The sequence below is a fragment of the Pseudescherichia sp. genome, from assembly GCF_031987975.1.
Taxonomy (GTDB): domain Bacteria; phylum Pseudomonadota; class Gammaproteobacteria; order Enterobacterales; family Enterobacteriaceae; genus Pseudescherichia.
Map to the genome: position 1 here is coordinate 282,726 of NZ_DALZYX010000001.1, position 230,686 is coordinate 513,411.

The window sequence follows — 230,686 nt, forward strand, 5'->3', positions numbered from 1 at the left end:
AAGCCACGCAGCGGCTCGATAAGCCTCTCTCCTTCATCAGGATCGCCCACATAGCACAGCGCCAGCGCCACCATCTCCTTCCCGTGAACATCTTCGGGCAGGAAAGGAAGCGGAGGCGCCTTGCGGGTGACCATCCAGACGTTGAGTTCATCTGGCATCGTCTCGGTGAATCTGGCGAACTGCGAGATGACCTGTTTTGCCTCAGCAAACGGAAAGACAATAAGCCCACTCAACACGTTCGGCCCGACGGGATGGAGCTGAAACTCGAAGCGCGTCACCACCCCAAAGTTGCCACCGCCACCCCGCAGTCCCCAAAAGAGATCGGCGTTTTCTGATTCGCTGGCATGCAGCTGACGGCCATCTGCCGTAACGACCTCGGCGGAGAGCAGGTTATCAATGGTCATTCCATATTTTCGACTTAGCCAGCCGAACCCGCCGCCGAGGGTCAGGCCAGCTACCCCTGTGGTCGAATTGATGCCCAGCGGCGTGGCAAGACCATGGACCTGAGCTGCCTCATCAAAATCGTTGAGCGTGCAGCCTGGCTCGACGCTGGCCCGGTGGGTATTCAGGTCTATTAACACTTCTTTCATCAGCGAGAGATCGATCATCAGACCGTCGTCGCACACGGCATTACCGGCAATGTTATGCCCACCCCCGCGGATTGATATAAGAAGATCCTGCGTGCGGCCAAATTCGATAGCCTGGACGACATCTTCAGCCGACATGCAGCGGGCAATGAGGGCGGGCCTGCGGTCGATCATGGCGTTCCAGATCTGGCGCACCTCGTCATAGCCTGCCTCATCAGGAAGGATCACTTTCCCATGGAAGTGCGTTTTGAACTCGTCGATATTGTTCTTAGGTAACTCGTTCATGATTGTCTCCTGGATGTGTTTATCCCTACCAATTATGGTGGGTTCATTGCAGGTTCTGCTGGATTACAGGAGACTTGTTGAGAAGTTTGTTAACCAGGTCATAATCAGGTTCGGCACCGGGCCACGCCTCTGTCCAGGGTTGCGCGTCTGGGGCAGGAAGGTGGAGAGGGTTCGGTGATCGCCTGAGCGATCACCTTTAGTAGGATGACAGTTACACAGAATGACTGACAGGCGTCTCGGACAGGCATTTTTTTACTGCTTACATAGCGCTACTGCTCGTATAGCTATTGCGGTTTTGCTGAAATCTTTTTCTGATCACACTATTGAGATTTACCATCTCAGGATTAATTGAAGCATCTGGGCCTGAGGGCTGCATCGTACTTACTGCCTGATACCGGGAACTTATAGCATTTGCTTCAGGTGCGTGGCTTTCCTTAGGCTGACGCCATTTCCCTGTTTCTTCCACTCCGTCGTCTCTGGCGATGGATAATTTAGGGAACTCTTCTGCAGGAATAACCATTTGAAGGTTATTTTGGGTAAGTTTAATATTTTTTTCTCCCATAGCAATTCTCTCCTCGCCCTCAAATGCTGTGAGTATGTCTAGATCTGAACCGGCCATGCCATTCCATTGGGCGTGTTGTAACGGTTGGTTGCTATAGAGCTTCAGCACTACTGGTTTTTTTTCATCAGGGAGTTGTGGCACGGGTTGCAGGGAAGGTGAACCAAACATGCTCCAGATGCTATTCGTGACTTTTGCAAAGAAAGACGGGGGCGCTGCCGCTCGGCCAAGGCCCCTGGGGTCTGCAGAGCCTGCGGCAAGCGCTTTGTCTTTCGCAATATAGAAACCTTGCCCAATTTGTCCGTGGGGAATTTTGTCAATATCCAACCCATGTTCGATGATGTTTCTTGCGGAAGCTTCATTTGTACCGTGATAGCCAATAAATTCTGCGCCTTCGCCATGTTCTTGTTCTGACTCTACGGCCTGAAGATTGGGAACGCTGACGCTTCTTGTCAGTCTGTATTCTCTATGACGTTGATACTCAATACTCATTACGCCAGCTCACCTGTACCTCGCCGCATCAAACAAAGCCACCTGCCAGCCGCTGTCGGTGCTCTCCCGCCTCAGTACCTCACCTGCCAGCGAGGTAATGCTGCGCAGGTTCGCCGCAGCCGTATTGTCGGTCAACCAGGTGGCAAACAGGCGCGGGTCACGACTCTGTAGTACCCGGCTGTCATCGCTAATATGATGGTGATCAACCAGCAAATAAAGCGGAGCGCTTGCCAGTTTACGATTCCAGTTTAGGGAGCGTATCATTACACCCCGATTATCGGTGACGCTGACTACCGGCGTACCGGTGGCAAAAGTTGGACTACTCATAGCTTACTCCTTCAGATAAGCCTTATGGGTTATTTTATTTGCTGCGACTACTCTCTGTTGCTGAAATTTCAGCACAACCATTAGCATTTATAATATACTGATTTTTAATGTTTCTTTATAATATCAGCAGCCTGCGAGCGAGATGACTTATAAGAATGTATCAATGCCCGTTTATTGTAAAGTTAGGTGCGCTGTGATGTGATATTTAGAAAGGTAATGGCAAAAATATAAGAAGAATACGTGTTCTTTTTATCCGCTACGTAATTAAAAAAATAGGGCTTCATTAGCTGAAGCCCTATTTTTCATGACACCCCGCGCTACGTCAACAACGCGCTTTCTAGCCATCATGTATGCGTTTAGTAGGATTCTCTATTTAGAGAGTCATTACGTAAGCCGCTAGCCAGTTGCGTAAACACCGCAATGATTTTTGGCAGCGCTTTCTCCGGCTCGTTGCTGGCCGCTATCCATATCGCCGCGTTCATCGCAGCACTGTTTAACATATGTGCTGCGGCATCTGCATCAACTGCTTTGAGAATGCCGCGGTCGAGCATTTTTTTAACGGTATCGCGAGTGGCTTCCAGGCAGCTAATCTGCCCAGGCCACTGGGCAGGATCGCCAAGAAACGCCGGGCCATCAAGCAGCACGATGCGTCGTACCTCGGGATCCAGAGCCATCTTGATATAGGCGACACCTTCAGCCAGCAGCCTTTCCCAGTCATCACGTGTATGGGAAGCATCAGCCTTAGCACGCTGTGCCATCTCACCATCTATCTGGGCTACCACAGCGGCAAGTAACCCCTTCTTATCACCAAAATTGTGATAGAGCGCGCCACGCGTAAGCCCAACGCTGGCCGTTAATTCATCCATTGATGCAGCGGCAAACCCTTTTTCAGCAAATGCTTTTCGTGCTGCCGTAAGCAATTTTGCACGGTTTTCCTCCATAGTTTCGGCGCGACGTCTGACAACCATACGTTCTCCATATTCATTTGACATACACTGCGTATGTGTGATTAATTTTACATACGCCGCGTATATTAAATCATCTATCCGTGCCGCGCTTTATGTTTTTCACAATCAATAAAGTAAAGGAAACCCTATGATTCAACGCGAACCGATCTTCCCTGCCAGCCGACATGCTCTCTATGAAGAGCACGGTTATTCGGCTGCGATACGTTCCGGCGATTTACTGTTTGTTTCCGGCCAGGTGGGTAGCCGCGCCGACGGCACGCCGGAGCCTGACTTTGCCGCTCAGGTGCAGCTGGCGTTTGATAACCTGAAAGCGACGCTGGCGGCCGCGGGCTGCACCTTTGACGATTTGATCGATGTCACCACTTTCCATACCGATCCGCAGAATCAGTTTCCAACGATCATGCAGGTGAAAGAGACTATTTTCTCGCATCCCCCCTATCCAAACTGGACAGCAGTGGGCGTTACCTGGCTCGCAGGATTTGATTTTGAAATTAAGGTTATAGCCCGAATACCTACCCCTTAGTCGTTCATCATCTAAACGAGGAGACACGCTTATGTCATTAGATCCGATTCTATTAATGGGCGGTTCCGGTTCAATTGGTCGCCAGGCCGCTCGGGCGATACACGCTATCTATCCCGATGTTCCCCTGCTGGTCGGTGGCCGCGACCTTACCAAAGCACAGAATGCAGCGGCAGAGATGGGACTTGCGCAAGGTGTCGCACTCGATACGGCGTCTGCTGACCTGGGGCTTGGCGAGCAAAAAGTCAGCGCTGTGGTCGTTCTCTATAAGGATCATGCCCTCGCCGGACTCCGCTTCGCCCAGTCGCGCGGCATACCGCATCTGAGTATCTCTTCGGGAATATTTGAGATCGCCCCGGAAATCGCCAGCTTTATGAATGCACCGGATGCCTCAGCGGTTGTGCTTGGCTATGAGTGGCTGGTAGGCGCCACCACGGTTCCTGCGCTTCATCTGGCGAAATCGTTCAGCCAGGTAGATGAAATTCGTATTGGCGCGCTGGTTGATGAAGAAGATACCGGCGGTCCGGCGGTGGCCGCTGATTTTGAACATCTCAATCATCTGCTGCCGGAGGCGCTCACGCTGCGGGATGGTCTCTGGCTATGGCGTGAGGGCGACGACGCCAAAGCGGTTTTCTCCGCGCTCGACGGTACTGAAATTCATGCCACCGGCTTTTCCTCAATCGACGTGACGGGGCTGGCCGCCGCTACCGGCGCGCATAGCGTTCAGTTCGACCTGGGTCAGGGCGTCAGCTCAAGCCGACGTAAAGGCGGGACATTATCGACGGAGATCGTTCTGGCTATTTCTGGACTCGATCATGCTGGACAGGCGCTGCGCACCCGACATGCGGTAGTACATCCGGGCGGCGCGGCCCCGCTAACAGGAATGGGGATCGCCTTGCTCCTGGAGCGGCTGATCGGGCTGGATGGACAGTCGCCGGTAGCACCCGGATTATACTTCCCTTATCAGATTCTGGATGCCGCGCGCTATTTAGCGCGTCTGGCGCAGGAGGGGGGAGAGGTTCTGGAAATGCCTTCGTCATAAGGGTAACGTGGGGCACTAAGGCCCCACGCTGTTTACAATGACAGTATGCCGAACGGTTATTCAGGTAGCGCGTAGACCACTACCTGATCGCCCACCTGATCCTTCAGGATGGTATTGCCACCGGCGACGAACGCGACATACTGACGGCCTTTGTACTCATAGATTGACGGATTCGCTACCGCAGGCGCTTCAACCTGATCGGACCACAGCTCTTCACCGGTATCTACAGAGTAGGCGCGTACTTTGGCATCCATTGACGCACCGATAAAGACCACTCCTCCCGCCGTCACGGCAGGGCCACCGATGGTTGGCGAGCCCCAGCTCTCCGGCATAAAGAAGCCATACTGTTGCGATGCGCCAACCGGGCGACGCCACTTCACATCCCCCGTGTGCATATCCAGCGCCACGATTTCACCAAACGGCGGCTGCCAGCACGGCATACCAAGCCAGTTATTTGCTACCATCAGACGCATGCCGTAAGGTGCGCCTTCCTGAGGAGCAAAGCCGCTCTCGTTGCCGGAGCCTTTATCCGCTTTCTCATAATCCTCACGGCTGTAGAGCTTCACGTACTGCACAATATGGGAGGTGTTAACGATGGCGATCTGTTTTTGTGGATCGAACGCCACACCGCCCCATTGAACGCCACCTGCACTGTCCGGATAGGTCAGCGCACCTTCGCCCTTCGTGGTGGGCGGCGTGTACATCCCCTCGTAGGTCAGATTATCCCACAGACGAGAACACTGGCCAGCACCCACAACATCTGCCAGTTTCCAAATCTCTGGCTTCTTCGATTGGTCAAGCAGCGGCGCTGGTTTCGTTGGGAACGGCTGCGTTGGCGAGAGCACCTCACCCTGAACCGAACCGTCGCCCTGCGGCACAGGACGCTCCTCAATAGGCCAGACATCCTCCCCGGTCAGGCGGTTCACGACAAACAGAAAGCCCTGCTTGGTAGCCTGAATCAGCGCCGGGATCTGTTTGCCATTAACCGTGATATCCATCAGGGTCGGCGCAGAGTTGATATCGTAATCCCACACGTCGTGATGCACCCACTGACGAGACCAGACCACCTTGCCGGTGTTGATATCCAGCGCAGTCGTGGAGGTTCCCAGCGGAATAGGTTTGGTGCGATTGCCGCCCCAGTAGTTCGGGGATGGCGATGATACCGGCAGATAGACCAGACCATTAGCCTCATCGGCAGACATGTGAGTCCAGACGTTGGCCGTACCGGTGCTTTTGCGGATCTCTGCCGGAATCGCTTCAAAGGTCCACTCCCGCTCGCCGGTCTGTGCATTGATCGAGAATACCGCCCCCGGAGGCGCTTCGGCATAGGCCCAGTCCTTGCCAGCCCAGCCAACAAGCAGGTGGTTGCCGACTACGGTTGGCGGCTGCAGGATGGATAACGGGTATTTAGCGTTAACCGTATTCCACTGATTAATGTTCAGCACGCCGTTGTCAGCAAAATCGCCGCACGGCTTACCTGAATCGGCATCCAGCGCATAGAGGTTGCCATCCACGGTGCCCATATAAACAATCTTCTGGCACGCCTCTCCGGCAACCGGATTTTTTGCCTGCCAGTATGAGACGCCACGATTTTTCAGTACCGGCTGGGTCAGGGCTTTACGCGATGATTTAGTATCGTAATGCCACTTCTCTTTCCCTGTTCCGGGATCGAGGGCAATCAGGCGATCGAAAGGCGTACCAATATAGATCGTTTCGTTGGCAAAAACAGGCGTCGCTGACCAGACGGTGGCCGGGGTTTCACCCTTTCCGTCCGAGACGTCGCCGGTATGAAATTCCCAGATCTTGGTTAACTTATTGACATTATCTGCTGTGATCTGCGTTAGCGGACTGTATTTCTGGGCGTTAAGTTGGCCATGAAAGCTGTCCCAGGTGGCGGTAGAAGGAACCAGCGGTGTCGCTGGCTGCGCGACTGATTCTACTTTTTGTCCGTCATTTTTGTCCGTTGAAGCATCGTCAGTGGTTTTGGTGGTTCCCGGCGCTTGTTGATCGGCCGCATCCACGTTGAGTTCTTCCTGGGTGCCCTGAGATGCCTCAGCGGCTTTATCCTGCGCCTGCAGCGTGAGCGGAGTCACCAGCAGCGCCAGCGCCGTCATGCTGACTTTCAGTAATGGCGAGTGTTTTTCGTTGTGCACGGGCGGCTCCTTAAGCTCTGGCGTGGTGATTGTGACGAACGGAATTGCTGCTCAGCACAATCAAACCGATCAGGCCGACCACCATTGCCGCGGTAATGATGTACTGATGCAGCAGCGCGCCAGCAAAGCCAATACCGAACAGCATTACAAGGGTGACAATAATCAGGAAAATGCGCGCTCCACGGCGGGATGCGCCACGCAGTATAAAGGTCAGTATCGCCAGCAGCACGCTGGCGATGGCCACGCCCAGGGCACCGATAGTGCCGGTGACGCCAGTGAGCGGTGTCAGCCACGCGTATATAGCCACCGCGAAGCCGATCACCGCTGACAGCAGCAGCAATAGAGTGCCGATGCGTGAGGGTTGAGATTGCAACATACCAGGAAACCCCTATCAAAAATGAACAATGGTTAATGTGGCGTAATGGTGGGCTAATGCGGCGGTTATTCCCGCAGGACAACGCCTTATGCGGGGCAACAGCAGCAATATCGCTCACTAAACGTAAATGAGTATAGAAGAAGGATTTTTTTATGGGCCGTTAAGCCGAGCCGCTTGTTTGCTGCCGCTTTCCCTTGAAGGCCATACCTTTGCCTGACGTCTCAACTCGTTGATGCACTATACTGACCATTGCAGTTGTAATTACATACGAGGCTGCCCATAGATAATTATCTAACAACAACCCTACCCATGACCTTCAGGAGTACAACATGCAAAAGAGTAAAACCTTGAAAGGGCTGCTAGCCGCATCGGCAGTCGCAGCACTGTTCAGCGCCGTTGGCGTGCAAGCCCAGCCGCAGACGAACGCAGCGCAGAGTGGTGCCGCAGGCCAGACCGAATCTAGCGCAAGGCTCAGCTCCGGCGACGAAAAAGCGTTGAAGGACATGGCGCAGGCCAATATCAATGAAGTCGCCGCCGCCAAGATTGCCCTGAGCAAGGCCGAAAGCAGCGACGTCAAAGCATTCGCGCAGAAAATGGTCGATGACCACGGCGCTGCCCTGACTAAAGTACAGTCGGTCGCCCAGCAAAAAGGCGTGACGCTGCCGACTGAGCCGGATGCCCAGCATAAGGCCATGGTCGACAAGCTGGAAAAGCAGAGCGGCGATGCATTTGACAAGATGTATATGGAGAACGCTGGCACCAAAGACCACCAGATGGTGCTATCGAAGCTGCAGAGTGACGCCAAAAACATCAAGGATGCGGATGTGAAGGCGCTGGCCGACGCGCACACGCCGGTGGTTGAGCAGCATCTGAAGACTGCCCAGGAGATGAATAAATAGGTTCGGTGGACACATACTCCTGCTCAGCGCCATTCCTGAATCGATGGCGTGTCAGAAAAATGATAAGGAACGAGAAGAGTGTAAAACTGCCGCCCGCCTTGCAGGCGGCAGTGATTATCAGAATAAGACCGAGTAGTTAAGACCGAAGGTACGACCGCGGCCTTTGTAGGTATACAGGTTCGCAGCACCGTAGGTTGGGCTATACAAACCCGGCGCACGCTGTCCCCACGCGGTGGTATACTCTTCATCCAGCAGGTTTTCTACGCTAAAGCTTAGCTTGCCCACGGGCAGAAGATAACTACCTAATAAATCAACGGTATTATAACCCTCAATCTGTTTACCGGCTTCATCAGACAAATCAAACGTCTGCGTACTTTGCAGACGCAACGTCCAGTCGCCCGGTGCCCAGGTGACCCATGCGCTCATTTTAGACGGGCTGGCACTGTCTACCGTCAGCTTTTCCCATTTACCATCGACGCGGGTTTGCGATTTGATGACGTTAAAGTTTGCACCGGTGCTCCACTCGCTCTCTGTAAAGAAATAATCCACCTGGCCTTCAACGCCGTAGATGCGACGCTTGTCATCTTCAACATTAATAGTCATGTCGCTTTTATTAATGTTGATGGTTTTGTCGGAGAGCGAATAGTAACCGGCAATCTGGGTGCGCAGGTTATCCCCGGTATAGCGCCAGCCCAGCTCGTAGGCATCAACTTTAATACCGTCGAGCGTCGAGTCGTTAACGTTAACGCTGTTTACCAAACGATAATGGCCGTTCTCCAGCTGATAGGTGCCGGAGCCGTAATATTTCGCCAGGTCCGGGATCTCAAAGCCCTGTGAGAAATTAAACCATAGCTGCTGGCGATCGGTCAGATGGCCCAGAATACCGGCGTTAAATAGCAGGTTGTTATAGTCGGTTTTACCGCCCGGTACCGCGTCTGCCGAAGTGGCTCTGCCTGTAGCAATTGCCTGTTGTTGGGCGTAACCAATAAAGTCATCGACTCTGTTTTCCGTATACTGATAGCGCACTCCGCCGCTCAGGGTGATAGCGGAGAAGTCGTAGCTCGTTTGCAGGAAGGGAGCGAGGTTAGTGATGCTATAGCCCGGATAGCGGCCAACGTTATAAGCGTCATCCAGTTTCATGCCACCGCTGGCAGCCGCTTTGTTGAGGTCGAAAAATTGCTGATTGGCGTCGAAAACTTCATGCTCGGCATCCATACCCCATGTCAGCGTCAAATCATCCAGCGGTTTGCTATTGAGGGTAAGCTTGCCGCCATAGAAATCGGTTTTCTGCTGTGATGCGCCAATGCTGGTTACCCGGCCACCTGAAAGCGTTGGGAAGGGATAATACGTCAGGCTCTCATCGCGATAGTAAATTTGAGCAAGGAGATCCTGGCCCCAGAAATCGGTGTTGGAATATTGCAGGTTGATCAGGTGGCGTTCAGTGCCAGGGATCCGGTCGGAGTCGAGATTATTTTTGTTATATGCGTTGCCGGAACCCGTCACTGCCGCGAAATTCTCGCCAAGATAGAGGCCGTGCTTACCGTCGGATTCACTTTTGTAATACTGCGTGGTGAGCTGCAACTGCTGATGATCGTCAATATTCAGTGTGCCGGTGCCCATCACGTCCAGGCGATCGGAGTATTGTAAACCGGTCTGGGTATTATCGATGATCACCTCGTTGCCGTTGCCGTCGTACCAGCCGCCAAAGCGTTGATAGGCAACTGACAGGCGCCCTGAAGCATTGTCGTTGCCGCCGCTGACCGCCGCCGCGATGTTCTCGTCATTATCGTTATGGCTGTTGAATCCCGTTTTCATGCCGGTCTGAAACTCGACTTCCGTTTCCGGTTGGCCCTTTTTGGTGACAATATTAATTAAGCCACCGGTACTGCCACCGCCGTAGAGGGAGGTTGCGCCGGAGATAACTTCAATGCGGGTAATATTAAACGGATCGATAGAATCCAGCTGACGACTGTCGCTACGCGAGGAGTTTAAACGCACGCCATCGACCATTACCATCATTGAACGACCGCGCATATTCATACCGTAGTTGGTACGCCCCTGGCTGCTGACATCCATACCGGGAATCAACTGCGCCAGCACCTCTTTAAGCTCTTTTCCCCCCTGCACCTGCTGTTCAATTTCATTCTGTTCAATGACCCAGGTAGTCTGCGCCATGTCGGACATGTTGTGATTTGTCCGGCTGGCGGCGACCAGCAGTGTCTCTTCTTTATGTTCTTCAGCAGAGGCATTAGCGGCTAACATCATTAATAAACAAGGATTTATAGCCCAATAGCAACGCGGTTTCATTATTATGATCGTCCTGATTATTTCGAGGTATGAGTAGCGTTAATGCCACATAGCGCATGAACGCCAGCCTATCGAGTGATAGTAATTATCAGAATCATATGAATTATCATTACAATGTAAACAGCTAGTGTAAAAAAATGTTTCTATAATGGCCTGATTTTTATGAGGTTTTGGCGTGCGGAGTATGACTGAGGGGAAAAATCGCTGATGCCAGGGTTCTCTGACAGAGAAAAGCAGCAGCGATATTTTTATTTACTGAGGCAGAGCACCTGCTTAGCGTTTCCCTTTCGCGAGATACTCCTGCATCTCTTTCTCAGGAACCATCCCACCGCCGGTAGCCCAGACCAGATGAGTGGCGTTAGCCATGGCTTGAGCTGAGAGCGCGCGCTGCGTCTGCCAGGCGACGTTCGTCGTGATGCGCTGTGGCCCGCTCATGCCAGCCAGCGCGGAGGGTTCAAGCCGGATACCTTCGGTCCGATCCAGCATCGCCAGCAGGTCATACATCGACTCATCGCTGAGGGTATAGCAACCATCAATAAGCTGCTCCATGGCCCGACCAACAAATCCGGATGCCCGTCCAACGGCCAGACCGTCTGCTGCCGTCTTGTTGTCGATCCCGATCTCCTGCACGGATATAGCATCGTGCAGGCCGGTACGCATGCCTAACAGCATACAGGGCGAGTGCGTAGGCTCAGCGAAGAAGCAATATACGCCATCTCCAAAGGCAAGCTTGAGTCCAAAAGCAACGCCGCCAGGTCCGCCCCCTACTCCACAAGGAAGGTATACGAAAAGAGGATGTTCGGCATCAACGGTAATGCCCTTATCCTGCAACTGTTTACGCAGACGCAGCCCTGCTACCGAGTAGCCCAGGAACAGCGTTCGGGAGTTCTCATCATCAATGAAAAAACAGGCTGGATCGGATCCAGCCGCTTTACGTCCCTGCTCAACCGCCACGCTGTAGTCCTGCTCATATTCCATCACCTCCACGCCGTGGGAGCGGAGCTTATCTTTCTTCCACTGGCGCGCGTCGGCAGACATATGTACGGTAACGTGGAAGCCGAGCCTGGCGCTGATAATTCCGATTGATAGTCCCAGATTCCCCGTTGAGCCTACGGCAATTTTATACTGGCTGAAGAACTGGCGGAACGCTGGTGAGAGCAGGATGCTGTAATCATCTGTCGTACTGATAAGGCCAGCTTCAAGGGCGAGCTTCTCCGCGTGGGTCAGCACTTCATAGATCCCCCCGCGCGCCTTTATTGAGCCTGAAATCGGGAGGTGGCTGTCTTTTTTAAGCCAGATATGTCCTGCTACCGGACTACGCTTCTCCAGCTCCGCCTGCATCAGCGGTACCGGAACCATATCGGACTCGATAATGCCCGCCGTAGCGGCCGTTTCCGGGAACGCCAGGGCGAGCAGCGGTGCAAAGCGATGCAGGCGAGCCTCGGCATCTTCAGCATCTGCGAGCGTCAGCCCTACGCGCTTGAGGCCCTCCTCCGCAGGCTTAACCTGTGGATTGAACCAGATAGTTTCGCGCAGGGACTGCAGCTCGGCGACCTCAGGCGATGAAAAAATATCTTTTGTAAGTTTGCCCATATTTGTCATACCAAAAGTGCTTCCTGTCAATGCGCCACGATATACATCGTCCGGGTGTAGGCCACATCTTCAGGGTTATTGATCGGATAGCCCTTCAGCCACGGCTTGATTAGCCTTCCGTTGGTATACTGGTAGATCGGCGCGATGGGTGCCTCCCGCGCCAGGATTTTCTCTGCCGCGTTATAGTCCGCGTTACGCGCCTGGGCGGTCGGCTCCAGGGCTGCCTGCTTCATTACCTTATCGTAGGCCGGATCGTTGAAACGGGAGATATTGCCGCTATGGGTAGAGGTAAGCAGCGACAGGAAGGTAGACGGCTCATTGTAGTCCCCTACCCACGAGGCGCGGATCACATCGAAATTGCCGGTGTTGCGGCTGTCGATATAGGTTTTCCACTCCTGGTTTTGCAGCTTCACGTCCACGCCGAGGTTTTTCCGCCACATCGACGCCACGGCAATAGCAATCTTTTGATGGTTTTCAGAGGTGTTATACAGCAGGGTCAGCTTTAATGGACGGCCTGGCCCATAGCCCGCCGCCTGAAGCAGTGTTTTCGCCTGCACGTTCAGCTCGGCCTGACTCAGGTGCTCCGCATCTGTAGGATCAGGCGTAAAGCCTGCCGTCACGTCGGGGGTAAAGCGCCACGCAGGCTTCTCCCCCGTTCCCAGCACCTTCTCCGCCATCAGGCGGCGATCGATGGTCATGCTCAACGCCAGGCGTACGCGGGCATCCGCCGTCGGCCCTTTCTGGGTATTAAACGCATAGTAGTAGGTACCCAGCTGCGGCGGGGTATAGACCTGGCCAGGAATATCTTTAAGCAGCTTCTGATACAGGTTTTTCGGGAAGGACTCGGTGATATCGATATCCCCCGCCAGATAGCGCTTGGTGGCCGCCGACTCCTGGTTGATGGGAATAAAGGTGACGGACTTAATCACCGTTTTGCCGTTATCCCAGTAGTGGCTGTTAGGCTCCAGCACCAGCTTCTCGTTGACCACGCGATCCTTAAGCACATAGGCTCCATTGCCCACCAGCTTGCCCGGCTGCGTCCACGCTTTTCCGCTCTCAACGTTGGCCTTTTGCACCGGGTAGAAGGCAAAGCTGGCGGCCAGGTTAGCAAACCAGGGCAGCGGGTTATCAAGCTGCACGCGCAGAGTATGCGGATCCACCGCCGTCACCGCCAGCGTGTCCGGCGTGGCTTTGCCATCGATGATGCTTTGGGCGTTGCCGATGCCAGCCAGCGCAGCAAACCAGGCAAAAGGCGAGGTGGTTTTGGGATCTACCAGCCGCTGCCAGCTGTAGACAAAGTCCTGAGCGGTGACCGGGGAACCGTCCGACCAGCGGGCGTCGTTACGCAGGGTAAAGGTCCAGCTGCGGTTATCGCTGGTACTCCATTTCGTTGCCACGCCGGGAATAATTTCCCCCTTCTCATTCTGGTTCACCAGCCCCTCGTAGAGGTCGCGGATCACCTGGATCTCTGGCAGCCCGACTGCTTTAGCGGGGTCAAGAGTGGCTGGCTCATCTTTGATATGGCGCACCAGGGTCTGCTGCGCCGCCAGTTTAGTTCCTGCGGGCACGTCCGCGGCAAAGGTGGGAGAAGAGAGACCGCAAAACCACAGCGCAGCGCAGAGGAGGGAGACGGGATGTTTCATAAGATGACCCTATAGCTAAATGCCCGGCGAAAAGATGGGATAATTATTTGTTTTCACATGAGGAAATGCAAACGGCTTAGCAAGATTAGGCGATATTTACTGCCCCGCTCTCATCCTGAATGAAACAATTTGAAAAGCGCTGCGCTTTGCCTAACACTTTATCTATCCCTCTGTTTGAAAGGATTGCTATGGCCGCCTTACGCTCGCGCTCTGAACGAGGTGCTTTTGCCACCGGAATGGAACACTATGGACGCTCGCGACTCGGCGCACCCCTTGTCTGGTTCCCCGCGCCCGTTCCCTCCCGGGAGAGTGGGCTGATCCTCGCTGGCACCCACGGGGACGAGAGCGCGGCTGTGGTGACATTATCCTGTGCGCTGCGCACCCTTGAGCCAGCCTTGCGTCATCATCATGTAGTGCTGGCGGTTAATCCTGACGGCTGTCAGCTTGGCCTGCGCGCCAACGCACACGGGGTCGATCTCAATCGCAACTTTCCCGCTGCCAACTGGCGGGTCGGTGAGACGGTCTACCGCTGGAACAGCGCCGCGAGCGCCCGTGACGTGGTGCTGCAGGCGGGCGATACGCCGGGTTCTGAACCTGAAACCCAAAGCCTCTGCCAGCTTATTCACCGCCTGCATCCAGCCTGGGTGGTCTCGTTTCACGATCCGCTGGCCTGTATTGAAGATCCGGCGCAAAGCCCGCTGGGCCACTGGCTCGCAGAGGCGTTTGCCCTGCCGTTGGTGCGCAGCGTCGGCTACGAAACTCCTGGCTCGTTTGGCAGCTGGTGCGCCGATATTGGCCTGCACTGCATCACCGCCGAGCTGCCGCCAATATCAAACGATGAAGCCAGCGAGCGCTATCTGCAGGCGATGACTCGCCTGCTGCGCTGGACGAATCAAAGATGAAGCTGGCCGGTGCTGAAGCGCAGCGCCGGTTCAACGTCTACCGCCAGCCAGGTGGGACCGTCGAGATCGGCAAAGCGGGCCTGTGACGCCAGCGGCAGCGCAGCCGCGATCGCCCGGGAGGTGCAGAGCATACAGCCCAGCATCAGTTCAAATCCCTGCGCCCGAGCCTCGCTGGCCAGCGCCAGTGCTTCGGTCAGCCCGCCGGTTTTATCCAGCTTGATGTTGATCATCTCATAGCGCCCGGCAAGGGTTTTCAGGCAGCTGCGGGCGTGACAGCTCTCATCGGCACAGATGGGCAGCGGATGGATAAAGTTCTCCAGCGCGGCGTCATTGTTAGCAGGAAGCGGCTGCTCCAGCATCGCTACGCCAAGGTCCGCCAGCAGCTGGCAGCGCGCCGCCAGCCCCTCGCTGTGCCAGGATTCGTTGGCATCAACAATCAGCGTGGCCTCCGGCACGGCGGTGCGAACTGCCACCAGCCGCTCGCTGATGAGACGGTCGTCGAGCTTGATCTTTAGCAGCCGTGCTCCTTTCTCCCACAGCGCGGCGGCGCTGGCGGCCATCTGCTCTGGCGTACCAATTACCACCGTCTGCGCCGTGATCAGCTCCTCCGGCAGTACAATTCCTAAATGGTCCTCAAGGCTAACGCCCAGCCGACGGGTTTCCAGATCCCACAGGGCGCTGTCAACGGCGTTGCGCGCTGCGCCTGGCGGCAGCAAAGACTGTAGCTGCTGGCGGCTGAGACCGTTTTCCAGCTGCGGTACGATGGTCATGATCTGGGCAATCACCGACGCATCGCTCTCGCCATAGCGTGGATAAGGCGTGCACTCGCCCGTTGCCTTAATTCCCTCCTCCTCCAGCTCTACTACGACTACTCTGGCCTCGCTGCGGCTGCCCCGGGAGATGACAAACGGTGAATGCAGCGGCCAGCTCTCTTCATAGACCTTAACTGTTCTCATTCCTTGCTCCTTTAACGGAATGTTAAAAGTATAGTGGCGAAAAGCGGGACAAAAATAGGTTTGCCGTGATTATGGCCGATCACGTACACTAGCGGCGACGTTAACTATATGTAAACAGGAAGATATTCATGTCACAAACCGTTCATTTCCAGGGTAATCCGGTCTCTGTTGCGGGCACCATTCCGGCAGTTGGCAGCAAAGCACACCCTTTCACTCTGGTAGCGAAGGATCTGACCGACGTTACGCTGGCGCAGTTTGCTGGTAAGCGCAAAGTTCTCAACGTGTTCCCAAGCATCGACACCGGTGTTTGCGCCGCCTCCGTGCGCAAATTCAACCAGCTCGCCACCGAAATGAAAGACACCGTGGTGCTGTGCATCTCTGCCGATCTGCCGTTCGCCCAGTCCCGCTTCTGCGGCGCGGAAGGCCTGAGCAATGTGATCACCCTGTCCACCCTGCGTAACGCCGACTTCCTCGAAAACTACGGTGTGGGCATTGCCGAAGGCGCGCTGAAAGGCCTGGCTGCCCGTGCGGTAGTGGTTATCGACGAAAACGACACCGTCGTATTCAGCCAGCTGGTGAACGAGATCACCAATGAGCCGGATTACGAGGCTGCTCTGGAAGCCCTGGCGCAGAAAGCGTAATCGTATTAAAAAAAGAGCCTTCAGTGATGAAGGCTCTCTTGTTTTACTCTTCGCCCTTTTTCTGACTCAGGCCATACTCCCGCAGCTTATTGGCAATAGCGGTGTGCGATACGCCCAGCCGTTTCGCCAGCTTGCGCGTACTGGGGTAGCTGCGATAGAGCTGAGTTAGCACCGAGCGCTCGAAGCGGCTGGTAATATCGTCCAGCGATCCCTCCATCGCCTCTTCACCAACCGCCACGGTGCCCGCATCGTAGTCCGGCAGCAGAATGTCCTGCGGGCGCAGCTCGTACCCCTCAAGCTGCGTCAGGGCGCGGTAAACCGCATTTTTCAACTGGCGTACGTTGCCCGGCCAGCTGTAGCGGGTCAGAACATGACTAAGATCGGCAGAGAGCTTCGGACGCGGCACTCCCTGCTCATCGGCAAAGCGGGCCACGAACAGCTCGGTTAGCGGCATGATATCCTGAGGACGATCGCGCAGCGGCGGCAGCTCTAACGTCAGCACGTTCAGACGATAGTAAAGATCTTCCCGGAAAATACCCTTCTGTACCAGCTCAACCAGATTACGCTGGGTGGCGCAGATCACCCGCACGTCAACGTGAACTTCATGATCTTCGCCGACGCGACGGAAGGTGCCATCATTCAGGAAGCGGAGCAGCTTAACCTGCATACGCGGCGACATCTCGCCGATCTCATCCAGCAGCACCGAGCCGCCGTTAGCCTGCTCGAAGAAACCTTTTTTCCCCTCCGGCGCATGGCCAAACAGTTCGCTCTCCACCGCGTCCTCAGGGATGGAGGCGCAGTTCAGCGCCAGATAGGGTTTCGCCGCTCGCGGGCTGGCAAGGTGGCAGGCGTGGGCCAGCAGATCCTTGCCGGTACCGGTATCACCCACGATTAACAGCGGCGCGCTGAGCATCGCCAGCTTACGCGCCTGATCGATGACGTGGCGCATTTTCGGGCTGGCGGCCACAATCTGGTTAAAGGCGCTGGCGTCCTGGTTGACCAGGTCCTGTAGCTGGCGGCCCATGCGAATAGTCGAGCGCAGCATCACCACCGCGCCGGTCAGCAACGGATCGCCTGGCTCGCCTTCGAGGTGTACCGGAGTGATCTCCATCAGGAAGTTCTGCCCGTTGATAACCACATGCTCGTGGTGCGACGCCTGTGGATTACCCTCCAGCCAGCGCTGGAAGTTAAAGCCGTTAATCAGCTGGGGGGCGGTGTGATTACGCAGCCGGGACTGGTTCTGACCAAAAAGCTGGCAGCTGGCCTGGTTTGCCAACTCAACTTTACTTTTCATATCCAGAGAGAGTACCGGCTCGGGCAGCGCCTCCAGTAAGGCGCTCATGGCACGGTGCTCGCGCTCGGAAGGCATCCACAGTACGGTTCGCACGTCGGTCACGCTGGGAATACGGCGAATTTCGGCCATCAGGCTGCTGAAGTCATTAAATTCCAGTTCAGCAAAGTTAAGGTAGATCCGTCCGATAGGATCGATCTCAATGCCGCGTAAATCGATACCCCTGAGCACCAGTAGATCCAATAGCTCGCGGGTCAGACCAAGTCGGTCTTCACAAAAGACTTCAAGACGCATGGGAGTTGCCACCCTTAAACAGTCAACGTATTTAAGAATGATAAGACACTTATTCGCAGTCAGGAAGCTGTCTGTCAACAATTATTGACAGAGCGGTGGAAAACCCACCGCTGTGGCGTAAAGATAAGCGTTCAATCGCGCTTTTGCGGGCCGCTGCGCTGCATATTGGCCTTCAGCTCGCCGATAAGCTGGCGGCGAAAATCGGCCAGCCGGGGCTTATCGTCCTCCAGCCAGGGCAGCGGACGGCATAGCTCCATTGCCTTGATGCCGAGACGCGCGGTAAGCAGCCCGGCCCCGATCCCCTGAGCAGCGCGCGCCGAGAGCCGGGCAGCCAGATCCTGAGAGAGCCAGTCCATCCCTACCTCACGTACTATCTCGCTGGCTCCGGCAAAGGCAATATTGAGCAGCACCAAACGAAACAGACGCAGCCGGCTGAAGTAGCCCAGTTCAATGCCGTACAGCCTGGCGATGCGGTTAATCAGCCGCAGGTTGCGCCAGGCGATAAAGGCCATATCCACCAGCGCCAGCGGGCTGACGGCAATCATCAGGGTAGAGCCTGCCGCCGAGAGGCTGATTTCGCGGCGGGCCTGAGCATCCACCACCGGCTGTACCAGCCGGGCATAGAGAGTGACGATCTCGCGGTCACTCTGCGTCTCGTGAATGGCGGCGTACCAGCGTTGCAATGCCGGATGGGCCTGATCGATGCCCGCCTGACGAGCCAGCCGCTCACAAAAATCGCGCCCTTTACCGGTGCCGTGGCTGTGCAGCAGCAGGCTGGCTTCGTCGCGAGCCTCAGCCCGCTGACGCAGACGCCACAGCCGCCGCCACTCACCGACCACCGAGCCTACCCCCGCGCCAACGATGAGCGCGCCCGCCGCGCAGCCACCCAGCGCCACCCAGTCGTGGGTTTGCCAGGCATTTATTGCCCACTGCACGCCCTGCCCGACTACGCTAACGCCAAACAGCGCCAGCCCGGCCAGCACCATCGTACGCCAGAGGCTACGCCGGGGTCGCAGCGCTGCCTCAACGCTCGCCTCGGGTTGCGGCGTGTCGGCCAATAACTCTTCCGCCTGGATCGGCGTGAACTCTCCTGCCTCGGCATCGCTAAACGCCTGAGCAGCCTTAAACTCTTCGCGCACCTGCGTCACAGGCCGTTCGGTAAAATCGACGCGTGGTTTGATTGGCTCGTTCATCGCAGCTTATCTCCCAATAAAAATTCCAGCGCCGCATCAAGACGAATGTGCGGCATTGGGGTATCCACATCCATAACCCGCGGACGAAAGGCTTCAAACTGAAAACCCTGTTTTTCCCAGAACGCTTGCCCCGGCAGCCGGGCGGGAACATCTCCTGGATAGACCGTCAGCGGTTTGCCATCGCTGAGGCGATCCCCACGCAGGGCTGGGATCTTATCGCCATTGACGTCAACCAGCCCGCTCTCCGTGGCCTGCACCGCCGCCAGGCCAAGGCAGTCGATATCGATGCCCTCAAAGGCGGCGTTTTGCCAGGCGTCGGTAACCAGCTGCTGGAGCAGAGAGACCATATTGGCATGCTGATCGACGGTGACGTGATCCGCTTTGGTGGCGGCAAACAGCAGCTTGTCGATAACCGGTGAGAAGAGGCGACGAAACAGCGTGCGCTGCCCGTAATGAAAGCTCTGCATTAGCTGGGTCAGCGCGAGACGCATATCGTTAAATGCCTGCGGCCCGCTATTGAGCGGTTGCAGGCAGTCCACCAGCACGATCTGGCGATCGAAGCGCAGGAAGTAGTTTTTATAGAAACCTTTGACCACGTTTTCGCAGTAGTAGTTAAAGCGCTCGCGTAGCATCCCGGCATTGCTACTCTTATCCGCCTGGGCCAGCTTTGCCTCACCGGTTTCGTCAACGTCCGGCCAGGGAAAAAACTGTAACGCGGGCGCACCGGCCATCTCTCCCGGCAGGATAAAGCGCCCAGGCTGAATAAAGTGCAGCCCCTGCGCTTTGCACTGGTGTAGATACTCGGTCCAGGCATCAGCGATCTCAGCCAGCCGGTTTTCATCAGCCGGAGCCAGCGGATCCAATCCCTCGCAGAGCTGACGCCAGCGAGCAGACCACGCCTTTCTGTGACCCTGTAACATACCGGTCATCTGTCGGGACCAGCTGGTGTAGTCCTGCGCCAGCATAGGCAGATCCAGCAGCCACTCGCCGGGATAATCAACAATCTCTAAGTAGAGAGTGGCGCTGTCGGTGAAATGGCGCAGCAGAGAGTCATTCGAACTGTAGCGCAGGGCCAGGCGCATCTCGCTGACGCCGCGCGTCGGCGTCGGCCACGCTGGTGGCGTACCATAGAGCTGGGCAATACCTTCGTCCCAGGTAAAGCGCGGCGTACCAAAATCACGCTGTGGTACGCGCTTCACCCCAAGCAGGCGCTCCTCCCTAACCGCACTAAAGAGAGGTAGACGGGCGCCGTTATGAATATTTAACAGCTGGTGAACCATCGCAGTAATAAACGCCGTTTTGCCGCTGCGGCTCAGTCCGGTGACGGCCAGGCGTAGATGTCGGTCAACACCGCGGTTAACGAGGGCGTTAAGCTCAGATTTAAATCGCTTCATAGCCATCCTGTTTTGCCCTGAAGTGAAGGTATTGATAAGAGGCGTAGTATAAGGCGGCAGGCGCAGACGGATCCATGCGCAAAAAAGCAAGCGGCGCAGAAGATGCGCCGCCAGGGAATTATTTCATATTGCGCGATACGCGCGTCGCGAGGCGTTTAAGCATCGGCTCCAGCGCCAGCGCCAGCAGCATTTTCACCGGGCGGCGTGCCACAGATTTTATCGCCCAACCCGCTACGCCCGCAGGGCCATAACGCAGTGCGGTCAGCAGCACCAGCTTGCCTGCGATTTTCAGTGCCGGTTTGGCTTTTTTGCCGGTCTGTTGCCATTTGCTATTCATCATTTACCTCGTTAGGTCGTTAAATCAGAGCTGACGGAAGCGGCTGCGTAGCGAGAAGGTATCGGAGGTGACGTAGCGCTCCATTTCACGCAAGCGTTTCTCTCCCGATGCCAACTCCGCGTCCACTGCATCCAGCAGTTCGCTGCTTGTCGGCGCAGCCTCGCCGTTAATTTCCCCCTCCGGCATCGGATCGAGCACGAAAGTGAGAATGATATAGGCAAGCACCACAAAGAAGAACAGACCAAACAGCATCGCCAGGACCGTAATCAGGCGCACCAGCTTTACCGGGACGTCAAGATAGTGGGCAATCCCGGCGCAGACGCCTTTCACCATTCCCTGCTGAGGGATGCGCCACAGTTTTTTATTAAAAAATTCATTCATTAGCGATCCCTCCAGTTCGGGTGCTCTGCATCAAGAATAGCTTCCAGGGAGGCTATCCGCTCGCGCATCCGTTTTGCCTCGTCATTAAGCTGGGCCAGGCGCTGCTGCTCGCTTTGCGAAAGGGCGTCGCGACCGCTGCGGTTGTTATAGTGCAGCCACAGCCAGACCGGCAGGACAAACAGCACGAACAGAGTCAGAGGAATAGCCAAAAATAGCGCGCTCATGTGTACTCCTTACAGATGAGGGGCGGCATAAACGGACGCCGCCCGTTAGTATTCATCGTTTGTTATTATTGAATATCTTGTTTCATTTTGGCTTTCAGCTGCGCCAGCTGCTCGCTGATTTCATCGCTCGCTTTCAGCTCGGCAAACTCCTGATCCAGCGACTTCTGCTTGCCAAAACCCTGGCTTTCCGCTTCGGCTTCCATCTGGTCGATACGACGCTCGAAAGATTCAAAACGCGCCATCGCTTCATCCAGTTTGCCGCTATCCAGCTGACGACGGACGTCGCGGGAGGAGCTGGCCGCCTGGTGACGCAGAGTTAACGCCTGCTGACGGGCACGAGTTTCGCTGAGTTTGTTCTCCAGCTCGCCAATCTCTTTTTTCATGCGCACCAGCGTCTCATCAACCAGAATCACTTCCTGCTCAAGCGTCGCGATGATGTCGGTCATCTTCTGCTTTTCGATCAACGCAGCGCGGGCCAGATCCTCTTTCTCTTTACGCAACGCCAGCTCGGCCTTCTCCTGCCATTCGTTCTGCTGGGCGGTAGCCTGCTCAATGCGACGAGAGAGCTGTTTCTTTTCAGCCAGCGCTCGTGCAGAGGTGGAACGTACCTCAACCAGCGTATCTTCCATCTCCTGAATCATCAGGCGCACCAGCTTCTGTGGATCTTCCGCTTTCTCCAGTAGAGAGTTGATGTTGGCGTTCACGATGTCGGCAAAACGAGAAAAAATACCCATAATGTAATCCTCATATTTTATGTAATCGGGCTATGCCCTGCTGCTAAGCTAATACAAGACCCGTGCCAACTTTTTATCCCATTGATTATAAAAGAGTTGATTAATTTTACCGCTGCGGCAATTTGGTCTACAGTGGTGAATAACACTAACTAATAGCGAATTTCATCATGGCGGAATACAAGGATAATCTTCTCGGGGAGGCGAATAGCTTTCTTGAGGTACTGGAGCAGGTTTCACGTCTTGCCCCGCTGGATAAACCAGTGCTTATTATCGGCGAACGGGGAACGGGCAAGGAGCTGATCGCTAATCGCCTGCACTTTCTCTCCGGACGCTGGGACGGGCCGTTTATCTCGCTGAACTGCGCCGCCCTTAATGAGAACCTGCTGGATACTGAACTTTTCGGTCACGAAGCCGGGGCCTTTACCGGCGCGCAAAAACGCCATCCAGGCCGCTTCGAGCGCGCTGACGGCGGCACGCTGTTTCTTGACGAGCTGGCCACCGCCCCGATGCTGGTTCAGGAGAAGCTGCTGCGGGTCATTGAGTACGGCGAGCTGGAGCGCGTCGGCGGCAGCCAGCCGCTGCAGGTTAACGTCCGTCTGGTGTGTGCCACCAATGCCGATCTGCCTGGGATGGTGCGCGACGGCACGTTCCGTGCCGACCTTCTCGACCGGCTGGCCTTTGACGTGGTGCAGCTTCCGCCACTGCGCGAGCGCCGGAGCGATATCATGCTGATGGCTGAGCACTTCGCGATCCAGATGTGCCGCGAACTACGGCTGCCGCTGTTTCCGGGCTTTACCGAGCGCGCCCGGGAGACACTGCTTCACTATCGCTGGCCGGGTAATATTCGTGAGCTAAAAAATGTGGTTGAGCGCTCGGTCTACCGCCACGGCACCAGTGAGGTGGCGCTGGATGAGATTATTATCGATCCCTTCCAGCGCCCCACCTCTCCTGAGCCGGTGTCGGAAGGTTTAGCCACTGCGCCTGCCCTGCCGCTGGACCTGCGCCAGTTTCAATACCAGCAGGAGAAGTCCCTGCTGGAAGCCGCGCTACAGCAGGCCAGGTTCAACCAGAAGCGTGCGGCGGAGCTGCTCGGCCTGACCTACCACCAGCTCAGGGCGCTGTTGAAAAAGCATGGGCTGTAGAGGTGATGTAGGGGATCGGTAAAATGATAAAAGGCTGTCAGCCTGAACTGACAGCCCTTTGTAAAGGCGCTCGCGATGCCCGGCAACATCAGCCCTGAAAAGGTGGGGTTGCCCCGCCCCAGAGAGCGCTCCGCTGCACAAGCACCATGTACAGCTAGCTCCACAAATGGACTATGACAAATACCCGCGTTACTTCTTATTCAGCATCGCTTTCAGGTCAGCAAACGGATTATAGGTCGCCGCTCCCACGTCCTTCTGCGCATCTTCGCCCGCCACAACTGAGGTGCCATACTGGTCGGCCTCGGTATATTTTGAGTGCTCATGGTCGTGGCAGTAGAGGCACAGCAGCTCCCAGTTGCTGCCGTCCGGTGGGTTATTGGTGTGATCGTGATCGATATGGTGCACCGTTAACTCTCGCAGGTTCGAGTAGACAAACTCACGCGAGCAGCGCCCGCAGACCCACGGATAAATCTTCAGCGCCCTTTCCCGGTAGTCTGATTCAAGACGGGCGTAGTTCTTAGGGATGATAGCCATCGCAGGCAATCCTTACGGTAACGAAAGTATGCCCCTATAGTATGCCAATGCACGGCGCTCGCCAATCACTGTTGGGGAGCGGGAGCATGCTTACGGCAAACCTCCAACACAAACTGCCGTAGCCAGCGGTGCGCCGGGTCAGCCTCGGTACGCGGATGCCACATTTGTGACAACGTAATGCCCTGCACCTTTACCGGCAGCTCAAACATACTGTATGTCGCAACAGGTTGATGGATGAGAAACGAGGCGGGGATCAGACCCACCAGGTCGGAAGCCTGCGCCACCGCCAGCGCAGCAGGAAAGCCCGGCACGACGGCAGCAATCTTCCGCTCGAGGCCCAGCTCAGCCAGCGCCTCATCCACCGGCCCGGCGGTTCGCCCCCGGCGGGAGGCAACCACGTGGGCATAAGCAAGGTAGTCGCTAACGCCCACTTCGGGCAGCGTCGATAGCGGATGCCCAGGCCTCACCACGCTGACGAAACGATCGCGAAACAGCGCCTGAATGCGGATCTCCGGTCCCATCTCACCGAGAACGCCAATTTCAAGATCGACCTGCCCTTCACGCAGCGCCTTAGCACTCTTTTCCGCTCTGGCGACAAAGCGCAGCCGCACATGCGGGGCACACTTCGCTGCCGCCACAATCAGCGTTGGGCCAAAGGCCTCAATGAAACCGTCGTTAGTACGCAGCACGAAAGTCCGATCGAGCGTCAGCAGATCTACCCCGGTCACAGAGGGTCTCAGCAGCGCCAGCGTTTCAAACAGCGTGTGCTGCGTACGCTCGCGGATGGCCTCAGCATGCGGCGTTAATACCATGCTGCGTCCAGCGCGCACCAGCAGCGGATCGCCCGTAGCCGCACGCAGGCGGCTAAGCGTACGGCTCATTGCCGATGCGCTCAGTCCCAGACGACGCGCAGCGCCCGCCACGCTGGCTTCGGCCAGCAGCGCATCGAGAGCGATAAGCAGGTTCAGATCGGGTGTGTTCATTAGCTTATCTTACTCCGCAGGCCACGTATGAGGGAAGGCGTCTGGTGCAGGTTATTACTGCAAATGCTGCGTCTTCCGCCCTGCCATATCTCTCATTAGGCTTTATACATCGAGTGCTTAGGTAAAATAGAGGTGAATAAAATGGAGCTTTTCTGTGTAAGACCGGGGGATGAGGGTTTAGCCGGACGTGAACGGGCGCTGGCGATGGCTGCCGTCATGACCAGTACCACCATGGCCGTTTTTGACGGTGCCATGGTCAACGTTGCGCTTCCACCCATTGCTCACGCGCTGGCGGTGCCTGCCCAGTCGGCCGTGTGGGTCGCCAATGGCTATCTGCTGTCGGCAGCAGTGACGCTGGCCATTTTTGCCGCGCTAGCGCGCCGCGTTGGCTTCCGCGCACTGTTTGCCTTCGGTCTGGGCCTCTTTACCCTGGCCTCGTTGGGCTGCGCCTTCTCCTCTTCACTTACTATGCTGACGGGCTGGCGCATTGTGCAGGGGGTGGGCGGAGCCGCTACCCTGAGTATTGCCCCGGCGATCCTACGCTCTGTTTTCCCCAACCGCCTGCTGGGACGCATTCTTGGCCTTCACGCCTTGCTGATTGCGGCCAGCACGGCCATCGCGCCGATCCTGGGCGGCACGCTGCTGTCCCTCCTGAGCTGGCAGTGGCTGTTTGCTATCAATATCCCGCTGGGGATTGTCGCGTTAACGCTGACGATAAGAACCATCCCCGATAACAGCGCCTCAGAACATGTCCCCTTTGATATCGCCGGTGCGGCACTGTCAGCGTTGATGCTGGGCGGATTCATTATGGCGGCAAACGCCTTCTCCCATCCCGGACAGGCGGAAACTCCGCTTTGGTCAGCAGCAGGATATGGTAGCGTCGCGATTGCAGCCGGGCTGGCGTTTATCTGGCACCTGCGACGTACGCCAAACCCGCTGCTGCCGCTGGCGCTTTTTGATTCGGCACGTTTTTCACTCGCTGCCCTTACCTCGCTGGCCTCGTTCGTTAGCCAGGGCATGACATTTATTGCTCTGCCATTTCTTTTTCAAAGCGTTTACGGTTACAGCATCTTTGCCTCGGCGCTGCTGTTTACGCCGTGGCCGCTGGGTATCATGCTGGCTGCTCCTCACGCAGGAAGACTGGCCGATCGCTATCCGCCGGCGGTGATTTCAACGGTGGGCTTAGCCCTTTTTGCCCTGGGATTAACGCTGTTGGCGCTGCTTCCTGAGCATGCCCAAACATGGGATATCGGCGTGCGCAGCCTGATCTGCGGGATAGGATTTGGCTGTTTCCAAAGCCCTAACAACCGTGAAATGCTGGCAAATGCCTCGCGGGAGCAGAGCGGCTACGCCTCCGGCGTGCTTGCTATTATGCGCACCTTTGGTCAGTGCCTGGGCGGTGCGTTAGTGGGCATCATCCTGGCACTCTTTGCGCCAGTCACTCGCCAGGCGGCGGGCGCGGTTCATCTGAGCCTGTGGATTGCCGTGCTGGCAACCGGACTGGCGCTCCTGTTTAGCCTAAGCCGCATACGAAACCGACCTGATTGATGACTTTTGCGCCGCTTACCCCCAGACATTTTTACGTAGCCATGCTAAGTGCGATACACTTTGTAAATCGGTCTTACAGTTAAAGAAATTATGCGCCTGATTATATCTTCCCTGCTCATGGCAGTTGGCCTGTTAAGCGGATTCGTCCAGGCTGCGCCTGCGCGTCCCGCTGCAGCTGATATCCGTAATAGCGGTTTCGTCTACTGCGTGAATGGCCAGGCCAGCACGTTCAATCCGCAAAAAGCGAGCAGCGGCCTGATTGTAGATACCCTGGCGGCCCAGCTCTACGATCGCCTGCTGGATGTAGACCCTTATACTTATCGCCTGGTACCCGAGCTGGCTGAAAGCTGGGAGGTGCTGGATAACGGTGCAACCTATCGTTTCCGCCTGCGCAGCAACGTCGCCTTCCAGAAAACACCGTGGTTTACGCCGGGGCGGGCGCTTAACGCCGACGACGTAGTGTTTAGCTTTCAGCGTATTTTCGATCGCCATCATCCGTGGCATAACGTCAACGGTAGCAGCTTCCCCTACTTTGACAGCCTACAGTTTGCCGATGCTGTCGAAAGCGTGCGCAAGCTGGACAGCCGCACGGTGGAGTTTCGCCTGAAAAAGCCGGACGCCTCATTTTTATGGCATCTGGCAACGCATTATGCCTCGGTGATGTCCGCCGAATATGCTAACCAGCTGGCCAGGCGCGATCGGCAGGAGCTGCTGGATCGCCAACCGGTGGGAACCGGGCCGTTCCAGCTCGCAGAGTATCGCGCCGGCCAGTATATCCGCCTGCAGCGCCACGCTAATTTCTGGCGTGGCCAGCCGCTGATGCCGCAGGTGGTAGTCGATCTCGGTTCCGGCGGAACCGGACGGCTATCGAAGCTGCTGACCGGCGAGTGCGACGTGCTGGCCTGGCCTGCCGCGAGCCAGCTGACCATTTTACGGGACGATCCGCGCCTGCGCCTGACCCTGCGTCCGGGAATGAACATCGCCTATCTGGCGTTTAATACTGATAAAGCGCCGCTGAATAATCCCGCCGTGCGTCATGCGCTGGCGCTGGCGATCAATAACCAGCGCCTGATGCAGTCGATCTACTACGGCACGGCAGAGACCGCCGCCTCGATCTTGCCCCGCGCCTCCTGGGCCTACGACAGTGAAGCGAAGATCACCGAGTACAATCCGACAAAAGCCAAACAGCAGCTGGCCGCGCTGGGGCTGGAGAATATGACTTTGCAGCTGTGGGTGCCCACCAGCTCGCAGGCATGGAACCCCAGTCCGCTGAAAACCGCCGAACTTATTCAGGCCGATATGGCTCAGGTGGGTGTTAAGGTGGTGATTGTCCCCGTCGAGGGGCGTTTTCAGGAAGCCAGGCTGATGGATATGAATCACGACTTGACCCTCTCAGGCTGGTCAACGGACAGTAACGATCCCGATAGCTTCTTCCGTCCGTTGCTGAGCTGCGCCGCCATTGAGTCGCAGACCAACTTCGCTCACTGGTGCCACCGGGAGTTTGATACCCTATTGCGAAAAGCGCTGACCTCCCAGCAGCTGGCGTCGCGCATCGAAGCCTATGATGAGGCGCAGGCGATCCTCGCCCGGGAGCTGCCGGTGCTGCCGCTGGCCTCCTCTCTGCGCCTGCAGGCCTACCGCTACGATATCAAAGGCCTCGTGCTGAGTCCGTTTGGCAACGCCTCGTTTGCCGGCGTCTCGCGCGAACCTGAAAAAGAAGAGGTGAAGCAACCATGATTATCTTTACGCTGCGCCGCCTGCTTCTGCTGCTGGTTACGCTCTTTCTGCTGACCTTTGTCGGCTTCAGCCTGAGCTACTTTACCCCTCACGCGCCGCTGCAAGGGGCATCTCTGTGGAACGCCTGGCTCTTCTGGTTCAAGGGGGTGCTGCACTGGGATTTTGGCGTCTCCAGCATCAACGGCCAGCTGATCTCCGAGCAGCTGAAAGAGGTCTTCCCAGCCACTATGGAACTGTGTATTCTCGCCTTCGGTTTTGCGCTGGTGGTGGGTATTCCGGTCGGCATGATGGCCGGGATTATGCGCGGCAAATGGCAGGATAAGCTGATTAGCGCCCTGGCCCTGATTGGCTTCTCTATTCCTATCTTCTGGCTGGCCCTGCTGCTTACCCTCTTCTTCTCGCTGACGCTGGGCTGGCTGCCGGTATCGGGCCGCTTCGATCTGCTCTATGAGGTAAAAACGGTTACCGGCTTTGCGCTGATTGACGCCTGGCTGTCAGAGTCAATATGGCGTGAGGAGATGATCGTCAGCGCGCTGCGACATATGGTATTACCGGTGCTGACCCTGGCGGTTGCGCCCACCACCGAGGTGATCCGCCTGATGCGCCTCAGCACCATTGAAGTGTTTGACCAGAACTACATCAAGGCCGCCGCTACGCGCGGACTGTCGCGGCTGACCATCCTGCGCCGCCACGTGCTGCACAACGCCCTGCCGCCGGTGATCCCACGCCTTGGCTTACAGTTCTCCACCATGCTGACGCTGGCGATGATCACCGAGATGGTGTTTAGCTGGCCAGGCCTGGGACGCTGGATCATCAACGCCATCCGCCAGCAGGACTATGCCGCCATCTCCGCTGGGGTGATGGTGATCGGCGCGCTGGTGATTATTGTTAACGTCATCTCTGACATTCTGGGCGCGCTGGCGAACCCTTTGAAACATAAGGAATGGTATGCCCTCCGATAATGTCTATAACGAGAAGCAAACCCCCGGTGCGCTGCGCACGGTGTGGCGCAATTTCTATGGCGACACTACCGCCATGGTTGGCCTGTACGGCTGCGCCGGACTGGTGCTACTGTGCCTGTTTGGCCGCTGGTTTGCGCCCTACGGCATCGATCAGCAGTTCCTCGGCTACCAGCTGCTGCCGCCTTCATGGTCACGCTACGGGGACGTCTCCTTTTTCCTCGGTACGGATGACCTGGGACGCGACGTGCTCAGCCGCCTGCTTAGCGGCGCAGCGCCGACGGTGGGCGGTGCGTTTGTTGTTACCCTGGCGGCGACACTCTGCGGCCTGGTGCTGGGCGTCGTAGCCGGGGCAACGCACGGCCTGCGTTCGGCGGTGCTGAACCATGTGCTTGATACGCTGCTGTCCATTCCCTCCCTGCTGCTGGCAATCATTGTAGTGGCCTTTGCCGGGCCGCATCTCTCTCATGCCATGTTTGCCGTCTGGCTGGCGCTGCTGCCGAGAATGGTACGATCGGTCTACAGTATGGTGCATGACGAGCTGGAGAAGGAGTATGTGGTTGCTGCCCGGCTGGATGGCGCTACAACGCTCAATATTTTATGGTTTGCGGTGCTGCCAAACATGACGGCAGGCCTTGTTACTGAGATCACCCGGGCGCTGTCGATGGCAATCCTCGACATTGCCGCGCTGGGCTTTCTCGATCTTGGCGCGCAGCTGCCCTCTCCGGAGTGGGGAGCAATGCTGGGCGACGCGCTGGAGCTAATCTACGTCGCGCCCTGGACGGTAATGCTGCCAGGGGCGTCGATCATGGTAAGCGTTTTACTGGTTAACCTGCTGGGCGACGGGATCCGCCGTGCGGTCAATGCGGGGGTGGAATAGTGCCGCTACTTGATATTCGTAACCTGACCATTGAGGTCAAGACCGGCGAAGGCTGGGTCAGGGCCGTCGATCGCGTCACGCTCACCCTTGCGGAAGGCGAAATCCGCGGTCTGGTGGGCGAATCTGGATCGGGAAAAAGCCTGATAGCTAAAGCAATCTGCGGCGTCACCAAAGATAACTGGCGGGTCACCGCAGACCGAATGCGCTTCGACGATGTCGATCTGATGCGCCTCTCAGCGCGTGAGCGGCGGAAAATTCTCGGCCATAACGTGTCGATGATTTTCCAGGAGCCGCAGTCCTGTCTCGATCCTTCTGAGCGCATCGGCAAACAGCTGATGCAGAACATCCCCGCCTGGACTTATAAAGGCCGCTGGTGGCAGCGCATGGGCTGGCGGAAACGTCGCGCCATTGAGCTGCTGCACCGGGTGGGCATCCGCGATCATAAAGATGCGATGCGCAGCTTTCCCTACGAGCTGACGGACGGCGAGTGCCAGAAGGTGATGATTGCCATTGCGCTGGCGAACCAGCCGCGCCTGCTGATCGCCGATGAGCCAACCAATGCCATGGAGCCGACCACCCAGGCGCAAATTTTCCGCCTGCTAACCCGGCTCAACCAGAACAACAACACCACCATTATTCTCATCAGCCACGATCTGCAAATGCTAAGCCAGTGGGCAGACCGAATTAACGTGATGTACTGCGGCCAGACCGTGGAGACCGCACCGAGTGAGGAGCTGATCGCCACGCCGCATCACCCCTATACCCAGGCGCTGATCCGCGCTATTCCGGACTTTGGCAGTGCGATGCCGCATAAAAGCCGCCTGAACACGCTGCCGGGGGCGATCCCGCTGCTGGAGCATCTACCGATTGGCTGCCGTCTTGGGCCGCGCTGCCCTTACGCCCAGCGCAAATGCATCGAGCGCCCCCTGCTGGCAGGGCCAAAAAATCACCTCTATGCCTGTCATTTTCCACTGAATATGGAGAGGGAGTGAGATGATCGATACTCTGCTGGAAGTGCGTAATTTGAGTAAAACATTTCGCTACCGCACCGGCTGGTTCCATCGCCAGACGGTGGAGGCGGTCAAACCCCTGAGCTTTACCCTGCGGGAGAAGCAGACGCTGGCGATCATCGGTGAGAACGGCTCCGGTAAATCGACGCTGGCGAAGATGCTGGCGGGCATGATCGAGCCGACCACCGGCGAGCTGCTGATTGACGATAGTCCCCTGCGCTACGGCGACTACTCGTTTCGCAGCCAGCGCATCCGCATGATTTTCCAGGATCCCTCGACGTCGCTCAACCCGCGCCAACGTATCTCGCAGATCCTCGACTTTCCGCTGCGTCTGAATACCGACCTGGATCCTGAGGCACGACGACAGCGGGTGATTGAGACGTTGCGTATGGTCGGGCTGCTGCCGGATCACGTTAGCTACTATCCGCACATGCTTGCCCCCGGCCAGAAACAGCGTCTGGGGCTGGCTCGGGCGCTGATCCTGCGCCCGAAGGTGATCGTGGCGGATGAAGCCCTGGCGTCGCTGGATATGTCGATGCGTTCGCAATTAATTAACCTGATGCTGGAATTGCAGGAGAAACAGGGTATCTCTTATATCTACGTAACTCAGCATATCGGTATGATGAAACACATTAGCGACCAGGTCATCGTGATGCACCAGGGCGAAGTGGTTGAACGCGGCAGCACCGCCGAAGTGCTGGCCGCCCCGCTGCATGAGCTGACCCGTCGGCTTATAGCCAGCCATTTTGGCGAGGCGTTGACGGCCGATGCCTGGCGAAAAGACCGCTAGCGCCACTCTTTAGGGTGGTCGGATTAACACATATGGCGACACGTGCTATCATCGCCGCGTTTTAACGACGCTCGCTGCTTTCGATGACGAGCGCCACAACAATGAATATAAGGATTAGAACTATGGGTTTTCTTTCCGGTAAGCGCATTCTGGTAACTGGCGTTGCCAGCAAACTCTCCATCGCATACGGCATTGCACAGGCTATGCATCGCGAAGGCGCAGAGCTGGCATTCACCTACCAGAACGACAAGCTGAAAGGCCGTGTTGAAGAGTTTGCCGCGCAGCTGGGTTCCAGCATCGTTCTGGAATGTGACGTTGCTAAAGACGAAAGCATCGACGGCCTGTTCGCTGAGCTGGCAAAAAGCTGGCCGAAATTCGACGGCTTCGTGCACTCTATCGGTTTCGCACCGGGCGACCAGCTGGACGGCGACTACGTTAACGCCGTAACCCGTGAAGGCTTTAAAATTGCCCACGACATCAGCTCCTATAGCTTTGTTGCTCTGGCAAAAGCGTGCCGTGCGATGCTGAACCCGGACTCTGCTCTGCTGACCCTCTCCTATCTGGGTGCCGAGCGTGCTATTCCGAACTACAACGTAATGGGTCTGGCAAAAGCCTCTCTGGAAGCTAACGTGCGCTATATGGCGAACGCGATGGGTCCGGAAGGCGTGCGCGTGAACGGCATCTCTGCCGGTCCGATCCGTACCCTGGCCGCATCCGGGATCAAAGACTTCCGTAAAATGCTGGCCCACTGCGAAGCGGTCACCCCGATCCGTCGCACCGTTACCATCGAAGACGTGGGTAACACCGCGGCATTCCTCTGCTCTAACCTCTCCGGCGGTATCTCCGGTGAAGTGGTTCACGTTGACGGTGGTTTCAGCATCGCTGCGATGAACGAACTGGAACTGAAATAAGCGTTCCCTTCCCCTCCCGTTCGGGAGGGGTCTTCCTGACTGTTTATGCTTTTCTGCTATTTATTATCACCTAACAATATTTTTCCCTCCCCAAGCGTTACGCCAGGATATTGATCGCCATTTTGAGATCAAGGAAAGCCCATGGAACAACGCCGTTTTTCCGGCAAAGGCCACTGGTATCATGAGACCCAGTCGAGTACCGGCCAGGCACAAGCGCTACCGTTAGTTCCCGAAGCCGCCACCGTCACCGATCGTTTTTTACTGGATCTTGTGCTGCCTGAGGATGTCATCGCTCCCTGTCAAGGCTGGTTAGATCCTGCCCGTACGCTTTACGACAGGCTCTTCCCCCGCAGCGTCAACGTCAGCCGCCTGCGCACCTTCAGCGCCTACGATCGCCTGAGCACGGCGTTGACGGTGGCCCAGGTTTACGGCGTTCAGCGCCTGTGCAATCACTATGCTGCCCGTCTCGCACCGCTGCCCGGCCCGGACTCCTCCCGGGAAAGCAACCGCCGCCTGGCGCAGATCACCCAGTACGCCAGGCAGCTCGCCAGCTCGCCGGAGGTGATTGATGCCCGGGCGCGAGAACAGCTTGACGAGGTGGGGCTGACCCCCTGGGACATCGTGCTGATGGATCAGATTATCGGTTTTATTGGCTTTCAGGCGCGGGTCATTGCAGCGTTTCAGGCCTTGCTCGGCCAGCCCGTACGCTGGTTACCCGGCATGGAGATGCAGCAGGATGCTGCCGCCGAACCTTTCAGCACGCAGGAGAGTTGCTGGACGCCGGGCCTCGACAGCGTTGAGCTGCGCCTCGCCAGTGCGCCCCAGCTGGAAGCGCTGGCCCAGTGGCAACCGCTTCCAGCCCTGCGGGTGCTGACCCCGGTGCTGGCCCATGAGTACCCTCTGCTCAACCCGCTGGGAGAAATTGTACAGAGCGATCTCTGCGACGCGCTCGATGCCTCGCTGGTCGATCTGGTGGCCCTGCTGACGGCACGGATTAACGGCAGCCTGGATTGCTTTAATACCCGGGCTACGACTGCCGAACCAGGGACGCCGATCGCATCGTTGCGCAGCGGCGAGCAGGCATTAAATACGTGGAGCCAGGCGGATCCCCGGGCACGCGCGGTTATCCAGGCCGTGCAGCTGTTAACCCGGGCGGCTGACAGATTTAGCGCCGCCCAGCTTACTCCCCTCGTTGAGCAGGGGCTTTCCCCGCAGCAGGCCATTAATCTGCTGGCGTGGAGCGGGCTGTGCGGCTGGTTGAATCGTCTTAAAATCGCGCTGGGTGACACGCATTAGCGCGAAACAGCGCTTGCTGCGACACTCAGAATCGCGTAAAACTGTCAGCCGCTCTAATGGCCACGAAAATATAAAATTATGTTCCAGGACAACCCGCTGCTAGCGCAGCTTAAACAGCAACTGCATTCCCAAACGCCGCGTGCGGAAGGCGTCGTCAAAGGCACTGAAAAAGGCTTTGGCTTCCTTGAAGTGGACGGACAGAAAAGCTATTTCATTCCGCCGCCGCAGATGAAAAAGGTAATGCATGGCGACCGCGTGATCGCCGTGATCCATAGTGAAAAAGAGCGTGAATCCGCCGAGCCAGAAGAGCTTGTCGAGCCGTTTCTGACGCGCTTTGTTGGTAAAGTACACAGAAAAGACGATCGTCTGTCTATCGTACCGGATCATCCGTTGCTGAAAGAGGCCATTCCCTGCCGGGCCATGCGCGGCGTGGAGCATGATTTTAAAGAGGGCGACTGGGCGGTAGCCGAAATGCGTCGCCATCCGCTGAAGGGCGACCGCGGCTTTTACGCCGAGCTGACGCAGTTTATCACCTTCGGTGATGACCACTTCGTGCCGTGGTGGGTGACCCTTGCCCGCCACAATCTGGAAAAAGAGGCGCCGAATGGCGTAGCTACCGAGATGCTGGATGAGGGTCTTGAGCGAGTCGATCTGACCGCGCTGGACTTTGTTACCATCGACAGCGCCAGCACCGAAGATATGGATGACGCCCTGTTTGTGGAAGCGTTAGCTGACGATAAGCTGCAGCTGACCGTGGCCATTGCCGATCCTACCGCGTGGATCGCCGAGGGCAGCAAGCTGGACGACATTGCCAAAGTGCGCGCTTTCACCAACTATCTGCCGGGCTTTAACATCCCGATGCTGCCCCGTGAGCTGTCAGACGATCTCTGCTCCCTGCGTGCTCAGGAAGTGCGTCCCGTGCTGGCCTGCCGCATGACTATTGCCGCCGACGGCACTATTGAAGAGGATATCACCTTCTTTGCGGCGACTATCGAATCGAAAGCCAAGCTGGTTTACGACGAGGTCTCCGACTGGCTGGAAGGCAAAGCAGGCTGGCAGCCACCGTCTGAGGCAATTGCCAACCAAATTCGTCTTTTGCACCGCGTCTGCCTGAGCCGCAGCGAGTGGCGTACCCAGCATGCGCTGGTGTTTAAGGATCGCCCGGACTATCGCTTTGTGCTGGGCGAAAAAGGCGAAGTGCAGGATATCGTGGCCGAGCCGCGTCGAATTGCTAACCGCATCGTGGAGGAGTCAATGATCTCCGCCAACATCTGTGCGGCGCGCGTTCTGCGTGACAAGCTTGGTTTCGGCATCTACAACATACACCTTGGGATCGATCCGGCGAACGGCGAAGCGCTGGCCGCGCTGTTAAAGACCCACGGCATGCATGTCGATGCCGAAGAAGTGCTGACCCTCGAAGGCTTCTGCAAACTGCGCCGGGAACTCGACGCGCAGCCTTCGGGCTTCCTCGACAGCCGCATCCGCCGCTTCCAGTCCTTTGCCGAAATCAGCACCGAGCCGGGTCCTCACTTCGGCCTTGGCCTCGATGCCTATGCGACCTGGACTTCGCCTATTCGTAAATATGGCGATATGATCAACCATCGCCTGCTGAAAGCGATTATCAAAAACGAAACCGTTGCCCGTCCCCAGGATGAGTCTACGCTGCAGATGGCCGAGCGCCGCCGCCTTAATCGTATGGCCGAGCGTGACGTCGGTGACTGGCTGTACGCCCGTTTCCTGAAGGATAAAGCCGGGACCGATACTCGCTTTGCCGCTGAGATTATTGATATCAGCCGCGGGGGTATGCGCGTGCGCCTGGTAGACAACGGCGCGGTCGCGTTTATTCCGGCTCCGTTCCTGCACGCCGTGCGTGATGAGATGGTTTGTAGCCAGGAGAACGGTACGGTAACGATCAAAGGCGAAACCGTGTATAAAGTTAGCGATGTGATTGATGTCACTATCGCTGAGGTCCGCATGGAGACGCGCAGCGTTATTGCCCGCCCGCTGGCCTGATACTCTCCCTGCTCTGTCGGCCTCGTGATTAACGAGGCCGATTGCATTATGCCTTTCCCTTCATGTAATAAATATTCATTAATTCTGCTTTTTCGCTTTAGAAGAAATATTATAATATCGCCTGCAAAAACAGCATGTTCAGGTGTTTAACATGCGGCTTGATAAACCTTGAAAATGTGAAACCGTAGCGCGTTGAGTGGGACAGGAGGATGCATGAAAGAGGATTTGGATCATAGTGTGCTGTTTCGCTATTTGGGTTCAAGTAGCCCATTCTGGCGACTCTCAGCCGACAGCAATACGCTACAGCTTGCCGCAAGTGAAAACGCCGAAACAAGCCAGACGATAACGCTTAACGATGAGCAGGCCGAGCAGATCAGGGCCATGACGGTGATCACTTCCAGCGTGACCACTACCCTACCCCTGTTTGGTAGCGACGTGTACCTGCACCTGGTTGGCCGAAAAATCAGTAATACAGAGTGGGCGGGCACCGCCTCCTCCTGGAACGATACCTCGTCCGTAACCCGGGATAGAGGTCAGGGCTTCTCTTTTGCTGAACAGGTGGTCTCTGAAGCCCACTCGGTGATTGTTATTCTCGATCGCCATGGCAATATTCAGCGCTTTAACCGGCTATGCGAAGAGTATACCGGTATGCGCGAGAAAGAGGTTATTGGCCAGAACGTTTTCACGCTATTCATGAGCCGCAAAGAGGCCGTCGCGTCACAACGCAATATTGATAATTTTTTTCTTAGCGGTAGCGCGTACGAAGCTGAACGCTGGATTAAAACCCGCAAGGGACAACGGCTGTTTCTGTTTCGCAATAAATTTGTTCACAGCGGCAGCGGAAAAAACGAAATATTTCTTATCTGCTCCGGGACCGATATTACCGAAGAGCGCCGCGCCCAGGAGCGCCTGCGCGTGTTGGCAAATACCGACACCGTAACCGGCCTGCCTAACCGCAATGCTATTAATGAGCTTGTAAGCGACGCCATTGCGAAACGAGGCGACAGCCAGGTAGGTATTGTCTATCTCGATCTCGATAACTTTAAAAAGGTAAACGACGCCTACGGCCATATGTTTGGCGATCAGCTGTTGCAGGCGGTTGCGCTGGCCATTTTAAGCTGTCTGGAGGAAGGCCAGGTGCTGGCAAGGCTGGGCGGCGACGAATTTATCGTACTGGCGACCAAAACGTCGCAGGGTGCGCTGGAGGCCATGGCATCCAGAATCTTGACTCGCCTGCGCCAGCCCTTCCGTATTGGGCTTATCGAGGTCTACTCGGGATGCTCGCTGGGCATTTCGCTGGCTCCCCAGCACGGTAAAGATCGTGAGAGCGTGATCCGCAATGCCGATACCGCCATGTACACGGCTAAAGAGAGCGGTAGGGGTAAGTTTTGCGTGTTTACCCCCGAGATGAACCAGCGCGTCTTTGAGTACCTGTGGCTGGACACCAACCTGCGCAAGGCGCTGGATGATAACCAGCTGGTAATCTACTATCAGCCCAAAGTGACCTGGCGCGGTGAGATACGCAGCCTGGAGGCGCTCGTACGCTGGCAGTCACCGGAGCGTGGTCTTCTCGCCCCTACCGAGTTTATCTCCTATGCCGAGGAATCCGGTCTAATCGTCCCTCTGGGGCGCTGGATCATGCTCGACGTGTTGCAGCAGGTCGCCAAATGGCGTGATAAGGGGTTAAACATGCGCGTGGCGGTAAACCTCTCCGCGCGCCAGCTGGCGGACCAGACTCTCTGCAGCGATCTCAAACAGGCGCTTAAGGATCTGCATTTTGAATACAGCCCAATCGACGTTGAACTCACCGAAAGCTGCCTGATAGAAAACGAGGAGCTATCCCTGTCGGTGATCGAGCAGTTCAGCGCCCTGGGCGCGCAGGTGCATCTTGATGACTTTGGCACCGGCTACTCATCGCTGTCACAGCTGGCACGCATCCCCATTGACGCCATCAAACTCGATCAGTCTTTTGTTCGCGATGTGCATAAGCAGTCGGTTTCGCAGTCGCTGGTAAGGGCCATTGTCGCCGTGGCGCAGGCGCTAAATTTGCAGGTGATTGCCGAGGGCGTCGAGAGCGCCAAAGAGGACGCCTTTCTGACGAAAAACGGCGTCAATGAACGCCAGGGATTTCTTTTTGCCAAGCCCATGCCCGCGGCTGCCTTTGAGCGTTGGTATAAGCGTTATCAGACGCGAAAAATGCGCTAGCCATCAATTTATTTCGGTTGCTTATGCTTTTTTGAGATTTATTTTTTTCTCCTTCTCTTTTTACACTATTTTTTGCATCATGAAATTTATTACCATTTCAATCAGGAGTGACATGATGGCTGACATCGACGCAAAGCAACTGGCAGGACGCATTGATACCGTGCTCGATATTCTGGTTGCGGGTGATTACCACTCTGCCATTCATAATCTTGAAATTCTTAAGGCAGAGCTTCTGGCAATGAACGATGCAGAGCAGGCGCAAGGGCAAAATTCGCCTAAGACGCCATGGGAAATTTAATCGCAATGAATTCCCGACAACAAATTATTTTACAGATGGTGATCGATAAGGGCCGGGTTAGCGTAACCGATCTGGCGAAAACAACCGGCGTTTCTGAAGTTACCATCCGCCAGGATCTCAATACGCTGGAGAAGCAGAGTTATTTGCGCCGTACACACGGCTATGCCGTGCCGCTGGAAAGCGACGACGTAGAAACACGGATGCTCAATAATTTCGCCCTTAAGCGCGAGCTGGCAGAATTTGCTGCCTCTATGGTCGAGCCGGGTGAAACCATATTTATTGAAAACGGCAGCAGCAATGCGCTACTGGCGCGTACCCTTGCCGAGCAGAAAGATATCACCATTATTACGGTGAGCAGCTATATTGCTCATCTGCTGAAAGAAACGCCCTGTGAGGTGATCCTGCTCGGGGGCATCTACCAGAAAAAAAGCGAAAGCATGGTGGGGCCGCTGACGCGCCAGTATATTGCGCAGGTGCACTTCAGTAAGGCTTTTATCGGCATTGATGGCTGGCAGGCTGAGACCGGCTTTACCGGCCGGGATATGATGCGCGCCGACGTCGTGAACGCCGTGCTCGAAAAAGGCTGTGAGGCTATTATCCTGACCGACAGCTCCAAGTTTGGTGCGGTTCACCCCTACCCGCTTGGTCAGTACCATCCTTTTAACAGGGTGATCACCGATGACCGGCTTAATCCGGTCACGCAGCGCGAGCTGGAGCAGGCTGGCGTGCATGTTAATATTGTCAAATCTTCCCACACGCACTAACGCTTTTGAAGCCCACCGATGTGGGCTATCTCCCTCATCTATGAGACTTTTCTGACGTTCCAATTAAGACTTTTTACCTGTCTGGTTGACCAGCAAGAAGTAAAATTATGTTCAGCGATATAACAGGATGTAACTAACGCCCCGCTTGGTTTAAGCGTGGATATCGGTAACAACTGTGTAACATAATTTACGGAAAAAGACTTTAGTGTGTCATAACTGCACTATACTTAAAGAGATTTTTTTCCGTGGATCGAAATTTCAGGAGAAAGTATTATGATGTTATCAAGCAAAAAAGCAGCAACTGTCGTACTGGCTGTTACACTGGCAATGTCTCTGAGCGCATGTTCAAACTGGTCTAAACGCGACCGTAACACCGCTATCGGCGCGGGCGCCGGTGCAATCGGTGGCTCAGTCTTAACCGATGGCAGCACCCTGGGTACCCTGGGCGGCGCAGCGGTAGGCGGGATTATCGGTCACCAGGTCGATTAATTATACGACATAGCAGGTCTTTAAAAGAACGAATAAAGCGTTCTGGTAACGCCATAATACTTTCTTGCAGATCTGAATGACGCACTACAGACATAAGGCCACGGCAAACGCCGTGGCTTATTTATTTATGCTTAGCCACCCGCCAGCTTTACTTTCATTCCCTTAGCTTCCAGCAACGTTTTAAGCAGATCGCGCTTGTCGCCCTGAATTTCAATAACGCCCTCTTTTACCGATCCGCCGCACCCGCATTTTTTCTTCAGTTCGGCAGCCAGCTTATTTAGCGCTTCATCATCACCGTCAATGCCGGTGATCAGGCAGACGCCCTTACCTTTGCGCCCGCTGGTTTGCCGCTGAATACGCACGATACCGTCGCCTTTTGGCCGTTCTGGAGCCGCTTTTGGCTCGTCAATACGCCCGGTTTCGGTGGAGTAAACCAGACGGCTGTTGCTCTCTTTCATTACGCCCCCACGTTTAATGACGCGTTGATTGCGCTAAGCGTCTGGGCAGGATCGGCAGACTGGGTTACCGGACGGCCAATAACCATATAGTCCACCCCGGCCATCTGCGCCTGCTGAGGAGTCATGATCCGGCGCTGATCGCCCACCTCGCTGCCTTCAGGCCGGATCCCCGGCGTCACCAGCTTAAACTCATGCCCCAGCACGCTCTTAAAGCGCACCGCCTCTTGTGCAGAGCAGACGACGCCATCCAGGCCACACTGCTTCGTCAGTTGCGCCAGGCGTTCGGCGTGCTCGGCTGGCGTGCTGGTGATGCCCAGGTCAAGCAGATCGCTGGCTTCCATGCTGGTCAGAACCGTAACGGCAATCAGCAGCGGTGCGTCTTTACCAAACGGCACCAGTGCTTCACGGGCTGCGCTCATCATGCGCGCCCCACCGGAGGCGTGAACGTTGACCATCCAGACGCCAAGATCGGCTGCAGCGGCTACCGCATGAGCAGCGGTATTAGGAATGTCATGAAACTTCAGATCGAGAAACACGTCGAAGCCGCGCTGATGAAGATCGCGCACAAACTGCGGCCCAAAACGGGTAAACATCTCTTTGCCTACCTTCAGGCGGCAGTCGCCGGGATTAATGCGATCGACAAACTCCAGGGCGAGATCGCGGCTGGCATAGTCCAGGGCGACAACAACGGGAGAGTGGCACAGAGATGAGGAAGAAGCTGAAGCAGTAAACGTCATGACCAGACCTTCTTGTTGATGAGCACGCGCGGGCGCAAAAGGAATAAACGGGCAGCATTCTAACTGCGAGCGCGGAAAATTGACAGGGCGCATTTTTTCACTGGCAGACCTGATTAGGCTCGCTGCCGGAGATGATGTAATGACATTAAAGTATGTTGTAACTAAAAGGAGTGTTTTTTTAAATTACTGACCATCAAGGCCGCGAATAGGTTTCACCGTAGACCAGGCCCGGCAGGAAGGACAGTGCCAGTACATGGTGTAGGCCGTGAAGCCGCACTTTTGACAGCGGTAGCGTGGCTTGCTGCGGATTTGCTCTCCCACCATGTCACGCAGCGCCATCAGGCTCTCTTTCGCCCGTCCCTCTTCGGCATCGTGGAGGTGATAGTCCATCAGCTTATGGAAGACGCGCATCGTCGGATGACGCTGTAGCTGGCGGGTTACCGCCATCTGGGCCTGATCCTGCCCTTCACGCTGATCGATGATCTCTGCCAGCATCAAGTCGGCAGTTGCGCCAACGTTCTCTTCAACGCAACGGGTAAGAAACTCAGCCCACTCCGCATTTTTCCCCAGTTGGAGATAGCATGTCTGCAGCATCTCCAGTGTTTCGCTGACCAGCTCTTTATCCTGGTCGATCACCCGCAGCAGGCTCTCGACTGCTTTGGCGTAGTCGCCTTTGGCCATCAGCACCCGCCCCATCATTATGGAGATGCGCGGGCTGGTGCGATCGGCGGCGGCACCCTTTTTCAGCAGCGCCATGGCACGATCCATATCGTCGTTGCCCATCTGCTGCAGCGCAAGCTCGCAGTAAAAATGGGCAATTTCGCCGCGCTGTTTGTCTTTACCCAGTTTGACCAGCCGCTCGGCAACGTCGATTGCCTTTTGCCACTCGCTGGTCGCCTGGTAGATCTGCAGAAGCTGCTGCAGCGCCCCGATGCGAAAATCGGTTTCGTCCACCAGCTGGTTAAACATATCTTCGGCGCGATCGTACATACCCGCAGCCATATAGTCGCGGCCCAGCTGCTGAACCGCCAGCAGGCGCTGATCGTAAGAGAGGGAGGCGCTCTCCATCAGGGTTTGATGGATGCGTATGGCGCGATCCACCTCGCCCCGGGAGCGGAACAGGTTCCCCAGGGTAAGATGCGCCTCAACGGTGCCGGTATCCTCTTTCAGCATGTCGAGGAACAGATCCACCGCTTTGTCCTGTTGGTTACTGAGCAGGAAGTTGACGCCAGCCACGTAATCTCGTGACAGCCGGTTGGCCTCGTCCTGCTTTGTTTGTTGCGCACTTCTGCGGCCCATATACCAGCCGTAGGCGGCTGCTACAGGTAACAGCAGAAACAACAGCTCCAGCATAGCCTGTTATTCCTTGATGGCTGGAGTAGTAGCGGTCGTTGCCGTAACGCTATTCGTTGCAGGGGCAGTAGTGGCAGGCGCGATCTGCTGTTCGAGACGCTTAATCTTACGCTCAGCCCGCGACAGCGACACCCGTACGCGCAGCCAGAAAAGACCGCAGATCAGCCAGCCGATTGCAAAGCCCGCTGCGAACAGAACCGCCAGCAGCGTAGAGATACGATACTCTCCCTGCGCCAGCAGGAAATTGAACGTTACCTGTTGATCGTTTTGCGCACCCAGCGTGACGGAAACGACAAAGATTGCTAACACCAGTAAGAAAATGAGTAGATATTTCACATTACTTCCCGTTATGTGGCTTAGGGCGAATAAATTCTGTTCAACCTGCTGCATCCAGCCTTATAAACTACCATTTTCGCGCAGCAGACGAAATGGAAAACCGTGACATCCAGATGATGTAAGGCCAAAAAGCGGAAATTCAACGCTAAGTGGCCTTACTCATTTTTCTCTTCACGTTGGGCTATCTCTATGTCCTCTTTTACCGGCGGCGTTAGCGGCCCACAGAGGCGTTGCGCAAGCCAGGTCGCCAGGGTAACAAGAATACCGGAGATGAGCGTCGCCACCGCCAGATCCTGCGGCCAGTGCATGCCCAACAGCAGTCGGCTCCCCATCACCAGCACCGCCCATACCATGAGCGCAACGATGGTTACCGTCCGGCGGCGAGGCCATAGCAGGCCTACGCCCAACAGCGCCCAGCTGGCGGCAAACATGGTGTGGCCAGAGGGGAAGGCAAAACCGGTCTCTTTCTGCCAGTGCTGGCGTAAAAACTCAGGAACGTTGTCCTGCTCGGTAAGCTGCTCCTGAACCAGCGCGCCGCGCTCCTTACGCTTTAAAGTGTAGAACTCATCTACCGGAATTTGGTGAGTTTTTTCGAGCCAGACCACAAAGGGGCGTGGCTCCTGGGCCTGCGTTTTTACCCAGGATTTAACCCCCTGGCCAATAACAATCGCTCCACCGAGAATGGCAAACAGCATTAGCGCCGCCTTCAGACGAAAGCGTAGACACCACAGAAACCAGCCGCACAAAATCACGTGGGTAACGATCCCCCAGGGTTGGGTAACGGTTTCGGTGATCCAGTAGAGCATTTGAAGCCAGCCGCTGTGACCGCCGGGCTGCCAATGCCAGCCAAAGAGCCACACCAGCAGTGGCATGATCAGCAGAAGTCCTGTTCCAGCGGCAATCCGCCTTGCAATTGAGAGCATTTTCTTTCCCTTCCAATTAAGTGACACAATAATAACTGAAAAATAACAAGTTCGGCGGATTTGACGGATTTGTGCGCTTAATCTTTGTAAGCCACGGTGGCGATTAGTGAAGTGACGCGCCTTGTGGCAAAATGGGAGCAGAGAGAAAGCCTGAAGGCTACGGGCACAGAAAGTGCCAGCTTAATCTGGAGAATCACATGCAGCTTAAACGTGTGGCAGAAGCCAAACTGCCAACCCCCTGGGGCGACTTCCTGATGGTGGGATTTGAAGAACTGGCAACCGGACAGGATCACGTTGCCCTGGTTTATGGCGACATCTCTGGCCAGACGCCGGTGCTTGCCCGCGTCCATTCGGAGTGTTTGACCGGCGATGCCCTGTTCAGCCTGCGCTGCGACTGCGGTTTTCAGCTTGAGGCCGCCCTCTCCCACATCGCTGAAGAGGGTCGCGGCATCCTTCTGTATCATCGCCAGGAGGGGCGCAACATTGGTCTGCTGAATAAAATTCGCGCCTATGCGCTGCAGGACCAGGGCTTTGATACCGTTGAGGCCAACCACCAGCTGGGCTTTGCCGCTGACGAGCGTGACTTCACGCTGTGTGCGGACATGTTCAAGCTGTTGGGCGTGGATGAGGTGCGGCTGTTAACCAACAATCCGCGTAAGGTGGAGATCCTCACCGAGGCTGGAATTAATATCGTTGAGCGCGTGGCGCTGATTGTGGGACGTAACCCCAACAACGAGCACTACCTTGATACCAAAGCAGCTAAGATGGGTCATCTGCTGGGTTAATTGGCAGCGGGTAAACGCCGGGTGGCGGCATCCGCTTTACCCGGCCTATAGAACCCGTAGGCCGGGCATTGCTGACTTACAGCATATTACGGATCACATAGTGCAGGATGCCGTCGTTCTGATAGTAGGTAAGTTCGGTGCCGGTATCGATACGACAGCGGCAGTCAATAACCTCCTGGCTACCGTCCGCGCGGGTCAGGCGCACTGGAATAGTGGCTCCCGGTTTGAGCTGCGTCAGATTATCAACGTCGATCTTCTCTTCACCCGTCAGCCCCAGCGTTTTACGCGTCACGCCCTGAGGAAACTCAAGCGGCAGGATCCCCATCCCAATTAAGTTTGAGCGGTGAATACGCTCAAAGGACTCGGCAATGACGACGCGGATCCCCAGCAGGCGCGGCCCTTTAGCAGCCCAGTCACGGCTGGAGCCTGACCCATACTCTTTCCCGGCAATAACCGCCAGCGGCGTTCCCTCTTTCTGGTAACGCATGGCCGCATCGTAGATTGAGAGCACTTCGCTACCCGGCAGGTGCCGCGTCATTCCGCCCTCAACGCCCGGAACCATCTCGTTACGGATACGGATGTTTGCGAAAGTACCGCGCATCATCACTTCGTGGTTACCCCGACGTGACCCGTAGGAGTTGAAGTCCCGACGCTCGACGCCGTGACCCTGCAGATAGCGCCCGGCAGGGCTGTCGGGCTTGATGCTGCCCGCCGGCGAGATGTGGTCGGTGGTGACGGAGTCACCGAGCATCGCCAGGATCCGCGCCCCGTGAATATCCTCTACCGGCTTCGGCGTCGCCAGCATCTCATCAAAGAACGGCGACAGGCGGATGTAGGTCGAGTCATTCTGCCAGCCATAGGTGTCGGAATGCTCTACCTGGATCGACTTCCACTCGTCAGTGCCTTCGAATACTTCGGCATACTCTTTGCGGAACATGTCGGTAGAGACATGCTCGACGGCCCGGGCAATCTCACTGCCCGAGGGCCAGATATCCTTCAGGTAGACCGGATCGCCCTTCCGGTCATTGCCGATGGGATCGGTAGCCAGGTTGATATTCATATTCCCCGCCAGGGCATAGGCCACCACCAGCGGCGGCGATGCCAGCCAGTTGGTCTTAACCAGCGGATGAATACGCCCCTCAAAGTTTCGGTTACCGGAAAGCACTGCCCCCACGGTCAAATCGCCCTTCTTGATTGCCTGCTCGATAGGATCGGGCAGTGGACCAGAGTTACCGATACAGGTAGTGCAGCCGTAGCCCACCAGGTTGAAGCCCAGCTCATCCAGCCAGGGAGTAAGTCTGGCCTGGGCGAGATAGTCAGAGACCACCTTCGAGCCGGGTGCCAGGGAGGCTTTTACCCACGGCTGGCGTTTCAGCCCAAGCTCCACGGCTTTTTTCGCCAGCAGCCCCGCGGCCATTAGCACGCTTGGGTTGGAGGTGTTGGTGCAGGAGGTAATGGCCGCGATGACCACCGCACCGTCCGGCAGCTGATATTGATGCCCGTTCAGGGTATACTCTACCGCCTGCCGATCTTTCTGGGCATGGTTCAGCTCAAGCTCTGAGCTGGCGGCAAACGCCTTCGGTACTTCACTAAGCAGAACGCGATCTTGAGGTCGTTTTGGTCCGGCTACGCTTGCCTCTACGTCAGCCATATTCAGTTCGAGGGTGCTGGTAAAGACTGGCTCATCCCCCGGATTACGCCACATTCCCTGCGCTTTGGTATAGGACTCTACCAGAGCCACCTGCTCTTCGCTGCGTCCGCTCAGGCGCATGTAGTTGAGGGTAACATCATCGATAGGGAAAAAGCCGCAGGTTGCACCGTACTCCGGCGCCATGTTGGCGATGGTTGCGCGATCCGCCAGCGGGAGATGATCGAGACCGTCGCCGTAAAATTCGACGAATTTACCCACTACACCATGCTTACGCAGCATTTGGGTTACGGTCAGCACCAGGTCGGTAGCGGTGATCCCTTCGTTTAGCTTACCGGTGAGCTTGAAGCCGACAACGTCAGGAATAAGCATGGATACCGGCTGGCCCAGCATTGCTGCCTCGGCCTCAATGCCACCCACACCCCAGCCCAGTACGCCGAGGCCGTTAATCATGGTGGTGTGGGAGTCGGTGCCCACCAGCGTATCCGGATAGGCGACCCACTCCTTATCCTGTAGCTCGCTCCAGACCGCCTTCCCCAAATATTCAAGGTTTACCTGATGGCAAATACCCGTTCCCGGCGGCACTACGCTGAAGCGGCTGAAAGCCTGCTGGCCCCAGCGCAGAAACTGGTAGCGCTCGTGGTTACGCTCCATCTCCAGACGGACGTTCTCTTCAAAAGCGTCATCATCGCCAAAGTGATCCACGGTAACGGAGTGGTCGATCACCAGATCGACGGGAGAGAGCGGGTTAACTTTTGCGGTATCGCCGCCGAGGCGTTTAACCGCTTCACGCATGGCGGCCAGGTCAACCACGGCCGGCACGCCGGTGAAGTCCTGCATCAGCACCCTTGCCGGGCGATAGGCAATCTCACGGTCGGCGTGGGCAGACTGCAACCACCCGGCCAGAGCACGAATATCTTCTTCGGTAACGGAATCCTCATCCTGCCAGCGCAGGAGGTTCTCCAGCAATACTTTAAGTGACTTGGGTAAACGGGAAATATCCCCAAGCGCCTTTGCGGCCAGCGGCAGACTGTAATAGTGCCAGGTTTTGTTCTCTGCCTGCAACGTGTCCTTACTGGCTTCGCGTAGGGTAGACGACATAAGCTCCTCCTAATACAGAGTATCGATACCCTGACTGGTATCAGGGTCTGTATTAAAGATAACACAAACATGTCGTAACGTTTTGATAACAACCCAAATCGCTAAATTCCGTCCGTTTCTGGGCGGTAGATAGCAAAAAACCTCGCCAGGGCGAGGTTTCAAACGGACTGCATTGACGCTATTTTTTTGGCTTATCGTCAGCGAAAGAGTCAATAAACGCTTTCTGTGCCGCCGTCAGTTGCCAGCTGGCCGGGATCTTCACCGCCGTCTCGCGTTCACCCTGACGAGCATGTTTAGGGGACCGGCAGTGGTCTTGAACCGGATTTAACTGCTCGGTAGTTGCCATAGGCTTAACCCCAGAATTTCCAGATAATCAGCGCCACAATCGCCCAGAAGAAGGCCGAACCCAGAAATACCGCCAGCCATGCTTTACGCTTCAGCGCCGGATCCCTTTGCGATTCTTCACTTCCTGCAGGCATTGCTAACCTCACACAATCGACATCGCTTATCATATTGACACCGAACAATAGGTTTAAGTAATCATCAGATAGGACAAATCCTAAAGAAACTTTAGCCTAAAATCCAGCGAATTTACGAATCATTTCGAGTGAAATATTCGATGTTATGATCGCGAAGAGACTATTGTAGAAGGTAATTTGCGCTGCGCCACGTTAGCGACTACTTTTGTCGCCCTGCTATTATTTTTCCGGCAGCTTAATGTCGTGGAACATCGCTTCGATATCTTCGTTCGAACGCAGAGCGACGGCGGTATCCACAACATCACGGGTAAGATGCGGCGCAAAGCGCTGAATAAAGTCATACATGTAGCTGCGTAAGAACGTGCTGCGGCGGAAACCGATTTTGGTGGTGCTGTGGCTAAATACGCCTTGCGCATCCAGCTTAACCAGATCGGGATCGGAGATGGGATCCACCGCCATGCTGGCAATCACTCCAACGCCCAAGCCGAGACGGACATAGGTTTTGATCACATCGGCATCGGTGGCGGTAAACACGATACGCGGCGTCAGCCCAGCACGGTTAAAGGCAGTATCCAGCTCGGATCGGCCAGTAAAGCCAAAGGTATAGGTGACCAGTGGATACTGCGCCAGCTCTTCAATGCTCACTGACTGCTTGCCTGCCAGCGGATGATCTGGGGTAACCACGATAGAGCGGTTCCAGTGGTAGCACGGCAGCATCACCAGATCGTCATAGAGATGCAGCGCTTCGGTGGCAATGGCAAAGTCAGCGTTGCCTTTGGAGACCGCTTCGGCAATCTGGGTCGGCGATCCCTGGTGCATATGCAGCGACACGCGCGGGTAGCGTTCAATAAAGCCTTTGATCACATTAGGCAGCGCATAGCGAGCCTGGGTATGGGTAGTGGCAACGTAAAGCGACCCTTTATCAGGCCACGTGTGCTCCCCGGCGACGGACTTTATGGCCTCCACCTTGGAGAGCACTTCCCGGGCGATGCGGATGATCTCCTGTCCGGCAGGGGTAACCTGAGTAAGATGTTTACCGCTGCGGGCAAAAATCTGGATCCCCAGTTCGTCCTCCAGCATACGCACCTGCTTACTGATCCCCGGCTGGGATGTGTAAAGCCCTTCGGCAGTAGAAGAGACGTTAAGGTTATGGTTGACCACCTCAACAATATAGCGAAGCTGCTGTAGTTTCATGACGGACCATCCGATTTTGCGCACACGGCATCGTTTAAGACGATTTAATAATAAGAGAGGAATTAGCTATAACCACTATATCATTTATATCTACAGTGTATAGATATGAACAAAAAATAATAATGTCGTTATAAGAAAGGGCCGGATAACCGGCCCTTCAGGAGGTAACAGCAGATTACTTTTTAGCTTCTACCCATTTGCCATCGATAAAGAAAGCGGACCAGCCAGTGGCCTTACCCTCTTTCTCAGAGGCAACGTACTGCTGCTTGGTCTTGCGGCTAAAGCGGACCATGGTCTTGTTTCCGGCAGGATCCTGCTGCGGCGCATCGGCCAGATAGCGCAGCTTCTCTGGCAGACGATCGCGGAAGCGATACAACTCCTCCACAAGCGGAGCACGGGTTTCACGCGATTTCGGGAAGGTGTTCGCCGCCAGGAAGACCCCGGCCGCACCGTCACGCAGCACGAAATAAGCATCTGACTTCTCGCATGGCAACTCCGGCAGCGGAACCGGATCTTCTTTCGGCGGTGCAACTTCGCCGTTACGCAGGATCTTACGCGTATTTTTACAGTCGTCGTTGGTGCAGGCCATGTATTTGCCGAAGCGCCCCATCTTCAGGTGCATCTCGGAACCACACTTCTCGCACTCCACAATCGGGCCGTCGTAACCCTTGATGCGGAACTCACCCTCTTCGATCTCGTACCCGTCACAGGTGGGGTTGTTACCGCACACGTGTAGCTTGCGTTTCGGATCGATCAGATAGCTGTCCATCGCCGTGCCGCACTTCACGCAGCGGCGTTTCGCACGCAGGGCGTTAGTTTCGGCATCATCACCCTCCAGCACGTTGAGAACTTCGTTCTCTGGCACCAGGTTGATGGTGGTTTTGCAGCGCTCTTTTGGTGGCAGCGCATAGCCTGAACAGCCCAGGAAGACGCCGGTGCTCGCCGTGCGGATCCCCATTTTTCGTCCGCAGGTCGGGCAGTCAATGCTGGTGAGCACCATCTGGTTCGGGCGCATGCCGCCCTCCTCCGGATCCTGCTCGGCTTTCTCTAGCTGCTTGGTAAAGTCGCTGAAGAAGTTGTCCAGCACGCCCTTCCATTCGGTTTCGTGATTCGCTACCTGGTCAAGGCTGTTTTCCATCTGCGCGGTGAAGTCGTAGTTCATCAGCTCGCGGAAGTTCTCTTCCAGACGATCGGTGACGATCTCCCCCATCTTCTCTGCGTAGAAGCGGCGGTTTTCAACCCGCACATAGCCGCGATCCTGAATAGTCGAGATGATCGACGCATAGGTAGATGGGCGACCAATGCCGCGTTTTTCCAGCTCTTTAACCAGCGAAGCTTCGCTAAAGCGCGCCGGCGGCTTGGTAAAGTGCTGCGCCGGCGTCAGCTCAATCAGCGACACCACGTCACCTTTATTGACCGGCGGCAGGGTGCGATCTTCATCGCCCTTGCGCAGCGCAGGCATCACCTTCGTCCAGCCGTCAAAGCGCAGCGTACGGCCACGCGCCTTCAGGCGGAACTCGCTTGCTTCCACGGTCAGCGTGGTGGAGTCGTACTGGGCCGGCGTCATCTGGCAGGCCACGAACTGCCGCCAGATCAGCTGATAGAGCTTCTGCGCGTCGTTTTCCATATCCTTTAGCGACTCGGCTACCACCGCCACGTCAGAAGGACGAATTGCTTCGTGCGCCTCCTGCGAGTTCTCTTTGCTGGTGTACTGGATCGCGCTCTCCGGCAGGTATTTCTTGCCAAAGTTTTCGGTAATATAGCTGCGAGCCATGTTCACCGCGTCCTGGCTCAGGTTAGTTGAGTCGGTACGCATATAGGTGATGTAGCCTGCCTCATAGAGACGCTGGGCCATCATCATGGTTTTCTTCACGCCAAAGCCGAGACGCGTGCTTGCCGCCTGCTGCAGCGTCGAGGTGATAAACGGCGCGCCCGGCTTGCTGCTGGTCGGCTTATCTTCCCGATCGGCTACGGTGTAGCGAGCTTTCTCCAGCAGGCTAACCGCCGACATAGTCTGCTCGCGGTTAACCGGACGGAACGGTTTGTCCTGCTGATGCGTCACCTGCAGCGCCAGCGAGTCACCGGCCGGGGTCGCGACGTTGGCGTCCACTTCCCAATACTCTTCCGGCACAAAGGCTTTGATTTCGCGCTCGCGCTCCACCACCAGCCGCACGGCAACGGACTGAACGCGTCCGGCAGAGAGGCCACGAGCGATCTTTTTCCACAGCAGCGGAGAGACCATGTAGCCAACAACGCGGTCCATAAAGCGGCGCGCCTGCTGGGCGTTAACGCGGTCGATATTCAGCTCACCCGGCTTTTCGAACGCCTGGCGGATGGCATTCTTGGTAATTTCGTTAAATACGACGCGGCTGTAGCGCGTCTCATCGCCCCCGATCACTTCCCGCAGGTGCCAGGCAATGGCTTCCCCTTCGCGGTCAAGGTCGGTTGCGAGATAGATATGATCGGCTTTTTCGGCCAGCGATTTCAGCTCAGAGACCACTTTCTCTTTGCCAGGGAGCACTTCATAGCGCGCATCCCAGCCGTGCCATGGGTCAACGCCCATACGATTGACAAGCGCGCCACGTTCATCCTTTTTGGGCTTTTTAGCCGTTTTGGTGGAGGCAGAGTCAGCGCTCTTTTTGGCGGCTGAGCCACTGGTCGGCAAATCGCGGATATGACCGACGCTGGACTTAACCACGTAGTCATTACCCAGATACTTATTGATCGTTTTGGCTTTTGCCGGGGACTCAACGATAACGAGAGCTTTACCCATATTCACCTTTACCTAATTTGATTCTTCCAGGAATACGCCGCACGTTGACTCACCATCCCCTGGCGACGTGCCTCAGATATAGCGGCGACGTCACTGGATATCAACCCCTTTTCATAACCAGCCGCTGAAATTCAGACTTCCAGGTGACTGAGTTAACAGGTTTTTCCGCGCCTGAGGGGATGAGAACGACGAACTTAAGGTCGAATGTCAAGCAAATCTGTTGCCAGATTGACGAAAGCGCACACTCTACCTGATAAAATTTGTTACGCAACTTTATTAGCATGCAACAGTGGATCGTGCCAACGGTCGGACAGGGTAAAAGCCCTCTTGATAGCAGGGAATATTTGCCCCATTTATCCCCCTGGACGTAGAATGGCGACACCGTTTAAGGAGGCAACTATGCAAGAGTCAGTTCAACCGATCGATCGTCAGTCACTGCTGGCGAAAGCGAATGAGATTATCCGCGAGCATGAGGATTATGTGCAGGGTATTGAAGCCACAAACGTTACCGAACGTAACGGCGTTCTTATTTTCAGCGGCGACTATTTTCTTGATGAACAGGGTCTGCCTACGGCGAAAAGTACGGCGGTATTTAACATGTTTAAGCATCTTGCCCACGTACTGTCGGAAAAATATACGTTGGCTGAATAAACAGAGCGAGGCATTACGCCTCGCTCATGCTTTTCCTTTATCTATAGCAGCGGCTTTTCACCACGCTGCCACCAGCGCAGCAGCAGCCGGTCGGCACTTTCTGCCGCGCTGCTGGTAAAGCGATCCATGAGTTTTTTGCGGCGGGTGTAGCGAACGCCGATCACCTCGAACTCCTTGATCAGGCTAAGCAGCAGCTCGTCGCTGGTCCCCACCTCATCTACTAGCCCCTTCTCCTGAGCCTGCACGCCGTACCAGTGTTCACCGGTGGCCACGGACTCAATATCTAATGAAGGACGCATCTGCTTAACGAATGATTTAAAGAGATCGTGGGTCTCGTTCAGGCTTTCGCGGAACTTCTGCCGCCCCTCTTCGGTGTTCTCCCCAAGCAGGGTCAAGGTGCGCTTATATTGACCAGCAGTATGTAATTCAATATCGATATCTTTGCTTTTCAGAAAGCGATTCAGGTTGGGGATCTGGGCCACAACGCCGATGGAACCCACAATGGCAAAGGGTGCGGCCACAATCTTGTCTGCCACGCAGGCCATCATATAACCACCGCTGGCAGCAACCTTATCCACAGCGACGGTAAGCGGAATGTTCTTATCGCGCAGACGTTGCAGCTGGGATGATGCCAGACCGTAGCCGTGAACGACGCCGCCAGGGCTTTCGAGACGCAGCACCACGCGATCTTCAGGTTTAGCCACGGTGAGCACGGCGGTGATCTCTTCACGCAGGCTGCTGACCTCATGCGCATCCATACTGCCTTTAAAATCCAATACGTACGCACGCGCTTTGTTGGAGACCGCCGGTACGCCAAGCTTCGCGCTGGCCTTCGCCTCTTTGGCCTCCTGCTTAGCACGCTTCTTCTGCGCCTTGTGCCAGAGCTTCTGCCGGTGCGTATCGAGCAGAGAGACGGAAAGATCCTCCTGCATCTCTTTATATTGCTCGCTTAAGTTTGTGACGCGTAGTTCCCCACGCTGGCGTTTGCGCTGCGTCAGGTTAACGATAAGCATCGCCACGACGGCGATGGCAATCACCACCGTCACAATCTTGGCTAAAAACAACCCATATTCAGATAGTAATTCCACGCATACCACCTCGGTTAAACCACTCAACGTAAAGGCCAGTGTACATGACCCTGCCCGCATCGTCTTCTGCCGTCGTATGACGTTACGTGCCATCCTGCTGATTTTTTTACTCTGTAAGAACTTGAAAAGGTTCAAAGCACGAATGCGGGAGCTTGATGATTGAATTAAGCGGCAGTTTAAGGCATAAAGCCCTCAAGACCCGATCCTGTGAAACGACGCCTGGATGAACGAGAGCGCAAAGGAGAAACCGTGCACTACCAGCCAAAACGAGATTTATTAGAGAACCGCATTATTCTGGTGACCGGTGCCAGCGACGGTATTGGCCTGGAGGCCGCCCTGACCTATGCCCGCTACGGCGCAAAAGTGATCCTGCTCGGCAGAAATGAAGAGAAGCTGCGGGCTGCGGCCCAGCGCATTGAGCAGCTCGGGGGGAAAACCGCCCGCTGGTATACGCTGGACTTAGCCACCTGCACGCCGGAGCACTGCCAGCAGCTGGCCGCCCAGATTGAGGCTGCGGTTCCACGCCTTGATGGCGTACTGCATAATGCGGGGATGCTGGGGGATATCTGTCCGATGGATGAGCAGAAGCCGGAGGTGTGGGATCAGGTGATGCAGATCAACGTCAACGCCACCTTCTATTTAACCCAGGCGCTTCTTCCTTTATTACTCAAATCGGAAGCTGGATCGCTGGTGTTCACCTCCTCAAGCGTAGGCCGTCAGGGACGCGCTGGCTGGGGGGCTTATGCGGTCTCCAAATTTGCTACCGAAGGCATGATGCAGGTGCTGGCCGAGGAGTATCAGAGCAAGCATCTGCGAGTTAACTGCATCAACCCTGGCGGTACGCGGACAAAAATGCGCGCCAGTGCATTTCCGTCGGAAGACCCACAAAAATTAAAGACCCCGGCTGATATCATGCCGCTCTACCTATGGCTGATGGGTGATGACAGCCGTCGCAAAACCGGCATGAGCTTTGATGCTCAGCCAGGACGCAAACCGGGGATTGCACAATGAGTGAAGAGCGTTACCAGCAACGACAGCAGAAAGTGAAGGATCGCGTGGATGCGCGCGTTGCCGCCGCCCAGGACGAACGCGGGATTATTATCGTCTTTACCGGCAATGGCAAAGGCAAAACAACCGCCGCCTTTGGTACCGTGACCCGTGCGGTGGGCCACGGTAAAAAAGTTGGCGTGATCCAGTTTATTAAAGGCACATGGCCCAACGGCGAGCGTAACCTGCTGGAGCCGCACGGCGTCGAATTTCAGGTGATGGCCACGGGCTTTACCTGGGACACACAGAACCGCGAGTCCGATACCGCCGCCTGTCTGGCGGTATGGGAGCATGCCCAGCGGATGCTGGCCGATGAAACTTTGGATATGGTGGTCCTGGATGAGCTGACCTATATGGTGGCCTATGACTATCTGCCTTTAGAGACGGTGCTCAACGCCCTGCGCGAGCGCCCGGCACAGCAGACGGTGATTATCACCGGCCGCGGCTGCCATCGCGATATTCTGGAGTTGGCCGATACGGTGAGCGAGCTGCGCCCGGTCAAGCACGCCTTCGACGCGGGCGTGAAGGCGCAGATAGGCATTGATTACTAAATGAGAAAGGGGCCGAGGCCCCTTTTTTTATGCTTTACTGTTGCGGGTGCTGGAGCGGCGGTTACCGCTTGCAGGACGACCGCTAGCCGGACGCGCGCTGCCGGTCTGGCTGTGGCGTTTAACTGCCCGGCGGATCTGATTCGCCTTCATGCGGCGGCGGTCTTTCTCTACCGCCACCTTGGATTCGGTTTCCGGCGTTAACTCCACCAGCTCGCGCAGATAGTTGGTCTGAGCCAGGTCCAGTTCGGTATAACCACCGCGCGGCAGCCCTTTCGGCAGCAGAATGTCACCGTAACGCACGCGAATAAGACGGCTCACCTGCACGCCAACGGCTTCCCACAGGCGACGCACTTCGCGGTTACGCCCTTCGGTCAGCGTGACGTTGTACCACTGGTTGATACCTTCCCCGCCGCTGAACTTGATAGTCTTAAACGCTGCCGGGCCATCTTCCAGCTGCACGCCACGAGAGAGATCGCGGATCTTGTTCTCTTCAACCTGGCCAAACACGCGCACGGCGTATTCACGCTCCACTTCACGGCTGGGGTGCATCAGCCGGTTAGCCAGCTCACCGTCGGTGGTGAACAGCAGCAGGCCGCAGGTGTTCACGTCCAGACGGCCAACGGCAATCCAGCGCGCCCCGCGCAGTTTCGGCAGGCGATCGAACACCGTCGGACGTCCTTCCGGATCGTTACGGGTACAGAGTTCACCTTCTGGTTTGTAGTAGGCCAGCACGCGGCAGATCTGCTCAACGGACTCTTTAACAGAGATAAGATGGCCGTCGATACGGATTTTCAGGCCCGGGATCACCTCAACGCGGTCGCCCAGGGTAGCGATTTTACCGTCGACGCTGACGCGCCCGGCTGCAATGATCGCTTCGATTTCACGGCGGGAGCCGTGGCCAGCGCGGGCCAGCACTTTTTGTAATTTTTCGCTCATGGCGCTTCCTTCAGGTGTCGCCTTCACAGGCGTCTGGATAGGTGCAAAGGACACTCTATTTCTTGGGCGCACATACTACACGAATTTTAAATGAAATGCTGTAGCGCCCCAGGTTAATTTTTAAACACCAGGACGCTGTGGTGATGTTACCAAAGCTTACAGGAACGGGGTCACGTCGCCTACGCCTTCGCGGATCACTTCCGGCGAGTCATCGGTCAAATCGACCACCGTAGTAGGCTGCTGTCCGAGATAGCCGCCATGAATAATGAGATCCACGTGCTTCTCCAGACGATCTTTGATCTCTTCCGGATCGGACTCGGTGAAGTCGCTGCCGGGGAGCATCAGCGAGGTGGAGAGCATCGGCTCGCCCAGCGTCTCCAGCAACGCCAGTGCGATAGGGTTAGACGGGACGCGCAGGCCGATGGTTTTACGCTTCTCCTGGAGCAGACGGCGCGGCACCTCTTTCGTTCCCTTGAGAATAAAAGTGTAGTTGCCCGGCGTATTGTTCTTGATCAGGCGAAACGCCACGTTATCCACAAAGGCGTAGGTTGAAAGCTCAGAAAGATCCCGACAGACCAGGGTAAAGTTGTGGCCGTCCGGCAGCTGACGAATGCGGGAGATACGCTCCATCGCCCCTTTGTCTTCGATTTTGCACCCCAGCGCGTAGCCGGAGTCGGTGGGATAGACGATCACCCCGCCCTTACGCACAATCTCCACTGCCTGGTTAATCAGGCGCGGCTGGGGATTATCCGGATGCACATAAAAAAACTGACTCATACTTCCCTCTCATTATGTTGAGGCTGTTCCCATAGCTGCCATACCCCTTCCACGCCTGCGGGTAGCCACAGTTTGCGGCCCAGTTCAATCCATGGGCAGGGTTGATGAAAATCCGACCCCTGCGACGCCATGAGACCAAACTGTTGCGCATACGCAGCAAGCTGGGTGCGCTCGTTGGGCGCCTGCTGGCATTGCGCGACTTCCATCGCATCACCGCCCTGTTCGGCAAAGTGTGCCAGCAGCCTTTTCAGCCATTTAGCGCTCAGGTCGTAGCGCCCAGGATGGGCCACTACCGCCTTGCCGCCAGAATGATGAATCACATCAATAGCTTGTTTTATTGTACACCACTGGGGCGGAACGTATCCGGTTTTACCGCGCGCCAGGTACTTTTTAAATACGCCCGCCACGTCGCTGGCTTTGCCGCTCTCAACAAGGAAACGGGCAAAGTGGCCACGGGTCACCGCTCCGCCGTTGGCGAGGCGCAGCGCCCCTTCCCACGCGCCAGGAACGTGGGCCTTCTCAAGGCGCTCGCCAATCTGCATGGCGCGCTGCTGACGCCGCGCCTTTTGCTCCTCAAGCAGCGTTACCATCGCCGGGTGCGCAATGTCGATATTCAGACCAACAATGTGGATCTCGTGGTTCTCCCACAGGGTAGAGATCTCCACGCCGTTAATCAGCGTCAGGTTCAGGCCTGCACGTAAAATCTCAGCCCGGGCGGCGGCAATGGCTGAGGTGGTGTCGTGATCGGTGATCGCCAGCGTGCCGACGCGCATCTCAACCGCGCGGTGAACCAATTCTTCCGGGGAGAGCAAGCCGTCTGAGGCCTGAGTGTGAGAGTGAAGGTCATAAATAATGGCGTAATTCGTGTCGCTCAAAGCGGCTCCCGTAGGGTGTATCTCATTTAGCGCCCTATCATAACGGTTACGCAGCAAATTCTGAAATCAGGGGTTGACTTTATTCTCATGAACCAGTTAACTAGTACGCAAGTTCACACAACGAGGTATCTGAAAATGTTCAACCATTATACGCTTATCCGCTGGTGGCACTCCTCCTGAAACGGGCGGTGAGCAAGCGTTTGCCTTATGCAGACAGATACCCCGGCCCGCCAACTGAGCGGGCTTTTTTTTGAACAGAATAATGACCGGATGAGAATGACTATGCCAATGCCAAAACCTGCACTTCAGCTTCTCACAGACCACGCCGCGTATCGGGAGAACCCGACCGCCCTGTTTCATCAGCTGTGCGCGGATCGCCCGGCAACGCTGCTGCTGGAATCCGCCGATATCGACAGCAAAGATGATCTTAAAAGCCTGCTGCTGGTGGATAGTGCGCTGCGCATTACCGCATTAGGTGACACTGTCACCATTGAGGCGCTGACGGCTAACGGCGCGTCGCTGCTGCCGCTGCTGGACGCCGCCCTGCCCGCTGGTGTAGCGAATAACGTTCGCCCAGATGGTCGCGTTCTGCATTTTCCGCCGGTCAGCAATTTGCTCGACGAAGATGCCCGCCTCTGCTCCCTGTCGGTGTTTGATGCCTTTCGCCTGCTTCAGGAGCTGGTTACCGTTCCAACGGAAGAGCGGGAGGCCATGTTCTTTGGCGGCCTCTTCGCCTACGATCTGGTCGCCGGTTTTGAGGATCTGCCTGCGCTGGCGCAGGAGAATGGCTGCCCGGACTTCTGCTTCTACCTGGCTGAAACCCTCCTGGTTATCGATCACCAGCAGCAGCAGACTCGCATTCAGGCGAGCCTGTTCACCCCTTCCGAGGCTGAACAGCAGCGCCTGACCCAGCGCATCGCTGAGCTGCGCCAGCAGCTTAGCCAGCCTCCCGCGCCGCTGCCGGTGGAGACGGTGGCGTCTATGCGCTGCGAATGCAACCAGAGCGACGAGGAGTTTGGTGCGGTCGTACGCGAGATGCAAAAAGCCATTCGCGCCGGAGAGATCTTCCAAGTGGTGCCATCCCGCCGCTTCTCGCTGCCCTGCCCGTCGCCGCTGGCAGCCTACGACGTGCTGAAGAAGAGCAACCCTAGCCCCTATATGTTCTTTATGCAGGATAATGACTTCACCCTGTTCGGCGCATCGCCGGAAAGCTCGCTGAAGTATGATGCGCAATCGCGCCAGATTGAGATCTACCCTATTGCCGGGACGCGCCCGCGCGGTCGCCGGGCCGACGGCTCGCTGGATCGCGATCTCGACAGCCGCATCGAGCTGGAGATGCGCACCGACCATAAAGAGCTTTCTGAACACCTGATGCTGGTTGACCTGGCCCGCAACGATCTGGCCCGCATCTGTACGCCGGGCAGCCGCTACGTTGCCGACCTGACCAAGGTCGATCGCTACTCGTTTGTGATGCACCTGGTCTCCCGCGTGGTGGGCGAACTGCGTAACGATCTCGACGTGCTTCATGCTTATCGGGCCTGCATGAACATGGGCACCCTAAGCGGCGCGCCGAAGGTGCGTGCTATGCAGCTTATCGCCCAGGCGGAAGGCTCCCGTCGTGGCAGCTACGGCGGCGCGGTGGGCTACTTCACCGCCCATGGCGATCTCGATACCTGCATTGTGATCCGCTCCGCCTACGTTGAAAACGGTGTGGCCACCGTCCAGGCGGGCGCTGGCGTGGTGCTGGACTCTGTCCCGCAATCTGAAGCCGATGAAACCCGCAACAAAGCCCGCGCGGTCCTGCGCGCCATTGCCACCGCACACCACGCTCAGGAGACGTTCTGATGGCTGACATTCTGCTGCTCGATAATATTGACTCTTTTACCTATAACCTTGCCGACCAGCTGCGCGCCAGCGGCCACAACGTGGTGATCTACCGCAACCATGTGCCAGCCCAGACGCTGATTGACCGCCTGGCGACCATGGAGAACCCGGTCCTGATGCTCTCTCCAGGCCCAGGTGCGCCTTCTGAAGCTGGCTGTATGCCAGAGCTGTTAACCCGCATGCGCGGCAAGCTGCCGATCATTGGTATCTGCCTCGGCCATCAGGCGATTGTCGAAGCCTACGGCGGCTATGTCGGCCAGGCGGGAGAAATTCTGCACGGTAAAGCGTCGAACATTGAGCACGACGGCCAGGCGATGTTCGCCGGGCTGAGCAACCCGCTGCCGGTAGCGCGCTACCACTCGCTGGTCGGCAGCAACGTGCCGGCGGGGCTGACCATTAACGCCCACTTCAACGGCATGGTGATGGCGGTGCGTCACGACGCCGATCGCGTCTGCGGCTTCCAGTTCCATCCGGAGTCTATTCTGACCACCCAGGGCGCACGCCTGCTGGAGCAGACCCTGGCCTGGGCGCAGCAGAAGCTGGAGCAGAGCAACACCCTGCAACCGATCCTGGAGAAACTCTACCAGGCGCAGACCCTGAGCCAGCAGGAGAGCCACCAGCTCTTCTCGGCGGTGGTGCGCGGCGAGCTGAAGCCGGAGCAGCTGGCGGCGGCGCTGGTGAGCATGAAAATTCGCGGCGAGCATCCTAACGAGATCGCCGGAGCAGCCACTGCGCTGCTGGAGAACGCGGCACCCTTCCCGCGTCCGGATTACGCCTTTGCCGATATCGTCGGCACCGGCGGCGACGGCAGCAACAGTATCAATATCTCCACCGCCAGCGCCTTTGTTGCCGCCGCCTGTGGCCTGAAAGTCGCGAAGCACGGCAACCGCAGCGTCTCAAGCCGCTCCGGCTCGTCGGATCTGCTGGCGGCGTTTGGCATCAATCTCGATATGAACGCGGATAGGTCCCGTACCGCGCTGGACGAGCTAGGGGTTTGCTTCCTATTTGCGCCGAAGTACCACACCGGGTTCCGCCACGCGATGCCGGTGCGCCAGCAGCTTAAGACCCGCACCCTGTTCAACGTGCTGGGTCCGCTGATTAACCCCGCCCACCCGCCGCTGGCGCTGATTGGCGTCTACAGCCCGGAGCTGGTACTGCCGATTGCCGAGACGCTGCGGGTGCTGGGCTACCGCCGGGCGGCGGTGGTACACAGCGGCGGCATGGATGAAGTCTCCCTCCATGCTCCGACGCTGGTTGCCGAGCTGAACAACGGCGATATCAGCAGCTATCAGCTGGAAGCCACCGACTTTGGCCTGACGCCCTATCGTCAGGAGGCGCTGGCGGGCGGTACCCCGGAAGAAAACCGTGACATTCTGACGCGCTTACTACAAGGTAAAGGTGAAGCCGCCCACGAGGCCGCCGTCGCGGCGAATGTGGCGATGCTGATGCGTCTGCATGGAGAAGAGGATTTGCGGGCCAATGCGCAAAAGGTTCTGGACGTACTGCGCAGCGGTGCTGCCTATGACAAAGTCACCGCACTTGCGGCAAGAGGGTAAGTAATGGAAACCGTTTTAGCAAAAATCGTCGCGGATAAGGCGATTTGGGTCGCCGCCCGTAAACAGCAGCAGCCGCTGGCCAGTTTTCAGAGCGATATTGTGCCTGCCACGCGCAGCTTTTACGACGCTCTGCAGGGTGCACGGACGGCGTTTATTCTCGAATGTAAAAAAGCCTCGCCGTCTAAAGGGGTGATCCGCGACGATTTCGATCCGGTGCGGATCGCTAACATCTATAAACACCATGCGTCGGCCATCTCCGTGCTGACGGATGAGAAGTATTTTCACGGCAGCTTCGATTTTCTGCCACAGGTGAGCGCCGTCGCGCCCCAGCCGATCCTGTGTAAGGATTTTATTATCGAGGCCTATCAGATCTACCTGGCGCGCTTCTATCAGGCGGACGCCTGCCTGCTGATGCTGTCGGTCCTCAATGACGACCAGTATCGCCAACTCGCTGCGGTGGCCCATAGCCTGAAGATGGGCGTGCTTACCGAAGTCAGCAATGAAGAGGAGCTGGAGCGCGCCATCGTTCTGGGAGCAAAGGTAGTGGGTATCAATAACCGCGACCTGCGCGACCTCTCTATCGATCTGAACCGCACTCGTCAGCTGGCTCCTCGCCTCGGCGCGGGCGTCACGGTGATCAGCGAGTCGGGAATTAATACCTATGCCCAGGTGCGCGACCTGAGCCATTTCGCCAACGGCTTTTTAATCGGATCGGCGCTGATGGAGCAGGACGATCTCGCCGCCGCCATCAAGCGCGTGCTGCTAGGAGAGAACAAAGTGTGTGGGCTGACGCGCCCTCAGGATGCCCAGGCCGCCTTTGAGGCTGGTGCCCTCTTCGGTGGACTGATCTTTGTCCCGGAATCCCCGCGCTTCGTGACGGATGCGCACGCCGAGACGGTGATTGCCGCAGCGCCTCTGCGCTACGTGGGTGTCTTCCGCAATGCACCCGTTGAGGCGGTGGTCGAAAAGGCGGCCAGGCTCCAGCTTGCTGCCGTGCAGCTGCACGGTGCCGAAGATCAGGCCTATATTGATGCCCTGCGCACCGCGCTGCCGGCCAAGGTGGCGATCTGGAAAGCGCTGAGCGTCGGGGATACGCTCCCGCCCCGCAATCTGAACCACGTTGACCGCTACCTGTTTGATAACGGCCAGGGCGGCAGCGGCCAGCATTTTGACTGGTCTCTGCTGGCCGGACAGACGCTGGATAACGTCATGCTGGCCGGTGGCCTTGGCGCAGATAACTGCGTGACGGCGGCACAGGCGGGCTGTGCCGGACTCGATTTTAATTCAGGTGTGGAATCTGAACCGGGTATTAAAGATGCCAGCAAGCTGGCCTCGGTTTTCCGTACCCTGCGTGCCTATTAAGGAATCTGTAATGACTACTTTGCTTAATCCCTACTTCGGTGAATTTGGCGGCATGTACGTTCCGCAAATTTTGATGCCTGCCCTGCGCCAGCTGGAAGAGGCCTTTGTCAGCGCCCAGAAAGATCCGGCGTTTCAGGCTCAGTTCAGCGATCTGCTGAAAAACTACGCCGGGCGTCCAACCGCGCTCACCAAATGTCAAAACCTGACCGCGGGCACCAAAACCACGCTCTATCTTAAGCGCGAAGATCTGCTCCACGGCGGCGCGCACAAAACTAACCAGGTGCTGGGTCAGGCGCTGCTTGCCAAGCGCATGGGTAAAACCGAGATCATTGCCGAGACCGGTGCGGGCCAGCACGGCGTTGCCTCAGCCCTTGCCAGCGCCCTGCTCGGCCTGAAGTGCCGGATCTACATGGGGGCGAAAGACGTCGAGCGCCAGTCGCCAAACGTCTTCCGTATGCGTCTCATGGGCGCTGAAGTCATCCCGGTCTACAGCGGCTCCGCCACGCTGAAGGATGCCTGTAACGAAGCGCTGCGCGACTGGTCCGGCAGCTACGACAAGGCGCACTATATGCTCGGCACGGCAGCGGGTCCGCACCCGTTCCCGACCATCGTGCGTGAGTTCCAGCGCATGATTGGCGAAGAGACCAAAGCGCAGATCCTCGAAAAAGAGGGACGTCTGCCGGATGCGGTGATCGCCTGCGTCGGCGGCGGCTCTAATGCCATCGGCATGTTTGCTGACTTTATTGAAGAGAGCAGCGTGGGGCTGATCGGCGTCGAGCCAGCGGGTCACGGCATTGAGACCGGCGAGCACGGTGCACCGCTGAAGCATGGCCGGGTGGGTATCTACTTCGGCATGAAGTCACCGATGATGCAGACCGAGGATGGACAGATTGAAGAGTCCTACTCTATTTCCGCCGGGCTGGACTTCCCCTCCGTTGGGCCGCAGCACGCACATCTGAACAGCATTGGCCGCGCGGACTACGTATCGATTACCGATGATGAAGCGCTGGCGGCGTTCAAGCTGCTGTGCCGTAGCGAAGGGATCATTCCGGCGCTGGAGTCCTCTCACGCCCTGGCCCACGCCCTGAAGATGATGCGCGAAAACCCGGAAAAAGAGCAGCTGCTGGTGGTTAACCTCTCTGGCCGCGGCGATAAAGACATCTTTACGGTTCACGATATTTTAAAAGCACGAGGGGAGATGTGATGGAACGTTATGAGCAGCTGTTTAAGCGCCTGCAGGATCGCAAAGAGGGTGCGTTTGTTCCCTTTGTCACCCTGGGCGATCCCTCTCCCGAGCAGTCGCTGAAGATTATCGATGCGCTGATTGAGGGCGGTGCCGACGCGCTGGAGTTGGGGATCCCCTTCTCCGACCCGCTGGCCGACGGCCCCACAATCCAGAATGCCACCCTGCGCGCCTTTGCCGCTGGCACGACTCCGGCCCAGTGCTTTGAGATGCTGGCCGCTGTGCGCCAGAAGCACCCGACCATCCCTATCGGCCTGCTGATGTACGCCAACCTGGTGTTCAGCCAGGGCATTGATGAGTTCTACGCTAAGTGTGAAAAAGCGGGCGTTGATTCGGTGCTGGTGGCGGACGTGCCGGTAGAGGAGTCTGCTCCGTTCCGTCAGGCGGCGATGCGCCATAACGTGGCGCCGATCTTTATCTGCCCGCCAAACGCCGATGACGATCTGCTGCGCCAGATCGCCTCTTACGGACGCGGCTACACCTATCTGCTCTCTCGTGCCGGGGTAACCGGGGCGGAGAACAGCGTCGCGCTGCCACTGCAGCACCTGGTTGAGAAGCTAGCTGAGTACAATGCTGCACCGCCGCTGCAGGGCTTTGGTATCTCCACGCCCGAGCAGGTAAAAACGTCACTGGAGGCAGGCGCAGCCGGGGCTATTTCCGGCTCCGCCATCGTTAAGATTATTGAGAATAACCTTGATAAGCCCGTTAAGATGCTGACCGAACTGACGGAGTTTGTGCAGAGTTTGAAAGCGGCAACGCGAGCAGGTTAATAGGTGATGGTGAGAAACGGCCTTCAGCACTCCGTTTCTCACCTGTGCGACAGGATCAGAAGCGGTAGCCCGCAGAAAACATGAACACCCATGGATCGAGACGGGTATCGACGGTCTGTTGAACCCCACCCGCTTTGAATTTCACATCGGTGTCGATATCCATATACCAGACTGAGGCGTTGATTAGCCAGTCACTGTTGATCAGATAGTCCAGCCCCACTACCCCCGCCGCACCCCAGGAGTCAGTCAGGTTGAGATCGGAAAGCCCTGCCGCTTTACCGGTGTCGTTAAACTTCTCATCAAAGAAAGTGGTGTAGTTCACACCTGCGCCAATATAAGGGCGTACCTTGCTGCTGCTGTCGCCGAAGTACCACTCGGCCACCAGCGTGGGTGGCAGATGCTCTACGGTCGCAATGTTGCCGGTCGGGCCGGTACCGACATGGTGACGAAACGGCGTAGCAGCCAGCAGCTCAATGCCGACGTTATCCGTTGCCATCCAGGTAAAGGTCAGGCCCAGCTGGGTATTGTTGCTGACGTTAAACCCACCCAGACTTCCCAGAACGTTGTCTGACCCTTCAGTTGGCCGCACGGTCGCTGAACCGGCCCGCACAAAAAACTCGCCCGCGTCATGAGCGTATGTCCCAGATGAAAATGCACTTAACACCAACGCTGCCACCGCTAATTTTTTCATTATTTCCCGCTCCATTGATATGGTTATTTATTCTGGCGCGGTGAATATACCTACATTGAAGTACAAAGTGATCCCATGCAGATCACATTTACCCCTGTAAAATAACATTCATTGATCTGGATTAATTTTCCTTACGCATCAGCAAACTAACTATTTGGGTTCAGATCAATTTTTAGAGTAACGCTGTTTTACAAAGCTATGCTTTTCCATACAAGGCAGAGTGCTGCCACTCCGCCGCTAACCAGGTTACAATTGCCAGTAAATTAACATCGGTTTACTCAAGGAGAGTGCATGTCTATCACGGCGAAGTCCGTTTACCGTGACACGGGAAATTTTGTTCGCAATCAGTTCGTCACCATTTTACTGATCGCCTTATTGTGTGCGTTTATCACGGTAATGCTTGGCCATGTTTTTTCACCCAGCGACGAACAGCTGGCCATTCTGCGGGAGGGTGACAACCTGTCCGGAAGCGCAGGGCTGTTTGAGCTGGTGCAAAACATGACGCCGGAACAGCAGCAGGTGCTGCTGCGTGCCTCTGCCGCCTCCACCTTCTCCGGGCTATTTGGCAACGCCATCCTCGCGGGCGGGATACTGCTGATGATCCAGCTGATTTCAGCGGGCCACAGAGTCAGCGCCCTGCGGGCCATTGGTGCCAGCGCGCCAGTGCTGCCGAAGCTGTTTATCCTGATCTTCTTGACCACCTTTATGGTACAGATCGGCATCATGTTTATCGTGGTTCCGGGGGTTATTCTCGCGATCCTGCTGGCCTTTGCGCCGGTAATGATGGTGCAGGATAAAATGGGCGTCTTTCAGTCTATCCGTAACAGCATGCGTATGGGCTGGGGCAATATGCGCCTGGTGGCCCCGGCGGTGATGGGTTGGCTGCTGGCTAAAACACTGCTGCTGATGTTCGCCCCTAACTTTACCGTGCTGACGCCAACAGTAGGCGCTATCGTGGCTAATACATTAAGCAATTTGATCTCGGCGGCGCTGCTTGTTTATCTTTATCGTCTCTATATGCTGATCCGCCCTTAACATCCTGCGGCCTGCCGAACGCGTGCAGGCTGCGCCTAAAACGGAATCGAAGAATGAAGCAGTTTCTTGATTTTTTACCGCTGATTGTCTTTTTTGCTTTTTATAAGCTCTATGACATCTATGCCGGTACCGCCGCGCTGATCGTGGCGACGGCAATAGTGCTGATCTATAGCTGGGTACGCTACCGTAAAGTTGAAAAGATGGCGCTGGTTACCTTTGTACTGGTGGCCGTATTTGGTGGGCTGACGCTCTTTTTCCATAACGATGAATTTATTAAGTGGAAAGTGACCGTGATCTACGCCCTGTTTGCGGGTGCGCTGCTGTTTAGCCAGTGGGTGATGAAAAAGCCGCTGATCCAGAGCATGCTGGGTAAAGAGATCGCCCTGCCGGAAGCGGTATGGTCAAAGCTCAATATCGCCTGGGCGCTCTTTTTCATTGTTTGTGGGCTGGCCAATATCTATATCGCGTTCTGGCTGCCGCAGAATATCTGGGTCAACTTCAAGGTGTTTGGCCTGACCGCCCTGACGCTGATTTTTACCCTGCTGAGCGGGATCTATATCTACCGTCACCTGCCGCAGGAAGATAAGTCCTGATGAGCAACGTAAACGAAGCAGCACTGGGCGAGCTGGTGTTACGTACTCTCGCCATGCCGGCAGATACCAATGCTAACGGCGATATTTTTGGTGGCTGGCTGATGTCGCAGATGGATATGGGCGGCGCGATCATGGCAAAAGAGATTGCCCATGGCCGCGTGGTCACCGTGCGAGTCGATGGCATGACCTTCCTGCGTCCGGTTGCCGTGGGTGACGTGGTGTGTTGCTACGCGCGCTGCGTCAAACGTGGTAACACCTCGGTGACTATCAATGTTGAGGTGTGGGTGAAGAAGGTCTCATCGGAGCCAATCGGCCAGCGCTACAAGGCCACCGAAGCACTGTTTATCTATGTGGCGGTAGACAGCGAGGGCAAGCCCCGCGCCCTTCCCCCTCAGGCATAAAAAAAGCCTCCGTATGGAGGCTTTTTTCTTATCCGTTTCGTCGGGCTTAATCCACCGACGCCCCGCCGTTGAGGCGGAATACGATGTTAACGATCATACCTGAGCCTGGTTTTCCCGCCTCGTAGCGCCATTTACGCATCGCCGATTTCACTTCACGCTCAAACATGTTCGACGGCTGGGCGGAGAGGATCTGCACGTTCTCCACGCGACCATCGGCGGTGACATCAAACTTCACGCGTACGCGGCCTTCAATGCGCAACGCCTGGGCACGTGCCGGATACTGCGGCTGGTTACGGGCCAGCGCTCTCGGCCCCGTCGGCGCGGAAGTTACCGGCTTGCTGGTAGCGGGGGCGGAGCTGGTCAACGGACGCGACGGCGCGGTATTGGTCAGCGGCGCAGTGGGACGCGTCTCGACCGGGCGGACTTCACGCTTCGGCTGCTCAACCTTCTTCTCCACCTTTTTCTCTGGCTTCGGTTTAGGTTTCGGCTTGGGCTTGGGTTTTGGCTTCTCAATCACCACCGGCGCCTCTTTTGGCGGCTCGGGGATCGGCTCCGGCTCCGGCTCGGGTTCAGGCTCTACCACCGGCTCGGGCGGCGGCTGTACAACCTGAGGCGGCTCCAGCTCAGCAGGCGTGACCATAGTGACGGCAATGGGCTGCGCGGGAGCGGGCAGTTCAATAACCTGATGTACTGACGTGTAGAGCAGGCCCGCCACAACAGCACCATGAATACCAACGGACAGCAGTGTCGGCCAGGGAAAGCGGCGAGGTAGATCAAGGGTCATTGCAGTCATAATCGTTTCAGTTGAAAAGCCAGGCCCTGATTTTAAATGCAAATAGCAATCATATTCAATAAGCCATCACATCTATCGCGCATTTTCACGGGTGTGGGCACGCTTACCCTGTCCGGTTTTAGCATTTCAGGTCGCATAAAATCATGAGGGTAGCGTGCAGCCTGCGAGGTGTGTTAGCGTCCAGGAGTCATTTGATAATTTAAGGAGCTATGCCCGTGCTTTATGTGATCTACGCTGAAGATATTGCCGATTCACTTGAAAAACGACTCTCCGTACGCCCGGCGCACCTGGCGCGTCTGCAGCTGCTGAGTGATGAAGGTCGCCTGCTGACAGCGGGTCCGATGCCTGCGGTAGACAGTAACGATCCGGGCGCGGCAGGTTTTAGCGGTTCGACGGTGATTGCAGAGTTTGAATCGCTGGAGGAAGCAAAGGCCTGGGCGGAAGCTGACCCTTACGTGGCGGCGGGGGTTTATCAGAACGTGTCGGTAAAACCGTACAAGAAAGTATTTTAAAGAGTAAAACTGAGGGCACCAGAATGTGCCCTCAGACGATCTCAGTACGCGTTAATGGCAAACAGCAACGAATTACGTTGGCGGTTCAGCATGCACTTTCTGATTGAGTGGATGCGCATATTACGACGCGACTGCCCTTCCAGCCAACGGGCTTTGCGGCGACCCGCCTGGCGAAGCATCCGCCAGCGTCCCACTTCCGTTCTACTACGCTTCATGACAGCAACTCTGCTAATAACGAAGGTTTCATTATAGACCCTTGCCGACGCCGCACCAGCGCTTTCTAAGCCGTTTTTATTTGCCAGATGGATGCTTATGCGTACACTCAATGTATGGCGCACTAAAAAGGATTTTTTTAACTATGACAACCTTCTACACCGTCGTGAGTTGGCTGGTCATTTTGGGATACTGGCTGCTGATTGCCGGGGTAACGTTACGTATTCTGATGAAGCGCCGCGCCGTCCCTTCGGCCATGGCCTGGCTGTTAATTATCTATATTCTGCCGCTGGTGGGGATCATCGCCTACCTCTCGTTTGGCGAGCTTCATCTTGGCAAGCGGCGGGCAGAGCGCGCCCGCGCGATGTGGCCCTCCACCGCCAAGTGGCTCCACGATCTTAAAGCCTGCAAACACATCTTTGCCGAAGAGAACAGCCCGGTAGCCGCCTCACTGTTTCAACTCTGCGAACGCCGTCAGGGCATTGCTGGCGTGAAGGGTAACCAGCTACAGCTCCTGACCTCTTCTGACGATGTCATGCAGGCGCTGATCCGCGATATCCAGCTTGCCCGCCACAATATTGAGATGGTGTTCTATATCTGGCATCCCGGCGGCATGGCGGATCAGGTGGCCGAATCGCTGATGGCGGCGGCCCGGCGCGGCGTTCACTGCCGTTTAATGCTCGACTCGGCGGGCAGCGTTAACTACTTCCGCAGCCCATGGGTGGCGATGATGCGTAACGCCGGCATTGAAGTAGTCGAGGCGCTAAAGGTCAACTTGATGCGTGTCTTTCTGCGCCGGATGGATCTGCGCCAGCACCGCAAAATGGTGATGATTGATAACTATATTGCCTACACCGGCAGTATGAACCTTGTCGATCCGCGCTTTTTCAAGCAGGAGGCGGGGGTTGGCCAGTGGGTAGATCTGATGGCACGCATGGAGGGTCCGATTGCCACCTCGATGGGGATAGTCTACTCCTGTGACTGGGAGATCGAGACCGGTAAACGCATTCTCCCCCCGCCGCCGGACGGCAATGTCATGCCGTTTGAGCAGGCCAGCGGCCACACGATCCATACTATTGCCTCCGGTCCTGGCTTTCCGGAAGACCTGATCCACCAGGCGCTGCTGACTGCCGTCTACGCCTCGCGGGAATATCTGATCATGACGACGCCCTACTTTGTGCCGAGTGACGATCTGCTGCACGCCATCTGTACCGCTGCCCAGCGCGGCGTGGACGTAAGCATTATTCTGCCGCGCAAGAACGACTCCCTGCTGGTCGGCTGGGCCAGCCGGGCCTTCTTCAGCGAGCTGCTGGCGGCCGGGGTGAAGATTTATCAGTTCGAAGGTGGCCTGCTGCATACCAAGAGCGTGCTGGTGGACGGCGAGCTGAGCCTCGTGGGTACAGTGAACCTCGATATGCGCAGCCTGTGGCTCAACTTTGAAATTACGCTGGTCATCGACGACGCCGGTTTCGGTAGCGATCTGGCGGCGGTGCAGGATGACTATATCTCCCGCTCCCGGCTGCTGGACGTGAAGCGCTGGCTAAAACGCCCGCTATGGCAGCGGATCGTCGAGCGACTGTTTTACTTCTTTAGTCCGTTGCTGTAAAACGTGCCCATCAGCGGTTAAACCAGGGTGTTACTATGGAAATGGATCTAAACAATCGCCTGACTGAAGATGAAACGCTTGAGCAGGCCTACGATATTTTTCTTGAGCTGGCGGTAGATAATCTCGACCCGGCAGACGTGATTCTTTTTAACTTGCAGTTTGAAGAGCGCGGCGGCGCGGAGCTGTTCGATCCGGCCGAGGACTGGCAGGAGCATGTCGATTACGATCTGAACCCGGACTTCTTCTCGGAAGTGGTAATCGGCCTGGCGGATACCGACGGCGGCGAAATCAATGATATCTTTGCCCGCGTCCTGCTCTGCCGCGAAAAAGATCACAAAATTTGCCACATCCTGTGGCGTGAGTAATGCCCTGGCGCGGTAAAGACCGCGCTACGCCTCATCTGCCTGCGACAGCCGTTCACCGCAGCGCATACAGTAGTGCGCCTCCGCGTTGTGGCCATGCAGATGGCAGCGCGGACAGCGACGAACATTTTTCTTCTGCTGGATGTCACTGCTCATCTGCGCCGTCAGGATCCCCGTTGGGATCGCTATCACCGAGTAGCCAATTAAAATCAGTATCGAGGCGACAAACCGTCCAGCAACCGTATGGGGAGTAATATCGCCGTAGCCGACCGTGGTCACCGTTACCACCGCCCAATAAACTGCCACGCCCAGGCTGGTAAAGCCGCTTGTCTCCCCCTCAATGGCATACATCAGCGCCCCGGCTGATACCATCACAATACCCACAAAGGCATAGAACAGAATAAGCTGGTGTCGGGCATTAATGACCGCTCGCCACAGGCTATGCAGGGCGGGCATATAACGCAGCAGCTTCAGGATCCGCAGCACGCGTATCGCCCGCATCGCCCGCCAGGCGAAGAAGTAGTGAATAGCCAACTCGGGCCAGAGCCACAGAACGTAGAGCGGCAGTATAGTTGCCAGGTCGATAACCCCCCAGAAGCTAAAAACGTACTGCACAGGGTTAGGCCATGCGATGACCCGCAGAAGATATTCCAGGGTAAAAATAAGGGTAAAGCCAACCTCTATCCAAATAAAAAGCCGCCACTCCTGGGGCGTAAAGGTCAGCTGACTGCCCATGCTGGACTCAATAAAGATCGTGATGACGCTCAGCAGCGCCAGCAGACCGCACAACGCTTCAAAGCGGCGACCGGAGCGGGTTTGCTGATCAAAGAGATGATGAAATAGCGTCTGGCGCAGTGAAAGTGGTTGGTTTGACACGGGCAACCCTCGCAATGAAAAAGGGCTGGCTTAGTGCCAGCCCTGCGGGATTATAGCGGGTCAACCTTAAGACAGGAAACGGCGTGGCGGAAACTGCCCTCCAGCACCGGACGCGTCTGGGCGCACTCCGGCCCGGCAATCGGGCAGCGGGTGCGGAATACGCAGCCTGACGGCGGGTTAATCGGCGACGGCAGCTCTCCCTCCAACAGCTGGATCTGTTTATTCTTCTCCAGATCGGGATCGGGAACCGGCACGGCCGACATCAATGCTTTGGTATACGGGTGCAGCGGATTGTTGTAAACCTCATCATAGGTTCCCAACTCCACCGCGTGGCCCAGATACATCACCAGCACGCGGTCAGAGATGTGCTTCACCACCGCCAGGTCATGGGCGATAAAGATCAGCGACAGGCCCATCTCTCGTTGCAGCTTCTGCAGCAGGTTAACCACCTGCGCCTGGATTGACACATCCAGCGCCGAGACCGGTTCGTCACAGATGATCAGCTTTGGCTCGAGGATCAGCGCCCGGGCAATGCCGATACGCTGGCACTGGCCGCCGGAGAACTCGTGCGGGTAGCGGTTGATCAGGTTCGGCAGCAGGCCAACCTTCATCATCATCGCCTTAACACGATCGCGCACTTCCTGGCGCGGCATGTTCGGATGGTAGGTGCGCAGCGGCTCAGCAATGATATCGCCAATATTCATTCGCGGGTTCAGCGACGCCAGCGGATCCTGGAAAATCATCTGGATATCGCTGCGCACGTCGCGCCACTCGTCGGGCTTCATTCCCAGCAGGTCCTTGCCCAGCCAGGCGACTTTACCGTCGGTGGCCTTCACCAGGCCGATAATAGCGCGGGCAAAGGTCGATTTACCGCACCCGGACTCGCCTACCACGCCGAGGGTCTCCCCTTCGTAGAGGCGCAGCGTGACACCGTCTACCGCCTTCAGAGTTTTGGCGGGCTGCCAGAACCACTGCTTGCCATCTTTGATATCGAAATGCACTTTCAGGTCGGCAATTTCGAGCAGAACTTTTCTCTCTTCGGTCTGGGTAGTCATACCAGCTCCTCCACCGGCTTAAAGCAGGCGCGCAGGCGGCCTGGGGCAAACTCCTCCAGCGGCGGCGCAGTGCTACAAATTTCCATCGCATACGGGCAGCGTGGCTGGAACGGGCAGCCTTTCGGCAAGCGCAGCAGGTTCGGCGGGTTCCCTGGGATGGTAAGCAGAGACTCCCCTTCCGCATCCAGACGCGGTACGGCATTGAGCAGGCCGATAGAGTACGGATGCGCAGGCTGGTAGAAGACGTTGCGCGCGGCACCGTACTCCATGGTGCGGCCTGCGTACATTACCAGCACCTTATCGCAGATGCCCGCTACGACGCCGAGGTCATGGGTGATCATAATGATGGCGGTATTAAACTCGCGCTTCAGCTCGTTAAGCAGGGTCATAATCTGTGCCTGCACCGTCACGTCCAGCGCCGTGGTCGGCTCATCGGCGATCAGCAGTTTCGGACGGCACAGCAGCGCCATAGCGATCATCACGCGCTGGCGCATCCCGCCGGAGAACTCGTGGGGATACATGCGCATGCGCTTACGGGCTTCCGGCATTTTTACCGCATCGAGCATTTTGACGGACTCTTCAAAGGCTTCGGCTTTGCCCATGCCTTTGTGCAGCATCAGCACTTCCATCAGCTGCTCGCCGACGCGCATGTACGGGTTGAGCGAGGTCATCGGATCCTGGAATATCATCGAGATCTGCTCGGCACGCAGCCTGTTCAGCTCGCGCTCCGGCAGATTGAGGATCTCTCTGCCGTTGAACTTTGCCGAACCGCCGATAACGCCGTTGGCGGCCAGCAGGCCCATCAGCGCGAAGGCGGTTTGCGATTTACCGGAGCCGGATTCACCGACGATGCCGAGGGTCTCCCCGGCGCTCAGGCTAAAGTTGAGGTCATTGACCGCGGTTACGTCCCCATCAGGGGTCTTAAAGGTGACCCGCAGGTCGTTGACATCCAGCAGAACGTTAGATTGCTGCTGCGTCACCGACGACGCTGAGGTTTCAATTATGCTCATTAACAGCACTCCTTAACGATCTTTCGGGTCGAGGGCATCACGCAGGCCATCGCCGATAAAGTTAAAACAGAACAGGGTAACCACTAAGAATACCGCCGGGAAGAGCAGCAGCCACGGCGATACTTCCATTGAGTTTGCGCCATCGCTGAGCAGCGCGCCCCAGCTGCTGAGCGGCTCCTGGGTACCGAGACCAAGGAAGCTCAGGAAGGATTCAAACAGGATCATGCTCGGCACCAGCAGCGAGGCATAGACCACCACCACGCCCAGCACGTTCGGCACGATGTGGCGTACCACAATGCTGGCCGTCGAAACGCCACCGACCTGCGCCGCCTCAATAAACTCTTTGCGCTTCAGGCTCAGCGTCTGGCCGCGCACAATACGCGCCATGTCGAGCCAGGAGACCATGCCGATGGCAACAAAGATCAGCAGAATGTTCTGCCCGAAGAAGGTCACCAGCAGGATCACAAAGAACATGAACGGGAAGGAGTTGAGGATCTCCAGCAGGCGCATCATCACCGAGTCGACTTTGCCGCCGAGATAGCCGGAGAGCGACCCGTAGAGCGTGCCGACAACAACCGCTACCAGCGCGGCGGCGATGCCTACCATCAGGGAGATGCGGCCACCAATCGCGACGCGCACCAGCAGGTCGCGGCCCGAGGAGTCAGTGCCGAAGTAGTGGCCAGATTCCATATCCGGTGCGTTGGACATCATGCCCCAGTCGGTATCGAAATAGGTGAACTGCGACAGCATCGGGGCAAAGGCGACGAACAGCGCAATCAGCACCAGCACCGCAAGGCTGGTTACTGCAGCACGGTTGTGCATAAAGCGACGGCGCGCGTCCTGCCACAGGCTACGTCCTTCGACTTCCAGTTTCTCACTGAAGTTTTCCAGCGCCTCGCTGTTTTTCTTACTTAACATCATGGCGTACCCCAGCGTTAGTAACGGATTTTCGGATCGATAACGGCATAGAGCACATCCACGATCGCGTTAAACAAAATTGTCAGCGTGCCGACCAGAATGGTCAGGCTCAGCACCAGGGAGTAGTCGCGGTTCAGCGCACCATTAACAAACAGCTGGCCGATACCCGGCAGACCGTAGATGGTTTCGATAACCATCGAGCCGGTGATGATGCCGACAAACGCGGGGCCCATGTAGGAGAGGACCGGCAGCAGCGCGGGCTTCAGGGCGTGACGCAGAATGATCCGGCGCAGGGGCAGCCCCTTGGCGCGGGCGGTGCGGATGAAGTTAGAGTGCAGCACCTCAATCATTGACCCACGGGTGATACGCGCAATGCTGGCGATATAGGCCAGGGAGAGCGCCACCATCGGCAGGATCATATATTTCGGCGCTCCGCCGTTCCAGCCGCCGCCCGGCAGCCACTTCAGCGTAATGGCGAAAATAAGCACCAGCAGCGGGGCAACCACGAAGCTGGGAATAACCACCCCGGTCATGGCAAAACCCATGACCGTGTAGTCCCATTTTGTATTCTGATTAAGCGCCGCAATCACGCCCGCCGCCACGCCCAGCACTACGGCAAGGAAAAAGGCGGCCGCGCCTAATTTTGCCGAGACCGGGAAGCTGGAAGCGACCAGATCGTTGACCGAATAGTCTTTGTATTTAAATGACGGCCCGAAGTCACCGTGCGCCAGCTGTTTCAAATAGCTGAAATACTGGGTCATGATCGGATCGTTTAAGTGATATTTCGCTTCGATATTCGCCATGACTTCCGGCGGCAGCGCGCGCTCGCTGGTAAACGGACTACCCGGCGCAAGACGCATCATAAAGAAGGAGATGGTAATAAGAATCAGGAGCGTCGGAATTGCTTCCAGACAGCGACGTAAAATAAATTTCAACATTGCCCGTACCTTCTGGCCTGTGCCTTATACACGTAGCGTAATAACGCTGGTGTATGCAGTGCGATAAAATAAGACACGATGGGGCAGTGCGACGCCGCGTCTTAGCACGGTTACGCCCTGCCCCACATATTGCCATTAATGTTTGATAACGTAGAGATCTTTACCGTAGACGTTATCCATTGGGTCTTTACCGGTATAGCCACCAACCCATGGTTTCACCAGACGCGCGTTTACGTAGTAGTAAACCGGCACGATCGCCGAGTCTTTGCCCAGCTGCTGTTCAGCCTGATCGTACAGCTCGCTGCGTTTTGCATCGTCGCTGGCTTTCACGGCATCGGCCATAATGCGGTCAAACGCCTCGCTCTTATAGTGCGCGGTGTTCATGGAGCTGCCGGAGAGCATAGTGTTCAGGAACGAGGTCGGCTCGTTATAGTCCGCACACCAGCCAGCACGGGCCACGTCGAAGTTACCCTGGTGACGGGTATCGAGGAAGGTTTTCCACTCCTGGTTCACCAGCTTGACGTTCACCCCGAGGTTTTTCTGCCAGATGGACGCGGCGGCAATCGCCAGCTTCTTGTGCAGATCGGAGGTGTTATATAGCAGGTTAAAGGTTAGCGGCTTGTCTTTGCTGTAGCCTGCTTCAGCCAGCAGTTTTTTCGCCTCTTCGTTGCGTTTTTCCTGCGTCCAGCCGAACCACTCCGGCTTGGTCAGCTTCGCACCGTCGGCATACGGCGGGGTGTAGCCATAGGCAGGCAGATCGCCCTGCGCCTTCACTTTGTTAGCGATAATGTCACGATCCAGACCCAGCTTCAGTGCGGTACGGATGCGAGCATCGGTAAACGGTGCTTTCTGGTTGTTAATTTCGTAGTAGTAGGTGCACAGATACGGGTCAACGTGCACCTCCTGCGGGATCTCTTTTTTCAGCTTCTGGAACAGCTCGATCGGCAGGTTGTTATAGGTCATGTCAATCTCGCCGCTGCGGTAGCGGTTCACGTCCGTCACTTCGGATGAGATTGGCAGATAGGTAATTTGATCGAGAACGGTTTTGCCGTTATCCCAGTAGTTGGTATTACGCACCATCACAATACGTTCGTTAACCACCCAGTCCTGCAGCTTAAACGCGCCGTTGGTAACGATGTTCGCTGGCTGGGTCCATTTTTCACCAAACTTTTCGATGGCGGTTTTATTTACCGGGGACATTGCCGGGTTAACCAGCAGCTTATAGAAGTAAGGAACCGGCTCGCTGAGGGTCACTTCCAGAGTATGGTCATCAATCGCCTTAACGCCCAGCTCGCTCGGCTTCATTTTGCCGTCGATAATCGCATCAACGTTAACAATATGGCCGTACTGGGGATAGCTTGCGTATGGCGAGGCGGTATTTGGATCGACCAGTCGCTGCCAGCTATAGACGAAATCCTCGGCAGTCACAGGCTCACCGTTAGACCATTTGGCATCTTTACGCAGATGGAAGGTCCAGACTTTAAAATCTTTATTATCCCAGGACTCGGCAACGCCGGGGATAGGATGACCGTCTACCGGAGAGGTAATCAGCAGGCCTTCAAAGAGATCGCGGCTGACGTTGGCTTCCGGTACCCCTTCGATCTTATTTGGGTCGAGCGACTGCGGCTCGGCACCGTTATTTCGAATCAGGGTCTGCTTCTCTGCCAGTTGAACACCTGCGGGTACATCTGCTGCCATAGCAACATTACCCGCGATTAGCGCAGTTAAAATCCCTGCCGCTACCAAGCTTTTTTTTGTGATGATGGACATTGTGTTGGTACTCCACTCATTATAATTACTGGCTTTTATGCCAGCCTGTTTCATTCCCCGCTGGGGTTCCTTTACGGTGCAGGAGCTTTTGCATCCGCAAGGTTTTACTGCTTGCTATCACCGACTTTTATTATTACTGGCTGCTCATAGCGGCAGCCTGGCGTCGATTCTTTAACGCCTCCCCTGTTTGAGGCGTCTCTTAATATCCTGACAAGATTCATTTATGAAAATGATTCTCATCTGCATTTATTCTGTCGCAAAGAGTGGGCCGGAAAGTATCAAATGCCTTTATAGACCGCCAACACAATTTGCAAATTTGTTAAGCATTTCTCTTTTATGAGGTCCTGGAGAGTCTGTGCGCGAGGTATAATGCGAGGAAAAATCAGGTTAACGCTATGATAATCAATAGCATAGTACATTTACCGTTCTTCCTCCCTTGTTTAAGTACAGGCCGACTGTTTTTTACACAAAAGCGTAACAAGCGCGCCTTTTCTAGCACATTAATCTGTGGGGACGATTAATTTACTAATATCATTTCGATAATCGGACGGCAAGCCCCAGAGTATCATGTGAGTAAAATAACAGGCAGAAAGGGGTAAATGTAAGCAAACGTGTCACAAGAGAGATTACAACCTGCTGATTAACAAAGCATTAATTTAGCTAGCGTAATTTATTATGATTGCGCCATTTTTCAACATTAGTTATATGTTTTACTAATAATGGTGAAAAAATGGCGCGGGTCTGACAACCTTTAGCCTAGCAGGCCAGGGAATATCGCTTTTATTCCGGTAACGATAAATTCAATCCCGAGCGCCATCAGCAGCAGCCCCATGATGCGGGTGATAACGTTAATTCCAGTCTGTCCTAATAAACGCACCAGCCAGGGGGCAATGCGAAATAGTCCCCAGCAGCAGAGCGCAAATAGGGCAATGGCGATTGAAAAGCAGAGTAGATGCGGCCAGCTGTGAAAACGCGTTCCCCAGACAATAGTAGAGCTAATGGCCCCCGGCCCGGCCATCAACGGCAGCGCGAGCGGCACCACGCCAATGCTTTCCCGGATCGCCGTCTCTGATTTTTCCTGTTTATTCTGCTTATCTTCCCCTAGCTTGCCGCTGATCATCGACATAGCAATAGTGACCACCAGAATGCCCCCGGCGATACGGAATGAGTCGATGGAGATGCCAAAGAGTTGCAGGATAGTACTACCCAGAAACAGCGAGGTAAGCAGAATAATGGCCACTGAGACGCTGGCGGTCATGTTGGTTTTGTTTCTTGCTGCTGCCGTCTGGTAGCTGGTCATACTGATAAAGACGGGAATAATCCCAACCGGGTTTACCAGAGCAAATAGACCAATAAAAAATTTAAGGTAGGTCGGAAAATCAAACAACGTTTGGATCACGGTAAGCTCCGCAAAGAATCAACGCCGAAGGCAAAAATTATGCCATAAAAAAACCATGCTAAATATACGCCTATCTACAGCACACTTCACCAGAAATATTCTGAAAAACATGACATAACTGGTATGTTATTTAATTGTAGAAAGTATGATGACTTATTTCTACTACACCTTTGAAATTATTAACATTTGACGGACGCGGTCAAAAAGAGCCTGCTGAAAGGTGTCAGCTTTGACTATTCTTGATCTGGATCACGTATTCGCTACTCAGAAGTGAGTAACCTTGTTTACGCCGCCAGGGAGAAGAAAAGTATCAAACGGTATGATGCTGAGGCGAGGCTCTTTTAGTAAATCATAGGTGCGGTTGTCGTTGATAAGTCTTTGTTTTTGATAGGTTAACGCAGGCTGCTATGGGTCTTACTATACTGTTCTATTGATCCGTTGAGCAACTGATTTACTAAAAGAGTTTAACATTATCAGGAGATCATTATGGCCGTTACTAATGTCGCTGAACTTAACGCACTCGTCGAACGCGTGAAAAAAGCCCAGCGTGAATATGCCAACTTTTCTCAAGAACAAGTTGATAAAATCTTCCGTGCCGCCGCTCTTGCCGCCGCCGATGCGCGAATCCCCCTCGCGAAACTGGCCGTTGCAGAATCCGGTATGGGTATTGTGGAAGATAAAGTGATCAAAAACCACTTTGCATCTGAATATATTTACAACGCATATAAAGATGAGAAGACCTGCGGTGTGCTTTCTACTGACGACACCTTTGGTACCATCACTATCGCCGAACCCATCGGTATTATCTGCGGTATCGTTCCAACCACTAACCCAACCTCTACTGCAATCTTTAAGTCACTCATTAGCCTTAAGACTCGCAACGCCATCATCTTCTCTCCGCATCCGCGTGCTAAAGACGCCACTAACAAAGCAGCTGATATCGTGCTGCAGGCCGCTATCGCTGCAGGTGCACCAAAAGATCTCATTGGCTGGATTGACCAACCCTCTGTCGAGCTTTCCAACGCGCTAATGCACCATCCAGATATTAACCTGATCCTCGCGACGGGTGGTCCGGGCATGGTAAAAGCCGCTTACAGTTCGGGTAAACCGGCTATCGGCGTTGGTGCAGGTAACACCCCGGTCGTTATCGACGAAACCGCCGATATCAAACGCGCTGTTGCTTCCGTGCTGATGTCTAAAACCTTCGATAACGGCGTGATCTGCGCCTCTGAGCAGTCGGTTGTTGTTGTTGACTCCGTCTATGACAAAGTGCGCGAACGCTTTGCCAGCCACGGTGGCTATATGCTACAGGGCCAGGAGCTGAAAGCCGTTCAGGATATCATCCTGAAAAATGGCGCGCTGAATGCGGCTATCGTAGGCCAGCCAGCGGTTAAAATTGCTGAACTGGCAGGTTTCACCGTGCCGGCCAGCACTAAGATCCTGATTGGTGAAGTAACCAACGTGGATGAGAGCGAGCCGTTTGCGCACGAAAAACTCTCCCCGACGCTGGCCATGTACCGCGCGAAAGATTTTGAAGATGCCGTTGTTAAGGCTGAGAAACTGGTTGCCATGGGCGGGATCGGCCACACCTCCTGTCTCTATACCGACCAGGACAACCAGCCGGAACGCGTTGCCTTCTTCGGCGAGAAGATGAAAACCGCCCGTATTCTGATCAACACCCCTGCTTCACAGGGTGGTATCGGCGACCTGTACAACTTCAAGCTTGCCCCGTCCCTGACCCTGGGCTGCGGCTCCTGGGGTGGTAACTCCATCTCTGAAAACGTCGGACCGAAGCACCTGATCAACAAGAAAACCGTTGCTAAGCGAGCTGAAAACATGCTGTGGCATAAACTTCCGAAATCAATCTACTTCCGCCGTGGTTCTCTGCCTATCGCGCTGGATGAAGTGATTACCGATGGTCACAAACGTGCGCTGATCGTCACCGACCGCTTCCTGTTTAACAACGGCTATGCGGACCAGATCACCTCCGTGCTGAAAGCGGCTGGCGTTGAGACGGAAGTGTTCTTTGAAGTTGAAGCGGATCCAACCCTGACCATCGTTCGTAAAGGTGCGGAGCTGGCAAACTCCTTTAAACCTGACGTAATCATCGCCCTTGGCGGCGGCTCCCCGATGGACGCGGCCAAAATCATGTGGGTTATGTACGAGCATCCGGAAACCCACTTCGAAGAGCTGGCGCTGCGCTTTATGGATATCCGTAAACGTATCTACAAGTTCCCGAAAATGGGCGTGAAAGCAAAAATGATTGCTATCACCACCACCTCCGGTACCGGTTCTGAAGTGACCCCGTTCGCTGTAGTAACCGATGATGCTACCGGCCAGAAATATCCGCTGGCGGACTACGCGCTGACCCCGGATATGGCGATTGTCGATGCTAACCTGGTAATGGATATGCCGAAATCCCTGTGCGCCTTTGGCGGCCTGGATGCGGTAACCCACGCTCTGGAAGCTTACGTATCTGTATTGGCCTCTGAATTTTCTGATGGCCAGGCTCTGCAGGCGCTTAAGCTGCTGAAAGAGTATCTGCCAGCGTCGTACCATGAAGGTTCCAAAAATCCTGTTGCCCGCGAACGCGTGCACGGTGCGGCAACCATCGCGGGTATCGCGTTTGCTAACGCCTTCCTGGGCGTGTGTCACTCCATGGCGCACAAGCTTGGCTCACAGTTCCACATTCCGCACGGCCTGGCCAACGCCCTGCTGATTGGTAACGTTATCCGCTATAACGCGAACGATAACCCCACCAAACAGACCGCTTTCAGCCAGTACGACCGTCCGCAGGCGCGCCGCCGCTACGCAGAGATCGCCGACCACCTCGGCCTGAGCGCCCCAGGCGACCGTACCGCGGCGAAGATCGAGAAGCTGCTGGCATGGCTGGATAGTCTGAAAGCCGAGCTGGGCATTCCGAAATCTATCCGTGAAGCGGGCGTACAGGAAGCTGACTTCCTGGCAAACGTGGATAAATTGTCTGAAGACGCCTTCGACGACCAGTGCACCGGCGCTAACCCGCGCTACCCGCTGATCTCCGAGCTGAAACAGATCCTGATGGATACCTACTACGGCCGTGAGTATCGTGAGGGTGACGCTGTACCTGCACAGGTTGAAGCAGCTGTACCGGTAAAAGCCGATAAAAAGGCGAAGAAAACCGCTTAACGTTTCGCACTAACAAAAACCCGCCGACTGGCGGGTTTTTTTATGTCCTCAGCAGCGCGCTGAGCCTGTTTATACCTTCAGCAGTACCTACCCACGAACACGACGCTGAATCGCCGTCAGAGAGCCTTCTGCAAGCGCCTCTTTATAGTGCTTGCGACACACCGAAACGTAACGCTCGTTCCCGCCAATCACTACCTGCTCTCCTTCGTTATAGGGGCGCCCATCCTGATCGAGACGTAATACCATGCTGGCCTTGCGGCCACAGAAACAGATGGTTTTTAACTCCACCAGCTTATCTGACCATGCCAACAAATAGAGGCTGCCGGTAAAAAGCTCGCCGCGAAAATCGGTGCGCAGCCCGTAGCACAGCACGGGAATATCGAGCTTATCAACAATCTCTGAGAGCGCGTAAACCTGCTCCTGGGTTAGAAACTGGCTCTCATCCACCAGTACGCAGTGAACAGGTTCACGGGTATGTTCATCGCGGATCTCATCATACAGCGAGGTCTGCTGGTTAAATAATTTTGCTGGCGAAGAGAGGCCAATACGGGAGCTGACTTTCCCACTACCGAAACGATTATCAATTTCGGCAGTGTAGACCAGCGAGCGCATCCCTCTTTCCTGATAATTGTAGGAAGATTGTAAAAGCGCCGTCGATTTGCCGGCGTTCATTGCCGAGTAGTAGAAATAAAGCTGTGCCATCGGTCTGAAGACCCCAATCAAAATGTAATTTTTACCGCGCGGATTGTACCATATTTTGTCCGGCTATCACCCGGACGGGCAGCCGCATGCCAGTTAATGTCGTGGCTGGCATCCTGCCATGATATTCACACTTTATAACATTTATGATTGCCGCTGCCATTGATGCTGACAAACAGGTCTCTCTTGATTTATCACTATCCCGCGCAGACAAAGCGGATTTTACCTTAGATGCTTTTAACTTAGGCTCCAGAAAATATTAGTAATTTAAGCTCAGCAGGCTTATGTCAGACTAATAGAAAAGGTTGATATTTATCCATCACCGCTATAGTAACGCCAGGATTAATCGAAAAATGTTGGGTTACATTGCTCCCTTTATCTAACCCCGAGCGGACCAGGGGTAATGCTTTGGATAAGCTTTACAGCCTCGTTCCATGCAGGAAAATTTAAGATAGCGGAATTAATAAAACGGACAAATAACGAGTAATTTTGAATTCCTTACATTGTCGGGTATTGCACAACTCAAATTATCGCTCTATTATTAGCTCAACAAACCACCCCATTATAAGTTTGAGATTACTACAATGAGCGAAGCACTTAAAATTCTGAACAACATCCGTACTCTTCGTGCACAGGCCAGAGAATGCACTCTCGAAACGCTCGAAGAAATGCTGGAAAAATTAGAAGTTGTTGTTAACGAGCGTCGTGAAGAAGATAATGCTGCAGCTGCTGAAATTGAAGAGCGTACGCGTAAACTGCAACAGTATCGCGAAATGCTGATTGCTGACGGTATTGACCCGAACGAACTGCTGAACAGCATGGCAGCCGCCAAAGTCGGTACTAAAGCCAAGCGTGCTGCACGTCCTGCTAAATATAGCTACGTTGACGAAAACGGCGAAACGAAAACCTGGACCGGCCAGGGCCGTACGCCAGCCGTAATTAAGAAAGCTATGGATGAGCAAGGCAAACAGCTGGAAGACTTCCTGATCAAGGAATAAGCCCTCTCCTGCTGCAAAAAATCCCGCTCCGGCGGGATTTTTTATTTGTGTCACCGCCCCCGCCCGCTCTGCTTTATGTTTGCATTTAGAAACAACCAGCAATAAAAAAGCCGGAGATAATCCGTGCGTAACGGTGTTATCTCCGGCCTGCTTCAAACAGCTGTTTGAAAAGCCTTACTTAGTGAGGCCCATCTCATTTTCCAGCCAGCTTTTAAATTCTTCACCCAGCGTGTTATGACGGATACCATATTCGACAAACGCCTGCATATAGCCCAGCTTATTGCCGCAATCATGGCTCTTGCCTTTCATATGATACGCTTCAACGGTCTCTTTCTCGATGAGCATATCGATACCGTCAGTCAGCTGGATCTCATCCCCTGCTCCCGGAGGCGTTTTCGCCAGCAGAGGCCAAATCTCAGCGCTGAGGACGTAACGGCCTACCACAGCAAGGTTGGAAGGTGCAACGTTGGCCTTAGGCTTTTCAACTACGCCAACCATAGGTACGCTTTCACCTGGCTTCAGCTCTGCGCCTTTGCAGTCAACAACGCCATAAGCGGTCACATCTTCAACCGGCTCTACCATAATCTGGCTGCAGCCGGTTTCGTCAAAGCGTTTAATCATTTCCGCCAGGTTATCCTGGGAGAGATCGGATTCATATTCATCAAGAATAACGTCAGGCAGAATAACGGCAACGGGTTCATCCCCTACAACCGGATGCGCGCACAGTACCGCATGGCCTAAACCTTTAGCCAGCCCCTGACGTACCTGCATAATAGTAACGTGTGGTGGGCAAATAGACTGAACTTCTTCCAGCAGCTGACGCTTAACGCGTTTTTCCAGCATGGCTTCCAGCTCAAAGCTGGTATCGAAGTGGTTTTCGATGGAGTTTTTAGATGAATGAGTAACTAAAACGATTTCCGTAATACCCGCCGCAATACATTCGTTTACTACGTATTGAATTAAGGGTTTATCAACCAGCGGCAGCATCTCTTTTGGGATAGCCTTCGTGGCGGGCAGCATCCTGGTTCCTAATCCTGCGACCGGGATAACTGCTTTTGTGACTTTTGAATTAACGGCAGCCATTTAAAATCTCCTGGACTGTTCATGCTTAGAACACGTTCGTCAATGAAATAGTGCAATCAGTATATCAGTATCAAACTGTGAGCCTGGTCTGAATCGAACACATTGACATGTAATTAAGACAATTACCTATAAGACTGCGACGATAGTAGCACCCGTCCCGTTTTTACGGTAAAGCAAAATGAACAACGCTACGCAATCGTTCATTCCGCAGACAACATTAAGCGCAGCCGGCCCCCGGTTCCCCAAACCTGACACTGCCAGGCTTCACAGCGCTGGCTTATTTGATTTAAGTAAGCATTGCCCAGCGTTCCTAACGGCACACCGCTGTTAATCTGAACCTGTTGCTCATCGGTATTCAGCGTTGCGTTAAGTCCTGCTGAGACTAATATCAAATTTTTTTGTTCGCTGTGGTAATAACCCACCAGCAGAGGGAACTGTCCGGGTAAATTTGCCTGGCGCAGTAATTGATTAACCTGTTTTAACAGCGCACCCAGCTCAGGTAAGCGCTGGCGCTGCTGCGAGAGCTGCTCCTGAAGCAGACCATTAAAGAGCGCACGTAATAGCAACGCGGCTAATACGCCGTTATCGCCAGCGCGTGTCACATCCAGACAATAGAATGCCAGGTCGTGATCGGAGAGGGGGGCAATATCTAAAACCAGGCCGGGCTGATTGGCAGCAATCAGCTGGCGATAATTAACGCGGCACTGAGACATGACCTGCTGAACGGGAGGTTGTAATTCCTGTAACAGTTTTGCCGCTGCATGTGGGTCGCTTACTAGCGCATCCCAGTCCTGGAAAAGGCGCTCCTCCTCCTCCACCCGCGAGTTGAACATATTGGGATAGAGGCAGGCCAGCACGGTCTCCCGCAGACGGCTGAAATCTTTTACTGGCTTAAGTAAAACATCCTGCACGCCGAGACGAAGCGCCCTGGCGATGTCAGCCATATTCTCCGTTGCCGAAATCACCAGGATCGGCGTCTGGTCGCCCTCGTTACGCAGGTGTTCAACCAGCTTGAGGCCGTTCATTCGTGGCATTGCGATATCACAGATCATCAGATCTGGTCTGACTCTGGCCATTACCTCAAGCGCTTCCACACCATCACCCGCTAAGGTGGTCGTGGCGCCCAGAGACAAAAGCCAGGAGTCCAGCAGTGAGCGGAAAACGGGTTCGTCTTCAACGATTAACATATGTTTTCCGGCCAATGGCTGCGTCATGTTCTCTCCCCTGCCTTACGATAGTTCAATAGTGGCACGCTATTGCGACTACCGCCTGTCAGATTTTGCTTAAGAAAGCGAAAAACTACGTGCTCAAACATTTAATGTGCACTGAGTGGTTACAATTCGCCCAATGTCATTCCCGAATCGCTACAAATGCGCAATACGCGCTGCCGCACACCAGGCCGGCAGAAAAGACAGGACAAATAGATTTTGCCAGGATCACAGGCCCATCTTGCGCATACGGCAGTGATACGCCATGCGTAAGTGCCTGAACCAGAAACGTCTTGATAGTAAAACATCGCGGCGGCAAAAACGTCTTTTTTTAACGTTGCTCGCCCGTCGTCCATGCCGAAACGTACTAAATTTTTGGCCTTATGACCAGTCCTGGGGATTATCTCTTCTCTCGAACCCGCCTGGCATAGCGTCTTCGTCATCGCTCAGTTAACATAGTGCTGCAAAGGCGCATCTGCGCTCTCATTTATTCAGGAAACCTATTTTGTCGAACCGTTGTCCCTGCGGTAGCGCACTGGAGTATAGCGTATGTTGCCAGCCTTATCTGTCAGGCGTTGAAATTGCGCCCGATCCTGGCCATCTTATGCGTTCACGCTACACGGCTTTTGTTGAAAAGCGCGCCGACTACCTGATTCAGACCTGGCACCCTTCTTGTTATGCAGCGGATTTCCATCAGGAGATCGAGGCCGGTTTCGCCGGGACCGAGTGGTTGGGCCTGACCGTTTTTGAGCAGGCCGATGGCAGCCACAGCGGCGAAGGATTCGTCAGTTTTGTGGCACGCTTTAGCGAGAAAGGCAAAACGGGTGCCATTATCGAGCGCTCAAGGTTCTTAAAAGAAAACGGCCGGTGGTATTATATTGATGGCACGCGCCCCCAGTTCGGCCGTAACGATCCCTGCCCCTGTGGTTCGGGTAAAAAATTTAAAAAGTGCTGCGGGCAATAAACCCAGCGGTACCTCATAGCAAACACGTCAAGGATTCACCCGGCAATGCATTCATTACAACGAAAAGTTCTGCGTACCATCTGTCCCGATCAGAAAGGGCTTATCGCACGCATCACCAATATTTGTTACAAGCACGAGCTGAACATTGTGCAGAACAATGAGTTCGTCGATCACCGCACCGGACGTTTTTTTATGCGTACCGAGCTGGAGGGGATCTTTAACGATGCCACGCTGCTGGCGGACCTTGACAGCGCCCTGCCTGAAGGCTCCGTGCGGGAGTTAACCCCTGCGGGTCGCCGCCGCATTGTGATTCTGGTGACTAAAGAGGCTCACTGTCTGGGCGATCTACTGATGAAGGCCAATTACGGCGGTCTCGACGTGGAGATTGCCGCCGTGATTGGTAACCATGAGACCCTGCGCACGCTGGTAGAGCGTTTTGATATTCCCTTTGAGCTGGTAAGCCATGAAGGGCTGACCCGGGAAGATCATGACGAGAAGATGGCTCAGGCGATTGAAGCCTATGAGCCGGATTATGTGGTGCTGGCGAAATATATGCGCGTGCTGACGCCGACCTTTGTGGCTCGTTTCCCAAATAAGATCATTAATATTCACCACTCGTTCTTACCGGCGTTTATTGGTGCTCGTCCCTATCACCAGGCCTATGAACGTGGCGTGAAGATCATCGGTGCGACCGCACACTATGTGAATGATAATCTGGACGAGGGTCCGATTATTATGCAGGACGTTATTCATGTCGATCACACCTATACCGCTGAAGATATGATGCGTGCCGGGCGCGACGTTGAGAAGAACGTGCTCAGCCGGGCGTTATACGAGGTTCTGGGCCAGCGGGTATTTGTCTACGGCAACCGAACGATTATTCTGTAAGCGACTTATGAAATGAATTGTTTAGCATTAGCGCAGCACGCATAAAAAGCATGCAAACGGTTCATTTTCATAAAAGGAATGCTTTACAGCGGCGCGTCATTTGATATGATGCGCCCCGCTTCCCAAGGGAAGCAGGCCAGTACCAGTATTACCCCGTGGTGGGGTTCCCGAGCGGCCAAAGGGAGCAGACTGTAAATCTGCCGTCATCGACTTCGAAGGTTCGAATCCTTCCCCCACCACCATTATTCACCACAGCAGTGTGGTAAACCTGATGAGTGATGCTGACATATGCACTTATCGGGGAAGGGTAAGAACCTTCGATTAAGGTTCGACTCGAGCGAGAGCGAGAGAACGTTGCCTTCAGGCAACGGCCCGAAGGGTGAGGAGCGAAGCGACGAATAATCCTTCCCTCACCACCATCTCTACAAGCAAGTTATTACCCCTGGTGGGGTTCCCGAGCGGCCAAAGGGAGCAGACTGTAAATCTGCCGTCACAGACTTCGAAGGTTCGAATCCTTCCCCCACCACCATCTCTTCAAAAGTTATAAAAAATCAATCTCCCTATAAGCTTAACTGCATCCATTATTCCCCCATCATCATATCGGTGGTAGACGGCGCTTTACCGGCGAACTTTTGACGATTGCGGTATTGCTCTGGGCATACTCCGCCAGTCCATCCAACAGCTCATCCAGCTGCTCTATCGAGCGCACAACCAGGCGCATCACGAAGCAATCTTCCCCCGTCACCTTATCGCATTCGATACACTCCGGTATCGCCTGGATCATTTTATCGACCTTATGCAGCATGCCCGGCATGGGTCGCACCCGAACCAGCGCCTGTAGCGTATAGCCCAGCGCAGCAAGGTTAACGTGCGCGCCGTACCCCTGAATGACCCCGCGCTCTTCGAGGCGCCTTACTCTCTCCGCCGTGCTGGGAGAGGTTAACCCTACCCGGGCGCTTAACACCTTCAGCGACATGCGCGCATCTTCTGCTAGGCAGCCTACAATCTGACGGTCAATTTCATCGATAAGGTAATCCATAATTTGCACCTAATTTATAAAAGATAATTACGTCATACACCTTATTAAGGTTATATCAAACCGTTGCTGGTTTTTTGATAATAGGTTATCAAAACGAGGAGGTAGATATGCGCGATATACAAAAAGGCGTCTGGCAGATGAGCCTGGCGATGCTAATTTCCGGCTCCATCGGTGCCTTTGTTTTACTCTCCGGCCTGCCAGTAACGGAAGTCGTTTTCTGGCGCTGTGTCATCGGCGCTATAGCGCTCTATCTCTTTATCCGCCTTAGCAAGCAGCCTTTCAGCCGTTTAACGCGGGTAACCCTGACTCTTGCCATCCTCGGCGGCGTGGCGCTGGTCATTAACTGGCTGCTGCTGTTCGCCGCCTACGAGCGCGTCTCTATTGGACTGGCAACCGTGGTCTACAACACACAACCCTTTATGCTGGTGCTGATGGGCATGCTGTTTGGAGAGCGGGTCAGCCTGGTGAAATGGGGCTGGCTGATCCTCGCCTTTGTCGGCGTGGTGGTCCTGCTCTCCAGCGAGCTAACGCAGGGCTATGCCGCCGGCTGGCTGATGGGGATCGCCCTGGCGCTGGGCGCAGCCTTCTTCTATGCCCTCACCGCGATGATCACGCGCAAGCTGCGCCCTATTCCACCGCAGCACATTGCCTTTATACAGGTGCTTACGGGCGTGGTAATGCTGCTGCCGCTGGCGCAGGTGCCGGTTTTCTCCCGGGAGTTTCCTTGGGGTATCCTGTTGACCCTCGGCATCGTTCACACCGGCGTCATGTACCAGCTGCTCTATAGCGCGATTCAGAAACTGCCTACCCCGATTATTGGATCGCTGTCGTTTATCTATCCGGTGGTGGCGATTGTGGTGGATAACCTGGTCTTTGGACATACGCTCAGCGTTACCCAGCTGGCAGGTGGCGTGCTGATCCTCCTCGCGGCGGCGGGAAACAACCTTGGCTGGGGCGAAAAAAAACCTCGCCGCAGCGAGGTTGGAATTAACCAGGAGGCCAATTAGCGACGGGCGCGTACGACCTGGTATTTGCGCGTCAGGTACTCTACCGGCGCGCTCCAGATATGCACCAGGCGCGAGAACGGGAAGAGCAGGAACAGCGTCATCCCCAGCACCAGATGCACACGGAAAATAAACGCCACGCCGTCAAGGTTCGCCGATGCCCCGCCGTGGAAGGTCACAATTGATTGCGCCCAGCCCACCAGCTTCATCATCTCACTCCCGTCCATATGCTGGGCCGAGAAAGGGATCGTCAGCAGGCCTAAAGTACACTGCACCATCAGCAGGGTCAGGATCAGAATATCCGCCGTGGTAGTAGTGGCGCGCACGCGTGGGCTAAAGAGGCGGCGCTTAAGCAGCAGCAGGCCGCCTACCAGCGTCATGATGCCAAATACGCCCCCGGCGATCATCGCCAGCTTCTGTTTAACGTCAATCGGCAGGAAGGATTCATACATCCAGTGCGGGGTGAGCATCCCCACCAGATGACCGGCAAAAATCCCGATAATCCCGAAGTGAAACAGGTTCGAGGCCATATTCATCCCTTTGCGATCCAGCATCTGGCTGGAGCCTGCCCGCCAGGTGTACTGCCCGTAGTCATAGCGCAGCCAGCTGCCCACAAGGAACACCGTGCCTGCAATATAGGGATAGATGTCGTAGAAGAACATATTAAGGAACTGCATTATTGCTGTCCTCCGGTTGTGATATTCAAATATTGCGGGGCCACCGCACCGGCGAAGCGGCGCTGATGGGAGGCGATCTCAGACTCACCGCAGCCCTGGTCGGCAAAGAACTTCACCTGCTCCTCTTCCCAGACGGCATCCAGCGCCTGGGGAGTATCATCCCTGGCTTCACCGGCAATCTTCTCACCGACCTTCTCCCGATCGACGTCGGTTTTGGCCAGCCGCAGCAGCAGCTCAAACAGGCTGGCATAGCGGCTCTCGCGCTGCTGCAGACGAGCATTGAGCAGGGCCAGAATCGGGGCGATATCCTCCAGTCCCGCCAGCGCGTCGCTTGCCGGCAGCTGCGCCAGATACTCCAGATAGAGCGGGAGATGATCCGGCAGCTCGCGCCGATCGATAACCAGTCCCTGACGCTCGTACTGCGCCAGCAGATCCACCATCGCCTGACCGCGATCGCGGGATTCGCCATGCACATGCTCAAACAGCAGCAGCGAGGTGGCGCGTCCACGGTCGAACAGCTCGCTGTAGGCTGCCTGCGCGTCCAGCAGATCCTGATTCATCAGGTCACGAATAAAGACGCTTAGCTGATGGGCATCCTTAAGCGACAGATGCTCGGTCTCCGCCAGGGCATCGAACAGCTCCTGCTGATGCTGCCACAGGGCAGCATCCGGATACTCCAGCAGGCGGGAAATCACGACGAGTTCAATCATGGGCGCGGCTCCGTTTTCTTCGTCACATCGACGGCGTCAATACGGCGGCTGTTAAACAGATTGAATTTGCTGTCGCTGCCGTGGCAGCCGTCACCGAAGCTAAAGCCGCAGCCGTTACGTTCCGGGAACGCATCCCGGGCCAGCTCGCGGTGGCTGGTCGGGATCACGAAGCGATCCTCGTAGTTGGCAATCGCCAGATAACGATACATCTCCTGCGCCTGGGCTTCGCTTAAGCCCACCTCTTCCAGGGCGCGAATATCGTTGACGTTATCCACGGTCTCGGCACGCTTGTAGTGACGCATCGCCAGCATGCGTTTCAGCGCCAGCAGCACCGGTTGGGTATCGCCCGCCGTCAGCAGGTTAGCGAGATACTGTACCGGGATGCGCAGGCTTTCGACGTCCGGCAGGATGCCGTTGCTGCCCAGCTCGCCCGCGTCGGCCGCCGACTGGATCGGTGACAGAGGCGGCACGTACCAAACCATCGGCAGGGTGCGATACTCCGGGTGCAGCGGCAGGGCCAGCTTCCAGTCCATCGCCAGTTTCCAGACAGGTGACTTCTGCGCAGCGTCAATCACGCTCTGCGGCACGCCGTCCTTCAGCGCCTGCTCGATAACCGCCGGATCGTTCGGGTCGAGGAAGACGTCCAGCTGACGCTGGTAGAGATCTTTCTCGTTCTCAACTGCCGCCGCGTTTTCAATGGCGTCCGCGTCATACAGCAGCACGCCCAGGTAACGGATACGTCCTACACAGGTCTCGGAGCAGACGGTTGGCATCCCCGCCTCAATACGCGGATAACAGAAGATGCACTTCTCGGACTTGCCGCTCTTCCAGTTGAAGTAGATCTTTTTGTAGGGGCAGCCGGTAACACACATCCGCCAGCCGCGGCACTTGTCCTGATCGATCAGCACAATGCCATCCTCTTCACGCTTGTAGATCGCGCCGCTCGGGCAGGTTGCGACGCAAGCCGGGTTCAGGCAGTGCTCACACAGACGTGGCAGATACATCATGAAGGTGTTTTCAAACTGCCCGTACATCGCCTTCTGCATGTTCTCGAAGTTCCGATCCTGGCTGCGCTTCTCAAACTCGCCGCCGAGGATCTCCTCCCAGTTCGGACCGCTGACGATCTTATCCATCCGCTGACCGCTGATTTTTGACCGCGGACGGGCGATAGGCTGGTGCTTGCCCTCCGGGGCCGTATGCAGATGCTGATAGTCGTAGTCGAACGGCTCATAGTAGTCATCGATCCCCGGCAGATGCGGGTTAGCGAAGATTTTACCCAGCAGGGTGGCGCGGTTACCCATGCGCGGCTGCAGCTTGCCGTTCACTTTGCGGATCCAGCCGCCCTTCCACTTCTCCTGGTTCTCCCAGTCGTCCGGGAAACCCACGCCAGGCTTGCTCTCAACGTTGTTGAACCAGGCGTACTCCATCCCTTCCCGGCTGGTCCAGACGTTTTTACAGGTGACCGAGCAGGTATGACAGCCGATGCACTTATCAAGGTTCAGCACCATGCCTACCTGTGAACGAATTTTCATTTTGCGCTCTCCTGTACCTGGTCGTTGTTTTCGCCATCTAACCAGTTAATGTTCTTCATCTTACGGACCACCACAAACTCATCGCGGTTGGAGCCGACCGTGCCGTAGTAGTTAAAGCCATACGCCAGCTGGGCGTAGCCGCCGATCATATGGGTCGGTTTCGGGCTGATACGGGTGACCGAGTTGTGGATCCCCCCGCGCTGGCCAGTGATCTCCGAGCCGGGAATATTCACGATACGCTCCTGGGCGTGGTACATCATGGTCATCCCGGCCGGCACGCGCTGGCTCACTACCGCACGGGCGGTCAGCGCGCCGTTGCTGTTGAAGGCTTCGATCCAGTCGTTATCCTCAATGCCCAGCTCTTTGGCATCCACCTCGCTCATCCAGACGATCGGGCCGCCGCGTGACAGGGTCAGCATCAGCAGGTTGTCGCTGTAGGTCGAGTGGATCCCCCACTTCTGGTGCGGGGTGATGAAGTTCAGCGCCTTCTCCGGATTGCCGTTAGACTTCTCGCCCATCACCGCTTTTACCGAACGGGTGTCAATCGGCGGACGATAAACCAGCAGGCTCTCACCGAAGTCGCGCATCCACGGGTGATCCTGGTAAAGCTGCTGGCGACCGGAGAGCGTGCGCCATGGGATCAGCTCGTGCACGTTGGTATAGCCCGCGTTGTAGGAGACGTGCTCATCTTCAAGGCCAGACCAGGTCGGGCTGGAGATAATCTTGCGCGGCTGGGCCTGAATATCGCGGAAGCGGATCTTCTCCTCTTCTTTATTGGTCGCCAGATGCGTATGGTCACGGCCGGTAAACTCGCTCAGCGCCGCCCAGGCCTTAACCGCCACGTGACCGTTGGTCTCAGGCGCAAGGGTGAGGATCATCTCCGCCGCATCGATGGCGCTGTTAAGCATCGGCTGGCCTTTCGCCGGGCCTTCCGCCTTGGTGTAGTTAAGCTTGCGCAGCAGATCCATCTCGCTCTCGGTATTCCACGCGATGCCCTTGCCGCCGTTGCCCACCTTATCCAGCAGCGGACCGATGGAGGTGAAACGTTCATAGGTCGCGGGGTAGTCGCGCTCCACCGGAATGATATGCGGCGCGGTTTTGCCGGGGATAAGATCGCACTCGCCTTTTTTCCAGTCCTTAACATCCAGCGGCTGCGCCAGTTCGGCTGCGGAGTCGTGCTGGATAGGCAGGGTCACCACGTCAGTTTCGACGCCCAGGTGGCCCACGCACACCTCAGAGAATTTCTTGGCGATGCCTTTGTAGATCTCCCAGTCGCTTTTCGACTCCCAGGCCGGATCGACGGCGGCAGAGAGCGGATGAATAAACGGATGCATATCCGAGGTATTCATGTCGTCTTTCTCATACCAGGTGGCCGTCGGCAGCACGATATCGGAGTAGAGGCAGGTGCTCGACAGGCGGAAGTCGAGGGTCACTACCAGATCGAGCTTGCCGTCGAGGCCGTTATCATGCCACTCGACCTCTTCCGGCTTCACGCCGCCCTGCACGCCCAGATCTTTGCCCTGAATGCCGTTCTCGGTACCCAACAGGTACTTCAGCATGTACTCATGGCCTTTCCCGGAGGAGCCAAGCAGGTTTGAGCGCCAGATAAAGAGATTACGCGGATGGTTTTTGCCGTTCTCCGGCTGCTCGGCCGCAAAGCGAATCGACCCCTCTTTCAGCGCCTTGACGGTGTAATCCACCGCCGACATGCCCGCTTTTTCAGCTTCAGCGGCGATGCGCAGCGGGTTGGTGCCCAGCTGTGGGGCGGATGGCAGCCACCCCATGCGCTCGGCACGGACGTTAAAGTCGAGCAGATGGCCGCTGTAGCGGGATTTATCCGCCAGCGGAGAGAGCAGCTCTTGTGCGGTCAGGGTTTCATAGCGCCACTGGCCGGAGTGGTTATAGAAGAAGGAGGTACCGTTCATATGGCGTGGCGGACGCTGCCAGTCGAGGGCGAACGCCAGCGGCTGCCAGCCAGTCTGCGGACGCAGCTTCTCCTGGCCGACGTAGTGCGCCCAGCCGCCGCCGCTCTGGCCGACACAGCCGCAGAACACCAGCATGTTGATCAGGCCACGGTAGTTCATGTCCATATGGAACCAGTGGTTCAGGCCTGCGCCGACGATGATCATCGAACGACCATGAGTCTTATCGGCGTTATCGGCAAACTCACGGGCGGTACGGATAATATGCGCCCGCGGCACGCCGGTGATTTTTTCCGCCCACGCCGGAGTATACGCTTTCACTTCGTCATAGCTGGCGGCGGCGTTGGCGTCGCCCAGGCCACGATCGAGACCGTAGTTCGCCATCGTCAGATCGTAGACGGTGGTGACCAGCGCGGTGCTGCCATCCGCCAGCTGGAGGCGTTTTACCGGCAGCTTGTGCAGAAGGATATTTTGCAGCTCTACGCGGTTGAAATGCTCTGACCCTTCGTTGCCAAAGTACGGGAAGCCCACCTCGGCGATATCATCGTGACCGCCCAGCAGGCTCAGGCGCAGCTCGGCGTCTGCCCCGCTGGTGCCGTCGCGCTGCTCAAGGTTCCACTTCCCTTTCTCGCCCCAGCGGAAACCAATGGAGCCGTTAGGTGCAATCAGCTCGCCGCTGTCGTTGCAGGCCACGGTTTTCCACTCAGGGTTATTCTCCTGGCCGAGAGCGTCCACCAGATCGGCGGCGCGCAGCATCCGGCCTGCCGCGTAGTAGCCGTCGCGCTCTTCGAGCATCACCAGCATCGGCATGTCGGTATAGCGACGCACGTAGTCGGTAAAGTACTGGCTCGGCTTGTCGAGGTGGAACTCGCGCAGCATGACGTGGCCCATCGCCATCGCCATTGCGGCGTCGGTGCCCTGCTTCGGTGCCAGCCACAGGTCACACAGCTTGGCGATTTCGGCATAGTCCGGGGTAACGGCAACGGTTTTGGTGCCTTTGTAACGGACTTCGGTAAAGAAGTGGGCGTCCGGGGTACGGGTCTGCGGAACGTTAGAGCCCCAGGCGATAATGTAGCTGGAGTTGTACCAGTCGGCGGATTCTGGCACGTCGGTCTGCTCACCCCAGGTTTGCGGGGAGGCTGGCGGCAGGTCGCAGTACCAGTCGTAGAAGCTCAGGCAGGTGCCGCCGATCAGCGACAGGTAGCGCGCGCCGGAGGCGTAGGAGACCATCGACATCGCCGGGATCGGCGAGAAGCCCGCCACGCGGTCCGGGCCGTAGGTTTTAACGGTATAGACGTTAGAGGCGGCGATCAGCTCGTTGACCTCCTGCCAGGAGGAGCGGACAAAGCCGCCGCGTCCGCGCGCCTGCTTGAAGCTTTTCGCTTTGTCGGCGTCTTCAATAATAGATGCCCAAGCCGCCACCGGATCGTTGTGCTGAACTTTCGCTTCACGCCACATTTTCATCAGGCGTTTACGCATCAGGGGATATTTCAGGCGGTTAGCGCTGTAGAGATACCAGGAGTAGCTGGCCCCACGCGGGCAGCCGCGCGGCTCATGATTCGGCATATCCGGACGGGTACGCGGGTAGTCGGTCTGCTGGGTCTCCCAGGTGACCAGACCGTTTTTGACGTAAATCTTCCAGCTGCAGGAGCCGGTGCAGTTTACGCCATGCGTGGAGCGCACAATTTTGTCGTGCGACCAGCGGCTGCGGTATCCATCCTCCCAGTCCCGGTTTGTTTCATGGATCTGGCCATGCCCATCGGCAAAGGTTTCGCCCTTCTGTTTGAAGTAGCGAAACCGGTCCAGGAATTTACTCATCGGGTTTCTCCTGTGTGGAGCCTGCTGGCTCTCTGAAAAAGCGACATTGCTGCGAATGAGCCGACGTTAACGCGCTGAAAGGACGTGAGAATTGATGACGATCAAGGCAGGCAGGCATAGCAAAAACGGTGTATTTTTCATCTACCTCCAAAGTGGCAGAAAAGAACATTTTATATATTATTGATTTATATAGCCTTTAACGATTAATCCGCATTTATTGCAGTACTATTTCCGGCACAGGAGTATTAAGGGGTAGATATTCTGCATAGCGATACTCGCGCTGCGGCTAAAGCAGCAGACAACATCGCCACACTTTAGAATGTTGTAACTAATTAAGCACTAAAAAAAGCGCGGCGTTGCGCCGCGCAAGGATAATCAACAGTGCATTATTTAGTTTTAGATTTACGTCCATAAACCACCCAGGTGATAAACACGCAGGCGATGTAGAACACGAGGAAGACTTTCATTGCTCCGGCCGGGGAGCCGGTCAGCGCCAGCGAGGTGCCGAAAGCCTTGGGGATAAAGAAGCCGCCAATCGCGCCGATGGCCGAAATGAACCCGAGCGCCGCGGCCGTATCGGTCGCCGCCTCACGCAGGGCCTGCTCCTCGCTGCCGCCCTTCGCCTTCACCCGCTCCATCGTCATCTTGCGGAAGATCACCGAGATCATCTGGAAGCTGGAGCCGCTGCCCAGCCCGGCAGTAAGGAACAGCATCAGGAAGACGGCGAAAAAGGCGCTAAAGTTCCCCTCGCTTCCTGCTGACGGCAGAGTCAGGAACAGCAGCGCGCTAAAGATTGCCATCGCCACAAAGTTCAACAGCGTTACGCGAACGCCACCCAGCCGGTCAGAGAGCGCCCCACCCGCCGAACGAGCCAGCGCGCCCACCAGCGGTCCGAAGAAGGCAAAGTGCAGCACGTTGACCTCAGGAAACTGGGTTTTGGACAGCATCGCAAAGCCTGCTGAAAAGCCAATAAACGAACCAAAGGTAGCCAGATAGAGAAAGCCCAGGATCCACAGGTGCGCGCGCTTAAGCACCGGCAGCTGCGAGCGCAGCGAGGCTTTAGAGGTCGCCAGCTCGTTCATGCCAAACCAGGCCGCGAGGGTAAAGACAATCAGGAATGGCACCCAGATCCAGGCGGCGTTCTCCAGGTAGAGCATGGAGCCATCCTCCTGCTGAACGCCGGTCGCGCCAAAAAAGGCAAACAGCGAGAAGGTGATCGCCAGCGGGGCCAGCAGCTGCATCACGCTCACCCCGAGGTTACCCAACCCGCCGTTGATCCCCAGGGCACTACCCTGCTTCTGCTTGGGAAAGAAGAAGCTGATGTTGGCCATGCTGGAGGCGAAGTTGGCCCCGGCAAAACCGCAGAGCAGGGAGATGAGGATAAAGGTGCTAAACGGCGTACTGGTATTCTGCACGGCAAAGCCCAGCCAGACGCAGGGAACAATCATGATCCCGGTGCTGAACGCGGTCCAGCGGCGACCTCCGAAGATCGGCACCATAAACGAGTATGGCACCCGCAGCAGCGCGCCGGAGACGGAGGGTAGCGCAGTCAGCATAAAGAGCTGATCGGTCGTAAAATTAAAACCTACCTTGTTAAGATTAACCGCCACGGCGCTAAATAGCATCCAGACGCAAAACGCCAGCAGCAAACAGGGCACGGAGATCCACAGGTTGCGGCTCGCCACGGCCTGGCCACGCTGCTGCCAGAAAGCAGGATCTTCCGGTCGCCAGTCGGTAATGACGGCTCCGGTGGTCCTTTCAGGTATGGAAGAGTGACTCATAGACACCTCTGATTAGGGATTTAACCCCTGCCACCATAGGGTTTACGCCAGCGCTTAAGTTGATATAAATCAAAGGAAAAGCCGCCATTTTAGCCGTGCTAAAATCGTCCTACCCCTAAATGAGCAGCTGAAACTGACAGAAAAGCTGTGGTTTTTCACGTCGGTGAGGCGTTTGCAGGTAGCGACTCTTCAACCCATGCCGGGGCCGACAATAAAGGAGTAACTCTTTTGGGGTATGGGTATACTCCAGGGTATAGCCGAAAATAGTCCCACCCCCGGTGATTTGCCGGGTCAGGAGTCTTGCCGTTTATGCTGAAACGCCTCTTTTCACCGCTGACGCTGGTCAATCAACTGGCGCTGATCGTTCTGCTCTCTACCGCCATCGGCGTAACCGGGATGGCCATCTCTGGCTGGCTGGTACAGGGGGTCCAGGGCAGCGCCCACGCTATTAATAAAGCCGGCTCGCTGCGTATGCAGAGCTATCGCCTGCTGGCGGCCATGCCGCTTACGGAAGCCGACCAGCCGCTGATCGATGAGATGACGCGCACGGCCTTCAGTCCCGAGCTGACCCAGGCCGCGCTGCGTGACGGCCAGCTGCCCCAGCTGCAGTCGCTACAGCGTTACTGGCAACGAAATCTTGCACCTGGCCTCGTGCAGGCTCAGGACGCAGCGGCGGTATCGGGTGAGGTTGCTACCTTTGTTAACCGTATCGATCGGCTGGTGAGCAGCTTCGATCGCCGCACTGAACAGCGGATCGATCGCGTTCTGCTGCTCCAGCGCGGCATGGCCCTGTTTATGGCCCTGCTGCTGGTCTTTACCGTGATCTGGCTGCGGGCGCGTCTGCTTCAGCCCTGGCGGCAGCTGCTCAGCATGGCCCAGGCCGTGAGCCATCGCGACTTTACCCAGCGGGCGCATATCAGCGGACGTAACGAGATGGCAAAGCTCGGGATGGCGCTCAACAATATGTCCAGCGAGCTGGCCCAAAGCTATGCAGTGCTGGAGCAGCGAGTCAAAGAGAAGACTGCCGGGCTGGAACAAAAAAACGAGATCCTCTCCTTTCTCTGGCAGGCCAACCGCCGCCTGCACATGCAGGTTCCGCTGTGTGAACGTCTCTCGCCGGTGCTTAATGGCCTGCAAAATCTCACCCTGCTGCACGATATTGAGCTGCGTGTTTACGATGTGGAAGATGAAGAGAATCGCCAGGAGTTTACCTGTCAGCCGGACATGACCTGCGATGATATCGGCTGCCACCTCTGCCCGCGCGGGATCCTGCCCACGGGCGGCGGCGGCACAACCCTGAAGTGGCGGCTGGCGGATAATCATATGCAGTACGGTCTGCTGCTGGCAACCCTGCCGGCGGGACGGCACCTGAGCCACGATCAGCAGCAGCTGGTGGATACCCTGGTGGAGCAGCTTACCGCCACCCTGGCGCTGGATCGTCACCAGGAGCGCCAGCAGCAGCTGATGGTGATGGAGGAGCGCGCCACCATCGCCCGCGAGCTGCATGACTCTATCGCCCAGTCCCTCTCCTGTATGAAGATGCAGGTCAGCTGTCTACAGATGCAGGGTGAGAGCCTGCCCGACTCCAGCCAGCAGCTTCTGGGGCAGATCCGCAACGAGCTGAATACCTCCTGGGCCCAGCTGCGCGAGCTGCTAACCACGTTCCGTTTGCAGCTCAACGAGCCGGGCCTGCGCCCGGCGCTGGAGGCGAGCTGCCAGGAGTATAGCGCCCACTTTGGCTTCCCGGTTAAGCTGGACTACCAGCTGCCGCCGCGCTTTGTGCCTTCCCATCAGGCCATCCACCTGTTGCAGATCGCCCGCGAGGCGTTAAGCAATGCCCTCAAGCACTCCGGCGCCAGCGAGGTGATCGTCACGGCGGTTCAGCAGGGGCGGCAGGTAAAGGTCAGCATTACCGATAACGGCTGCGGCGTGCCGGACAGCGCCGAACGCACCAACCACTACGGATTAATTATCATGCGCGATCGCGCCCAGAGCCTGCGCGGAGATTGTCAGGTCCGGCGGCGGGAGTCCGGCGGCACCGAGGTGGTGGTGACATTTATACCCGAAAAGCTTCTCTCATCCGTACAAGGAGATAAATATGAATAATCAGGATCCCGCCACCATTCTGCTGATTGACGATCATCCGATGCTGCGCACCGGCGTCAGGCAACTTATCAGCATGGCGAGCGATATCCGCGTGATTGGCGAAGCCAGCAACGGGGAACAGGGTATCGAGCTGGCGGAGACGCTGGATCCCGACCTGATCCTGCTCGATTTGAATATGCCCGGCATGAACGGCCTCGAGACGCTGGACAAGCTGCGGGAGAAGACGCTCTCCGGGCGCGTAGTGGTTTTCAGCGTCTCGAATCATGAAGAGGACGTGGTCACCGCCCTCAAGCGCGGTGCGGATGGCTACCTGCTGAAGGATATGGAGCCAGAGGATCTGCTGAAGGCGTTACAGCAGGCCGCTGCGGGTGAGATGGTGCTGAGCGAAGCGCTGACCCCGGTTCTGGCCGCCAGCCTGCGCGCCAACCGCGCCACCTCCGATCGGGACGTGACTCAGCTGACGCCGCGCGAGCGCGATATTCTGAAGTTGATTGCCCAGGGCCTGCCCAACAAGATGATCGCCCGTCGTCTGGACATCACCGAGAGCACGGTGAAGGTGCACGTTAAGCATATGCTGAAGAAGATGAAGCTCAAATCCCGCGTCGAGGCGGCAGTCTGGGTGCATCAGGAGCGTATTTTCTAATCAGCTTTCCGGCAGCTGCGGCCAGCGTGGGACAGTATTCTGCACGCTTACCAGCGGCTCGGCCAGCGTGAGCGCGATCTCATTGGAAGAGACGCGCTGCCCCTTCTCATCCTCCACCGTTACCGACAGACGCCACGTATTGTTGGCTCCCTCCCGGCTGTCCCAGGCGGGCATAATGATGCTCCACCCCTCGCTGCTCTGGGCATTAACCGGCGGGGTCAGGCTCAGCGCCTGCGTGTCCCCTTGCCAGGTAATAGAACGAATACCGTAGCGGCTGCGCACCTGCACCACCATCTGTACCGTCTCGCCGGGGTTGAGATCCCACGGCGGCGTAGCCAGAAACACCGACAGGGTTTTCCGCTGGCGATATTCCACCACTGGCAGATTATTGCGCGTCGGGCTGTCATAGCGACTACCGCGCAGGGATCGGCTCTCCGCCACCTCGCTGGCGGTAAGCTGCTTTTTGAGCGGCACGCCGAAGCGGTAGTTCAGATTGAGGCCAAGGTTGTTCTGACTCTCTCCGCTCTCACCCTGCTTATGCTGGGCGGTGACGGTGACCAGCGGCACCGGGGTATAGTTGAGGCCAACGTTCACCGCCACAGGATTGTGGTAACCCGAGCCGGAGTCGAAGAGATCGACATTATCGCCAAAGTACTGCTCCAGACTCAGACTGGTATTAATGTGTTCATAGAACGGCAGCCGCGCCTGGGCGGTGACGTCATAGCCCCGTGCCAGCCGCTGCTGAACCGCCGCGCCGGAATAGTCCCAGCCTGAAAGGGGCTGATAATAGTTAGCCGAGAAGCGCAGGTATTCGCCCCAGGCTTCGGCCCCCAGTCCGGCCCGCTGTAAATTCTCATCCAGCAGGTTATCGTAGAAGGTGTTATAGCCCAGCAGCCAGTGCCCGGCGACCCAGCGCTGGCCAATACCGGCGTTGCTTACCAGCCCTTCATCCTGCTGGGTCAGGCCCAGCTGGCTCCAGCTCAGATAGCGGCTGTTATCCTGCCAGGGGATAAACCAGCTCCCCTGGCTGCCGGTAAAGCGCCCCTCATCGTTGACCAGCACGTTAACGCTGGCGTTTCCCCAGGGTGAAAGCCACGACTCAAGCTGCTCATTCACGTCTTCGCTGACGGCATCGCGGATCTGACCAAAGGCGAACTGGCGCGCCTGCTGCCCGGCGGTGAGGCCGTTATCGGTCTGGCTGGCCTCGCCAAAGGCTTTCGCCATCTCGGCCACGCTCTTAACCCGGGCGTCGCCGGTGGAGGTCATCCCCAGATCGGGCAGGCTGTCGTTATCGAAAGGGTTGTGTGGCTGCTGTGAGATGGCGCGGGCATTGTTAATGCCTCCTGCCAGCAGCAAGAGTAGAAAAAGCGGGGTTTTTAACAACGCGTCAGGGCGTAAATTCAGCGGGAGCGCCTCCGGTCTGGTGAGTAATCAAAGCGTTATTTTATCGATTTTCACAACTCTTTTCAGTCTTAAGCAAAATTTCAGGAAAAACCTTAACTACTCCCGTCTCGTCAGGTCTACAGTTAATTTATCTCTTAATGCATCAATTTATTGCAAGGTATGACGAGTGGTAACTATGAGCAAAGGGTGGCGATGGATCCTGTTGAGTTCAATAATGTTTTATGGTGCAGCTTCGCAGGCTAGCGAACTGTTTATGTTGCAATCCCCGGCTTTTGCCGATAACGGCCTGCTGGAGAAGAAGTTTGCTGGTAACGCTAAGGACAACCCCAACTGCACCGGTGAAAACCAGTCGCCGGCGCTTATCTGGAGCAATCCGCCGGAAGAGACTAAAAGCTTTGCCCTGATTGTTCACGATCCGGAGGGAGCAAAAGGTCTCGGCGTGACGCACCTGGTGGCGTACAATATTGCCCCGTCCGCCACCGGTTTCCCGGCCAACGCCCTGCGCGATGGTAAAATGTTTACCGGCGGTAAAAATAGCCCCGGCACCGATCGCTGGCACGGTCCCTGCCCGCCGCCCGGCAGCGGCGCGCATCACTATACCTTTACGCTTATCGCTACTAGCCAGGCACCGGATCTTCCCGCTGGCCTGACCCGTGAAGCGCTGTTAGAGAAGCTGAAAGGTAAAGCGCTGGCCGCCACCGGCCTGATTGGACGCTTCGGGCAGTAGCGTTAATAAGGAAGGAAAATGCAAAAGATAGTGATTGTCGCCAACGGTGCAGCCTATGGCAGCGAGTCCCTGTTTAACAGCCTGCGCCTGGCAATTGCCCTGCGCGAGCAGGCGGAAGAGCTGGATCTGCGCCTGTTTCTCATGTCGGATGCGGTCACCGCTGGGCTACGCGGGCAGAAGCCCGCCGAGGGCTACAATATTCAGCAGATGCTGGAGATCCTGACCGCGCAAAACGTGGCGGTGAAGCTGTGTAAAACCTGCACTGACGGGCGCGGCATCACTGAACTGCCGCTTATCGACGGCGTTGAGATTGGTACCCTCGTTGAGCTGGCGAAGTGGACGCTGGCGGCAGATAAAGTATTAACTTTCTAATAATCCCCTAACTTAAATATATTTTTCTTATAGTTTGTTTCCGCACATCAAGTTTACCTGCTGCGTTGCCGATAGGCTTTTAAACAACACAGCAGGTATAACGATTATGTTCAGGTCCATTCGCGCACGCATTACCGCAGCCACCGCAGGCTGTCTGGCTATCGCCTTACTGATCAACACCGTGATCAACTACCAGGTGACACGCCAGGATAATCAGCAGGCCCAGCGGGATATTCTCTCCAGTACCAGCACCAGCCACAGCGGCGCGATTGCCGACTGGGTGAACAGCAAGATGACGATGATCGCCTCGCTGCAAAACGCCGCGCTGACGGCGGATCCGGTCCCGACTTTCGCCCAGATCGCCCAAGCGGGTGGCTTTATTAATGTCTATGTCGGCTATGCCAGCAAAACGGCGAAGTTCTCGGACTCTAACGGCATCCCTGCCGACTACGACCCGACCATTCGCCCCTGGTATCAGCAGGCGGCTAACGCTGACGCGCCGATCGTCACTGCCCCCTACGTAGATGCTGCTTCCGGCAAGCTGGTGGTGACTTTTGCCGTGCCGGTGAAGGAGAACGGCATGCTTAGCGCGGTAGTGGCAGGTGACGTGGCGATGGACAGCGTGGTGGCAAACGTGCGCACCATTCAGCCGACGCCGCAGAGTAGCGGCCTGCTGATCGGCAGCGACGGCACGGTGATAGCCGCCAGCAATGCCGACCTGACCCTGAAGCCGTTTGCTGAGGCGATCCCTGAGGCTAACTTCAGCGAGTTACAGACGGGCAGCCCGGTGACAGGTATGTTTGACGGTACGCAGAAGGCGCTGATCGCGAAACCCGTAAAAGGAACCAGCTGGCTGCTGGTGGTGGCGCTGGATACCCACGACGCCACCAGCGGCATGCGCGCTCTGCTGAAGGCCTCGGCGCTGTCACTGATTGTGCTGGTACTGACTGGCGTGGCGGTGATGCTCTGGCTGGTGACGACAATGCTGAAACGCCTGGTGGTTATTCGCGATGCGATGCACGCCATTGGCAACGGCACGGACGATCTCTCCCAGCGCCTGCCGGAGAGCGGCAACGATGAGGTGGCACAGATCGCCCACGCCTTTAACATCTTCAGCGATAAGCTGGCGGTGGTAATGGTGAAGCTGCGGGACTCCAGCACCTCGGTGCAGCATGCGGCGCAGGAGATCGCTGCCGGTAACCAGGATCTCTCCGGGCGTACCGAGCAGGCGGCCTCCAGCCTGCGGGAAACCGCCAGCGCCGTAGAGCAGATCACCGCCTCGGTGGCCCAGTCAACCGACTCCGCAGCCCAGGCAAACAGCCAGGCGCACACCGCCTCTGAAGCCGCATCCCGCGGCGGCAGCGTGGTGTCGCAGGCAATCTCAACCATGCAGGCCATTGAAGAGGCGTCGGCCAAAATCGGTGATATCACCAGCGTGATTGACGGGATCGCTTTCCAGACCAACATCCTGGCGCTGAACGCCGCCGTAGAGGCCGCCCGTGCTGGTGAGCAGGGACGCGGCTTTGCAGTGGTCGCCGGGGAGGTCCGCATCCTTGCCAGCCGCAGCGCCCAGGCGGCGAAGGAGATCAAAACCCTGATCGAATCGACCACTGAGAGCGTAGCCACCGGGTCGCGCTACGTACGCCTGGCCGGGGAGAGCATGACCGACATCGTCTCCAGCATCGACAGCGTCTCGGTCATCATGCGTGAGATTACCGTCGCCACCAGCGAGCAGATGAAAGGTATCCAGGAGATTAACCACGCGGTGATTGACCTTGACCGGATGGTGCAGCAGAACGCCGAGCTGGTGGTGCAATCTGCCGCCGCTGCGGGGGCGCTTCAGTCGCAGGCGGGAGAGCTGGCTGAAACCGCAGGCCATTTCCGCATTTAATTCCCTCCCGGCGCGCTTTTGAAACGATTTAGCGCGTCGGGAAGCGGCTTCGACGAACAATGTCACTTTTGTTTAATCGTTACGCCATTATTTGATCAAAATCAGCATCGTTATCCCGCCCGTTTGGTGTGATGCAGGGAGCAAGTGTGAACAAAATCACACGGGAATTGTCCGGCAGGGAGCGCTTTGAGTCATTAACGGGGTAAATAAAATGGCGCTGGTGAAAGCAAGTTTGACGTTGTTCGGTGGGGATACGGTAGTGGTACGCTGCTCAGAGAGCTGCCATATCCATTTGATGAGCGCGAAGAGCCATACGGCGAACGCCCAGACCGATATTCTGAGCGTACAGGATCGTAATAGCGCGTACCTGACCGTGCCCTATAGCGGCACCTGGAACGTATTAATTGACAGCCACAGCCAGTCGCTGGAGCACTCCATCAGCTATGTGGCTGCCTAATCTCTTCTCAGGCGAAACCGGGCTGCATCGACTGGCCCGGTTCTTCTCCACCGAGTAGCCCTCGCACTTTCCCGACCAGATCGTTCAGGCAGTCGTCATGCATGCCAAGCTTAATCAGCTCCTGCTCCAGTGAGAACAGATACTGCGCGTTGGTGCCCAGCGGGCCGCTGGCCGCCGCGATCAACGGGGCGATGACCTGAGCGCGGGTATCGGATTCATAGAGCGCATGGCGCGGGTCCATAATGAACACCAGGGCGTTTACCGTGCGGCCATCGTCCAGGGCGAGCTTGCACCAGGTCGGCAGATAGCAGCCGGTGATCATCTCCCGCTTCCACAGCAGGGTCAGCTCCTGCTCAAGTGTCTCTTCAGGCAGGCGATACGCCACGCCGGTGGTGCGTCCGCCCTCTTTCAGGGCAAGCATCCGTCCAGGCTGGCAGGCCGTGCCGCGACCGGCGGTGAGACGCAGGCAGAAGGCGCGATGCCAGCCCACCAGCGTACCGGTGCAGGATTCGTTAAACTCCAGCGCCGGGTTCCACATCAGCGATCCGTAGCCGAAGATCCAGACAGGACCGCCGTCAGGCCGGCAGGCCAGCGTTGCCGCCAGCGACGCGGCACGCTGTTCCGCAGACCAGAGCAGCGCCGCTTCAATATCGCCAAAGGCGGTTTTGCAGTCCGCCTGTATTAAAAAGTCGCGTGTTAACACCTTCTACCTCCACCACTGCGTGCTTCCATGCGACCGTTATATTGCATTCCGTGTATTTCGCTGCTGAATAAAAGCGCAGCCTGTGCAGACGATATGCAATTCGCGGGCCGCTTGCAAGCCTACGGCGCGCCATGCCGCACGAATGCGGCAGCGTAAAAAAGAGGTAGCTGGCGTTTACGATAGTTATTTCAGCGGCTTATTTCTTTTTATGCCATTTATCATCGTCACCCTTCTCGTACTCATGCTTCACCGCCGCCCAGGCGACCTTGTGGGCGGTCTCTTCCCGGCTATCGTCTCCGCGTCGGTCGTCTTTATCCTTGTATTGGTCCCAGGCACTGTTGAAGGCCTCTTTATAGATATCCTGAGCGTGGGCAGGAAGCACGTTTTTGACATTGTCAGGCAGATCGCTTTTCGCTTTATAGGGCATGGAATCTCTCCTTTTGGCTAACAAACCTTAAGTGTGGATGACAATGCCGCGTCTCGCCACTAAGGGAGATAATCTGTTGTTACCTTACTCCAATGAATTGTTTATTAAACTAATTTTAAACAAAGCATCGAAATCCAGGCCTCATACGCTTAAAAAAGATAAACGCCGTAAAAAAAGGTAAACATTAGCTTAAAGTCGCTGCAATTCTGCTATTTTAATCCTCTGAAAAATCTTAACTATACTCATCAGCAACAGCACAATATGGAGATCGACGATGACAGCGACGCATGAGGCGGTAAAAACCCGCCATAAGGAGACTACTCTCATTTTCCCGGTACTGGCGCTGGCAGTGCTGTTTTTCTGGGGGTCAACCCAGTCGCTGCCAGCCATAATCGGGATCAACCTGCTGGCGCTGGTGGGGATCCTGAGCAGCGCCTTTAGCGTAGTCCGCCACGCGGACGTATTGGCGCACCGACTAGGAGAACCCTTCGGCTCGCTGATTTTAAGCCTCTCAGTCGTCATCCTTGAAGTTAGCCTGATTTCAGCCCTGATGGCCACAGGCGACGCCGCGCCAACGCTGATGCGTGACACCCTCTACTCCATCATTATGATTGTCACCGGCGGCCTGGTAGGTTTCTCACTGCTGCTGGGCGGGCGTAAATTTGCTACCCAGTATATGAACCTGTTCGGTATCAAACAGTATTTGATCGCCCTCTTCCCGCTGGCGGTGATTGTGCTGGTCTTCCCCATGGCGCTGCCGGGGGCCAATTTCTCCACTGGCCAGGCGCTGCTGGTTGCCCTAATTTCAGCGGCAATGTACGGCGTGTTCCTGCTGATCCAGACCAAAACTCATCAGAGCCTGTTTGTTTATGAGCATGAAGATGAGGGAGACGACAGCGATCCGCACCACGGCAAGCCGTCGGCGCATAGCAGCGTCTGGCACGCGGTATGGCTGATTGTCCATCTGGTGGCGGTGATTGCCGTGACGAAGATGAACGCTAACCCGCTGGAAGCGCTGCTGACGGAGATGAACGCGCCGGTGGCCTTTACCGGCTTCCTGGTGGCGCTGCTGATCCTCTCCCCTGAGGGGCTGGGGGCGCTGAAGGCGGTGCTGAATAATCAGGTCCAGCGCGCGATGAACCTCTTCTTTGGCTCGGTGCTGGCGACGATCTCCCTGACGGTGCCGGTGGTAACGCTGATTGCCTGGGCGACCGGCAACGACCTTGTGTTCGCTCTTGGTGGGCCGGAGATGATCGTGATGCTGGCCTCGCTGCTGCTGTGCCAGATTTCGTTCTCTACCGGGCGCACCAACGTGTTAAACGGTGCGGCACACCTGGCGCTGTTTGCCGCCTACCTGATGACGATATTTGCCTGAGTTAACGACCATAAAAAAACCCGCCGAGGCGGGTTTTTTTTATTAGTTCTCGGTGTCCAGCTCGTCGAAACTCTTCACCAGATCGTCAATGGCTTTGATCTGCTTCAGGAACGGCTCCAGCTTGTCCAGCGGCAGCGCGGACGGGCCGTCGCACTTGGCGTGGGCCGGATCCGGGTGCGCCTCGATGAACAGGCCTGCCAGCCCGGTTGCCATACCGGCACGTGCCAGCTCGGTCACCTGACCGCGACGGCCACTTGAAGCCTCACCAAACGGGTCGCGGCACTGCAGGGCGTGGGTCACGTCAAAGATCACCGGAGAGTTACCGGAAACCTTCTTCATCACGCTGAAGCCCAGCATATCGACAACCAGATTGTCGTAACCAAAGTTTGCGCCACGGTCGCAGAGGATCACCTTCTCGTTGCCGCCTTCGCGGAATTTATCAACGATGTTGCCCATCTGCCCCGGGCTAACAAACTGGGGCTTCTTGACGTTAATCACCGCCCCGGTTTTCGCCATCGCTTCCACCAGATCGGTCTGGCGAGCAAGGAATGCCGGAAGCTGGATCACATCCACCACTTCAGATACCGGCTGCGCCTGGTGAGACTCATGCACGTCGGTGATCACTTTTACGCCGAAAGTCTGCTTCAGCTCCTGGAAAATTTTCATCCCCTCTTCCAGGCCTGGGCCACGGTAGGAGTGAATAGAGGAGCGGTTGGCTTTATCAAAAGAGGCCTTGAACACGTACGGAATGCCCAGCTTCTGGGTCACGGTAACGTAGTGCTCGCAAATGCGCATCGCGAGATCCCGTGACTCCAGCACGTTCATGCCGCCAAACAGCACGAACGGCAGATCGTTTGCCACGTTAATATCGCCAATGCTAACCACTTTTTGTTTCATAGAATCGCCTTATCAGGTTTGAATCGGAACTCATCGGATTAATGCAGGGTAATCTGCCGATGCGAAATCGTGTTGATCTGCGCGCGGATCATTTCGCTGATCGGATCTTCCGGACACTGCTCCACAAAATAGCTTAAATCATGTAGCGCGACGTGATCGCAATCGAGCTGGGCGTAAATCAGCCCGCGATCGCGGATCTCATAGGGATCTTCCGGGTTAAACTGTAACAGCGCTTCGCTGGCCCGCAGCGCCAGCTCCATCTGCTGCTCTTCCATTAGCGCTGACTTCAGCGTGTCGAGCAGCTTACGGATCACTTCAGCGTTATCCGCCTCGTCCAGATCCTCGTTAAACAGCTCCGCCGTCGGGCTGATATTGCCCTTCAGCCACACTTCAAGGGTGTGCTCATCCAGCGTGTCGCCGTTAAACGGATTGATCAGCCACATCTCGCCGTCCAGCCACTCGGCACGCAGAATCAGCTGCGTCGGAAAGATAACCGGCGTTAATGGGATATCCAGCTGTTCAGCTACCCACAGCAGGATCGCCCCGAGAGAGACGGCGCTGCCCTGGCGGTTTTTCAACACGCTATCAAGCCATAGCGCATCCGACAGGCGATAGACGCCCTGTGAATCCTGAAAACCCCAGTCGCCATAAAAGAGTGCGATCAGCTTCTCCAGCTGTACTTCCTGCGATTGCGCCAGGCTTATCTCTTCCCGGGCCAGCGCAACCAGCTTCTCCAGTTCATCACAGACATACTGCGACGGAAAGTCGTCGCGGATAAGTTGTGAAACGAGGATCATCCCGTCGCATAACGGTGCTTTATTAAATTCGAAATCGGCTAACGACCTCATTACTTACCCCAGTCACGGTATTCAACGTCGATGATAACGCCAAACGGCGCTTCAGTCAGCCTTGCTTATGAATGCGAACAGCATAACCTGCCCGCGGTCAGCCGCTCGTTGCCGCCGTAATCCCGCATGGTTTCAACGTTCCGGTAGCCATTTTTAGCAAAAAGTGCCCGCACCTGCTCGCCCTGCTGCCAGCCATGCTCCAGCAGCAGCCAGCCGTCTGGCAGCAGAAACGCGCGCGCCTGGTCGATAATCCACGCCAGATCCGCCAGCCCCTGCTCCGCGGCTACCAGCGCGCTGCGCGGCTCAAAGCGCACGTCGCCCTCGGCAAGATGCGGATCCTGCTCGTCGATATAGGGCGGATTACTGACGATGGTGGCAAAACGCTGGCTGTCGAGCGCGCTGAACCAATGACTCTGCAGCAGCGTGACGTTAGCGATACCTAAGTGCTCGGCGTTACGCCGGGCAAGGGCCACGGCGTCGGGCATGACATCCACGGCGGTGATATGGCAGTCAGGACGCTCGCTGGCCAGCGCCAGCGCAATCGCGCCGGTGCCGGTACCTAAATCGAGGATCTCGCACGGCGTAACAGGCAGACGGGCCAGCGCCTGTTCAACCAGGCACTCGGTATCCGGGCGGGGGATCAGCGTGGCCGGCGAGACAAACAGCGGCAGTGACCAGAACTCTCGCGTACCCACCAGGTGGGCCACCGGCTCGCCGTGCTGACGACGGGCCAGCAGCGACTCAAGCTGCATCTGCTCGGCAGGCAGCAACTCGGTCTCACCAAAGGCGAGAATATAGGTACGCGCCCTGCCGGTGACAAACCCCAACAGGATCTCCGCATCACGGCGGGGGCTTTCGCTTGCCGCAAGCTGGCTTACCGCCTGGCGTAGCCAGTGCTGATAATCCATTATTCCTGCTCGGCCAGCGCCGCCAGCTGATCGGCTTGGTACTCCTGCACGATAGGCTCAATCAGCATATCGAGCTTGCCTTCCATTACTTCATCCAGACGGTAAAGCGTCAGGTTGATACGGTGATCGGTAACGCGCCCCTGTGGGAAGTTATAGGTCCGGTTACGATCGCTGCGATCGCCGCTGCCCAGCAGGTTACGGCGGGTTGACGCTTCCGCCTGCTGGCGCTTATCGATCTCTGCCGCACGGATACGCGAGCCGAGCACCGCCAGCGCCTTGGCTTTGTTTTTATGCTGGGAACGTTCGTCCTGGCACTCTACCACGATGCCGGTAGGCAGGTGGGTAATACGGATCGCCGAGTCGGTGGTGTTAACGTGCTGGCCGCCCGCACCGGAGGAGCGGAAGGTGTCGATACGCAGGTCCGCCGGGTTGATATCCGGCAGCTCGGCTTCCGGCAGTTCCGGCATCAGCGCCACGGTACAGGCGGAGGTGTGGATGCGTCCCTGGGATTCAGTGGCCGGGACGCGCTGCACGCGATGGCCGCCAGATTCAAACTTCAGGCGTCCGTAAACGCCCTCGCCGCTCACCTTGGCGATCACCTCTTTAAAGCCGCCATGCTCGCCTTCGTTGGCGCTCATGATCTCCACGCGCCAGCGACGGGATTCGGCGTAGCGGGTGTACATGCGGAACAGATCCCCGGCAAAGAGCGCGGCTTCGTCACCGCCGGTTCCGGCGCGGACCTCAAGGAAGGCGTTGCGTTCGTCATCGGGATCCTTCGGCAGCAGCAGAACCTGCAGGTGCGCCTCAAGCTCCTCGCCCTTCTCTTTCAGCTCGCGCAGCTCTTCCTGCGCCATCTCGCGCATCTCGGGATCGTCGAGCATCATCTGCGCGGTTTCGATATCTTCCTGAATCTGTCGCCAGTCAGTAAAGCAGCGTGAAACATCGCTTAATTGCGCATATTCACGCGACAGCGCGCGAAAGCGGTCCTGGTCTGCGATGGTTCCCGCGTCGCCGAGCAGCGCCTGAACTTCTTCATGGCGTTCGTGCAGGGCTTCCAGTTTGGCAACAATAGAAGGCTTCATAGGCGTAAATGCACCCTGTAATAAGAGGTTGTTGTGCTACTCCAGCCCGAGGCTGTTGCGCAGAATATGCAGGCGTTCGTCGTCCCCGTCACGGGCGGCCTGCTGAAGTGATTTGGTTGGCGTGTGGATCAGGCGGTTGGTGAGCTTACGGGCCAGATCCTGCATAATGGCCTGGGCGTCACCGCCCTGCTCAAGCGCGGCAAGGGCCTTGGCGGTGAGTTCATCGCGCACCTGCTCTGCCTGGCCGCGAAATTCACGGATCGTCTCGCTGGCGCTCTGGGCGCGCAGCCAGGCCATAAACTCGCTGCTCTCCTGAGCAACGATGGTCTCCGCTTCCACGGCGGCGGCTTTCCGCTGCGCCAGGTTATGCGAAATAATACTTTGCAAGTCATCAACGCTGTAGAGATAGGCGTTCGCCAGCTTGCCTACCTCCGGCTCGACGTCGCGAGGCACGGCAATGTCTACCAGCAGCATCGGCTGGTTACGGCGGGACTTCAGCGCGCGTTCAACCATCCCTTTACCGATGATCGGCAGCGGGCTGGCGGTGGAGCTGATGATAATGTCGGCGTCCTGCAGGCGGGCATCGATGTCGCTCAGCGAGATCACCTCTGCGCCTACCTCATCGGCCAACAATTCGGCACGCTCGCGGGTGCGGTTGGCGATGATCATCTTCTGCACCTTGTGCTCGCGCAGATGACGGGCCACCAGCTCGATGGTTTCACCCGCGCCCACCAGAAGTACCGTGACGCTGGAGAGCGACTCGAAGATCTGACGCGCCAGAGTACAGGCGGCAAAGGCCACCGACACGGCGCTGGCCCCGATATCCGTTTCGGTACGGACTCGTTTGGCAACGGAGAAAGACTTCTGGAACATGCGTTCAAGCGCGCTGGCATTGATATGGCCCCGGCTGGAGTCAGCGAAGGCTTTTTTCACCTGGCCTAAAATCTGCGGCTCACCTAATACCAGTGAATCGAGACCGCTGGCAACGCGCATCAGATGGCTGACAGCGTCGTTATCCTGATGCCAGTAAAGGCTTTTCCGCAGCTCGTCTTCATTGAGGTGATGGTAGTCGCAGAGCCAGCGGATAAGCGCTTCCTGCAGATTATCCTGCTCTTCGACGCTCAGATACAGCTCGGTACGGTTACAGGTCGATAGCACCACCCCACCCTGCACCATGGGCTGCGCCAGCAGGCTCTCGAGAGCCTGGTCGAGCGTGTCCGGCGTGAACGTTACGCGTTCCCGCAGCGAGACAGGTGCCGTTTTGTGGTTGATGCCGAGCGCTAAAAGAGTCATGTCAGCGGGAGTAGTACCAGCGTTGATAAGGTTAGTCTGAGCGCATCATACAGGATGAGCCGGGTCAATAAAAGAGACAGCCCCCTTTTGGAGTAATTGGTAATTTCATGATTTAAGACAACTTGAACGTAGACGGTATTCCTGCTCAGCGCTAGCATTAAAGATTATAACCGTAACGCACCACAAGGATTTGTCATCATTATGACTTTACCGGACCGTCGCCTGATTCGCCTGTTACCTCTCGCAAGCCTGGTACTTACCGCCTGTTCTATCCATGCACCGAAGGGACCGGGAAAAAGCCCGGACTCACCGCAGTGGCGTCAGCATCAGCAGGAGGTGCGTAACCTGAGCCAATACCAGACGCGCGGGGCCTTCGCTTATCTTTCCGACAGCCAGAAAGTGTATGCCCGCTTCTTCTGGCAGCAGACCGGCCAGGATAACTACCGTCTGCTGCTGACCAATCCCCTCGGCAGCACCGAGCTGGAGCTGAACGCTAAACCGGGCAGCGTAGAGCTGGTTGATAATAAGGGCCAGCACTATACCGCCACCGACGCCGAAGAGATGATTGGCAAGCTGACCGGGATGCCGATCCCGCTGAACAGCCTGCGCCAGTGGATCCTTGGCCTGCCCGGCGACGCTACCGACTATAAGCTTGACAGCCAGTACCGCCTGAGCGAGCTTAACTACACCCAGAACGGGAAGACCTGGAAGGTGACCTACGGCGGCTATGATGCGAAGTCAACGCCGGCGATGCCGTCAAACATGGAACTCAATCAGGACGGCCAGCGGATCAAACTGAAGATGGATAACTGGATTGTAAAATGATGACCCAGTGGCCCTCCCCGGCAAAACTTAATCTTTTTTTATATATTACTGGCCAGCGTAGCGACGGTTACCACGACCTGCAGACGCTGTTTCAGTTTCTCGACTATGGCGATACCCTCAGCATTGAGCCGCGCAGCGACGGTAAGATCCGTCTGCTGACGCCGGTAGAGGGCGTCGCCGAGAGCGATAATCTGATCGTCCGCGCCGCACGGCTGCTTCAGCAGGCGGCTGCGGAGCGTGACTCCCTGCCGGCGGGTAGCGGCGCAGATATTCGCATTGAAAAACGTCTGCCGATGGGCGGCGGGCTGGGGGGCGGCTCCTCTAACGCGGCGACGGTATTGGTTGCCCTTAACCATCTCTGGAACTGCGGGCTATCGGCAGAGACGCTGGCAGCGCTGGGCTTGACCCTTGGCGCAGACGTACCTGTTTTTGTCCACGGTCATGCAGCCTTTGCCGAGGGCGTCGGCGAGGAGCTGACGCCTGTCGATCCGCCGGAAAAATGGTACCTGGTGGCGCACCCTGGCGTACACATTTCAACCCCGGCCATCTTTAACGATCCTGATTTGCCTCGCAATACGCCAAAACGGCCAATTAATACGTTACTGAACTGTGAATTCGGCAACGATTGCGAGGTTATCGCAAGAAAACGTTTTCGCGAGGTTGATGCCGCGCTTTCCTGGCTGTTAGAATACGCGCCGTCGCGCCTGACTGGCACAGGAGCCTGCGTCTTTGCTGAATTTGACTCAGAGTCCTCCGCTCGTCAGGTGCTTGAGCAAGCCCCGGAATGGCTGCAGGGTTTTGTCGCGCGAGGCGTAAACGTCTCACCGCTTATGCAAGCGCTTAACACTGACAAGCTTTAATACTTTTTAATGGGTATTCTGGGTTAGCTGAGTTTCGGTGACAACGTCACCTCTGTTCCAGACGTTGCATCGCGCTCTTTAAATACATCGCCTGGATAGCGTAGCCTGGCCCGCACAGTTTACGGCGACGCTATCCACCACTGGACGCATGCCTGAGGTTCTTCTCGTGCCTGATATGAAGCTTTTTGCTGGTAACGCCACCCCGGAACTAGCACAACGTATTGCCAACCGCCTGTACACTTCTCTCGGCGACGCCGCCGTAGGTCGCTTTAGCGACGGCGAAGTCAGCGTACAAATTAACGAAAATGTACGCGGTGGTGATATTTTCATCATCCAGTCCACTTGTGCTCCAACGAACGACAACCTGATGGAGTTAATTGTCATGGTTGATGCGCTGCGTCGTGCTTCCGCAGGCCGTATCACCGCCGTGATCCCCTACTTCGGCTATGCCCGCCAGGATCGCCGCGTGCGCTCCGCGCGCGTGCCCATTACTGCAAAAGTGGTTGCCGACTTCCTCTCCAGCGTTGGCGTTGACCGTGTCCTGACCGTTGACCTGCACGCAGAACAGATCCAGGGCTTCTTCGACGTCCCAGTTGATAACGTATTTGGTAGCCCCATCCTGCTTGAAGATATGCTGCAGCTGAACCTCGATAACCCGATCGTTGTCTCTCCGGACATCGGCGGTGTGGTTCGCGCGCGTGCTATCGCTAAGCTGCTGAACGATACCGATATGGCGATCATCGACAAGCGCCGTCCGCGCGCTAACGTCTCTCAGGTTATGCACATCATCGGCGACGTTGCTGGCCGCGACTGCGTGCTGGTTGACGACATGATTGATACCGGCGGTACGCTGTGCAAAGCGGCAGAGGCGCTTAAAGAGCGCGGCGCGAAGCGTGTATTTGCCTACGCTACCCACCCGATCTTCTCTGGCAATGCGGTGAACAACCTACGCCACTCCGTGATTGATGAAGTGGTCGTTTGCGACACCATCCCGCTCTCCCCTGAGATTAAAGCGCTGCCAAACGTGCGTACCCTGACGCTCTCCGGCATGCTGGCCGAAGCGATTCGTCGTATCAGCAACGAAGAATCCATCTCCGCGATGTTCGAGCATTAATCGTAACGTATGACAAAAACCCGCTTCGGCGGGTTTTTTTGTGCCTGAAAAACATTTGTATGATGTATTCACGCATTTTCTAATATTCATATAATGGATAATGCGTGCATGGATGACTAGCTTGTGAAGATTATGAACCTTTCTGAGATTTTACCCTTTCGCGCGCTAATTGAAGCGTGCTGGAAGGAGAGATATACCCTCCCGCGCTTCACCCGCGATCTGGTGGCAGGCGTCACCGTCGGCATTATTGCTATTCCCTTAGCGATGGCGCTGGCTATCGGCAGCGGCGTAGCACCCCAGTACGGTCTCTATACTTCGGCAGTGGCCGGGATTGTCATCGCCCTCTGCGGCGGCTCGCGTTTTAGCGTCTCCGGCCCCACGGCAGCGTTTGTGGTGATCCTCTACCCGGTCTCACAGCAGTTTGGTCTGGCAGGCCTGTTAGTGGCCACGCTGATCTCCGGGCTGTTTTTAATTCTGTTTGGCCTCGCCCGCTTTGGTCGCCTGATCGAATACATTCCGCTTCCCGTCACGCTGGGCTTTACCGCCGGGATAGGGATCACCATTGGCACCATGCAGATAAAAGACTTTCTCGGTCTGGAGATGGCTCAGGTGCCGGAGCACTACCTACAGAAAGTTGGCGCGCTGGTGATGGCGCTGCCCTCTCTTAATCTGGGGGATGCTGCCATCGGCGTAATCACGCTCGCGGTGCTGATACTCTGGCCGCGCCTCGGGATCCGCCTGCCGGGCCATCTTCCCGCCCTGCTGGCGGGCTGCGCGGTAATGGGGCTGGCTAAGCTGGCCGGTTTTGAGGTAGCGACTATCGGCTCACGCTTTCACTATCTGCTGGCTGACGGCACCCAGGGCAACGGTATCCCGCAGCTTCTGCCCCAGCTGGTGCTGCCGTGGCAGATGCCCGGCTCCTCTTTTACCCTGAGCTGGGCCTCCGTTCAGGCGCTACTGCCCGCCGCTTTTTCAATGGCAATGCTCGGGGCGATTGAATCCCTGCTCTGCGCGGTAGTGCTCGACGGCATGACCGGCACCCGGCATAAAGCCAATAACGAGCTGATCGGTCAGGGGCTGGGCAACCTGATTGCTCCTTTCTTCGGCGGCATTACCGCTACCGCAGCGATTGCCCGCTCGGCGGCTAACGTGCGGGCGGGCGCAACCTCGCCCGTGGCGGCCATTATTCATGCCCTGCTGGTGATCCTCGCCCTGCTGGCGCTGGCTCCTCTGCTCTCATGGCTGCCGCTGTCAGCGATGGCCGCGCTGCTGCTGATGGTGGCATGGAACATGAGCGAGGCGCACAAGGTGGTTAACCTGCTGCGGCGTGCGCCGCAGGATGACATTCTGGTGATGCTAATGTGCATGTCGCTGACGGTCCTGTTTGATATGGTTATCGCTATCAGCGTTGGCATCGTGCTGGCGTCGCTGCTGTTTATGCGCCGCATCGCCCGTATGACGCGCCTCGCGCCAGTTAACGCCGAGGTGCCCGATGACGTCACCGTGCTGCGGGTCATCGGGCCGCTCTTCTTCGCCGCTGCCGAAGGGCTGTTTAACGATCTGGAGACGCGCATCGCAGGCAAACGTATCGTCGTGCTGAAGTGCGACGCGGTACCGGTGCTGGATGCCGGGGGGCTGGATGCCTTCCAGCGCTTTGTAAAACGGCTGCCGGAAGGCTGTGAGCTGCGGGTTAGCAACCTGGAGTTTCAACCCTTGCGCACGATGGCGCGCGCAGGGGTTAAGCCGATTGCCGGGCGGCTGGCGTTCTACCCCAACCGTGACGCGGCGCTGGCGGATCTGTAATGATTAGGGTGCAGCGTACCGGCGCTGCATCATTACCCCAATCGCCTGCTGTAGCCAGGCCAGTACCTCGGGGGTCATCCAGGTCCCCTTCATTAACAGCGGCTCCTGCTGCATAGCAACGCGGAATTTCTGCTGGGTAGTTGGATCCTCTCCCGCGTAGGACTGGAAAAGTTCGAGCCAGTTCTGCGCCAGCTGCTGGCCACGTTCAGAGGCAGGATCGCACTCCTCCCGCGTGGCCTGGTGCAGCTTCGCCACCAGCTGAGGCCACTCCATCAGCCGGTCAAAATAGTGCGCCCGGGTAAAGGCTATCTCCTGTGGAGTAAGGTAACGCTGCCAGATAGCCAGCTTGCTCTCAGCAAAGGCGTGGGTAATGTAGTCGATAATCTGCGGCGTAATCCCCGTCCGCTCGCGCATCTGCGGCTCCACGCTGTGCATCTCATTAAGACGGGTCAGAAACTCCGGTTTGCCCGCCGTATCCTGCTCCAGGCGATCCATCCAGCGGATCGCCAGATCCATCGCTTTGCTATCGCTCTCAGCAACGCTTTGCGCTATCAGCGTCTGCGCTTCCGCGACCAGCGCCGCCCAGATAGAAGCCAGCCGTTCGCCTTCGGCGGCAAACGGCAGCTGCTGTAGCTCTTCTTTAGTAAACCAGCGATCGTACATATTCATTAACTCCAGAGTCTGTAGCCAGGACTCCAGATCCGGCTCGCTCTCCTCTTCCAGTCCCGTTCGTAGCGCGCAAAGCTGGTCGCGCAGGGTATGAACAGTACGCAACTGCCTGTCCAGCAGCGCAATCTGCGCATCGAGCAGATCGGGAAGCGAGAGCGTATCCTGCTCCAGAAAGTCCTTGATTTCGGCAAGCTCCAGCCCCGCTTTTGCCAGCGCCTGGATCATATGCAGACGCTGTACATCGGCAAGATTATAGAGCCGGTAGCCTGCCTCGCTTCTGGCGGAGGGCAGCAGCAGTCCGGTTTGCTCGTAGTGGTGTAGCGTGCGAACGGTGATGCCAGCGCGTTTCGCCAGCTCGCCTACCTGAATTAACATTGCTGCTCCTTGTCCTGACCAGTAGCGCCACTCTGGGGCCTTACGTTACGTGAGGGACAAGGGACTAGCAAAAAAAAGCGTAAAAAAAACGACTCTCATGAGTCGTTTTATGAAGATGCGTGTAGGCCCGTGCAAGCGTAGCGCCGCCGGGCGTATCCAATTAACCATCAGCTATGCTTATGTTGATCCCGGCGGCAGCGTTTGTCGTAGTGGCGTACCCACCAGTACTTATCGCACACCTGTTCATGTCCACCGACGCGCGCCCCTGCCAGCCAGAGAATAGCGCCAAGGAAGATGCTGAGTATGGCCCCGTGGGCGAAGTACTGCGGCAGATTGAGCTGCGGGAGCTGATTTAAAATAGAGTAACCGACGCCAACCACCATCACCACTAACCCTAAACCCATAAGCGCATTACCGAGTCTCGATGCGTTTTTGCGTTTCATATGACACCTCCGGCGTTGTGGGCTGAACGGGAAATATCCCCAATCCTTATGGGTAAAGTATAGGCAGGGTGTCATTAACGGGGTGCGGGCGGGATCACAATTACAAACATCTTACTCACAGATCTTTACATATAAGCCACTGAACTCAATCAACTTCTAATAGTTTTCACAGGCAATTATTTCTAATTTTATCTTTCGTCCGCAGAATTTTGTCAACGCCCGCGCTACCACGTAAACTACGCGCCAAAGAGTGAACTTTTCAGGAAAAGAGACGTGACGATTAAACTGATTGTCGGCCTTGCCAACCCGGGTGCTGAGTATGCCGCTACCCGCCATAATGCCGGCGCATGGTATGTTGACCTGCTGGCCGATCGCTACCGCGCTCCGCTGCGGGAAGAGCCTAAATTCTTTGGCTTTACCTCACGCATTAACCTTGCGGGGGCAGATGTCCGTCTGCTCGTACCGACAACTTTTATGAACCTCAGCGGTAAAGCCGTGGCGGCAATGGCAACCTTCTACCGCATCAACCCTGATGAGGTCCTGGTGGCCCACGACGAGCTGGATCTGCCCCCGGGCGTAGCAAAATTTAAGCTGGGCGGCGGTCACGGCGGCCATAACGGTCTCAAAGACATCATCAGCAAGTTAGGTAATAACCCCAACTTTCACCGCTTACGGGTAGGAATTGGTCATCCGGGGGACAAAAATAAGGTTGTTGGCTTCGTGCTGGGCAAACCGCCTGCTTCCGAGCAGAAGCTGATTGATGACGCCGTTGACGAAGCGGTGCGCTGCACCGAGCTGTGGCTGAAAGAGGATCTGGTGAAAGCCACCAATCGCCTGCACGCTTTTAAGGCCCAGTAGCCCCCAGCGATGCCATTTTTGCCGCGCAGCAGGTCCGTAACGTGTATAATAGGCTAAGTTATTAACTTTTCTGCAATCTGTTTTATCTAACAGGTTGATTATCAAGATATAAAGGTGATGTAAACCATGGGATTCAAATGCGGTATCGTCGGCTTGCCGAACGTCGGTAAATCTACCCTGTTCAACGCGCTGACCAAGGCGGGCATCGAAGCTGCCAACTTCCCGTTCTGTACTATTGAACCAAACACCGGTGTGGTGCCGATGCCGGATCCGCGCCTCGATCAGCTGGCGGAGATCGTTAAGCCGCAGCGCATTCTGCCGACCACGATGGAGTTCGTTGACATCGCCGGTCTGGTTAAAGGCGCGTCTAAAGGCGAAGGCCTGGGCAACCAGTTCCTGACCAACATCCGTGAAACCGAAGCGATCGGCCACGTGGTGCGCTGCTTTGAGAACGACAACATCATCCACGTAAACAACAAAGTGGATCCGGCTGACGATATCGACGTGATCAACACCGAGCTGGCGCTTTCCGACCTGGATACCTGCGAGCGCGCCCTGCAGCGCGTGCAGAAAAAAGCCAAAGGCGGCGATAAAGACGCGAAAGCAGAACAGGCCGCGCTGGAGAAATGCCTGCCGCAGCTGGAAAACGCAGGCATGCTGCGGGCGCTGAAAAACCTGACGGATGAAGATAAGGCAGCCATTAAGTACCTGAGCTTCCTGACCCTGAAGCCGACCATGTACATCGCCAACGTCAACGAAGATGGTTTCGAGAACAACCCATACCTGGACAAAGTGCGTGAAATCGCTGCTGCGGAAGGCTCTGTGGTGGTCGCCGTCTGCGCCGCCGTTGAGTCCGACATTGCCGAACTGGACGATGCCGACCGTGACGAGTTTATGGCCGAGCTGGGTCTGGAAGAGCCAGGCCTGAACCGCGTTATTCGCGCCGGTTACGAGCTGCTGAACCTGCAAACCTACTTCACCGCCGGTGTGAAAGAGGTTCGCGCCTGGACTATCCCGGTGGGCGCAACTGCGCCGCAGGCTGCGGGTAAGATCCACACCGATTTCGAGAAGGGCTTTATCCGCGCCCAGACTATCGCCTTTGAAGACTTTATTACCTATAAAGGCGAACAGGGTGCGAAAGAAGCCGGTAAGATGCGTGCAGAAGGGAAAGACTACATCGTGAAAGATGGCGATGTGATGAACTTCCTGTTTAACGTCTAACGCGTCCTGCTTTAAAGAAAAATCCACGCCCCGGCGTGGATTTTTTTATTTAACCGCGTAGTTGTCCATATTTGCACCTGACCCGATTTCCTTGCGGATTACAGTTTTTATAGCTGTACCGCATCTTATATTTTAATAAGGAAATCAACATGAACGTATCTTTACCTAACGCCAGCTCGCTGGTCTTCTACTCTTTACCAAACTACGCAGGCACCTCTCTCGCTGTCGCCCACGGGCAAACCGGCATCGTCGCCTCCTCCGCGGCATCCTGGGCCGAACAATCCGTCTCCGTACCCGGCACCGATGGCATGTACCCCTTTATCTGGTCCGCCGTCGATACCGGCAACCCGGCCATGTCCTATGCCGGGCACGACGAGCAGTACCTCAAAGCCAGCCTTCCCTATATCGAAAATGCTTTCCCCTCTCCCCAGTATCCGCTGCAGTTTCTCGGCATCAACGCCTCCCTTGCCGTCCCTGTTTTTGTGCAGCTCTCCGGCGATTTCCCGGCAGAGAACTGTCTCGCCGCCACCGCGCTCGTTCCGGCATCATCCAGCCCGGTGACGACCTTTGCTTCGTCCCGGCACGACGGCGCACTTGGATTCATTCAGCCTGTAAACGGTGCATCAACCCTCGTTTCGCTCATGACTGGCACCCTCTCCGACGTTGACAGCACCGTGCAGTGGGCTGGCGCGGCCTCGCTGATGCTTGCATATGTTGATAACACGCTGACGATCGCCTCGGTTTCCGGACTTCCCGAGGGCTGGAATTTTGATACACCCGCCCTACAAGCCGACGGCTCCTGGCTCGTCCCGCTCTCTGCCGGTCAGGCCGTCAATACCGGCACCCTTTATACCGGCGCAAACTATACCGGCAGCAGCGAGACGTTCTCGCCGCACGAGTCGCTTCAGGCTAACTCCGGCTCCGGCTGGCTCTGGCGCTCCGTCAGGCTTGCAGATATGCCTGCGCTTCTCTACTCGTCTTTTAATCCCGTTGATGCCGCCTACGACTACACCGGCTATCAGCTCCTCCGGATGACCAGCGACACACCGGATTTTGACGCCATCTTTACCGGCAACCTTCCTGCCCAGCTGCTCGCACTCGATCGCACCGACGTTCAGATTTCCGTTAGCCTTAGCACCTCCGCAACGGATGATGCCGTGGTTGCCCTGACGCAAGCCTATCCTTCCGCCTTCTATACTGCCGTAACCCGTGGTAATACCGGCCTGCTGGCCATTCTTCCCGCCTCCGGAGCAGCGCAGAGCATCACCGTGCAGTCCGGTGTGCTAAACGCCGACGGCTCCGCCACCTTCTCTCTCTCCGGTGAGCTATCTGTCTCGCTCAGCGAGGGCGTTCCGATTATTACTCCCGGTAGCGGACTCCCTGCTTACTGGTCATTCAGCGCACCGATTGTGCAGGCCGATGGGACCTGGCTCGTTACCCTCTCTGACGTCGCCGTTGACGAAGTGACCCTCTACAGCGAAGCAAATTATCTGGGAGAGAGCACGCAGTTGGCTAACGATGACAGTATCCTGCTGCGCTCTCCGCTATGGCAGTGGAACTGGCAGTCAGCACGGCTTAACGGCAGTTCCCTCTTCAGCCATACCGTCGTAGCTGACCCGGACACGTTTGACTTCCGCACCTATGCCGACAGCTATGACACTGCCGACGTAGCCGATCTTTCCGCGATCTATCCCGTTATCATTCATGCTGCGACCGTTGAGGGCACGGCTCTCGGTGCGGATGAAGTGGCGATACGCATCGCCCTGCTGCCCAACGATGCCAGCAAAGCCGCGGTGGCAGTGGCCCTTCAGGCTGCTCCCTCCGGGCTGCTGATGCAACCTCTTGCCAGCGTCGCCAACGGCCTGTTTAGCGTATCCGGCGTGCTCGCCGTGCTGAACAAAGCGCAATCCCCTATTGTCCTGCCGATGCTGGTGGGCGAGATGGATACCGTGACCGGCCTGGTGACGTGGCAGGTGTCCACAACCCTTGTCGCCAGCTGGAATGAGGAAGAGCAGCGCCCTGAGCTGGCTTTCGGGACGGAAGTCCCTGACGACTGGGTACTCTACCCGCCTCAGCCTACGGGCAATGCCGGTGAGTATCGCGCAGTACTCGGCGGTAATCTTCTGGCTCCGACTGTCATACCGCGTGGGCCGCGAGGCGTCACCTATAGCTGCTGTCCGGGCATCCTGACGGCGCTGAATGCCGATACGCTGAAACCCACAGAAGCGCTTTGGCAATATGAAGGTGAAATCACCTCTGTGCGCGCCACCTGCTTTGCCGACACTGCACCTAACCGTTCGCTGATCCTGCGCAGCGGCAAAGGCCGACGGGCTGCAATCCTCCGTCCCGCCAACGTCGCCGGGACATGGGATACCCAGGTCAACAACAACGCCTTTGCCGCACTGACGGACAGCGGCAACCCTCAGGCCTGGGGCTACAGTAGCCACGGCGGCAGCGTTCCGGCTGACATTGCCTCACGCTCTGACCTGATCGCTTTAGCCGGAACCCGGGCTGCTTTTTCCGCTCTGACCAAAACAGGTGGTGCGGTTGCGTGGGGCAGCAGCGGAACGGGTGGTAGTATTCCGGCAGACATTGCTTCGCGTACCGATCTGGTGGACCTGGCCGGGAACTGGAACAGTTTTGCCGCCCTGACCGCCTCGGGTAGCGTGGTCGCCTGGGGAGAAGCAGAATATGGTGGTAGCGTACCGATCGAAATCGCCTCGCGAACCGATCTGATCCGTTTGGCCAGCGGCGATATTACCTTTGCCGCATTGACTACGTCTGGCGGCGTGGTTGCCTGGGGTGACAGCGCTCGAGGTGGTGAAGTCCCAGGCAACATTGCCGCACACACCGATCTGGTCAGCCTCGCCAGCACCACGTCGGCGTTTGCTGCTCTGACCGCTTCCGGCGGCGTTGTTGCATGGGGAGATAGCGGTATTGGCGGCAAGGTCCCGGCTGAGATTGCCTCACGCAGCGACCTGCTCAGCCTGACCGGAAATCGGAACGCCTTTACGGCATTGACTGCCAGCGGTGGGGTCGTCGCCTGGGGGACATCCGGTAACGGCGGTAACGTCCCGGTTGAGATCGCCTCGCGAACCGACCTTATTGGCGTGGCTGGCAGTGCCTACGCTTTCGCTGCGCTTACCGCGTCCGGTGGTGTAGTTGCGTGGGGCAATAAGGATTATGGCCAGTTTGTCCCTGACGATATTGCCTCCCGTACCGATCTGGTAAGCATTACCGGAAGCTGGGGCGCTTTTGCGGCCCTGACAGCAACAGGTAGCGTCGTTACCTGGGGTTCGACGTTAAGCGGGGCAGCTATTCCCGCTGACGTTGCCCCCCTGTTAACCGGCGTGGTGGCACTCTACGCGAATATGAATAACTTCCTTGCCCTTAAGGCTGATAATAGCGTAGTGGTGTGGGGCGTAGATGCTTCAGGTGATAGAGATAATATTCCCTCTTCTCTGCAAGGGAATATCTCCTATACACAATAGCGTTATTCATTTACGGGCGGGTTTTCCCGCCCTTTTTATTCTGTTGCCGCCGGCTTAAGCTGCTTAACCATTCGCCATCTGAACCACAGCTGGGCCAGCAGGATCAATATTCCGCCGATAATCTTTTGCATCGGCAGCTTCTCCCCATACCAGATTGCCGCCGCAATTACCGTCAGCAGCGGCTCCAGCACCATAATAATCGCTGCATTGGCGACCGCGGCATGCTTCTGCCCCTGTAGCTGAAGGCCGAAACGCAGGCTGGTGGCGATCAGGATGCTGGCGAGCAGCCACATCGCCGTAGTAGCAGTAAACGGCTGGGTCCACGTCTCCGTCACGCCGGACAGCACCAGCCCTACAACCCCGGTCATGCCCAGCTGCACCGCCGTCAGCGGCAGCAGCGGTACCTCTCTGGCGCAGCGGCTGGTGTAGCAAAATGAGATCGACTGCACCACGGCGGTCAGCAAAAACCACCCCTGGCTGGCATGAAACGACACCGGAAACTGTAGGCTCAATAGCCCTAATCCGACAAAGGCCAGCGGCAGGCACTCCCAGTAGGCCCGCGCGGGCCGGACCTTCATCATTCCCCAGGCCACCAGCGGTACGAACAGCATCGACAGGCTCATAATAAAGGCGCCCTCCCCCAACGAGGGAGTGGTAGAAACGGAGTAGATCCACAGGCACATGGTCAGCGTCATCCAGGCTCCGCTGATAAGCACCTTTATTATCTGCTCTTTCGGGATGCGCTGGCCCCGGCAGAACGGCAGCAGGACCAGCGCGGCACAGCCAAAGCGTAGCCCCAGAAAGGCAAAAACCGGCATCCCGGAGATGCCTTCGCGGGAAAAGATCCAGCCGCAGGCGGCGATCAGGGTGACCATAATGAGAAGGAGATCGGCCTGCCGCTGCGGGTTTATTGAAATATTCATCACTACGAACAAATTTAAAAAATGGTTGAGTCATCATAGTGCTAATGACATCAATTAAATAGATCGTTAGCAGGCGAAATATTAATCCCTGTATTTTAGATGGGTTATTTATTGCTATCCTGCCATTGAGATTAAGCTGATATCGCCAATATTTGCGGAAAAACTAGTAATTACCGCCAAAAAGTTGCACCCGCCGCCTATTTTATTTATGGTGTACCCCCGCCGCTAAACGTGGCGAATTAATCATCATCTGCATCTTATAGCTTTCATTTCCTTTGATTTGGGTTTTACGGCTGCGAAAGCTATAAGGTTGCGCCATCCATACTCATGGGGAGTTTATGAGCAACGGAACGACGTTAAACCAGCAACAGAATCACGCTTCAACAAGCAATGAATTGACCGTAGATGACATTACCGTTATCGATAGCGGCCTGCTTAAAAAGGCCGTCGGCGCAGCCGCGCTGGGTAACACCATGGAGTGGTTCGACTTTGGAGTCTACAGCTACCTGGCAGTGATCATCGGCCAGGTCTTCTTCCCCGGTGCCAGCAGCACCGCGCAGCTGATCGCCTCCTTCGGCACCTTTGCCGCCGCTTTCCTTGTGCGTCCTATCGGTGGGATGGTATTCGGCCCGCTGGGGGATCGCTTCGGACGCCAGAAGATCCTCGCCCTGACAATGATCATGATGTCGGTAGGCACCTTCTGTATCGGCCTGATCCCCGACTATGACAGCATTGGTATCGCCGCGCCGATCCTGCTGCTGGTGGCGCGTCTGGTGCAGGGTTTCTCTACCGGGGGCGAATATGGCGGCGCCGCGACCTTTATCGCGGAGTACTCAACCGACAAACGCCGCGGGTTTATGGGCAGCTTCCTGGAGTTCGGTACCCTCGGCGGCTATCTGCTGGGTGCTAGCCTGGTGACGATCATGATCGCGGTTCTGCCCACCGAGGCGATGCACGCCTGGGGCTGGCGCATTCCCTTCTTCCTGGCCGCGCCGCTGGGGCTGTTTGGCCTCTATATTCGGCTGAAGCTGGAAGAGACCCCGGCATTTAAAGATCACATGGATAAGCAGGAGGCGCTGGAGCACAGCAAGCCGCAGCTCAGCCTGCTCCAGATGCTGAACAAACATCGCAAGCAGATCCTGAAGTGCATCGGCCTGGTGCTGGTGTTCAACGTCTCGAACTATATGCTGACCTCTTACATGCCAAGTTATCTGACCAGCGTGCTGGGCATGAGCGAGCTGACCGGCCTGCTGCTGGTGATGGTGATCATGTTTGTCATGATGCCGCTGACCCTCGCCTGGGGTTACTGGACCGATCGCATCGGCCGTCGTCCGGTGATCGGACTCGGCGCTGCGGGGCTGATCCTGCTGGCTATTCCGAGCTTTATGCTGATCGGCTCCGGCAATATGCTGGCGGTGTTTGGCGGCCTGGTTATTCTTGGCGTGCTGCACACCTGCTTCAGCGGCACTATGCCCGCTACGCTCCCGGCTCTGTTCGTGACTGATATCCGCTACAGCGCGCTGGCCATTGGCTTTAACCTGTCGGTCTCGCTGTTCGGTGGCACCACGCCGCTGGTGACCGCCTGGCTGGTGGATACCACGCACAACGTTATGATGCCGGCCTACTATATGATGGGGGCCGGGATTATCGGTCTGATTACGGTACTGACCCTGCGCGAGACGGCCCAGAAGCCGCTGAGCGGCTCCTCCCCGGCGGTGGCTACCCGCGCCGAGGCGCACCGTTTGATTGATAAGCTGCGCAAGCAGAAGCGCACGAAGCACCTGCAGGCGCAGGTGGCAAGCGAATAAGAACCCAAGACCCACGTTCGCGTGGGTTTTTACTGCTCCTGCAAATTGTCCGATCCGACGCCGCCGATAAACGGCAGGCGCAGGCGCAGGGGCGTAAAGTCGAGACCGACGTTCAATCCAAGCACGTTAAGCTCAAACCCCTCCTCTGCCCCCAGGGTCACTCCCGCCACACCCAGCACCGAAACCTGTAGCCCGCGCCCGGAAGGCGGCAAGCCGATGGGCCGATAGATCGGACGATAGTCTTTTCCTACCGCGTTAGCAGGCAGATCCAGCCTCAGGTCAGGCACTTCCCGCCCAATATGGGCAATAAAGGTGTTGCTGTTGGGACCCGGCCACGCGTGATAGGTGGTCGGCCACGGATAGGAGGCAATCGCCGCCTCAATTTGCGGGATCATCGCTTCGGCTTCTGGCCCACGACGATCTACCAGCAGGCGCGGTCTGGCCCCATACCAGTAGCCATCCGCAAGATTACGGTCGCGGCGCACCTTGTCGCCGCTGCCCCAGCTGATCACCTCGTAGCGGGTGTAGTGATCCTCTCCGGCGCGTTTGAAGATGATCCACGGATGCACGGCCACCGCGCCTTTCCAGCCGTAGGTTGGCGCAGCATAGACCTGAACGATCGCCAGCTGGGCAAATTTGGCCGGATCGGGCGCGATGCCAGCGGAGTCTCGCCGGGCGGACCACCACCCCTCGTTGGCTTTTGCGTCGCGCTGGCTTACCGCCTGGGCGAGACTGGCAACGAGAGAGAGCAAAATAATACACAGCAGACTCAATAGAACTGTTTTGAGAGCGATCATGGCACCTGTAGGGGAAATAAAAAACGGCGGGAAGTTGCCTATTCTACCGCCGTTTTTTTACCCAGCAAGCGCTGTGCTTAATTAATCACCAAACTTTACGTAGGCTTAAACCTCCAGCCCGGCGCGGAACTGGCCCCACTTCAGCACCGAGTTGACGCCAATGGAGAGGAACGGCTCCGGCGGAGTCCTGTTCGGTCCCGGCGACGCCACCAGGAAATCGATTAGCTCGTTACGCTCTCCGGCGATCATATCCGCCAGCAGCTTGCCGGTGGCGGTGCCGCGGGTGATGCCCAGCCCGTTGCAGCAGAGCGCGCCGTACACGTTCGGTGCCAGCTGGCCGAAGAAGCCTTCATGGTTATCCGACAGGCAGATCGCCCCGCTCCAGGAGTAGTCAAAATCAACCTCAGAGAGCATTGGGAAACGGCGCTCAAAGGATTTGCGGTGCGTGTCGATGTAGCCCTTCAGGAGTCGTTCACGCGGGCGGCCATCCGGCTGGAAGCTGAAGCTGTTGCGGATCAGAATGCGATTATCCACGGTGCGGCGTACCGTGCTGCCAAACGGATGCGCCGGGATAACGCCCCATACCGGCTTGCCGCCCAGCCGGGCCTGCTCTTCGCTGCTCAACGGGCGGGTCAGGCTGCCGTAGAGGAAGGTTGGCAGCAGGCGGCCACGCAGGAAGCCAAAATGCGTGGCGAAGGCGTTATTGGCAAGGATCAGCTTATCGGCGGTGATGCTCCCCTTGTCATGGGCCAGGGTCACCTTCTCGCCGTAGTCAATGGAGGCGATGGGCGTGTTCTCATAGAGAGTAACGTTGGAAGGCAGGCTATCCGCCAGCCCTTTTACCAGCGCGGCGGGCTGCAGCAGGATGGTTCCGGGAATATAGAGCGCCTGCTTATACCAGGAGGTGCCAATATGGTCCGGCAGATCCCGCCCGGAAATCATCTGCGCTTCGCGACCAATCTTCTCCAGCCCGCTGCGATACGCCTCAAGAATAGCAATGCCCTGATCGCCCACTGCCGCCTGATACTTACCAGAGTCTGTCATCTGGCACTCGATGCCGTGCTCCTGAACGATGGCACGCAAATAGTTTTGACCCAGCGTGTTGAGCTTGAGGATCAGGCTAGCGGTTTTCACGTCACCGATGTAATCCTTTGCACCAATATCATGGGGCACATCAATGGCAAACCCCGCATTGCGCCCGGAGGAGCCGAAGCCCACCTCCTGGGCCTCGATCAGCACCACTTCGTCGCCAGGAAAGTTAAGCGCCAGCTGGCGAGCAGCGGCCAGCCCGGTCAATCCGGCCCCGACAATCGCCCAGCGGACATGCTTGTGTCCCTGGTGCGCAGGACGCGGGATACGTTTTTTACTGGTGTGATACCAGCCCGGCAGGGCATCGTCAGCAGGCAGAGAGGTGATCTTTTGCACGTTCGTTACTCCGGTACGTTTTTCTTTAATCCATCCCGCCAGAGGGCCAGGCCGGACGGCGCAGGGTCATGTTACAGAAATTAGATTTATGAATACTTCTTGTATATTTTATGTATACAAGATGTATAAAAAACATGACGCGCGTAGCAAAAATGCACTCTGCATGAAAAAAGAAAACGTTGCTGAAGAGAGGTGAAATGCAGGCGTAGCAAGGCCTGCCGGCGAGTGCCAGCAGGCTTAAAATGGTATCTAGCGGTTGCCTTCCGGCGTCTGGATCAGATGGTCAGCTTTTAGCCCCTGAGGAGCGATAAATAGCTCCATATTGACCCGGGACAGCTCCCAGTGCTCAAACACCAGATCGACAACGGCCTGTTCATCTCGCGCCTCAATAGCGGTAATAAAGGCATCGTGGTGATCCGCTGCCAGCTGCAAACGTTGCTCCATATCTTCGTTCTGCGGACGGAAAAAGGTATGGCCAATGCGGCAGTGGTCAATCAGCAGACGTCCCAGGCTGGGTTGCAGATAGGGATTACCCGCCATCTCCCCCATCAGCTCATGGAAGCGATTATTCTCCAGGGCCAGCGCTTCGGCGTCGTGGGTCTGCACCGCCTTACGAAAACGCTTTTGCGTCTCCTTCAGGGCCTTTAGCTGAGCAGGCTTGTAGTTCTGCACCGCCAGTCGTCCTGTGGCGGCGTAGATCATTGGCGCGACCAGGAAGAAGTTACGCAGCGTTGAGTGGCTCATAGGGATCACCCGCACGCCGCGCTTCTCAACGATTTCGAGATAGCCTTCGCCAGCCAGCCGCTGAAAAACCTCTCTCACCGGCGTCCGGGACAGGCCATACTGGGCAGTGAGGCTGGCCTCATCCAGCAGCTCATCCGGATCCAGCTCCATCGTTAAAATAAGACGCTTTAGATCCTCATAAAGCGCTACTTTACCCGTTCTCATTGTCGCCTCCTGGAAATGCCCTGTGCATAGTGAGTGTGATAGTGATTAACCTACAGAAAAAGCCTGTATACCGCAAAAATAGTTAAAAAATTCACACCTCACACAAGGCAATGTTTTCTCAGGAGATCGTCTCCGGATCTTTATGCCTCTTCCGTGGGCAAATCGATCCAGATAGTCTTCAACTCCGTGTACTGATCGAGGGCGAAGACAGACTTGTCGCGTCCGCCAAAGCCAGACTGCTTATAGCCGCCAAATGGCGTCGTGGCATCGCCTTCGCCAAAGCAGTTGACGGTGATGGTTCCCGCCCGGATAGCGCGGGATACCCGGATCGCCCGGTTGAGTTTGCCAGTATAGACCGATGCTGCCAGACCGTAGGGGGTATCGTTGGCCAGCGCCAGCGCCTCGGCTTCCGTTTTGAAGGTAGTGACGCAGAGCACCGGCCCGAAGATCTCCTCCCGGAACAGTGCGCTCTGCGGGGTGACGCCATCGATAATGGTAGGCTGGACGTAGATCCCCTGCTCGGTGTCGCCGCCCTGTACGATACGCAGCCCCTCCTTGCGCGCGGTATCGAGGTAGCCGCTGACCTTGCTGAAATGCTCGGGGGAGATCATTGTCCCCAGCTTGTTCTGCGGATCGCTGGGGTTCCCCATCCGCCACTCGCCGATCTGCTCCGCAATAATGGCCAGCAGCGTCTCCTTCACCCCCTCCTGCACCAGCAGGCGCGAGGTGGCTGAGCAGTTCTCACCCATGTTCCAGAAGGCACCGTTCAGCACGTGTCCGGCCACGGTTTGCAGATCCTCAGCATCGTCAAAGACGAGGGCCGGGTTTTTACCCCCGCACTCCAGCACCACTTTCTTGAGGTTGGACTCCGCAGCATAGTGCAGGAAGCGCCGTCCGGTGGCGGTAGAGCCGGTAAAGCTCACCATATCGATATCCGGATGCAGGCCAATCGGCTCCCCGACCGCCTTCCCGGTTCCGGTCACGATATTCAGCACCCCTGCCGGGACGCCGGCTTGACTCGCCAGCTCCGCGACCCGCAGCGCGGTCAGCGAGGTCTGCTCGGCCGGTTTTACCACCACCGAACAGCCTGCCGCCAGCGCCGGGCCGATCTTCCATGCCAGCATCAGCAGCGGGAAGTTCCACGGCAGCACGCAGCCCACCACCCCGATCGGCTCGCGCACCACCAGCGCCATGGCACTGTGGCCTACCGGCGCGGTGTGGTCATAAAGCTTGTCGATCGCTTCCGCGTGCCAGCGCAGCACATGGATGGTCTCCGGCACGTCCACCGCCAGACACTCACTGACCGGCTTGCCGCTGTCGAGGCTCTCCAGTACCGCCAGAGAGTTAACCTCCTGCTCCATCAGGTCGGCCAGCTTAAGCAGGACGGCTTTACGCTCGCCGGGAGCCAGTTTGCTCCAGCTTCCGGTCTCGAAGGCGGCGCGGGCAGCGTTCACCGCCACGTCAACGTCGCTGGCGTCACAGGCGGGAATATCCGTGAGATGCTCGCCGGTGGCCGGGTTGGTGGTCGCCAGAGTGTTGCCCGACGCGGCCGCCGTAAAGCGACCGTTGATAAAGGCCTTATCCGGCAGGGGCAGATCCCGTACCAGGGTGGTGACATCATTTAACGTAGAGAGCTGTTGCATAGGTCCTCCTTACGCTGCCGCCACGTTGCGCTTAACGTCGGCGATGATGGTTTGCAGCTGGGCCTTCTCTTCCTCATTCAGATCCAGCAACGGCGCGCGGACCTGACCCGAGCGCAGGCCGTTCAGCTCGCAGCCGTAGCGGATAGACTGCACAAATTTACCCCCGTCGAGGAAGTTCATCAGCGGCATCATTGCCGCCATGATTTTGCGACCCTTGTCGAAGTTCTTCTCAACCACGCAGGCTTCATACAGCGCCACGTGCTCGCGGGGAATGAAGTTAGATCCGGCACAAACCCAGCTGCGTGCCCCCCAGGCGAAGAACTCCAGCGCCTGATCGTCCCAGCCGCAGGAGATAGCGATATTCGGGAACTTACAGGCCAGCAGGTGCAGGTTGTTAAAATCGCCCGAACTCTCTTTGATTGCTACCACGTTCGGGGACTGACTCACTTCGTTGAAGTAGGTCTCACCCATGGTGATGCCCATGCGGCCCGGATAGTTGTAGAGCATGATCGGTAGCTGCGCGGCTTTATCGATGGTCAGCGCGTGGTGAGCGTTCTCCAGCTCGGTAGGCAGCGCATAGGGCGGCGAGGTCACCAGGATCGCGTCGGCTTTGGTCTCCCGGGCATGCTTCGCAAAGTGAACAGCATCTTCGGTGCGGGTCGCGCCGGTGCCCACGATCAGCGGCAGACGGTTGCCAATCACCTTACGGGCGTGCTCAACCAGCGCCATCCGCTCCTCTGCACTCTGGGCATAGTACTCACCGGTGGAGCCACCGATGATAATGCCGTGAACGCGTGCCTCAATCAGCGACTCCAGCACTTCAGCAAAGCGGGCAAAGTCAACGCTGCCGTCGGCTGCGTAAGGGGTAATTGCCGGGGTGTAGATACCTTCGAATGTCAACACGATAACCTCCAGGGTAGAAACTTGTGACCATGACTGCCTGCGCACTGGCAGGGGCAGGATGCGTTTGTTAAAAATTTGCACTCAGGAGCGACCGGGGTCAATGGCTGGAAAAAAATTGTATACATGATGAATACAAAGGAAATACGTTTTAATAGAATATTTTTACCATAATTAAAAAATCAAATCATAAATATCAGTTATTTAAAATCATATACGCCGCGTAGTAATTTTCTATATAATTTCCGATAACGATCACATTCCGCAATTCTGGCCCGTCTCAACGTATTTACACCGTCAATCAGGAGGCATAGCTTTAATCCTGTATTTAACCGGAATTTAACACAGCGGCACGTCAGAGCACGCAGCTGTGACATAAATGTAAACAGAGGTTCAGGGTCATGCCCCAGAAGAAAGCGACACTTATCGGATTCATTGCCATCCTGCTGTGGAGCGCCATCGTAGGATTGATTAAAAGCGTGAGCGAAGGCTTTGGCCCGGTCGGCGGCGCAGCGCTGATCTATACCTGTAGCGCGGCACTGCTGCTCTGCACCATCGGCTTTCCAAAAATCCGCCGCTTCCCTGTCAGCTATCTGATCCTCGGCAGCGTGCTGTTTGTCTGCTACGAGCTATGCCTGTCGCTGTCTCTGGGATTTACTCACAGCGGCCGCCAGGCTATTGAGGTGGGGATGGTGAACTATCTCTGGCCCAGTATGACTATTCTGCTGTCGGTTATTGTTAACCGCCAGAGAACCAGCCCATTGATTATTCCAGGCGTTATTTTAGCTGTCGCCGGAATAGGTTTTGTATTGGGCGGCGATCGGGGTTTTTCATTCACCGAAATGGCAAATAACATAATGGATAACCCATTAAGCTATGGCCTGGCCTTTAGCGGCGCAATAATTTGGGCAATATATTGCGTAGTAACGAAAATTATTGCTGAAGGTAACAACGGCATTACCCTGTTCTTTATTTTAACGGCCTTAACCCTGTGGGTGAAATTCCTCTCGTCGCCGCAGCCTGAGTTTGTCATCACCTGGCATGCAGGGCTGAGCCTGCTGTTCGCCGCCATCGCCATGGGCTTTGGCTATGCCGCCTGGAACGTCGGCATCCTTCACGGCAACGTCACGGTATTGGCGGCGGCGTCGTACTTTATCCCCATTATTTCGGCGGTGCTGGCAGCGTTTATGCTCCACTCTCATCTGACAGTTTCTTTTTGGCAGGGCACCGCCATGGTCTGTCTGGGATCGCTGCTCTGCTGGTGGTCAACCCGCACCGTGGTCGCAAAAAAGCTTTCTAATGAAGTAACATAATTTCAAATAACAGGGAGACGTGGTTGTAACGTATTAATTATAAGAGTGCAGCAAGAACCATTATTTATTACGTGTGTTTTATCCGATTCGAACTTATCTGGCCTACATGAATTTCATGTGCGTTGTAATAAAAGTTACCCGCTGACTTTTATTACAACGCCGTGGAAGACAGGAGTTACTATGTCAAATACCATTTCTGTTGAAGACGTACCGCTTAACCGTTTCCACCGGTTGCTTACCGTTCGCTCCGGCGGAGGATCGTTTGTTGATGGTTATGTCCTGAGTATTATCGGCATTGCCATGACAAAAGTCTCTCCCGCTCTCGGGCTAAGCGCCTTCTGGGAGGGGATGATTGCCGCCTCGGCGTTGATTGGCATCTTTTTTGGCGGTTTTATTGGCGGTGCGCTTACTGACCGTCTGGGCCGTCGCCTGCTCTACTTCGTTGGCCCGACGCTGTTTATTGTCTGCTCGCTGGCCCAGTACTGGGTTCAGAGCGGTGAGATGCTCTTTGTTTTGCGCTTCCTTAACGGCGTGGCGGTAGGGATCGAGTATCCGGTTGCGACGGCTTTCCTGGTTGAGTTTTTGCCAAAGAAGAACCGTGGTCCGTGCCTCGCTACCCTAACTATCCTCTGGTTCGCCGGGGCCGCTACTGCCTATCTGGTAGGAGAAGCGATCCTTAACTTCGGTGGCCCGGAGGCCTGGCGTCTGACCCTGGCCAGCACCGCTATCATCGGCGCGCTACTGTTCCTGGTGCGTCTGGGAACGCCGGAATCGCCGCGCTGGCTGATTGGCAAAGGCCGCCAGGCCGAAGCGGAGGTGATTATCCGCCGCGTCTACGGGGCTGACTTTGGTCTGCAAAACCTGCCGGCCCAGGCCGAGAGCAAAAATCTCTCCTTTGTTAACCTGCTGCACTCCGGCTACGGCAAGCGCATGGCCTTCGTCACCATCTTCTGGACCTGCTCGGTGATCCCGGTCTTCGCCGTCTACGCCTTCGCGCCGAAGGTGCTGGAGGCGCTGCATCTGAGCGGCGGCTGGGCCTCCTATGGCTCCATCGCCATTACCCTGCTGTTCGTGGTGGGCTGCATCATCGCGACCCGGCTGGTGAACACCCTGGGTCGCCGTAAGCTGCTGCTGCACAGCTTTCTGTGGTCCGGGCTGGCGCTGCTGCTGCTGGGTCTGCTGCGTGACGGTCCATCGATGATTATCCTGCTGATGTTTGGTGCCTATGCCCTGTTTATCGGCGGTGCACAGGTGCTACAGCTGGTCTATCCGAACGAGATCTTCCCGACGGAGATCCGCGCCGGAGCGGTTGGCGTGGGCACTTCCCTGTCGCGCATTGGCGCAGCGGTAGGAACCTGGCTGGTGCCGGTCTCGTTACAGACTCTGGGGATCGGTTCAACGATGTATATCGCCGCCGCCATTACCTTTATCGGGCTGATCGTCTCCTGGTTCCTTGCCCCTGAGACCAACGCCCGCAGCCTGGAAGATGCGGCGGCACTGGATGACGAGCAGCCGCGTAAGGCTCGTGCCCCAGGCCAAATGCCAAAACGCAGCGTGCTGCAAAAAATGTAAACATAGCGCCGGGCGGCACAGGCTTGCCCGGCCTACATGCCTCTCTTACTACTCCTTCACCAGCTTCTCTACCACTCTGCGCCGCTTTCTGAACGAGCTGGGCGTCTCACCGTACTGCTTACGAAACCAGGCAATCAGATGCGAGGCATCGGAGAAGCCGGTGGCGGTGGCAATGGCGTTGATGCTGTTGCTGGAGTCGGCCATCAGCTTGCGCGCCTGCTCCAGGCGCATCCGCCGCCAGTAGACGGCAGCCGAGTGGCCCGTACACTTGGTAAAGATGAGGTTAAGCTGGCGGAAGGTCACCCCTGCGAACTCGGCCACGTCGGCCAGCGGCACCGGCGAATCCAGATGGTGGCGCATAAACTCAATTACCTTACTCACCAGCTCGTTCTCATAGCCATCCGGCTGGCTGAGGTTCTCTTTTTGCTTCGCCTTTGCGCCCGGCACGGCGACATCATCCACCAGCAGATATTTAAGCACCTTCTGGGTTCGCACCAGCCCGCAGTGATGACGGATCAGATCCGCGGCCAGATCGATGGCGGTGCCTCCCGGACAGGAGATAATGCCGCCATCTTTGATATAGGTTTTGTCGATCACCGGAATGGCTTTTGGAAAGCGCATTTTGAACTCATCCCGGGTGGTAAAGTGGATCGCACAGTGACGCCCATCCAGTAATCCCGCGCTGCCCGCGACGAAAGCACCGCTGCACAGGGTAATAATGGAAATATTGCGCGCGTGCAGATCCCGCAGCGCCTGCAGCAGCCAGGCCGGGGAGTGCCTTGTCTCCTCCAATAATCCACCTGCAACGACGAAATAATCCCACTCCTTACTGAAGTCGAGCTTTGCCGTCGGTGAAACTGGCAGGCCGCAGCTGGCGGTCACCGGCTGGTCATCGCAGGTCATCCACTCCCAGCGACAGAAGATCTGGCGGCTGGAGAAAGATTCATCTGCTGCAAAGCGCAAGGACTCCACCAGCCCCGCCACGGAGGCCAGCGTGAACTGTTTCATCAGCAGAAAACCGATAGTGAGATCGGGTTTCGGCTCAAGGTTGCTTTCAGGGGTGAGGCGTTTCAGCTCATTCATAACATTTATGATACCAGCAATATAAATTCAGGCAGTCTAAGGAAAGCGCGCGTCGACCTTAAGATTGTAACGATAACAACACTTTGCAATATATCCACACTGGCAGAGAGGTGATAAATTAGATACTTTCCCACCTCATTATAACAGGTCAAATTTAAACATTTGCTCAATGAATTTGATGCCTAATAAGCATGCGAATCAGATATGTTCACAATCGGGGTCGTTATGGGTCAGGATAAGGTATTTGCTCTGGAGAAGAGCGCAGAAGATTTTCGTTTTGATAGCCAGGTCGCAGGCGTGTTTGACGACATGGTTGACCGCTCAGTGCCCTTCTACCAGGAGATCCAGCGCATGGTAGGTGAGCTGGCGGCAGAATACGCCACCGAGGGAAGCCAGCTTTACGATCTGGGGTGCGCTACCGGCACAACGTTAGCCCTGCTGGACGGTGTGCTGCCGCAAGAGATTGTTTTTACCGGCATCGACAATTCGCCGGAGATGCTGGAGAAGTGCCGTAGCAAATTCACCCAGCTGCACTCGGCACGCGAGACGCGTTTTCTCTGCCAGGATCTTAAAGAGAAGCTGACGTTTGATAACGCCTCGGTGGTGGCGATGATCCTGACGCTGATGTTTGTCCGCCCCATGCACCGCCGGGCGCTGCTGGCATCTATCTACGAGGGGCTTAACCCAGGCGGGGCGTTAATACTGGTGGAAAAGGTGGTTTGCGACTCGCCGGATCTCAACAGGCGTTTTATCAAGTACTACTACGATATGAAACGTCGTCACGGCTACAGCGAGCTGGAGATCGGCCAGAAGCGTGAGGCGCTGGAGAACGTCCTCATCCCCTATAGCGAAGGCGAAAATCGCCAGATGCTTAGTGACGTTGGCTTTCGCAGCGTTGAGGTCTTCTTCCGCTGGTATAACTTCTGCGCGATGGTGGCGATAAAATGACGATCGCCATCGGCAACTTTCTCTTTCGTTCCCGCAACGCGCTCTTTCCGCTGCTCTATTTAACGCTGTTTCTCGGCCAGCAGCGTGTCAGCGAGGCCGCCGTTACCATGCTGGCTGCTGGCATGGTCATTGCTCTTGTTGGACAGGGGATCCGTATTCTGACCGTGGGGCTGGACTATATCGTGCGCGGCGGTCGCCAGCGCAAGGTTTATGCCGACAGCCTGGTGCAGACCGGGCTTTTTGCCCACTGCCGTAATCCGCTCTATCTCGGTAACCTGCTGATGATTATCGGCTTCGGCGTTGCCGCCAATAACCCATGGTATCTGGGGATCGCGATGCCCCTCTTTTTCTTCGGCTACGCCTGCATTATTGCCGCAGAGGAGCACTACCTGTTGGGACGCTTTGGCGATAGCTATCGCCATTACTGCACGCAGACCCCGCGCCTGCTGCCGCGTCTGACGGGGCTGGGTCAGACATTGCAAACTTTTGCCTTTAACTGGCAACGGGTAGTGGTGAAGGAGTACACCACAATCTGTATGACCCTGCTGGTGCTGGTCCTGCTGGCCGCAAAAGCGCTCAGGGCCGACACCCATGGCTGGCTGCTCTCTGGGGGCCTTATCCTGCTGATCCTGCTCGCCTGCCTCGCGGTGCGGATGCTAAAAAAATCGGGTCGGCTTAACGCCGGTCCGGCACGCTAGTCCCCCCTTTCTCTCCCCGCATTAATGTCCCCTGCTCAATAGCGTATGCAAAAAGCAGGGGTAATCTTGTTTTCACCGCCTACTATTATTTAGCGCACGTATAAAAACAACGCTATAGATGTGGAGGCAATTATGAGCAATCAGAGCAATGAAGCGGACCGAGGGCCGTACGATTTCAGCGTAACCCGCCGGGTGCTGATCAAGGCCAGCGCCGCGTCTGCGGCGGCGGCGGCTATTTCACCCACCGTCGCGCTCAGCGCCGGGGAGTCGCCGGTGACGCCACCGCCTGAAACGATGCCGGTTTCGTTCAAGGTAAACGGTGAAACGCACCAGCTGGAGCTGGATACCCGTACCACCCTGCTGGATGCCCTGCGCGAACATCTGCACCTTACCGGCAGCAAAAAAGGGTGCGATCATGGCCAGTGCGGAGCCTGTACCGTTATCGTTGATGGACGCCGGATCAACTCATGCCTGACCCTCGCCGTGATGCACCAGGATGCGGAGATCACCACCATTGAGGGACTGGGCACCCCGGATAACCTGCACCCGATGCAGGCCGCCTTTGTTAAACACGATGGCTTTCAGTGCGGCTACTGCACGCCGGGGCAGATCTGCTCTTCGGTGGCGGTACTGAAAGAGATTGAGGCGGGTATTCCCAGCCATGTTACCGTGGATCTGGTCTCTGCCCCGCAGGCGACGCCGGATGAGATCCGCGAGCGGATGAGCGGTAACATCTGCCGCTGTGGGGCCTACGCCAATATCCTCGCCGCCATTGATGACGCTGCCGGAGGCCTGAAATCATGAAGGCCTTTACCTATGAGCGCGTTAATACGCCTGCCGAAGCGGCAGCCAGCGCCGGACGCACGCCCCACGCTAAATTTATCGCTGGCGGTACCAACCTGCTCGATCTGATGAAGCTGGAGATCGAAGCCCCACTGCACCTTATCGATATCAACAGCCTGGCGCTGGATAAGATCGAGCCAACCGCTGAGGGTGGCCTGCGCATCGGCGCGCTGGTGCGCAATACCGATCTGGCAGCCGATGAGCGGGTGCGCCGCGACTATGCCGTACTCTCCCGGGCGCTGCTGGCCGGGGCCTCCGGACAGCTGCGTAACCAGGCCACAACGGCGGGCAACCTGCTCCAGCGCACCCGCTGCCCCTACTTCTACGACACTAACCAACCCTGCAATAAACGCCTGCCCGGCAGCGGCTGCGCGGCGCTGGAGGGTTTCAGCCGCCAGCTGGCAGTCGTCGGCACCAGCAAAGCCTGTATCGCTACTCATCCCAGCGACATGGCCGTCGCCATGCGGCTGCTCGACGCGGTGGTAGAGACGGTACGTCCGGATGGCCAGACGCGGGAGATTCCGATCGCTCAGTTCTACCGCGCGCCAGGTAATACGCCGCACATCGAGACGACGCTTACCCCTGGGGAGCTGATTACCGCCGTGATCCTGCCGCCGCCGCTGGGCGGAACCCATATCTACCGCAAGGTAAGGGATCGCGCCTCCTACGCCTTCGCGCTAGTCTCCGTCGCCGCCATCGTGCAGCAGGACGGCAGCGGTCGGGTGGCGCTGGGCGGTGTAGCACACCAGCCCTGGCGGCGGGACGATGCCGATGCGGCGGTGGCCCAGGGGGCGCAGGCGGTCTATGACCGACTGTTTGCCGAGGCTCAGCCGACCCATGAAAACGCGTTTAAATTAACCCTGGCGAAGCGCACTATCGCCTCGGTGCTGGCAGAAGCGAGGGCATAAAACGATGAAATTTGATAATCCCGCTACGGAAAACCCTATCGATCGTATGAAGGTGGTTGGCCGTCCGCACGATCGTATTGATGGCCCGCTAAAAACCAGCGGCACCGCGCACTACGCCTACGAGTGGCATGACAAAGCGCCCAACGCCGCCTACGGCTATGTGGTCGGCGCGGGGATCGCCAAGGGGCGCATTAGCAGTATTCGTATTCAGGCTGCTCGCAGCGCGCCAGGCGTGCTGGCGGTGGTCACCGCCGACAACGCAGGAAAACTGGGCAAAGGCGAGAAGAATACCGCCATCCTGCTCGGCGGTCCCGAGATCCAGCACTATCACCAGGCGATCGCCGTCGTGGTGGCAGAGACCTTTGAGCAGGCGCGGGCGGCGGCGGCGCTGATCGAAGTGGATTACCAGCGGGATCGGGGTGAATACGATTTAGCCGAAGCGAAACCCAGCGTGACCGCGCCGCAGGAGGATCAGCCTGACAGCGTGACCGGAGATTTTGCTACCGCTTTCGCCTCTTCCCCGGTCAAGCTCGACGCCACCTATACCACGCCGGATCAGAGCCACATGGCGATGGAGCCGCACGCCTCTATGGCAGTCTGGGAGGGGGATAAGCTCACCGTCTGGACCTCTAACCAGATGATTGACTGGTGCCGCTCCGACCTCGCGCTGACGCTGAATATACCGAAAGAGAATATTCGTGTCCTGTCCCCTTACATTGGCGGCGGTTTTGGCGGCAAGCTGTTCTTGCGCAGCGATGCCCTGCTGGCCGCGCTTGGCGCACGGGCGGCGAAGCGTCCGGTGAAGGTCATGCTCTCCCGACCGCTGATCCCCAACAACACTACCCACCGTCCGGCTACTATCCAGCAGGTACGCATCGGCACCGATGAGGCCGGGCATATCACCGCCATCGCCCATGAGAGCTGGTCCGGCAACCTGCCCGAGGGTGAGCCGGAGACTGCCGTGCAGCAGACGAACTTCCTCTATGCCGGGGCGAATCGCCACACCGGGCTACGGCTGGCGGAGCTGGATCTGCCGGAGGGTAATGCCATGCGCGCCCCAGGGGAAGCGCCAGGGATGATGGTCCTTGAGATCGCCATCGACGAGATTGCCGAGAAGGCAGGCGTCGATCCGGTAGAGTTCCGCATCCTCAACGACACCCAGGTCGATCCCACTAACCCGGATCGCCCCTTCTCGCGCCGTCAGCTGGTGGAGTGCCTGCGTACCGGCGCTCAACACTTTGGCTGGCAGCGCCGTAATTCAACGCCGGGCCAGATCCGCGATGGCCGCTGGCTGGTGGGCATGGGGGTGGCTGCCGGTTTCCGTAATAATCTCGTGATGACCTCCGGGGCGCGGGTGCATCTCGATGCCCAGGGTACGCTCACCGTCGAGACCGACATGACCGATATCGGCACCGGCAGCTACACCATCATTGCCCAGACGGCAGCCGAAATGCTGGGCCTGCCGCTGGAAAACGTCGTGGTGCAGCTGGGTGATTCAACCTTCCCGGTCTCTGCCGGATCGGGCGGTCAGTGGGGTGCCAACAGCTCCACGGCGGGGGTTTATGCGGCCTGCGTTAAGCTGCGCGAGGCGGTGGCGAATAAACTGGGATTCGATGCGCAAAACGCGGTCTTTACCGATGGCAGGATCATCGTTGACGGGCGCAGCGCCCCGCTCACCGATGCCGCCGCTGCCGGGACGCTGACGGCTGAAGACACCATCGAGTTTGGCGATCTGCAGGAGAAGTATCAGCAGTCCACCTTTGCCGGGCATTTTGTCGAAGTCGGCGTGGATATCGCTACCGGCGAAGTGCGGGTGCGCCGGATGCTGGCGGTCTGCGCCGCCGGGCGGATCCTCAATCCGAAAACGGCGCGCAGCCAGGTCATCGGGGCGATGACCATGGGCCTTGGCGCGGCGCTGATGGAGGAGCTGGCGGTGGATACCCGGCTGGGCTACTTCGTCAACCACGATCTCGCCGCCTACGAGGTGCCGGTTCATGCTGATATCCCTGTTCAGGAGGTGATCTTCCTGGATGATACCGATCCCGCCTCTTCTCCGATGAAGGCCAAAGGGGTCGGCGAGCTGGGGCTGTGCGGCGTTAGCGCCGCCATCGCCAATGCGATCTATAACGCCACCGGCGTACGGGTACGCGACTATCCTATTACGCTCGACAAGCTGCTGAGCGATCTGCCGGAAGCGATATAGGAGACCGCTGTGGTACCACAATCTGCTCAACGATTAACAGAGAGTGACCCCGCTGCGACGCCGCAGCGGGCATTTTTTACCGACGACAGCATGGCGGTGCTGCGCTTCGCGTCCCAGGCGCTGGCCGCAGGCATGGATGCAGCGCTGATCGTTTTGACCGAAATTCGCGGCGGTGCGGCACGTCCCTTAGGGGCGCAGATGGCCGTGCGCGAGGATGGTCTCTACTGCGGCTTCGTCTCCGGCGGCTGCGTTGAGGCCGCCGCCGCATGGGAGGCGCTGGAGGCGATCAAATCCGGCGAGGATCGAACGGTCATTTACGGGGAGGGATCGCCGTGGTTTGATATTGTCCTGCCCTGCGGGGGCGGGATTACCCTAAGCATCCACCCGCTCCGTTCAGCGCGCCCGCTCCTGGCGGTGCTGGCGGCGCTGGAGCAACGTCATTCCACGACGCTTCGCTACTTCCCCCATTCGCAAACGCTGCAGATCGGTACGCCCGAGGGCGAGACCGGCTGGGAGAGGGGTGCTTTTGTCATGCACTACCGCCCCGTGACGCGGGTCATTATTTTTGGCCGCTCGGTCGAAGCTGAAATAACGGCTAAACTCGCCGACGCTGCGGGCTACGACGTCCATATCGATGACGGCTCCAGGCTGCGCACCACCTCTACGCTGATCGATGCCCATACCGCGGTGATCCTTCTCTGGCACGATCTTGACCGGGAGCTGCCTCTGCTGACCGCCGCCCTTGCCGCCGCGCCCTTTTACATTGGCGCATTGGGCAGCCGCCGCACCCATGAGAAACGGGTACGCGCATTGACCGAGCGCGGGTTTCATCCCCACGAGATTGCGCGGATCAAAGCGCCGATCGGCATCTTTCCCCAGGCGCGTGATGCCAGCTCGCTGGCGCTGTCGGTGCTGGCGGACGTGGCGGCGGCGCGCAGCCGGAAGCCTGAGTGATGGCCGCACTGCCTGTGGTGATTGTGCTTGCTGCCGGGCGAGGCGAACGGTTTATTGCCTCGGGGGCGACAAGCCACAAGCTCGATACCCTGCTCAACGGCATGACAGTACTTAACCGCACGCTTGAGGCGGTGAACGCCTCCGGTCTGCCGTGGCATCTTGTGCGGCCGGAGGGCGGCACCAACGGTATGGGAGAGTCCATTGCGCTGGGGGTGCAGGCCACGCCAGAGGCGGCTGGCTGGCTGATCCTGCCCGGCGATCTGCCGCTGGTTCAGGACGCTACGATCCAGCGCGTAGCCGAGACGCTAACGGCACGAACCATCGTCATGCCCCACTTTCAACAGCATGCGGGCCATCCGGTCGGCTTTGGACGCCGCTATTTTCATGCTCTGGCTTCACTGGCAGGTGATGCTGGCGCAGCGGCGATTGTGCGGGAAGCCAGGGCCAGCGGCAACGTACGAGATCTGCCCGTCACTGACGACGGTATTATGCGTGATATAGATACGCTGGCCGATCTTGATCTGGCACAAGGTTTACTGCCTGCGCGCCTTTAAAAATATATCCGGATGTGGGATGAAATAGCGGAAAAATTGTTTCAATAAGAATATACGCAAGCAAAGGTAATATTTAACAATCCCTTCCCAGCAGAAGGCGATTGAATTGTTATAAACTCAATGTAGAATCATCAGACTATGCTTAAGCTGTATTAATCCTTTAGTAGTCAGCGGCGGTCGGGTTTAATCATTTTTTCAGGGAAAGTTATAATGAAATTGCGAGGCCTGTTACTTCTCTTTATGGTCACTATCGTTGTCGGCTGTAAAGCACCCCCGCCGGCGCTGACGGACGATACGCTGGTGACCAGTCAGGTCAATGGCGTTACGCTGACGCACCGTTATGCGGTTTCGCCACCTGCCACCTTTAAACCCGTTAACGAGGCCTACCGGGCACTCTACCCTGGCTCCATTCTCAGCACCCCTTCCTACGGTGGTAAGGTGCTCGGCCAACTGAAAAATGGCCAAACCTATACCGTCCTGGGCGAAGTGGATGACGCCTGGCTGGCCATTGCCGAACAGGATGATGAGCAGCTGATTGGCTACGTGCCGCCGCGTGCGTTAGTAAAAAGCGCCCTCTACGCGCAGACGCTAAAGAACGATCGCCCCCGGCCTAAGCGCGCCGCGAAGAAAACAACCTGCGTGGCGGTGGATGACAGCAGCAAGGCCTGTCAAAAAGGCGACAGCGGCACCTGGATTATTGATTAATTACTCTGGCTAACAAGGAATTTTATGAAAGTCTGGCTTTCGGGTTTAGCGTTGCTTCTGGCATCCGCAACCGTGTCGGCAGGGAATTATCGTATTGCCCAATCCCCCTCTCAGAAGCTGGATGTCTGGATAGACAACGTTAACGATAAATCACCGCAAAGCTGGTGCTCCGCAAGATTACCGCTGCGCATTGTGGCCAGCGGTGATAAAACGCCCTCGATTTTGACCACCTTTATGCCCCGCCTCGGCGCGCTGCTGGAGAGCCAGTGCAGTACCATTGGCCAGGTAAACTGGCAGATGGTCGATCCGGAAGGCGAACTGCTCGCTGAAGGGATTGCCAGCAAAGAGAGCGAATGGGCCGTCGTCATTACGCCGCGGGCGGCTCAGCCTGCTACTCAGGCTATTCAGGCCCAGCAGCCCTCTCCGGCTGCCGACCGTACGCCGTGGCTGGAATTTACCTTGCAGGATGGCTGCCACCTGCGCACCTTCTGGCAAGGTGACACCAGCGCCTCGGCGCTGTTTATCCCGGCGAAAGCTAACGGCAAATGCGAGCGCGGCGGCTGGCTTAACGGACGCAGCGAGGTGATCCAGCGCGGCACCCAGGGTGAAAAGCGCTCAACGATGACCTTTGTGCACGGTTTTCCGGTCAGCGGCCTGAGCGAAAAGGCCAATGCCGATAGCCTGCTGATCACCAGCGTCAACAATGAGCGCATGGTCGTGAGCGACAGCCAGGCTCCCCAGAGCTGGCTGATCCTGCCCTACGATCCGCAGCTCAACGGCTGGAAAAATAGCGGTACCGTGGCGGTAGAAGTGTCGCGGGATCAGGCCCTGGACGATACCCGACTTCAGACGCGGCTCAACGAGGTGCGGAAAGCGTGGTCCGCCTGGCTGGAGCCGGGCACCAGCCTGACGCTACTGCTGATTGATAATCTGCACCCGCAATTGCGAGATCCGGCAGCCGGTGCCTGGCGCACGCAAAAGTGATCCTGAAATACCTATCTGAATAGCCGTCAGTTTTGAACAGAGATCCTCATATAATGACAGAGAGCGAGTACAATCCGAGCATACCCGACGCGCTGCCGCCGGGTTTTCGTTTCGATGAGCTAGAGATCCAGGACGTTATTCAAACCAGCCATACTGATATTCTCTACCATGCTCTTGACCGCGAGCTTGAGCGTCCGGTCATCATCAGGGAGTTTATGCCCCGGGCGCTGACCCTGCGCGGCGAGGATATGCGCCTGGTGCTACGCAGCAAACAGGACAGCGCCGCCTTTGCCGCCGGCCTGAATACCTTTGTCGAGCAGGCCCGCCAGCTGGCGCGCTTTACCCATCCCAATTTGATGCTCGTCCTGCGCTTCTGGCAGCATAACGATACCGCCTATATCCTGACGCCGCGCTATGACGGCGTCACTCTGGCAGAGCTGCATCAGCAGCAGCCGGACGCAGTCAACGAGGCCTGGATATTACAGCGGTTGCCGATGCTGTGCAGCGCCCTCGCCACTCTGCACCACGCGGGTGAGCTGCACCGCAATATTTCGCTCAAGAGCATACAGATTGAGGAGAGCGGCCAGCCGCTGCTGCTTGACGTTGGCGTATCCCACGCCCCGGCGGGCGATCCGAGCGAGACCAGTAAACTGCTGCTTCACCCCGGTTTCACCCCTCTTGAGCAGTATGCGGACGCCAGTGAGGATCTTCTCGGACCGTGGACAGATATCTATGCGCTGGGGGCGGTGCTCTATACGCTGATTACCGGCTCACCGCCGCCCGCCAGCGTGGCCCGCAGCATTCAGGACGGCTGTTCGCCGCTGGCAGAGGATCCGCCGCCGGGTTACTCCCCTGCGCTGCTGCAGGCGGTCGATCGCGCGCTGGCGCTGAAGCCGGAGGATCGGCCCCAGAGCATTGCGGAGTTTGCCGCGCTGGCGGGAATTACGGTGGGCGATACCGGACAGCTCCCGGCAGTGAAAAAAACCGGCACGATGCTGGTTCCGGTGGAGACACCTGCCGCCGCCCCCTCTTTATGGCTGCGCATTAAAACCCCATCGCAAATCGCGGCGGGGGTGCTGGTGGGCGTTATTGCCGGTGCGCTGATCTTTGGCGCACCGCATAGCGATACGGAGACGGCAGCCACGGCCACGCCCGATCAACCTGCCGCGACCGTGGCCAGTACCCCTGCCAGCGGCCCTATCGCCCGGGTTTATATCCGCATGAGCGATGCCGACAGGCTGCAGGTAAACGGCAAGCCGCAGGAGATCGCGCCGGCGGCCAGCGGCTTTGCCTACCTACAGCTCCCCGCAGGCAAGTATGAGTTTACCCTGCAGAACGGCAGCCATGTCCGCCGCGAATCGCTGACGGTGGCAACGCCCGGCACCTGGCTGCTCAATCCTCAGGGTTAAAGGCGGGGTAGCGCCCTGCTCACGCAGGGCTTTTTTTGCTGAAAAATGTTTGTAAGTACGCAAATTTTTACTTCTGGTACTCCAGGCAGCGGATATTCGTCTACTGTTTTCAAAGGTTGATTACAGCGGGACGCTGTTCATTGCTAAGGAGAATAATAGATGAGAAGAAATTTATCGCGCCGACCCCGGACGCTGTTTTTTGCCATGCAGCTGGCGCTGGGGGGCGCGTTTCTCGCGTTGACTTCCGCACAGGCGCTGGCCGCTGAAGCTGAGAGCCAGTCCCCACCGCAGTCTCCGGATATTCTGCTGGGACCGCTGTTTGCCGACGTGCAGACCGCCAAGCTCTTTCCCGATCAGAAAACCTTCGCTGACGCCGTACCAAAAAGCGATCCCTACATGATCCTCGCCGACTACCGGATGCAGCGTAACCAGTCCGGCTTCGATCTACGCCACTTTGTTGAGATGAACTTTACCCTGCCGGCTGAAAACGAAAAGTACGTTCCGCCTGCCGGGCAGACGCTGCGCCAGCATATTGACGGCCTGTGGACGGTGCTGACCCGCACCACCGATCGCACCAATAAATGGGATTCACTGCTGCCGCTGCCTGAGCCATATGTCGTGCCCGGGGGCCGCTTCCGCGAGATCTACTACTGGGACAGCTACTTCACCATGCTCGGCCTGGCCGAAAGCGGCCACTGGGATAAAGTGGAAGATATGGTGGCGAACTTCGCCCACGAAATCGATGCCTGGGGCCACATTCCTAACGGCAACCGGACCTACTACCTCAGCCGCTCTCAGCCGCCGTTCTTCGCCTTTATGGTGGAGTTGCTGGCAAGCCATAAGGGTGATGAAGCTCTGAAGAGCTACCGTCCGCAGCTGGAGAAAGAGTACAGCTACTGGATGGAGGGAGCAGACACGTTGCAGCCGGGCCAGGCCAACAAGCGCGTGGTGAAACTGGATGATGGCTCTGTTCTTAACCGCTACTGGGACGATCGCGATACTCCGCGTCCGGAATCCTGGCTGGATGACGTGACCACCGCGAAAAACAATCCAAATCGCCCGGCGACGGAGATCTATCGCGACCTGCGTTCTGCCGCCGCTTCGGGTTGGGACTTCAGCTCGCGCTGGATGGACGACCCAAACCAGCTTGGCAGCATCCGCACCACCAGCATCGTGCCGGTGGATCTCAACGCCCTGATGTTCAAGATGGAGAAGGTTCTGGCCCGCGCCAGCCAGGCCGATGGAGACAGCGCCAAATCGAGCCAGTATGACGCTATGGCCAACGCCCGCCAGAAAGGGATGGAGGCCAACCTGTGGAACGACAAAGAGGGCTGGTATGCGGATTACGATCTGAAGACCAAAAAAGTACGTAGCCCGCTGACGGCGGCGGCGCTCTTTCCACTTTACGTGAACGCAGCGGCCAAGGATCGCGCTGACAAAGTCGCGGCGGCGGCCGAAGCGCATCTGCTTAAGCCCGGCGGCATCGCCACCACTACGGTCAACAGCGGTCAGCAGTGGGACGCCCCGAACGGCTGGGCGCCGTTGCAGTGGGTAGCCACTACCGGGCTGCAAAACTACGATCAGGACAAGCTGGCAATGGACGTCACCTGGCGCTTCCTCTCAAACGTACAGCATATCTACGATCGCGAGCAGAAGCTGGTTGAGAAGTACGATGTCAGCAGCACCGGCACCGGCGGCGGCGGCGGTGAGTACCCGCTCCAGGACGGCTTCGGCTGGACTAACGGCGTCACGCTAATGATGCTGGATCAGGTCTGTCCGAAAGCGCAGCCGTGCGACAGCGTGCCAAAAACGCAGCCTGCTGCTGCGGCATCCGCTGCGCCAGCTACCGCCCAACAGCCTGCCTCGCAGAACGCGTCTGAAGCACAGAAGGTGGCTCAGTAAGCCATACTCAGGCCTGCTACCAGATTTGGTAGCAGGCCTGACAAGCGCGACGCTAAAGCTTGTATACCTTAATATAAACAATAATAATTCGCATTCCGCTTAAAAGAGTATGGATTGCGAATGAAAACAACATTAAAACATTCTGTCTGGTTTTGCGCGCTGGGCATTGCCCTTCCCCATGCCGTTCTGGCTGAAGATACCGTCGTGGTCAACGCGACAGCCCCCCAGTCGGCCACCGCGCCAACCCAGGGCTACACCGTGCAGAGCACGCGCGGTGCGACCAAAACCGATCAGCCTCTGATTACCACCGGTCAGTCTGTGTCGGTCGTGACGCGCCAGCAGATGGAAGATCAGGGGGTGATGAACGTTAACCAGGCCCTGAGCTATACGCCAGGGGTCAACTCCAACTTTGGCGGCGGCGCGACGCGCTTTGATACCGTGTCACTGCGCGGCTTCCACGGCGGTGACGTCGATAACATCTTCCTTGACGGCATGCGCCTGATGAGCGACGGCGGAAGCCACAGCGTATTGCAGATCGATCCGTGGTTCATTGAGCGCATCGACATAGTGAAAGGTCCCTCCTCTGCGCTGTATGGCCAGAGCGTGCCCGGCGGGCTGGTCAACCTCACCTCGAAGCGTCCGCAGTTTAAGTCCGAGGGCCACTTCCGTCTCTCCGGCGGCACGCAGAATACCAAGGGCGGCGCGTTTGATTACACCGACGCTATCAACGACCAGTGGGCGTTTCGCCTGATCGGCATGACCCGCAGCAGCGACACCCAGTATGATAACACCCGTGAAGAGCGCTATGCTATTTCGCCATCGCTGCTCTGGCAGCCGGACTCCGATACCAGCCTGCTGCTGCGAGCCTATCTACAAAAAGATCCCTCCGGTGGCTACCACGGCTCGCTGCCGATGGATGGCGCACGTTTTGCCCACAACGGTAAAAAGCTGTCGAACAGTACCAATGAGGGTGAGAGCGGGGACGGTTACCGCCGCCGGGAGCAGCTCTATAGCGTAGAGTTCGATCACCAGTTCAATGACGTCTGGTCGGTACACTCCAGCGGCAGCTATACCCATGCTAACGTGGCGCTCGATCAGGTCTATCAGACCGGCTGGATCGACAACTCAGACAATCTTGCCCGAGGCTACAGCGGCTCCCGTGGCTCTCTCGATGCCTGGTCTACCGATAACCGTCTGCAGGCTGATTTTGCCACCGGCGAGGTGATACATACCGTGGTCTTCGGCGGAGAGTATCACCGCTACCGCAACGATCTCTGGACCGGCGCAGGCAGTGCCGCCCCGCTTAACCCCTTCACGGGCTATACGCCGCAGCACGGTTACACTGTCACCTATAACGATGACAATAACCGTCGCTATTACCAGGCGGGCGCTTACCTCCAGGATGAGATGGTGTGGAACCGCTGGCACCTGGATCTCTCTGGACGCTATGACCGTATCGTCTCCGAGCAGGTCAGCGATACCGCTGACACCGACAGCCGCCGCTCTGACGATCACGTCAGCAGCCGCGCCTCCCTGCTCTACGCTTTTGAAAACGGCCTCTCACCCTACCTGAGCTACAGCCAGGCGATCACCCCAGCCTCGCTGCCGGGCGCAGATGGCAAGCTGTTGAAGCCGACCACCGCCGAGCAGTATGAAGCGGGCCTGAAGTTCCAGCCGCCGGGCACGTCGGATATCTATAGTATCGCTATCTACGATCTGACGCAGAAGGATGTGGCAACCCGCGATATTAATATCGCTACCGCCACCTACCTCCCCGCCGGGAAGGTGCACTCCCAGGGCGTAGAGATCGAAGCGCGTAACCAGCTGACGCCGCGCCTGAGTACTATCGCAGGTTATACCTGGAACCACCTGCGCTTCGAGGATTCGCTTGACGGCAACGAGTCTAATACGCCGCAGCTAACCCCGGATCAGATGGCCTCCCTGTGGGCGCACTATCAGTTTGATTATGGCTTAAGCGTGGGCGCGGGCGTGCGCTACATTGGCAAGCAGTACGCCGATGATGCCAACACGTCACGGCTGCCGTCGGTCACGCTGTTTGATGCCTCGGTCAGAGCCGATCTCGGTGCATGGTCACCGCAGCTGAAGGGCGCATTTGTCCAGGTTAACGCCAATAATCTCGGCGATCGGGACTACATTTCAGGCTGCTACGGGACAAATAACTGTTACTTCGGCGCGGAGCGTAGCATTCTCGCCACGGTGGGGTATGATTTTTGATAGGTTAAGATAAGAGATATGCCAGCCGACAGCATCGCCGGCTGGCATGGAACATTAGTTCCGACGCACCATCCTGTAGATAGCCAGAACCACGATCGCACCCACTACGGCGACGAGGAAACTTGGTAAATTGAAGCCTGTTACGTCACCGCCAATACCGAACATGGTTGCCAGCCAGCCGCCGACCACCGCACCGACGATACCCAGGATAACGGTGATGATGAATCCACCCCCGTCGCGGCCTGGCATGATGAACTTAGCGATAATACCGGCAATAAGGCCAAAAATAATCCACGCAATAATACCCATTTTGCGTTGTCTCCTTTTACATGGTTGCTTACTTTGCAGGCCAAAACGCCTGCACCGTGAATTGAGTATAGGCAATAGTTCCAAAAAAGGTTAAATGTCACAGACTTATTAATTTTATGTCGTTAAAAAAATTTACATTACGGCTGAAGTTCCCGCCCCGACTGCCGATAAGACAACGAAGGGCTATCAGTCATCAAGGAGCCATCCGGCGTGAGCAACTACAGTGAGCAGTTCCTGAAACAATCCCCTCTGGCCGTTTTGGGCGTCCTGCGCGATCTGCACAAAGAGCAGGTGCCGATCTGTATTTCCTGGGGGAGCGGCCAGTTCATCAGCAAGATCCTCGATGCGGATCTCGACAGGCTGGTGGTGGATCTCGGCAGTCAGGAGTACGAGAACAAAGCGGTGCAACGCGTAGAGAGCGTTACCATCACCGCAGAGACCCGGGGGGCGAAAGTTGAATTTACCGCCTCCGGATTAAGCATGGGCGATTTTCAGGCGCTGCCGGCGTTTGTCACGCCGCTTCCCGCCTCCCTGTTTTTTATTCAGCGCCGGGAATATTTCCGCATCAGCGCCCCGCTGCATCCAGCCTATTTCGGTAAAGCCATGCTGCCGGACAAGAGTCCTATGCGCTTTCGCCTGTTTGACCTGTCGCTGGGCGGGATGGGCGCGCTGCTGGAGGGTGCAACGCCAGAGGGGGTTAAAGAGGGACAGCGTTTCTCACAGATCGAGCTGGATATGGGCGGCTGGGGGCAGTTCTATTTTGATGCTCAGCTCATCTCTATCAGCGAGCGTAAGGTGGTGGACGGCAAGAACGACACTGTCACCACCCCGCGACTCAGCTTTCGATTTCTGAATACCAACCCGGCAGTGGAACGCGAACTCCAGCGAATTATCTTCTCGCTGGAGCGTGAGGCGCGCGAGCGGGCCAGTAAGGTGCGATGATCTACATCGCATCCATGGCTTTCTGTACTTTCCAGATATAGCGAGGTGCCTGCGGCGCAGGATGGTTTTCGGCCACGTGCTCGACAAACTCATCCGCGTCCAGATCATTGATCTCGCTTATCGCCTTCTTGCGATCCGATGAGAAGGTGCGCAGCAGCGCCCCTGCGCCGTTGACATAGGAGACCACCAGCGCGTATTGCATTACTTCCGGATCTTTGATGCCGGCAAGTACGCCATGTTCAAGAATGCTCAGGTAAGCAGTCCCCATCGAGATATTGCGCTCAGGATTTTTCAGCTCGCTGGTGGAAGGCTGTCCGCTCCAGCCCATATGCCGGTAAACCTCTCTCCCGGCGGTGGAAGCCTTGAGCTGCATCAGCCCCACGGCATTAGATTTACTCACCAGCGTCGGGTTTCCGCCAGACTCAACGGCGATGATGGCCGTCACCAACCGCGGACTGACGCCCCACGCCGCACCCGCTTTCTCGCTGATCGGCATCCACTGCATAGCCCGTTTAACCGGCACCTCCGGATCCCACGGCGGGTTTTTATAATCCTGTTTTGAACTACACCCTGCCAATAGCACCGCCAATAACGCAAACCATCTCAATTTCACACCAACAATCCTTTTACCGGGAGTTTAGATGACAATAATAAACCTAAGCGGCATCATAACCGTTTCACCTACTATTTCACCTACTCATCGATATTTCACTTACAATGTCAGCAAGGATTTGCCATGTCCCGGATTCATCTGATCGCCCCCTCAGGCTACTGTATCAATCAGCCCGCCGCCGTCAGAGGCATTCAACGCCTTGAGGCCGCAGGTCATCGCGTAGAGAACCAGCAGGTTATTACCCGCCGCGACCAGCGCTTTGCCGGCTGTGACGCCGAGCGGGTGGCGGATCTAAACCGGCTGGTTACGCTGACCGGGGCAAACACCATTGTGATGCCGGTACGCGGCGGCTACGGGGCCAGCCGCCTGCTGGACGAGATCAACTGGCAGGGGCTGGCCGACCGCCAGCGCCGGGATCCGCTCCTGATCTGTGGCCACAGTGATTTTACCGCCGTGCAGCTTGGCCTGCTGGCGACGGATAACGTCATCACCTTTTGCGGGCCGATGCTGGCGGGTAACTTTGGCGCTGAGGTGCTGGATGATTTTACGATGGAGTACTTCTGGCGCGCGCTACGGAATGAAACCTTTACCGTGACCTGGCAGGGCGATGGCCCGGCGTGCGACGCCGAGGGAACGCTGTGGGGCGGCAACCTGGCGATGCTGGTCTCCCTCATCGGCACGCCGTGGCTGCCCGCGATTGAAGACGGCATTCTGGTGGTTGAGGATATCAACGAGCACCCTTTCCGCGTCGAACGCATGCTGCTGCAGCTGCACCATGCTGGCATTCTGTCACGCCAGAAGGCGCTGATCCTGGGCAGCTTCAGCCACAGCGCACCTAACGATTACGATGCCGGGTTTACCCTGGAGTCGATGATAGCCTACCTGCGTACCCGCCTGCCGATCCCCGTGGTAAGCGGCCTGGCGTTTGGTCACGAACCGCAAACGGTGACCCTGCCGCTGGGTGCTCAGGCACATCTGCGGCATCAGGGTTTTCATACGCAGCTTACCCTTAGCGGCCATCCCGTTTTAAGTAAATAAAAATATCGTTTTTAGCCTCTTTTAAAACGCTGTACGTGGCGTGGATATGGTAAGGTTTTAGAGGGTCGTGCCGCGCCATCTCTGGCGCAAGCGTCCACGACCCCGTTTGCGTCGTCATTGTATGTAGAGGAGAAAAACGACATTGGAAGCTGAGGCAATCATCGGTCTTTTTATTTTGGGTTCAGTGCTTGTAACCTGCAGTATTTTATTAAGTTCTTTTTCATCACGCCTTGGTATTCCTATCCTGGTTATCTTTCTTGCTATCGGTATGCTGGCCGGTGTCGATGGCGTCGGCGGCATCCCTTTTGATAACTACCCCCTCGCCTACATGATCAGTAACCTCGCGCTGGCGATTATTCTGCTGGATGGTGGCATGCGCACCCAGGCCAGTTCGTTCCGCGTCGCCCTTGGCCCCGCCCTGTCGCTGGCGACGGTCGGGGTGCTGATCACCTCTGGACTCACCGGCATGATGGCCGCCTGGCTGTTTAAGCTGGATCTGATAGAGGGCCTGCTGATCGGTGCCATTGTCGGCTCGACGGATGCGGCGGCAGTCTTCTCCCTGCTGGGCGGCAAAGGGCTTAACGAACGCGTTGGCTCGACGCTGGAGATTGAGTCCGGTAGCAACGATCCGATGGCCGTTTTTCTGACCATTACCCTGATTGACATGATCCAGCATCATCAGCTCGGGCTGGACTGGAAGTTCGCCTTGCATATCGTTCAGGAATTTGGTCTCGGTGTGATTGTCGGCCTGGCGGGGGGTTACCTGCTGCAGCAGATGATCAACCGTATCGCGCTCCCCTCCGGGCTATACCCGCTACTGGCGCTGAGCGGCGGGATCCTGATCTTTGCCGTGACCACCGCGATGGAGGGCAGCGGCATCCTGGCTGTCTATCTGTGCGGATTTGTGCTTGGCAACCGCCCCATCCGCAACCGCTATACTATTCAGCAGAACTTTGACGGGCTGGCCTGGCTGGCGCAGATCGGTATGTTCCTTGTGCTTGGGCTGCTGGTGACCCCTTCCGACCTGCTGATGATTGCCATTCCGGCCCTGCTGCTCTCGGCGTGGATGATCTTTGTCGCCCGTCCAATATCGGTCTTTGCTGGTCTGCTGCCGTTTCGCGGCTTCAACCTCCGGGAGCGCATCTTTATCAGCTGGGTGGGACTACGCGGCGCGGTGCCGATTATCCTTGCAGTATTCCCGATGATGGCGGGCCTTGAAAACGCCCGGCTGTTCTTCAACGTCGCCTTCTTCGTGGTGCTGGTCTCGCTGCTGTTCCAGGGCACCTCCCTTAGCTGGGCGGCGAAAAAGGCCAAGGTAGTTGTGCCGCCGGTAGGCTGGCCTGAGTCGCGGGTCGGACTGGATATCAGCCCGGAAAACGCGTGGGAGCAGTTTATCTACCAGCTGAGCGCTGACAAGTGGTGTGTCGGGGCAGCCCTGCGGGATCTGCATATGCCACCCGAGACGCGCATTGCGGCCCTGTTCCGCGGCAATACGCTGCTTCACCCGACCGGTAGCACCCATCTGCAGGAAGGCGACGTGCTGTGCGTCATTGGTCGCGAGCGCGACCTGCCTGCGCTGGGCAAACTCTTTAGCCACTCGCCGCCGGTGGCGCTGGATCAGCGCTTCTTCGGTGACTTTATTCTGGAGGCCAGCGCCAAGTTTGCCGACGTGGCACTGATCTACGGTCTCGATCAGGGCATGGAGTATCCCGATAAACAGCAGACGCTGGGGGATATCGTGCAGAAGCTGATTGGCGCTGCACCGGTGGTGGGTGACCAGGTAGAGTTTGCCGGCATGATCTGGACGGTGGCGGAAAAAGAGGATAATGCGGTACGTAAGGTGGGTGTACGCGTAGTGGAGCACGAAGGAGAGTAATGTATCGCCGGGTGGCGGCTACGCCTGACCCGGCCTACTCACCCTTAGGTTACACTGTCACGACTGGGACACGAGGTGCAAGCGCACTCATTAGCTCGTAGCCCACCGTGCCCGCCGCTGCGGCCACGTCATCTATCTTGATCTCGCGGCCCCACAGCTCCACCGGCGTACCGATCCCGGCCTGCGGACAGGGAGTGAGATCCACCGCCAGCATATCCATTGAGACGGTGCCTACAATGCCCGAGCGTACGCCATCCACCAGCACCGGCGTACCGTCAGGGGCGTGGCGCGGATAGCCATCGGCATAGCCCGCTGCAACAATGCCGATCCGCTGCTCCCCGCTGGCCTGATAACGCCCACCGTAACCCACCCGATCGCCGCGCTTCAGGGTCTGCACGCCGATAATCTCGCTATGTAAGGTCATCACCGGCTTGATGCCGCTGTTAGCCACGTCGTGCCACTGCCCGGAGGGCGACGCGCCGTAGAGAATAATGCCCGGCCTGACCCAGTCAAAATGGGCTTCAGGGTGCCAGAGCGTTGCCGCAGAGTTAGAGAGCGAGCGCGGACAGTTAAGCCCCTCCGCCGCCTGCTCAATCCGTGCCATCGCCTCTACAATGCCATCGGGCTTCTCGCCGGTGGCAAAGTGCGACATCAGCGTCATCTGGCCGACGTTTTTCATTGCCCGCAGCTGCTGCCATACCGAGCTTACCCGCTCGGGCATAAACCCCAGCCGGTTCATGCCGCTGTTGACCTTCAGGTAGATATCCAGCGGCGCGCTAAGCCGGGCATTCTGCAGCGCCTTCAGCTGCCAGTTGCTGTGGATGGTGGTGGTCAGGCGCAGGCTGTCCAGCAGCGGCAGCTCCTCGGCGTGAAAGAACCCCTCCAACAGCAGGATCGGTCCCTTCCAGCCGCGCTCGCGCAGCAGCACCGCCTCTTCCAGATTCAACAGGGCAAAACCGTCCGTCGTGCCCAGCGCACGCCAGATGCGATCGATTCCATGCCCGTAAGCGTTGGCTTTAACCACTGACCAGACCCGTGCCGCAGGTGCGGCACGGCGAACAACTTGTAAATTATGCTGTAAGGCCGATAGATTAAGCGTGGCCTGAACAGGACGCGTCATGACTGCCCCTTATGTATTCTGTACGCCATGCAGATGGCTGGCCCGTGCCGGGGTAAAATCGGTGTTGTAGCGGGCCACGCCTAAATCATCATGCGGAATGGCCGGTGAGCGGCCAGAGATCAGATCGCTGAGTAACTGACCCGAGCCACAGGCCATCGTCCAGCCGAGGGTACCGTGCCCGGTGTTGAGCCAGAGATTCTTAAACGGCGTACGCCCTACTACCGGCGTGCCGTCTGGGGTCATCGGACGCAGCCCGGTCCAGAAAGTCGCCTCCTCAACGCGGCCGCCGCGGGGGAAGAGATCGCGCACTACCATCTCCAGCGTCTCCCGACGCGGTTGCAGCAGCTCGGTGTTGAAACCAACGATCTCTGCCATGCCACCCACGCGGATGCGCCGATCGAAGCGGGTAATCGCAATCTTGTAGCTCTCATCAAGGATAGTCGATACCGGCGCACCGCTCTCCTCCGCCACGGGAATAGTGAGCGAGTAGCCCTTCAGGGGGTAGACAGGAATATCGACAATGCCTTTCAGCATGGCGGTGGAGTAAGAGCCAAAGGCCATTACGTAGGCATCAGCCTTGATCACCTCATCACCACACTTCACGCCGTAGATCTTTTCACCTTCGTAAAGCAGGCGATCGACCGGGGTGTTATAGCGAAACACCACCCCTGCCTCCTCGGCCATCAGCGCCAGCCGTTGGGTAAAGAGCTGGCAGTCGCCGGTTTCGTCATTGGGCAGGCGCAGGCCGCCGGTCAGCTTGTGTGCTACCTCGGCCAGGGCCGGTTCAACCTCTGCCAGTCGAGCGGACTCCAGCAGCTGATAGGGTACGCCAGCCTCTTCCAGCACGGCGATATCCCGGGTGGCATTCTCATACTGCTGGGCGGTGCGGAAGAGCTGAAGCGTGCCGCCCTGCCGACCTTCGTACTCGATACCGGTACTGTCGCGCAGGGTCTTCAGGCAGTCACGGCTATATTCCGCCAGACGCACCATTCGCTCCTTGTTCTCCATATAGTGGCGGGTGTCGCAGTTGCGTAGCATTTGCCACATCCACTTTAGCTGAAAGGCCGTACCGTCAAGGCCAATCGCCAGCGGTGCATGGCGCTCGAACATCCATTTAATCGCTTTCAGCGGCACCCCCGGTGCGGCCCAGGGCGAAGCATAGCCTGGTGAGATCTGCCCGGCGTTGGCGGCGCTGGTTTGCAGCGCCGAACCGGGTTCCCGTTCAACTACCGTTACCTCATGGCCCGCCTGACTCAGATACCAGGCGCTGGTCACGCCCACGACGCCACTTCCCAGAACCACAACGCGCATAGCCACTCCCTATGAGTAAAACTGACGAGTTAAGAATATTCATCGGTTAAGAACAATCATCTGATTACAAATTGATAACCCAGATGAAAATGTTATTCAACATACGGCTTTTTTATGGTGACTTATCTCACATCTCTACCCATAGCTGCCGACAGGGGCTATTTGGCATCTCCTGCTAACCGCTCTTTTAACGCAGCATAAAATGTGGCAAACGGCGCGCCTTTCCCCCTTTTTGCACGGTGAAATGGCGAAGAAAAAATTTCCCCGCCAGCACGGTTTCCGGTGCGGTGATCTATGCTTGAAAGGAGACTCTCCTGCTAGAGAGGGTCGCCAACAATGAGGGTGCGCTAATGGCTACGATTGATTCCATGAACAAGGACACCTCCCGTCTCAGCGATGGACCCGACTGGACATTCGAACTGCTTGATACCTACCTGGCCGAGATCGATCGGGTGGCTAAACTCTACCGGCTGGACACCTATCCCCACCAGATCGAAGTCATTACCTCTGAGCAGATGATGGACGCCTACTCCAGCGTCGGGATGCCCATTAACTATACACACTGGTCATTCGGTAAGAAATTTATTGAGACCGAGCGGCTCTATAAGCATGGGCAGCAGGGGCTGGCCTATGAGATTGTGATCAACTCCAACCCCTGTATCGCCTACCTGATGGAAGAGAACACCATTACCATGCAGGCGCTGGTGATGGCGCATGCCTGCTACGGACACAACTCCTTTTTCAAAAATAACTACCTGTTCCGCAGCTGGACCGATGCCAGCTCTATCGTTGACTACCTGATCTTTGCCCGAAACTACATTACCGACTGCGAAGAGCGCTATGGTGTGGTGGAGGTAGAGAAGCTGCTCGACTCCTGCCATGCCCTGATGAACTACGGCGTCGATCGCTACAAACGCCCGCAGAAGATCTCCCTCCAGGAGGAGAAAGCGCGGCAGAAGAGCCGGGAAGAGTATCTCCAGAGCCAGGTGAACACCCTGTGGCGTACCCTGCCGAAGCGCGAGGAGGAGAAGACGGTTGCCGAAGCGCGGCGCTACCCCTCTGAGCCGCAGGAGAACCTGCTCTACTTTATGGAAAAAAATGCGCCGCTGCTGGAGCCGTGGCAGCGCGAGATCCTGCGCATCGTGCGTAAGGTAAGCCAGTACTTCTATCCGCAGAAACAGACCCAGGTAATGAACGAGGGGTGGGCTACCTTCTGGCACTACACCATCCTTAATCATCTCTATGATGAAGGGAAAGTGACCGATCGCTTTATGCTGGAGTTTCTCCACAGCCATACCAACGTGGTATTCCAGCCGCCCTACAACAGCCCGTGGTATAGCGGTATCAACCCTTACGCGCTGGGCTTCGCTATGTTCCAGGATATCAAGCGCATCTGTCAGTCCCCTACCGAGGAGGACAAGTATTGGTTCCCGGACATCGCTGGCTCTGACTGGCTGGAGACGCTGCACTTCGCGATGCGCGATTTTAAAGATGAGAGCTTTATCAGCCAGTTCCTGTCACCGAAGGTGATGCGTGATTTCCGCTTCTTTAGCGTGCTGGACGACGATCGCAATAACTACCTGGAGATCGCGGCCATCCATAACGAAGATGGTTATCGGGAGATCCGGGCTAAGCTCTCGGCGCAGTACAATTTGAGCAACCTTGAGCCGAATATTCAGGTGTGGAACGTCGATCTGCGCGGGGATCGCTCCCTGACCCTGCGCTATGTGCCGCACAACCGTGCGCCACTGGATAAGGGCCGTCGGGAGGTGCTGAAGCACGTGCACCGTCTGTGGGGATTTGATGTGATGCTGGAACAGCAGAACGAAGATGGCAGCGTGGAGCTGCTGGACCGCTGCCCGCCGCGCCAGAATAGCCTGTAATACCTAACCCCCTCTCCTGGCAGAGAGGGGGTTATTTGAGCCTATCGCCCCTGGATAGCGAGATCGCCCGGTAGGGTTTTCTGCATCCGGTGCCAGATATCCCCGCTGTCGCGTCCGTAGTGGCGCACGATCTCATAGACCTTGTCATGCTCGCCGCGCTCGCACACTTCGCCAAGGCGATGGTAGAAGCCCAGCGCCAGGCTGCGCGCCTCAGGGTTGGCAAAGTAGTGGCGCCCGATACGGGTGTACAGCCCCTTCATGCCGTTGAGGATCAGCCCGTAGATAGGGTTGCCCGAAGCGAAGGCCAGTCCGCGGAAAATGTTGTAGTCCAGCTCGGCAAAGGCATCGGCGTGATCTTCCACCTCGCGGGCGCGGGCCAGCACCTCCTGCGCCTCTTGCGGATGCTGACGAAACGCAGTGCGGATAAAGATGGTGGCGATATTAGTGCGCACCGAGAGCAGATTATCAATCAGCTGCGGCACGCTCTCGTGATCGAGCCTGGCCAGCGTCTCAAGAATATTGAGCCCTGACGTCTCCCAAAAGTTATTCACTTTGGTGGGCTTACCGTGCTGGATGGTCAGCCAGCCGTCACGGGCCAGCCGCTGTAACACCTCACGCAGCGTAGTGCGGGTAACGCCAATCAGTTCGGAAAGTTCTCTTTCAGCTGGCAGGATCGTTCCCGGTGGAAAGCGATTATTCCAGATACTTTCAATGATGTACTCTTCCGCGAAACCCGCCGGGCTCTGCGCCTTAATGACCATAGAGAAATTTCCATTACACAGCGAAACAAAGAGACTCATCATACCAGAGCGAGGGGGCAGCAGATAGCGTGAAACAGGAAGAAAAAGGGATCGCCGTTCTGTTTTTACGCTTTTCTTAAACGCCCATTTTCAGCGTTTTGTGCTAGCCGTTTTGCCCGTGACGCGCTTTTGCGCTTCTACCATAAAAACCGCTTATCCCCCGCTCTTTCTCCCTCTCCTGAACCCTTTGTCATCGCAGGGTAAATTCGTTTACACTGCGCTGTCTAGCATCTCCCAGGGAAATGATTATGTTGCGATTTTTAAACACGTGCTCTCGCGGGCGCGGGGCCTGGCTACTCATGGCCCTGACGGCGTTTGCGCTTGAGCTGGTGGCGTTATGGTTCCAGCACGTGATGCTGCTTAAACCGTGTGTTTTATGTATTTATGAACGCTGTGCGCTGTTTGGGGTGATGGGTGCAGGGCTGGTGGGGGCGATTGCGCCAAAAACGCCGCTGCGCTACGTCGCCATTGTTATCTGGCTCTATAGCGCCTGGCGCGGCATTCAGCTGGCCTGGGAGCATACGATGATCCAGTTGCATCCCAACCCGTTTATGACCTGCGACTTCGCCGCCCGTTTCCCGAGCTGGCTGCCGCTGGATAAGTGGCTGCCGCAGGTGTTTGTTGCTTCTGGCGACTGCGCCGAACGCCAGTGGTCCTTTCTGACCCTCGAGATGCCGCAGTGGCTGGTGGGGATCTTTATCGCCTACTTTGCCGTCGCCCTTCTCGTGCTGATTGCCCAGGCGTTCAAACCAAAAAAACGCGATCTTTTTGGTCGTTAAGCGCCGGGCTTGTTGAGGATGTGATCCTCCCAGTCGCGTACCTCGGACTCCGTCACCGCAATGTGGCGGACCGAGATGCGCTCGGCATGCATCGCTGCTTTTGAACCGCTACGCAGCGGATGCCAGATCGGCAGCGCTTTCCCCTCCGCCAGCAGACGATAGGCACAGGTCGGCGGCAACCACTCAAAGGTCGGCAGGTTCTCCCGCGTCAGCTTGATGCAGTCCGGTTCATACTCGAAGCGCCGCTCGTAGTTGCGGCACTGGCAGGTTTTGATATTTAGCTGGCGGCAGGCGACGTTGGTGAAGTAGATCTCGTCGGTGTCCTCATCCTGTAGCTTGTGCAGACAGCACTGCCCGCAGCCGTCGCACAGCGACTCCCACTCGGCATCGGTCATTTGCTCAAGGGTTTTACTCTGCCAGAAAGGTATATCGCTCATAAGGAAGTCCGCCGTGAAATTTCAGCTGCACCTTATAACCACTCTGGCACATTGATGCAAGTTTTGCCGCCTGATTACTACCGTTACTCAATAAAAAACGCATCCATTTGACCATTACGAAATCAAAGAATAAAATAATGGTCAAATGGAGGTCTCTTATGATTAAAAATGCCAGAACAGAAAACGCTCTCAACATGACTCCCAGGCTATCTGAGTATCAGCTGAACCTTCTGAAAAGGATTAATAACCTTGCCGTCTCATTAATGCCTGAATTTGAAGACAAAAATCAAGCGGTAAACGCGATGACTTTGGATGACGGCTCACTGATGCAGCTGCTTTATACTGTTCAGATGGAGCAAAAAACTCGTGCTTCTGAAGTCGAGATGCGTAAAGTACGTCGCCGTCGCGAGAGCCTGGAGAGATTTTATACGGACCTTCAGAAGCTTGGTGGCACGCTGAAAGTGAATAATGTTGCTGATATTCTCGGTATCACCCGCCAGGCAGTTAACGTACGCGTGAAGAAAAACAAACTATTGGCATTCAAACAGAACGGTGATTTCATTTTCCCTGCCTTTCAGTTTACTGATAAGGGGCTGATACCCGGTTTTGAAGACGTCATGAATGCGTTTGATGAAGACACGCATCCAATGCTCAGGCTGGGGATGTTGAAATCGCCGCTAGTCTTAAACGCTAACGGGCTTTCTAAAACACCTATACAAATCATGCTGGATGGCGCAGATCCCAAAGAGCTAAGCCTTGCAATACGTGCCGCCAAACTTTTTGGCAGCCATGCGGCCAGCTAAACATAAGAGAGGGGCTTGCCCCGCCCCTCTGTGTATTACATTGGTTCAGCAGTAATCTCGAAGCCTAATAGCGTTTCAAACATCTCCTCACCGGACATCGTCGTCTTGTTCCACCATTGCGGAAACATACCAGCATCAGTTTCAAGATAACTGGCATAGGGCACCATTCCGTTCAGAGTGTCAGTAAAGGCTAGCTGATGACCTGGCCGCTCCCAGAAAGCGTAGCAGCGCTTGTAGCGGTTATGTCTGCTGGTGTAGGCAATCCCGTCGAGATCATTGGCAAAACGCGTATATAAAAATGCCATTAGCCATTGAGGGAAGATGTAATCCTCGTTCTCAAGGCTGTCCAGTGGGATATGCAGCAGCTGGCATAACGTGACTACGTCAACTACTTCTACTGGCCTGACGATGTCTATCGAGCACATGTAGTGCTGAGTAAGGACGGACTCTGGATAACTGATAGGACCATGATTCGCTAACACACGGCCATACGCTTCTGCAGCAGCGGTGAGTGCCGAATCAGATGCGTACCATACTCTGATTTTTCCACCGGGAGGGTTATAGCGACCACAGCCTGACGCAGCTACTGGTGCAGCAAAGTTGATGGCGCTACTGTACAGGTTTTTCTGGTGACGCTTTAAAACCCCCACACCCATTGGGATTGTCAACATCGGAAAACGTAGTGAACCTTTTAGCGCTAAAATTCCCTGCGCCACACGATCTTGGTTGAAAATCCATTTATTAATCATGACATTATGCCTTTTATTTGAATTATAGGCTTCTCCATATCAATTTATAAAAACCCTGAGAGACTACCCATCAAGGAGTGTGAAACACCATCGTTTCGCCGATAGTATATAGCCACTCTTAGCAAGGATTTAAGGATATAGTGTTGCGTAGGCCGGGCAAGCATCAGCGGTGCCCGGCATGAGTTCATTAGGTAAGAGGGTTTACAGCACGCGGGTGGTAAGGGACTGGCCGTTAAAGCTCACTTCCAGCTCGTCACCGCTCTGCAGCGGGCCGACGCCTTCCGGCGTACCGGTGAGGATGACGTCCCCGGCGCGCAGGGTAAAGTAGCGGCTCATATAGGCAATCAGCGGCACGATCTTATGGATCATATCTGCCGTAGTGCCCTGCTGGCGCACTTCGCCGTTGATCTTCAGCCCTAGCGGGGTAGCCTGCGGATCGCTCTCAAACTCTGCCGCCGGAATGAAGCCGGAGATCGGGCATGAGTTGTCGAAGCCCTTGGCTTTCTCCCAAGGCTGCCCGGCCTTCTTCATTTTGCCCTGGATATCACGCAGGGTGAGATCCAGCGCAACGCCGTAACCGGCAATCGCCTGTCGGACATGATCTCCTGAGGCCTGGCGCAGCGTAGCACCAATCAGCACTGCCAGCTCAACCTCGTGGTGCACCGATCCCAGCCCCTGCGGCAGGGCCAGCGGCTGACGCAGATCGCAGAGCGCGGTTTCAGGCTTGATAAACAGCACCGGCTCTTCCGGCGTAGCGCTGCCCATCTCCTGAATATGTTTCGCATAGTTACTGCCAACGCACACAACCTTACTGACGGGAAAATCTAACAGCGCACCCTGCCAGTTATGATGCTGATACATGTTACCCCCTGAGTAACCCATTGAACGCGAGTGAAATTTGACTATCACCGCCGTCTCAGGATTTGTCAATCTTCCCGCTGCTCTGGAGATGCTGCTTAAGGAGATCCTCCTGCGGCGGCGGCATTTGCAGGTAATACCCCTGCTCCTGCAGCGCCTCTTTTACCTTTTGCAAGTCGGCATTGGCTAATTGTTTACGCCCGTCGAGGGGCAGCAGCATCGTCATCACCGGCTGGCCAAAACTTTTCATCAATGCTTCAGGTACCCGAGAAAAATCATCTTTTTTCTCGATATACAAATAGGTCTGTTCACGCTTAGCACTTCGGTAGATCACACAAAACATACTTTTACTCTTAATTAACGGGAGGTGTCTTGCCTCAATATAGCGGGGACTATAACATGCCTGAGAGTCTTCGGAATATCACCCCGTGCACGGGGGATAATAGCTAAATGAGTAAGGTCAGGATGTCAAACACGCCCATCGAGCTTAAAGGCAGTAGTTTTACCTTATCAGTGGTTCATTTGCATGATGCGAAACCCGAGGTTATTCGTCAGGCCTTAGAAGACAAAATCGCTCAGGCTCCCGCTTTTTTACAACATGCTCCCGTTGTTATTAACATTTCCGCGCTGGAAGAGGCGGTAAACTGGTCAGCTTTGCAAAAAGCTATCACCAGTACCGGTTTGCGCATTGTCGGCGTCAGCGGCTGTAAACAGGCCGAGCTGAAGGCTGAGATTGACCGTGCCGGGTTACCCCTGCTCACTGAAGGCAAAGAGAAAGCACGCCAGCAGCCGGCAGAGCCTGTTCCTGCAACGCCTGTTGTCGAAGAGCCAATCGTCGCGCCGATCACAAAAACACGCTTAATTGATGTTCCGGTCCGTTCCGGACAGAGAATATATGCCCCGGGCTGCGATCTGATCGTTACCAGCCACGTCAGCGCGGGTGCAGAGCTGATCGCCGATGGCAACATCCATATCTATGGCATGATGCGCGGACGGGCGCTGGCGGGAGCCGGTGGCGACAGGGAAGCACAAATTTTTTGCACACATCTCACCGCGGAGCTGGTCTCCATCGCGGGAGAATACTGGCTGAGCGAGCAAATCCCGGCCGAATATTATGGCAAAGCGGCACGCCTGCTCCTCGCAGATAACGCTTTGACTGTTCAACCATTGAATTAAGCCCTTATAACAAGGAACTCCTATGGCACGCATTATTGTTGTTACTTCGGGTAAAGGGGGTGTCGGTAAGACCACCTCCAGCGCGGCCATCGCGACTGGTTTGGCCCAGAAGGGAAAGAAAACCGTCGTTATCGACTTCGATATCGGCCTGCGTAACCTCGACCTGATCATGGGTTGTGAACGCCGGGTTGTCTATGATTTCGTTAACGTTATTCAGGGCGATGCTACGTTAAATCAGGCGCTGATCAGAGATAAGCGCACGGAAAGCCTCTATATACTTCCCGCCTCCCAGACCCGTGACAAAGACGCCCTGACCCGCGAAGGCGTCGAGAAAGTGCTCGACGAACTGAAAGCAATGGACTTCGATTTCATCGTCTGCGACTCCCCTGCCGGGATCGAAACCGGTGCGCTGATGGCGCTCTACTTCGCCGATGAAGCCGTTATTACCACTAACCCAGAGGTCTCCTCAGTACGCGACTCGGACCGCATCCTGGGCATTCTCTCCTCTAAATCGCGCCGTGCCGAGAACGGCCATGAGCCGATCAAAGAGCACCTGCTGCTTACCCGCTATAATCCGGGTCGCGTCAGCAAAGGCGATATGTTAAGCATGGAGGATGTGCTGGAGATCCTGCGCATCAAGCTGGTCGGGGTTATCCCGGAAGATCAGTCCGTGCTGCGCGCCTCTAACCAGGGCGAACCTGTGATCCTGGACGCGACATCAGATGCCGGTAAAGCCTATGCTGATACCGTGGAACGTCTGCTGGGAGAAGAACGCCCTTTCCGCTTCATCGAAGAAGAGAAGAAAGGTTTCCTCAAACGCCTGTTCGGAGGATAAATTATGGCATTACTTGACTTTTTTCTCTCACGAAAGAAGAGCACCGCTAACATCGCGAAAGAGCGTCTGCAGATCATCGTGGCCGAGCGTCGTCGTAGCGATGCTGAACCCCACTATTTGCCGCAGCTGCGCAAAGATATTCTGGAAGTGATTTGTAAGTATGTGCAGATCGATCCGGAAATGGTGACGGTACAGCTGGAGCAAAAAGATGGCGACATCTCAATTCTCGAGTTGAACGTTACGCTGCCAGAAGCCGAAGAGACGAAATAACGTTTTATCGTTATCTCGTTCATTAAAAAGGCAGCACGTTAAGCGCTGCCTTTTTTATTTATGCCTGGCTACTGGGTTTATTTACAGTGGCTATTTTCGCTAGCGGGGAAATTCCAGCAGCAGAGCCTGCAGGCTCGTCGCCATTAATTCACCGCGCCAGCCGGAGATTAATTCCGGCAGGGTGGCAAATGGCTTAATATTCCAGTGCCAGTTAAGCAGCTGATTTATTTGCCGACGTGAGGCCAGCAGCTCGGCGCTCACCCCTTTTGCCACGCTCACTTCCTGCACCAGCGCTTTTATCGCTTTAAAGGCCCGGCGATAGCCCGGCATGTCCAGCAGGTTCAACAGCGGCTCCGGGAGCGCTTCGTCCGGCAGCGCCTGGGCCTGAGCGACCATTGCCAGCAGGGTTTTACCGTGGAAGCGGATCTCGCTTCCGGAAAGCCCAATGCTGTCCAGCTCGCCGAGGCTGCCCGGCATATAGCGCGCTACCGCCCACAGATTCTCTTCCCGCACCACAAAGTTTACCGCCAGATCGCGCTCGCGGGCCTTCCGTAAACGCCATGCCGCCAGCAGCTGCAGGCAGGCCAGCTGACGGGTGCGCAGCTGCCAGGCATTGCTAATCTCGCGCCACGCCTCTTCCGGGGCCAGCACCTCCTGACGACGAAGCTGCATAAGACGGCACTCGTCCAGCGCGGCTGGCAGCCAGCCTGCGGTCTCGGTCTCCGCCATCAGCTTGTGGGCGATGGGCAGCAAGTACCAGACGTCGGCCGCCGCGTAGTCGCACTGCCGCTCGGTCAGCGGGCGCGCCAGCCAGTCGGTACGGGACTCACTTTTATCCAGCGCCAGACCGGTGTACTCCTCCACCATAGAGGCAAAGCCCCACGAGAGCGGGCGACCGCTAAAGGCGGCCAGGATCTGGGTATCGATCAGCGGCTGCGGCAGCTCGCCAAATACGTTGAGGAAAACTTCCAGATCTTCACTGCCGGCGTGGAGGAACTTGGTGACCGCGCGATCCATCATCAGCTCACGGAACGGTGCCCAGTCGGTGATCTCCAGCGGATCGATCAGCGAAACCTGCTGCCCGTCGTAGACCTGGATCAGGCCCAGCTGCGGATAGTAGGTGCGGGTGCGGACAAACTCGGTGTCGATGGCAAGAGCCGGAAAGGCGCGCGCCGCCTCACTCATGGCCGCCAGCGCGTCATTGGTGGTGATCATCTGGTAGTTCAAATCATACTCTCTTTGGTTTGCGCCCATAAAAAACGCCGGGCTAACCGGCGTTGGGCGACTCACTCGAAGCTTAGACCTTATTGTCTACTTTGGCACGCGCTTCGTCACGTAATTCTCGCCGTAAAATTTTGCCGACGTTGGATTTCGGCAGCTCCTCACGAAACTCCACCAGCTTCGGTACCTTATAGCCGGTAAGCTGACGGCGGCAGAAAGTGATAAGCGCCTCTTCGCTGAGAGCGGGATCTTTCTTCACTACGAAGATTTTTACCTTCTCACCGCTGCTGCTGGATGGTACGCCAACGGCTGCCACCTCCTGTACGCCAGGGTGCTGCATCACCACGTCTTCGATCTCGTTAGGATAGACGTTGAAGCCGGAGACGAGGATCATATCTTTTTTACGATCGACAATGCGCAGGAAGCCCTCGTCGTCCATCACCGCAATGTCCCCGGTCATCAGCCAGCCGTCCTTGATGATCTCGTCGGTAGCATCCGGACGCTGCCAGTAGCCGAGCATAACCTGCGGCCCTTTGACGCACAGCTCGCCCGGCTCACCGTGTGGCACTTCCCTGCCCTCGTCATCCACCAGCTTCACCTCGGTAGAGGGCACCGGCAGACCGATGCTGCCGCTGTGGTAGTCGATATCGTGCGGATTAACGCTGACCAGCGGAGAGCACTCGGTCAGGCCATAGCCCTCCAGCAGATACTGCCCGGTAAGCTTGACCCAGCGCTCGGCGACCGCCTGCTGGACCGGCATCCCGCCGCCTGCGGAGAGGTGCAGGGTGGAGAAGTCGAGCTGCTGGAACTCTTTGTTGTTCAGCAGCGCGTTAAAGAGCGTGTTGACCCCGGTCATGGTCGTGAACCGGTATTTAGATAGCTCCTTCACCAGGCCCGGAATATCCCGCGGATTGGTGATCAGCAGGTTCTGCCCGCCCAGCTCGATAAACAGCAGGCAGTTCATAGTGAGAGCAAAGATGTGGTACAGCGGCAGCGCGGTGACCACCAGCTCTTTACCCCGATGCAGCAGCGGCCCGTAGGTGGCGTTCACCTGCTCAAGGTTGGCCAGCATGTTACGGTGGGTCAGCATCGCCCCTTTGGCGACGCCGGTGGTGCCGCCGGTGTATTGCAGAAAAGCGAGGTCGTCCGCCACAACTTCCGGCTTGACGTACTGCATGCGGTAGCCGTTGTGCAGTGCCTGGCGAAACGAGATGGCGTCTGGCAGATGGTATTTAGGTACCAGCCGCTTAACGTACTTGACCACAAAGTTGACCAACGTCCCCTTCGCCGGAGAGAGCTGATCCCCCATGCGGGTCAAAATGACGTGCTGCACCTGGGTCTTGCTCACCACCTTTTCGAGGGTGTGGGCAAAGTTAGAGACGATAACAATAGCCGCCGCGCCGCTGTCGTTAAGCTGATGCTCCAGCTCGCGGGGAGTATAGAGAGGGTTAACGTTTACCACTACCATGCCCGCGCGCAAAATACCAAACAGCGCTACCGGATACTGCAGCAGGTTGGGCATCATCAGCGCCACGCGATCGCCTTTCTTTAACCCCAGCCCCTGCTGGAGCCAGGCGGCAAAGGCCCGGCTGCGCTCCTCCAGCTTGCGGAAGGTCATGGTCTCGCCCATGTTAATAAACGCCGGCTGGTCCGCATAGCGGATCGTGGCGTTTTCGAAGAGTTCCACAAGGGATTGATAGCGATCGGGGTTGATGTCCGCTGGCACGTCGGCGGGATAACGGTTAAGCCAAACCTTCTTCAATGCGTCACCTCTGAAATGAAAATTCGTCGTCATCGCAACTCCGCTTAATAAACATGCCGTTAACATTATATTAACTCATTGTACCAGTTTATTAATTGGCCGATTCACAGGTTGCGAAGCGCGTCACTCTTTTATTCTTGTTATGGTCCTGAAAACGGAAAGACAGCGGATAGTCCGCTGTCTCTTCCCTTAAATAACAGAGAGTTACTCTGTTACGATGGTATGCACGGGTGCAGGGCCAGAGTTGTACCAGCCGTAACCGCCGTAGCCACCATAACGCCAGGGATTCGGCCCTGGTCCCCAGTACCACGGATCGATCGGCTGCGGCGGCAGCATCACCTGCTGCTGCAGATGCCAGCGCTTATAGCCACTCACCTTCATGACCATAAATTTATAGGGGGTCTCGCCCACTTTGCCCTGCTCAACGCCAGCAATGGTGCCAACCACGGTCACATACTGGTTGCGGAAGTCCACCGGATCGAGGAAGCCGTTTACGTCGGCGTAGATACGCCCCCGTGACGCTTCACCCAGAACGGGACGTGCACCGCTGTCCAGCGGTACCGAGGCAATCTCCAGCCGCGTTTGTCCCTGCTTGTTCTCCATACCGATGACCTTACCGCCGAAGCGCGCCTCCTGACCGACGTACAGTTCAGGGGCATTCATCACCCGAACCAGATCCTGCTGCGGCGTCGGGCTGCTGCCCTTAATCGCGTCAGGCACCGAGACGCAGCCGCTCAGCGCTAAGGCAGCTAAGCCTGCCAGCAGCCTGCGCAGGGACCTGCTTTGACCCACCGTTTGGGATACCTTCACTTACCACCTTCCTGCTATTTACATTATTACGTTATGTATATAGCTGAGATTCATTTTCTGCCCGGAAGTTTCTTCCAGGCCACCTCGTTGCGCAAATAAACCGGCTCCGCATGCTCCACGGCGACGGTGCGCTGTTGGGCAAAGAGCTGGCAGGCGAGCGGGAGCATATCTTCGGCAGCGGGGAGCAGGATGCCGCCGTCGCTTAGCGTCAGTCCGCACTCTTTGCCAAGTTCCGGCCACGCTGGCCAGCCGGTGCCTACCGTGGCCCATGAGCCGCTGAGCTGGGACAGGCGTTCGCTAACCGCTTCCGGCTTCAGCACCGCCTCGCTCTCTTCGCCATGCCAGACGCCCTGCTCATCGCGCTGGTACTCAGCCCAGTAGACTTCGCCCATCCGGGCGTCGATGGCGGCCAGCACGCGCGTTGCGCCGGTTTTACGCCATGCCCCCTGGGCCATGGTGGCCAGCGTCGAGACGCCGATCATCGGCAGCCCGGCACCCAGCGCCAGGCCCTGAGCAATGCCGATGCCAATCCGCACGCCGGTAAAGCTGCCCGGCCCACGGCCAAAGGCCAGGGCGTCGAGTTCAGCAAGGGTGACGCCGCTTTCGTTCAGCGTCTGCTGAACAAGGGGTAAAATACGTTGGGTATGCTCTCTTGGGCAGAGTTCAAAGTGGGCAGAGGTTGTACCGTCATTCCACAGGGCAACGGAACAGGCCTCTGTGGCGGTATCAATAGCCAGAATTCGCATCGGTCTTCGCGCTCTCGGGGTGTTGATTCAATAAAATGGCGCGCATCTTAGCACACTCTGCGGCAAATTACTGCGTGGAGGTCCCGGCCAGGAATCTCACCGCGCGGGCGATGTCCCGGGTGCGCGGCGTCGGCGGCAGGCTGGCGAGGAAGGTGGCACCATAGGGGCGCATCACCAGCCGGTTATCGCAGATCACCAGCACACCGCGATCGTCGATGTCGCGGATCAGGCGACCAACCCCCTGCTTAAGGGTGATCACTGCGTCCGGCAGCTGGACATCGTCAAAAGGATCGCCCCCGCGCAGGCGGCAATCTTCCATCCGCGCCTTCAGGAGCGGATCGTCCGGTGAGGTAAAGGGCAGCTTATCGATGATCACCAGCGACAGGGTATCACCACGCACGTCTACCCCCTCCCAGAAGCTGCTGGTCGCCACCAGCAGGGCGTTTCCGGCGGTAACAAACTGCTGTAACAGCTGGCCTTTGCTGGTCTCCCCCTGTAACAGCACCGGCAGCGACAGCGTCGCACGGAACTGCTCGGCCAGATCGCGCATCATGGCGTGGGAGGTGCAGAGCATAAAGCAGCGGCCGTTGTTGGCCTCGATCATTGGCCTCAGCATGGCGGCCAGCTGGCGCGCCGCGCCGGGCTGGTTGGCCTGCGGCAGGTTGCGCGGTACGCAGAGCAGCGCCTGACGGGCATAGTCAAAGGGGCTGGGCAGCAGCATTGACTCCGCCGTTTCAATTCCAAGGCGAGAGGTGAAGTGGTGCAGCTCATCGTTCACCGAGAGCGTGGCCGACGTGAAGATCCAGCTCCCCGGCTTCTGGGCCATCACCTCTTTGAACTTCTCCGCTACGGTGAGCGGCGTCAGGGCCAGAGTGAAGTGGCGGGAGGTGCACTCGTACCAGTAGCTGAAGCCCGGCTGGTTGATCTCTTTCAGCCGCTTGAGGCGCGTGCGATAGAGGGTGGCGCGTTCAAACGCCGCGTCGAGCAGCGCCGAACGGCCAAGCGAGAGCTTCGCTACGTCATAACAGAGTTCCAGCGCATCATCGAGCAGCAGCAGCGCGCGCTGGACGTGGCTGTCCGCCAGCAGCTCGCGCAGGTTGCCGCGATAGCCCGGCTCGCCCAGCTGTAAGCGAAAATCCTGGGCGCTCTGCGCCAGGCGATCCGCACACTTCTGCAGCTGCTGGGTATCTTTCAGCTCGGTGCGGTAGGCAATGGTGAAATCCTTCGCCAGATCCAACAGCTGACGGCTGGAGAGCGACTGGCCAAAATACTGGCTGGCGATATCCGGTAGCTGGTGCGCTTCATCGAAGATCATCACGTCGGCCTCGGGAATTAACTCGCCAAAGCCACTATCCTTCACCACCATATCAGCGAGAAAGAGGTGATGGTTAACGACCACCACGTCGGCATCCATCGCCTTTTTGCGCGCCTTAACCACGAAGCAATCTTTATACATCGGGCAGTCGCTGCCGAGGCAGTTATCGTTGGTGCTGGTGACCAGCGGCCAGGCCTGGGAGTCCTCCGCCACGCTGGCGCAGGTGCTGATGTCGCCGTCCAGGGTCTGGCTCGACCATGACCGCAGCAGGATAACGTCGCTGAGGATCTGCACCGGCAGATCGCCTCCGGCCAGCGCCTGCTGCTCAAGGCGTTCGATGCAGAGGTAGTTGGAGCGCCCCTTCAGCAGCGCCAGGCGACCGGTATATTCCAGCGCACGGGAGACGGTCGGCAGATCGCGGCTGTAGAGCTGATCCTGCAACGCTTTCGAGCCGGTAGAGATGATGACCTTCTTCCCGGCGCGCAGGGCCGGGGCCAGATAGGCGTAGGTCTTCCCCGTCCCTGTTCCGGCCTCTACCACCAGCGGCTGGGTATTGGCAATGGCGGCGCTTACCGCCTGGGCCATCTGCCGCTGCGGCTCACGCGGTTTAAACCCCGGTATCGCTTTCGCTAACTGCCCGTCTGTTGCAAAATCGTCCGTTACACTGTTCTCTGCCACGCCGCCCCCTGGTTATATCGCCAGTGATTATGTCAGGCGCGGGAATTTTTAGCTAGCCGAAGTCGTGACAGGATCGCCGCCCTGTGGCAGTCTTGGCCCTGCAAAACAGCCCTAAAGGAGTGAAAAGTGACGATTAAACGTATTGATGCTGAGGCCCGCTGGTCAGATGCGGTGATCCACAACCAGACGCTGTACTACACTGGCGTGCCGGAGAACCTGGAAGCCGACGCCGAGGCTCAGACCGCCAACACCCTGGCGCAAATTGATGCCGTGCTGGAGAAACAGGGCAGTGATAAGACGCGCATTCTTGACGCCACTATTTTTCTGGCCGACGCCAGCGACTTTGCGGCGATGAACCGCGCATGGGATGCGTGGGTGGTAGCAGGCCATGCGCCGGTACGCTGCACCGTACAGGCGACGCTGATGAACCCGCAGTACCGGGTCGAAATTAAAATTATCGCCGCGGTGTAGGGCTACTCCTCTTCATCCTCATCTTCAAAGCGTGCCACGATCCGCTCCCCGGTATGGCTGGCACGCAGCTCTTCGGCCACCACCGCAATTGCCTGCCCGCTGCTCATGCCTTCGGACATAAGCTGCTGAATACGCTCTACCGCCTGCTGCTGTTGCTCATGACTGAGCGAAGGTAAACCTGCAAACATCATCAACTCCTGCTAGATTATCAGCGCTAATTATTTCACGCTGCCTGGTTGTTTGCCACACATGAACACGCTTTCCCCTACCGTTATTACCTTGCCGTGGCGTCATGACGCCGCTGAGTTCTGGTTTGCCCGTCTGAGCCACCTGCCGTGGGCGATGCTGCTGCACTCCGGTCATGCCGATCATCCCTATAGCCGCTTCGATATTCTGGTTGCCGATCCGCTGGGCACGCTGGTGACCCGCGGTGAGAGTACGCGGGTGACGCTGGACGGGACGGAGATATCTTCAGCCGATCCGCTGGCGCTGCTTCAGCAGGCGCTGACGTCGCTGGCGCTGCCCGGTAACGTGGATCCCGATCTCCCCTTCCAGGGCGGTGCGCTGGGGCTGTTTGGCTACGATTTGGGTCGGCGCTTTGAAATCCTGCCTACGCTGGCAGAGACCGATATTGCCCTGCCGGACATGGCGGTGGGGCTGTATGACTGGGCGTTGATTGTCGATCACCATAAAAAACGTGTGTCGCTGCTGAGCCATCGCGACGTCAGCGCCCGCCTCGCCTGGCTGGAAGCGCAGCAGGTCCCCGCCTGCGACGATTTCTGCCTCACCTCTGACTGGCGCTCTAACATGAGCCAGGCGGAGTATGCTGATAAGTTTAACCGGGTGCAGGCCTATTTGCAGAGTGGCGACTGCTATCAGGTCAACCTTGCTCAGCGTTTTCAAGCTACCTATCAGGGCGACGAGTGGCAGGTATTCTCCCGCCTCAACGCCAGCAACCGCGCGCCGTTCAGCGCCTTTCTGCGCCTTGACGACGGGGCGATCCTGAGCCTGTCGCCGGAGCGGTTTATCCATCTGGAGGAAGATCGCATTCAGACCCGGCCGATTAAAGGCACTCTGCCCCGGCTGGCTGACGCGGAGTCCGATCGTCAGCAGGCGGAAAAGCTGGCGGCCTCGCCGAAGGATCGCGCTGAGAACCTGATGATCGTGGATCTGATGCGCAACGACATTGGCCGGGTGGCGGTGCCCGGCTCGGTGCGCGTCCCGGAGCTGTTTGTGGTGGAGCCGTTTCCTGCTGTGCATCATCTGGTCAGCACCGTCACTGCCCGCCTGCCCGCCTCGCAGCACGCCTGCGATCTGCTGCGCGCCGCCTTCCCCGGCGGCTCGATCACCGGCGCGCCGAAGGTGCGGGCGATGCAGATTATTGACGAGCTGGAGCCGCAGCGGCGTAACGCATGGTGCGGCAGCATCGGCTATATCAGCTTCTGCGGCACGATGGACACCAGCATCACCATCCGCACCCTGAGCGCCTGCAACGGCCAGCTCTACTGCTCCGCCGGGGGCGGTATTGTTGCCGATAGCGAATCCGGGGCGGAATATCAGGAAACCTTTGATAAAGTTAATCGTATTCTGCAACAGCTGGAGAGATAACGGGTGGAGAGCACTAACCTGACGCTTGACGATTTTTTATCCCGCTTTCAACTTTTGCGCCCGCAGGCCAGCGGCGCAAGCCTGAACAACCGCCAGGCGGCAGTGCTGATCCCGGTGGTGCGTCGTGAGCAGCCGGGTCTGCTGCTGACCCAGCGATCGGCGCGCCTGCGTAAGCACGCGGGTCAGGTCGCCTTTCCCGGTGGGGCCGTGGACAGCAGCGATGCCTCTATTATTGCCGCCGCCCTGCGCGAGGCCGAGGAGGAAGTTGCCATTCCGCCCGAGGTGGTAGAGGTCATTGGCGTCCTGCCGCCGGTTGACAGCGTGACCGGCTTTCAGGTCACTCCGGTGGTGGGCATTATTCCGCCGGATCTGCACTATCACGCCAGCGAAGATGAGGTAGCCGCGGTGTTTGAGATGCCGCTGGCGGAAGCGCTGCGCCTGGGGCGTTATCACCCGCTGGATATTCACCGTCGCGGCAATGCGCACCGGGTGTGGCTCTCCTGGTATCAGCATTACTTTGTCTGGGGCATGACCGCAGGCATTATTCGTGAGCTGGCCTTACAGATCGGCCTGAAACCCTGACTATACTTTACACAACGCCTTGGTTATACCGGGCGTGACCTGCCTCTCAGCATTAGTAAAATAGAGGTTGGCTATTAGTTTAATTCATGTGAATAGTTAAACCGATCCCGCGGTTCCCTCTTACACTATGCGCAATTATTACATCGTTGCCGGAGGGTCCGGCAACCCTGTCAGGAGTGTTAGCGTGATTAGTATATTCGACATGTTTAAGGTGGGGATTGGCCCCTCATCTTCCCATACTGTTGGGCCAATGAAGGCCGGAAAACAGTTCGTCGATGATCTGGTCGAAAAGGGATTGCTGGAGAGCGTTACCCGTGTGGCGGTGGACGTCTATGGTTCACTGTCGCTAACCGGTCGTGGTCACCATACCGATATCGCCATTATCATGGGCCTGGCGGGTAACGAGCCGGCAACCGTTGATATCGATGCCATTCCGGCGTTCATCCGCGACGTAGAGACCCGTGGCCGTCTGCTGCTGGCCCACGGCCGTCACGAGGTGGACTTCCCCACCGATAACGGGATGCGTTTTCAGAGCGACAACCTGCCGCTGCATGAAAACGGCATGTGTATCCACGCGTATCAGGGTGAGAAAGAGATCTACAGCAAAACCTACTACTCTATCGGCGGCGGGTTTATCGTCGATGAAGAGCACTTTGGTAAAGAGAGCGCCCAGGCCATCAGCGTCCCCTACCCCTACGACTCTGCCCAGGCGATATTGAACTGGTGCAAGGAGACTGGCCTCTCCCTCTCCGGCATGGTGATGCAGAACGAGCTGGCCCTGCACAGCAAAGAGGAAATTGCCGACTATTTTGCTCACGTCTGGCAGACCATGCAGGCCTGTATCGATCGCGGCATGAACACCGAAGGCGTGCTGCCTGGCCCGCTGCGGGTGCCCCGTCGCGCCTCGGCCCTGCGTCGCCTGCTGGTGGCCAGCGACAAGCACTCCAGCGATCCGATGGTCGTCGTGGACTGGGTCAACATGTTCGCCCTGGCGGTTAACGAAGAGAACGCTGCCGGTGGCCGCGTCGTGACTGCCCCAACCAACGGCGCATGCGGGATCGTCCCTGCGGTGCTGGCCTACTACGATCACTTTATCGAGCCGGTCACCCCGGACATCTACACCCGCTACTTCCTGGCGGCGGGTGCCATCGGCACCCTCTACAAGATGAACGCCTCAATCTCTGGTGCAGAAGTAGGCTGTCAGGGTGAAGTGGGCGTTGCCTGCTCGATGGCAGCGGCAGGTCTTGCGGAGCTGATGGGTGCCAGCCCGGAGCAGGTCTGCGTGGCGGCAGAGATCGGCATGGAGCATAACCTGGGTCTGACCTGCGATCCGGTCGCCGGCCAGGTGCAGGTGCCGTGCATCGAGCGTAACGCCATCGCTTCGGTGAAGGCCATCAACGCTTCGCGCATGGCTATGCGCCGCACCAGCGCCCCGCGCGTGTCGCTGGATAAGGTGATCGAAACCATGTACGAAACCGGCAAGGACATGAACGCCAAATACCGCGAAACCTCCCGCGGCGGCCTGGCGATCAAGGTTCAGTGCGACTAATACGTTAAATCAGCCCTTTCACCCGAAAGGGCTAATTATTTCCCTTTTTTCTCCCGATTATTTTTTCCCCACTACACTTGCTGTGTTGCCGTTTGCTTTTTCGCCAACGGCCCTCCTGGGGATCGTCGGGATATGCAAACAGCACAGCATATTATAAGAAGCTACCGCCGAAAGCGCGCCATCGTCTGCGTGGTTGTCGCCGTCTTCACGCTTTTCCTGACCCTTGGTTCGCGCTACATTTCTGAACGAAACGCTAACCAGCAGCGGATCCTCTCCTTTACCAACCATGCGGTCTCCTCGCTGGACAGGATCCTGCTCCCCCTTGCCCAGGGCCGGGGGGTGCTCTTGCCGCTGGTGGGCCTGTCCTGCGGTGAGGCGCACCTGGCGCTACGAAAACAGGCCGCGACGATGCAAACCGTACGCTCCATCGGCCTTATCAAGAACGGCATCCTCTACTGCTCCAGCATTTTCGGCTATCGTAACGTTCCCATTCATCAGCTTCAGCCCGCTCTCCCAACCCCTCATCCGCTGCTCCTGCTTACTACCGATAACTCCCTGCTGCAGGGCAGCCCGATACTTATCCAGTGGTTTCCGCTCACCCAGAACGGGCAGGACGGGGTAATGGAGGTGATCAATATCGATCTGCTTACCCGCCTGATGCTGGAGCCGCAGAAGCCGCTGATCACCGGCGCGAGCGTCACGGTAGGTGACCGACATCTGATCTACGGGGCCGGGGTAGTGGATAGCCTGCCGCCGTTGGTTGGCGAAACACGCTTTCAGCAAAGCTCGGAACAGTTCCCCTTTACCGTCAGCGTCAGAGGCCCTGGCGCAGGGGAGCTGGCACTGCGCCACCTTCCCTCCCAGCTGCCGCTGGCGGTGATCATCAGCCTGCTGATGGGCTATATCGCCTGGATCGTTACCGCCAACCGGATGAGCTTCTCGTGGGAGATTAACCTCGGGCTGGCAGCCCATGAGTTTGAGCTGTTCTGCCAGCCGCTGCTCAACGCCAGCACCCACCAGTGTGAGGGGGTGGAGATCCTGCTGCGCTGGAACAATCCGCGCCAGGGCTGGATCTCCCCGGATGTGTTTATCCCCATTGCCGAGGAGCAGAGCCTGATTGCGCCCCTCACGCGTTACGTGCTGGCAGAGACCCATCGCCAGCTAGGGCTGTTCCCGGCCGACAGCCAGTTCCATATCGGCATCAACGTCTCCGCCAGCCACTTCCGCGACGGCGTACTGCTGAAGGATCTTAACCGTCTCTGGTTCCACGCCCGCCCGGTACAGCAGCTTACCATTGAGCTGACCGAGCGGGAGGCGATCACCGATATTGACTACCGGCTGGTGCGGGCGCTGCATCGGCGTGGGGTCAAGCTGGCGATTGATGACTTTGGTACTGGCAACACTTCCCTCTCCTGGCTGGAGAAGCTGCGTCCGGACGTGCTGAAGATTGATAAATCCTATACCACGGCGGTAGGCACCGATGCGGTGAACTCGACGGTAACGGATATTATTATCGCGCTGGGTAAGCGGCTGAATATTGAGCTGATTGCGGAGGGGGTTGAGACCCCGCTGCAGGCGCAGCGTTTGCGCCAGCGCGGGGTAACGATATTTCAGGGATTTCTCTACGCGAAGCCGATGCCGCTAAAAGACTTTCCAAAGTGGCTGGCGGGGAGTACGCCGCCGCCGGCCACCTATAGCGGGCATGTGATGCCCATGACGCCGCTACGCTGAACGAGGCTACTCCTCTTCGTCGTCCTGTACCGGCTGCTCTTTAACAACCCGTACCAGATCGACCCGGTAGTCGTTCGCCTCAATCACGGTGATGGTTAACGGCGCCAGCTGCAGCACTTCACCCGGCTTAGGTATATGGCCGTTGATGGCGATAACCAGCCCCGCGACGGTAGCGATATCCTCTTCATCGTTCACCAGGGTATCTATCTCCAGCGCATGCTGAAGCGCATGGAGATCGGTCGCGCCTTTTACCAGCCAGCCGTCGCCGTCGATAACAATCTCCGGCGTTTCATCGGCATCCGGGAACTCACCGGCAATGGCTTCCAGCACGTCAAGGGGCGTCACCAGACCCTGCACCACGCCAAACTCATTGGTTACCATCACGAAGCTACCCCGTGCGCGACGGAGAACCGCCAGCAGCTTAATGGGATCCAGCGTTTCAGGTACCACGATGGCCGGTGCAGCCGAGGCGATAGCCGCCACGTCAACGCCCTCTTCCAGCGCCACCAGCAGCTCCTTCGCCCGCACGATGCCGATCACTTCATCCAGCTCGCCCCGGCATACCGGGAAGAGGCTGTGCGGCGACGAGAGCAGCTGCTCGCGAATGGCGTCGACATCGAGGTTGGCATCCACCCAGCTGATCTCGCCTCGCGGCGTCATGATGCTGCGCAGCGAGCGCGAAGCCAGCGTCAACACGCCGTTGATCATATAGCGTTCTTCATCCGCAAACGCACCTTCAGGCACCGCAACCGGCGACTGATTGTCCGGCTCGTTCTGCACCGTAGCCTGGCGGCGACCGCCCATCAGACGCAGAATGGCGTCGGCGGTACGCGCGCGCAGCGGCAGCGTGGACTGGTGGCGAATAAAGTTGCGGCGCGCCACCTGGTTAAAGAACTCAATAATGATCGAGAAGCCAATCGCCGCGTACAGGTAGCCTTTAGGAATATGGAAGCCAAAACCTTCCGCCACCAGGCTCAGACCGATCATCAGCAGGAAGCTCAGACAGAGCACGACCACCGTTGGATGCTGGTTTACAAAGCGCGTCAGCGGCTTCGAGGCCAGCAGCATCACCGCCATGGCAATGACCACCGCCGCCATCATCACCGGCAGATGGTTCACCATCCCCACGGCGGTGATCACCGCATCAAGGGAGAAGACCGCATCAAGGATTACGATCTGCACTACCACCACCCAGAAGCTGGCATACCCCTTACCCTGGCCGCTGTCATGCTCGCGGTTCTCCAGACGCTCGTGTAATTCTGTTGTCGCCTTGAAGAGCAAGAATATCCCCCCGAGCAGCATGATCAGATCGCGGCCGGAGAAGGTGAAATCCATAACCGAAAAGAGCGGCTGGGTCAGCGTCACCATCCAGGAGATAACCGAGAGCAGCGCCAGGCGCATGACCAGCGCAAGGGAGAGGCCAATCAGTCGGGCCTTATCACGCTGTTTCGGTGGCAGTTTGTCGGCGAGGATGGCGATAAACACCAGGTTATCGATACCCAGAACGATTTCGAGAACGACAAGCGTCAACAATCCCACCCAGATTGAGGGATCCATTAAGAATTCCATGACAGGCTCCTGCTAGGGAAATGACAAAACGGGGCCTTACAGCGTGCAGGCGTGGTGACAGCAAATAGGGGATTTAAGCAGGCGCGAAGCGGCCTGAAGATAAACTGACGTCGGTGACGGTCCATACGGTGGGCAACTGCCCTCTACTCCAGTGATTATAAACAGAAAGTAAACATAACAGAGGGAAATGCGTTTTTGCAAAGATTTACCTGAATTTGCATTTTCGAAGATATTTTGCGCAACAAAATTTCTTTTATTGCGAAAGCTAAATTACGGATCTGAATCACATAAATTATTTTTTCACTATCTAAAATAATTCGCGAAGTCTGATTTTTTTATCTCATCCCTCTCTGAATCGATTCGCTATGACGTAACGATTCACAATGCATCTGCTACGGATGTATTCACGATAATAAAGGAGGTAGCAAGTGACCATTGCTATTGTGATAGGCACACATGGCTGGGCTGCGGAGCAGCTGATCAAAACAGCTGAAATGCTATTGGGCGAGCAGGAGAACGTAGGCTGGATCGATTTCGTCCCGGGTGAAAACGCCGAAACGCTGATCGAGAAGTATAACGCGCAGCTGGCGAAGCTCGACACCGACCAGGGCGTGCTGTTTCTCGTCGATACGTGGGGCGGCAGCCCGTTTAACGCTGCCAGCCGTATTGTCGTCGATAAAGAGCATCATGAGGTGGTAGCCGGGGTCAATATTCCTATGCTGGTGGAGACCCTGATGGGCCGCGATGACGACCCGTCATTTGACGATCTGGTCGCCGTTGCCGTTGAGGCGGGCCGCGAAGGCGTGAAGGCGTTGAAAGCGCAGCCGGTGGAGAAGGCTCAGCCTGCCGCCGCCCCTGCTTCTGCTGCCGCACCCAGGGCCGCCGTGCCGCAAAAACCGATGGGACCAGAGGACTATATGACCATCGGCCTGGCGCGTATCGACGATCGCCTGATCCATGGCCAGGTGGCGACCCGCTGGACCAAAGAGACCAACGTACAACGTATTATCGTTGTCAGCGATGAGGTGGCCGCCGACACGGTACGCAAGACGCTGCTGACTCAGGTCGCCCCTCCCGGCGTCACCGCCCACGTAGTGGACGTCGCCAAGATGATCCGCGTTTACAACAACCCGAAATACGCCGGCGAACGCGTGATGCTGCTGTTTACCAATCCGACCGACGTGGTGCGCCTCGTTGATGAGGGGGTGAAGATCACCTCAGTCAACATCGGCGGTATGGCCTTCCGCCAGGGCAAAACGCAGGTCAACAACGCGGTATCGGTGGATGAGCAAGATATCGCCGCGTTTAAAAAGCTGAACGCGCAGGGGATTGAGCTGGAAGTGCGGAAGGTCTCCAGCGATCAACGCCTGAAAATGATGGATTTAATCAGCAAAGTGGCAAAGTAACCGGCACCCGCTGATCGAAGCTGTTTTTACACTTAAATCTGTATTGTTATAGGAGAAGTACAATGGAGATTACCACTCTTCAGATTGTGCTGGTGTTCATCGTCGCCTGTATTGCCGGTATGGAGTCGGTGCTGGATGAATTTCAGTTCCACCGTCCGCTGGTGGCCTGTACCTTAATCGGTATCGTGCTGGGAGATATGCAAAAAGGCATTATCATCGGCGGTACCCTGGAGATGATCGCCCTCGGCTGGATGAACATCGGTGCGGCGGTCGCGCCCGATGCCGCACTGGCATCCATCATCTCAACCGTGCTGGTTATCGCCGGCGGTCAGAGCATCGGGGCCGGTATCGCGCTGGCTATCCCGCTGGCAGCAGCAGGCCAGGTGTTGACCATTATCGTTCGTACCATTACCGTGGCCTTCCAGCACGCGGCGGATAAGGCGGCCGAAAACGGCAACCTGACGGCGCTCTCCTGGATCCACGTCTCTTCCCTGTTCCTGCAGGCGATGCGTATCGCTATCCCGGCGGTGATCGTGGCCTACTCCGTGGGCACCAGTGAAGTTCAGGGAATGCTCAACGCCATTCCGGAAGTGGTGACCAGCGGCCTGAACATCGCCGGGGGCATGATCGTGGTAGTGGGTTATGCGATGGTCATTAATATGATGCGCGCTGGCTATCTGATGCCGTTCTTCTATCTGGGCTTCGTGACTGCCGCCTTCACCAACTTCAACCTGGTAGCGCTGGGGGTGATCGGTGCCGTGATGGCGATTCTCTATATTCAGCTTAGCCCGAAATACAACCGCTCGGCGGGCGCGCCTGCTCAGGCTGCCGGTGCTAACGATCTCGATAACGAACTGGATTAACAGGTGAGCGACATGGTTGATATAGCAAAAACGACTTCCGAGAAAAAACTCACCTCTGGTGATATCCGCGGCGTGTTCATCCGCTCTAACCTTTTCCAAGGTTCATGGAACTTCGAGCGTATGCAGGCGCTGGGCTTCTGCTTCTCCATGGTGCCGGCCATCAAACGCCTCTACCCGGAGAATAACGAGGCGCGTCGCCAGGCAATCAAACGCCATCTGGAGTTCTTTAACACCCACCCCTACGTCGCTGCGCCGGTGCTCGGCGTCACCCTGGCGATGGAAGAGCAGCGTGCCAACGGGGCAGAGATCGACGACGGGGCGATCAACGGTATCAAAGTAGGCCTGATGGGACCGCTGGCGGGCGTCGGCGACCCGATCTTCTGGGGTACCGTGCGCCCGGTGTTTGCCGCGCTGGGGGCGGGGATCGCCATGAGCGGCAGCCTGCTCGGCCCGCTGCTGTTCTTTATCCTCTTCAACGTGGTGCGTCTGGCAACACGCTACTACGGGGTTGCCTACGGCTACCGTAAAGGGGTGGATATCGTTAAGGATATGGGCGGCGGCTTCCTGCAGAAGCTGACCGAGGGGGCATCAATTCTCGGCCTGTTTGTCATGGGCGCGCTGGTGAACAAGTGGACGCATGTTAATATCCCGCTGGTGGTATCGGAGATCACCGACCAGACCGGGAAAACGAACATCACCACCGTGCAGACTATCCTTGACCAGCTGATGCCGGGCCTGGTGCCGCTGCTGCTGACCTTCGCCTGCATGTGGCTGCTGCGTAAGAAAGTAAACCCGCTGTGGATCATCGTTGGCTTTTTCGTCATCGGTATCGTGGGCTACGCCGTTGGCCTGCTCGGCCTGTAAGCGGTAGATGTGATGCCGGGGGCACTGCCCCCGGTTTTTATTTCTGGAGGATGAATGACGCTAACGGATTACGTGCTGGTACTGTGCGTGGCTGGGCTGCTGGCTTACGCTATCTATGACGAGTTTATTATGCCCCGCCGCCACGGCGCTACGCTGCTCACCGCTCCCCTGCTGCGCCGTAGCCGCGCCGATAGCGTGATCTTCACCGGTCTGCTGGCCATCCTTATCTATAATAACGTGGTTCATCATGGTGCTATTTTAACCACCTGGTTATTATCTATGCTGGGGCTGGTGGTAATATACCTTTTCTGGATCCGCGCCCCGAAAATCATCTTTAAAGAGAATGGCTTTTTCTTTACCAATATCTGGATTGAATATAGGCGTATTAAGGCGATGCAGCTTTCAGAGGATGGGGTTCTGGTAGTGCAATTAGAACAGCGCCGCCTGCTGATCCGTGTACGAAATATCGACGACCTGGAGAGGATTTACAAGGTTATCGTTAAAACTCAATGAGTTAAAATATAGCCACTACTATGTTTTGTGCTGTTTAATACATTGAAACATAGCCATGGCTATGTTATTTCTTGCACAAGTCACTATCTTTCTTAACGTTATTTTCACGTCCCCGGCCAAATGAAAACAGTTATCAATTAGCAAGTTAAATAATGAAATTCGGTTATTGTTTTAGTTTATCAAAATATGTTAAGGTTGCGCCCGTCGTTGGGGAGTAGCCAATTTCCTGTTCCCGGAGATGTACGTGTCAACATACTCGTTGCAAAACGTGGCGCGTACGGATCGAATAGCGCAGGCTGTTCGCTCAGGCGAGACCATAGACGCATCAACTGCTGATTACTGGGGGCAGTGATGTGTCATATGGATTTCCCGGTCAGGACGCTTGTATGAACCTATCCGCCACCCTACTGCTCGCTTTTGGCATGTCGATGGACGCCTTTGCCGCCTCCATTGGTAAAGGCGCAACGCTGCATAAACCCAAATTTTCTGACGCTCTACGTACCGGTTTGATTTTCGGCGTAATTGAGACGCTGACTCCGCTGATCGGCTGGGGCTTAGGTATGCTGGCCAGCCAGTTTGTGCTGGAGTGGAACCACTGGATCGCCTTCTTGCTGCTGGTATTTTTAGGTAGCCGGATGGTACTTGAGGGCGTACGCTGCCAGCCTGATGAAGAGCTCGTCCCGCTGCGCCGTCACGGCTTCTGGCTGCTTGTCACCACCGCCATCGCTACCAGCCTCGACGCCATGGCCGTCGGCGTTGGCCTGGCGTTCTTGCAGGTCAATATTATCACCACCGCGCTGGCCATCGGCTGCGCCACCCTCATCATGTCCACCCTCGGCATGATGGTCGGTAAATTTATCGGCCCGCTGCTGGGCAAACGGGCCGAGATCCTCGGTGGCGTGGTATTGATTGGTATCGGCATCCAGATCCTCTGGAGCCACTTCGCCCCTTAAGCGTCGCGCTGCCAGCACTGAATACTGAAATCCGCCTCACAGCTAAACTGCGTCATCTCCTGTAGCGTCTCCCAGACCTGCGGCTTAGCCCGCCAGGCAAAGGGGGTCATCTGTAACAGCGCCACGGCCTCGGCTCCGCTTAACGTCATGCCGTAAGCTAATGAGAGCTGCTCGCGCAGCGTAAACCCTTCCAGCTGTTCACTCTGGGGAGCATGCAGCTGCACCTCGTCATAGATCAGCCCTTTCAGCTCTACCAGATGCCGTGGTCCCGGCGAGGCGGTAATTACCCACCCTTCAGGTTTAACTACCCGCGCCAGCTCTTCCCCCTTACAGGGGGCATAGATACGCACCACCGCGTCCAGGGTCCGGGCATCAAACGGCAGACGGTGGCTTGAAGCAACGCAGAATAGTGCCTGCGGATAGCGTTTGGCAGCAGCACGCACCGCCGCTCTGGAAACGTCCAGGCCATAGGTCTGCGCCCCGTGCTGCTGGGCAATATCAGCGAAGGCGTGGGTGTAGTACCCCTCTCCGCAGCCGATATCCAGCAGCGCGTCAGCTTTTTCCGGCAGTCGCGCAGCCAGCAGCTCGCTTAGCCTCTGGCGCAGCGGCAGGTAGTGTCCGGCATCAAGAAAGGCGCGCCGGGCCTGCATCATCTCCGCGCTATCGCCCGGATCGCGTGAACGCTTATGCTGCACGGGCAGCAGGTTGACGTATCCCTCTTTCGCTATATCAAACTGGTGCCGCTGCGGGCAAACGTAGGTTTTATCGGTACGCAGCAGCGGCGCATGACATAGCGGACAAGTGAAGGACATAGCAACTCCGGACAGAAAGAAAGGGCGAAAGTGTAACGCCAATTGCCGCCGCGGGGAACGCCTTAAGGCAGCGGATCCGCACCGCCAGACGAATTTAACACCACCAGATGACTCGAATCCGGTGCCATACCGTCAGGCGTGACGTTTTTTGCCCGCAGCACGTTACCCATAATTTCACTGAATACGGGAGCCGATACCGCCCCGCCGTAGTAAGCGCCATTTTGCGGATCGTTTATGACCACCGCCAGGGCATATTTAGGCTGGCTGGCGGGAGCAACGCCTGCGGTGTAGGCTACGTATTTATCAACGTATTTGCCGTTCTCGTCGATCTTCTTCGCGGTACCGGTTTTTACCGCCACGCGATAGTCACGCACGGCGGCTTTGGTTCCGCCACCGCCCGGCAGGGCAACGCTCTCCATCATATGCTCTACCTCATGCACAATCTCCTGCGGCATCACCTGAGTACCAACGACTGGCGGATCGACGCGGGTGATCGAGAGCGGACGCGCCAGCCCGTAGCTACCAATGGTGGCGTAGACGTGGGCCAGCTGCAGCGGCGTGATCATCAATCCATAGCCAAAGGAAAAGGTGGCGCGATCGAGCTGGCCCCAGTACCTGCGCACCGGCAGAACGCCGCTGCTCTCTCCGGTCAGCCCCAGCCCCGTCGAGCTGCCAAAGCCGAACGCTTTATAGGTATCCAGCAGGCGCTGAACCGGCATCGCCAGCGACAGGCGTGACACACCGGTATCGCTCGATTTCTGCAGGATGCCGGTCAGAGTCAGCTCCGGATAGTATCCCACATCGCGAATGCGGTGCCCGTCGAGAGTATAGGGATGGGTATCGACCACGCTGTCGGGCTGAACTATCCCCTCCTTGAGCGCTGCCATCAGCACCATCGGCTTAACCGTCGAGCCTGGCTCGAAGGTGTCGCTGATGGCACGGTTGCGGAAGTCATCGAGGGTTGCGCCGCTGCGGTTGTTGGGATTGAAGTCAGGATAGCTGGCCATCGCCAGGATTTCACCGGTCTGGATGCGTATCAGCACCGCCGCACCGGACTCCGCTTTATTCCAGCTAACGGCATTGTCGAGGGCATCTTCGGTCAGGGTTTGCAGACGTTTGTCGATGCTCAGCATTAGCGTATGTGCAGGTACAGCAGGCGTTTCGGTAATATTTTCGATTACGTGTCCGTGGCGATCTTTACGCACCTGGCGCAGACCGGGTTTGCCGGTAAGCTGGACGTTAAAGCTCTTTTCAAGACCTTCAATCCCCTGCCCGTCTACGTTAGTAAAGCCAAGCAGGTTAGCGGCAACGTGCCCGCTGGGATAAAAGCGTCTGGACTCTTCCTGTAGATTGATGCCTTGCAGGTTGAGGTTATCGATCCACTTAGCCTGCTGCGGATCGAGCTGGCGGGCAAGATAGATAAAACGGGACTTGGGGTTGTGGCGGATGCGGTCGGCAATTTCGCTCAGCGGCAAATTAAGGGCGCTGGCCAGCGCCTGCCAGCGCGAGTTGAACCCCACCCCGCCGCTGCTGTTGATGACTTTAGGATCGGCCCAGACCGCGCTAACGGGGACGCTCACCGCCAGCGGAAGTCCGTTACGATCGACGATCATCCCCCGGGGCGGCACGATCTTCTCTTCCCGAATCGATCGCATATCCTCCTCCTTGACCAGCTTTTCTGGGGAGACAACCTGGAGCCAGGCCGTCCGGCCCAGCAGCAGGCCCATCGCGCAGATAATGGCAACGCAGAGTAAGGCAAAGCGCAGAGGAGTATAGTTGCTGGAAAGAGGTTTGTTTTTCACCTTGGCTCCTGAAACGGATTAACCCGCTGATTTGACAGGAAACAAGCTTAGAAAGGGAAAAAAGTGTGCTAATAACGGTATGGCTTTGCAACAAAAAACGAATGAGAAAGCGTACAGTAACATTTTGAAAAATAAGCATTAAAAAGCCCCGCACATGGCGAGGCTTTTACGCTGACATTGATGCGCCGACGGCGCTCAAGCAGTGGAGGAAAATCAGATAGCGGTAACGTTAACAGCTGCCGGGCCTTTCTGGCCATCCTGAATTTCGAACTCAACGTTCTGGCCTTCAGCCAGAGTTTTGAAGCCATTACCCTGGATTGCAGAGAAGTGTACGAACACGTCTTTGCTGCCGTCAGCAGGCGTAATGAAACCAAAGCCTTTAGACTCGTTGAACCACTTAACTTGACCTTTAATCTTTGCCATTTGCAAAATTCCTTAGAGTGTTTTCTTAGCCCGCAGGCATTGACCGAGATGAAACTGAGACATTACTGCATGAGGCACTAAATAAGGTTCGGCAGAGAAGCAGTATTCAACGACAACGTGTTTACTCAGAACTTCTATACTGATAATGCCACACATAAACAGAACTGTACCTCGTTTAACCTACACCGTGTTATCACATACAACGTTAAATATGGCAAGCCATTTTTAATCATGTCTGGATCTGTCGCACAAATTCAGCGGTAATCAGAACAGCGGGTGTGCAGCTAACCTAGCGCAATAATGTCATCGCGTCCAGCCGGCAGTTTACAATGGCTAAATAGAGTATGTAGTTAGCAATTTTTGTGCATTAGGCTGCTGAAAAATCATGATAATGGGTGAGTGCAAACGCCTTTTGGCCGTAATCGGAAATGGATAAGTTGACCACCGAATAATTGTTGCTCAATTAGCGCGACTGTTGCACCAAAATAATGAAAGTTTAATGACAGTGCATCAATTTAAAGCAATAAAAACGTTTCGCTAAAAATAATATAGTTTATATAACCCACTCAGGCTAGTCCGATGTCTGCTTTATAGACTGACCATCCAGAGATAAATACTCACCTATTTTCAGGATCCTGAAGTTATCCGTTCGGGTTACCGTCTCGTTTAATACCGCCGCCAGCTCCCGTGCCGGTTCGTCTACCGCTTCATCTGCCAGCTCAAAAACGCCCCAGTGAATAGGAAAAGCCAGCGGCTCCCCTATCTGCTGCCAGAGCGAAACCGCCTGCTGCGGATCCATATGATGCACGGACATGAACCAGCGTGGCGCATAGGCCCCCACCGGCAGTGCAGCGGTATCGGGTCTGCCCAGGCGCTCAGGGATGGTCAGCAGATCCGGCGTGTACCCGGTGTCGCCGGCAAACCAGAAGCGATGCGCCCGTGACTCAACCATCCAACCGCACCAGAGTGAGCGATCCCTGTCCCATGGCGTGCGCATGCTCCAGTGTTGGGCGGGAACAGCGGTAAGCGTCATCCCCTGAAAGGTAAAGCTCTGCCACCAGTCAAGCTCAACAACATGACGTACGCCGTGGCGGCGGCACCAGCGGCCCAGCCCCAGCGGAACAAACAGCGTAATGGACGGAAAGCGTTTCAGCAGCGCGCGGATAGTGCGCGTATCAAGATGGTCGTAGTGGTTATGCGAAATGAGAATGGCATCCAAAGCGGGCAGATCGTCAACGCTCAGGGGAGCGGGACTTTTCCGCAGCGGACCGCTAAAGCGTACCGGAGAAGCGCGGTTAAAAAAGAGCGGATCGGCCAGCATATAGCAGCCGTCGAGGCGAAGCAGCATGCTGGCGTGGCCCAGCCACCAGACCCCATCTTCGCTGCCGCTTATTTCAGCTCGCTGCCACCACTGCTGAAGAAAGTGGTCATAGCCGCCCTCGGGGGGATGCGGCAGCCCGGCGGCGCGGCGCTCTTTTTGCCAGCGCTCAACGTCACCGGGCTGATGCCCACCAGGCGTTAAATTACGGAACCCCTGAGGGGTGTGGTGAGTCAGGGCCGGATTATACCAGGGATTTTTCCATGCCATTTCTCACCACCTCTTCCACTACGTTTAGCGTTCAGCCACCAGGCGGATAAAATCTTCGCCGTCGGTCTGCACTTTTGCTGCCGCTTTCGCTTCCGGCTCGGCTTTCTCCGGCGCGTTAGCATCACACAGGCGACGCAGCAGCGCGGTCTGCCGCTTTTGCTGATCCAGCAGGGCTTCAAGCAGTTCAATTTGCTCGTTAGCGCGGGAGCTGGCCCGGTTAACAAAAAACCACAGCACCAGCCCAACGACCAGCAGCACCAGGGAGATTACCAGGGACGCAAGATTGAACGCGCCCAAATTCAGTACTTCGTTCATTACACCACCTCAATGTTGACGCGCTATCTTACCACTGGCATTAAGGAAGGGAATGACTCGAGGTAAAAATGGCGCTACCAGGGGATAAATTTATTGATAACGCAAATACCACTGAAAAACTGGACGTCCTGATCGCACATCACATTGAGCATCTGGGTCCAAAGCATCAGGCAAATTACCAGGATGGCAATCACAAGCAGCCACCGAAACTTTCTCACTCGACTCTCCGAATCAACATATTATGCAAACAGGTTACCACCGGCTTGTTAAACCGAAGCTAACTGTAGCGCTATCTGACCGATGAGGAAACCGTAGTAAAGGAGGAACAGAGATGAAAACGCCGCGTCTGGCGCGGCGTCGGGAATCAGAACGGGTAGTCGTTATAACCCATCTGCTCGGAGATCTTACGCGCTGCGGTATGCAGCATCTCAACATACTCATGCAGACGCTCTTCAGAGAAGCGCAGCGTCGGGAAGGAGATGCTTAAGCCTGCGATGACGACGCCAAAGCGGTCAAAGACCGGAACGCCGATGCAGCGCAGTCCCTCTTCCTGCTCTTCATTATCTTCCCCGTAGCCCTGCTCGCGCACGGTATCCAGCACCGGCAGCAGTTCGTTGGTGCTGGTGATAGTGCGATCGGTGCTGCGCTTGTACTCAACGCCCTCAAGGATCTGCTTAACTTCCTCACGATCGCGCCAGGCCAGCAGCACTTTACCAATGGCGGTGCTGTAGAGCGGGTTGCGGCGACCGATACGAGAGTACATGCGCAGGTTGTACATCGAGTCAATTTTATGGATATAGACAATGCTGTCCTCATCCAGCGCCCCAAGGTGCACCGTCTCTTTAGTCAGGCGCGACAGCTCACGCATCTGGATATCGGCACTACGAATCAAATCAACGTTTTGCAGCGCACGCGCGCCCAGCTCAAACAGCTTCAGCGTGAGGGAGTACTTCTCTGACTCCCCCTCCTGGGCCACGTAGCCAAGGGATTTCATTGTCTGCAAGAAACGGTAGACGGTGCTTTTAGACATCATTACACGCTGCGACAGTTCAGTAATGCCAATTTCCCGCTCTTCCCCGAGCGCCTGCAGAATGCCAAAGACCTTCAATACTGAAGAGACAGAATCTGGCTGCTTGTCCAAATCTGCGATTGCCATTAATCACCTCATCGCGAGTGTTTTATAAAATTTAGAATTGGTTTTTATTATAATTTCGTCGCGGGTCGCCCGCAATGCCAGTTTGTTAACTTGGTTACAAATCTGCGATATAAAAAGGCCGCCAGGCTGGTAAAATCGTTCTCACGGTAATAATTTCAGCTTAATCATATAATTCTCATGGATAAATCTTTTACAGAAGGCCTGCCGATACCGCAGCGCTACGGGGCGATACTGACCATCATCATCGGTATTGCCATGGCGGTGCTTGACGGCGTCATTACTAACGTGGCGTTGCCGACCATCGCCAGCGATCTGCATGTCTCCCCGGCCAGCTCGATTTGGGTAGTTAACGCCTACCAAATTGCGATTGTGATCTCCCTGCTCTCTTTTGCCTTTCTGGGGGATATGTTTGGCTATCGGCGGGTTTATCAGTGTGGGTTGGCGTTCTTTACCGTTACCTCGTTTCTCTGCGCCCTCTCCGACTCACTCACCATGTTGACCCTCGCCCGTATCGCGCAGGGTTTTGGCGGCGCGGCGCTGATGAGCGTCAATACGGCGCTGATTCGGCTCATCTATCCCCAGCGCAGCCTGGGCCGGGGGATGGGTATCAACTCGTTTGTCGTGGCAGTCTCCTCTGCGGCTGGCCCTACCATCGCCGCAGCGATCCTGGCCGTAGGATCGTGGCAGTGGCTGTTTCTGATTAACGTGCCGCTGGGAATTATCTCTCTGCTGCTGGCGATGCGCTATCTGCCCGCTAATCCACCGCGTCGCAGCACAACGCGCTTCGATCTGCCCAGTGCAGTGATGAACGCCCTCACCTTTGGCCTGCTGATCATGGCGCTTGGGGGCTTTGCCCAGGGACAGTCGCTGACGCTTATCGCTGCGGAAGTGGTGGCCATGCTGGTCATTGGTTACTTCTTTATTCGCCGCCAGCTTGGGCTGCCCGTGCCGCTGCTGCCGGTGGATCTGCTGCGCATTCCGCTGTTTTCGCTCTCTATCTGCACCTCAATCTGCTCATTTTGCGCTCAGATGCTGGCCCTGGTCTCTCTACCGTTCTTTATGCAAAGCGTGCTGGGCCGCAGTGAAGTGGAGACCGGGCTACTGCTGACCCCGTGGCCGCTGGCGACCATGGTGATGGCCCCGCTGGCGGGGTACCTGATTGAGCGGGTGCACGCCGGGCTGTTGGGTGCGGTAGGGCTTGCGGTAATGGCTGCCGGGCTGCTGGCGCTGGCGCTTTTGCCCGCCGCGCCGTCCGATATCGATATCATCTGGCGGATGATGCTTTGCGGCGCAGGCTTTGGGCTATTCCAGTCGCCCAATAACCACACTATTATCACCGCCGCTCCCCGCCAGCGCAGCGGCGGAGCCAGCGGCATGCTGGGTACGGCCCGTCTCCTTGGGCAGAGCATCGGGGCCGCGCTGGTGGCGCTAATGTTCAACCTTTTCACCGACCATGCTACGCACGTTGCCCTGCTTTTCGCCGCCGTGCTGGCCGCCATCGCCGCTGCCGTCAGCGGTCTGCGAATGACGCAGAAACCGCAGGCATAAAAAAAGCGCGTCATTTGACGCGCTTCGTATTTAAACCCCTCGTTACTTCAGGTATTCGCCGCTGCGCAGAGCTTCGATACGCTTATCCAGCGGCGGGTGGCTCATAAACAGCTCGCTCAGGGATTTAGATTTCCCGTTGATGCAGAAGGCCATCATGCTGCTGGCTTCCTGCGGCTCGTAGCTGGTTTTCAGACGCTGTAGGGCAGCAATCATCTTTTCACGGCCCACCAGTTTCGCGGAACCCGCATCGGCATGGAACTCGCGATGGCGAGAGAACCACATGGTAATGATGCTCGCCAGAATACCAAACACTAACTCCAGCACCATTGACACGGCAAAGTAGATCAGCGGGTTGCCGTTGCTCTCTTCGCCCTCGTCACGGTTGCCGCCCATAAACCCGGCGGCGATCTGCGCCAGAATACGCGAGATAAAGATGACAAAGGTGTTCACAACGCCCTGGATCAGGGTCATGGTGACCATGTCACCGTTGGCGATATGGCTGATCTCGTGAGCAATAACCGCTTCAGCTTCGTCACGGCTCATGTTCTGTAGCAGGCCGGTACTTACCGCAACCAGCGACGCATCACGCCGTGCACCGGTAGCGAAAGCGTTAATGTCCGGGGCGTGGTAGATAGCAACCTGCGGCATCGCAATGCCCGCCTGCTGCGACTGCTGCGCCACGGTGTTCATCAGCCAACGCTCCATATCGTTGCGCGGCTGCTCAATGACTTCCCCACCTACCGATTTCAGGGCCATCCATTTCGACATCAAAAGCGAAACGAACGAGCCGCCAAAACCAAACAGCAGCGCCATGATCAACAAGCCCTGAACGCTGCTCGACTGAATCCCCGTCAGGCTGAGCACCAGCCCGAAGACCAGCATGACCGCCAGGTTCGTTAACAGGAAGAGCGCGATCCGCATCATAATTTTCTTTTAACCTCGACTTAACATAACGCACTATGCGACTACCCACATCGTATGGGTATATTGACTATTTTCAAGCATAAACCGCGCGTAAGTTACCAGAAAGACACAACTTTACATTTAGGCGCGGCAGGCTTACGCCGCGATACGCTTGTAAAAAAAACAGGCACAATCTCTTGTGCCTGTTGCGGTTTATTGTGCCTTAGCGGGCTGTGCTGGCGGGCTATCTTTCTCTAGGTGCGCCAGGTCGAGCGCGATATGCACCGTCTCATCAAGATAGGGATCCGGCTCCTGATAATCCTTCGGCAGATCGTCAAGCTTCTTCAGCACCGGCTTGCCTTCACGTTTAAAGCGATCGTTCAGGCGCGCCAGGCGAATCGCATCATCTTCCGTATTCTCTTTCTCACGCTGGGCAAGGTTGAGCGAGATCTGATTCCGTTTATCTTTCAGGGCATTAAAGCGCGCAATGTCCTTCAGTATGTACTGGAACTCCGGATCTTTAGCGATACGATCGTCATGCTCTTTGAGCAGCTGCGGCCCAAGCGGCGTCAGATCCCCCGACTTCACGAAGGTCGCGGCGTTGATGCTATCCCACGGCAGCGCGTTATCTTCAAATTTCTCACCGGTTTCGGTCTCTTCATTGCCGGTCGGCATGATGATATCCGGCGTCACACCCTTACGCTGCGTGCTGCCGCCGTTAACGCGGTAGAATTTCTGAATGGTATACTGCACTGAACCCAGCGCCGGCCACTCCGGACGCAGCATCTGATCGTAGATGCGGTTAAGGGAGCGATACTGCTGCACCGTGCCTTTACCGAAGGTCGGTTCACCGACAATCAGCGCCCGGCCATAGTCCTGCATTGCGGCAGCGAAGATCTCTGAAGCTGAGGCGCTAAAGCGGTCGACCAGCACCACCAGCGGGCCTTTATAGTAGACGACACCGTCGGTATCGCTGTCTTCACGCACCTTGCCGTTGTTATCACGCACCTGCACTACCGGACCGGACGGAATAAACAGGCCGGAAAGCGAGACCGCTTCGGTCAGCGCCCCGCCGCCGTTGGTCCGCAGATCGATGATCACGCTGCTGACGTTCTGTTTCTCTAGCTTTTGCAGCTGCACCTTGACGTCATCCGTCAGGCCAACGTAGAAGCCAGGAATATCCAGCACGCCCACCTTCTCTTTGCCAACGGTTTTCACCGTCATCTTCACGGCGCGATCTTCAAGGCGGATACGCTCACGGGTCAGAGTCAGGATGCGCGTCTTGGTCCCTTTACCGGCCGGGAGGATCTCAAGGCGTACCTTGCTTCCCTTCGGACCTTTAATCAGGGCTACGACGTCATCAAGACGCCAGCCGATCACGTCCACCATGTTCTGGCCGGGCTGGCCGACGCCAACGATGCGATCGCCAACGCTTATCGCTTTGCTCTTCGCTGCTGGACCGCCCGCCACCATAGAGTTGATGACGGTGTAGTCGTCGTCCATCTGCAGCACCGCCCCAATGCCCTCAAGAGAGAGGCTCATCTCGGTGTTGAACTGCTCGGTGTTACGTGGCGACAGGTAGTTAGTGTGCGGATCGATCTCGTGAGCAAAGGCGGTCATCGCCAGAGAGAAGACATCTTCACTGTTAGTTTGCGCCAGACGGCGGATAGCAAACTTATAGCGGCGGGTCAGCGTCTCGCGGATCTCTTTCTCGTCCTTACCGGTCAGCTTCAGGCTCAGCTCGTCGAACTTCACCTTCGCATCCCACTGGGCGTTCATCTCTGCGTCGTCTTTCGGCCACGGCGCTTTGCTGCGGTCGGCGTTAAAGGTGTCGTTGCCGGTGAAATCCATCGGTCGCTCAAGCACCTTTAGCGCATATTGATAGCGTTCAAACCGGCGCTTTTGCGCCAGGTTGTAGAGTTCATAAAATACGTCGAGTTTACCGGTGCGCAGCTCGTCGCCAAGCACGCTCCGCTTTGCCATAAACTTCTCAACGTCGCTTGCCAACAGCACGTTATGGCTGTAGTCCAGCAAATTCAGGTAGCGATCGAAAATTTTGCCCGAAAACGCCTGGTCGAGATCGAACTGGCGATAGTGGGAACGAGTGAAGCGCGAGGTTACGCGCTCACTGACCGTTGCATGCTGGGTCTCTTCCTTTAGCACCGGGATCTGATCGGCACGCGTAATATCTTCAACGGCAAAGGCCTGCCCTGCAATCAGGAACAGGCCAGCCAACGCGGTGCGCTTAAACAAAGTGTTCATGCCAGGCTTGGCCTCCGTTTCAGAACAACAGGTGTTCTGCGCGTACAATCATCGACATGCCTGAGGTCAGCTGCACACGAACACCGTCTTTGGTGATCTCCAGTACAGTGGCGTCCATTGCGTTATTGCCCGCTTTCACCTTGAGGTTCTGACCCACATTCAGCGCAGTAATATCGGATACTGGCGTATGCTGTGGCTCTTCACGCGGTGCGCGCTGAGGTTTCGCTGCAGGTTTGTCGGCGCGTGGTTTACGCTGTTCGTTGCCCTCTTTACGACGCGGCGCAGGACGCGGTTTACGCTCGCGGCGAGGCGCTTCTTCCTGCTCACCAGCAGCGGCAGCGGCTTCGCGCTTTTTGGCCTGCTGTTCAGCACGCTGGGCCTGGACGCGGGCTTTCGCCTCTTCCAGCTGTTTACGCGCATGTTCAACATGCTGCTCGTCCAGCACGCCGCTCGGATTACCGTCGAGATCGACGCGGGTCGCACCTGCTTTGATCCCATACAGATAGCGCCAGCTGGAGGTGTAAAGACGCAGCGCAGAACGAAGCTGAGTTTTGCTGAGGCTCATCTCTCCTTCAACGCGCTCTACCAGATCCTGAAAAATACCAATTTTCAGGGGGCGCGCTTCACCTTCTGCACTGAAACAGTGAGGAAAACGTTCGGCCAGAAAGGCGATAACTTCTTTACTGCTATTCAACTTAGGTTGATTTTCCATGAAATTTCCTGATTACAACGGACGTTGCCAACAAGCCGCAGGCATGAACAGGCGTCATTATAATGACCCCATCAGTAAATGCTACGTTATCCGTTGATTATACTGCGTCGCCCGCAAAGAATTTTTGATAATCGGTCGCTTCCAGCAGGCGTTCAAGGTGTGAAACCAGCTCACGCAGCCCCTGCTCATCCTCGGTTGTGAAGCGAGAGAATACCGTGCTGTCGATGTCCAGCACGCCAATAATCTGACCTTTTACCACCAGCGGCAGAACAATTTCTGAGTTACTGGCGGCATCGCAGGCGATATGCCCGTCAAAGGCATGAACATCTTCTACGCGCTGGACGCTGTTCTGCGCCACCGCCGTACCGCAGACGCCGCGGCCTACTGGAATACGCACGCAGGCAATCTTGCCCTGGAACGGACCTAATACCAGCGTGTCGCCTTCCAGCAGGTAGAATCCTGCCCAGTTAACGCCCTCCAGGCGCTCAAACAGCAGCGCGCTGGTATTCGCGAGCGTCGCTAAAAAACTGGTCTCACCTGCCATCAATGCCTGAAAATCGCGGTTCAACTCCGCGTAAAATTCACTTTTGTTCATTATTCAATCACTTGTTGTCATACGAAAAAAGGTAGCCTAGCCTATTAAAATAAACATTAAATGCCTTCATGCTCAAGATAATCCATTCATGAGTTAAGATAGATTAATTCGAACATAGTCCAAAATACGTCATGGCGCTGAAAACACCAAAGTTAGTCACCGACAGGAAAATGGCAATTCGTGCTATTGGCGACCCTCTGCCACGTGCACATTATCAGCGCTGCCCGCAGTGCGATACGCTTTTTGCGCTGCCAGTGATGAAATCACACGAAAGTGCTTATTGCCCGCGTTGTGATGCGAAAATCCGCGACGGTCGGGACTGGTCGCTTACCCGTCTGGGCGCGATGGCCATCACCATGCTGATGCTGATGCCCTTTGCCTGGGGGGAGCCGCTGCTGCACCTCTACCTGCTGGGGGTGCGCATCGATGCCAACCTGCTGATGGGGATCTGGCAGATGTCCTCGCAGGGCAATCCGCTCACCGCCGCCATGGTGCTGTTCTGTACCGTTGGCGCCCCGCTGGTGCTGGTGGCCGCCATTGCTTACCTCTGGTTTGGCAACCGGCTGGGGATGAACCTGCGCCCGGTGCTGCTAATGCTGGAGAGGCTTAAGGAGTGGGTGATGCTGGATATCTACCTGATCGGCATCGGCGTTGCCTCTATCAAGGTGCAGGACTATGCGTATCTACAGCCAGGGGTGGGACTGCTGGCCTTTGTCGCGCTGGTGATCCTAAGCATTTTAACGCTTATTCACCTCAATATTGAGCAGCTATGGGAGCGTTTTTATCCTCAGCGCCCCGCCACGCGTCCGCACGAGAACCTGCGCGTCTGTCTGGGATGCCACTTTACCGGCCTGCCGGATCCGCGGGGACGCTGTCCGCGCTGCCATATTCCGCTGCGCCACCGCAGACGGCATAGCATCCAAAAGTGCTGGGCGGCGCTGATCGCCTCGCTGGTGTTTCTCCTGCCGGCCAACCTGCTCCCTATCTCGGTTATCTATGTCAACGGCGCACGGCAGGCGGACACCATCATGTCTGGGATCATGTCACTGGCGAGCAGCAACATTGCCGTCGCGGGCATTGTTTTTATCGCCAGTATTCTGGTGCCGTTTACCAAAGTCATCGTCCTGTTTACACTGCTGGTCAGCATCCATTTTAAATGCGAGCAGGGGTTGCGCACCCGCCTGCTGCTGTTGCGTTTCGTGACATGGATTGGCCGCTGGTCGATGCTCGATCTGTTTGTAATTTCAATAACGATGTCACTCATTAATCGCGACCAGCTTCTCGCGTTTACCATGGGCCCCGCTGCGTTTTACTTCGGCGCAGCGGTAATTTTGACTATTCTTGCTGTGGAATGGCTGGACAGCCGCTTACTTTGGGATGCACATGAGTCAGGAAACCCCCGCTTCGCCGACTGAAGCGCGCATTAAAACAAAACGTCGAATTTCGCCTTTCTGGCTGCTACCTGTTATCGCATTAATGATTGCTGGCTGGCTACTGTGGAGCAGCTATGAGGATCGCGGTAATACCATCACCATTGATTTCGTCTCGGCTGACGGCATCGTGGCCGGGCGCACCCCGGTGCGCTACCAGGGCGTCGAGGTGGGCACCGTACAGGACATTCGCCTGAGCGAAAACCTCAATAAAATTGAAGTTAAGGCCAGCATCAAGGCCGACATGAAGGATGCCCTGCGCAACGATACCCAGTTCTGGCTGGTGACACCCAAAGCGTCGCTGGCCGGTATTTCCGGGCTGGATGCGCTGGTCGGCGGGAACTACATCGGTATGATGCCGGGCAAAGGCGATCCGCAGGATCACTTTACGGCCCTCGACACCCAGCCGAAGTATCGCCTCAGCAACGGCGAGCTGATGATCCATCTCCACGCCCCGGATCTTGGATCGCTGAGCAGCGGCTCGCTGGTCTACTTCCGTAAAATCCCCGTCGGTCGCGTCTATGACTACTCAATCAATGCCAACAAACAGGGCGTCACTATCGACGTGCTGATTGAGCGCCGCTTCACCAGCCTGGTGAAAAAGGGCAGCCGCTTCTGGAACGTCTCCGGCGTGAAGGCGGACGTTGGCCTGAGCGGAGCAAAGATAGAGCTGGAGAGCGTCGCATCGCTGGTTAATGGGGCGATCGCCTTTGACTCCCCGGAGGCGTCAAAACCGGCAGAGAGCGATGACGAGTTCGGCCTCTATAAAGACCTGGCTCACAGCCAGCGCGGGGTGATCGTTAAGCTGGCTCTGCCTGGTGGCGAGGGGCTGAAAGCTGGCTCTACTCCGCTGATGTATCAGGGGCTGGAAGTGGGCGAGCTAACCAGGCTCGATCTCAATCCCGGCGGCGCAGTGAGCGGAGAGATGACCGTCGATCCCAGCGTCGTTAACCTGCTGCGTGCCAATACCCGCATCGAGATGCGCAATCCGAAGCTCTCTCTGAACAATGCCAGCGTCAGCTCGCTGCTTACCGGTACCACGCTTGAACTGGTGCCGGGGGAAGGCGAACCGCGGGATAACTTCGTGGTGCTGCCAGCAGATAAGACCCTGCTGCAAGAGCCGGGCGTGGTTACGCTTACCCTGACCGCGCCGGAGAGTTACGGCATCGACGCCGGCCAACCCATTGTGCTGCACGGCGTGCAGATAGGCCAGGTGCTGGAGCGCGATCTCACCGCGAAAGGCGTCTCGTTCGCCGTGGCTATCGATCCTCAGTATCGTGAGCTGGTACAGGGCGACAGCAAGTTTGTGGTGAATAGCCGGGTTGACGTTAAAGTGGGCCTGGACGGCGTGGAATTTCTTGCCGCCAGCGCCAACGAGTGGATCAGCGGCGGGATCCGCATCCTGCCGGGAAGCAAAGGAGAGATAAAATCCACCTATCCGCTGTTTGCTAACCTCGACAAGGCGATTGAGAACAGCCTCAGCGATCTGCCTACCACCACCCTGACGCTGACCGCGGAGAAGCTGCCGGACGTGCAGGCCGGCTCCGTGGTGCTCTATCGTAAGTTTGAGGTGGGTGAAGTGATTAACGTCCGCCCGCGCGCAAACGCGTTTGATATTCAGCTGCACGTTAAGCCCGAATATCAATCCCTGTTGACCTCTAACAGCGTCTTCTGGGCTGAAGGTGGCGCGAAAGTGCAGCTCAACGGTAGCGGACTGACCGTCCAGGCCTCTCCTCTATCCAGAGCGATTAAAGGGGCCATTAGCTTCGATAACCTTACCGGTGCCAACGCCTCGACCCGCAAAGGCGACAAGCGGATCCTCTTCCCGTCAGAGACTGCCGCCCGCGCCGTAGGGGGGCAGATTAAACTGCACGCCTTTGATGCTGGCAAGCTGGCTCCCGGCATGCCGATTAAATACCTGGGCATTGATATCGGTCAGGTACAGGATCTGGAGTTGATCACCGAACGTAACGAAGTGCAGGCTACCGCCGTACTCTACCCGGAGTATGTAAGCACCTTCGCCCGCAGCGGCACGCGCTTCTCGGTCATTACGCCGCAGATCTCGGCGGCCGGGGTCGAGCATCTGGATACCATCCTGCAGCCCTACATCAACGTCGAGCCGGGCCGGGGCGGTAACGTCCGCCGGGAGTTTGAACTGCAGGAGGCGACTATTGCCGACTCGCGCTATGTCGATGGCCTGAGCATCGTGGTTGAGGCGCCTGAGGCCGGCGGATTAAGCATTGGCACACCGGTGCTGTTCCGTGGCATTGAAGTTGGCACGGTGACCGGACTGACCCTGGGCTCGCTCTCCGATCGGGTGATGGTTGGCCTGCGTATTAGCAAGCGCTTCCAGCATCTTGTACGCAATAACTCGGTGTTCTGGCTGGCATCCGGCTACTCGCTGGACTTTGGCCTGGTAGGGGGCGTAGTGAAAACCGGCACCTTTAACCAGTTCATTCGCGGCGGGATTGCTTTTGCTACCCCGCCGGGGATCCCGCTGGCACCGAAGGCGCAGACGGGTAAACACTTCCTGCTGCAGGATAACGAGCCGAAAGAGTGGCGCTCGTGGGGCACTGCCCTGCCGCGCTAAGCACCCTGCTCCGGCGCGCCTGCTGCGCCGGAGCGTTTTATGCTACACTGCGCCCCCTGATTTATTGCTGGTGGTGTAATTCGTGGCTCATAACGCTGTCTATCTTCCTGAAGAATTTCTTGCGCAAATGCGTCTGGCTATGCCGACGCATCTCTCCTTCGATGACTTTATTGCCGCCTGTCAGCGTCCGCTGCGTCGCAGCATCCGGGTCAACACGCTTAAAATTTCCGTGGCAGCGTTTCTGGATCTGGTCTCCCCCTACGGCTGGCAGCTGACGCCGATTCCGTGGTGCGAAGAGGGTTTTTGGATCGAGCGCGATGACGAAGGATCCCTACCCCTTGGCAGCACCGCCGAGCACCTCAGCGGACTGTTTTATATTCAGGAAGCCAGCTCCATGCTGCCGGTCAGCGCCCTCTTTACCGACGGCAACCAGCCCCAACGGGTGATGGACGTTGCCGCTGCGCCCGGTTCGAAAACCACGCAGATCGCCGCGCGGATGGAAAACAGCGGCGCGATCCTCGCCAACGAGTTTTCCGCCAGCCGGGTGAAGGTATTGCACGCCAATATTAGCCGCTGCGGGATCAGCAACGTTGCCCTGACCCACTTTGATGGCCGGGTGTTTGGCGCGGCGCTGCCTGAGACCTTTGACGCTATTCTGCTGGACGCCCCCTGCTCCGGTGAAGGAGTAGTGCGTAAAGATCCTGATGCCCTGAAAAACTGGTCTATTACCAGCAATCTGGAAATCGCTGCCACCCAGCGGGAGCTGATCGACAGTGCGTTTCACGCCCTGCGGCCCGGCGGGACGCTGGTCTACTCTACCTGCACGTTAAATCAGGAGGAGAACGAAGCCATTTGCCACTGGCTGAAAGCTCGCTATCCCAATGCGGTTGAGTTCCTGCCGCTGGGAGAGCTGTTTGTCGGTGCAACGCAGGCGTTGACCCCCGACGGTTTCCTGCACGTTTTCCCGCAGATCTTCGACTGCGAAGGGTTCTTCGTCGCGCGACTGCGTAAAACTGCCTCTGTCGATCCCCTGCCCGCACCTGGCTATAAGATGGGTAAATTCCCCTTCTCGCCCGTTAAAGGCCGCGAGAGTGCACAGATAATCCAGGCCGCCGCGGCCTCTGGGCTACAGTGGAACGACACGTTACGCCTTTGGCAGCGGGATAAAGAGCTGTGGCTCTTCCCGGAGCAAATCGAAGCCTTAACGGGCAAGGTTCGCTTCTCGCGCATTGGCCTTAAGCTCGCCGAGACGCATAACAAAGGCTATCGCTGGCAGCATGAAGCGGTCATTGCCCTTGCTGGAACCGATAATCCGTTGGCCTTTGAGCTTAATCCTGCTGAGGCTGAAGAGTGGTATCGCGGCCGTGACATCTATCCGCAGATGACGGTTAAGCATGACGAAGCGATCGTGACGTTTCAGGGTCAGCCTCTTGGGCTGGCAAAAAAGGTCGGCTCACGCCTCAAGAACAGCTACCCAAGAGAGCTGGTTCGCGATGGTCGCCTGTTTGCCAGCAAAGAGTAGATCAAGAAAAAGAGCACTTTTTTACTGGCGGGATAGGTCATGTTGTACCAGGCTGAAAAATGGGGTGACTTTACTGGTCGTACCACATTATGCAGATAAATGGAGAGCATTATGACGAAAACCAGCGTGCGCATTGGCCAATTTGAAATTGATGATGCTGAGCTGCAGGGCGAGCAGCCAGGAGAACGAACATTACGCATTCCATGCAGCTCCGATCCCGATCTATGTATGCAGCTTGATGCCTGGGACGCCGACACCAGTATTCCGGCGCTTCTTAACGGTGAACAATCCGTGCTTTATCGTGAGCATTACGATCAACAGACTGATACCTGGATTATGCGCCTCGGCTGATCCATTGAACCCGCCGCCCGGCGGGTTATTTACTCCTGGAATTTCCTCTCTTTACCTTCTTCCCCTACACTTAAGCTAAGCGGTACGGAAGTGAGGATGGAATGGTCGCGCTGGTTCTTTTTATCTGCTACCTGGACGGTGGCTGTGATGACATTGTTATTGACGTGTACAATACCGAACAGCAGTGCCTGGTCTCTATGGAGGAGCAGCGGATCCGCCACGGCGGCTGCTATCCGGTAGAGGATTTCATCGACGGCTTCTGGCGTCCGGCTCAGGAGTTTAGTGATTTTTAACTCCCCCGAATTTTAACAAAAAACGCTGGACGCCCGGCGGGATGGATATGGTACGGTTAACTTATGAAGTAAATGTAAGCCGACTAGCGCAGGGCGAAAGAGGGCAGCCCAGATATATTGATGCAGCCCCCTTCACTCCGAACTGCGCATCCGTACTATGAATATCAAAGGGGCTGCATTACCGTGGAAGTATTTTACCGATTCCCTTCTGAATTTTTTAGCACGAGCGTTTTAGGCTTGAAAAGGAACGAAATGGGCCTTACTTCCTTTACAATAAGGGCAATTACCACGCATAAAACAATTGTTACTATCATCTGAAGAAGTTGTGTATAGAATGGATCGGTTACAGTAATGACATCTTTTATCAAAGTATAGACAGGGATATGCAAAATAAGTATATATAAGCTATTTTGTGCACACAGGGATAATGCCTTGGATATAGCAGTATTATCCAACGTACTCGCCAGGGAGATGATAAACAATACGCCACTCACGGAAGTCGCATAGGTGGCAAAAAAATTATTGTACTCTTTGATAGCTAGGTCAAGGTGTAAATATTCATTAGGCAGCATAAGACGCATCGCAATAAAAAACAAACCAAACAATAAGATATTCTTTTTATTTTCAATATTGAAATTGATGTGCTTTATCGCCATTCCCGTGAGTAAATAGGTCACTGCGTACAATGAAATATTCATATGAAAAGGAAGGCGAAAACCCAGATAACTGTCGTTATAGTTAAAAACGACAAGCGCAAACCAGCATAGCAGCACGACAGACAACCGCTTTGTTTTTAAATTTGATACAATTATTTTACAGAACAGATACGAAACGGGAAGGTTTACAATAAACCATGCTGGATAGAATGTCACAGTACCGCTACCAACGCTATAAGAATACCCCAATAGCAAATCATAGATCTCTTGAAGCGATGTACTATGGCCAGCCACTAGCAGCACTAACATCATGCAAAATGCCAGTGAGACATAAGGCTTATATATACCATCGATTTTTTTCAGCAGAAAACCGGGGCGGTCTATCGAGTTATACATTAAATATCCAGATATAATGTAAAACCCTGGCATTTTGAAAATTAAAAACCAGTCATGGTTTATATGTGATACAAAAACATCGTTAATCAATCCAATATGCGATAATGGCATCAAGACAATAAAAAAGCCCTTAGCCGTATCCAGACTACACAAGCGCGAGCGCATCAACAATTTCCTTACATTGGAATTTATGGCTAACAACAGCCTCAGAAAATATAAAAAAAGACATAAAACACGCTATATTTTTATGAAAATTTTTTTATATTTTTTGAATTACTTCATTCAAGCACTAAAACGCCTATCCCTCAAAGAAGGGTGACATCAACTAATTTTGTAAATGAGAAGCTTTCTTATATGATGGCTGGCTGTGTAAACCACATCCTTGTTAAGCTCATAATCTGTACGAGATAAGAACTGCGCTCAAAGGATTTTTTATTACGCATCGGCAATCAGACACAAAGACCTATTAAACTGCTAATGTAAGTTAAATTCCTTGATGTAAATCACAGAACAGGTATGAAGGTGAAATCATTGGGTATAAGAGAATCAACAACAGAAATGCTGGGAATAAGATAAAGGATCTTCCCCATTTTCTGGCTACCGCTTTAAGGCTATGCATTAACCCATGTTGCCTGGCCCCCTCAGGGTAAGTTAGGCCTAACTGCCTTCTGTTATAATGGTTGGCTTACAAGTCAGGGCAATCATCATCTCGATCTAACACATTGTCCTGAAGAAGTTATTGGTCGCTGCAGGTATCACACCCCTTCACAGTTTATCTTTACTCGTCAGTTCGGCGATGCAGAAGGAAGCTGGAGAGGATGTTACGCAGCGGCTGCCAGGTCATAAAAATTTATAATTGCCCTAAAAATACCTGGACGCCCGTGGGGCTGAGTATGTTATGGTTTAGACCGGATACAGAAAATTCGAGAGATTTTCAGGGAGTTTAGTGGGGAGACTAAAAAACCTTTAGTATTCAAAGATATAAAAAAAGACCGAATACGATTCCTGTATTCGGTCCAGGGAAATGGCTCTTGGGAGAGAGCCGTGCGCTAAAAGTTGGCATTAATGCAGGCTAAATACGCCTGGCACTTTAAGAATAGATGACAGCGCCAGCTTTTCCAGTCCACAACATCGGTGGCAGGAAAAAAAGGGTGATTGTCACGGCCGTAAACAAAAAAACCGCAACGCTTCATCAGTGAAGCCTGCGGTTTTTTGTTATGAATCAAGCTGTAATTAGCAGAGCTTTTCAGCACGCTCAATAAACGGAGCCAGGCTCATCTTTTCTCCTGGATTTGCTGGATCGTCAATCTGGATAATGGAAATAGGCTGGCCGCTGTTTTCCCCGCTAGCTACCTGCTGCTGCGCCGCGTCGTTGAGCGGATACTGCACCAAAGTGCTGGGGTTGATAGCAAACAGCGCGTGGCCGGGACGACAGGTAAGCATCACCTCTTCGCGGTTAAAGGCCCATTTATCTTTACCCACATCTAAGCGGCTTACGGTGATCACCTGTGGCGCAGCCAGCGCACTGGCTGAACAGGCTAATAACAGAAGAGTGAGAATACTTTTTTTCATTTTTTCGCCAGTTATTCAAAAAGGTTCAAGTGTCGCAAACAGGCTGACCGTTGCCAGCACCACGATGCCGAGAACCACTTCAGCTTGCGTCATCCGAATAAAAACAGCGCGCGACTGTGCTTCATGTATACGAAAACGTGGCACCAGCACATAGCGGTTTATCAGGGCAATGGCCACCATCAGCAGCACCAGCGCGCATTTTACCAGCAGCAGACGGCCATATAAACTCTGCCAGGGCAGCGCCACCCCCTGGATAAAAAGTGCGTTAATGATACCGGATATCAGCACTCCCGCGACGGCCAGATGCCCGTAACGGGAAAAACGCATTAGACTGCCGATCGCCTGCACTCGATGGTGCGCATTTACCAGCCGCATACAATACAGCACCGGCAGCAGGCCGCCAAACCAGGCGGCGGCACAGAGCAGATGCACGGCGTAGTTAATCCGGGCAAAAAGCCCCATCACCCCGTCATGCATCGCCGCATGGCCGGTGTTCGCCAGCAGCAGCAATTGGGCAGTAACCAGCAGCAGCACCCGCCCCTGCTGATGCATGAAACCCAGCAGCAATGTTGCCAGCGCAATAATGATTTGCCATAGCCACACGCTGCCAAACTGGGTTTCACTTACCGCCTGCCAAATATCGGGCTGCCAGACGTCGTGCCAGCCGTTGCCCATCATACCGCCCTGCACGGCAAACATCAGCAGCGCGCAGAAAAACGCCAGCGCAAGGGCACCACGCTGCATGGACCTGAAGCGACGCTGCAGCGTAGCGCGGATCGCCGGATCGGCGAGCCAGTGCGCAAAGGCGGCGCTACCAAATATCAGCATCAAGGCTAGAAAGTGGATAAACCGCAGCCCAACGTAGCAAAACGCGAGCATACTATTTCACGCTGAAACGATAGCTGCCCTGCGTTTTATGCCCATCGACGGAGACAACGTGCCACTCTACGGTATACTGACCGGGTGTGAGAGCCTGTTCGATGGGCGCAATCAGCTGTGTTTTATCGCTATCGTTACGCTTTACTGCCCCGACTTTCACTACCTGCTGCTGCGCTCCGGTAACCTTTACGCCGCTGAATTTAGGCTCAATGCCCTCAGAGAAGTTCAGGGTCAATGCCTGTGGGGCAGCGGTCACGTTGGCGTCGGCGGCCGGATATTGATGCTTGAGGTGGGCGTGGGCGAAAACAACAGGTGATACGGCGAGAGAGGCGGTCAGCATCAGCGCGCGGCAGGTATACTTAGCGTTGAAACCCATCATTCCATTCCTTTTTGTTATGTGTATAGCACAAAGAATAACTCTGTATAATGATCGAGTCGAGTCTGTACCGGTGCGGGCTTGCCTTTCTGCGGCAGGCTTAGTAATTTTGCGCCGTAAAAACGGGAGGATCTATGAAAACGAATCTTGCACAACTGCCTCAGGACGAAATGGACAAAGTCAACGTTGATCTGGCAGCAGCTGGTGTAGCCTTTAAAGAGCGCTACAATATGCCGGTTATCGCAGAGGTGGTTGAGCGCGAACAGCCTGCTCACCTGCGCGACTGGTTTCGCGAGCGGCTGATTGCCCATCGTCTGGCATCCGTGTCGCTCTCACGCCTGCCCTACGAGCCTAAGATCAAATAATCGACCCGGTTTCTGGAGATAAGATGTTACGCGTAATCGATACTGAAACCTGCGGCCTGCAGGGCGGCATCGTTGAAATCGCCTCGGTGGACGTCATTGACGGGCAGATTGTTAACCCAATGAGTCACCTTGTGCGCCCGGATCGCCCTATCAGCCGTCAGGCGATGGCTATCCACCGCATTACCGAAGAGATGGTAGCCGATCAGCCGTGGATCGAAGATATCCTGCCACACTACCTGGGCAGCAGCTGGTACGTTGCGCACAATGCCAGCTTCGATCGTCGCGTGCTGCCGGAAATGCCCGGGGAGTGGATCTGCACCATGAAGCTGGCCCGCCGTCTGTGGCCAGGGATCCAGTACGGCAATATGGCGCTCTACAAGTCGCGTAAGCTGAGCGTGCAGACGCCGCCGGGACTGCATCACCACCGGGCGCTGTATGACTGCTACATCACCGCCGCGCTGCTGATCGATATCATGGACACCTCGGGCTGGACGCCGGACCAGATGGCAACCATTACCGGTCGCCCTGCCTTGATGACAACTTTTACCTTTGGTAAATACCGAGGCAAAGCCGTGTCCGAGATTGCCGACCGCGATCCTGGTTATCTGCGCTGGTTGTATAACAATCTGGAGCGCATGAGTCCTGAACTGCGGCTGACGTTAAAGCACTATCTCGATGAAAACTAACTTTTCTTACCCGGCAGCGTGCCCTGCGCCAGCGCCACTAGAAAAGCATACTCAAGCGCCACACCTTCATAGGATTTAAAGCGGCCTGATTTCCCACCGTGACCCGCATCCATATCCGTACAGAGCAGCAGCAGATTATCGTCGGTTTTCGTAGCCCGCAGCTTCGCCACCCACTTAGCTGGCTCCCAGTACTGCACCTGGGAGTCATGCAGGCCGGTAGTTACCAGCAGGTGCGGATAGGCCTGAGCGGTCACGTTATCGTATGGACTGTAGCTCTTCATGTAGTGATAGTAGGTTTCGTCCTGCGGATTGCCCCACTCTTCAAACTCGCCGGTCGTTAATGGAATAGATTCATCAAGCATGGTGGTGACAACGTCCACAAAGGGCACCTGAGCAATAGCGCCGTGGAACAAACCAGGACGCTCGTTGATTACCGTGCCAATCAGCATCCCGCCCGCACTGCCGCCCATGCCATAACAATAGCGTTTAGAGCCGTAGCCCTGGGCCAGCAGCGCGTCACAAACGTCAATATAGTCGTTAAAGGTGTTTCTCTTTTTAAGGAATTTGCCGTCTTCATACCAGTGCTGGCCCAGCTCGCCGCCGCCGCGAATATGGGCGATAGCAAAGACAAAACCGCGATCCAACAGGCTGAGGCGGCTGCTGCTAAAATCGGCATCAATGCTGCTCCCATAGGATCCATAGCCATACACCAGCAGCGGATTCTGCCCCTTGCGGAAATGTTTTTGGTTATAAACCAGCGAGACCGGAACCTCAACGCCATCCCGCGCCTTGATCCACAGGTGTTCGCTGCGGTACTGGCTGGCGTCAAAGCCATGAACCTCCGTCTGCTTAAGCACCCGTCGCTCACCGGTGTCCATATCCAGCTCAAACAGGGTATCCGGCGTTGTCATCGAGGAGTAGCCGTAGCGCAAGCGGGAGGTTTCCGGCTCGGGGTTATAGGCAAGCCAGGTCACATAGGCCGGATCGTCAAAGGCGATGCCGGTAACCTCGCGGGTTTTACGGTTGATTTGCCGCAGACTGGTCAGGCCACGCTGACGCTCCTCTACCACCAGCCAATCGGTAAACAGCGTGAAGCCCTCCAGCATGATGTGTGGCCTTGGCGGGATCAGCACCTCCCACTGCTTATCGTTACGCACCTTGGTCCGGTAGAGGCCGAAGTTTTTTCCCTCGCGGTTGGAGCGCAGATAGAAGGTGTGCTGATAGTGATCGAGGTTGTACTCATGATCTTTGCGCCGGGGCAAGAACATGATGGGCTGCGCATCCGGCAGTTCAGCATCCAGTAGCAGACACTCGCTGGTCGTGGCGCTGGCCAGATAGATGATCACGTAGTGCTGGGAAGTCGTCTTATGCAGGCTAACGTAGAAAGTTTCATCCTTCTCCTCGTAGACCAACTCGTCCTGGGCAGCAGGCGTACCGATGGTGTGCCGCCATACCTGGTAAGGGAGCAGCGTTTTAGCATGCTTACGCACGTAGTAGAGAGTTTCGGAGTCGTTGATCCAGACGAAATCCGGCGTGACGTTATCCAGCATCTCTGGATACCAGTTGCCTGTATCCAGATTACGAAAGCGCAGACCGTACTGCCGCCGGGAGAGGTAATCCTCTGCCAGCGCCATGATTTTATTATCCGGTGAAACGGCCAGACCGCCCAGAGTATAGAACTCGCTATGGGCGGCGCGCTTGTTGGCATCCAGCAGCACCTGCCACTCGTCCCATTCGCAACTAAGCACCGACTGGCGCTGGTAGATAGCGTACTCGCATCCTGGTTCATAGACGTGCCGGTAGCGGTAGCCATTGCGGGTATAGGGAGCGGAAACTTCGCGCTGGGGAAGACGATCGACAATCTCTTTCAGCAGGCGATCCTGTAACGCCTGCTGAGAGGCCATCATGTCGCGTCCGTAGTCATTCTCCTGGTGCAAATAGTCCAGGACATCCTGATCCGAACGCGTATCGTCGCGCAGCCAATAGTAGTCGTCTGTTCGCGTATCGCCATGCAGAGTCATGACGTGCGGTACTGTTTTTGCTTTTGGTGGCATAGCGTTATCTTTTCAGTTTACACCCTATAAGGGTGGCAAAACCCACGCATGTTGCAAGCGAAACGCGCTACCACCGCGTGTAAGCTAGCCTGGCAGCGCGCTTTTTTGCGCTTTGAGATCTTGTTCAATACCGTCGCGCACGTCCTGGGGTATCTTCAGGGCGTCGCCGAGCGCATTAAGATAGCTGCGCTCCATAAAGTGGTCGATATCGATAGCGGCACAGCTAAGGAAGTACAGCTCCAGAGCCTCCTCCTCGTTACGCACGTCGCGGGCCAACCGCTGGGGATCGAGCGGCTGCTCAATGGCCTGCGCAACCAGCGCTCTGCCCTGCTCTTCAACGCCTGCTTCCCGCATTTGCAGATCAATTGCTTCGCGCTCGCGGGCATCAATGTGACCGTCGCTTTTTGCGGCAAAGACCAGGGCAAGGATCAGACGTTCGGTACGCACGTCCAGCGGCGAGCTTTGCTGACCAAACTGCGGCTCATCCTGATGAGCACTTCGCACGCGATCTTTGTATTTGTTCCACAGCACCGTGCCGGCAACGGCCCCACCGCCAACCAGCAGCGCGCTAGTACCGTACTTCGTAAGAAGCTTACGGGAAGAAGAGTTCGAAACCAGCAGTCCCGCCAGGCCACCTAATGCGCCTGGTACCAGCAGCTTGCTCAGCCCCTGCCCGTCACCCGATGAGGTAGATGCCCCTTTCTGGCCCAGCAGCGACTGTAGTTGATTCATCCAGTTAGTCATAATTCCCCCCGATTATTCTGTGTCAAACCACAGAGTAAGCGAGGGGTTGTCAGGAAATGTCTAAACTGGCTAAAGAAGCGAAAATGCGGCTTTGGTTAGCGATGGGTATAAATGGCCTTGCCGTCCTTGCAGTCCACCGCAACCTGATAGTGTATATCGGTATTTTTACCGCGGACGGTCAACGGAACGGTCCATTTATCGTCCTGGCCGGTAATCTCTTTGACGTTGATCCAGGCAACCGGATCGGCCTGCCCTAGCGTCTCCTGATCGTCAGCCCAGCGCGCTATGCGGTTTTGCTGATAGTCACGCTTGACGCTAGCGGCGATGCCAGAGGCATCCAGCCCTTCGCAGCTGGGAAACTTCACTGATTTACTATTGGCAGCCTGTACGCTAACGCTCCCGGCCAGCAGGGCAAGGCCGAGCAGTAATCCTAATTTGTTCATGCTTATCTCCTGTGCGCATAACCCACACAAAGCATGGTACAAATTACCGGCAGCGCAAGCTGCGGTTAGGCTGCTTTAGTTCGCTTCGGCGTCGGCATGTCCGTAACGGTATCGCCTTTGACCGGGGCCGCATCCGGGTCCGGCAGCTTACCGGAGCGGAAGACTGCGCTAAAGGTCTCTTTTTGCTCAGCCAGCCACAGCGCCATCTGTTCGCGCTGCTCGTCATCAAACGCAACAGGAGCATTTACCAGCACGCCCTCCAGCACTTCGGCCAGATCGAGCATTTTGTCGTAAGCATCGGCTTCCTTTTTGCTGGCAAAAGACATTTTTTCCTCACCTTCGCGGATTACCACGTATTTGACTTCAACCGCCATAATGCAGCCTCATTTACCTGTTTATTTATACAGTATTATAGTAAGCAATATGCAGCGGGATTGCAAGCCGAAAAAAGACACGCAAACGTTTTCGTGTATAATAGTCCGAAATTTTTAAACGGTGAATATTATGACTTTTTTAGGTACGGCGCTGCGTCCTGCAGCCACGCGTGTGATGCTGTTAGGCTCCGGTGAGCTGGGTAAAGAGGTGGCGATTGAGTGTCAGCGTCTGGGCATTGAAGTCATTGCGGTAGACCGTTATGCAGACGCCCCGGCGATGCATGTAGCCCACCGGGCGCATGTCATTAACATGCTGGATGGCGAGGCGTTGAAGACGCTGGTGGCGCAGGAGAAACCGGACTTTATCGTTCCGGAAATAGAAGCTATTGCTACCGATACGCTGCTGGAGCTTGAGGCTCAGGGCCAGCAAGTTGTGCCCTGCGCCCGCGCCGCGAAGCTGACCATGAACCGGGAAGGGATCCGCCGACTGGCTGCTGAGGAGCTAAATCTCCCCACCTCAACCTATCGCTTTGCCGACAGTGAAGCCGCGTTCAAAGAGGCGGTCTCGGCGCTGGGCCTGCCATGCATTATCAAGCCGGTAATGAGCTCTTCTGGCAAAGGCCAAAGCTTTATTCGCAGCGCCGATCAACTGCACGATGCCTGGCAGTACGCTCAGCTCGGTGGGCGCGCCGGGGCGGGACGCGTCATTGTTGAAGGCGTGGTAACGTTTGATTTTGAAATCACCCTTCTGACCGTCAGCGCCGTTGACGGGGTCCACTTCTGCGATCCCATCGGCCATCGCCAGGAGGATGGCGACTACCGTGAGTCCTGGCAGCCGCAGCAGATGAGCGAGCTGGCCCTCTCCCGCGCGCAGGCTATCGCCCGCGACGTGGTGCTGGCGCTCGGAGGTTATGGCCTGTTTGGCGTGGAGCTGTTTGTCTGCGGCGACGAGGTGATCTTTAGCGAAGTGTCACCGCGTCCGCACGATACCGGCATGGTCACGCTGATCTCGCAGGATCTCTCTGAGTTTGCTTTACACGTTCGCGCCTTCCTCGGCCTGCCGATAGGCGGCGTGCGTCAATACGGCCCATCCGCTTCGGCGGTGATCTTGCCGGAACTGAAGAGTGGTAATGTGACCTTTGATAATGTGCAGGCCGCAGTGGGCGCTGGATTACAGCTGCGCCTGTTCGGCAAGCCGGAGATTGACGGTACGCGGCGGTTAGGCGTGGCGTTAGCCACCGGTGAAAGCGTAGAGGACGCGGTGGAGCGGGCGAAAAATGCCGCCGCTAGCGTGGTGGTGAAAGGATAAAAAAACGGGCCGAATGGCCCGTTTTTCTCGCGATATAGTAACAATTACTGCTTCGCACCCTCTACCGCTTCGCGAGCCAGCTGAGTGATGCGATCGTAGTCACCCGCTTCCAGCGCGTCAGCCGGAACCAGCCATGAGCCACCGATGCACAGCACGCTCTTCAGCGCCAGGTAGTCACGATAGTTCGCCGGAGAGATACCGCCGGTCGGGCAGAAACGCACCTGCGAGAATGGACCTGCGATCGCCTGCAGCGCTTTGGTGCCGCCGTTGGCTTCAGCCGGGAAGAATTTAAACTCTTTCAGACCGTAGTCGAGGCCGAGCATGAGCTCAGAAACGGTGCTGATGCCTGGGATCAGCGGGATGGTACCTTCGGTTGCCGCTTTCAGCAGCGGCTCGGTCAGGCCCGGGCTGATAGCAAACTGCGCGCCCGCTTCGGTAACTTCCGCCAGCTGCTGCGGATTCAGTACCGTACCGGCACCAATGATCGCTTCCGGCACTTCTTTCGCAATGGCGCGGATCGCATCCATGGCACAGGCGGTACGCAGAGTGACTTCCAGCACGCGAACGCCGCCGGCTACCAGAGCTTTCGCCATCGGCACGGCGTGTTCCAGTTTGTTCACCACGATAACCGGTACGACAGGACCCGTTTTCAGGATTGCTTCAGCACTCGTTTTCCAGTTTTTCATCAGAATTTATCTCTCGCCCGATCTAAAAAATTTATCAGTTTAAAAAGTGATACAGGTTGCGCCCTGCTCCGCACCGGAGAGTTTTTCACGCAGTGCGCTAAACATTTCGCGGCCAGTACCTACACGCGCGCTACTCAGGTCAGGAATGTGCGGCTGACGTGCAGCAAGCTCGGTTTCATCCACCAGCAGAGTCAGCTCCCCTGTCTGTCCATTCACGCGGATGATATCGCCCTCGCGTACCTTTGCCAGCAACCCGCCGTCATACGCTTCTGGTGTTACATGGATCGCCGACGGTACTTTACCTGATGCGCCGGAGAGCCGTCCATCGGTGACTAATGCGATTTTGAAACGGCGGTCCAATAATACACCAAGTGGCGGCATCAGTTTATGTAATTCTGGCATGCCGTTCGCTTTTGGCCCTTGATGCCGGACAACAACCACGCAGTCACGGTCAAGCAGACCGGCTTCAAAAGCGGGTAACACGTCGTGCTGGCTCTCAAAAATCACCGCTGGCGCCTCAACGACCTGATTCTCTACCGGCACAGCGGAGGTCTTCATGACCGCACGACCGAGGTTACCGCTAAGCACTTTGGTGCCGCCATGATGTGAGAACGGCTTATCAATAGAGGCAATAATATCGCTGTCCAGCGAGGCGCTGGCCCCGTCGCGCCAGGCCAGCTCGCCCTCATTCAGCCATGGCTCAAGGGTGTAGCGTGACAGGCCGTGACCGACCACGGTATTAACGTCTTCATGCAGCAGACCGCCCTTCAGGAGTTCGCGCATCAGCACCGGTACGCCGCCCGCTGCCTGGAAGTGGTTGATATCCGCCGGGCCGTTCGGGTAGAGGCGCGCCATCAGCGGCACCACTTCAGAGAGTTCAGAGAAGTCATCCCAGTTGATGATGATACCCGCAGCGCGCGCCATCGCCACCAGATGCATGGTGTGGTTAGTGGAGCCGCCGGTTGCCAGCAGGGCGACGATGCCATTCACTACAACCTTTTCATCGATCATCTTGCCAAGCGGCATCCACTCGTTGCCATTACCGGTCAGGCGAGTTACCTGACGTGCGGCGGCCACGGTAAGGGCTTCACGCAGCGGCGCATCGGGGTGCACAAATGATGAGCCAGGAAGCTGCATGCCCATAAATTCAATAACCATCTGGTTGGTATTGGCCGTGCCGTAGAAGGTGCAGGTACCCGGCGCATGGTAGGAGGCTGCCTCAGACTCCAGCAGCGCCATGCGGTCCACTTTGCCTTCAGCATAGAGCTGGCGGATCCGTACCTTCTCTTTGTTTGGCAGACCGCTGGCCATCGGTCCTGACGGCACAAACAGCGCCGGCAGATGACCAAACGACAGCGCAGCCATCGCCAGGCCCGGCACAATTTTATCGCAGACGCCAAGGTAGAGCGCACCGTCAAACATATTGTGTGACAGGCCGACTGCGGCAGACATAGCGATCACTTCCCGGCTGAGAAGGGAAAGCTCCATGCCATCCTGACCCTGGGTCACGCCATCGCACATGGCCGGTACGCCGCCGGCAACCTGACCTACGGCGTTAACCGAGTGCAGGGCTTTGCGGATAATGTCAGGGTAGCGTTCATAGGGCTGGTGCGCGGAGAGCATGTCGTTGTAGGAGGTGATGATAGCGACGTTGTTACGCAGCATGCTTTTCAGCGAAGCCTTATCCTCCGGCTGGCAGGCGGCGAAACCGTGGGCCAGGTTACCGCAGGCCAGCGACGAACGGTGGACGGTGCTGCTTTTGGCCTGTTCAATGCGGGCAAGGTAGGCGCTGCGGGTGTCATGAGAACGATCGATAATACGATTTGTTACCCGTAACAATGTCGAGTTCATAAAGGCTCCTGAAAATTATGTGTCCCGGACGACGGCATTGTTGGATACGCAAGCATACCTGAATCACCTTGCTGCCGTGCGCCGGAGGCAAAATCGCTTCAGCCAGTGTAATAAAAAAAGCGTCAGGGGTGAATCCAGGGAAGTGCAAAAGAGTAAAAATTGTGCAGGAATCTGAGTTAGATCATGTTACCGGTAAAATAAGCGCGCTATAAATAAAAAACGGCCCCGCAGGGCCGTCTGAAAATGGTGAATGAATTATTCAAATTCGTTCCAGGAACGACCGTCGCGGGTGATCATTGCCACCGACGCTACTGGTCCCCAGGTACCGGCCTGATAAGGCTTCGGTGATTCGTTATCCATCGCCCAAGCTTCGGTAATGGAGTCAACCCACTTCCACGCCTCTTCTACCTCGTCGCGGCGCACAAACAACGCCTGGATGCCGCGCATGGTCTCCAGCAGCAGTCGCTCGTAGGCATCGGCCAGATGGCTTTCGTTAAAGGTTTCGGAATAGCTCAGATCGAGCTTGGTGGTTTGCAGGTTGTGCTTGTGATCCAGGCCCGGGACTTTGTTGAGGATCTGGATATCCACGCCTTCGTCCGGCTGTAGGCGGATGGTGAGCTTGTTCTGGGGCAGATCCTGCCAGGACTCCTTAAACAGGTTCAGCGGCGGAGTCTTAAAGTAGACCACGACCTCAGAGCATTTGGTTGGCAGACGCTTGCCGGTACGCAGGTAGAACGGCACGTCAGCCCAGCGCCAGTCATCGATATCTACACGAATGGCCACGAAGGTTTCGGTGTTGCTGGTTTTGTTCGCGCCCTCTTCTTCCAGATAGCCCGGTACTTTTTTGCCCTGGGCAAAGCCGGCGGTGTACTGGCCGCGTACGGTTTTTTCACGCACGTTTGAGCGGTCAATACGGCGCAGGGATTTCAGCACCTTCACTTTCGCATCACGAATGCTGTCCGCAGAGAGATCCGACGGTGGCGACATGGCAATCATGCAGAGAACCTGGAGCAGATGGTTCTGGATCATATCGCGCATCTGTCCGGCCTGGTCGAAATAACCCCAGCGGCCTTCGATGCCCACCTCTTCCGCCACGGTGATCTCCACGTGGTCGATGGTGCGGTTGTCCCAGTTGTTGACGAACAGGGAGTTAGCAAAGCGCAGCGCCAGCAGGTTCAGCACCGTCTCTTTACCCAGGTAGTGGTCAATACGGTAGACCTGGCACTCTTCAAAGTACTCGCCCACCTGGTCATTGATTTCACGGGAGGTGTCGAGAGAGGTACCCAGCGGCTTCTCCATCACCACGCGCGCTGGCTTGGCGTTGAGTTTTGCCTCACCCAGGCCTTTGCAGATGGCACCAAAGGTGCTCGGCGGCATGGCGAAGTAGTTGATGGTGACGCGATTCTTCTGATCGAGCATCTCACCGAGGCGGGTAAACGCGGAGGTATCGTTGACGTCAAGATTACAGAAATCGAGGCGTCCGCTCAGCGTATCCCAGAGGCTTTCATCGATTTTCTCTTTCATGAAGGTCTCGAGCGCTTCACGCACGATTTCGGTGTACTTCTCTTTATCCCAGTCCGCACGCCCTACCCCAAGAATACGCGTCTCCGGGTGGATCTGGCCTGCTTTTTCTAATTGGTACAGGGAAGGCAGCAATTTCCGGCGTGCAAGATCGCCTTTCGCGCCGAAAATGACCAGGTCACATGCCTGGGCTGTTTGCGTTACCGCCATGTCATTCTCCTCAGTTGGCAGCCCTGGTACTTTCGCCAGGGCATAGCTGTAATTTTATTACACTGCACTGTACTGCTTTTACGTAAAACCCGAAACCGTTACCGCTTATCCTCCCGTGCGTTTTCGCTCAGGCGGCTAAAAATTGGGTTAATCGCCCTGAAAAGTCAGGGAATTTGTCCGGAATCGAGTAGCTAAAATCCGACTCTGATCATGTAATGAAAAAAAACAACAAAATTTCCCGTGGTTCTTTACCTTTCCGACTCTCACAAGGGTAATATCGACTGAAACGCAGCACAATTTCATCCGTTATTGAAATTGATTTTAGCCATGGGCACTCCGTTAATAATGAACATGCTGGAAAAAATTCAGTCTCAGCTGGAACACCTTAGCAAATCCGAACGAAAAGTGGCGGAAGTCATCCTCTCCTCTCCGGACCAGGCCATCCACTCAAGCATTGCCGCTCTGGCGCAGGAGGCAGGCGTTAGCGAACCCACGGTTAACCGCTTCTGCCGCAGCATGGAAACCCGCGGCTTCCCCGATTTTAAGCTGCATCTGGCCCAAACCCTGGCTAACGGTACGCCCTATGTTAATCGCAATGTCGATGAAGATGACAGCGTTGAGGCCTATACCGGTAAAATTTTTGAGTCGGCGATGGCCAGTCTGGATCATGTTCGCCAGTCGCTGGACATGCCCGCCGTTAATCGCGCTGTGGACCTGCTTACTCAAGCGAAGAAGATTGCCTTCTTTGGCCTTGGCTCCTCGGCGGCGGTTGCCCACGACGCCATGAACAAATTCTTCCGCTTCAACGTGCCGGTCGTCTACACCGATGATATTGTCCTGCAGCGTATGAGCTGCATGAACTGTAACGAAGATGACGTGGTGGTGCTCATCTCGCACACTGGGCGAACGAAAAGCCTGGTAGAGCTGGCGCAGCTGGCCCGCGAAAGCGATGCAATGGTGATTGCCATCACCTCTGCGGGGACGCCGCTGGCCCGTGAAGCGACGCTTGCCATCACCCTGGACGTGCCGGAAGATACCGACATCTATATGCCCATGGTCTCGCGCCTGGCCCAGCTAACGGTCATCGACGTACTGGCGACGGGTTTTACCCTGCGCCGGGGAGCAAAATTCAGAGATAACTTGAAGCGAGTCAAGGAAGCGCTTAAAGAATCGCGTTTTGATAAGGAGCTCCTGACCGGGAGCGATAAACATTAAAATTTTATAACAGCGTTGTAATTCATTACGGCATTCGGTTAAGTTTTTGATTTGCCAAATCGGCGCCCAGAACTGCCGAATTCATATTCACGCAACACCTGGTTGTTTCAGTCAACGGAGTAATACATGTCCAGAAGGCTTCGCAGAACTAAAATCGTTACCACCTTGGGTCCAGCTACCGACCGCGATAATAACCTTGAAAAGATCATCGCTGCTGGCGCAAACGTGGTACGTATGAACTTCTCCCACGGCACGCCAGAAGATCACAAGCTGCGTGCAGACAAAGTGCGCGAGATTGCGGCAAAACTGGGACGTCATGTGGCTATTCTCGGGGACTTACAGGGTCCCAAAATTCGCGTTTCAACCTTCAAAGAGGGAAAAGTATTCCTCAACGTTGGCGACAGGTTCCTGCTGGATGCCAACCTCGGTAAAGGTGAAGGCGACAAAGAGCGCGTCGGCATCGACTATAAAGGCCTGCCCGCTGACGTTGTCCCTGGCGACATCCTGCTGCTCGACGACGGTCGCGTTCAGCTGAAGGTCATTGAAGTTCAGGGTATGAAGGTGTTTACCGAAGTAACCGTTGGCGGCCCGCTGTCGAACAATAAAGGCATTAACAAGCTGGGGGGTGGTCTCTCCGCCGAGGCGCTGACCGACAAAGACAAGGCCGACATCATCACCGCTGCACAGATTGGCGTTGACTATCTGGCCGTCTCCTTCCCGCGCTGCGGGGAAGACCTGAACTATGCGCGTCGCCTGGCGCGCGATGCGGGCTGTGATGCAAAAATCGTCGCCAAGGTTGAGCGTGCGGAAGCCGTGTGCGACCAGGACGCGATGGATGACGTGATCCTCGCTTCTGACGTGGTAATGGTTGCCCGTGGCGACCTCGGCGTAGAGATTGGCGACCCTGAGCTGGTGGGTATTCAGAAGGCACTGATCCGCCGCGCACGTCAGCTTAACCGTTCCGTGATCACCGCCACCCAGATGATGGAGTCGATGATCACTAACCCGATGCCGACCCGTGCCGAAGTGATGGACGTAGCAAACGCCGTCCTGGACGGCACCGATGCTGTGATGCTCTCTGCTGAGACGGCTGCCGGTCAGTATCCGGCGGAGACCGTGGCCGCGATGGCCCGCGTCTGCCTGGGCGCCGAGAAGATCCCCAGCATCAACGTCTCCAAGCACCGCCTCGATATCCAGTTCGATAACGTGGAAGAGGCCATTGCGATGTCGGCGATGTATGCGGCAAACCACCTCAAGGGCGTTACCGCTATCATCACCATGACCGAATCGGGCCGCACCGCGCTGATGACCTCGCGTATCAGCTCCGGCCTGCCGATCTTCGCTATGTCACGCCATGAGCGCACGTTGAATCTTACCGCGCTCTATCGCGGCGTCACCCCGGTCTACTTCGACAGCAATAACGACGGCGTGGTCGCGGCTCATGATGCGGTTACCCTGCTGCGCGACAAAGGCTATCTGGTCTCTGGCGATCTGGTTATCGTCACCCAGGGCGACGTGATGGGCACCATTGGCACTACCAACACGACCCGTATTCTGACAGTAGAATAAGCTTCACGTGAGCCAATAAAAAACCTCTCATCAGTGAGAGGTTTTTTTTCGCCTGCTATTTTTTGGGAAACAGATCCTTACGCTTGTACGGCTCCGGCTCGCCTGGCTTGCGCGTCTTAAGCAGCTTCAGGATCCAGGTGTACTGCTCCGGGTGCGGGCCAACAAAGACTTCGACCTCTTCATTCATGCGTCTGGCGAGCGTGTTATCGTCGGCCTCCAGCAGATCGTCCATTGGCGGCCTGACCAGGATGGTCAGACGATGGGTTTTGTCGTCATAGACTGGAAACAGCGGAACAACCCGGGCGCGGCAGACCTTCATCAGGCGGCCAATGGCGGGCAACGTGGCCTTATAGGTAGCAAAGAAGTCTACAAATTCACTCTGCTCCGGGCCGTGGTCCTGGTCGGGCAGGTAATATCCCCAGTAGCCCTGACGCACGGAGTGAATAAAGGGTTTAATCCCATCGTTACGCGCATGCAGGCGTCCACCAAAACGGCGACGCACCGTATTCCAGACGTAATCGAGTACCTTGTTACCCTGGTTATGAAACATGGCAGCCATCTTTTGGCCCCGGGAGGCCATCAGCATCGCCGGGATATCCACGCCCCAGCCGTGCGGCACCAGGAAGATCACGTTCTCACCGTTGCGCTGCATCTCGTCGATAATCTCTCTGCCCTGCCAGTTCACGCGCCCATCGATTTTATCCGGGCCGCGAATCGCCAGCTCGGCCATCAGCACCATCGACTGCGGGGCGGTCGCGAACATCTCGTCAACGATCGCTTCCCGCTCGGCGATGCTCTTCTCCGGAAAGCAGTAGAGCAGGTTAATCTGCGCCCGGCGGCGGGCGCTTTTACCCAGCCGGCCACCGAGACGCCCAAGCTTGCCCAGTAGCGGATCGCGTACCGAGGCAGGTACCAACGAAACGCCAGCCAGCGCGAGAACCCCCAACCATGCCCCCCAGTAGCGCGGCAGAAGGAACTCCTTTTCAAACTGGGGAATGTATTCACTGTTATTTTTTTTCGTTTCCATGCATCTTCCGGGAGCCGACAGACTCGGGTCAGAGAAATAATCAGGTATCAGTTAACGTGATAGTTTAGCGAGACGTATAGCTTCACACAAAAGAAAAAGCCGGTGCGCATGGGCAACCGGCTTTAATAGCTATCGTGCTGGGCAAACTAGTCGAAGCGCAGCTGCGGCGTCACCTCTTTCACCTGCGCCAGATAGTCGCGGCGATCGCTGCCGGTCAGCCCTTCGGTACGCGGCAGCTTGGCCGTTAACGGGTTGACCGCCTGCTTATTGATCCACACTTCATAGTGCAGGTGCGGGCCGGTTGAACGGCCGGTATTACCCGAGAGCGCGATACGGTCGCCTCGCTTCACTTTCTGGCCATCTTTCACGAGCAGCTTACGCAGGTGCATATAGCGCGTGGTGTAGGTACGACCGTGACGGATCGCCACATAATAGCCCGCCCCTCCGCTACGCTTGGCCGTGACGACTTCGCCATCGCCCACTGCCAGCACCGGCGTACCCTGCGGCATGGCAAAATCGACGCCTTTATGCGGAGCAACACGGCCTGTCACCGGGTTCAGACGGCGCGGGTTAAAGTTTGACGATACGCGGAACTGCTTGGACGTGGGGAAACGCATAAAGCCTTTCGCCAGCCCGGTACCGTTACGATCGTAGAATTTGCCATCTTCAGCGCGAATAGCGTAGTAGTCTTTCCCATCCGAACGCAGACGCACCCCGAGCAGCTGGCTCTGCTCGCGCTTGCCGTCGAGCATCTCCCGGGACATCAGTACCGAGAACTCATCGCCTTTTTTCAGCTTGCGGAAGTCCATCTGCCACTGCATGGCTTTGATCACTGAACTAATTTCCCCGCTGTTCAGACCGGCATCTTTGGCGCTGGCAACGAAGCTACCGCCTACCGTGCCTTTCAGCGTGGTATTAACCCAGTCACCCTGCTGAACTTCACTGCTCATTTTAAACCCGCCGCTCTCCGTGCGGTCATAGGTGCGAGTTTCACGGCGCGACATCTCCCATGTCAGGCGCTGCAGATCGCCATCAGGGGTGAGGGTCCAGGAAATTTGCTGGCCGATCTTCAAATTACGCAGCTCTTTATCGGTGCTGGCGAGTTGGGTAACGTCGCCCATATCCATGCCGTACTGGGTCAGAATGCTGCTGAGCGTATCCCCGGTTGAGACAACGTACTCATGCACGCCCGCCTCGTTACCGGTTTTATCATCCAGCTCATCCTGAGGGATCTCTTCGACTTCATCGGGCATTGTCTGATCGATAGGCTCACTGGCTTCCGGCAGCAGCGAACGGATCTCGCTCCTCTCCAGCTCAATGGCTTTTACAATCGGGGCGGAATCGGGGTGGTAGACGTAGGGCCGCCAGACGGCGACCGCTAATGTGAGAACAGTAAGCGACCCCAGCAACACGCGATGGGGTCGGGGCAAATTGTTAAATGCCAGGGCGACAGAGCGGGCTATCTGTTGCACGTATTCACTTCCTCGTTAATCTCCTTTCAGACAGCTCGCATACTGGTTTGAGAGTTGTTTCAAAAACTGCGCGTAGCTGGTTTTACTCAGCGCAATATTGGTGCCCAGAGGATCTAACGTCCCCATACGCACGGATGTCCCTCTCGCAACAGATTCTACGACCGCTGGCCTGAACTGTGGCTCAGCAAAAACGCAGGTTGCTTTTTGCTCAACTAACTGTGTTCTGATTTCATGTAAACGCTGCGCACCGGGCTGAATTTCAGGGTTGACGGTGAAATGGCCGAGCGGCGTCAGACCATAGTGTTTTTCGTAATAGCCATAGGCGTCATGAAAAACGAAATACCCTTTCCCCTTCACGGGTGCGAGCTCAGTGCCGACCTGCTTATCGGTCTCAGCCAATTGTGCCTCGAAATCGCGCAGGTTGGCGTCAAGCTTGGCTCGACTTTGCGGCATAACTTCCACTAATTTTTGATGGATTGCAACCGCTGCCAGGCGCGCTACCTCAGGTGACAGCCAAATGTGCATGTTGTAGTCGCCATGATGGTGATGTTCGTCACCGTTTTCTCCGTGGTGGTCATGACCCTCATGCTCATCCTCGTCATGATCGCTGCCTTTCATCAGCAGCGGTTTTACGTCAGGTAGCTCACCGATCGCCAGCTGTTTCTGCGCTGGAAGCTGCTGGGTTGACTTCTGCATGAAGGCTTCCATGTCGGGTCCAACCCAAACCACTAAGTCCGCGCTTTTTAAGCGTTTTACATCAGACGGGCGCAATGAGTAATCATGCTCAGAGGCACCGTCCGGCAGTAGTACTTCTGTCTCAGTCACGCCGTCGGTAATCGCGGCCGTAATAAAGCCTAAGGGCTTAAGCGAAGCGACAACGGCAGCGTTAGCGGGGGCCATCGTGAGACCCATCAGAGCGGTGGAAATTGCAGCGCAAAGAAGCGTATTTTTATGTAACATAATGCGACTAACCATCGTAACAAGTGGGTGGAATGTGATATTATAACATTCTATGACTTGTGCAAGCCCTTAAACACTATGACAAATCTTGTTTCACTGGAAAACGTGTCCGTCTCTTTCGGCCAACGCCGCGTCCTGTCTGACATTTCGCTGGCGCTGCGCCCCGGAAAAATTTTAACCCTGCTGGGTCCAAACGGTGCGGGTAAATCTACCCTGGTGCGGGTGGTGCTTGGCCTGGTAGCAGCTGACACCGGGACGATCAAGCGCGATAAGGCGTTGCGCATTGGCTATGTTCCGCAGAAGCTGCATCTGGATGCTACCCTGCCCCTTACCGTTAGTCGCTTTTTGCGACTGCGTCCGGGTACGCGTAAAGAGGATATTCTTCCTGCCCTCAAGCGTGTTCAGGCCGGTCATCTGATTGACGCTCCGATGCAGAAGCTCTCCGGCGGCGAAACCCAGCGCGTGCTGCTGGCCCGCGCCCTGCTCAACGCCCCGCAGCTGCTGGTGCTGGACGAACCAACCCAGGGCGTGGACGTTAACGGCCAGGTGGCGCTTTACGATCTGATCGACCAGCTGCGCCGGGAGCTGAACTGCGCCGTGCTGATGGTTTCTCACGATCTGCACCTGGTGATGGCGAAAACTGATGAGGTGCTGTGCCTGAACCACCATATCTGCTGCTCCGGTACGCCAGAGGTGGTCGCTGCCCATCCGCAGTTTATCTCCATGTTCGGCCCGCGCGGCGCTGAGCAGTTGGGTATCTATCGCCATAACCATAACCATCGCCATGATTTACAGGGCCGTATCGTACTGCGCCGGGGAAATGGAAACTCATGATTGAACTACTTTTGCCCGGCTGGCTGGCCGGGATGATGCTGGCCTGTGCCGCAGGCCCGCTTGGCTCCTTCGTGGTCTGGCGCAGGATGTCCTATTTCGGCGATACGCTCGCCCATGCATCGCTGCTCGGCGTCGCCTTTGGTCTGCTGCTGGATGTCAATCCGTTTTATGCGGTGATCGCGGTCACGCTGCTGCTTGCCGGTGGGCTGGTGTGGCTGGAGAAGCGCCCGCACCTGGCTATCGATACTCTGCTAGGTATCATGGCACACAGCGCCCTGTCGCTGGGTCTGGTGGTTGTGAGCCTGATGTCGAATATTCGCGTCGATCTGATGGCCTACCTGTTTGGCGATCTGCTGGCAGTAACGCCGGACGATCTGATTGTCCTCGGCATAGGGGTCGCTATCGTTATCGGTATTCTAATGTGGCAGTGGCGTAGCCTGCTGTCGATGACTATCAGTCCGGATCTGGCCTTTGTTGACGGCGTGAAACTGCAGCGGGTGAAGCTTCTGCTGATGCTGGTAACTGCCCTGACCATTGGCGTGGCGATGAAGTTTGTCGGCGCACTGATCATCACTTCACTGCTGATCATTCCCGCTGCCACCGCCCGCCGTTTCGCCCGCACGCCGGAGCAGATGGCCGGGGTTGCCGTAGCGGTAGGGATGCTCGCCGTAACTGGCGGCCTTACTTTCTCGGCGTTCTATGATACGCCAGCGGGTCCCTCGGTAGTGCTCTGCGCCGCGGTGCTGTTTATCCTCAGCATGCTGAAAAGAACGGCGCAGTGATCAATTTCCCCGGTGGCGCTACGCTTACCGGGGCTTCCTCTACTCTATGGCATCTCCGGCGGAGTGATACCAAAGTGGTTCCAGGCTCTTACCGTTGCCATACGTCCGCGCGGGGTGCGCTGTAAAAAGCCCTGCTGGATCAGGAACGGCTCCAGCACATCCTCGATGGTTTCCCGCTCTTCACCGATGGCCGCCGCCAGGTTATCCAGCCCTACCGGGCCGCCAAAGAACTTATCGATCACCGCCAGCAGCAGCTTGCGGTCCATATAGTCGAAGCCTTCGGCGTCAACGTTCAGCATATCCAGCGCCTGGGCGGCCACGTCTGCGGAAATGGTCCCGTCATGCTTTACCTCAGAGAAGTCACGCACGCGACGCAGCAGGCGGTTGGCGATACGCGGCGTCCCCCGGGAGCGGCGAGCCACTTCCAGCGCCCCCTCTTCGCTCATCTCCAGGCCCATAAAGCGCGCGCTGCGCCCGACGATATGCTGGAGATCGGGCACCTGATAGAACTCCAGGCGCTGCACGATGCCAAAGCGGTCGCGCAGCGGCGAGGTCAGGGAACCCGCCCGAGTGGTGGCACCGATCAGCGTAAAGGGCGGCAGGTCAATTTTAATCGAGCGCGCCGCCGGGCCTTCGCCGATCATGATATCCAGCTGATAATCTTCCATGGCCGGATAGAGCACCTCCTCTACCACCGGCGACAGGCGATGGATCTCATCAATAAACAGCACGTCGTGCGGTTCAAGGTTGGTCAGCATGGCGGCGAGATCCCCCGCCTTCTCCAGCACCGGGCCAGAGGTGGTGCGCAGGTTAACGCCCATCTCGTTGGCGACAATGTTAGCGAGGGTGGTTTTACCCAGACCTGGGGGGCCGAAGATCAGCAGGTGATCGAGGGCATCGCCACGCAGCTTCGCCGCCTGGATGAAAATTTCCATCTGGGAGCGTACCTGCGGCTGGCCAATGTACTCGTCGAGCAGCTTAGGACGGATCGCGCGATCGATGACCTCTTCCTGGGTAACGCTGCCTGCTGATACCAGGCGGTCTGCTTCTATCATCCTTTACCTCACATCGCGGCGCGGAGCGCTTCACGAATAAGTGTTTCACTGCTGGCATCCGGGCGTGCCAGCTTACTGACCATGCGGCTGGCTTCCTGAGGCTTGTAGCCCAGCGCCACCAGCGCGGCAACCGCTTCCTGCTCGGCGTCGTCTGCAGACGGACCCGCGGGCGACGTCAGCACCAGATCTGCCGCCGGGGTAAAGAGATCGCCATGCAGGCCTTTGAAGCGGTCTTTCATCTCGACAATCAGGCGCTCGGCGGTCTTTTTGCCGATGCCGGGCAGCTTCACCAGTGCGGCTGGCTCTTCGCGCTCTACAGCGTTGACAAACTGCTGCGCCGACATGCCAGAGAGGATCGCCAGCGCCAGCTTTGGCCCAACGCCGTTGGTTTTGATCAGCTCTTTAAACAGGGTGCGCTCCTGTTTGTTGTTAAAGCCGTACAGCAGCTGGGCATCTTCACGTACCACGAAGTGGGTGAAGACGATCGCTTCCTGCCCAGCATCCGGTAGCTCATAGAAGCAGGTCATTGGCATATGCACTTCATAGCCTACGCCGCCGGTCTCCAGCAGCACCAGCGGGGGTTGTTTCTCGACAATAATGCCTCTGAGTCTGCCTATCACGTTTCGCTCCTGCGCTATCGGCTAAAATTTTCTCTATGATATAAAAAAGGCTGGATACATATCCAGCCTCTTTTTCGATTAACGTAACCGCCCTCGCGCAAGATTGAGCCGCTTTTCACTCATTTGCATGGCGTTTTGGCTGACGTGACAGTGGGTTATAGCAATCGCCAGCGCATCGGCGGCATCCGCCTGTGGGTTAGCGGGCAGCTTGAGCAGGGTACGCACCATATGCTGCACCTGACTCTTCTCCGCGCTACCGATGCCGACCACCGTCTGCTTGACCTGGCGAGCGGCATACTCAAAGACCGGCAGGTCCTGGTTTACCGCCGCCACAATCGCCACCCCGCGCGCCTGCCCGAGCTTAAGCGCCGAGTCGGCGTTTTTCGCCATAAACACCTGCTCAATGGCGAAAAAGTCGGGCTGGAACTGCGTAATGATCTCCGACACGCCCGCGTAGATTAGCTTCAGGCGTGACGGGAGATCGTCAACCTTGGTACGGATACAGCCGCTGCCAAGGTAGGTGAGCTGCCTGCCAACCTGGCGGATCACGCCGTAGCCGGTGATGCGTGAGCCGGGATCAATACCGAGAATGATTGACACCACGCACCTCCTCTTTTACGGATCCAGGCTGCATCATTCGAGGGTTGCTGCAACCTCGTCAGAGATCTCACCGTTGTGGTAGACCTCCTGCACGTCGTCGCAATCTTCCAGCATGTCGATCAGGCGCAGCAGCTTCGGCGCGGTCTCGGCATCCATATCTGCTTTGGTGGACGGGATCATCGACACTTCAGCGTTGTCCGCTTTCAGGCCAGCGGCTTCCAGTGCATCGCGTACCGCACCCATCTCTTCCCATGCGGTGTAGACGTCAATCGCGCCGTCGTCATAGGTCACTACGTCTTCCGCACCCGCTTCCAGGGCCGCTTCCATGATCGCATCTTCATCGCCCTGTTCGAAGGAGATCACCCCTTTCTTGCTGAACAGGTAGGCAACGGAGCCGTCGGTGCCCAGGTTGCCACCGGTTTTGGTAAACGCGTGACGAACTTCGGCAACGGTACGGTTACGGTTGTCAGAGAGACACTCAACCATGACCGCCGTGCCGCCAGGACCGTAACCTTCATAAATGATGGTCTCCATGTTCGCGTCTTCATCACCGCCTACGCCACGGGCGATAGCGCGGTTCAGGGTGTCGCGGGTCATGTTGTTGGAGAGCGCTTTATCGATTGCTGCACGCAGACGCGGGTTAGAGCCGGCATCGCCGCCGCCCAGACGCGCTGCCGTTACCAGCTCACGAATAATTTTGGTAAAGATCTTACCGCGTTTGGCATCCTGTGCCGCTTTGCGGTGTTTGGTGTTGGCCCATTTACTGTGACCTGCCATAAAAAATTCTCCAAAAGCGCCTTCTCAGGCGGCGTTAATTACAAACTCTTCAATCGCCTGCCGGTTGCTCCACGACTTGGTCATGGCGGCGGCATCCACCGCATCGACCCAGCGGTAGGTCAGGTGTTCAGTGAACACAATTTCCCGCTCGTGAGGCAGCACAAGACAAAACCACGATTCCGTGTTGCGCTCAATGCCCGGCGCATAGCGATGACGTAAATGCATGAAAATTTCAAACTCCACCGTGCGCTGACAGTCGATCAAGGTCAGCTGCTCTGCTGCAACGTCAATGGCGACCTCTTCCTTTACTTCACGCACGGCGGCCTGCAGCGCGGTTTCACCCTCCTCCAGGCTGCCGGTAACCGACTGCCAGAAAGCGGGATCGTCGCGCCGTTGTAGCATCAGCACCCGTTTCGTGTCCTGGGCGTAGATCACGACTAGCACGGAAACGGGTTGCTTATAGACCATTAGCTATTCTCAGCCTTCTTGATCACTTCGATACCCAACTCGGTCAGCGCGGCCTGGTTGGCGAAGCTTGGCGCTTCAGTCATCAGGCAGGCGGCAGCGGTGGTTTTCGGGAAGGCGATCACGTCACGGATGTTATCGGTGCCGGTCAGCAGCATGGTCAGGCGATCGAGACCAAAGGCCAGGCCCGCGTGCGGCGGCGTACCGTACTTCAGCGCATCGAGCAGGAAGCCGAACTTCTCGCGCTGCTCCTGTTCAGTGATGCCGAGAATGCCAAACACCGTCTGCTGCATTTCGCCGCGGTGAATACGCACCGAACCACCGCCCACTTCATAGCCGTTAATGACCATATCGTAGGCGTTAGCGATAGCCGTTTCCGGCGCGGCCTTCAGCTCTTCCGGCGTCATGTTGCTTGGCGCAGTGAACGGATGGTGCATCGCGGTCAGGCCGCCTTCGCCGTCTTCTTCGAACATTGGGAAGTCGATCACCCACAGCGGTGCCCACTTGCTCTCGTCGGTGATGCTCAGGTCTTTACCCAGCTTCAGGCGCAGCGCGCCCATCGCGTCGGCAACCACTTTGCGGTTGTCCGCACCGAAGAAGATCATGTCGCCATCCTGCGCGCCGGTACGCTCCAGAATCGCTTCGATAATCTCTGCGTTCAGGAATTTCGCTACCGGGCTGGTGATGCCTTCCAGGCCCTTCGCACGCTCGGTGACCTTGATATAGGCCAGGCCTTTTGCGCCGTAGATCTTAATAAAGTTGCCGTAGTCGTCAATCTGCTTACGGCTCAGGGCCGCACCGCCCGGCACGCGCAGGGCAGCCACGCGGCCTTTGGCATCATTGGCCGGACCGGCAAATACGGCGAACTCGACGTTTTTCAGCAGGTCGGCAACGTCTACCAGCTCCATCGGGTTACGCAGGTCTGGCTTATCAGAGCCGTAGCGGCGCTCGGCCTCGGCAAAGGTCATTACCGGGAAGTCGCCCAGATCCACATTAATGGTGGCCTGCCACAGCTGACGCACCAGGGCTTCCATCACCTCACGCACCTGCGG

General features: G+C 56.6%; 218 protein-coding genes, 2 tRNA genes, 1 other RNA gene and 1 other annotated feature (2 of these 222 only partly in view). Of the genes, 103 read left to right on the top strand and 118 right to left on the bottom strand.

Annotated features, from left to right (window positions below; genetic code table 11):
- The 4 genes from RTN40_RS01390 to RTN40_RS01405 form a co-directional block, all read right to left on the bottom strand.
- Positions 1–872: the 5' portion of an FAD-binding oxidoreductase gene (locus RTN40_RS01390; protein WP_312226879.1), read on the bottom strand. Its footprint begins 514 nt before the window's first position; 872 of the gene's 1,386 nt are visible here — the first part of the coding sequence; the start codon lies at positions 870–872; its stop codon lies beyond the left edge, outside the window.
- Between the two features lie 259 nt (positions 873–1,131).
- Entirely contained in the window at positions 1,132–1,923 is a 792-nt protein-coding gene (locus RTN40_RS01395) for a hypothetical protein (protein WP_312226880.1), read from the bottom strand.
- A 9-nt stretch (positions 1,924–1,932) separates the two neighbouring features.
- Positions 1,933–2,250: a hypothetical protein gene (locus tag RTN40_RS01400; RefSeq protein ID WP_312226881.1), complete on the bottom strand. Its 318-nt coding sequence runs from the start codon at positions 2,248–2,250 to the stop codon at positions 1,933–1,935.
- Between the two features lie 356 nt (positions 2,251–2,606).
- Complete coding sequence (locus tag RTN40_RS01405; RefSeq protein WP_312226882.1) at positions 2,607–3,218, bottom strand: TetR/AcrR family transcriptional regulator; 612 nt, start codon at positions 3,216–3,218, stop codon at positions 2,607–2,609.
- Between the two features lie 127 nt (positions 3,219–3,345).
- Here RTN40_RS01405 and RTN40_RS01410 point away from each other — a divergent pair, with 127 nt between their 5' ends.
- The gene (locus tag RTN40_RS01410) at positions 3,346–3,741 is read left to right on the top strand and encodes a RidA family protein (RefSeq protein ID WP_312226883.1); all 396 of its coding nucleotides are present in this window, start codon (positions 3,346–3,348) and stop codon (positions 3,739–3,741) included.
- A gap of 31 nt (positions 3,742–3,772) precedes the next feature.
- Complete coding sequence (locus tag RTN40_RS01415; RefSeq protein WP_312226884.1) at positions 3,773–4,780, top strand: NAD(P)-dependent oxidoreductase; 1,008 nt, start codon at positions 3,773–3,775, stop codon at positions 4,778–4,780.
- Positions 4,781–4,836: 56 nt separating this feature from the next.
- On the opposite strand, the gene RTN40_RS01420 is transcribed toward RTN40_RS01415, so the two are convergent.
- Both RTN40_RS01420 and RTN40_RS01425 read right to left on the bottom strand, forming a co-directional pair.
- Positions 4,837–6,933 (bottom strand): pyrroloquinoline quinone-dependent dehydrogenase, encoded by a 2,097-nt coding sequence (locus RTN40_RS01420; RefSeq protein ID WP_312226885.1) that lies wholly within the window; start codon positions 6,931–6,933, stop codon positions 4,837–4,839.
- A 10-nt stretch (positions 6,934–6,943) separates the two neighbouring features.
- Positions 6,944–7,309 (bottom strand): hypothetical protein, encoded by a 366-nt coding sequence (locus RTN40_RS01425; protein ID WP_312226886.1) that lies wholly within the window; start codon positions 7,307–7,309, stop codon positions 6,944–6,946.
- Positions 7,310–7,638: 329 nt separating this feature from the next.
- On the opposite strand from RTN40_RS01425, the gene RTN40_RS01430 reads away from it, so the two are divergent.
- Entirely contained in the window at positions 7,639–8,208 is a 570-nt protein-coding gene (locus tag RTN40_RS01430; RefSeq protein WP_312226887.1) for a DUF4142 domain-containing protein, read from the top strand.
- A gap of 117 nt (positions 8,209–8,325) precedes the next feature.
- Here RTN40_RS01430 and RTN40_RS01435 read toward each other — a convergent pair whose 3' ends face one another.
- The 3 genes from RTN40_RS01435 to RTN40_RS01445 form a co-directional block, all read right to left on the bottom strand.
- Positions 8,326–10,515 (bottom strand): TonB-dependent siderophore receptor, encoded by a 2,190-nt coding sequence (locus RTN40_RS01435; RefSeq protein WP_312226888.1) that lies wholly within the window; start codon positions 10,513–10,515, stop codon positions 8,326–8,328.
- Between the two features lie 273 nt (positions 10,516–10,788).
- A complete protein-coding gene (dsdA, locus tag RTN40_RS01440) occupies positions 10,789–12,108 on the bottom strand; it encodes a D-serine ammonia-lyase (RefSeq protein ID WP_409418503.1) in 1,320 nt (439 codons plus the stop codon).
- A gap of 26 nt (positions 12,109–12,134) precedes the next feature.
- Positions 12,135–13,751: a peptide ABC transporter substrate-binding protein gene (locus RTN40_RS01445; protein WP_312226890.1), complete on the bottom strand. Its 1,617-nt coding sequence runs from the start codon at positions 13,749–13,751 to the stop codon at positions 12,135–12,137.
- Positions 13,752–13,939: 188 nt separating this feature from the next.
- Between RTN40_RS01445 and mpaA the strand changes: the two genes are divergently transcribed.
- The gene (gene mpaA / locus RTN40_RS01450) at positions 13,940–14,653 is read left to right on the top strand and encodes a murein tripeptide amidase MpaA (protein WP_312226891.1); all 714 of its coding nucleotides are present in this window, start codon (positions 13,940–13,942) and stop codon (positions 14,651–14,653) included.
- Here mpaA and ycjG read toward each other — a convergent pair.
- Positions 14,644–15,609: an L-Ala-D/L-Glu epimerase gene (gene ycjG / locus RTN40_RS01455; protein ID WP_312226892.1), complete on the bottom strand. Its 966-nt coding sequence runs from the start codon at positions 15,607–15,609 to the stop codon at positions 14,644–14,646. The genes mpaA and ycjG overlap by 10 nt on opposite strands.
- 128 nt (positions 15,610–15,737) lie before the next feature.
- Here ycjG and tpx point away from each other — a divergent pair, with 128 nt between their 5' ends.
- Entirely contained in the window at positions 15,738–16,250 is a 513-nt protein-coding gene (gene tpx / locus RTN40_RS01460) for a thiol peroxidase (protein WP_312209575.1), read from the top strand.
- A gap of 43 nt (positions 16,251–16,293) precedes the next feature.
- Here the strand turns inward: tpx and tyrR are convergent, their stop codons facing one another.
- From tyrR to pspA, 7 genes are all read right to left on the bottom strand, one after another.
- Positions 16,294–17,835, bottom strand: coding sequence for a transcriptional regulator TyrR (tyrR, locus tag RTN40_RS01465; RefSeq protein WP_312226893.1), 1,542 nt, complete (start codon positions 17,833–17,835; stop codon positions 16,294–16,296).
- A 131-nt stretch (positions 17,836–17,966) separates the two neighbouring features.
- On the bottom strand, positions 17,967–19,028 hold the full coding sequence (locus RTN40_RS01470; protein WP_312226894.1) for a TIGR01620 family protein: 1,062 nt from the start codon (positions 19,026–19,028) through the stop codon (positions 17,967–17,969).
- Positions 19,025–20,422: a YcjX family protein gene (locus RTN40_RS01475; RefSeq protein WP_312226895.1), complete on the bottom strand. Its 1,398-nt coding sequence runs from the start codon at positions 20,420–20,422 to the stop codon at positions 19,025–19,027. Before RTN40_RS01475 ends, RTN40_RS01470 begins: the two co-directional genes overlap by 4 nt.
- A gap of 118 nt (positions 20,423–20,540) precedes the next feature.
- Positions 20,541–20,759, bottom strand: coding sequence for a phage shock protein PspD (pspD, locus tag RTN40_RS01480; protein WP_103820060.1), 219 nt, complete (start codon positions 20,757–20,759; stop codon positions 20,541–20,543).
- Positions 20,760–20,783: 24 nt separating this feature from the next.
- Positions 20,784–21,140, bottom strand: a complete 357-nt coding sequence (gene pspC, locus RTN40_RS01485; protein ID WP_312226896.1) for an envelope stress response membrane protein PspC — start codon at positions 21,138–21,140, stop codon at positions 20,784–20,786.
- On the bottom strand, positions 21,140–21,364 hold the full coding sequence (gene pspB / locus RTN40_RS01490; RefSeq protein WP_042394252.1) for an envelope stress response membrane protein PspB: 225 nt from the start codon (positions 21,362–21,364) through the stop codon (positions 21,140–21,142). The genes pspC and pspB overlap by 1 nt, the downstream gene beginning before the upstream one ends.
- A 65-nt stretch (positions 21,365–21,429) precedes the next feature.
- Positions 21,430–22,098, bottom strand: coding sequence for a phage shock protein PspA (gene pspA / locus RTN40_RS01495; protein WP_312226897.1), 669 nt, complete (start codon positions 22,096–22,098; stop codon positions 21,430–21,432).
- A 152-nt stretch (positions 22,099–22,250) separates the two neighbouring features.
- Here pspA and pspF point away from each other — a divergent pair, with 152 nt between their 5' ends.
- On the top strand, positions 22,251–23,240 hold the full coding sequence (gene pspF / locus RTN40_RS01500) for a phage shock protein operon transcriptional activator (protein ID WP_312227197.1): 990 nt from the start codon (positions 22,251–22,253) through the stop codon (positions 23,238–23,240).
- 189 nt (positions 23,241–23,429) lie between these two features.
- On the opposite strand, the gene yajD is transcribed toward pspF, so the two are convergent.
- Together yajD and RTN40_RS01510 are read right to left on the bottom strand one after the other, a co-directional pair.
- Positions 23,430–23,774, bottom strand: a complete 345-nt coding sequence (yajD, locus tag RTN40_RS01505; RefSeq protein WP_238084899.1) for an HNH nuclease YajD — start codon at positions 23,772–23,774, stop codon at positions 23,430–23,432.
- Between the two features lie 65 nt (positions 23,775–23,839).
- Positions 23,840–24,757, bottom strand: coding sequence for a LysR family transcriptional regulator (locus RTN40_RS01510; protein ID WP_312226898.1), 918 nt, complete (start codon positions 24,755–24,757; stop codon positions 23,840–23,842).
- A 141-nt stretch (positions 24,758–24,898) separates the two neighbouring features.
- Between RTN40_RS01510 and RTN40_RS01515 the strand changes: the two genes are divergently transcribed.
- The 13 genes from RTN40_RS01515 to osmB all read left to right on the top strand — a co-directional run bounded on the left by RTN40_RS01515 (position 24,899) and on the right by osmB (position 39,657).
- Entirely contained in the window at positions 24,899–26,305 is a 1,407-nt protein-coding gene (locus tag RTN40_RS01515; RefSeq protein ID WP_312226899.1) for an MFS transporter, read from the top strand.
- 90 nt (positions 26,306–26,395) lie between these two features.
- On the top strand, positions 26,396–28,042 hold the full coding sequence (sapA, locus tag RTN40_RS01520) for an ABC transporter substrate-binding protein SapA (protein ID WP_312226900.1): 1,647 nt from the start codon (positions 26,396–26,398) through the stop codon (positions 28,040–28,042).
- Positions 28,039–29,004, top strand: coding sequence for a putrescine export ABC transporter permease SapB (gene sapB / locus RTN40_RS01525; protein ID WP_312226901.1), 966 nt, complete (start codon positions 28,039–28,041; stop codon positions 29,002–29,004). Before sapA ends, sapB begins: the two co-directional genes overlap by 4 nt.
- Positions 28,991–29,881 carry a putrescine export ABC transporter permease SapC gene (gene sapC, locus RTN40_RS01530; RefSeq protein ID WP_312226902.1) on the top strand — a complete coding sequence of 297 codons (891 nt, stop codon included), beginning with the start codon at positions 28,991–28,993 and terminating at the stop codon, positions 29,879–29,881. The genes sapB and sapC overlap by 14 nt, the downstream gene beginning before the upstream one ends.
- Entirely contained in the window at positions 29,881–30,873 is a 993-nt protein-coding gene (sapD, locus tag RTN40_RS01535; protein WP_312226903.1) for a putrescine export ABC transporter ATP-binding protein SapD, read from the top strand. Before sapC ends, sapD begins: the two co-directional genes overlap by 1 nt.
- 1 nt (position 30,874) lies before the next feature.
- Positions 30,875–31,681 (top strand): putrescine export ABC transporter ATP-binding protein SapF, encoded by an 807-nt coding sequence (gene sapF, locus RTN40_RS01540; RefSeq protein ID WP_312226904.1) that lies wholly within the window; start codon positions 30,875–30,877, stop codon positions 31,679–31,681.
- Positions 31,682–31,803: 122 nt separating this feature from the next.
- Positions 31,804–32,592 (top strand): enoyl-ACP reductase FabI, encoded by a 789-nt coding sequence (gene fabI / locus RTN40_RS01545; RefSeq protein ID WP_312226905.1) that lies wholly within the window; start codon positions 31,804–31,806, stop codon positions 32,590–32,592.
- Between the two features lie 141 nt (positions 32,593–32,733).
- Positions 32,734–33,888, top strand: a complete 1,155-nt coding sequence (locus tag RTN40_RS01550) for a CMD domain-containing protein (protein WP_312226906.1) — start codon at positions 32,734–32,736, stop codon at positions 33,886–33,888.
- 78 nt (positions 33,889–33,966) lie between these two features.
- A complete protein-coding gene (locus tag RTN40_RS01555) occupies positions 33,967–35,901 on the top strand; it encodes an exoribonuclease II (RefSeq protein ID WP_312226907.1) in 1,935 nt (644 codons plus the stop codon).
- 213 nt (positions 35,902–36,114) lie between these two features.
- Positions 36,115–38,106 (top strand): cyclic di-GMP phosphodiesterase, encoded by a 1,992-nt coding sequence (gene pdeR, locus RTN40_RS01560; protein ID WP_312226908.1) that lies wholly within the window; start codon positions 36,115–36,117, stop codon positions 38,104–38,106.
- 115 nt (positions 38,107–38,221) lie between these two features.
- A complete protein-coding gene (locus RTN40_RS01565; RefSeq protein WP_312226909.1) occupies positions 38,222–38,404 on the top strand; it encodes a hypothetical protein in 183 nt (60 codons plus the stop codon).
- Positions 38,405–38,409: 5 nt separating this feature from the next.
- Positions 38,410–39,168 carry a DNA-binding transcriptional regulator YciT gene (locus tag RTN40_RS01570; RefSeq protein WP_312226910.1) on the top strand — a complete coding sequence of 253 codons (759 nt, stop codon included), beginning with the start codon at positions 38,410–38,412 and terminating at the stop codon, positions 39,166–39,168.
- 273 nt (positions 39,169–39,441) lie between these two features.
- Positions 39,442–39,657, top strand: coding sequence for an osmotically-inducible lipoprotein OsmB (gene osmB / locus RTN40_RS01575; RefSeq protein WP_042394288.1), 216 nt, complete (start codon positions 39,442–39,444; stop codon positions 39,655–39,657).
- A 131-nt stretch (positions 39,658–39,788) separates the two neighbouring features.
- Here osmB and yciH read toward each other — a convergent pair whose 3' ends face one another.
- The 5 genes from yciH to pgpB form a co-directional block, all read right to left on the bottom strand.
- On the bottom strand, positions 39,789–40,115 hold the full coding sequence (gene yciH / locus RTN40_RS01580) for a stress response translation initiation inhibitor YciH (RefSeq protein WP_312226911.1): 327 nt from the start codon (positions 40,113–40,115) through the stop codon (positions 39,789–39,791).
- Entirely contained in the window at positions 40,115–40,852 is a 738-nt protein-coding gene (pyrF, locus tag RTN40_RS01585; RefSeq protein WP_312226912.1) for an orotidine-5'-phosphate decarboxylase, read from the bottom strand. Before pyrF ends, yciH begins: the two co-directional genes overlap by 1 nt.
- A gap of 183 nt (positions 40,853–41,035) precedes the next feature.
- Positions 41,036–42,205: a lipopolysaccharide assembly protein LapB gene (gene lapB, locus RTN40_RS01590; RefSeq protein WP_312226913.1), complete on the bottom strand. Its 1,170-nt coding sequence runs from the start codon at positions 42,203–42,205 to the stop codon at positions 41,036–41,038.
- 6 nt (positions 42,206–42,211) lie between these two features.
- Complete coding sequence (locus RTN40_RS01595) at positions 42,212–42,541, bottom strand: LapA family protein (RefSeq protein ID WP_312226914.1); 330 nt, start codon at positions 42,539–42,541, stop codon at positions 42,212–42,214.
- A 155-nt stretch (positions 42,542–42,696) separates the two neighbouring features.
- The gene (gene pgpB / locus RTN40_RS01600; protein WP_312226915.1) at positions 42,697–43,464 is read right to left on the bottom strand and encodes a phosphatidylglycerophosphatase B; all 768 of its coding nucleotides are present in this window, start codon (positions 43,462–43,464) and stop codon (positions 42,697–42,699) included.
- Positions 43,465–43,661: 197 nt separating this feature from the next.
- Here pgpB and ribA point away from each other — a divergent pair, with 197 nt between their 5' ends.
- Positions 43,662–44,249 carry a GTP cyclohydrolase II gene (gene ribA / locus RTN40_RS01605; protein WP_312209535.1) on the top strand — a complete coding sequence of 196 codons (588 nt, stop codon included), beginning with the start codon at positions 43,662–43,664 and terminating at the stop codon, positions 44,247–44,249.
- 76 nt (positions 44,250–44,325) lie between these two features.
- Here the strand turns inward: ribA and acnA are convergent, their stop codons facing one another.
- The 5 genes from acnA to topA all read right to left on the bottom strand — a co-directional run bounded on the left by acnA (position 44,326) and on the right by topA (position 51,444).
- The gene (gene acnA / locus RTN40_RS01610; RefSeq protein ID WP_312226916.1) at positions 44,326–46,998 is read right to left on the bottom strand and encodes an aconitate hydratase AcnA; all 2,673 of its coding nucleotides are present in this window, start codon (positions 46,996–46,998) and stop codon (positions 44,326–44,328) included.
- Between the two features lie 178 nt (positions 46,999–47,176).
- Positions 47,177–47,344, bottom strand: coding sequence for a hypothetical protein (locus RTN40_RS01615; protein WP_312226917.1), 168 nt, complete (start codon positions 47,342–47,344; stop codon positions 47,177–47,179).
- 4 nt (positions 47,345–47,348) lie between these two features.
- A complete protein-coding gene (locus tag RTN40_RS01620) occupies positions 47,349–47,489 on the bottom strand; it encodes a YmiA family putative membrane protein (protein WP_312226918.1) in 141 nt (46 codons plus the stop codon).
- Between the two features lie 207 nt (positions 47,490–47,696).
- A complete protein-coding gene (gene cysB, locus RTN40_RS01625; protein WP_042394307.1) occupies positions 47,697–48,671 on the bottom strand; it encodes an HTH-type transcriptional regulator CysB in 975 nt (324 codons plus the stop codon).
- A gap of 175 nt (positions 48,672–48,846) precedes the next feature.
- Positions 48,847–51,444 (bottom strand): type I DNA topoisomerase, encoded by a 2,598-nt coding sequence (gene topA / locus RTN40_RS01630; RefSeq protein ID WP_312226919.1) that lies wholly within the window; start codon positions 51,442–51,444, stop codon positions 48,847–48,849.
- Between the two features lie 399 nt (positions 51,445–51,843).
- Here topA and RTN40_RS01635 point away from each other — a divergent pair, with 399 nt between their 5' ends.
- On the top strand, positions 51,844–52,095 hold the full coding sequence (locus tag RTN40_RS01635) for a YciN family protein (protein ID WP_312226920.1): 252 nt from the start codon (positions 51,844–51,846) through the stop codon (positions 52,093–52,095).
- A 41-nt stretch (positions 52,096–52,136) separates the two neighbouring features.
- On the opposite strand, the gene sohB is transcribed toward RTN40_RS01635, so the two are convergent.
- Entirely contained in the window at positions 52,137–53,183 is a 1,047-nt protein-coding gene (sohB, locus tag RTN40_RS01640; RefSeq protein ID WP_312226921.1) for a protease SohB, read from the bottom strand.
- 249 nt (positions 53,184–53,432) lie between these two features.
- Here sohB and RTN40_RS01645 point away from each other — a divergent pair, with 249 nt between their 5' ends.
- Positions 53,433–54,194: a YciK family oxidoreductase gene (locus RTN40_RS01645; RefSeq protein ID WP_312227198.1), complete on the top strand. Its 762-nt coding sequence runs from the start codon at positions 53,433–53,435 to the stop codon at positions 54,192–54,194.
- Positions 54,191–54,781: a cob(I)yrinic acid a,c-diamide adenosyltransferase gene (gene cobO / locus RTN40_RS01650; RefSeq protein WP_312226922.1), complete on the top strand. Its 591-nt coding sequence runs from the start codon at positions 54,191–54,193 to the stop codon at positions 54,779–54,781. Before RTN40_RS01645 ends, cobO begins: the two co-directional genes overlap by 4 nt.
- Positions 54,782–54,808: 27 nt before the next feature.
- Here the strand turns inward: cobO and rluB are convergent, their stop codons facing one another.
- The 3 genes from rluB to rnm all read right to left on the bottom strand — a co-directional run bounded on the left by rluB (position 54,809) and on the right by rnm (position 57,390).
- Positions 54,809–55,717, bottom strand: a complete 909-nt coding sequence (gene rluB / locus RTN40_RS01655) for a 23S rRNA pseudouridine(2605) synthase RluB (protein WP_103820023.1) — start codon at positions 55,715–55,717, stop codon at positions 54,809–54,811.
- A 156-nt stretch (positions 55,718–55,873) separates the two neighbouring features.
- On the bottom strand, positions 55,874–56,494 hold the full coding sequence (locus RTN40_RS01660; RefSeq protein WP_312209522.1) for an L-threonylcarbamoyladenylate synthase: 621 nt from the start codon (positions 56,492–56,494) through the stop codon (positions 55,874–55,876).
- Positions 56,491–57,390: an RNase RNM gene (gene rnm, locus RTN40_RS01665; RefSeq protein WP_409418504.1), complete on the bottom strand. Its 900-nt coding sequence runs from the start codon at positions 57,388–57,390 to the stop codon at positions 56,491–56,493. Before rnm ends, RTN40_RS01660 begins: the two co-directional genes overlap by 4 nt.
- 135 nt (positions 57,391–57,525) lie before the next feature.
- Positions 57,526–57,621 (top strand) — a sequence feature (Trp leader region).
- Positions 57,622–57,651: 30 nt separating this feature from the next.
- Between rnm and RTN40_RS01670 the strand changes: the two genes are divergently transcribed.
- From RTN40_RS01670 to trpA, 5 genes are read left to right on the top strand one after another with little or no spacing between them, the layout of a single operon-like run.
- On the top strand, positions 57,652–59,214 hold the full coding sequence (locus tag RTN40_RS01670) for an anthranilate synthase component 1 (protein ID WP_312226924.1): 1,563 nt from the start codon (positions 57,652–57,654) through the stop codon (positions 59,212–59,214).
- On the top strand, positions 59,214–60,809 hold the full coding sequence (gene trpD, locus RTN40_RS01675) for a bifunctional anthranilate synthase glutamate amidotransferase component TrpG/anthranilate phosphoribosyltransferase TrpD (RefSeq protein ID WP_312226925.1): 1,596 nt from the start codon (positions 59,214–59,216) through the stop codon (positions 60,807–60,809). Before RTN40_RS01670 ends, trpD begins: the two co-directional genes overlap by 1 nt.
- A gap of 3 nt (positions 60,810–60,812) precedes the next feature.
- Entirely contained in the window at positions 60,813–62,171 is a 1,359-nt protein-coding gene (gene trpCF / locus RTN40_RS01680) for a bifunctional indole-3-glycerol-phosphate synthase TrpC/phosphoribosylanthranilate isomerase TrpF (RefSeq protein ID WP_312226926.1), read from the top strand.
- Between the two features lie 10 nt (positions 62,172–62,181).
- Entirely contained in the window at positions 62,182–63,375 is a 1,194-nt protein-coding gene (gene trpB, locus RTN40_RS01685) for a tryptophan synthase subunit beta (protein WP_312209513.1), read from the top strand.
- Entirely contained in the window at positions 63,375–64,184 is an 810-nt protein-coding gene (gene trpA, locus RTN40_RS01690; RefSeq protein ID WP_312226927.1) for a tryptophan synthase subunit alpha, read from the top strand. Before trpB ends, trpA begins: the two co-directional genes overlap by 1 nt.
- Positions 64,185–64,239: 55 nt before the next feature.
- Here the strand turns inward: trpA and ompW are convergent, their stop codons facing one another.
- Positions 64,240–64,875, bottom strand: coding sequence for an outer membrane protein OmpW (gene ompW, locus RTN40_RS01695; RefSeq protein ID WP_312226928.1), 636 nt, complete (start codon positions 64,873–64,875; stop codon positions 64,240–64,242).
- Between the two features lie 291 nt (positions 64,876–65,166).
- Between ompW and RTN40_RS01700 the strand changes: the two genes are divergently transcribed.
- From RTN40_RS01700 to yciA, 3 genes are read left to right on the top strand one after another with little or no spacing between them, the layout of a single operon-like run.
- On the top strand, positions 65,167–65,910 hold the full coding sequence (locus RTN40_RS01700) for a YciC family protein (protein ID WP_312226929.1): 744 nt from the start codon (positions 65,167–65,169) through the stop codon (positions 65,908–65,910).
- 53 nt (positions 65,911–65,963) lie between these two features.
- Positions 65,964–66,503 (top strand): septation protein A, encoded by a 540-nt coding sequence (locus tag RTN40_RS01705; RefSeq protein ID WP_312226930.1) that lies wholly within the window; start codon positions 65,964–65,966, stop codon positions 66,501–66,503.
- Positions 66,503–66,904: an acyl-CoA thioester hydrolase YciA gene (yciA, locus tag RTN40_RS01710; protein WP_312226931.1), complete on the top strand. Its 402-nt coding sequence runs from the start codon at positions 66,503–66,505 to the stop codon at positions 66,902–66,904. Before RTN40_RS01705 ends, yciA begins: the two co-directional genes overlap by 1 nt.
- 46 nt (positions 66,905–66,950) lie before the next feature.
- On the opposite strand, the gene tonB is transcribed toward yciA, so the two are convergent.
- Positions 66,951–67,688: a TonB system transport protein TonB gene (tonB, locus tag RTN40_RS01715; protein WP_312227199.1), complete on the bottom strand. Its 738-nt coding sequence runs from the start codon at positions 67,686–67,688 to the stop codon at positions 66,951–66,953.
- A 224-nt stretch (positions 67,689–67,912) separates the two neighbouring features.
- On the opposite strand from tonB, the gene RTN40_RS01720 reads away from it, so the two are divergent.
- A complete protein-coding gene (locus RTN40_RS01720; protein ID WP_312227200.1) occupies positions 67,913–68,209 on the top strand; it encodes a YciI family protein in 297 nt (98 codons plus the stop codon).
- 41 nt (positions 68,210–68,250) lie between these two features.
- On the opposite strand, the gene RTN40_RS01725 is transcribed toward RTN40_RS01720, so the two are convergent.
- Positions 68,251–68,424, bottom strand: coding sequence for a YciY family protein (locus tag RTN40_RS01725; protein WP_312226932.1), 174 nt, complete (start codon positions 68,422–68,424; stop codon positions 68,251–68,253).
- 143 nt (positions 68,425–68,567) lie between these two features.
- Here RTN40_RS01725 and cls point away from each other — a divergent pair, with 143 nt between their 5' ends.
- Positions 68,568–70,028, top strand: a complete 1,461-nt coding sequence (cls, locus tag RTN40_RS01730) for a cardiolipin synthase (RefSeq protein WP_312226933.1) — start codon at positions 68,568–68,570, stop codon at positions 70,026–70,028.
- A gap of 35 nt (positions 70,029–70,063) precedes the next feature.
- Positions 70,064–70,393, top strand: coding sequence for an HI1450 family dsDNA-mimic protein (locus RTN40_RS01735; protein WP_103820010.1), 330 nt, complete (start codon positions 70,064–70,066; stop codon positions 70,391–70,393).
- 24 nt (positions 70,394–70,417) lie between these two features.
- On the opposite strand, the gene RTN40_RS01740 is transcribed toward RTN40_RS01735, so the two are convergent.
- From RTN40_RS01740 to RTN40_RS01770, 7 genes are all read right to left on the bottom strand, one after another.
- Positions 70,418–71,266 carry an ion transporter gene (locus tag RTN40_RS01740; protein ID WP_312226934.1) on the bottom strand — a complete coding sequence of 283 codons (849 nt, stop codon included), beginning with the start codon at positions 71,264–71,266 and terminating at the stop codon, positions 70,418–70,420.
- A gap of 50 nt (positions 71,267–71,316) precedes the next feature.
- On the bottom strand, positions 71,317–72,321 hold the full coding sequence (gene oppF, locus RTN40_RS01745; RefSeq protein WP_144814808.1) for a murein tripeptide/oligopeptide ABC transporter ATP binding protein OppF: 1,005 nt from the start codon (positions 72,319–72,321) through the stop codon (positions 71,317–71,319).
- Entirely contained in the window at positions 72,318–73,331 is a 1,014-nt protein-coding gene (locus RTN40_RS01750) for an ABC transporter ATP-binding protein (protein ID WP_312226935.1), read from the bottom strand. Before RTN40_RS01750 ends, oppF begins: the two co-directional genes overlap by 4 nt.
- A gap of 12 nt (positions 73,332–73,343) precedes the next feature.
- Complete coding sequence (gene oppC, locus RTN40_RS01755) at positions 73,344–74,252, bottom strand: oligopeptide ABC transporter permease OppC (protein WP_312226936.1); 909 nt, start codon at positions 74,250–74,252, stop codon at positions 73,344–73,346.
- A gap of 14 nt (positions 74,253–74,266) precedes the next feature.
- Entirely contained in the window at positions 74,267–75,187 is a 921-nt protein-coding gene (gene oppB, locus RTN40_RS01760) for an oligopeptide ABC transporter permease OppB (protein WP_154056637.1), read from the bottom strand.
- Positions 75,188–75,322: 135 nt separating this feature from the next.
- Entirely contained in the window at positions 75,323–76,957 is a 1,635-nt protein-coding gene (gene oppA, locus RTN40_RS01765) for an oligopeptide ABC transporter substrate-binding protein OppA (RefSeq protein ID WP_312226937.1), read from the bottom strand.
- 751 nt (positions 76,958–77,708) lie between these two features.
- Complete coding sequence (locus tag RTN40_RS01770) at positions 77,709–78,356, bottom strand: YchE family NAAT transporter (RefSeq protein WP_312226938.1); 648 nt, start codon at positions 78,354–78,356, stop codon at positions 77,709–77,711.
- Positions 78,357–78,842: 486 nt separating this feature from the next.
- Here RTN40_RS01770 and adhE point away from each other — a divergent pair, with 486 nt between their 5' ends.
- Positions 78,843–81,524, top strand: a complete 2,682-nt coding sequence (gene adhE, locus RTN40_RS01775; protein WP_312226939.1) for a bifunctional acetaldehyde-CoA/alcohol dehydrogenase — start codon at positions 78,843–78,845, stop codon at positions 81,522–81,524.
- Between the two features lie 87 nt (positions 81,525–81,611).
- On the opposite strand, the gene tdk is transcribed toward adhE, so the two are convergent.
- Complete coding sequence (gene tdk, locus RTN40_RS01780) at positions 81,612–82,226, bottom strand: thymidine kinase (protein ID WP_312226940.1); 615 nt, start codon at positions 82,224–82,226, stop codon at positions 81,612–81,614.
- 581 nt (positions 82,227–82,807) lie between these two features.
- On the opposite strand from tdk, the gene hns reads away from it, so the two are divergent.
- Positions 82,808–83,221, top strand: a complete 414-nt coding sequence (gene hns, locus RTN40_RS01785; protein WP_103820001.1) for a histone-like nucleoid-structuring protein H-NS — start codon at positions 82,808–82,810, stop codon at positions 83,219–83,221.
- A gap of 174 nt (positions 83,222–83,395) precedes the next feature.
- On the opposite strand, the gene galU is transcribed toward hns, so the two are convergent.
- Entirely contained in the window at positions 83,396–84,304 is a 909-nt protein-coding gene (gene galU, locus RTN40_RS01790; protein ID WP_312226941.1) for a UTP--glucose-1-phosphate uridylyltransferase GalU, read from the bottom strand.
- Positions 84,305–84,504: 200 nt separating this feature from the next.
- Complete coding sequence (rssB, locus tag RTN40_RS01795; protein WP_312226942.1) at positions 84,505–85,518, bottom strand: two-component system response regulator RssB; 1,014 nt, start codon at positions 85,516–85,518, stop codon at positions 84,505–84,507.
- A gap of 499 nt (positions 85,519–86,017) precedes the next feature.
- On the opposite strand from rssB, the gene RTN40_RS01800 reads away from it, so the two are divergent.
- From RTN40_RS01800 to RTN40_RS01820, 5 genes are all read left to right on the top strand, one after another.
- Positions 86,018–86,476 carry a YchJ family protein gene (locus RTN40_RS01800; RefSeq protein ID WP_312226943.1) on the top strand — a complete coding sequence of 153 codons (459 nt, stop codon included), beginning with the start codon at positions 86,018–86,020 and terminating at the stop codon, positions 86,474–86,476.
- Positions 86,477–86,521: 45 nt separating this feature from the next.
- Positions 86,522–87,364, top strand: a complete 843-nt coding sequence (gene purU, locus RTN40_RS01805) for a formyltetrahydrofolate deformylase (RefSeq protein ID WP_312226944.1) — start codon at positions 86,522–86,524, stop codon at positions 87,362–87,364.
- Positions 87,365–87,521: 157 nt separating this feature from the next.
- Positions 87,522–87,606, top strand: a tRNA-Tyr gene (locus RTN40_RS01810).
- A 44-nt stretch (positions 87,607–87,650) separates the two neighbouring features.
- Positions 87,651–87,783, top strand: a non-coding RNA gene (locus tag RTN40_RS01815) — RtT sRNA.
- Between the two features lie 25 nt (positions 87,784–87,808).
- Positions 87,809–87,893 (top strand) — tRNA-Tyr (locus tag RTN40_RS01820).
- Positions 87,894–87,959: 66 nt separating this feature from the next.
- Here the strand turns inward: RTN40_RS01820 and RTN40_RS01825 are convergent.
- On the bottom strand, positions 87,960–88,403 hold the full coding sequence (locus RTN40_RS01825; RefSeq protein WP_312226945.1) for an Lrp/AsnC family transcriptional regulator: 444 nt from the start codon (positions 88,401–88,403) through the stop codon (positions 87,960–87,962).
- Between the two features lie 107 nt (positions 88,404–88,510).
- Between RTN40_RS01825 and RTN40_RS01830 the strand changes: the two genes are divergently transcribed.
- Positions 88,511–89,410 (top strand): DMT family transporter, encoded by a 900-nt coding sequence (locus RTN40_RS01830; RefSeq protein WP_312226946.1) that lies wholly within the window; start codon positions 88,511–88,513, stop codon positions 89,408–89,410.
- On the opposite strand, the gene narI is transcribed toward RTN40_RS01830, so the two are convergent.
- From narI to RTN40_RS01855, 5 genes are all read right to left on the bottom strand, one after another.
- Positions 89,407–90,084 (bottom strand): respiratory nitrate reductase subunit gamma, encoded by a 678-nt coding sequence (gene narI, locus RTN40_RS01835; RefSeq protein ID WP_312226947.1) that lies wholly within the window; start codon positions 90,082–90,084, stop codon positions 89,407–89,409. The genes RTN40_RS01830 and narI overlap by 4 nt on opposite strands.
- Positions 90,084–90,794: a nitrate reductase molybdenum cofactor assembly chaperone gene (gene narJ, locus RTN40_RS01840; RefSeq protein ID WP_312209473.1), complete on the bottom strand. Its 711-nt coding sequence runs from the start codon at positions 90,792–90,794 to the stop codon at positions 90,084–90,086. The genes narI and narJ overlap by 1 nt, the downstream gene beginning before the upstream one ends.
- Positions 90,791–92,326, bottom strand: coding sequence for a nitrate reductase subunit beta (narH, locus tag RTN40_RS01845; protein ID WP_312226948.1), 1,536 nt, complete (start codon positions 92,324–92,326; stop codon positions 90,791–90,793). The genes narJ and narH overlap by 4 nt, the downstream gene beginning before the upstream one ends.
- Positions 92,323–96,066, bottom strand: coding sequence for a nitrate reductase subunit alpha (locus tag RTN40_RS01850; RefSeq protein ID WP_312226949.1), 3,744 nt, complete (start codon positions 96,064–96,066; stop codon positions 92,323–92,325). The genes narH and RTN40_RS01850 overlap by 4 nt, the downstream gene beginning before the upstream one ends.
- 386 nt (positions 96,067–96,452) lie before the next feature.
- Complete coding sequence (locus RTN40_RS01855; RefSeq protein WP_312226950.1) at positions 96,453–97,847, bottom strand: NarK family nitrate/nitrite MFS transporter; 1,395 nt, start codon at positions 97,845–97,847, stop codon at positions 96,453–96,455.
- 309 nt (positions 97,848–98,156) lie between these two features.
- Between RTN40_RS01855 and narX the strand changes: the two genes are divergently transcribed.
- Complete coding sequence (narX, locus tag RTN40_RS01860; RefSeq protein ID WP_312226951.1) at positions 98,157–99,953, top strand: nitrate/nitrite two-component system sensor histidine kinase NarX; 1,797 nt, start codon at positions 98,157–98,159, stop codon at positions 99,951–99,953.
- Positions 99,946–100,596, top strand: a complete 651-nt coding sequence (gene narL, locus RTN40_RS01865) for a two-component system response regulator NarL (RefSeq protein WP_312226952.1) — start codon at positions 99,946–99,948, stop codon at positions 100,594–100,596. Before narX ends, narL begins: the two co-directional genes overlap by 8 nt.
- Here narL and RTN40_RS01870 read toward each other — a convergent pair whose 3' ends face one another.
- A complete protein-coding gene (locus tag RTN40_RS01870; protein WP_409418494.1) occupies positions 100,597–101,979 on the bottom strand; it encodes a YchO/YchP family invasin in 1,383 nt (460 codons plus the stop codon).
- Positions 101,980–102,214: 235 nt separating this feature from the next.
- On the opposite strand from RTN40_RS01870, the gene RTN40_RS01875 reads away from it, so the two are divergent.
- From RTN40_RS01875 to RTN40_RS01890, 4 genes are all read left to right on the top strand, one after another.
- The gene (locus RTN40_RS01875; RefSeq protein WP_312226954.1) at positions 102,215–102,727 is read left to right on the top strand and encodes a YbhB/YbcL family Raf kinase inhibitor-like protein; all 513 of its coding nucleotides are present in this window, start codon (positions 102,215–102,217) and stop codon (positions 102,725–102,727) included.
- A gap of 18 nt (positions 102,728–102,745) precedes the next feature.
- Positions 102,746–103,099 (top strand): DsrE/DsrF/TusD sulfur relay family protein, encoded by a 354-nt coding sequence (locus RTN40_RS01880; RefSeq protein WP_312226955.1) that lies wholly within the window; start codon positions 102,746–102,748, stop codon positions 103,097–103,099.
- A 106-nt stretch (positions 103,100–103,205) separates the two neighbouring features.
- Entirely contained in the window at positions 103,206–104,990 is a 1,785-nt protein-coding gene (locus tag RTN40_RS01885; protein WP_312226956.1) for a methyl-accepting chemotaxis protein, read from the top strand.
- A 211-nt stretch (positions 104,991–105,201) separates the two neighbouring features.
- Positions 105,202–105,447: a DUF1883 domain-containing protein gene (locus RTN40_RS01890; protein ID WP_312210108.1), complete on the top strand. Its 246-nt coding sequence runs from the start codon at positions 105,202–105,204 to the stop codon at positions 105,445–105,447.
- 7 nt (positions 105,448–105,454) lie between these two features.
- Here RTN40_RS01890 and RTN40_RS01895 read toward each other — a convergent pair whose 3' ends face one another.
- Complete coding sequence (locus tag RTN40_RS01895; RefSeq protein WP_312226957.1) at positions 105,455–106,150, bottom strand: gamma-glutamylcyclotransferase; 696 nt, start codon at positions 106,148–106,150, stop codon at positions 105,455–105,457.
- A 196-nt stretch (positions 106,151–106,346) separates the two neighbouring features.
- Positions 106,347–106,577 (bottom strand): putative cation transport regulator ChaB, encoded by a 231-nt coding sequence (gene chaB, locus RTN40_RS01900; RefSeq protein WP_312226958.1) that lies wholly within the window; start codon positions 106,575–106,577, stop codon positions 106,347–106,349.
- 274 nt (positions 106,578–106,851) lie between these two features.
- Between chaB and chaA the strand changes: the two genes are divergently transcribed.
- A complete protein-coding gene (chaA, locus tag RTN40_RS01905; RefSeq protein ID WP_312226959.1) occupies positions 106,852–107,952 on the top strand; it encodes a sodium-potassium/proton antiporter ChaA in 1,101 nt (366 codons plus the stop codon).
- 42 nt (positions 107,953–107,994) lie between these two features.
- Here chaA and kdsA read toward each other — a convergent pair whose 3' ends face one another.
- The 5 genes from kdsA to hemA form a co-directional block, all read right to left on the bottom strand.
- Positions 107,995–108,849 carry a 3-deoxy-8-phosphooctulonate synthase gene (gene kdsA, locus RTN40_RS01910; RefSeq protein ID WP_103819983.1) on the bottom strand — a complete coding sequence of 285 codons (855 nt, stop codon included), beginning with the start codon at positions 108,847–108,849 and terminating at the stop codon, positions 107,995–107,997.
- 38 nt (positions 108,850–108,887) lie between these two features.
- Positions 108,888–109,697, bottom strand: coding sequence for an invasion regulator SirB1 (gene sirB1, locus RTN40_RS01915; RefSeq protein ID WP_312226960.1), 810 nt, complete (start codon positions 109,695–109,697; stop codon positions 108,888–108,890).
- Positions 109,698–109,762: 65 nt separating this feature from the next.
- Positions 109,763–110,605, bottom strand: a complete 843-nt coding sequence (gene prmC / locus RTN40_RS01920; RefSeq protein ID WP_312226961.1) for a peptide chain release factor N(5)-glutamine methyltransferase — start codon at positions 110,603–110,605, stop codon at positions 109,763–109,765.
- Entirely contained in the window at positions 110,605–111,687 is a 1,083-nt protein-coding gene (gene prfA / locus RTN40_RS01925) for a peptide chain release factor 1 (RefSeq protein ID WP_312226962.1), read from the bottom strand. Before prfA ends, prmC begins: the two co-directional genes overlap by 1 nt.
- A gap of 36 nt (positions 111,688–111,723) precedes the next feature.
- Positions 111,724–112,980 (bottom strand): glutamyl-tRNA reductase, encoded by a 1,257-nt coding sequence (hemA, locus tag RTN40_RS01930; protein ID WP_312226963.1) that lies wholly within the window; start codon positions 112,978–112,980, stop codon positions 111,724–111,726.
- Between the two features lie 201 nt (positions 112,981–113,181).
- Here hemA and lolB point away from each other — a divergent pair, with 201 nt between their 5' ends.
- The 4 genes from lolB (at position 113,182) to dauA (ending at position 117,582) form a co-directional block, all read left to right on the top strand.
- Entirely contained in the window at positions 113,182–113,805 is a 624-nt protein-coding gene (gene lolB, locus RTN40_RS01935; protein ID WP_312226964.1) for a lipoprotein insertase outer membrane protein LolB, read from the top strand.
- A complete protein-coding gene (gene ispE / locus RTN40_RS01940; protein ID WP_312227201.1) occupies positions 113,805–114,665 on the top strand; it encodes a 4-(cytidine 5'-diphospho)-2-C-methyl-D-erythritol kinase in 861 nt (286 codons plus the stop codon). Before lolB ends, ispE begins: the two co-directional genes overlap by 1 nt.
- Positions 114,666–114,831: 166 nt before the next feature.
- Positions 114,832–115,779 carry a ribose-phosphate diphosphokinase gene (gene prs, locus RTN40_RS01945; protein ID WP_312209439.1) on the top strand — a complete coding sequence of 316 codons (948 nt, stop codon included), beginning with the start codon at positions 114,832–114,834 and terminating at the stop codon, positions 115,777–115,779.
- Between the two features lie 132 nt (positions 115,780–115,911).
- Positions 115,912–117,582, top strand: a complete 1,671-nt coding sequence (gene dauA / locus RTN40_RS01950; RefSeq protein ID WP_312227202.1) for a C4-dicarboxylic acid transporter DauA — start codon at positions 115,912–115,914, stop codon at positions 117,580–117,582.
- 3 nt (positions 117,583–117,585) lie between these two features.
- On the opposite strand, the gene RTN40_RS01955 is transcribed toward dauA, so the two are convergent.
- Entirely contained in the window at positions 117,586–118,626 is a 1,041-nt protein-coding gene (locus tag RTN40_RS01955) for a MerR family transcriptional regulator (RefSeq protein ID WP_312226965.1), read from the bottom strand.
- A 167-nt stretch (positions 118,627–118,793) separates the two neighbouring features.
- Entirely contained in the window at positions 118,794–119,069 is a 276-nt protein-coding gene (gene ychH, locus RTN40_RS01960) for a stress-induced protein YchH (RefSeq protein WP_042391214.1), read from the bottom strand.
- 273 nt (positions 119,070–119,342) lie between these two features.
- Here ychH and pth point away from each other — a divergent pair, with 273 nt between their 5' ends.
- The 3 genes from pth (at position 119,343) to RTN40_RS01975 (ending at position 124,639) form a co-directional block, all read left to right on the top strand.
- On the top strand, positions 119,343–119,927 hold the full coding sequence (gene pth, locus RTN40_RS01965; RefSeq protein WP_312226966.1) for an aminoacyl-tRNA hydrolase: 585 nt from the start codon (positions 119,343–119,345) through the stop codon (positions 119,925–119,927).
- A gap of 126 nt (positions 119,928–120,053) precedes the next feature.
- A complete protein-coding gene (gene ychF / locus RTN40_RS01970; RefSeq protein ID WP_312209435.1) occupies positions 120,054–121,148 on the top strand; it encodes a redox-regulated ATPase YchF in 1,095 nt (364 codons plus the stop codon).
- 149 nt (positions 121,149–121,297) lie between these two features.
- Positions 121,298–124,639: a hypothetical protein gene (locus tag RTN40_RS01975; protein WP_312226967.1), complete on the top strand. Its 3,342-nt coding sequence runs from the start codon at positions 121,298–121,300 to the stop codon at positions 124,637–124,639.
- A gap of 35 nt (positions 124,640–124,674) precedes the next feature.
- On the opposite strand, the gene RTN40_RS01980 is transcribed toward RTN40_RS01975, so the two are convergent.
- A complete protein-coding gene (locus tag RTN40_RS01980) occupies positions 124,675–125,562 on the bottom strand; it encodes a DMT family transporter (RefSeq protein WP_409418495.1) in 888 nt (295 codons plus the stop codon).
- 338 nt (positions 125,563–125,900) lie between these two features.
- Between RTN40_RS01980 and proP the strand changes: the two genes are divergently transcribed.
- A complete protein-coding gene (gene proP / locus RTN40_RS01985) occupies positions 125,901–127,370 on the top strand; it encodes a glycine betaine/L-proline transporter ProP (protein WP_312226968.1) in 1,470 nt (489 codons plus the stop codon).
- A 29-nt stretch (positions 127,371–127,399) separates the two neighbouring features.
- Here proP and RTN40_RS01990 read toward each other — a convergent pair whose 3' ends face one another.
- The 5 genes from RTN40_RS01990 to RTN40_RS02010 all read right to left on the bottom strand — a co-directional run bounded on the left by RTN40_RS01990 (position 127,400) and on the right by RTN40_RS02010 (position 133,086).
- Complete coding sequence (locus RTN40_RS01990) at positions 127,400–128,167, bottom strand: DUF3750 domain-containing protein (protein ID WP_312226969.1); 768 nt, start codon at positions 128,165–128,167, stop codon at positions 127,400–127,402.
- A 105-nt stretch (positions 128,168–128,272) separates the two neighbouring features.
- Entirely contained in the window at positions 128,273–129,592 is a 1,320-nt protein-coding gene (locus RTN40_RS01995) for an FAD-binding oxidoreductase (RefSeq protein WP_312226970.1), read from the bottom strand.
- A gap of 249 nt (positions 129,593–129,841) precedes the next feature.
- A complete protein-coding gene (locus RTN40_RS02000; RefSeq protein WP_312226971.1) occupies positions 129,842–130,540 on the bottom strand; it encodes a GntR family transcriptional regulator in 699 nt (232 codons plus the stop codon).
- A gap of 140 nt (positions 130,541–130,680) precedes the next feature.
- Positions 130,681–132,183: an aldehyde dehydrogenase gene (locus tag RTN40_RS02005; protein ID WP_312226972.1), complete on the bottom strand. Its 1,503-nt coding sequence runs from the start codon at positions 132,181–132,183 to the stop codon at positions 130,681–130,683.
- Positions 132,184–132,192: 9 nt separating this feature from the next.
- Positions 132,193–133,086, bottom strand: a complete 894-nt coding sequence (locus RTN40_RS02010; RefSeq protein ID WP_312226973.1) for a dihydrodipicolinate synthase family protein — start codon at positions 133,084–133,086, stop codon at positions 132,193–132,195.
- Between the two features lie 398 nt (positions 133,087–133,484).
- On the opposite strand from RTN40_RS02010, the gene yddG reads away from it, so the two are divergent.
- Both yddG and RTN40_RS02020 read left to right on the top strand, forming a co-directional pair.
- Positions 133,485–134,396, top strand: coding sequence for an aromatic amino acid DMT transporter YddG (gene yddG / locus RTN40_RS02015; protein ID WP_312226974.1), 912 nt, complete (start codon positions 133,485–133,487; stop codon positions 134,394–134,396).
- Between the two features lie 180 nt (positions 134,397–134,576).
- Positions 134,577–135,968 (top strand): MFS transporter, encoded by a 1,392-nt coding sequence (locus RTN40_RS02020; RefSeq protein ID WP_312226975.1) that lies wholly within the window; start codon positions 134,577–134,579, stop codon positions 135,966–135,968.
- A 48-nt stretch (positions 135,969–136,016) separates the two neighbouring features.
- On the opposite strand, the gene RTN40_RS02025 is transcribed toward RTN40_RS02020, so the two are convergent.
- Positions 136,017–137,051 carry a helix-turn-helix domain-containing protein gene (locus tag RTN40_RS02025; protein ID WP_312226976.1) on the bottom strand — a complete coding sequence of 345 codons (1,035 nt, stop codon included), beginning with the start codon at positions 137,049–137,051 and terminating at the stop codon, positions 136,017–136,019.
- Between the two features lie 204 nt (positions 137,052–137,255).
- Between RTN40_RS02025 and cmoA the strand changes: the two genes are divergently transcribed.
- From cmoA to RTN40_RS02085, 12 genes are all read left to right on the top strand, one after another.
- Positions 137,256–137,999 carry a carboxy-S-adenosyl-L-methionine synthase CmoA gene (gene cmoA / locus RTN40_RS02030; RefSeq protein WP_312226977.1) on the top strand — a complete coding sequence of 248 codons (744 nt, stop codon included), beginning with the start codon at positions 137,256–137,258 and terminating at the stop codon, positions 137,997–137,999.
- Positions 137,996–138,697, top strand: a complete 702-nt coding sequence (locus tag RTN40_RS02035; protein WP_312226978.1) for an isoprenylcysteine carboxylmethyltransferase family protein — start codon at positions 137,996–137,998, stop codon at positions 138,695–138,697. Before cmoA ends, RTN40_RS02035 begins: the two co-directional genes overlap by 4 nt.
- 132 nt (positions 138,698–138,829) lie before the next feature.
- Positions 138,830–139,501: an aldehyde dehydrogenase iron-sulfur subunit PaoA gene (gene paoA, locus RTN40_RS02040; protein WP_312226979.1), complete on the top strand. Its 672-nt coding sequence runs from the start codon at positions 138,830–138,832 to the stop codon at positions 139,499–139,501.
- Positions 139,498–140,448: a xanthine dehydrogenase family protein subunit M gene (locus RTN40_RS02045; RefSeq protein WP_312226980.1), complete on the top strand. Its 951-nt coding sequence runs from the start codon at positions 139,498–139,500 to the stop codon at positions 140,446–140,448. The genes paoA and RTN40_RS02045 overlap by 4 nt, the downstream gene beginning before the upstream one ends.
- Positions 140,449–140,452: 4 nt before the next feature.
- Positions 140,453–142,651: an aldehyde oxidoreductase molybdenum-binding subunit PaoC gene (gene paoC / locus RTN40_RS02050; RefSeq protein ID WP_312226981.1), complete on the top strand. Its 2,199-nt coding sequence runs from the start codon at positions 140,453–140,455 to the stop codon at positions 142,649–142,651.
- 9 nt (positions 142,652–142,660) lie between these two features.
- Positions 142,661–143,605: an XdhC family protein gene (locus tag RTN40_RS02055; protein WP_312226982.1), complete on the top strand. Its 945-nt coding sequence runs from the start codon at positions 142,661–142,663 to the stop codon at positions 143,603–143,605.
- Entirely contained in the window at positions 143,605–144,159 is a 555-nt protein-coding gene (locus RTN40_RS02060; RefSeq protein ID WP_312226983.1) for an NTP transferase domain-containing protein, read from the top strand. The genes RTN40_RS02055 and RTN40_RS02060 overlap by 1 nt, the downstream gene beginning before the upstream one ends.
- A 210-nt stretch (positions 144,160–144,369) precedes the next feature.
- Complete coding sequence (locus RTN40_RS02065) at positions 144,370–144,864, top strand: SH3 domain-containing protein (RefSeq protein ID WP_312226984.1); 495 nt, start codon at positions 144,370–144,372, stop codon at positions 144,862–144,864.
- Positions 144,865–144,888: 24 nt separating this feature from the next.
- Entirely contained in the window at positions 144,889–145,848 is a 960-nt protein-coding gene (locus tag RTN40_RS02070) for a hypothetical protein (protein WP_312226985.1), read from the top strand.
- A gap of 53 nt (positions 145,849–145,901) precedes the next feature.
- Positions 145,902–147,257: a protein kinase domain-containing protein gene (locus RTN40_RS02075; RefSeq protein WP_312226986.1), complete on the top strand. Its 1,356-nt coding sequence runs from the start codon at positions 145,902–145,904 to the stop codon at positions 147,255–147,257.
- Positions 147,258–147,416: 159 nt separating this feature from the next.
- Positions 147,417–149,159, top strand: coding sequence for an alpha,alpha-trehalase (locus RTN40_RS02080; RefSeq protein ID WP_312226987.1), 1,743 nt, complete (start codon positions 147,417–147,419; stop codon positions 149,157–149,159).
- Between the two features lie 120 nt (positions 149,160–149,279).
- The gene (locus RTN40_RS02085; RefSeq protein ID WP_312226988.1) at positions 149,280–151,394 is read left to right on the top strand and encodes a TonB-dependent siderophore receptor; all 2,115 of its coding nucleotides are present in this window, start codon (positions 149,280–149,282) and stop codon (positions 151,392–151,394) included.
- A 54-nt stretch (positions 151,395–151,448) separates the two neighbouring features.
- Here the strand turns inward: RTN40_RS02085 and RTN40_RS02090 are convergent, their stop codons facing one another.
- Positions 151,449–151,703 (bottom strand): GlsB/YeaQ/YmgE family stress response membrane protein, encoded by a 255-nt coding sequence (locus RTN40_RS02090; RefSeq protein ID WP_312209394.1) that lies wholly within the window; start codon positions 151,701–151,703, stop codon positions 151,449–151,451.
- Between the two features lie 210 nt (positions 151,704–151,913).
- Here RTN40_RS02090 and RTN40_RS02095 point away from each other — a divergent pair, with 210 nt between their 5' ends.
- Entirely contained in the window at positions 151,914–152,645 is a 732-nt protein-coding gene (locus RTN40_RS02095; protein ID WP_312226989.1) for a flagellar brake protein, read from the top strand.
- Position 152,646: 1 nt separating this feature from the next.
- On the opposite strand, the gene emtA is transcribed toward RTN40_RS02095, so the two are convergent.
- Complete coding sequence (emtA, locus tag RTN40_RS02100; RefSeq protein WP_312226990.1) at positions 152,647–153,258, bottom strand: membrane-bound lytic murein transglycosylase EmtA; 612 nt, start codon at positions 153,256–153,258, stop codon at positions 152,647–152,649.
- A gap of 123 nt (positions 153,259–153,381) precedes the next feature.
- Here emtA and ldcA point away from each other — a divergent pair, with 123 nt between their 5' ends.
- Positions 153,382–154,296: a muramoyltetrapeptide carboxypeptidase gene (gene ldcA / locus RTN40_RS02105; RefSeq protein WP_312226991.1), complete on the top strand. Its 915-nt coding sequence runs from the start codon at positions 153,382–153,384 to the stop codon at positions 154,294–154,296.
- Between the two features lie 142 nt (positions 154,297–154,438).
- Positions 154,439–156,172: a potassium/proton antiporter gene (locus RTN40_RS02110; RefSeq protein WP_312226992.1), complete on the top strand. Its 1,734-nt coding sequence runs from the start codon at positions 154,439–154,441 to the stop codon at positions 156,170–156,172.
- A 49-nt stretch (positions 156,173–156,221) separates the two neighbouring features.
- Here the strand turns inward: RTN40_RS02110 and dadX are convergent, their stop codons facing one another.
- Together dadX and RTN40_RS02120 are read right to left on the bottom strand one after the other, a co-directional pair.
- Complete coding sequence (gene dadX / locus RTN40_RS02115; protein ID WP_312226993.1) at positions 156,222–157,292, bottom strand: catabolic alanine racemase DadX; 1,071 nt, start codon at positions 157,290–157,292, stop codon at positions 156,222–156,224.
- Positions 157,293–157,301: 9 nt separating this feature from the next.
- On the bottom strand, positions 157,302–158,603 hold the full coding sequence (locus tag RTN40_RS02120; protein ID WP_312226994.1) for a D-amino acid dehydrogenase: 1,302 nt from the start codon (positions 158,601–158,603) through the stop codon (positions 157,302–157,304).
- 350 nt (positions 158,604–158,953) lie between these two features.
- On the opposite strand from RTN40_RS02120, the gene RTN40_RS02125 reads away from it, so the two are divergent.
- The gene (locus RTN40_RS02125) at positions 158,954–160,486 is read left to right on the top strand and encodes a SpoVR family protein (RefSeq protein ID WP_312209384.1); all 1,533 of its coding nucleotides are present in this window, start codon (positions 158,954–158,956) and stop codon (positions 160,484–160,486) included.
- Positions 160,487–160,527: 41 nt separating this feature from the next.
- Here RTN40_RS02125 and fadR read toward each other — a convergent pair whose 3' ends face one another.
- Positions 160,528–161,247: a fatty acid metabolism transcriptional regulator FadR gene (fadR, locus tag RTN40_RS02130; protein WP_312226995.1), complete on the bottom strand. Its 720-nt coding sequence runs from the start codon at positions 161,245–161,247 to the stop codon at positions 160,528–160,530.
- Positions 161,248–161,534: 287 nt separating this feature from the next.
- Between fadR and dsbB the strand changes: the two genes are divergently transcribed.
- A complete protein-coding gene (gene dsbB, locus RTN40_RS02135) occupies positions 161,535–162,065 on the top strand; it encodes a disulfide bond formation protein DsbB (RefSeq protein WP_312226996.1) in 531 nt (176 codons plus the stop codon).
- Here dsbB and RTN40_RS02140 read toward each other — a convergent pair.
- Entirely contained in the window at positions 162,062–162,502 is a 441-nt protein-coding gene (locus RTN40_RS02140) for a YcgN family cysteine cluster protein (RefSeq protein ID WP_312226997.1), read from the bottom strand. The two genes, dsbB and RTN40_RS02140, sit on opposite strands and share 4 nt — an antisense overlap.
- A gap of 158 nt (positions 162,503–162,660) precedes the next feature.
- Here RTN40_RS02140 and RTN40_RS02145 point away from each other — a divergent pair, with 158 nt between their 5' ends.
- Positions 162,661–163,305 carry a DNA-binding protein gene (locus RTN40_RS02145; protein ID WP_312226998.1) on the top strand — a complete coding sequence of 215 codons (645 nt, stop codon included), beginning with the start codon at positions 162,661–162,663 and terminating at the stop codon, positions 163,303–163,305.
- Positions 163,306–163,340: 35 nt separating this feature from the next.
- Here the strand turns inward: RTN40_RS02145 and RTN40_RS02150 are convergent, their stop codons facing one another.
- From RTN40_RS02150 to RTN40_RS02160, 3 genes are all read right to left on the bottom strand, one after another.
- Entirely contained in the window at positions 163,341–164,054 is a 714-nt protein-coding gene (locus RTN40_RS02150) for an RES domain-containing protein (protein WP_312226999.1), read from the bottom strand.
- A gap of 201 nt (positions 164,055–164,255) precedes the next feature.
- Positions 164,256–164,915, bottom strand: a complete 660-nt coding sequence (locus tag RTN40_RS02155) for a fumarylacetoacetate hydrolase family protein (protein ID WP_312227000.1) — start codon at positions 164,913–164,915, stop codon at positions 164,256–164,258.
- Positions 164,916–164,970: 55 nt separating this feature from the next.
- A complete protein-coding gene (locus RTN40_RS02160) occupies positions 164,971–165,255 on the bottom strand; it encodes a YcgL domain-containing protein (RefSeq protein WP_312209378.1) in 285 nt (94 codons plus the stop codon).
- Between the two features lie 122 nt (positions 165,256–165,377).
- On the opposite strand from RTN40_RS02160, the gene minC reads away from it, so the two are divergent.
- From minC to minE, 3 genes are read left to right on the top strand one after another with little or no spacing between them, the layout of a single operon-like run.
- Complete coding sequence (minC, locus tag RTN40_RS02165; RefSeq protein WP_312227001.1) at positions 165,378–166,088, top strand: septum site-determining protein MinC; 711 nt, start codon at positions 165,378–165,380, stop codon at positions 166,086–166,088.
- 22 nt (positions 166,089–166,110) lie between these two features.
- Positions 166,111–166,923 (top strand): septum site-determining protein MinD, encoded by an 813-nt coding sequence (gene minD, locus RTN40_RS02170; protein WP_312227002.1) that lies wholly within the window; start codon positions 166,111–166,113, stop codon positions 166,921–166,923.
- A 3-nt stretch (positions 166,924–166,926) separates the two neighbouring features.
- Positions 166,927–167,193, top strand: coding sequence for a cell division topological specificity factor MinE (gene minE / locus RTN40_RS02175; RefSeq protein WP_042391279.1), 267 nt, complete (start codon positions 166,927–166,929; stop codon positions 167,191–167,193).
- Positions 167,194–167,292: 99 nt separating this feature from the next.
- On the opposite strand, the gene rnd is transcribed toward minE, so the two are convergent.
- From rnd to RTN40_RS02200, 5 genes are all read right to left on the bottom strand, one after another.
- Positions 167,293–168,420, bottom strand: coding sequence for a ribonuclease D (gene rnd / locus RTN40_RS02180; protein WP_312227204.1), 1,128 nt, complete (start codon positions 168,418–168,420; stop codon positions 167,293–167,295).
- A gap of 70 nt (positions 168,421–168,490) precedes the next feature.
- Entirely contained in the window at positions 168,491–170,176 is a 1,686-nt protein-coding gene (gene fadD / locus RTN40_RS02185; RefSeq protein ID WP_312227205.1) for a long-chain-fatty-acid--CoA ligase FadD, read from the bottom strand.
- A gap of 204 nt (positions 170,177–170,380) precedes the next feature.
- Complete coding sequence (locus tag RTN40_RS02190; protein WP_312227206.1) at positions 170,381–170,968, bottom strand: Slp family lipoprotein; 588 nt, start codon at positions 170,966–170,968, stop codon at positions 170,381–170,383.
- A gap of 68 nt (positions 170,969–171,036) precedes the next feature.
- Positions 171,037–171,732: a tRNA (adenosine(37)-N6)-threonylcarbamoyltransferase complex dimerization subunit type 1 TsaB gene (tsaB, locus tag RTN40_RS02195; protein WP_312227003.1), complete on the bottom strand. Its 696-nt coding sequence runs from the start codon at positions 171,730–171,732 to the stop codon at positions 171,037–171,039.
- Between the two features lie 67 nt (positions 171,733–171,799).
- Positions 171,800–173,725, bottom strand: coding sequence for an ATP-dependent DNA helicase (locus RTN40_RS02200; RefSeq protein WP_312227004.1), 1,926 nt, complete (start codon positions 173,723–173,725; stop codon positions 171,800–171,802).
- Positions 173,726–173,851: 126 nt separating this feature from the next.
- On the opposite strand from RTN40_RS02200, the gene RTN40_RS02205 reads away from it, so the two are divergent.
- Entirely contained in the window at positions 173,852–174,196 is a 345-nt protein-coding gene (locus RTN40_RS02205; RefSeq protein WP_312227005.1) for a RidA family protein, read from the top strand.
- Between the two features lie 2 nt (positions 174,197–174,198).
- On the opposite strand, the gene RTN40_RS02210 is transcribed toward RTN40_RS02205, so the two are convergent.
- A complete protein-coding gene (locus RTN40_RS02210; RefSeq protein ID WP_103819396.1) occupies positions 174,199–174,384 on the bottom strand; it encodes a YoaH family protein in 186 nt (61 codons plus the stop codon).
- 61 nt (positions 174,385–174,445) lie between these two features.
- Here RTN40_RS02210 and pabB point away from each other — a divergent pair, with 61 nt between their 5' ends.
- The 4 genes from pabB to RTN40_RS02230 all read left to right on the top strand — a co-directional run bounded on the left by pabB (position 174,446) and on the right by RTN40_RS02230 (position 179,666).
- Positions 174,446–175,804: an aminodeoxychorismate synthase component 1 gene (gene pabB / locus RTN40_RS02215; RefSeq protein ID WP_312227006.1), complete on the top strand. Its 1,359-nt coding sequence runs from the start codon at positions 174,446–174,448 to the stop codon at positions 175,802–175,804.
- A gap of 3 nt (positions 175,805–175,807) precedes the next feature.
- On the top strand, positions 175,808–176,386 hold the full coding sequence (locus RTN40_RS02220) for a CoA pyrophosphatase (RefSeq protein WP_312227007.1): 579 nt from the start codon (positions 175,808–175,810) through the stop codon (positions 176,384–176,386).
- 184 nt (positions 176,387–176,570) lie between these two features.
- Positions 176,571–177,935, top strand: coding sequence for an L-serine ammonia-lyase (gene sdaA, locus RTN40_RS02225; protein ID WP_312227008.1), 1,365 nt, complete (start codon positions 176,571–176,573; stop codon positions 177,933–177,935).
- A gap of 132 nt (positions 177,936–178,067) precedes the next feature.
- Entirely contained in the window at positions 178,068–179,666 is a 1,599-nt protein-coding gene (locus RTN40_RS02230) for a cyclic diguanylate phosphodiesterase (RefSeq protein WP_312227009.1), read from the top strand.
- 6 nt (positions 179,667–179,672) lie between these two features.
- Here the strand turns inward: RTN40_RS02230 and yoaE are convergent, their stop codons facing one another.
- A complete protein-coding gene (gene yoaE / locus RTN40_RS02235; protein ID WP_312227010.1) occupies positions 179,673–181,235 on the bottom strand; it encodes a CNNM family cation transport protein YoaE in 1,563 nt (520 codons plus the stop codon).
- Positions 181,223–181,360, bottom strand: coding sequence for a protein YoaL (locus RTN40_RS20970; protein ID WP_409418496.1), 138 nt, complete (start codon positions 181,358–181,360; stop codon positions 181,223–181,225). The genes yoaE and RTN40_RS20970 overlap by 13 nt, the downstream gene beginning before the upstream one ends.
- Before the next feature lie 303 nt (positions 181,361–181,663).
- Between RTN40_RS20970 and manX the strand changes: the two genes are divergently transcribed.
- The 5 genes from manX (at position 181,664) to mntP (ending at position 185,834) form a co-directional block, all read left to right on the top strand.
- The gene (gene manX / locus RTN40_RS02240; RefSeq protein WP_312227011.1) at positions 181,664–182,641 is read left to right on the top strand and encodes a PTS mannose transporter subunit IIAB; all 978 of its coding nucleotides are present in this window, start codon (positions 181,664–181,666) and stop codon (positions 182,639–182,641) included.
- A 62-nt stretch (positions 182,642–182,703) separates the two neighbouring features.
- Positions 182,704–183,504 (top strand): PTS mannose/fructose/sorbose transporter subunit IIC, encoded by an 801-nt coding sequence (locus RTN40_RS02245; RefSeq protein ID WP_103819389.1) that lies wholly within the window; start codon positions 182,704–182,706, stop codon positions 183,502–183,504.
- 12 nt (positions 183,505–183,516) lie between these two features.
- A complete protein-coding gene (locus tag RTN40_RS02250) occupies positions 183,517–184,368 on the top strand; it encodes a PTS mannose transporter subunit IID (RefSeq protein ID WP_312227012.1) in 852 nt (283 codons plus the stop codon).
- Between the two features lie 54 nt (positions 184,369–184,422).
- Positions 184,423–184,881, top strand: coding sequence for a DUF986 family protein (locus RTN40_RS02255; protein WP_312227013.1), 459 nt, complete (start codon positions 184,423–184,425; stop codon positions 184,879–184,881).
- Positions 184,882–185,267: 386 nt separating this feature from the next.
- Positions 185,268–185,834, top strand: coding sequence for a manganese efflux pump MntP (gene mntP, locus RTN40_RS02260; protein ID WP_312227014.1), 567 nt, complete (start codon positions 185,268–185,270; stop codon positions 185,832–185,834).
- Here mntP and rlmA read toward each other — a convergent pair.
- The 8 genes from rlmA to kdgR form a co-directional block, all read right to left on the bottom strand.
- Positions 185,831–186,646, bottom strand: a complete 816-nt coding sequence (rlmA, locus tag RTN40_RS02265; protein WP_312227015.1) for a 23S rRNA (guanine(745)-N(1))-methyltransferase — start codon at positions 186,644–186,646, stop codon at positions 185,831–185,833. The two genes, mntP and rlmA, sit on opposite strands and share 4 nt — an antisense overlap.
- Positions 186,647–186,708: 62 nt before the next feature.
- Positions 186,709–188,448 carry a peptidoglycan glycosyltransferase FtsI gene (ftsI, locus tag RTN40_RS02270; RefSeq protein ID WP_312227016.1) on the bottom strand — a complete coding sequence of 580 codons (1,740 nt, stop codon included), beginning with the start codon at positions 188,446–188,448 and terminating at the stop codon, positions 186,709–186,711.
- Positions 188,449–188,661: 213 nt separating this feature from the next.
- On the bottom strand, positions 188,662–188,871 hold the full coding sequence (cspE, locus tag RTN40_RS02275) for a transcription antiterminator/RNA stability regulator CspE (protein ID WP_001062678.1): 210 nt from the start codon (positions 188,869–188,871) through the stop codon (positions 188,662–188,664).
- Positions 188,872–188,883: 12 nt separating this feature from the next.
- Positions 188,884–189,027, bottom strand: coding sequence for a DUF2627 domain-containing protein (locus RTN40_RS20975; RefSeq protein WP_141092923.1), 144 nt, complete (start codon positions 189,025–189,027; stop codon positions 188,884–188,886).
- Between the two features lie 415 nt (positions 189,028–189,442).
- Positions 189,443–190,459 (bottom strand): MBL fold metallo-hydrolase, encoded by a 1,017-nt coding sequence (locus RTN40_RS02285; protein WP_312227017.1) that lies wholly within the window; start codon positions 190,457–190,459, stop codon positions 189,443–189,445.
- Positions 190,460–190,483: 24 nt separating this feature from the next.
- Positions 190,484–190,774, bottom strand: coding sequence for a YebO family protein (locus RTN40_RS02290; RefSeq protein WP_312227018.1), 291 nt, complete (start codon positions 190,772–190,774; stop codon positions 190,484–190,486).
- Between the two features lie 74 nt (positions 190,775–190,848).
- The gene (mgrB, locus tag RTN40_RS02295) at positions 190,849–190,992 is read right to left on the bottom strand and encodes a PhoP/PhoQ regulator MgrB (RefSeq protein ID WP_042391312.1); all 144 of its coding nucleotides are present in this window, start codon (positions 190,990–190,992) and stop codon (positions 190,849–190,851) included.
- A gap of 146 nt (positions 190,993–191,138) precedes the next feature.
- Positions 191,139–191,930 (bottom strand): DNA-binding transcriptional regulator KdgR, encoded by a 792-nt coding sequence (kdgR, locus tag RTN40_RS02300; protein WP_312227019.1) that lies wholly within the window; start codon positions 191,928–191,930, stop codon positions 191,139–191,141.
- Positions 191,931–192,107: 177 nt separating this feature from the next.
- Here kdgR and RTN40_RS02305 point away from each other — a divergent pair, with 177 nt between their 5' ends.
- Positions 192,108–193,478 (top strand): MFS transporter, encoded by a 1,371-nt coding sequence (locus tag RTN40_RS02305; protein WP_312227020.1) that lies wholly within the window; start codon positions 192,108–192,110, stop codon positions 193,476–193,478.
- Positions 193,479–193,520: 42 nt separating this feature from the next.
- On the opposite strand, the gene htpX is transcribed toward RTN40_RS02305, so the two are convergent.
- The 4 genes from htpX to RTN40_RS02325 form a co-directional block, all read right to left on the bottom strand.
- Positions 193,521–194,402, bottom strand: coding sequence for a protease HtpX (gene htpX, locus RTN40_RS02310; protein ID WP_312209350.1), 882 nt, complete (start codon positions 194,400–194,402; stop codon positions 193,521–193,523).
- A 192-nt stretch (positions 194,403–194,594) separates the two neighbouring features.
- The gene (gene prc / locus RTN40_RS02315; RefSeq protein WP_312227021.1) at positions 194,595–196,643 is read right to left on the bottom strand and encodes a carboxy terminal-processing peptidase; all 2,049 of its coding nucleotides are present in this window, start codon (positions 196,641–196,643) and stop codon (positions 194,595–194,597) included.
- Positions 196,644–196,662: 19 nt separating this feature from the next.
- Complete coding sequence (gene proQ / locus RTN40_RS02320) at positions 196,663–197,355, bottom strand: RNA chaperone ProQ (RefSeq protein WP_312227022.1); 693 nt, start codon at positions 197,353–197,355, stop codon at positions 196,663–196,665.
- A gap of 97 nt (positions 197,356–197,452) precedes the next feature.
- Positions 197,453–197,950 (bottom strand): GAF domain-containing protein, encoded by a 498-nt coding sequence (locus RTN40_RS02325; RefSeq protein ID WP_312227023.1) that lies wholly within the window; start codon positions 197,948–197,950, stop codon positions 197,453–197,455.
- 131 nt (positions 197,951–198,081) lie between these two features.
- On the opposite strand from RTN40_RS02325, the gene yebS reads away from it, so the two are divergent.
- The 5 genes from yebS to RTN40_RS02350 all read left to right on the top strand — a co-directional run bounded on the left by yebS (position 198,082) and on the right by RTN40_RS02350 (position 204,136).
- Positions 198,082–199,365: a membrane integrity lipid transport subunit YebS gene (gene yebS, locus RTN40_RS02330; protein WP_312227024.1), complete on the top strand. Its 1,284-nt coding sequence runs from the start codon at positions 198,082–198,084 to the stop codon at positions 199,363–199,365.
- Positions 199,334–201,970: an MlaD family protein gene (locus RTN40_RS02335; protein WP_312227025.1), complete on the top strand. Its 2,637-nt coding sequence runs from the start codon at positions 199,334–199,336 to the stop codon at positions 201,968–201,970. The genes yebS and RTN40_RS02335 overlap by 32 nt, the downstream gene beginning before the upstream one ends.
- 82 nt (positions 201,971–202,052) lie before the next feature.
- Positions 202,053–203,492 (top strand): 16S rRNA (cytosine(1407)-C(5))-methyltransferase RsmF, encoded by a 1,440-nt coding sequence (gene rsmF, locus RTN40_RS02340; protein ID WP_312227026.1) that lies wholly within the window; start codon positions 202,053–202,055, stop codon positions 203,490–203,492.
- Positions 203,493–203,603: 111 nt separating this feature from the next.
- On the top strand, positions 203,604–203,843 hold the full coding sequence (locus RTN40_RS02345) for a YebV family protein (protein WP_312209342.1): 240 nt from the start codon (positions 203,604–203,606) through the stop codon (positions 203,841–203,843).
- A 101-nt stretch (positions 203,844–203,944) separates the two neighbouring features.
- Positions 203,945–204,136, top strand: a complete 192-nt coding sequence (locus RTN40_RS02350; RefSeq protein WP_268107648.1) for a YebW family protein — start codon at positions 203,945–203,947, stop codon at positions 204,134–204,136.
- Positions 204,137–204,330: 194 nt separating this feature from the next.
- Here the strand turns inward: RTN40_RS02350 and RTN40_RS02355 are convergent, their stop codons facing one another.
- The 4 genes from RTN40_RS02355 to yobA all read right to left on the bottom strand — a co-directional run bounded on the left by RTN40_RS02355 (position 204,331) and on the right by yobA (position 208,015).
- Positions 204,331–205,353 (bottom strand): acyltransferase, encoded by a 1,023-nt coding sequence (locus RTN40_RS02355; protein ID WP_312227027.1) that lies wholly within the window; start codon positions 205,351–205,353, stop codon positions 204,331–204,333.
- Between the two features lie 1,068 nt (positions 205,354–206,421).
- Positions 206,422–206,760 carry a YebY family protein gene (locus RTN40_RS02360; RefSeq protein ID WP_312227028.1) on the bottom strand — a complete coding sequence of 113 codons (339 nt, stop codon included), beginning with the start codon at positions 206,758–206,760 and terminating at the stop codon, positions 206,422–206,424.
- 15 nt (positions 206,761–206,775) lie between these two features.
- Positions 206,776–207,639 carry a copper homeostasis membrane protein CopD gene (gene copD, locus RTN40_RS02365; protein ID WP_312227029.1) on the bottom strand — a complete coding sequence of 288 codons (864 nt, stop codon included), beginning with the start codon at positions 207,637–207,639 and terminating at the stop codon, positions 206,776–206,778.
- A 1-nt stretch (position 207,640) separates the two neighbouring features.
- Positions 207,641–208,015, bottom strand: a complete 375-nt coding sequence (yobA, locus tag RTN40_RS02370; RefSeq protein ID WP_312227207.1) for a CopC domain-containing protein YobA — start codon at positions 208,013–208,015, stop codon at positions 207,641–207,643.
- Positions 208,016–208,149: 134 nt separating this feature from the next.
- Between yobA and RTN40_RS02375 the strand changes: the two genes are divergently transcribed.
- Together RTN40_RS02375 and exoX are read left to right on the top strand one after the other, a co-directional pair.
- Entirely contained in the window at positions 208,150–208,380 is a 231-nt protein-coding gene (locus RTN40_RS02375; protein WP_312227030.1) for a DNA polymerase III subunit theta, read from the top strand.
- A 23-nt stretch (positions 208,381–208,403) separates the two neighbouring features.
- The gene (gene exoX / locus RTN40_RS02380; RefSeq protein WP_312227031.1) at positions 208,404–209,066 is read left to right on the top strand and encodes an exodeoxyribonuclease X; all 663 of its coding nucleotides are present in this window, start codon (positions 208,404–208,406) and stop codon (positions 209,064–209,066) included.
- On the opposite strand, the gene ptrB is transcribed toward exoX, so the two are convergent.
- The 4 genes from ptrB to RTN40_RS02400 form a co-directional block, all read right to left on the bottom strand.
- Positions 209,063–211,120, bottom strand: coding sequence for an oligopeptidase B (ptrB, locus tag RTN40_RS02385; RefSeq protein ID WP_312227032.1), 2,058 nt, complete (start codon positions 211,118–211,120; stop codon positions 209,063–209,065). The two genes, exoX and ptrB, sit on opposite strands and share 4 nt — an antisense overlap.
- An 84-nt stretch (positions 211,121–211,204) precedes the next feature.
- On the bottom strand, positions 211,205–211,864 hold the full coding sequence (locus RTN40_RS02390; protein WP_312227033.1) for a tellurite resistance TerB family protein: 660 nt from the start codon (positions 211,862–211,864) through the stop codon (positions 211,205–211,207).
- A gap of 95 nt (positions 211,865–211,959) precedes the next feature.
- On the bottom strand, positions 211,960–212,307 hold the full coding sequence (gene yebF, locus RTN40_RS02395; RefSeq protein WP_312227034.1) for a protein YebF: 348 nt from the start codon (positions 212,305–212,307) through the stop codon (positions 211,960–211,962).
- Between the two features lie 65 nt (positions 212,308–212,372).
- Entirely contained in the window at positions 212,373–212,681 is a 309-nt protein-coding gene (locus RTN40_RS02400; RefSeq protein ID WP_312227035.1) for a YebG family protein, read from the bottom strand.
- Positions 212,682–212,811: 130 nt separating this feature from the next.
- On the opposite strand from RTN40_RS02400, the gene purT reads away from it, so the two are divergent.
- Entirely contained in the window at positions 212,812–213,990 is a 1,179-nt protein-coding gene (gene purT, locus RTN40_RS02405; protein WP_312227036.1) for a formate-dependent phosphoribosylglycinamide formyltransferase, read from the top strand.
- 44 nt (positions 213,991–214,034) lie between these two features.
- Here the strand turns inward: purT and kdgA are convergent, their stop codons facing one another.
- The 3 genes from kdgA to zwf form a co-directional block, all read right to left on the bottom strand.
- Positions 214,035–214,676: a bifunctional 4-hydroxy-2-oxoglutarate aldolase/2-dehydro-3-deoxy-phosphogluconate aldolase gene (gene kdgA / locus RTN40_RS02410; protein ID WP_312227037.1), complete on the bottom strand. Its 642-nt coding sequence runs from the start codon at positions 214,674–214,676 to the stop codon at positions 214,035–214,037.
- A 39-nt stretch (positions 214,677–214,715) separates the two neighbouring features.
- Entirely contained in the window at positions 214,716–216,527 is a 1,812-nt protein-coding gene (gene edd, locus RTN40_RS02415; protein WP_312227038.1) for a phosphogluconate dehydratase, read from the bottom strand.
- A 255-nt stretch (positions 216,528–216,782) separates the two neighbouring features.
- On the bottom strand, positions 216,783–218,258 hold the full coding sequence (gene zwf, locus RTN40_RS02420; protein WP_312209322.1) for a glucose-6-phosphate dehydrogenase: 1,476 nt from the start codon (positions 218,256–218,258) through the stop codon (positions 216,783–216,785).
- A gap of 345 nt (positions 218,259–218,603) precedes the next feature.
- Here zwf and RTN40_RS02425 point away from each other — a divergent pair, with 345 nt between their 5' ends.
- Both RTN40_RS02425 and pyk read left to right on the top strand, forming a co-directional pair.
- Positions 218,604–219,473, top strand: coding sequence for a MurR/RpiR family transcriptional regulator (locus RTN40_RS02425; RefSeq protein ID WP_312210100.1), 870 nt, complete (start codon positions 218,604–218,606; stop codon positions 219,471–219,473).
- Between the two features lie 126 nt (positions 219,474–219,599).
- Positions 219,600–221,042 (top strand): pyruvate kinase, encoded by a 1,443-nt coding sequence (pyk, locus tag RTN40_RS02430; RefSeq protein ID WP_312227039.1) that lies wholly within the window; start codon positions 219,600–219,602, stop codon positions 221,040–221,042.
- Positions 221,043–221,097: 55 nt separating this feature from the next.
- Here pyk and lpxM read toward each other — a convergent pair whose 3' ends face one another.
- The 3 genes from lpxM to znuA all read right to left on the bottom strand — a co-directional run bounded on the left by lpxM (position 221,098) and on the right by znuA (position 224,501).
- A complete protein-coding gene (lpxM, locus tag RTN40_RS02435; protein WP_312227040.1) occupies positions 221,098–222,069 on the bottom strand; it encodes a lauroyl-Kdo(2)-lipid IV(A) myristoyltransferase in 972 nt (323 codons plus the stop codon).
- 146 nt (positions 222,070–222,215) lie between these two features.
- Positions 222,216–223,541: a murein DD-endopeptidase MepM gene (mepM, locus tag RTN40_RS02440; protein WP_312227041.1), complete on the bottom strand. Its 1,326-nt coding sequence runs from the start codon at positions 223,539–223,541 to the stop codon at positions 222,216–222,218.
- Between the two features lie 15 nt (positions 223,542–223,556).
- Entirely contained in the window at positions 223,557–224,501 is a 945-nt protein-coding gene (gene znuA / locus RTN40_RS02445) for a zinc ABC transporter substrate-binding protein ZnuA (protein ID WP_312227042.1), read from the bottom strand.
- Positions 224,502–224,579: 78 nt separating this feature from the next.
- On the opposite strand from znuA, the gene znuC reads away from it, so the two are divergent.
- Complete coding sequence (gene znuC, locus RTN40_RS02450) at positions 224,580–225,335, top strand: zinc ABC transporter ATP-binding protein ZnuC (RefSeq protein ID WP_312227043.1); 756 nt, start codon at positions 224,580–224,582, stop codon at positions 225,333–225,335.
- Complete coding sequence (gene znuB, locus RTN40_RS02455) at positions 225,332–226,117, top strand: zinc ABC transporter permease subunit ZnuB (RefSeq protein ID WP_312227044.1); 786 nt, start codon at positions 225,332–225,334, stop codon at positions 226,115–226,117. Before znuC ends, znuB begins: the two co-directional genes overlap by 4 nt.
- A gap of 44 nt (positions 226,118–226,161) precedes the next feature.
- Here znuB and ruvB read toward each other — a convergent pair whose 3' ends face one another.
- The 6 genes from ruvB to aspS all read right to left on the bottom strand — a co-directional run.
- Positions 226,162–227,172, bottom strand: a complete 1,011-nt coding sequence (gene ruvB, locus RTN40_RS02460; RefSeq protein ID WP_312209310.1) for a Holliday junction branch migration DNA helicase RuvB — start codon at positions 227,170–227,172, stop codon at positions 226,162–226,164.
- Between the two features lie 8 nt (positions 227,173–227,180).
- Positions 227,181–227,792, bottom strand: a complete 612-nt coding sequence (gene ruvA / locus RTN40_RS02465) for a Holliday junction branch migration protein RuvA (protein WP_312227045.1) — start codon at positions 227,790–227,792, stop codon at positions 227,181–227,183.
- Positions 227,793–227,870: 78 nt separating this feature from the next.
- On the bottom strand, positions 227,871–228,392 hold the full coding sequence (ruvC, locus tag RTN40_RS02470) for a crossover junction endodeoxyribonuclease RuvC (RefSeq protein ID WP_042391357.1): 522 nt from the start codon (positions 228,390–228,392) through the stop codon (positions 227,871–227,873).
- A gap of 33 nt (positions 228,393–228,425) precedes the next feature.
- Positions 228,426–229,169, bottom strand: coding sequence for a YebC/PmpR family DNA-binding transcriptional regulator (locus tag RTN40_RS02475; RefSeq protein ID WP_103819300.1), 744 nt, complete (start codon positions 229,167–229,169; stop codon positions 228,426–228,428).
- A gap of 24 nt (positions 229,170–229,193) precedes the next feature.
- Entirely contained in the window at positions 229,194–229,637 is a 444-nt protein-coding gene (gene nudB / locus RTN40_RS02480; protein WP_312227046.1) for a dihydroneopterin triphosphate diphosphatase, read from the bottom strand.
- Positions 229,637–230,686, bottom strand: partial view of an aspartate--tRNA ligase gene (gene aspS / locus RTN40_RS02485; protein ID WP_312209306.1) — the 3' portion only. The gene runs 723 nt beyond the window's last position; only the last 1,050 of its 1,773 coding nucleotides appear in the window; its start codon lies beyond the right edge, outside the window; the stop codon is at positions 229,637–229,639. Before aspS ends, nudB begins: the two co-directional genes overlap by 1 nt.

Coding starts and splice junctions, on each gene's coding strand:
- RTN40_RS01395 (WP_312226880.1), bottom strand. CDS start 1,923: ATGAGTATTGAGTATCAACGTCATAGAGAATACAGACTGACAAGAAGC.
- RTN40_RS01400 (WP_312226881.1), bottom strand. CDS start 2,250: ATGAGTAGTCCAACTTTTGCCACCGGTACGCCGGTAGTCAGCGTCACC.
- RTN40_RS01405 (WP_312226882.1), bottom strand. CDS start 3,218: ATGGTTGTCAGACGTCGCGCCGAAACTATGGAGGAAAACCGTGCAAAA.
- RTN40_RS01410 (WP_312226883.1), top strand. CDS start 3,346: ATGATTCAACGCGAACCGATCTTCCCTGCCAGCCGACATGCTCTCTAT.
- RTN40_RS01415 (WP_312226884.1), top strand. CDS start 3,773: ATGTCATTAGATCCGATTCTATTAATGGGCGGTTCCGGTTCAATTGGT.
- RTN40_RS01425 (WP_312226886.1), bottom strand. CDS start 7,309: ATGTTGCAATCTCAACCCTCACGCATCGGCACTCTATTGCTGCTGCTG.
- RTN40_RS01430 (WP_312226887.1), top strand. CDS start 7,639: ATGCAAAAGAGTAAAACCTTGAAAGGGCTGCTAGCCGCATCGGCAGTC.
- RTN40_RS01435 (WP_312226888.1), bottom strand. CDS start 10,515: ATGAAACCGCGTTGCTATTGGGCTATAAATCCTTGTTTATTAATGATG.
- dsdA (WP_409418503.1), bottom strand. CDS start 12,108: ATGGGCAAACTTACAAAAGATATTTTTTCATCGCCTGAGGTCGCCGAG.
- RTN40_RS01445 (WP_312226890.1), bottom strand. CDS start 13,751: ATGAAACATCCCGTCTCCCTCCTCTGCGCTGCGCTGTGGTTTTGCGGT.
- mpaA (WP_312226891.1), top strand. CDS start 13,940: ATGGCCGCCTTACGCTCGCGCTCTGAACGAGGTGCTTTTGCCACCGGA.
- ycjG (WP_312226892.1), bottom strand. CDS start 15,609: ATGAGAACAGTTAAGGTCTATGAAGAGAGCTGGCCGCTGCATTCACCG.
- tpx (WP_312209575.1), top strand. CDS start 15,738: ATGTCACAAACCGTTCATTTCCAGGGTAATCCGGTCTCTGTTGCGGGC.
- tyrR (WP_312226893.1), bottom strand. CDS start 17,835: ATGCGTCTTGAAGTCTTTTGTGAAGACCGACTTGGTCTGACCCGCGAG.
- RTN40_RS01470 (WP_312226894.1), bottom strand. CDS start 19,028: ATGAACGAGCCAATCAAACCACGCGTCGATTTTACCGAACGGCCTGTG.
- RTN40_RS01475 (WP_312226895.1), bottom strand. CDS start 20,422: ATGAAGCGATTTAAATCTGAGCTTAACGCCCTCGTTAACCGCGGTGTT.
- pspD (WP_103820060.1), bottom strand. CDS start 20,759: ATGAATAGCAAATGGCAACAGACCGGCAAAAAAGCCAAACCGGCACTG.
- pspC (WP_312226896.1), bottom strand. CDS start 21,140: ATGAATGAATTTTTTAATAAAAAACTGTGGCGCATCCCTCAGCAGGGA.
- pspB (WP_042394252.1), bottom strand. CDS start 21,364: ATGAGCGCGCTATTTTTGGCTATTCCTCTGACTCTGTTCGTGCTGTTT.
- pspA (WP_312226897.1), bottom strand. CDS start 22,098: ATGGGTATTTTTTCTCGTTTTGCCGACATCGTGAACGCCAACATCAAC.
- yajD (WP_238084899.1), bottom strand. CDS start 23,774: ATGGCTATCATCCCTAAGAACTACGCCCGTCTTGAATCAGACTACCGG.
- RTN40_RS01510 (WP_312226898.1), bottom strand. CDS start 24,757: ATGAACACACCCGATCTGAACCTGCTTATCGCTCTCGATGCGCTGCTG.
- RTN40_RS01515 (WP_312226899.1), top strand. CDS start 24,899: ATGGAGCTTTTCTGTGTAAGACCGGGGGATGAGGGTTTAGCCGGACGT.
- sapA (WP_312226900.1), top strand. CDS start 26,396: ATGCGCCTGATTATATCTTCCCTGCTCATGGCAGTTGGCCTGTTAAGC.
- sapB (WP_312226901.1), top strand. CDS start 28,039: ATGATTATCTTTACGCTGCGCCGCCTGCTTCTGCTGCTGGTTACGCTC.
- sapC (WP_312226902.1), top strand. CDS start 28,991: ATGCCCTCCGATAATGTCTATAACGAGAAGCAAACCCCCGGTGCGCTG.
- sapF (WP_312226904.1), top strand. CDS start 30,875: ATGATCGATACTCTGCTGGAAGTGCGTAATTTGAGTAAAACATTTCGC.
- fabI (WP_312226905.1), top strand. CDS start 31,804: ATGGGTTTTCTTTCCGGTAAGCGCATTCTGGTAACTGGCGTTGCCAGC.
- RTN40_RS01550 (WP_312226906.1), top strand. CDS start 32,734: ATGGAACAACGCCGTTTTTCCGGCAAAGGCCACTGGTATCATGAGACC.
- RTN40_RS01555 (WP_312226907.1), top strand. CDS start 33,967: ATGTTCCAGGACAACCCGCTGCTAGCGCAGCTTAAACAGCAACTGCAT.
- pdeR (WP_312226908.1), top strand. CDS start 36,115: ATGAAAGAGGATTTGGATCATAGTGTGCTGTTTCGCTATTTGGGTTCA.
- RTN40_RS01565 (WP_312226909.1), top strand. CDS start 38,222: ATGGCTGACATCGACGCAAAGCAACTGGCAGGACGCATTGATACCGTG.
- RTN40_RS01570 (WP_312226910.1), top strand. CDS start 38,410: ATGAATTCCCGACAACAAATTATTTTACAGATGGTGATCGATAAGGGC.
- osmB (WP_042394288.1), top strand. CDS start 39,442: ATGATGTTATCAAGCAAAAAAGCAGCAACTGTCGTACTGGCTGTTACA.
- yciH (WP_312226911.1), bottom strand. CDS start 40,115: ATGAAAGAGAGCAACAGCCGTCTGGTTTACTCCACCGAAACCGGGCGT.
- pyrF (WP_312226912.1), bottom strand. CDS start 40,852: ATGACGTTTACTGCTTCAGCTTCTTCCTCATCTCTGTGCCACTCTCCC.
- lapB (WP_312226913.1), bottom strand. CDS start 42,205: ATGCTGGAGCTGTTGTTTCTGCTGTTACCTGTAGCAGCCGCCTACGGC.
- pgpB (WP_312226915.1), bottom strand. CDS start 43,464: ATGCTCTCAATTGCAAGGCGGATTGCCGCTGGAACAGGACTTCTGCTG.
- ribA (WP_312209535.1), top strand. CDS start 43,662: ATGCAGCTTAAACGTGTGGCAGAAGCCAAACTGCCAACCCCCTGGGGC.
- acnA (WP_312226916.1), bottom strand. CDS start 46,998: ATGTCGTCTACCCTACGCGAAGCCAGTAAGGACACGTTGCAGGCAGAG.
- RTN40_RS01615 (WP_312226917.1), bottom strand. CDS start 47,344: ATGGCAACTACCGAGCAGTTAAATCCGGTTCAAGACCACTGCCGGTCC.
- cysB (WP_042394307.1), bottom strand. CDS start 48,671: ATGAAACTACAGCAGCTTCGCTATATTGTTGAGGTGGTCAACCATAAC.
- topA (WP_312226919.1), bottom strand. CDS start 51,444: ATGGGTAAAGCTCTCGTTATCGTTGAGTCCCCGGCAAAAGCCAAAACG.
- RTN40_RS01635 (WP_312226920.1), top strand. CDS start 51,844: ATGCAAGAGTCAGTTCAACCGATCGATCGTCAGTCACTGCTGGCGAAA.
- cobO (WP_312226922.1), top strand. CDS start 54,191: ATGAGTGAAGAGCGTTACCAGCAACGACAGCAGAAAGTGAAGGATCGC.
- rluB (WP_103820023.1), bottom strand. CDS start 55,717: ATGAGCGAAAAATTACAAAAAGTGCTGGCCCGCGCTGGCCACGGCTCC.
- RTN40_RS01660 (WP_312209522.1), bottom strand. CDS start 56,494: ATGAGTCAGTTTTTTTATGTGCATCCGGATAATCCCCAGCCGCGCCTG.
- RTN40_RS01670 (WP_312226924.1), top strand. CDS start 57,652: ATGCCAATGCCAAAACCTGCACTTCAGCTTCTCACAGACCACGCCGCG.
- trpD (WP_312226925.1), top strand. CDS start 59,214: ATGGCTGACATTCTGCTGCTCGATAATATTGACTCTTTTACCTATAAC.
- trpCF (WP_312226926.1), top strand. CDS start 60,813: ATGGAAACCGTTTTAGCAAAAATCGTCGCGGATAAGGCGATTTGGGTC.
- trpB (WP_312209513.1), top strand. CDS start 62,182: ATGACTACTTTGCTTAATCCCTACTTCGGTGAATTTGGCGGCATGTAC.
- trpA (WP_312226927.1), top strand. CDS start 63,375: ATGGAACGTTATGAGCAGCTGTTTAAGCGCCTGCAGGATCGCAAAGAG.
- ompW (WP_312226928.1), bottom strand. CDS start 64,875: ATGAAAAAATTAGCGGTGGCAGCGTTGGTGTTAAGTGCATTTTCATCT.
- RTN40_RS01700 (WP_312226929.1), top strand. CDS start 65,167: ATGTCTATCACGGCGAAGTCCGTTTACCGTGACACGGGAAATTTTGTT.
- RTN40_RS01705 (WP_312226930.1), top strand. CDS start 65,964: ATGAAGCAGTTTCTTGATTTTTTACCGCTGATTGTCTTTTTTGCTTTT.
- yciA (WP_312226931.1), top strand. CDS start 66,503: ATGAGCAACGTAAACGAAGCAGCACTGGGCGAGCTGGTGTTACGTACT.
- tonB (WP_312227199.1), bottom strand. CDS start 67,688: ATGACCCTTGATCTACCTCGCCGCTTTCCCTGGCCGACACTGCTGTCC.
- RTN40_RS01725 (WP_312226932.1), bottom strand. CDS start 68,424: ATGAAGCGTAGTAGAACGGAAGTGGGACGCTGGCGGATGCTTCGCCAG.
- cls (WP_312226933.1), top strand. CDS start 68,568: ATGACAACCTTCTACACCGTCGTGAGTTGGCTGGTCATTTTGGGATAC.
- RTN40_RS01735 (WP_103820010.1), top strand. CDS start 70,064: ATGGAAATGGATCTAAACAATCGCCTGACTGAAGATGAAACGCTTGAG.
- oppF (WP_144814808.1), bottom strand. CDS start 72,321: ATGACTACCCAGACCGAAGAGAGAAAAGTTCTGCTCGAAATTGCCGAC.
- RTN40_RS01750 (WP_312226935.1), bottom strand. CDS start 73,331: ATGAGCATAATTGAAACCTCAGCGTCGTCGGTGACGCAGCAGCAATCT.
- oppC (WP_312226936.1), bottom strand. CDS start 74,252: ATGATGTTAAGTAAGAAAAACAGCGAGGCGCTGGAAAACTTCAGTGAG.
- oppB (WP_154056637.1), bottom strand. CDS start 75,187: ATGTTGAAATTTATTTTACGTCGCTGTCTGGAAGCAATTCCGACGCTC.
- oppA (WP_312226937.1), bottom strand. CDS start 76,957: ATGTCCATCATCACAAAAAAAAGCTTGGTAGCGGCAGGGATTTTAACT.
- adhE (WP_312226939.1), top strand. CDS start 78,843: ATGGCCGTTACTAATGTCGCTGAACTTAACGCACTCGTCGAACGCGTG.
- tdk (WP_312226940.1), bottom strand. CDS start 82,226: ATGGCACAGCTTTATTTCTACTACTCGGCAATGAACGCCGGCAAATCG.
- hns (WP_103820001.1), top strand. CDS start 82,808: ATGAGCGAAGCACTTAAAATTCTGAACAACATCCGTACTCTTCGTGCA.
- galU (WP_312226941.1), bottom strand. CDS start 84,304: ATGGCTGCCGTTAATTCAAAAGTCACAAAAGCAGTTATCCCGGTCGCA.
- rssB (WP_312226942.1), bottom strand. CDS start 85,518: ATGACGCAGCCATTGGCCGGAAAACATATGTTAATCGTTGAAGACGAA.
- purU (WP_312226944.1), top strand. CDS start 86,522: ATGCATTCATTACAACGAAAAGTTCTGCGTACCATCTGTCCCGATCAG.
- RTN40_RS01825 (WP_312226945.1), bottom strand. CDS start 88,403: ATGGATTACCTTATCGATGAAATTGACCGTCAGATTGTAGGCTGCCTA.
- RTN40_RS01830 (WP_312226946.1), top strand. CDS start 88,511: ATGCGCGATATACAAAAAGGCGTCTGGCAGATGAGCCTGGCGATGCTA.
- narI (WP_312226947.1), bottom strand. CDS start 90,084: ATGCAGTTCCTTAATATGTTCTTCTACGACATCTATCCCTATATTGCA.
- narJ (WP_312209473.1), bottom strand. CDS start 90,794: ATGATTGAACTCGTCGTGATTTCCCGCCTGCTGGAGTATCCGGATGCT.
- narH (WP_312226948.1), bottom strand. CDS start 92,326: ATGAAAATTCGTTCACAGGTAGGCATGGTGCTGAACCTTGATAAGTGC.
- RTN40_RS01850 (WP_312226949.1), bottom strand. CDS start 96,066: ATGAGTAAATTCCTGGACCGGTTTCGCTACTTCAAACAGAAGGGCGAA.
- RTN40_RS01855 (WP_312226950.1), bottom strand. CDS start 97,847: ATGAGTCACTCTTCCATACCTGAAAGGACCACCGGAGCCGTCATTACC.
- narX (WP_312226951.1), top strand. CDS start 98,157: ATGCTGAAACGCCTCTTTTCACCGCTGACGCTGGTCAATCAACTGGCG.
- narL (WP_312226952.1), top strand. CDS start 99,946: ATGAATAATCAGGATCCCGCCACCATTCTGCTGATTGACGATCATCCG.
- RTN40_RS01875 (WP_312226954.1), top strand. CDS start 102,215: ATGTTTTATGGTGCAGCTTCGCAGGCTAGCGAACTGTTTATGTTGCAA.
- RTN40_RS01880 (WP_312226955.1), top strand. CDS start 102,746: ATGCAAAAGATAGTGATTGTCGCCAACGGTGCAGCCTATGGCAGCGAG.
- RTN40_RS01885 (WP_312226956.1), top strand. CDS start 103,206: ATGTTCAGGTCCATTCGCGCACGCATTACCGCAGCCACCGCAGGCTGT.
- RTN40_RS01890 (WP_312210108.1), top strand. CDS start 105,202: ATGGCGCTGGTGAAAGCAAGTTTGACGTTGTTCGGTGGGGATACGGTA.
- chaB (WP_312226958.1), bottom strand. CDS start 106,577: ATGCCCTATAAAGCGAAAAGCGATCTGCCTGACAATGTCAAAAACGTG.
- chaA (WP_312226959.1), top strand. CDS start 106,852: ATGACAGCGACGCATGAGGCGGTAAAAACCCGCCATAAGGAGACTACT.
- kdsA (WP_103819983.1), bottom strand. CDS start 108,849: ATGAAACAAAAAGTGGTTAGCATTGGCGATATTAACGTGGCAAACGAT.
- sirB1 (WP_312226960.1), bottom strand. CDS start 109,697: ATGAGGTCGTTAGCCGATTTCGAATTTAATAAAGCACCGTTATGCGAC.
- prmC (WP_312226961.1), bottom strand. CDS start 110,605: ATGGATTATCAGCACTGGCTACGCCAGGCGGTAAGCCAGCTTGCGGCA.
- prfA (WP_312226962.1), bottom strand. CDS start 111,687: ATGAAGCCTTCTATTGTTGCCAAACTGGAAGCCCTGCACGAACGCCAT.
- hemA (WP_312226963.1), bottom strand. CDS start 112,980: ATGACTCTTTTAGCGCTCGGCATCAACCACAAAACGGCACCTGTCTCG.
- lolB (WP_312226964.1), top strand. CDS start 113,182: ATGACTTTACCGGACCGTCGCCTGATTCGCCTGTTACCTCTCGCAAGC.
- ispE (WP_312227201.1), top strand. CDS start 113,805: ATGACCCAGTGGCCCTCCCCGGCAAAACTTAATCTTTTTTTATATATT.
- dauA (WP_312227202.1), top strand. CDS start 115,912: ATGAACCTTTCTGAGATTTTACCCTTTCGCGCGCTAATTGAAGCGTGC.
- RTN40_RS01955 (WP_312226965.1), bottom strand. CDS start 118,626: ATGTTAATTCAGGTAGGCGAGCTGGCGAAACGCGCTGGCATCACCGTT.
- ychH (WP_042391214.1), bottom strand. CDS start 119,069: ATGAAACGCAAAAACGCATCGAGACTCGGTAATGCGCTTATGGGTTTA.
- ychF (WP_312209435.1), top strand. CDS start 120,054: ATGGGATTCAAATGCGGTATCGTCGGCTTGCCGAACGTCGGTAAATCT.
- RTN40_RS01975 (WP_312226967.1), top strand. CDS start 121,298: ATGAACGTATCTTTACCTAACGCCAGCTCGCTGGTCTTCTACTCTTTA.
- RTN40_RS01980 (WP_409418495.1), bottom strand. CDS start 125,562: ATGAATATTTCAATAAACCCGCAGCGGCAGGCCGATCTCCTTCTCATT.
- proP (WP_312226968.1), top strand. CDS start 125,901: ATGAGCAACGGAACGACGTTAAACCAGCAACAGAATCACGCTTCAACA.
- RTN40_RS01990 (WP_312226969.1), bottom strand. CDS start 128,167: ATGATCGCTCTCAAAACAGTTCTATTGAGTCTGCTGTGTATTATTTTG.
- RTN40_RS02000 (WP_312226971.1), bottom strand. CDS start 130,540: ATGAGAACGGGTAAAGTAGCGCTTTATGAGGATCTAAAGCGTCTTATT.
- RTN40_RS02005 (WP_312226972.1), bottom strand. CDS start 132,183: ATGCAACAGCTCTCTACGTTAAATGATGTCACCACCCTGGTACGGGAT.
- yddG (WP_312226974.1), top strand. CDS start 133,485: ATGCCCCAGAAGAAAGCGACACTTATCGGATTCATTGCCATCCTGCTG.
- RTN40_RS02020 (WP_312226975.1), top strand. CDS start 134,577: ATGTCAAATACCATTTCTGTTGAAGACGTACCGCTTAACCGTTTCCAC.
- RTN40_RS02025 (WP_312226976.1), bottom strand. CDS start 137,051: ATGAATGAGCTGAAACGCCTCACCCCTGAAAGCAACCTTGAGCCGAAA.
- cmoA (WP_312226977.1), top strand. CDS start 137,256: ATGTTCACAATCGGGGTCGTTATGGGTCAGGATAAGGTATTTGCTCTG.
- RTN40_RS02035 (WP_312226978.1), top strand. CDS start 137,996: ATGACGATCGCCATCGGCAACTTTCTCTTTCGTTCCCGCAACGCGCTC.
- paoA (WP_312226979.1), top strand. CDS start 138,830: ATGAGCAATCAGAGCAATGAAGCGGACCGAGGGCCGTACGATTTCAGC.
- RTN40_RS02045 (WP_312226980.1), top strand. CDS start 139,498: ATGAAGGCCTTTACCTATGAGCGCGTTAATACGCCTGCCGAAGCGGCA.
- paoC (WP_312226981.1), top strand. CDS start 140,453: ATGAAATTTGATAATCCCGCTACGGAAAACCCTATCGATCGTATGAAG.
- RTN40_RS02060 (WP_312226983.1), top strand. CDS start 143,605: ATGGCCGCACTGCCTGTGGTGATTGTGCTTGCTGCCGGGCGAGGCGAA.
- RTN40_RS02065 (WP_312226984.1), top strand. CDS start 144,370: ATGAAATTGCGAGGCCTGTTACTTCTCTTTATGGTCACTATCGTTGTC.
- RTN40_RS02070 (WP_312226985.1), top strand. CDS start 144,889: ATGAAAGTCTGGCTTTCGGGTTTAGCGTTGCTTCTGGCATCCGCAACC.
- RTN40_RS02075 (WP_312226986.1), top strand. CDS start 145,902: ATGACAGAGAGCGAGTACAATCCGAGCATACCCGACGCGCTGCCGCCG.
- RTN40_RS02080 (WP_312226987.1), top strand. CDS start 147,417: ATGAGAAGAAATTTATCGCGCCGACCCCGGACGCTGTTTTTTGCCATG.
- RTN40_RS02085 (WP_312226988.1), top strand. CDS start 149,280: ATGAAAACAACATTAAAACATTCTGTCTGGTTTTGCGCGCTGGGCATT.
- RTN40_RS02090 (WP_312209394.1), bottom strand. CDS start 151,703: ATGGGTATTATTGCGTGGATTATTTTTGGCCTTATTGCCGGTATTATC.
- ldcA (WP_312226991.1), top strand. CDS start 153,382: ATGTCCCGGATTCATCTGATCGCCCCCTCAGGCTACTGTATCAATCAG.
- dadX (WP_312226993.1), bottom strand. CDS start 157,292: ATGACGCGTCCTGTTCAGGCCACGCTTAATCTATCGGCCTTACAGCAT.
- RTN40_RS02120 (WP_312226994.1), bottom strand. CDS start 158,603: ATGCGCGTTGTGGTTCTGGGAAGTGGCGTCGTGGGCGTGACCAGCGCC.
- RTN40_RS02125 (WP_312209384.1), top strand. CDS start 158,954: ATGGCTACGATTGATTCCATGAACAAGGACACCTCCCGTCTCAGCGAT.
- fadR (WP_312226995.1), bottom strand. CDS start 161,247: ATGGTCATTAAGGCGCAGAGCCCGGCGGGTTTCGCGGAAGAGTACATC.
- dsbB (WP_312226996.1), top strand. CDS start 161,535: ATGTTGCGATTTTTAAACACGTGCTCTCGCGGGCGCGGGGCCTGGCTA.
- RTN40_RS02140 (WP_312226997.1), bottom strand. CDS start 162,502: ATGAGCGATATACCTTTCTGGCAGAGTAAAACCCTTGAGCAAATGACC.
- RTN40_RS02145 (WP_312226998.1), top strand. CDS start 162,661: ATGATTAAAAATGCCAGAACAGAAAACGCTCTCAACATGACTCCCAGG.
- RTN40_RS02150 (WP_312226999.1), bottom strand. CDS start 164,054: ATGATTAATAAATGGATTTTCAACCAAGATCGTGTGGCGCAGGGAATT.
- RTN40_RS02155 (WP_312227000.1), bottom strand. CDS start 164,915: ATGTATCAGCATCATAACTGGCAGGGTGCGCTGTTAGATTTTCCCGTC.
- RTN40_RS02160 (WP_312209378.1), bottom strand. CDS start 165,255: ATGTTTTGTGTGATCTACCGAAGTGCTAAGCGTGAACAGACCTATTTG.
- minC (WP_312227001.1), top strand. CDS start 165,378: ATGTCAAACACGCCCATCGAGCTTAAAGGCAGTAGTTTTACCTTATCA.
- minD (WP_312227002.1), top strand. CDS start 166,111: ATGGCACGCATTATTGTTGTTACTTCGGGTAAAGGGGGTGTCGGTAAG.
- minE (WP_042391279.1), top strand. CDS start 166,927: ATGGCATTACTTGACTTTTTTCTCTCACGAAAGAAGAGCACCGCTAAC.
- tsaB (WP_312227003.1), bottom strand. CDS start 171,732: ATGCGAATTCTGGCTATTGATACCGCCACAGAGGCCTGTTCCGTTGCC.
- RTN40_RS02210 (WP_103819396.1), bottom strand. CDS start 174,384: ATGTTTGCAGGTTTACCTTCGCTCAGTCATGAGCAACAGCAGCAGGCG.
- pabB (WP_312227006.1), top strand. CDS start 174,446: ATGAACACGCTTTCCCCTACCGTTATTACCTTGCCGTGGCGTCATGAC.
- RTN40_RS02230 (WP_312227009.1), top strand. CDS start 178,068: ATGCAAACAGCACAGCATATTATAAGAAGCTACCGCCGAAAGCGCGCC.
- yoaE (WP_312227010.1), bottom strand. CDS start 181,235: ATGGAATTCTTAATGGATCCCTCAATCTGGGTGGGATTGTTGACGCTT.
- RTN40_RS20970 (WP_409418496.1), bottom strand. CDS start 181,360: ATGGACCGTCACCGACGTCAGTTTATCTTCAGGCCGCTTCGCGCCTGC.
- RTN40_RS02245 (WP_103819389.1), top strand. CDS start 182,704: ATGGAGATTACCACTCTTCAGATTGTGCTGGTGTTCATCGTCGCCTGT.
- RTN40_RS02250 (WP_312227012.1), top strand. CDS start 183,517: ATGGTTGATATAGCAAAAACGACTTCCGAGAAAAAACTCACCTCTGGT.
- RTN40_RS02255 (WP_312227013.1), top strand. CDS start 184,423: ATGACGCTAACGGATTACGTGCTGGTACTGTGCGTGGCTGGGCTGCTG.
- mntP (WP_312227014.1), top strand. CDS start 185,268: ATGAACCTATCCGCCACCCTACTGCTCGCTTTTGGCATGTCGATGGAC.
- rlmA (WP_312227015.1), bottom strand. CDS start 186,646: ATGTCCTTCACTTGTCCGCTATGTCATGCGCCGCTGCTGCGTACCGAT.
- cspE (WP_001062678.1), bottom strand. CDS start 188,871: ATGGCAAAGATTAAAGGTCAAGTTAAGTGGTTCAACGAGTCTAAAGGC.
- RTN40_RS20975 (WP_141092923.1), bottom strand. CDS start 189,027: ATGTGTGGCATTATCAGTATAGAAGTTCTGAGTAAACACGTTGTCGTT.
- RTN40_RS02285 (WP_312227017.1), bottom strand. CDS start 190,459: ATGGCATGGAAAAATCCCTGGTATAATCCGGCCCTGACTCACCACACC.
- RTN40_RS02290 (WP_312227018.1), bottom strand. CDS start 190,774: ATGAACGAAGTACTGAATTTGGGCGCGTTCAATCTTGCGTCCCTGGTA.
- kdgR (WP_312227019.1), bottom strand. CDS start 191,930: ATGGCAATCGCAGATTTGGACAAGCAGCCAGATTCTGTCTCTTCAGTA.
- RTN40_RS02305 (WP_312227020.1), top strand. CDS start 192,108: ATGGATAAATCTTTTACAGAAGGCCTGCCGATACCGCAGCGCTACGGG.
- htpX (WP_312209350.1), bottom strand. CDS start 194,402: ATGATGCGGATCGCGCTCTTCCTGTTAACGAACCTGGCGGTCATGCTG.
- prc (WP_312227021.1), bottom strand. CDS start 196,643: ATGAACACTTTGTTTAAGCGCACCGCGTTGGCTGGCCTGTTCCTGATT.
- proQ (WP_312227022.1), bottom strand. CDS start 197,355: ATGGAAAATCAACCTAAGTTGAATAGCAGTAAAGAAGTTATCGCCTTT.
- RTN40_RS02325 (WP_312227023.1), bottom strand. CDS start 197,950: ATGAACAAAAGTGAATTTTACGCGGAGTTGAACCGCGATTTTCAGGCA.
- yebS (WP_312227024.1), top strand. CDS start 198,082: ATGGCGCTGAAAACACCAAAGTTAGTCACCGACAGGAAAATGGCAATT.
- RTN40_RS02335 (WP_312227025.1), top strand. CDS start 199,334: ATGAGTCAGGAAACCCCCGCTTCGCCGACTGAAGCGCGCATTAAAACA.
- RTN40_RS02345 (WP_312209342.1), top strand. CDS start 203,604: ATGACGAAAACCAGCGTGCGCATTGGCCAATTTGAAATTGATGATGCT.
- RTN40_RS02350 (WP_268107648.1), top strand. CDS start 203,945: ATGGTCGCGCTGGTTCTTTTTATCTGCTACCTGGACGGTGGCTGTGAT.
- RTN40_RS02355 (WP_312227027.1), bottom strand. CDS start 205,353: ATGCGCTCGCGCTTGTGTAGTCTGGATACGGCTAAGGGCTTTTTTATT.
- RTN40_RS02360 (WP_312227028.1), bottom strand. CDS start 206,760: ATGAAAAAAAGTATTCTCACTCTTCTGTTATTAGCCTGTTCAGCCAGT.
- copD (WP_312227029.1), bottom strand. CDS start 207,639: ATGCTCGCGTTTTGCTACGTTGGGCTGCGGTTTATCCACTTTCTAGCC.
- yobA (WP_312227207.1), bottom strand. CDS start 208,015: ATGGGTTTCAACGCTAAGTATACCTGCCGCGCGCTGATGCTGACCGCC.
- RTN40_RS02375 (WP_312227030.1), top strand. CDS start 208,150: ATGAAAACGAATCTTGCACAACTGCCTCAGGACGAAATGGACAAAGTC.
- exoX (WP_312227031.1), top strand. CDS start 208,404: ATGTTACGCGTAATCGATACTGAAACCTGCGGCCTGCAGGGCGGCATC.
- ptrB (WP_312227032.1), bottom strand. CDS start 211,120: ATGCCACCAAAAGCAAAAACAGTACCGCACGTCATGACTCTGCATGGC.
- RTN40_RS02390 (WP_312227033.1), bottom strand. CDS start 211,864: ATGACTAACTGGATGAATCAACTACAGTCGCTGCTGGGCCAGAAAGGG.
- yebF (WP_312227034.1), bottom strand. CDS start 212,307: ATGAACAAATTAGGATTACTGCTCGGCCTTGCCCTGCTGGCCGGGAGC.
- RTN40_RS02400 (WP_312227035.1), bottom strand. CDS start 212,681: ATGGCGGTTGAAGTCAAATACGTGGTAATCCGCGAAGGTGAGGAAAAA.
- purT (WP_312227036.1), top strand. CDS start 212,812: ATGACTTTTTTAGGTACGGCGCTGCGTCCTGCAGCCACGCGTGTGATG.
- kdgA (WP_312227037.1), bottom strand. CDS start 214,676: ATGAAAAACTGGAAAACGAGTGCTGAAGCAATCCTGAAAACGGGTCCT.
- edd (WP_312227038.1), bottom strand. CDS start 216,527: ATGAACTCGACATTGTTACGGGTAACAAATCGTATTATCGATCGTTCT.
- zwf (WP_312209322.1), bottom strand. CDS start 218,258: ATGGCGGTAACGCAAACAGCCCAGGCATGTGACCTGGTCATTTTCGGC.
- RTN40_RS02425 (WP_312210100.1), top strand. CDS start 218,604: ATGAACATGCTGGAAAAAATTCAGTCTCAGCTGGAACACCTTAGCAAA.
- pyk (WP_312227039.1), top strand. CDS start 219,600: ATGTCCAGAAGGCTTCGCAGAACTAAAATCGTTACCACCTTGGGTCCA.
- lpxM (WP_312227040.1), bottom strand. CDS start 222,069: ATGGAAACGAAAAAAAATAACAGTGAATACATTCCCCAGTTTGAAAAG.
- znuA (WP_312227042.1), bottom strand. CDS start 224,501: ATGTTACATAAAAATACGCTTCTTTGCGCTGCAATTTCCACCGCTCTG.
- znuC (WP_312227043.1), top strand. CDS start 224,580: ATGACAAATCTTGTTTCACTGGAAAACGTGTCCGTCTCTTTCGGCCAA.
- znuB (WP_312227044.1), top strand. CDS start 225,332: ATGATTGAACTACTTTTGCCCGGCTGGCTGGCCGGGATGATGCTGGCC.
- ruvB (WP_312209310.1), bottom strand. CDS start 227,172: ATGATAGAAGCAGACCGCCTGGTATCAGCAGGCAGCGTTACCCAGGAA.
- RTN40_RS02475 (WP_103819300.1), bottom strand. CDS start 229,169: ATGGCAGGTCACAGTAAATGGGCCAACACCAAACACCGCAAAGCGGCA.
- nudB (WP_312227046.1), bottom strand. CDS start 229,637: ATGGTCTATAAGCAACCCGTTTCCGTGCTAGTCGTGATCTACGCCCAG.